Raw genomic sequence first — 230,686 nt, 5'->3', positions numbered from 1 at the left:
TTGGGAAGCGGGATCGGTCGCGTAGCGGACGGCGGCCGCGCGTTCGGTCTGCAGTGCGGCGACGGCATCGTCGACCGGGGCACGGACCGTGGAGTCCACGCTTTGCAGCTGTCGCAGTCGCGCGACGTCCTGGGCGGTGCTCACCGTGGCGTACGCCCACAGGGCGAGCAGGGAGACAACCGGCACCATCAGCAGACAGACGATCTTGGCCCGCACCGTGCGGGGGCGTATGCGCCATCCTTCCACGCGCGCGGGTGCCTCCGACGGCGCCTCTGTGACCTCGTCTTCGGGGTCTCCGTACTCGTCGGCGGGCGGGCCCGCGTGCGCGCGGCGGCCGCGCACCGGGGGCCGGGTCGGCGACTCGGCGCCGACTGTGGGGGTTCTACGGGGTGTACGCATGGCCTCCTCGCTCGGAATGGTTCGGGCGGGCTTCCGGGCCGTCGTGGCTCCGGGCCCGCCGCTAGCGGGCGACGCTCTCGACCGGCCGCTGGGCCGACGCGGAAGCCTCGCGCTCGTCGGCCGTCGGGGACAGCGCGACGAACGCCGAGGTCAGGAAGAGGTAGGACCCGAGGCCGACGGCGAGGGGGAAGATGAACTGCATCGCCGTGGCCCCGGGCAGGGCCTCCCCGGAGGGGCTGACGCGCACACTCACCGCCAACATTCCGGTGTAGTGCATGCTGCTCACGGCCCCTCCCATGACGAGGGAGGCGATGGCGACCGCGACCGGCGACCTGATGTTGAGTGCCGCCCACAGGGCCGCGGTCGCCGCGACCACGGCGATCACGACGGAGAGCCCGACGAGCACCGGGTCGTAGCCCACCGCGCCATGCAGCCGCAGCGCGGCCATGCCCAGGTAATGCATGCTCGCGACGCCGAGCCCCGTGGTCAGTCCACCGAGGACGAGCGCGCGGCCCCGGTCGCGGCCGTAGCCGACGGCGAAGACGCCCGCGCCGACGACGACCATGGCGACGAGCAGGCTGAGGATGGTCAGCGGCACGTCGTAGCGTATTTCCGTGCCGCTGACACTGAAGCCGAGCATCGCCACGAAGTGCATCGTCCAGATGCCGGTGCCGATCGCGGAGGCCGCCGTGAGAAGCCAGTTGCGGCGCGAACGTCCGGTGGCGCCGAGCGCGCGGACCGTGCAACGCAGCCCCAGGGCCGCGCCTATGCAGGCCATCGCGTACGACAGCACGGGTGTCAGCCAGCCGAAGGCGGCGTGGTCCAGGTGTCCCATGGCTCAGGGACGCTAGTCCGGGCAGGGGCGCACAAAGGGGGCGCATTTCGAAAGGTGCTGCAATATGACACAGAGAGGTACGTAAGCGATCGCGTCACGCTCGAACGTGTGCGCAGCTTCATACTTCGTGTCGGTGAGAGATCATGCGGAACATGAGCGACGACCACACACACGTCCAGGAATTCTTCACGGCGCGCGCGGCCGACTGGGACACCCGGTTCCCCGACGACGGGCCCGCCTACGCCGCCGCGGTCGCCGAACTCGGCCTGCGTGAGGGGGACCGTGTGCTCGACGCGGGTTGCGGCACCGGGCGCGCCCTGCCGCCGCTGCGCACGGCAGTGGGGCCCTCCGGAGTGGTCATCGGGGCCGATCTGACCCTCGCGATGCTGGCGGCCGCCGTACGGGCCGGCCGGGACCGCGAGGGGCAGTTGCTGCTCGCCGACGTCGCCGGACTGCCACTGCGCTCGGAATCACTGGACGCCGTGTTCGGGGCAGGGCTGATCGCACACCTGCCCCACCCCGCCGAGAACCTGAGAGAGCTGGCACGGGTGGTGCGGCCGGGTGGCACCCTGGCGCTGTTCCACCCGATCGGCCGGGCGGCGCTCGCGGCACGCCAGGGTCGCCGGATCACACCCGACGACCTGCGGGCGGAGGCCAACCTCCGCCCCCTGCTGGCCGCTTCCGGCTGGGACATGACGTCGTACGCCGACGAGGACGCCCGCTTCCTCGCGCTGGCCGTACGCGGGGGCTGAGGTCTCAGAGCGTCCCGGCGACCTCGGCCGCGAAGGCGTCGGGATTGTCGAACATGACGTTGTGCCCCGCGCCGGGCACGGTCACCACTCGTACACCGGCGGCCTCCAGCGCCTCATGGCCCGCCAGTTCGCCGCTCAGCTCCCCCTGCAGGTACACACGGGACGCCGTCAACTCTTCGAGCAGGTGGCGCATCGTGGGGGTCGTGCCGCGCGCAAGACCGGCCGCGGTGCGGTGCAGGGCGCGCGGGTCGGCGAGTCGCATGGTGGCCGCCCAAGAGGGACCGACTTTGTCGAGCACGCGCGCGTAGCCGCCGTTGTCGACGAACTCCTCCTCCGTGTACGAGGCGATGCCGCTGCCGCCCGCCTCGACCGGAGGGTACGGGTCGAGGTTCGCCTCCGTGAGGACCAGCCTGGACACCAGGTCGGGGCGCCGGTGGGCGAGCACGATGGCCACGGCCCCGCCCATGCTGTGCGCGACGATCTCCGCGGCCGCGACGTCGGCCTCGTCCAGCGCGGCAGCCAGTGCGTCCGCGTGGTCCTCCAGGGTGTATCCGAAGTCCGCGGGCCGGTCGCTGATGCCGTGTCCGGGGAGGTCGACGAAGAGCGTACGGCGGCCTGCCAGTTCGGGGCGGGCCGCGATGTGGGCGTGGTAGACCGTCGAGGCGGAGCCGAGGCCGTGCACGTACACCCGCGCAGGTTCACTGCCCGTCACCTCGGTCCAGCGGATGTGGCTTCCCATGCCGTCGAACTCGGCCTGCTTCATCGCTCTCCCCTTGGTGTCGCTTCGTCGTTTCCCACGCCCCAGGATGATACATCGGTACCGATGTATGCAAGAGTCAATGTATGAATGATGTGATGTATCAAGGACTCGATGTACAGCTGCATGCGGCAGAATGCGGAGAATGCTGGAGCTGGCCATCCTCGGTTTTCTGTACGACTCCCCGCTGCACGGCTACGAGCTGCGCAAGCGCATCGCCGCGCTGACGGGACACGTGAAGCCCGTCGCCGAGAGCACGCTGTATCCCGCGATCAAGCGGCTTGAGAAGGCGGAGCTGCTGGAGCGGGCGACGCAACCAGGCTCCGTGGCCGCCCCTCGTCATGTTCTGACACTCACCGAGGAAGGTGGACGCGAACTGCGCCGCCGACTCGCGGAACCCGCCCAGCGCGACATCACCGACGAGAACCGGTGGTTCACGGTGCTCGCCTTCCTCCGGCACCTGGACGACCCCGCGGCACAGGCCTCGGTGCTGCGCCGCCGCCTCGCCTTCCTGGAGGAGCCCGCGAGCTTCTTCTACGAAGGTGACCGGCCGCTGCGCGTCGAGGAGCTGGACGACCCCTTCCGTCGCGGCATCCTCACCATCGCGCGGGCCACAAGCCGGGCGGAACTGTCATGGCTGCGCACCACGATCGACTCACTCGACGAGAACGGCCGGTGAGTCGGGACAGCCACACGTACGCGCGGCACGGACGAGGGGATTCCACGGGACGCCCCTAACGCTTCACCGGGCCGTCCCTCTTCTGCCGCCAGGACTTCAACTCTACGTTGAGTAGGAACAGAGAGCGATCAGCGACGGCAACCGCGCAGGGGGAAGGTGGCCCGATGACCGACAAATTCGGCAGACTCCGCAAGCTGTGGCAGGGGAAAACGGCCGAAGGGGCCGAGGCTCGGCGACCCGCGAAGCGGCGGCCGGAGAAACGTACACACAATCTTTTCGAGGCGGCCGCCGCGTATGTGTCGGCGTGCGCGGAGGACGACCAGGAGCAGATCGACGAGGCCGCGACCTGGGTGTCGCCCGAGGCGCTGTCGTTCGGGGTGAACGAGCTGGCCTGCCGCGCTGTCATCGCCCTGGCGCGGGAGCGCGACGAATCGCCGCGGACGGTGGCGCGGACACTGCTGGGTCTGCCCACCGTCTGACCGTCCGCGGGGTCGTGGGCGGGCCGTTTCGCCCCTGTCCAGCCGGATAACGGCAGCTCCACGTGTGTTTCTGGCTCGTGACAAGGGGCTTCCGGTCGCATTATGGTGCGCCGACGAACGTAGCGATGGGGAGGCTGGGATGGCCGGGACGGACGATGGCGCCGTGGCCACCGGGGACGACGACGCTCTGGACGACGACGCTCTGTATGTGCTGACGGCGGTGCTGCTGACGCCCGCGAAGTTCCCCAGCGTGCTGGGAGACGACTACCCGGAGGCCTGTGCGGCGCTCGGCCTGGCGCCCCTGAGCGACGGGTACGGTCTGGTGCTCGGCCAGGACGGCGACGGTGCGCGGTGGACGGTCGTCATCGACGACGTCTCGCTGGTCGCCGTCGCCATCGCGTCCTGGGACTGCGGCATGGAGCACGAGCTGTCGCCCGACGAGCGCACGGTCGTCTCCGCGCTGCCGGGCTGGCCCCTTGAGGTCGCCGTCGCCGCTCCTGGGGTGCCGGCCCCGCACGACCCCGCAACCGAGGTCACGGAGCGACCGGCGCTCAGCCCGCCGGACACCGCCACCTGGGGACCGGCCCAACGGCGCCTCGGTGCCGACGAGATCGCCCTGCAGTGGGCGACCTGGCGGGAGCAGATCGACGACGGCGACTTCGTCACGTCGGACGACGGGGAGCGGGCCGAGGACGCTCCTCAGGACGAGACCGAAAGCGGCGGCGCGGTGCGCAGCGGTGTCCGCCGGGTGCTCTCGGAGGCGCGCTCCTACGTGGAGACGCCGCCGCCGCTCGGCCGGGTCCGCTCGTCCTTCGCCACCGGCGACGCCCGGACCCTGCGCGCCGACGGCCCCGGCTGGTCCATGGTCGCCCGGACCGACGACATCGCGTTCGTCCTCCTCGACGAGGAGCCCGGAGAGGTCCTGCCCGTGGGTCGTGGACCCGAACTGCCCGGTCTCCTGGAGGCCCTCGACAAGATGGCCGTACGCCCCAGCTGAGCGGCCACGCCCCACCGGATTCCACTGACACGGTCGCAGTCGGTCCACGCCTCGCGTCCGGATCGGCAAGGGGTACGCGCAGCGCCCTGTCGTGGTCCCCGTGAGCGGCGCGACGCGCCGCCGCGCCCACACTCCGCCGGGCCGCCCCGGAGGCGCTCCACGGAGTCGTCGGCTCCCTTCTCGATTCCCTGCCCCTGCGTCATGCCGGTGATCGTCGTGCGAAGAATCCGGGCGTCCCGACGGTGGCCCCGACGCCCGGGGCGGTCACCGTCCGGAGGGAGCGGGCCGTGCGGCCGTTCGCGGGCATGCCTTCGGCAGGCCCGCGAACGGCGACGTGGGCGGCCTCTGCGCGCTGGGCGAGGACGCACCGGGCGGCGGCTCCTCAGCGGCCGAGTTCCTTGCGGGTGATGCGGCGCAGCCTGCGCCGCTGCGAGGAGTCCAGCGTCAGGTACGCGGCCGCCGGAACTCCCAGCACGATCAGGAAGGCGGCCCACCAGGGCAGCCAGATCAGCAGGATGAGGCCGACCGCCACACCTCCTGCGGCGATCTTCGCGTTCTTCGACATGTGTCGCCTCCTTCGCGGCTGCTGCCGCTCTCTGTCCTGAAAACGGGTCCGTGCCTCTCACGGTTCCAGTGCGCGACCCTGAGACATCCCTGAGGCGTATCCCTTACCCATCCCTGAGCTCCTGCGTGGCTAGGCGGTCCTGAGGGGTTCGCCGACCTCGTACATGTGGCGCAGAGCCTGGCGGTAGGAGTCGACGAGCCCGGTTTCTGCGTAGGAGATACCCAATTCCCGGCAGTGTGCGCGCACCAACGGCTGGACGAGCCTCAGATGCGGCCTGGGCATGTTCGGGAACAGGTGGTGCTCGATCTGATAATTGAGGCCGCCGAGGAACCAGTCGGTCAGGGCGGCGCCGCGTACGTTGCGCGAGGTGAGCACCTGGCGGTGCAGATGACCCCAGCGCCGACCGTCCGGATCGGGCATCTCCATGCCCTTGTGGTTGGGCGCGAAGGCCATGCCCAGGTGCAGGCCGAACAGTGCCTGGTGCAGCGCGGCGAAGGCGAGAGCCTTGCCGAGCGGCAGGGAGGCGAGCAGCACGGTCGTGTACACCACGACGTGCGTCACCAGCAGCAGGGCCTCCACAGCCCGCTCGCGCGGCGGCTGACGGCGCAGGTCCCGGAAGCCGTGGATCTTCAGGGCGACGCCCTCCAGGAGAGTGAGCGGGAAGAAGAGCCAAGCCTGGTTGCGAGTGAGCCAGCGCCGGAAGCCGACCCGCGTCCTGGCCTGCTCGCCGGTGAAGACCAGGACGTCGGCGACGACGTCGGGATCCTTGTCGATGTGGTTGGGGTTGGCATGGTGGCGGTTGTGCTTGTCGTTCCACCAGGCATAGCTCATCCCCAGGAGCAGGTTGCCGTGGATCAGGCCGATCAGACGGTCGGCCGACTTGTTGCCGGTGATCTGCGAGTGGCCCGCGTCATGCCCTATGAAGGCCGTCCGGGCCGAGAACACGGCGAGCAGTGGGGCGAGGAGCAGCACCCACCAGGAGTTGCCGATCACGACGACGCCCGTCACCACACCGGCGAGTGCCAGCGCGTTCATGGCGATCACGCGTGCGTACCAGCTGTGACGCCGGTCCAGGAGGCCCTGGTGCTTGACGGTGCGCAGGAGGGGGGCGAACTCACTTCCGGAACTCTGCCCGGCGCTCGCCCCCGGAGGGTCTTCCGCTACGGTCGCGGCGGTCTGGGGCATGGCAGGTCTCCGGTTTCTCAGGGAACGGGCCGACCTGATGAACGTACGAATCGGTGGCCCTCGGCGGCCATGGCGCCACCACCCGTGTACGTACGGAGGCTTTCCCCGCGCCCCAAGGGGGGTTACGTACACCCCGGGCCCCGGTGAGGCACCTCACGGCCCGGACATCCCTGCCCGGGATACGAAGTGCTGTACTCTCGACGGCTCCGACCCGGTAGTCAAATTTGAGGAATGCGCCATCGCTGTGCAGAGAATTCCTGCGGCAACGCCCGCCGAGATCTCCGAACTGGCCCATTGCTGTGCCGTGTTCGTGCCCGCCGATCCGTCCCGCACCGGGAGTGTCGCCTTCTGGCGGCCCGACGGCGACGTCCCTCCGGTGGTGGCGTCCGGCACGACCGAAGACCTGACCGTCGCGCTGCCCCGAAACGGCAGCGTCGAACTCGTGACGGTGCCCGCCGTCCTGCTCCCGGTGCGCTCCGCTCTGCCGGTTCTCACGCGCGCGCGTGCCACCGCGCAGGCGCACCGGGCGACCTCCTTCTGGGGCGCGGCGGCCGTGCTCGCCCTCCAACTCGCCGCGCGGGGCCTGCTGCTGCCGGGCCTGACCGCCGGCGACCACGACGCGTGGCGCGCGGGTCCGCTGCGCGCCGACGACCTGGAGCGGGTCCGCGAGCTCGCCGCCGCGATGCCGCCCGAAGCGCACACCGTGCCGCTGGACGGCTTCGTAGCGCCACGGCTACCGGAACCGGAACGGCTGCTGCGCGCCTTCCTCGACGCGGTCGCCGACGCGCTGCCCCGCTCCCCCGCCGCGTCGCTCGCCGCTGGAGGTCCGGCCTTCGCGGCGCGGGAGCCGCAGCATGTGCCGGAGCAGCGCGCCTGGGCCGCCGACGTCGCCGCGGGGCACGACGCCGGTGTACGTGTCTCGCTGCGCGTCGAGGTCCCGGGCTTGGCGTCGGTCGTGACGGACGAGGCTCGGCTGCCGTTCCGCGGGGTGCTGCAGGTGCACAGCGTGCGCGATCCCGGCGTCGTCGCGGACGCCTCCGCGGTCTGGGCCGGGGCCGGATCAGCGGTCTTCGGCCCGCGCGCGCGGATGGACGTTCTGCTTGCCCTGCGCCGTGCGGCACGTGCCTGGCCCCCGCTCACTCCGCTGCTGTCGGCGACGGTGCCGGACGCCGTCGAACTCGCCGACGAGGAGGTCACCGAACTCCTCGGTGAGGGCGCCCGCCTGCTGGCGTTCGCCGGCGTCGACGTGCACTGGCCCAAGGAACTGGCGCGCAAGCTGACCGCCCGGGCGGTCATCGGCCCGCCGGACGACGAGCGGGGGCCGGACAAGGTCACGTCGGACACGCCCTCCTTCCTGTCCGCGGACGCGCTGCTGTCCTTCGACTGGTGGTTCGCGCTGGGCGATCAACAGCTCACCCGGCAGGAGCTGGACCGGCTCGCGGAGGCGAACCGCCCCATGGTGCGGCTGCGTGACCAGTGGGTCCTCGTCGACCCGCAGGAGGTGCGCCGCGCCCGGGCGCAACAGGACCGCAAGGTCACGCCCATCGACGCGCTGAGCGCCGCTCTGACGGGCTCCACGGAGGTCGACGGCCGCATGGTCGACGTACGGCCCACGGGGTGGCTGGCGACGCTGCGGGAGCGGCTCTCGGACCCGGAGGGGCAGGAGCCGGTCCGGCAGCCCGCCGCGCTCGCCGCGACGCTGCGGGACTACCAGGTGCGGGGCCTCAACTGGCTCGCCAGAATGACCTCGTTGGGACTGGGCGGCTGTCTGGCCGACGACATGGGCCTGGGCAAGACGATCACCCTGATCGCCCTGCATCTGCACCGGCAGACCGACGCCTCGGCTGCGGGTCCCACGCTCGTGGTCTGCCCGGCCTCGCTGATGGGCAACTGGCAACGGGAGATCGAGAAGTTCGCTCCCGGCACGCCCCTGCGTCGTTTCCACGGCTCTCGACGCAGTCTGGAAGGCCTTTCGGCCGGGGAGTTCGTGCTCACCACGTACGGCACGATGCGGCTCGACGCGCCGCGACTGGCCGAGGTGCCATGGGGCATGGTCGTCGCGGACGAGGCACAGCACGTGAAGAACCCCTATTCGGCGACGGCGCGGGCGTTGCGCACCATCGGTGCACGCGCGCGCGTGGCGCTCACCGGCACCCCGGTGGAGAACAGTCTCTCGGAGCTGTGGGCGATCCTCGACTGGACGACACCGGGCCTGCTCGGGAGCCTCGGCGCCTTCCGGACGCGGTACGCGCAGGCCGTCGAGGGCGCTCGGGATCCCGCCGCGGCCGAGCGACTCGCCCGGCTGGTACGGCCGTTCCTGCTGCGGCGCCGCAAGTCGGATCCCGGTATCGCGCCCGAACTACCACCCAAGACCGAGACGGATCGTGCTGTGTCGCTCACCAGGGAGCAGGCGGGTCTGTACGAAGCCGTGGTGCGCGAGACCCTGGCGGAGATCTCGGGCGCGGACAGCATGGCGCGCCGCGGCCTGATCATGAAGCTGCTCACCGGGCTGAAGCAGATCTGCAACCATCCGGCGCAGTTCCTCAAGGAGGACCGGCCGAAGATCCCGGGCAGGTCGGGGAAGCTGGAGCTGCTGGACGAACTGCTCGACACCATCCTCTCCGAGGGAGCGAGCGTTCTGGTCTTCACGCAGTACGTGCGGATGGCACGCCTCATGGAGCGTCATCTGGCGGCGCGCGGTGTACGGACGCTGTTCTTGCACGGCGGGACACCCGTCCACGAGCGCGAGGCCATGGTGGACCGCTTCCAGGAGGGCGAAATCCCTGTCTTCTTGTTGTCGTTGAAGGCCGCGGGCACAGGGCTGAACCTGACACGGGCCGAGCACGTCGTGCACTACGACCGCTGGTGGAACCCCGCCGTCGAGGCACAGGCCACGGACCGCGCGTACCGCATCGGCCAGAGCCGGCCCGTGCAGGTGCACCGGCTGATCGCCGAGGGAACCATCGAGGACCGCATCGCCGAGATGTTGCAGCGCAAGCGGCAGTTGGCCGACGCGGTCCTCGGGGCGGGGGAGGCGGCCCTCACGGAGCTGACCGACGCCGAGCTGGCCGACCTGGTGGAGCTTCGAGGGGGAACACGATGACGGACCGGAACGAGGAGCGCACATTCGCGGCGCTGCCGCCCGCGCAGGGGCGGGGCTTCGCACAGACGTGGTGGGGCCGGGCCTGGTTGCAGGCCTTGGAGGACGCGGCCCTGGACTCGGAGCAGGTGAGGACGGGCCGCAGGCTCGCGCGCGCCGGGGCGGTGGGAGCCGTGTCGGTGCGTCCGGGGCGTATCACCGCCGTCGTTCACGATCGGGACGGCACCGCGCACCGCGCGGACGTGCTGCTTCAGGAGCTGACCGCGGAGCAATGGGACCGGTTCCTAAACATGGCGGTCGAACGGGCCGGACACGTGGCGGCCTTGCTCGACCGCGAGATGCCGCCGCATCTGGTCGAGGACGCGGCTGCCGCGGGAGTCGAACTGCTGCCGGGCCTCGGCGATCTGGAGGCCGAGTGCGGCTGCGGGGCCTGGGACCACTGCGGTCACACAGCGGCGCTGTGCTATCAGACGGCGCGGCTGCTGGACCAGGATCCCTTCACCCTGTTGCTGATGCGCGGCCGCGCCGAGCGCACGTTGCTGGACAGGCTTCAACTGCGCGGCAGCGCGACCGCACAGGACTCGCCGGCAGCACCGGAACTCCCCGAGGAGGGCGTGGACGCCGCCGAGGCGTACGCGACCGGGGGCATCCTGCCGCCTCTGCCCGCCCTTCCGTCGCTGCCCCAGGAGCCCGGCCGGCCGCCTTCCCTGGACACCGAGGCCGCGCCCGCACCCGGAGTGGACCCGGCGGCCGTCGAGTTCCTGGCCGCCGCGGCGGCCGGCGAGGCGTTCCGGCTGCTCGCCGAGGCCCTCCGGCCCGCTCACGGACAGGAAGCGCCAGAGGCGGAGTTGACCCCTGAGCAGGACGCGGTCCGGCTCGCGGCGGCCACCACGCAGAGCGCGATCGCCGAGCGGCTCGCCGACGGGACAGGGCGCGACCGGCAGGAACTGGCGCTCGCCGTACGGGCCTGGCACCACGGGGGTGCGGTCGCGCTCGCCGTCCTCGAAGACGAGTGGACTCTGGAGGGGGACGTACTCGTACGCGCGCGTGCCGCCCTGGAGTCGGCCTGGGAAGAGGACGAACGGCCTCGACTGCGCGTCGCCCGCAACCGCTGGACCGCGGCCGGCGCGCCGGCTCAGCTGCGCCTGGGGCAGGACGGCCGATGGTGGCCGTACCGCAAGGAGCGGGGCCGTTGGACGCCCGCGGGGCCGGCGGCCGGGGATCCGGCCACGGCCCTGGCCATGGCGGAGGGAGACCCGGGTGGCGACCCGATGAGTGGTTGACGACCCACATTCACCTCGAAGTCGCGTTCTGTTCGGTGCGGCGGCCAACTGTGGCCGCTGTCAACGAACTTGTGCCCCAGGAGGCCCGATGTCCCCGCACACCCTCGGCCGACGCCACGTCCACCGATCCGTCGCCGCGGGTGTACCGCTCGCGATGCTGGCCGCCCTCGTGGCGGTCGGCACCGCGAGTGCGCAGGACCGCCCGTCGCAGCCGCGGGTGACACACACCGCGACGCTCGGCGACATCCCTCTGGGCACGTTCAGCAACGCGCTGCTGCACGGCACGGTGGGCGACGACCGCGGGGTGGACCTCGGCGGAATCGGCAGCGACATCTACCCGGCCGGGCGCCGGGGCGAGTTCTGGACGATCACCGACCGCGGGCCCAACGGGCAGATCAAGGTGGACGGCAACAAGCGCCGTACGTTCCCGGTGCCCGGTTTCGACCCGGCGATCGTGAAGATCAGGGTGTCCGGTGACACCGTGAAGGTCCTGGACGCGATTCCGATCACCACGTCCGCCGGAAAGCCGGTCACCGGGCTGTCCAACCAGGCGGGGCGTGACGAGGCGCCGTACTCCTACGACGCGCAGACCCCACTCACGTACAACCCGAACGGGCTGGACACCGAGGGCATCGTCCGCTCCGCGGACGGCAGTTTCTGGCTCGTCGACGAGTACGGGCCCTCGCTGATCCGCGTCTCCGCGCGCGGGAAGGTCCTTACGCGCTACGTGCCCAAGGGACTGAACCTGACGGGCGCGGACTACCCGGTGGTCGAGGCGCTGCCCGCCGTCCTGCTGCACCGGAAGATCAATCGCGGCTTCGAGGGGCTCGCCCAGCTCCCGGGCGGCGACCTGGTGATGGCCGTACAGAGCCCGCTCACCCTGCCGGACGCCGACGCGGGCGACGCCTCACGCACGACGCGACTGCTGCGCTTCTCCCCGAAGAAACGAGCCGTCACCGCTGAGTACGCCTACCGCTTCGACCCGGTGAACGTGGTCGACCCGAGCGAGGACGACACGTCCGAGCTGAAGATCTCCTCCGTGGTCGCCGTCGGTCACGATCGCCTGCTGGTGGAGGAACGCACGGACAAGGCGGCGCGGTTGCAGGTGGTGAAGCTCACGCGTGGGGCGGACATCCTGGGCGGTCGCTGGGACAGCGACACGACGTCCCCCTCCCTGGAAGAGCTCGACGACCCGGCGGCCTCCGGTGTCCCGGTGCTCGCCAAGCGGCTGGTCGTGGACCTGGGGACGGTCGCGGGGGTGCCGGGCAAGATCGAGGGCGTCGCGCGCGTGGACCACGACACGCTCGCCCTCATCAACGACAACGACTTCGGGATGACCGACGGGGCGGGCGCGTTCGACGCGCAGGGCCGTCTGGTGGACAGCGGCATCGAGACCACGGTCACGTACGTGCGGCTGCCGCACGGGATCTGACCTCGGTCCCCATTTCGTACGGCACGCGCGCGTGCATCGCGATCAGCGGACACGCGCGCGTGCCGGTCACGTCCGTGGCCCCCTACGGCATCGTGCCGTTCGCCGACGCCGGGAGAAGTGACCCCAGGTCGCTCGGCAGGATGCTGCGCAGATCGCTCGGCAGCTCCGAGGGCAGGGACGAGGGCAGGGACGAAGGCAGTTCGCTGGGCAACTCGGTCGGAATGCTCAGCGACGGGGAGGGTGAGCCCTGGGTGCTGCTCTCGGTGGGTCCCTTCTTGTCGGGCGTGTTGCCGCTGTTGGTCATCAGCACCACGGCGACAACGGCCGCCACGACCACGAGCGCGGCGAGGAGGAAGAACAGCGGGTTGCGGCGCCGCCCACCACGATGGCCTCCAGGATCACCGGGAGGTCCAGGGGGCGGCGGGGGACCGTAACCCCCGGGAGGGGGACCATGGCCTCCGGACGGAGGCCCGTATCCTCCGGTCGGCGGGCCGAAGCCACCGTCTCCTGGAGGGGGTGTGTTTCCTGGCGGCCGGGGAGGCTGGGGAGGGAAGGGCGGGGTGGCCATACCGTCAAGAGTCGTCTCGAACGGGGTCATGAGGCGACCCTCGCGCGGAAGTTGATACGGACTCATGCCATGGATCGCATGATTCCGGATCATTCCACGCAGAGAACCACGGAGGGAGATGTCGGGTGCGGGCCCGACAGACGGGCCCGCACCTCACAGCGCACGATCAGCCGCGCGCACCCAGCAGGTGGTCCATGGCGAGCTGGTCCAGACGCTCGAAGGCCATCCCACGCGCGGCAGCCGCCTCCACGTCGAAGCCCTCGAAGGCGGCACGGTCCGCGAGCAGCCCCTTCAGGCCGTCCGCCGCCGTCGGCTGAGCCAGTTCGTCGAGGCGCGAGGCGCGCAGTGCCTCCTGCACCTCGGGGTCGGCCCGGAAGGCGGCCGCACGTTCCCGCAGGATCAGGTAGTTGCGCATGCAGCCTGCGGCCGACGCCCACACTCCGTCGAAGTCCTCGGTCCGCGGCGGCTTGAAGTCGAAGTGCTTCGGGCCCGCGTACCCGGCAGTCTCCAGAAGGTCGACGAGCCAGAACGCGGAGCGCAGGTCGCCGGCGCCGAAGCGCAGGTCCTGGTCGTACTTGATGCCGGACTGGCCGTTGAGGTCGATGTGGAAGAGCTTGCCCGCCCACAGCGCCTGCGCGATGCCGTGCGGGAAGTTCAGCCCGGCCATCTGCTCATGGCCCACCTCAGGGTTGACGCCGTACATCTCGGGGCGCTCCAGGCGCTCGATGAAGGCGAGCGCGTGGCCGACGGTGGGCAGCAGAATGTCGCCACGAGGCTCGTTCGGCTTGGGCTCGATCGCGAACTTCAGGTCGTAGCCCTGGGAGATCACGTACTCGCCGAGGAGGTCGAAGGCCTCCTTCATGCGGTCGAGGGCGACACGTACGTCCTTGGCGGCACCGGACTCGGCACCCTCACGGCCACCCCAGGCGACGTACGTCTGGGCCCCGAGCTCGACCGCGAGGTCGATGTTGCGGATCGTCTTGCGCAGCGCGTAGCGGCGTACGTCCCGGTCGTTCGCGGTGAACGCGCCGTCCTTGAACACGGGGTGCGTGAACAGGTTGGTGGTGGCCATCGGCACCCGCATGCCGGTCGCGTCCAGGGCTTGGCGGAAGCGCTTGATGTGCGACTCGCGCTCGCTGTCCGAGGACCCGAAGGGGATCAGGTCGTCGTCGTGGAAGGTCACGCCGTAGGCGCCCAGCTCGGCCAGGCGCTGTACCGACTCGACCGGGTCCAGGGCGCGCCGGGTGGCATCGCCGAACGGGTCCCTTCCCTGCCAGCCGACGGTCCACAGGCCGAAGGTGAACCTGTCCTCGGGGGTGGGCTGGTAGTTCATGCCGCGGCTCCTTGCTAGCTCCGACTATTTCGTCATGGCGGTTAACAAATTAGTATGCGGAAGCATCTCTGGGAAGAGACGAAGTGCGAAACCTGGGCCGCGCCGGTCCGGGAGCCCCACCACCAGGACAGATCCCGCGGAGTCGCGGAAAAGGGAGAGCCTGATGTCAGCAGCCGAGGGTCCGCTCGTCGTCGGGGTGGACACATCCACCCAGTCCACCAAGGCCCTGGTCGTCGACGCATCCACCGGACGGGTGGTGGCGAGCGGGCAGGCACCGCACTCCGTCACCACGGGAGCGGGCCGCGAGAGCGACCCTCGCCAGTGGTGGGACGCGCTCCGCGCGGCGCTGCACCAGTGCGGCGAGGCGGCCCACGAGGCCGCGGCGGTGTCGATCGGCGGCCAGCAGCACGGGCTCGTCACACTCGACGCCCAGGGCGATCCCGTACGCCCGGCCCTGCTGTGGAACGACGTGCGCTCCGCTCCGCAGGCCCGTCGGCTGGTCGAGGAGCTGGGCGGCCCGAAGGCCTGGGCCGAGCGCACCGGCAGCGTGCCGGGCCCCTCCTTCACGGTCACGAAGTGGGCCTGGCTGGCCGAGAACGAGCCCGACGCCGTACGCGCGACCGCGGCCGTCCGGCTGCCCCACGACTACCTGACCGAACGTCTCACCGGGGAGGGCACCACCGACCGCGGCGATGCCTCCGGCACGGGATGGTGGGCGTCCGGGACCGAGGAGTACGACGAGGAGGTCCTCGCGCACGTCGGCCTCGACCCCGCGCTGCTCCCCCGCATCGTCCGCCCCGGCGAGGTGGCCGGCACCGTGCACGCACGTGAAGAGCTGCCCTTCTCCAAGGGCACGCTGGTCGCCGCCGGCACCGGAGACAACGCCGCCGCCGCACTCGGCCTCGGACTGCGCCCGGGCACCGCGGTACTGAGCCTCGGCACCTCCGGCACGGTGTACGCCGTATCGACACGGCGCCCCGCCGACCCGACCGGCACCGTCGCGGGCTTCGCCGACGCGCACGGCCACTGGCTTCCGCTGGCCTGCACGCTGAACTGCACACTCGCCGTCGACCGTGTCGCCGCGCTGCTGGGCCTTGACCGTGAGGCTGTCGAGCCCGGCACGGGCGTGACGCTGCTCCCCTACCTGGACGGTGAGCGCACGCCGAACCTGCCGCACGCCTCGGGCCTGCTGCACGGGCTCCGGCACGACACGACGGGCGGGCAACTGCTCCAGGCGGCGTACGACGGCGCGGTCCACTCCCTCCTCGGAGCCCTCGACCTGGTGCTCGACCCGGACGCGGACCGCTCCGCGCCGCTGCTGCTCATCGGCGGGGGTGCCCGCGGAACGGCCTGGCAGGAGACGGTACGCCGACTGTCGGGGCGTCCGGTTCAGGTGCCCGAGGCCAAGGAGCTGGTCGCGCTGGGCGCCGCCGCGCAGGCCGCGGGCCTGTTGACCGGCGAGGACCCGGCCGCGGTCGCCCGGCGCTGGGACACGGCCCGCGGGCCGGTGCTCGACGCCGTGGAGCGGGACGAGCAGACGCTCGCGAGGATCGCCGGGGTACTCTCCGACGCGGCCCCGCTGCTGGAGCGGGAGCCGGACAGGAACTGACCAGGCACGGACGAGGACAGTCCCGAGGGGACCGGTCGGACGAGGACTGACGGAGGCATGACCGCACCGCTGCACGAGGCCCATCCGACCGGTTCCGGCCGTCGGCTGCCCGACACCCAACAGGGCATGCGCCGCCGCAACCTCTCCCGTGTCATGCACACCGTGAGCGCGAAGGGGCCGCTGTCACGCGCCGCGGTCGCCTCGCACATCGGTCTGACCCGGGCGGCCGTCTCCACACTGGTCGACGAGCTGATCCACTCGGGGCTCCTCGAAGAGCTGGGCCCCGAGCGGCCCGGCCGGGTGGGGCGACCGGGCTCGGCACTCGCGGTCAGCGGGCACGGCCCCGCGGGGATAGGCGCGGAGGTGGGCGTCGACCATCTGGCGGTGTGCGCGGTCGATCTGCGGGGTCACGTGCGAGCGCGGGCGGTGCGGCACGGCACGAACCGCGGTCGACCGCCCGAGCCGGTGATCGAGGAGCTGACCACGCTGGTGCGTCAGGTCATCGCCGAGGCCGAGCGGGAGGGGCTGTGGCCCGCGGGCCTCGCGGTCGCCGTACCCGGTCTGGTGGCACGCGACGCCCGGACCGTGACCCGTGCCCCCAACCTCGACTGGCACGACACGGACCTCGGTGCGCTGCTGCCCGCTGAGCTTCCGCTGACCGTGGACAACGAGGCCAACTTCGGCGGCCTCGCGGAACTCTGGCTCGGGGAGGCCACTCCGCGCGACTTCCTGCATGTTTCGGCGGAGATCGGCATCGGTGCGGCGGTGCTCGTGGACGGGCGGCTACTGCGCGGAACGCGAGGATTCGCGGGCGAACTGGGGCATGTGCCGGTACGTCCGGAAGGGCCCGCGTGCCCGTGCGGCGGACGGGGATGCCTGGAGCAGTACGCGGGTGAGGAGGCCGTGCTGCGCGCGGCCGGTCTGGAGCCGGGCGAGGACCGCGTCGGGCTGCTGGCCGAGCGCGCGGCCCGGGGCGACACGGCGGTACGGCGTGCCCTGCGCGACGCGGGAACCGCGTTCGGTATCGCGCTGACGGGGGCGGTCAATCTGCTCGATCCGGAGACCGTCGTGCTGGGGGGAGCGCTGTCCGGCCTCGCGCCGTGGCTGCTGCCCTCGCTGGAGAGCGAGTTGGCGCGGCGCACTGCGGGCCCCGCCTGTGCCGTGACCGTGTCACGGCTGGGACCGGAGGGGCCGCTGCTGGGCGCCGCCCACTCGGTGGTGCGGGCGGTGCTCGACGATCCGGCGGGGGCCGCGGGGCGGTCGTAATCCACCGGCGGGCACAGCGTCTCCGGTGGTTCTGTCCTCCTCACGGGTGACCGAGTTGTCCACAGTCCCGGAGTTGTCCACCACCGCACTCGGTGCTACTCCCGTCCAACCGGCAAGCGCCGTACCGTAATTCACGCGAGGCGCAGCCGTCGGGCCGACGACTGGGTGGCCGGACACATCGGGGATCGGGAGTTCATATGTCGGGGGAGACGGTTCAAGGACTGCGGCACGGGGCCGTCGGACTGCGCGAGATCCCCCGGATCTTCGCGCGCATGCACCTCCGACACCGCTCCCCCGTCGCCGGAGTCGCCGTGCAATGCGTCGTGGCGGTCGCGGCGATGCTGGGACTCGGCTTCGCCCATGGCCCGGTGACGGCGGTCCTCCTGCTCGCGACGGTCATCGTCACGGTCGTCATCGGTGTGTACGTCGTGGTGGACCTCGCCTGCGCGGGCTACTTCCTGCGCCGCAGGCGCGAGTTGCTCAAACCCGTACGCCATTTGCCGTTCCCACTGCTGGGCATCGTCGCCTTCGTCCCGGCGCTGCCGACCGCCGCGGGCCTGCCGGTCTTCGACCTCGTTTCCGAGCCGACCACCCCCGTGTCGTACGCGGGACCGGTCGTCGGAGTCTGGATGATGGCTGGAGTCGTGGTACTGATCGTCCTGTTGCGCCGCCACCCCGGGCGCATAGCCGAGACCGCCCGTGTCCACCTCGACGAGACCTCGTCCCCCGACCTTCGGCAGAGCGGAGCCGTGCAGCCATGAGTGACCCCCGGATCCTGACCGTGCGTCCCGAACCGGGCGAGTACGCCTGGACGTTCGGCGGCGCGCCGCCCGTCGCACGCATCGCGCCCGGGACCGTCCTCGATCTGTACACGGAGGACTGCTTCGCGGGGCGGGTCCGCTCCGAGCAGGACCTGGTGTCCGAGGTGTGCGAGTTCCCGTTCCTCAATCCGCAGACCGGCCCCTTCCATGTGGAGGGCGCGGAGCCGGGCGACACGGTGGCGGTGCACTTCGTGTCGATCGAACCGGCCCGCGACTGGGCGGCCTCGACCACGGTCCCTCTCTTCGGCGCGCTCACCTCCACGCACACCACGGCCACGCTGCAGCCGCCGCTGCCGGAGACCGTGTGGATCTGGCAGCTCGACCGGGAGCGGCGTACCGCCCTGTTCAGCGCGCGGGACAGTGACATCCAGATCGAGCTGCCCATGGATCCGATGCATGGCACCGTCGGTGTGGCGCCCGCGAATCTGGAGGTACGCTCCGCGCTGGTGCCGGACGCGCACGGCGGGAACATGGACACTCCGGAGATGCGGGCCGGCGTCACCTGCTTCCTCGGGGTGAATGTCGAAGGCGCCCTGTTGAGCCTCGGTGACGGCCATGCGCGGCAGGGCGAGGGCGAGACGTGTGGAGTGGCCGTCGAGTGCGCGATGAACACGATGGTGATCGTCGAGCTGCTCAAGGGAGTCGCCACCCCCTGGCCGCGCATCGAGTCCGACACGCACATCATCTCGACCGGTTCGGCGCGTCCGTTGGAGGACGCGTTCCGAATATCGCAGCTCGATCTGGTGCAGTGGCTGGTGCGCGACTACGGGTTCAGCGCACTGGACGCGTACCAGTTCGCGACCCAGGCGGTCGAGTCGCCGCTCGCCAATGTCTGCGACACCAACTACACGTGCGTCGCCAAGCTCCGCAAGGAATGGCTGCCCCGGCGCGAGTCACATCGCGGTCTGCACGCGCAACTGCGCGAGACGGCGGCAGCGCTGCGCCGCTGAGCGGAAGGGTTCGCGGCCCTGATCGCACGGTCCGCGCCGGCTGATCGGACAGTCTGCGCAGCCCTGAGTGGGAAACGGTCGCCGGCCCCGCGATCATCACCGAGGCCGACGCGACGACCTGCGGCTCCCGGTCCGGCACCCCGTGCCCTGCCGGGCGCGGACCATCACCTCACCCTCACCACACAGCAGAGCGCAACACAGCACAGCACAGCACAGCACAGAGAGTTGTCCCCCACCACCGAAAGGCAACCACCCCATGGAACGGGCAAGATCGTTTCCGAGTCGGCGACGGCTGCTCAAGGGCGCCGCCCTCGCCGCCCTCCCCTACGCGTTACTTCCCGGCGCGCATGCCACCGCGGAGGCCTCGGCCGTCGACTACCCGCTCGCCGAATGGGCACCGGGGAGCACGTCCAACTACACGGCGTCCAGCCGGCCGACGGCCTATCCGCTCGACTACGTGGTCATTCACGTCACGCAGGAGAGCTACTCCAAGACCGTGTCCATCTTCCAGAACCCGCAGAAGATGGTGTCCGCCCACTACCTCGTGCGATCGGCCGACGGGCATGTCGCACAGTGTGTGAGGGAGCGCGACGTCGCGTGGCACGCGGGGAACTGGGACTACAACACCCGCAGTATCGGCATCGAACACGAGGGCTGGGTGGACCAGCCGGCCTATTTCACCGACGCGCTGTACGAGGAGTCGGCCAGGCTGACCGCCGCGATCTGCACGAAGTACGGCATCCCCAAGGACCGGACGCACATCATCGGCCACTACCAGGTGCCGGGCACCGACCACACGGATCCGGGGGCGAACTGGGACTGGACGCGGTACATAAGGCTCGTCAGCTCCGCCTGACCGAGGAGCCACCGCGGTGTCGGGGCTACGCGCCGATGCGGGCGCCGTGCGAGGAAGGCTGTCACATCGCTTGTCCGCGCCCGCACCGGGAGTGACGATGGTCCCAGCCGCATCGCCTTCCGGGAGGCCGAGTTGACCGATCCGTGGGTGGCCCTGGAACCGGGAACCGATCCCGTCGAGCGGGTGCGGACCTTGCGCCGCGCCCACGAGGCGTTCACCGAGGCGGGCACGGTGCCACGGCCGGTGCGCTCCGTGGTGGCCGACTCCTGGCGGCGTTCGGCACGCGCGGGGGTCGTACCGGACGGGACGGCAAGGGTGGAGCTCACGGACGGCGATCTGGGTTCCTACCGGGCGGAGCACCCCCTGGCACAGGTGATGCCGCTGTTCCGCGAACTCATGGGGACGTTCGCGTCGGACGGCGAGCACCTCCTGGCGGTGTGCGACGCACAGGGCAGGCTGCTGTGGGTCGAGGGACATCCGGCGACCCGGCGGCAGGCGGGGCGGATGAACTTCGTGCCGGGCGCACGGTGGTCGGAGACCTCGGTCGGAACGAACGCACCGGGGACGGCGGTCGCCGTCGACCGGCCGGTGCAGGTGTTCGCGGCCGAGCACTTCATCCGCCGGGTCCAGCCGTGGACGTGCGCGGCTGCCCCGGTGCACGATCCGCGCACCGGGCGACTGCTCGGCGCGGTGGACATCACCGGCGGGGACGGGCTCGCGCATCCGCACAGTCTCGGTTTCGTCCAGGCGGTGGCGCGGGCCGCCGAGTCCCAGTTGGCTCTGCTCACACCGGCGAAGGCGACGGACGACGCGGTCGAGCTGACCGCGCTCGGCCGCGACGAGGCGCGACTGGTCGCGGGCGGCCGCAAGGTCAGGCTCAGCCGCAGGCACAGCGAGATCCTGGTACTGCTGGCCGGGCACCCGGAAGGCCTGACGGGCGACGAGTTGCTGTGCGCGCTGTACGAGGACGAGTCGGTGACGCCGGTGACGCTGCGCGCGGAGCTGACCCGCCTGCGCCGCCTCCTCGGTCCCGGACTGCTGGCCTCACGCCCCTACCGGCTCACGGCGCCGGTCGAGTCCGACGTGGCGATCGTCGAGCGGCGGCTCGGGACGGGCGCGGTGACGGCGGCCGCGGCGGCGTACGCCGGTCCGCTGCTACCGGGTTCAGGAGCCCCGGCAGTGGTGCGGTTGCGGCGTCGGCTCGCCGACGGGCTGCGTACGGCGCTGATCGCCCGCCGCGACCCCGACCTGCTGGCGGACTGGGTGCGCGCTCCGTGGGGCGAGGACGACCTCGGCGTATGGCGGGCGCTGGCCGTCGTACGCCCGACGGCGGCGGTGCGGGCACGCCTGGACGAGCTGGAGTCCGAGCAGGCGGCACCACCGGGCTGGGCGCACCCGATGGCGCCCGGGCGGCGCGACGGATCACACGACGGGCAGGGCCGACCGCCCTCGTCCGCAACGTCGTTGCAACGTTCCCGCGCCTAGCCTCGCGGCGAGAGCTGCCCAACGGCGGGCAGCGCTTCTCCGGGAGGCAGACCAGCATGACCCGTTACGCGGCGCCCGGCACCGAGGGCGCGATCGTCTCCTACCAGGCCCGTTACGACCACTTCATCGGCGGCGAGTACGTTCCGCCGGCTCGCGGGCAGTACTTCGAGAACCCGAGTCCGGTGAACGGGCAGCCGTTCACGGAGGTGGCGCGGGGTACCGCCGAGGACGTGGAACGTGCGCTGGACGCGGCGCACGCGGCCGCGCCCGGCTGGGGCCGCACCTCCGTCACCGCGCGCGGCGACATCCTGCTCAAGATCGCCGACCGGATGGAGGCGAACCTGGAGAAGCTGGCGGTCGCCGAGAGCTGGGAGAACGGCAAGCCGGTCCGCGAGACGCTGGCCGCCGACATCCCGCTCGCCATCGATCACTTCCGTTACTTCGCGGGGGCGATCCGTGCCCAGGAGGGCTCGCTCGGCGAGGTCGACGACGACACCGTCGCGTACCACTTCCACGAGCCGCTCGGCGTGGTCGCGCAGATCATCCCGTGGAACTTCCCGATCCTGATGGCGGTCTGGAAGCTCGCCCCGGCGCTGGCGGCGGGGAACGCGGTCGTCATCAAGCCCGCCGAGCAGACTCCGGCGTCCATCCACTACTGGATGAGCCTGATCGCGGACCTGTTGCCGCCGGGCGTCGTCAACATCGTCAACGGCTTCGGCGTGGAGGCGGGCAAGCCGCTGGCATCCAGCCCGCGGGTGGCGAAGGTGGCCTTCACGGGTGAGACGACGACGGGGCGGCTGATCATGCAGTACGCCTCGGAGAACATCAAGCCGGTCACGCTGGAGCTCGGCGGCAAGTCCCCCAACATCTTCTTCGACGACGTCTGGGCGAAGAACGACGACTTCAGGGACAAGGCGCTGGAGGGCTTCACGATGTTCGCGCTCAACCAGGGCGAGGTGTGCACCTGCCCCTCGCGGGCACTGGTGCAGCGCGGCCACTACGGCGAGTTCCTGGAGGCGGCGGTCGCCCGCACCGAGCTGATCAAGCCGGGCCACCCGCTCGACACCGACACGATGATCGGCGCGCAAGCCTCCAACGACCAGTTGGAGAAGATCCTCTCCTACCTGGACATCGGTCGGCAGGAGGGCGCCACGATCCGCACCGGTGGTGAACGCATCGAGTACGACGGCGAGTTGAAGGGCGGCTACTACGTCCAGCCGACGATCTTCGAGGGCGACAACCGGATGCGGATCTTCCAGGAGGAGATCTTCGGCCCGGTCGTCTCCGTCACGTCGTTCGACGACTTCGACGACGCCATCAAGATCGCCAACGACACGCTGTACGGCCTCGGGGCCGGCGTATGGACGCGTGACATCAACACCGCCTACCGGGCGGGCCGCGCCATCCAGGCGGGCCGGGTATGGACGAACTGCTACCACGCCTACCCCGCGCACGCGGCGTTCGGCGGCTACAAGCAGTCCGGTATCGGCCGCGAAACGCACAAGATGATGCTGGAGCACTACCAGCAGACCAAGAACCTCCTGGTGTCGTACTCACCGAAGAAGCTGGGCTTCTTCTAGGCGCACGAAAAAAGGCGCCTGACCTGGTCTTTTATCCGTCAGGCGCCTTTCACTCCGCCTACTCACGGCGAAGTCCGGCTTGCACGCCAACTCCCAATTCGTCCCACAGCTATGCCGTTCCTGACCAGTGCTTCCGGACCAGTCACGGACCAAAACCCGCGGATCAGTCCCCGGTCGCTTCGCCTCGACTGACACGCCCCCACTCCTGCATGGACTGCTCGATGAGGCGGTTCGCCTGTTCTCGAACGCCATCAAGGAACTTGGCGTGGTGACGGAAGAGAACCTCGATGCTCTGGCCGGCGCGGCGAGCGCATTCGGCCGGGTCCACACCGGAGTAGAGCCAGAACGAAATCCCGGCGTGCCGGAGGTCGTACGGCCTTGTTGTACGTGTCCGAGCCCGTCCAGTCCAACTCGGCTGCACCATCGTGTGATTGTCTCGCACCGACGACATGACAGGGTTCGTGGTGCTCCCCAGACGCTCGGTGGCAGAGCGCACGTTCGCATGGCTGATGAACTCTCGCCGCCTGGCCCGGGACTACGAGACGTTGCCGACCAGCAGCGAGGCGGTGATCCGGTGGTCGATGGTCACCCGGATGAACCGGCGTCTGGCACGGCCACGGACCGCCGGCCGGCACTGAACATCCCCGACGCCTCCAGGAAGAGCCATCCGCCAGGCGCCTGGCCTTCGAACGCACCCCCTCGACCTTCGCCGGCGTCGTCCCAAGGCCCAGCTCCACCGCGATCTCCCTGGCCTTCACCGATCCCTTGCCCGCGGACCGCCGCGCTCCTCCAGCATTCCCAGCACCGACGCCACCGCGCACCCCTCGGTCATGAAGCGGACACAAGACGCCGCATGCCTCCCTCACCCCGAGCGAAACCATGTCTGAGCAGGCGAAATCACGGGATCACGTTCGGTTGAGATACGGCTTCTACGGGCTACGGGCTACGGGCTACGGGCTACGGGCTACGGCACAGTACTCGCCGCCGAGGGCAGCCGAAGGGCTTCCGGTCGAGCCGGCAAGGAAAGACTGTGCGTGATCTCCGGCCGCCGGCTTGACACCACCCGGGGAGCGGCTCGCTCGGTTCGTCCATGAGCCGCCAACCTGGCCACTTTTACCCTCTTTATGAAGTATAGGGGTTGGCGTAAAGGTGACTTGACGCCTGGTGGACAGGGCAAACTGCTGACCTCGGCACTTGACGGCACCACGCTGTCCTCCCATGAGAGACATGAACAACAGGTGGCGCCCCGGGATCCGCCCTCCCCGGCCTCGGTATACGGCGGCGGCCGCCGCCCTCGTGGCGCTCGTGGCCGGTCTGACCGCCGCCCCCGGCGCCGCTCAGGACCTCGGCCCGCACACCGGGCGAACGGAAGCCGCCGCGCAGACCGGAGCGGCCCGGTCGCCGATCACCTCCCGGCATCAGCTCACCCTGATCACCGGCGACCGCGTCACGCTGGAGACGGACACCTCGGGCAAGCAGAGTGTGTCGGTCGAGCCCGCCGAGGGCCGTGAACGAGTCGCGTTCATCAAGCGCCAGGCCGGTCGCGACTGGACGGTCATACCCGCCGACACGCTCCCGCTGCTCGCGACGGGCCGCCTCGACAAGGCGCTGTTCAACGTCTCCGCCCTGGTCCGGGGCAAGTACGCGCAGCGGTCGAGCCTGCCGCTGATCGTCGAGTACGCCGGGGACGCGGGCACCGCCCGGCGACAGCTGACCGCCGCCGGTGCCGACACCGTCCGCCCCATCGGCGGGACCCCTTTCGCGACCCTCGGCGAACACCGCGCGGACGCCGCCGGGTTCTGGAAGGGCATCGCCCCCGGCCGGGCGGACGCCACGTCCTTCGGAGCGGGTGTGCGCCGGGTCTGGCTGGACGGCCACTCCAGGATCCAGCTCGACAGCACGGTGCCGCGCATCGGGGCCCCGCACGCCTGGGAGAAGGGCTACACCGGCACCGGCGTCAAGGTCGCCGTGCTCGACACCGGTTACGACCCCGACCACCCGGACCTCAAGGGCCTCGTCACCGAGTCCGCGAACTTCACCACCGAGCCCAACACCGACGACCTGAACGGTCACGGCACCCATGTGACCTCCACGGTCGCCGGTTCCGGCGCGGCCTCCGACGGCAAGTACAAGGGTGTGGCACCCGGTGTGCAGATCCTGTCCGGCAAGGTGTGCACCGCGGACGGCAACTGCGACAACTCCGACATCGTCGAGGGCCTGGCCTGGGCCGCCCAGCACGGCGCCAAGGTGATCAACCTCAGCCTGGGCGACACGGACACACCGGAGACCGACGCCCTTGAGGCCATGGTCGACACCGTGACCCGTGACTACGGCACGCTGGTCGTGGCCGCGGCCGGCAACAGCGGTCCCGACAAGGTCTCCTCGCCCGCCTCCGACGACCGGGCGCTGGCCGTCGGCGCGGCCGAGGAGGACGACGACCTGGCCGTCTTCAGCTCGGTCGGCCCGCGGGTGGGCGACTCAGGCCTCAAGCCGGACATCATCGCCCCCGGCGTCAACGTCGTCGCCGCCCAGGCGGGCGGCACCACCGCCGACGACGGCTATGTCGCGATGAGCGGCACGTCCATGGCCACGCCCCATGTGACCGGAGCCGCCGCCATCCTGTTCCAGCAGCACCCGGACTGGACGGCGGAGCAGGTCAAGCGCCAGCTGATGCAGTCGGCGACCGGCGCCAAGGAGCACGGCGCCTACTTCCAGGGCGCCGGACGCGTCGACGTCGCCCGGGCGGTCGACCAGGACGTCACCGCCGACACCACCGCACTGGACTTCGGGCTGATCCGCTGGACGGACGGCAAGAGGCCTCCGGTGACCGAGACCATCACCTACCGCAACCCGGGCGCCGCGCCGGTCACCCTTCGGCTGAAGGACAACCCGAGCAGCGGGAAGAAGGACGTGCCCGCCCCCGCCGGGCTGTTCCGGCTCAGCGCCGACACGGTCACCGTGCCCGCGCACGGAACGGCGGACGTCACCCTGACCGCGACCCCGGAAGCCGCCACGACGTACGCCGCGTACAGCGGTGTGGTGACCGCGAGCACCGCGGACGGCCAGGTGTCGGTGCGTGTCCCGTTCGGCATGGACGTCGAGCAGCCGTCCTACGACCTGCGCATCGGCATGAAGAGCCGCACGGGCGCCGCCCCCGACAACGCCTACCTGCTGGTCAACTCGGCCGACGGCAAGGCGTACGAGGTCGAGGCGCTCGGCAAGAGCAGCACGGTGGTGCGACTGCCGAAGGACACCTACTCGGTGAGCGGCTTCTACTTCGACGCCTCCTTCACCGAGGGCACCATCGTCGGCGTGCCGAAGGTCGTGATGAGCGCCGACCGGCAGGTGACCATCGACGCCCGGAAGGCGAAGCCCGTCACGGTATCGGCACCGAGCCGCTCCGCGCGCATCATGTCGGCCGAGATCGGCACGATCAGCCTGGCCGACCAGTTGCTCTCGGTCACCATGAACAACGCGATCGGCACCGACCACATCGACGGCGTGTACGCGGTGCCGACGGCCCAGTACAAGGACTCGAAGTTCACCTACCTCGTCACCAGCGTCTGGGGCGACCCGGCCGGCGCGGACGGGAACCCCGCCTCGGTCTACTACCTCACGCGACCGGTGCACGGCGCCATCCCGGCGGATCCGGCCTACAACCCCCGCAAGTCGGAGCTGGCCAGGGTGAACACCACGTTCGCCGCCACCACGCCCGGCACCACGGCCACGCGCATCGTGTGGACGTACGTCGACAACGTCCGCTTCAGCGGCCGGGCGATGGAGGGAATTCCGGTCCCGGCCCGGCGCGTCGACTACTTCTCGGCGGCCGACGGCCTGCGCTGGCAGACGGCCTTCGACCAGAACAGCTTCCTCGACCCGGACGCGCACGGGCAGAGCTACCTGAGCGACCTGCACGGCTACAAGGCCGGCTCCCAGGTCGAGGAGCGCTGGAACGGCGGGATCCAGGCCGTGGGCCTCTCGTCCCAGATGGCCGCCTTCCGTGAGGGCGACACGATGTTCCGGCCCTTCCAGTCGGCCGCCAACGGCAACCTCGACCTGGTGGCCGACACCACGTCCGGCCTGCCCGAGGTGAAGCTGTGGCGCAACGGCGAGCTGGTCTCCCAGGACTGGAGCATGAGCGACGTCCCGGCCGACGCCACCCCGGCCGACTACCGTCTGACGGTCGAGCACAACCGTGACATGGCCCCCAGCTCCGTCTCCACGAGTGTGCGGGCGGAATGGCGGTTCCGGTCGCAGACCACGGCGACCAGGCAGGCGCTGCCGCTGTACGCGGTCCGTATGTCGCCGGAGCTGGACGAGTGGAACCGGGCCGAAGCCGGCCGCAAGCTCGACATCCCGGTCCTGATCCAGCGGACGGCCGGCGCCCCGGCGTCGCCCATCCGCGTCTTCACCACCGAGGTCTCCTTCGACGAGGGGAAGACCTGGCAGTCGGTGCGGGTCAAGGGCTCCGGCATGGAGCGCACCGTGACCGTGGAGCACCCGCGCCGCGCCGCGGGCGGCTCGGTCAGCCTGCGCGTCCACGTCGAGGACGCGGCGGGCAACTCCTTCAAGGAGACCGTCATCAAGGGCTACCTGCTCAAGTAGCCGCCTTCGCGGAGCAGCCACGTCCTCGGGTGGCTGCTCCGCGGAGTAGTCACATCCTCGGGCAACTGCGTCCGCGAGCGGCGCAGTCCGGCCGCGGCGGCCGGACGAACAGGGACAGGGTCCGCCGGACAGGTCCGGTGGGCCCTGTTCGTCTGCGTTGCGGTGTCCGCCGTGCTCAGAGCCAGTCGCGGCGGGCCGCGTGCCAGCCCAGCTGCATACGGGTCGCGACGCCCGCCAGGCTCATCAGGCCCTGGATGCGCCGCTGGACGGTGCGCTTGCTGACCCGCAGCTGTCCGGCTATCGCCTCGTCCGTCATGCCGGCGACCATCAGGGAGAGCAGGTGCCGGTCCTCCCCGACCGGCGAGGCGGCATCCGTGGTGCCGGCGCCGCCGATCTGGCCCTCCTCGGTCACCCGGAGCGGGGCACCGATCTCCCAGTGGTGTTCGAACAGGGCGATGAGCGCGTCCAGCAGGCTGCTCTCCCGCACCACCGCGGCCCGCAGTTCCCGGGGGTTGCGGGACGTGCCCGAGGCGGCCAGCGGCAGGATGGCCACCGAGCGGTCGGCGATCGCCATCCGCAGCGGCAGCAGAGGTACCGCCCGGGCGACCTCTCCGGCGTACACGCCCTTGACGACGTAGTCCACCGCGTCGGGATCGTCGAAGTACGCCTGCTCGTACAGGGCCCGGTAGAGCACGCCCCGGTCCAGCGCGTCGAACTCCTCCTTGTTGCTCTCCGGGGACATGGCCACGTACTGGGCCTTCACGAACCACATCATCTCGCGGCCGGCGCCGTGCTGGAGCTGGCGCAGATGCTGGCGCAGTGCCGCCGCGCCGGTGATGATCTCGACGGCCTCGCCCGTGCTCCGGGCCCATGCGCTGCGGCGGTGTGTCTCCGCCAGTTCGTAGACGGCGGCCCGGGTCTGTTCCAGGGCGTCGAAGTGGCGTTGGAGCCGGGGCATGAGGGCCACCTGCGGCGGCACGGCCGTGAACCATTCGGGACTGTCCTCGACCGCCGACGCCAGGCCCTTGTGCTCCAGCGCGCGCAGCAGCAGTCGCGCGGTCACGACGTCGAGGTCCGAGCGGCCGGAGATGTCCTGAGCGGACGCCGTCCCGGTGGCGACCAGAAGGCGGTACACCTCGCTCTCGTCGGCCGTCAGGCCCACCGTCTCCAGCATGTCGCCACCTTTCTCACCATCCGGGCCGCCTCCGCCCGGGTTCCCGTGGGGGAACGCGGTCGGCCCGGTGGATGATTCCACCAGCCCCTGCGACCAGGCACCACGACGGTTGTCGCCGGCGATCTGGTTCACCGTGACGGGGCGGTGCCGTCAGCATCCGGTGGACCCCGGGCGGGGCCGCTCGAGTGTCACAGACTGTGGGCCACGGGGTGGCGAGGTTCGTACAGCGGCAGTTCGGCGCCACTGGGCAGACGCACCGCCGTCAGCCTGCCCCAGCGCTGTTCGCTGACCGGGCGGGTGATCTCGACGCCCCGCGCACGCAGTTCCCCGAGCTGGGCGTCGAGGTCGTCGCACATCAGGTAGAACTCGTGCTGGGGGGCGCCCTCGGTGGGGTGTACGGCGATCTCTGCCGGGGGCAGCTTGAAGATCAGCCACCCGCCGCCCGCGTCGACACCGGGGAAGGCGAGGACGTCGCGGATGAAGGCGCGGTCGGCCTCCGCGTCCTGGCTGTAGAGGATGACGTGGGCGCCGTTGATCATGCCGGACCTTCGTTTCGCTGAGGTGGGGCCATTCGGTCTACGGGGTCGTCACCGGGCCCGACTGGTCCCAGCCGGGTACGAGGTCGTCCCGGTGGACATCTTCCCCGTGGACCCGCTCGCCGCAGGTCTCGCACACCGTGTGGGTGACGAGTTCGTGATCCCGGTGCCGGATCCGGGCGGGCGGTGCGGTGACGACCCAGCGGTCGCCCCAGCCGATCAGCTCGCGGGTGATGGCCCCCAGATCGCGCCCGGCCTCCGTCAGGTAGTAGCCGCTGTAGCGGGCGTCGTCCGGCAGCGGGCGCCGTTCGAGGACGCCGCTCTCCACCAGCGCCTTCAGGCGCGCGGCGAGCCGGTCCGTGGGAGCGCCGGTGTTCCTGGCGATCTGCCGGAAGCGGTGGTTGCCGAGCATGACCTCGCGGATCGCCGGCAGGGCCCAGCGGTCACCGATGATCTGGAGGGCCGCGGCGAGGGAGCACGGGCGCCCCGCCATGTCCCGGGGGTCGATAGGCGTGGTCATCTTCCCAGTATCACCCGGCAGGGTTTGATTTCCAAACCACCCTGTGTTTGGGTTGCGCCATGTCCACGCTGCTTCGGTTTTCAAAGCACCCTCGGGCGGCCGCCGCAGTCGTCCTGGTGGCCGTCTTCATGACCAACCTGGATCTGCTGATCGTCAACGTCGCGCTGCCCGCCGTGGGAGAGGACTTCTCCGGAGGCGGCGGCGCAGCGGGCCTCGGATCGCTGTCCTGGGTCCTCAACGCCTACGCGATCACCTTCGCCGCGCTGCTGGTGGTGGCAGGGCGTGCCGGTGACCGCATAGGGCAGCGGCCGGTCTTCCTCGCCGGGATCGCCGTCTTCACGCTCGCGTCGCTGGGCTGTGCCCTGGCCCCGAACCTGGGAACCCTCATCGTGGCCCGGGTGGTGCAGGCCGTAGGGGCGTCGGCCCAGATCCCGACCTCCCTGGCCCTGCTGCTGGCGGCGGTGCCGGCCGAGCGCCGCACCCAGGCCACCCGCGGCTGGGCCGGGGTCGGCGGACTCGCCGCGGCCGCCGGCCCCGTCGCCGGTGGCCTGCTGACCGAGGTGGACTGGCGGTGGGTCTTCGCCGTCAACCTGCCCATCGGCATCGCGGGGTTCGTCGTCGGCCGGTCCGCGCTGCCGAAGCCGGCCGCGCGGGAGACCGGGCCGCTGCCCGACCTCCTCGGCACCCTGCTGGTCATCGTCTCGATCGCGTCGCTGTCCGGGGCGCTGGTGCAGGCACCCGACCAGGGCTGGACGAGCGGCGAGACCCTACTGCTGCTGGCCGTCGCCGTGATCGGCGGCGCCGCGTTCGCGCTCCGGTCCCTGCGGCACCCCCGTCCGCTGTTCGAGCTGGACCTGCTGCGGCTGCCGCGCTTCGGTGCGGCGAACGCGGGCAGCCTCCTGTTCGGCGTGGCCTTCTCGATCATGCTGCTGTCGAACGTGCTGTGGTGTCAGGAGGTCTGGCACTGGAGCGCGCTGCGCACCGGTCTCGCCCTGGCCCCCGGCCCCGCGCTCGTGCCCGTCGTCACCGTGCTGACCACCCGCGCCGCGCAGCGCTTCGGGCAGGGACCGCTGATCGCGGCGGGCGGCGTGCTGTTCGCCGGTGGCATGGTCTGGTTCGCGATCTTCGCGTCGGTCACACCGGACTACGTGAGTGAGCTGCTGCCCAGCCAGCTGCTGACCGGTGCGGGAGTGGGCCTGGCCCTGGGCACACTGGTGGCCGCCGGCGTGCACGCGGTACCGGGACACCGTGCGGCGACCGGGTCGGCGCTGGTCAACTCGGTGCGCCAGATCTCGGCCACGATCGGCGTCGCCGTCCTGGTCGCGGTCGTCGGCTCCCATGTCGACGCCACCTCGCACCACGACTTCCGGGTCGTCTGGTACACGGCCGCGGCGCTGAGCCTGGTGACCTCGGCGGTCGGGGCGCAGCTCAGCCGAGGGCGGGGCCGGGGCCCCGAGCGGACGGGACCCGCCGCGCCGAAGGAAGCCGAGGCGACGGGGCGGGCTCTGCCGCAGACACCCTGACCGGCCGCTGCCCGGCGCGCGAGAGCTGTTCGCCGCCCGGGACGCCGGACGGGCGAGCAGCAGATGGTGCCTCGCACGTGCACTGGGGCACGCCAACTTGCGGGACGGAGGTAGACGGCCCACGGCCTTGGGATCGCCTTCACCGACGTGGAGTTCGCCGACTTCTCCATCGATCGAACAGGGCGCGAGCACGCCGGCACAGCCTGCCAGGCCGGTCGCGTACAAAAGGGTCCTGTCGGCCGCAGCAAGCAACGGAGCACTGTCAGTGGTGAGTGGCAGCATCGGGTGCATGACGGACACCACGGCATTCGACTGGCGGTCCTTCCTGCTCAGGTGGAGCGGGGAGTGGGCAGATTCCCTGCCGGACGGCGAGACGCGGGGCGAGGACGACGCGACCGCCCGGCAAGCGCGGTGGCTGGGGTTCCCGCCCGCGTCGGAGGAGCGGATCGCAGCCATGGAGGAGCGCCTCGGCCGACGGATGCCCCCGTCGTACCGGGAGTTCCTCAAGGTCAGCGACGGGTGGCGGCACGCGGGCGGGTTCGTGTGGCTGCTGGCGGGGACCGAGGACGCGCACTGGCACAACAACGAGTCAGGACTCGCGGACATGTTCGAGGAGTACCTGGACGAGGACGCCGGGCCCGAGGAGCGGCGGGAGGCGGACATCTGGCGGCGCGGGCTGCAGCTCGACGTCGAGTCCGACATCACCCACGTCCTCATGGATCCCGAGGACGCGGACGAGGACGGTGAGTGGGCCGTGTACACGTGGGCGAGCTGGCGGGCCGCGCCACCCGAGCGGCACGCGAACTTCCTTGAGTTCATGCGGGACATGTACCGGGAGTTCCACAGCCTGCGGGCGCACCGGAGCGACGGGGAGCCGGTGTTCGCCAACGACACGACACGAGAGCTGGACGCCCTGGTGGAGGAGGCCCGGCTGGAGGCGCTGCGCGGCGGCTGGGAACGGGCCGGGAAGGCGCTGGACGAGGCCAAGGAGTACAGCAGGCCGAGGGCCGCCGGGCTGGGCGACCAGATACGCCGCCTGCTCGGACAGACCTACATGGTGTACTACGACGGCCTGGTGACGGACCCGCAGTACGCGCCCGAGTTGCTGCCACCGCTGGTGGCCGAGCACGCGGCGCACTCGTACCGGGATGACTCCACGCTGACGTTCCATTTGCGGGGCGCCGACGACGACGTGGTGTCGCTGGCTTACGCGACGCTGGATCAGGTGAGGAATGGCACGTACCGGTACACGGCGGCCGGACCGTTCGGGGAGGCGGTCGAGCGGGCGCGGGAACTGGCGCGGTGGGGAGACACCGACGGGGCATGGCGGACGCTGATAAATGCTCTGCCCCTGTGGGAGCCGCTGGGACCGGACCACCTGGCGCCGCTGGGGTGGGTGGCCGACCCGGTGCTCGGGCCGCTGCTGACCCCGGAGCGGGGCCGGGAGCTGCTGTCCACGCCGAGGGGCGGGCAGGCGGGTGAGGCACCGAGGCCGGCGGCCGGGCTCTGCCCGAGCGACCTGGCGTGGCTCGCGGAGCCGGACCCGGGCAACAACCGCACGTCCTACCGGTTCGTCCTGGTGGAGGGGGTCGAGCCGGAGGAGTTGCCCGGACGTCTCGCGGACGGGGACGGCACCGTGCTGAACGAACCCACGACCCTCTGGGAGGCGCGCCACAGGTCGCCGCACAACCAGAGGGAGTTCTCGTCCTACGACGACAGGGCTCTCATGGCGGTCGGCCGGACCGGCACCGGTTGGAGCTTCGCCTTCGACGGCGATCCCGCCCCGTTCGACCAGCGTCGGTTCGTCTCCCCGGCCGCGGCCGCCAGCGCGGGCACCCGTGCGGTGGTGGTGTGGAGCGGCCTGAGGACATGGCACGGGGAACCGTTCTTCCACCTTTCGGTGGCGCAGGACGGTGCCGAGCAGTACGCATTCACGTACGTGGACAGGGAGATCCGGCAGAGCGGGGAGATACCGCGGGCGCTGGACCCGAGCCGGTTCTTCGGCGCCCTGGAGGACGGGGCCGAGGTGGAACGGTCGCTGCTGGAAGCGGTGGCCGGGGAGTTCGGTGCGTCTCTGCCTCGTCATGCCATCACGAACGGGCGGCTGCACACATTCACCACCCGTTCATGGACGCGGCCGCCGAGAGACGGCGAGACGTACGCGGTGATCCGCATGCACCGGGCAGCCGCGCGCCCGGCGGACGGCGAGCGGACGGGAGAGGACGGGCCGGGGAGCAGGTAGAGACCGGTCAGGCTGCGCACATTCTCAATACGGTGAGAGTCGAGAGCACGTAGACCTGGGATGTCGGAGGACGATCACCGGCTACCGGATCGACCGCCCGACCGGGATGCTCTCCGTCATCGGCCACACCAGCCAGGGCGTGAGCGGTCCGACCAACTTCGTCATCGACCCCAGTGGACGATGGCTCTACGTCAACAACAGCACAGCCGACAGCGTCGCCCTGTTCGCCGTCGGGCCCGAGACGGGCGAGCTGACGCCCGCCGGCCGGACGACTCCCGTCCCCGTCCCCCTGATGACGGCGCTGCGCCACCAGGACTTAAACGGCAGTACCCGACGTCAACTGCTCGGACCCTCGCAAACGAAAGCCACTTGAGCCCTTGCCTTAACCAGCATGCCGGTGGTTCCCGGCCTCCCTCCGGTGTCCAGCCATGGTCTGGGCTACTGCGTCGGCCTGGGGCGTCAGGGTCAGCTGTCCGATGTGGGTTTCGATGGCGCTCGCTTCGTTCAGGAACGGCCGGTCGAACTGCCAGAAGATCTCCGTCACATCGCGTGCCTGGGTCTCGAACAGGCACGCGGTCCGCAGGGCGAGCTTGGGTACTGCGCTCACGCGCGTGCGGCCGTCGAGGGCCGCTGCGGCGGCGTACTGTCGGCCGGTCAGAGACTTGGGAGAGGGCAGGTTCCACGCCTGTCCCCATGGCGCCTCGCTGTCGGCCAGCATCACGAGTGCCCGCGCGAGATCCGGCAGGTAGTGCAGGGCGTGCGGTTGGTCGAGCTTGCCCGGCCAGAACATGCGCCTCCCGGCGACCGCCCGCGCGAACAGGGTGTTCCCGGGGACCGAGATCAGCCCCCCGGGGCCGGGGCCGTAGTAGTTGGCACCCCGGCCGCCGCAGCGGAGTCTTGCCGCCCGGCAAAGACCCCTTCGCTGCATGGGGCTGCCCACCATGAACACCCCGTCCGACCGGCCCGAAGACGGCCGGATACAGTGCGCGCGACGGCAGCCCGGTTGCTCAAGGAGGGGAAGCGTGACCGACACCAGCGAAACCCGATCCGCCGACAGTGCAGCGCACGAGACCCAGCGGAGCCGACTGCACCGCCTGATGCGCTACCTCCCCCTGATCGCCCCCGTCCTGCTGTGGACCGTGCCCTGCTGGCTGCTGCTGCACGCCGGCCAGCACTGGCCGCTCCCTGTCACTCTGGCCGGCACCGCCCTGTTCGCCCTCGGCCTGATCGGTATGCCGCTCGCGATGGTGCGCGGCCACGGCCGACGGCAGCAGGACTGGGCGGCGATCGTCGGGGACACCCTGCTGGGCACCATCTGGGTCCTGTTCACCTGGTCCGTTCTGCTCGGCGTCCTGCTGCGGCTCGCCCTGACCGTGAGTGGCGTCGGCGACGGCCAGGACCGGGCCCGGATCGTCACCTGGGCGGTCCTCGGCGCAGCCACCGTGCTGCTCGCCTGGGGGTACGCCGAGGCCCGCCGGGTACCACGGGTACGCCGTCTCGACGTGCAACTTCCGCGCCTGGGGGCCGGGTTGGACGGCACTCGCGTCGTCCTCATCACCGACACCCACTACGGCCCGCTCGACCGCGCCCGCTGGTCGGCGCGGGTCTGCGAGACGGTGAACACTCTGCAGGCCGACCTGGTCTGCCACACCGGAGACATCGCGGACGGCACGGCCGAACGCCGCCGCGCCCAGGCCGCCCCACTCGGCACCGTGCAGGCCACCCGGGCCCGGGTCTACGTCACCGGCAACCACGAGTACTACAGCGAGGCCCAGGGCTGGGTCGACCTCATGGACGAGCTGGGCTGGGAGCCGCTGCGCAACCGCCATCTGCTGCTCGAACGCGGTGGCGACACCCTCGTGGTCGCCGGCGTGGACGACGTCACCGCCGAGTCCTCCGGCCTCGCCGGCCACCGCGCCCACCTCGCCGGAGCCCTGCACGGCGCCGACCCCGACCACCCCGTCCTGCTCCTGGCCCACCAGCCCAAGTTCGTCGACCGGGCGGCAGCCGCCGGCGTCGACCTCCAGCTCTCCGGCCACACCCACGGCGGCCAGATCTGGCCCTTCCACCACCTGGTCCGCATCGACCAGCCCGCCGTCGCCGGCCTCAGCCGCCACGGCACCCGCACCCTCCTCTACACCAGCCGCGGCACCGGCTTCTGGGGCCCGCCGTTCCGCGTCTTCGCCCCCAGCGAGATCACCCTGCTCGTACTCCGCTCCCCACAGCGGCCCCCCACGCCGTAGCGCTGGGCGGGCCAGCAGTTCCGCCTGGGCCATCAGCAATCGCCGCTGCCGCTCGTTCAGATGCGGGAACAACACCGCGAACTTCACAGCAAGTTGATCACGCGTCTCGTCCGGAATGCGCATACGACTTCAACGAGCCCCGATCTGAAAGCAACACCTTGATGATCGGCAGGCCCTTAGGGACCGTAAAGAATCAACACGTTGCTTCACGGTCTGCCTGTCGTTGGTGTGGTATGTCCATACCGAACGAGGTTCGTGACCAACTTGCCCTGAGACTCGGGGTGTTGTTACCTCATCTGAATGAGCGCCAGCAGCGGCTGGCGCTGGCCGCCGAGGCCCGGCTGCTGGGGCACGGCGGGGTCCGGGCCGTCGCGCGTACCGCAGGGGTGAGCGAGACGACGGTGCGGAAGGGTGTCTTCGAGCTGGAGGGCGGTGAGGACCCGCTGCCCGATGGCCGGGTCCGACGGGACGGCGGCGGTCGCAAGAGCGCCGAGGAGCTTGACCCGCTGCTCGTTCCGGCGCTGCTGGCGCTGGTCGAGCCGGATGAGCGGGGCGATCCGATGTCGCCGCTGCGGTGGACGACCAGGTCGCTGCGGTCTCTGGCCGGGGAGCTGACCCGGCAGGGCCATGCCGCCTCGGCGCCGACCGTGGGCAGGCTGCTGCGGGAGAACGGTTTCAGTCTGCAGGCCAATGCCAAGACCCTTGAGGGCGCTCAACACCCCGACCGGGACACACAGTTTCGGTACATCAATGACCAGGTCAAGGACCATCAGGCGGACGGCGAGCCGGTGGTCAGTGTGGACACGAAAAAGAAGGAAGTCGTCGGGGAGTTCAAGAACGCCGGACGTCAATGGCGGCCGGCCGGTGAACCCGTGCGGGTCGACGTCCATGACTTCCCCGGTGACGCGCTGGGCAAGGCCCTGCCCTACGGCATCTACGACCTGGCGGCGGACACCGGCTGGGTGAACGTCGGTACGGATCACGACACCGCAGCCTTCGCGGTCGAATCGATCAGCCGTTGGTGGAACGGGCAAGGTCGCCTCGACTATCCGCAGGCCAGACGTCTGCTGATCACCGCCGATGCCGGCGGCTCCAACGGCTACCGCACCCGGGCCTTCAAGACCGAGTTGGCTGCGTTCGCCGCCCGGACCGGCCTGGCCGTCACGGTCTGCCACATGCCGCCGGGAACATCAAAGTGGAACAAGGTGGAACATCGGCTGTTCTCCGCGATCACCATGAACTGGCGCGGCAGACCGCTGAACAGCCACGAGGTCGTCGTGCAGTCCATCGCCGCGACCACCACCCGCACCGGTCTCACCGTCCACGCCGAACTCGACACCGGCGCCTATCCCACCGGTGTGAAGGTCAGCGATGCTGAGCTGAACGCAGTGCCGGTCACCGGACATGCCTTCCACGGCGAATGGAACTACACCGTGCACCCCCACCCCGCCAGCCCGGCAGGCCCCACCGGACCAACGCCCGGGCCGACGGCGGTCTTCGACCGCGGTGCTCTGTCACATCCCGCGCTGACCGGCATGACCTGCACCGCACTGACCGAGCTGACCGAGACCCTGACCGCCGACTGGCAGACGCTGCAGAAACAGGACCCCGCCGCCCGACGCGACGGCGGCGAGCGACGCCGGGCCCCGGGCGGCGGCCGCAAAGCCAAACTCGACCTGGCCGACCGGGTCCTGGTCACCGTGCTGCAACAAAACCTCGCCCTGCCGCCTACCGTGCTGGCCCACCTCTTCGCCGTCAGCAAGGACACCATCCGCCACACCACCAGCGAGATCCGGCGACTGATGGACCAGCACGCACACACACCCCGGCCCCCAGCAGCACACCTCAACACCCTGGCAGGACTCCTCGTCCACGCCGCCGCACACGGCGCGACCCTCACAGCAGAGACCAAACCAACGTGTTGATTCTTTACGGTCCCTAAGCGCTTGGCCGCAGGTTCGAGTCCTGCCGGGGGCGCCACTGAGAGCCCTCCCCCCGGGAGGGCCTTTTTGCCGGCCAAGGCATGTTTGACCCCCGACACGGAGAACCGGACCGCCTTCACGTGATCGTGGAGAGGGTCCGGCGCTGTCCGGCTGTCACCGGGTTTCTGCGGGTCGCCGTGTGGAATACGTGTCGAAGTTCCCGTAGGCGCGTCAGACGTCTTTCGTGTGATCTGGGAGGTCGCCAGCGGCCTCGATGCGTGTCTTGAGATCATCCAGCTGACCGACGATGCAACGGGCATAGGTGGACAGAAGGACCGGGACGCCGTTGGCCGCCCAGTCCGTGACCTGCGCCGGCGGCACGCCATCATTGAGCCAGTCGGATGACGGAGCAACGGATCTAGCGGCTCGCTGTGCCGGCGGCGCCGAGCCACTGGGCGAGCACGGCGGCCTCACTGTGGCCGAGGTCCTTGGTGGCGGTGAGCAAGGTGACCTTGTCGTGGGCGGCGAGATCACGCAGGTGCTGCACGGCTGGCCGGTGATCGGCGTCCTCCAGTTCGCCGATGTAGCGATCCCGGAACTCCGCGAAGCGCTCCTGGTCGTGGTGGTGCCAGTGGCGCAGGTCCGCCGACGGCGCCACGTCGCGGAGCCATTCGTCCAGGTGGGCCCGTTCTTTGCTCATTCCGCGGGGCCACAGGCGGTCCACGAGCACTCGCTTGCCGTTCCGCGACGAGGTGTCCTCATAGATCCTCTGACAACTGGGAACGCCGCGTGGGCAGGGCCGCCGGCTGCGGTCCCACCCACGCGGTGCTGTCCCAGGTGACCTCCCGGGGTGTGACGTCAGCGCAGGCCGAAGGCCCGGGTGATCGTCTGCGAGACGGTGTTGCCCGCGCTGTCCCGGGCGCCGACCCGGAGGGTGACGAAGTCGGCGGACCGCGGCGCGCGCAGGTTCGTCCGCCATCCGTCGTCGCTCCGGCTCAGGTCGGTCCGCTGCCAGGTCGCACCGTCGTCGTACGACACCTCGACGGTCGGCTTCCCGATGGTGGCGGTGGTGCCCGGCAGGTGCGAGGCGGTCACCGTCAGGCCGGCGTGCCGGTCGGCACGGCCGGACTTGTCGGTGTCCACGCCGTAGTCGAGCTGGATGAGCGGCAGGGACACCGCCGACTCGCTGCCGGTGACCGCGGAGGTGAAGTTCCACTCGGTCAGCGTGTGCCGCGAGTACGGGTTCGCCCAGGCGTCACGGTCGTTGTCGAGGACCAGCCGGTAGGGCAGGCGCTCCGCACCGAGCCCGGGTACCTGCAGGTACTCGGCGTTGCCCCAGTCGAGCTGCTGGTCGCCCTGGTACAGCGACATCCAGTCCTTGACGTCGAAGTTCGCTCCGGCGTCGCCGACGTGGCCGGACCCCGAGTCGCCCCAGCCGGGCGCGGTGATGTACATCGCGTCGAGGTAGCGCACGGGCTGGTAGTTCACCGGGCCCATGCGGGGCCGCTGGATCGGGCCGAACCAGCTGACCTTGGCGGTCTTGCGCGCCGGGTAGTTCAGCGGGTCGATCGAGTGCTGCCCGGTCTCGCCCATGATGAAGGCGTCGTCCAGCCACGTGGTGCCGGCGGTGACCCAGTCGGTGCGCTCGCCCTGGGCGGGCGCCGTGAGCTGGTTGCCGACGGCCCAGCCCCGCCAGACGTCCGGACGGAACTCCATCGCCTTGCCCTGCCGGTAGTTCCGGAAGGAGACGTTCACCCGGCCGAGGTCCTTGGACTCCTCACGCCAGGTCGGGTCCGCCGGAACGGCGCCCGTCCAGTGGTGCACGACGTCGTAGACGTAGTCGGTCGTGGGGTGCGAGGTGACCTTCAGCGAGACCGCGCCGTGCCGAAGTTGGCCGAGCAGGTCGGCGCCCTGGTCGGCGTTGAGCGTCGCCACCGTCACCGGGGCCGGGCTCTCCGGGCTCCAGGGGTTCTCGTCCCAGGGCTGCAGGCGGCCGACGCCGTCGTTGACGACCAGCAGCAGCCGGGCGCCGGCGGCCGCGGCGGCCTCCGCCTGGGCCTTGATCCCTTCCGTGCCGGCGCCGCGCACCACGACGGCCTTGCCGCGCACGTTCTGCCGCGCGAGCTCCTCGGCCGTGCCGTCACCGGCGAAGACCGCCGTCAGGTTCCGGGTACCGGCGGGCAGCGGCGTGGCCGCGCGCTTGACCAGCGGGTCGTTGAAGGTCGTCGCCTTCGTGCTCACGGTCAGCGCGGGCTGCTCGAGGCGGAAGCGGGCGCCGGTCTCGAACTCGCCGTCGGTGACCTTCTTGCCGGTCGGGAGCGCCCAGATGCTGTCGTACGACGGGTCCGGCAGCATCGACGTCTCCACCAGGCTGTCGGTGAAGGACCGGTGGGCGTCCAGGCGCGGTGCGACGGCAGTGGTCTGCTGCGGCACGCGCGCCAGGATCCGGCGTGCCTTGCGGCCGTCCAGGGTGACGGTGCGGTCCTGGTCCAGCTTCACGTCGTTGAAGGCGAGCAGCACCATGCCGCGCGAGTGCGGGCCTTCGGCACCCTGCACGTCACCGGTGAGCCAGCCGCTGTAGCTGCCGACGGGCAGCCGCGCCGTGCCGGTGCCGGACGCGTCGAGGTCCATCACCGTGAAGAGGTGCTCGGCGGTCAGGACGACCCGGCCCTCCAGCGGCTTGCCCGAACGGTCCTTGGCGACCACGGTCAGATTCTGCCGCTGGCCCTCGCGGGCCGCGCCGATCAGGGTCCGGGCGCGGACCGCTCCGCTGCCGTCCGTACCGATGATCATGGCGCTGACCGACTGGTCGCCGCCCAGCTTGTCCAGATCCGCCGTCAGGGTGACCGTGGCGGTGCCGTGGGCGGGCACGGTGACGTGGTCGGCGGAGAGGCTGAACAACCCTGCCGGGACTGTGCCGTTGACCGCCAGGTTGAGGTTGGCCGGTGCGTCGCCGACGTTGGTGTACGTCACCGTCTGGACGTCGGTCTGCCCCGGCTTCGGCGGCCACGTGTAGAAGCCGGAGTAGGCGCTCGTGGTGGCGAAGACCGTGGTGTGCACGGCCGCCAGCGCGTCGAGCCGGCCGGCGCCCGCCTGGTACGGGGTGTACGCCGGGGTTGCCTTGGCGCTGCTGACCAGCGCCTCCTTGAGCTGGGTGCCCGTCCAGTCGGGGTGCTCTGAGGCGAGGAGCGCGGCGGCACCGGCGACGTGCGGCGTCGCCATCGACGTGCCGCTCATCGTGGTGTAGTAGCCGGAGCCGCGCTTGTAGTGCGAGCGCGCCGCGACGATGTCGACGCCGGGCGCGGTGATCTCCGGCTTCAGCCCGCCGTCGCCGTCACGCGGGCCCTGGCTGGAGAAGTCGGCGAGCGTGTCGGTGGAGTCGACGGCGCCGACGGTCAGCGCGGAGTCCGCGGCACCGGGACTGCTGATGGAGTGCGGGCCGCCGTTGCCCGCCGCGATCACGAACAACGCGCCTGTGTCGTGGCTGAGTTCGTCGACGGCCTGGCTCATCGGGTCGGTCCTGTCACCGCCGCCGCCCAGGCTCATGCTGATGATCCTGGCCTTCTGGTCGCGGGCGGCCCACTCCATGCCCGCGATGATCCAGGATTCCTGGCCGCTGCCCTCGGAGTTGAGCACCTTGCCGACGGCCAGCCGGGCGCCGGAGGCGACACCCCGCTCCTTGCCGTCGGAGGCGCTGCCCGTGCCGACGATGGTCGAGGCGACGTGCGTGCCATGGCCGTTGTAGTCGGCGATGTCGTCCTCGCCGGGGACGAAGCTGGCGCTGTCGGACACCTGCCCGACCAGGTCCGGGTGTTCGATGTCCGCGCCGCTGTCGAGCATCGCGACCTTCACGCCCTGGCCGGTGTCGCCCTCCGCCCAGACCTTGTTCGCGCCGATCTGTGCGGTGGAGTCGGCCAGGTCGGCCTTCACCTTGCCGTCGAGCCACACGTGGGCGACGCCGCCCGCGAAGGACGGCTTCGCGGACCGGGCCGCCGCGCCCGAACCCCCGGTGAGCGAGGACCAGAACTCCGGTGCCTGCTTGTGGTTCTGCGCGAGGGCCGCGCCCTGGATGCTGTCCAGGCGGCGGACGTCGGTCGAGCCGGCCATCTTCGCCCGGGTACGGGACTTGGCGGCGGCGTCGGTGTACCGCACGATCAGCGGCAGCCGGGAGCTGTGCGCGTCGTCGTACCCCTCGGCGATCAGCCGCGTCACGTTGAAGAGCTGCTTGTCGAGCTTCCCGGCGCTCACGTACGGCAGCGCGGAGTCGGGGTAGACGTAGGTGGCGCCGTCCAGGACAGCACGGTGGAAGCCGGTGGTGGCTCCGCTCGCGGCCTGGAAGGAGTGCACGACGGTGCCGTCGGCGGCGGTCCCGATGGTGACCTTGTCACCCGTGATCAGGGTGACGGTGTGCGTGTCGGCATCGCCGGGGGTTTGGTGTCCGGCGTCGTCGTGCGACACCTCACCGGCGGAGTACGCGGACACAGCGGCAGTCGCCGGTATGACGCCGAATGTTAGGGCGGCCGCCACGGCGAGGGCGATCGGCCCGGGCCGGGGGATGGGAACCTTGGGCAAGGAAGACTCCTGAGACGCGGCGAAGAGCGAAAGATCACTGGATCCTCCGGCCTCCCCCGCCGTCGTTCAAGGGGTCGCACATGTCGCTCTTGTGCCATGTCACAGTTACGCCGCGAGCAGACGGGGTCGTCGGCCACCGCGCGTCCGGGGGGACGGCGGCGGACCGCCCCATGAATTCGGCGTGTCGAGGGACGGAGCAACGGGCCTGTGGGGCATCCCGGTCGGCGGCTTGGCGCATGCCCTCCGCCGGGGCGGACGCCAGGTGCGGCGGGCCCGCGCTCTCACGTCATCGATGGGTGATGGGCCTTCCCGCGGGGGGCCGACAGCCCCACAGCCGGTACCCACTCGCCGTCACTCAGCGCGTGCCCTCGCCCACCCGCACTGGTTGCGTCAACTGCGGATCCGCGGATCCCCTGGATATCCGCGACGACGTCCACGACGCCTTCCTGACCCTCGGCTGCGCGCTCATACGCTGACCGTGCCCTTTCGTCGGCGAGTAGTGAGAGATCCTCGCCTGGTCAGAGGGCATCTTCCCGCATTTTGTTGACGGTCCCAGAGCTCGTAACACGATCTTGGCGATGAGGTCGTGGCATCGCGCTCTGCCGTCAGGCTTCGAGGTCTCGGGCGGCCTCCTCACGTTCGCACACGGTTGCCGCCGTCCGGTTGCCGGGCCCGGCACCGTCGGGGGGGTTCGCGCAATTGAGGTTGATCCCCGGGAGTGGACACCGGGTTTCATGCGACGAGTGACAGCGTACGTGATGTGGTCAGTTGCTGTTCGAACTCGGCTGGTGTGAGGTAGCCGAGCGCGGAATGCCGACGGCGCCGGTTGTAGTACGACAGCCAGCGGAACAGCTCCAGCCGAGTCTGTGCCTTCGAGGTCCAGCGCCTTCCGTGGAGCAACTCGCGCTTGAGACCCTGGAAGAACGACTCGGCGAGGGCATTGTCATAGCTTGAGCCGACCCGGCCCACGCTGCGGCGGATGCCGTGCCGGCGGCAGACCTCGGCGAAGGCGGCCGCGCTGTACTGGGCGCCCCTGTCGGTGTGGAAAACGACGCCGCGAACCCGGCTGCCGCGGGCGGCCACGGCCATCTCGATCGCGTCGGTGACCAGCGAGGTGCGCATGTGGTCGGCGATCGACCAGCCCACCGCCTTCCTGGAGCAGATGTCGGTCACCGTGGCGAGATAGAGCCATGTCGCGCCGACGGCAATGTAAGTGATGCCGCCGCACCACCTGGTGTTGAGCGTGTCCGCGGTGAAGTCGCGCATGACCAGGTCCGGCGCGGGCGGCGCGGTCCTGTCCGCGATCGTCGTCCGCTTCTTCTTGCGTAGGTGCAGGCCGACGATGTGGTTGATCCGCATCAGCCGGGTGACGCGCTCGCGGTTGATCCGCCGTCCTCTCGCGCGCAGTTCAGCATGGACGCGCGGAGCCCCATACGCCCCCCTGGTGTTCGGCATGGATGGCGCGGATCTCGCTCACGGTCCGCTTCTCCTCGGCCCGGCGCTCGGCGCGGGCCTGCTCGGTGGCCAGATGCCGGTAGTAGCCGGCGCGGGACGCCCCGAGCACCCGGCAGATCCGCTGCACGCCGAAGTCGGCGCGGTTCTCGGAGATGAAGTCCCAGCGGCGGGGGCTCACTTCACCTCTCGGGCGAAATAGGCCGCTGCCCGGCGCAGGATCTCACGTTCCAGCTGCCACTCCTGCTCGGCCTTGAGCAGCCGGGCGTTCTCCGCCCGCAGCCGGGCCGGCTCCTCCGCCGCGTTCCCTCTGCCATCCCGACCCTCGGGCGCGGCCTGGGCCTCGTCCTTGCACACCCAGGTCCGAAGCGACTCCGCGGTGATGCCGAGATCCGCAGCCACAGCCGCGTACGTCCGCTTCCCGCCCGCCGCGCGGTAAAGCGCGACGGCGTCCTTCCTGAACTCCTCCGGATACGGAGACTTGCGTCCCACCTGGACATCCCTCCCTGGACCATCAAGATCCATTGTCAGGGTGTCCACTCCAAAGGATCATCCTCAGCCGGCGGGTGACCCGGCCGCGTGACCTGTCGGTCGGTGGCCGCCGACCGCGGCTGGTGTGGGCCAAGCGCCGCTGGCGCTGCGACGAGCTGGCGTGCCGGCGTCGCTCGTTCACCGAGTCGGTCCCGCCAGTACCGCCACGTAAGCGGCTAACCACACGATTACGGACTACGGCCGGGGCGGCGGTGGCCGATCAGGGCCGCACGGTCGTCCAGGCGGCCCGCGACTATGCGCTCTCCTGGCCGGTCGTTGCGGCGGCGTTCACCAGCCACGCCCGGGCGGTGCTGCCGGCCCAGCCCGAGCCGGTGAAGGCGCTCGGTATCGACGAGATCCGCCGAGGCCGGCCGAGATGGATCCCCGACGAGGCCACCGGGATCTGGCAGACCGCCGTGGACCGTTGGCACGTCGGCTTCGTCGACCTGTCCGGCAAGCAGGGCCTGCTCGGGCAGGTCGAAGGCCGCACCGCCCAGGCGGTCATCGACTGGCTGGCCGACCGCGACCAGGCCTGGCGCGACGCAGTCCAGTACGTCGCGATCGACATGTGCACGATCTTCAAGTCGGCGATCCGCCGGGTCCTGCCGCAGGCCACCCTGGTCGTGGACCACTTCCACCTGGTGCAGCTGGCGAACCAGACCCTCACCGAGGTCCGCCGCCGGGTCACCGTGACCCACCGCGGCCGGCGCGGCCGCAAGCGCAACCGCGAGTGGGAACTGCGCAACCGGCTCACCCGCTCCGCCGCCCGGATGCGCGGCGAGCACGTCGACGCTCTCCTCGACGAGCTGTCCAACCTGCCCAGGGTGATCGGCGCGCCGATCACCGTTGCGTGGAACGCCAAGGAAGACCTCCTGGACCTGCTTGCCACCGCCCGGACCCGCCCGGACCGGGAACAGGTCCGCGATCTGCTGTACCGGTTCTACCGCCGATGCGCGACGCCGACCTTCCCGAACTGCAGCGCCTAGCCACAACCGTCGAGACACGGTGGCCAGAGATCCTTGCGTTCCTGCACACTGGGATCACCAACGCCGGCTCCGAAGGCACCAACCGGGTCATCAAGACCATCGCCCGCGACGCCTACGGCTTCCGCAACCCCGGCAACCAGCGCTTACGCACCCGCTGCGCGACCACCCGTCGAGCCCGTGGACACCTCGATGCCCGCTAATTTCGTTGAGCCCGCACCCTGCAATCGTGTTGGCTAGCGGCACCGAACTGTCAGTACCGCAGGTGTCCGCTTGGCTGTAGCAGGGAGTTAAACGTGCAGGACATTGTCGTCGACCCCGTTGCCCACAATCGGGCAGCCTGGGACAAGTATGTCCAAGAGGGCAACGAGTGGTCGAGGCCGGTGAGTGCTGAGGATGTCGAGCGCGCCCGCATGGGCGACTGGTCGATTGTTCTCATCGGGCGTGAGCCAGTCAACCGCTCCTGGCTGCCGACGGACCTGACCGGCAAGGACGTGTTGTGCCTGGCCTCCGGCGGTGGCCAGCAGGGTCCGATCCTCGCCGCCGCAGGGGCGCGGGTCACCGTATTCGACAACTCACCCCGCCAGCTCGGCCAGGACCAGATGGTGGCGGCGCGCGACGGACTCGAGCTGCGCACCGTCCTAGGCGACATGCGCGACCTCAGCGCCTTCGGCGACGCAACATTCGACGTCGTATTCCATCCGGTCTCTAACCTGTTCGTACCAGACTTGGCACCGGTGTGGCGTGAGTGCTTCCGCGTCCTGCGACCGGGCGGAACTCTGCTCGTGGGCTTCCTCAACCCTGATGTGTACTTGTTCGACCACGAGGCGCTCGACGAGCGCGGCGAGCTGATCGTCGTGCACAAGCTGCCCTACAGCGATGTCACGCAGTACTCCGCCGAGGAACGCGCCACGAAGTTCGGCGCGGATGCCCCTCTTGAATACAGCCACACCCTCACCGACCAGATCGGCGGGCAACTCGCCGCGGGGTTCGTCCTCACCGGCTTCGCGGAAGCGCCGCACCAATCCAACGCATCCGCTCAATACATGTCGCACTATTTTGCGACGCTGGCGGTCAAGCCGGGCTGACCCAGCCGTGGGGCCGGCCGAGACGACCGTGTCTCCGAATGGCCAAGTGGAGCGCTGTGGCAGCCCGACCCCCACTAACTTCGCTGAGCCGCCATCCGGGCGTTCGCCCTGGCGTTCAAAGCCACCAAGTTTCGGACATCCTGGCCGGTACCCTTGCCCCAATAACCTATCAGGTGGCCGGCTTGCGGCCTTCCTCCTCCTGACCTGATCTCTTCCATTCCGTCCGGATCGACGGACGGCTTCGCATTCGGAGCACTTCGGCAGACCACCCGCTCCGGTGCGCGACCTGCGATCGCTCTTGGTGAGGAATGCGATGGCGCCGGTCGCCCTGCATCCCTTGTTCCCCTGGTGGTCCGTGTATTCCTCAAGACCGCCGTAGATCCGCCCGCCGTCGATCAGGGGCGTCGCATCGCACGAGCTCCTGCGCCCCTCGTCATCGTCGTCTCCGGTGCAGCCGCCGGTGGCCACGCAGACGGCGGCCGTGGTCAGGCCCGCCGCGACGGCCGAGGCCGCGTTGCGGACGGAGTTGCCGATGTTGATCCTGACCGTCGGGGGTTCGGCGGCCGTCGAGATGGAGTGGACGGTGAGGGTGCCCTTGCCGATCGAGGCGGTGATCTTGATGGCGTTGGCGCGGATCGCGGCACACCGGGCTGCCGCCGCGGCAGCGGCCTTGGCGGCCGCGGCGGCAGCGGCAGCGGCGCTGATGCCGCCTCCCCCACCGCAGGAGTAGCAGTAGCCGCTTCCTCCTCCACCACCTCCTCCACCTCCACCGCCACCGCCGCCGGAGGACCGGCCGCCGCTGCTGGAGTTGGTCCTGCCTGCGTGGGGTGCGACCACTTCTCCACCGACGTCTCCTACCTCCCCGAGCTCCGCTCCTACCTCGACGACCCGCTCCGTACCCGGGAGAAGCTGCGCGCGATGACCGAGGCCGACGAGTGGGCCCGCGCCGAGGCCGCCCCCTCCGAGGAGGAGATCCGCCGCGTTCGGCAGCTGATCCAGCGCGTCACCGAGGACGTCGACCAGCTAACCGACGATGAACGCGACCAGATCCAGCAGGCCGCTGCCATCGTCCGAAAGACCCGTCAGGGATTCCTCGGCATGCCCCGCATCCGCCAGCCCCTGCCTGACCTGAGACCGGAGCGACCCGCATGACCGCACCTGACCCGAGTATCCAGGCCATGGTCGAAGGCCGCCGCGCCGACACCGGCCGGCGCCGCCAGCGCGTCCAGGCGGCCCTGGCCGCCGCCACCAAGGACGGCACCGACATCAGCGTCACCGCGATCGCCCGCCGGGCCGGCGTCGACCGCACCTTCCTCTACCGCCACCGCGACCTCCTCGGCCAAGTCCACGCCCAGGCCGCCGAACCGCCCGCTGTCCCGGGCGGCCGGGGACCTGCGGTCAGTCGGGCCTCCCTACAGGCCGACCTCCTGGCGGCCGATGCCCGCACCGCCCGGTTCGCCGCCCAGATCCGCAGCCTCGAAGACCGCTTCGGCGAGGTGCTGGGCGAACAGGTCTGGCGCGAGGTCGGCATCGGCGGGCCGGTCGACACAGAGCGGCTCAAAGCCCGCATCACCACCCTCGAACAGCAGATTGTCGATCTGGAGCTCAAGCTCCAGGACCAGGGCGACGAGCTGCACGCCGCCCGCACGACCATCCGGGATCTCATGGGCCAGCTCAACCGAGAACCGGCCCGACGGCACTGAAAGCACAGCCGGTGCCGGTGCCGATCTCCAACACGCGGTCTCCAGGGCCGATGCCGGCGAGCTCCAGCATGCGCACCACCAGTGACGGCAGGGTGGCCGAGGATGTGGGCCGGCCCGTCTGCGGCGTGGTGGCAGCGGCGGCGCGCAGTCCGTCGATCTGGGGTCACCGGGGTCTTGTCGGCGTACGCCAGGTGCAGCCAGTCCTCCTCGCCGAGGTCGCTGCGGGGGACCGGCTCCCGCAGCAGGTCGCGGTTCTGCCGGTAGAGGTGGCTGCCGAGGAACACCTCGCGGGGCGCGGCTGTCGGCGGGCGCCGCTGCCGGCTTGTATCGGTGGCCCGCCGCCTTCGTCGCCTCCTTTCCCTCCCGCGCCAAGCCGCAGGTTCCCGGCTGGCGGTCGCCGGAGCCGCTCCTTGCCATCCGCCCCGTCCCGAAATAGAATTACGATCGTAAGCTAAACGACCGTAATTCAATGATGCAGGGAGTCTGTCATGGCGACTCATCGGCCGGTAGCACTCGTGACGGGGGCGTCATCGGGGATCGGTAACACAACCGCTCGCGCCTTCGTCGCAGCCGGGTTCGAGGTGATCGGAACCGGACGGAGCACCTCGGGACTCACCCCGCCCGCCGGTGTGACCTTCCTCGACCTCGACGTAACCAGTGACGAATCCGTCACCGCCGCCGTCCAGGAAGTGATCGAACGGTTCGGACGGATCGACGTCCTCGTCAACAACGCCGGTCTGGGCTCGGCCGGCGCCGTCGAGGAGAACTCCGTCGCCCAGGCCCAGAGCCTCTTCAACCTCAACTTCTTCGGTCTCGTCCGCATGACGAAGGCCGTCCTGCCGCACATGCGCGCCCAGGGCCGTGGACGCATCGTCAACCTCTCGTCCGTCCTCGGCGTCATCCCGCAGCCCTACATGGCCCTCTACGTCGCCGCGAAGCACGCCATCGAGGGCTACTCCGAGTCCCTGGACCACGAGGTCCGCGAGCACGGCGTCCGCGTCCTGCTCGTCGAGCCCGGCTACACCCGGACCGCCTTCGATGCCAATGCCGCGCAGCCCGACACCCCGCTGCCGCTGTATGCGGAGCGGCGGCGTGTCTTCGACGAAGTGGTCGCTGCGGCGATGAAGACCGGCGACGACCCCTCCGTCGTCGCCAAGGAGATCGTCACGGCAGCCACCGCCCCGAAGCCGAAGCTGCGCTACACCGCCGGACCTCTCGCCTCACGCATCACCACCGCGCGACGCCTCGTCCCCGCCGGGATCTTCGACAAGCAGATCCGCAGATTCAACCGGATGCCCGGCTGACGTCGCACCCGGCCCATCGACCTGCGCGCGTGAGGCGCGCTCAGCTCTGACCTGACCTGACCTGACCTGACCTGACCTGACAAGGAGCATCACCATGGGAATCAGCACGGAAGCACAGCAGTTCGCGCAGTTCCTCGAAAGCGTGCGCGCGAAGGCATCGACACCGGGCCTCGATCTGGCCGTCGTCCGCGACATCGTCGACACACATGCTTCGGCATCGACCGAGCCGGAAGGCGTCACCTACGCCGACGTGGATGCGGACGGCGTCCCCGCCCTGTGGGTCATCCCTGAGGGCGCCGACCCTGACAAGGCGCTGCTCCACTTCCATTTCGGCGGATCGGTCGCCGCCTCGATCTCATCGGACCGCAAGGCCGCCGGCCACATCGCCAAGGCGGCCGGAGCCCGCTCGCTCGTCGTGGGCTTCCGCCTGGCCCCCGAGCACCCCCACCCGGCGCAGATCGACGACGCCGAGACCGCCTACCGCTGGCTGCTCGCGCAGGGCTACGAGCCGCGGAACATCGGCAGCACCGGCCACTCCATCGGAGGCACCCTCGCGGTCGCGCTGCCGCTGCGCCTGCTCGCCAAGGGCGAGGCAGCCCCCGGGGCGATCGTCAGCATCTCGCCGTGGACCGACCTCACCATCAGCAACCCGAAGGTGGACGAGAACGAGGAACTCGACAAGATGCTCAGCCGGAACATCCTCGAACAGTTCCGAGCGGCTTGGCTGCAGGACCCCGGCGTGGACTTCACCGACCCCAACATCAGCATCGTGAACGCCGACCTGACCGGCCTGCCGCCCACGGCCCTCCACTACGGCGAGTACGAGGCGCTTGCCGGCGAGGGCGCCGGCTTCGGCCGCCGACTCGCCGACTTCAAGATCCTCTCCGAGGTCCGCCCGCTGCCCGAGGGCCAGCACTCGTTCATCCTGGGCGCGGGGCGCGTGCCCGAGGTGGACCGGGCGATCGAGCAGATGGGTCAGTGGCTTCGCCGGCACCTCGGCAGCTGACGTGGAAGCTACCCGGACATGCGCATCGTCCGCCGAGAAGGCAACCGAGAAGATCACGCAAAGGGATGGCTGACATGAAGGCATTCGTCGTCGAGAAGTACGGCAAGGACGGCCTACGCGCCGCAGACGTTCCCGAGCCCACCGTCGGGGCCGGCGACGTCCTGGTCCAAGTGAGCGCCACCAGCATCAACCCGCTGGACAAAATGGTCCGCAACGGGGAGTTCAAACGACTCCTGAAGTACAGGCTTCCGTTCGTGCTCGGCCACGACGTCGCCGGCATCGTGACGCAGGTCGGGTCGGCCGTGCGCGACTTGACAGTCGGCGACGAGGTCTACGCACGTCCCCGCGACCTGCGGATCGGAGGCTTCGCCGAGTTCATTGCGATCGACCAGGACGACGTCTCGCCCAAGCCGGAGTCACTCACCCTCCGCGAGGCGGCCGCGGTGCCGCTGGTGGCCTTGGCCGCCTGGCAGATCCTCGTCGACCGCGCCCACGTGATGCCGGGTCAGAAGGTGCTCATCCACGCCGGTGCCGGTGGCCTCGGATCGACGGCCATCCAGCTCGCCAAGCACCTCGGTGCCACGGTGGCGACGACCACGAACTCCCGCACCGAGAAGTTGGTCAGGAGCCTCGGCGCCGACATCGTCGTCGACTACACCAAGGAGGACTTCTCGCAGGTGCTGTCCGGCTACGACCTGGTGCTGGACTCCCTTGGCGGGGCGAACCTCGAGAAGTCGCTGACTGTGCTGAAGCCGGGCGGCCTGGCCATCGGTGTCGTCGGCCCGCCGGACGTCGGGTTCGCCAGGCAACTCGACGCCCCGTCGTTCATGGGCGTGGCCATGAACACGCTCAGCCGCAAGGTGCGCAAGCAGGCCAAGGCCCTGGGTGTGCGCTATCAGTTCTTCTTTATGCAGGCCAGTGGCGCCCAGCTCCGTGAACTCGGCGCCCTGTACGACAACGGACGGCTCCGCCCGGTCATCGACCGAACTTTCCCCTTCGACCGGACGCTCGAGGCGATGGCGTACGTCGAGCAGGGGCGTACCACGGCCGGAAAGGTCGTGATCTCGATGGCGCCCGGCAACGACTGAATCGGGCTGGCCGCAGAGAAGGCGTGGCGGTGCTCCAAAACGCCGTTCGCCTACCATTGGAGTGCGTTCGTAATCCAATACGATGGCGAAGTCGGCGGAGGGCGGGTGACCCTTCCGGCGCACAAAGGAGCGAGCTCGTGGCGCGTTACGGGAAAGAGCACAAGCAGGCGACGAGGCAGCGGATCATCGAGACCGCCGGCCGCCGGTTCAAGCAGGACGGTATCGACGGCTCGGGCATCTCGACGCTGATGGCGGACGCCGGACTGACCAACGGCGCCTTCTACGCCCACTTCGAATCCAAGGACGATCTCGTGGCCGCCGCGGTCGCGGACCAGTTGCGCGTGCAGTACGCGAACGTCATCGAGCAGGCGGCGCCCGGGATCGCCGGACTCGAGCAGATCGTACGGTGGTATCTGTCGCCCCAGCACCGCGACAGTCCCGACGACGGCTGCCCCTCCGCCGCACTCCTCGATGAGATCGGGCGCTGCGCGGACGAGACCAAGCAGGCGTACACCGACGGCGTGCTCGCCGTCATCGACGGTATCGCCGCTCGCCTGGCACCTGCCGATCCGCGCTCGGTGCACAAGAAGACCCTCAGCGTCTACGCCATGATGGTCGGGACGCTGCAGCTCTCCCGCGCCCTGGCCGACCGGCGACTCTCCGACGAACTCCTCGAAGAGGGCATCCGCAACGCCCTCACTCTGCTCAGCGCACAGGAGTCCCGCTGACACGCCGCAGCACCACGCGGCAGCCCCGCCGAGCCGCTCCACACCACGCCCCCGACCAAGCGTCCCATCCGGTTCCGGAGGCGATCAGTTCAGGGCCTTGCCCAGATCAGCGGCCCCCGAGGCCCTGCGGGCGCTGCCGCCGGCCCATAGCTGCTCGGGCTGACTCACACGGCGTCAACAGATTTGACAGTAAGCCGGACTTCTCGTTCCGTTCCTACCGGGACACCTCATGCTCCCTCGGTCGTGTGAAGTCCCTGAGTGCCTCGTGCGCCACACCTGTTGCGTCCGTTACGGTCGCCCTGACCGCTTCTGAGCTGCGTTGATTCGAACCGCACGCTCGCGGCGCCCCGGAGAAACGTTGGCGACTGTGATGTCACTGGTGGGTGTATTCCAGTGCCATGCGGTATCCCGATGGGGATGTCCTGACCGCGAAGCAGCCTCTCACAAACGGTCCATCAGCCTTGAACAGGCAGCGATGCTCACCATCAATCCCGTCAGCGCAGGGCTCCTGGTCAGCCTGCGTGACCTTCCGGCCGGTTCCTGGGTGGTGCAGAACGCGGCCAACAGAGGGGTAGGCCGGTCTGTCACGAGTTCGCCAAGGAACGAGGGCTGCGCACGATCAACATCGTGCGCTGCGCGGAACTCGTGAGCGAACTCCATGACCTCGGCGCCGACATCGTGGTTGTCGACTCCGCGGACGCCGGCGCGCGCGTGCGGGAAGCCATCGGATCCCGATCCGGTGCTACTCGGCCTTGCTGGCCGGGGTCAGCACCGAGTGGGTATACGCGGCTGGAGAAGGGCCACATCAACGGTGTGTCCGAGGACGTCCTCGCCGCGGTCGCCCAGGCCCTGCAGCTGGACGATGACGAGCGCACCCACCTGTTCGACCTGGCCCGCTCTGCCCGCGCCGCAGGCCGCAGCGCCGCAAGGACGTGCAGGTCCCGCCCCGGGTCCAGTGGCTGCTCGACTCCGCAGGCCGCAGCGCCGCAAGGACGTGCAGGTCCCGCCCCGGGTCCAGTGGCTGCTCGACTCCGCCACGGTGTCCGCCGGATTCGTCCGCAACGGCCGGCTGGACGTCATTGCGCACAACGCGCTCACCCGGGCCGTGCACGCGCCGCTGTTCGCCGGCGACACCACCGCCCGGCGCGGCCGCGCCAACTTCGCACGCTTCCACTTCCTTGACCCCGCCGCCGCCGACTTCTTCGTCGACTGGGAGGCCGGTGCCCGAGCCACCGTCGCGCTGCTGCGCGCCGAGGCCGGACGCCATCCGGACGATCCGGGCCTGCGCGAGCTCGTCGGTGAACTGTCCACGCTCAGCCCCGAGTTCCGCACCATGTGGGCCACGCACGACGTCCTGATCCGCCATGACGGGACAAGCGGCTCGAGCACCCCGAGGTCGGCGCGCTGGAGCTGGCCCACCAGTCCCTGGAGCTGCCCCTGGCGGGCCGGGCCGCTCACGAGCTGACCTTCTACACGGCCGAGCCGGGCACCACCTCGGAGGACCGCCTCATACTCCTCGCCGGCTGGGCAGCCAACCACTCCACCACCGCGGGTTCCGCCGACCGGCCCCGCTGAGAGGACCGGGCGCGGTCAGTTGGCGCTGTTCCGCTCGCGGGAGGCGATACTCGCGGCTCCGGCGCGGAACATGGCCTCGTACAGGGCGTCGTCCGAGGGCGCCTCGGGCAGCAGGCCCCGCGCGGGGGCCTGGAACGACTGGAGCAGCAGGGCGACCAGGCGGCGCCACGCGCCTGGGACGGTGTCGCCGGCGAAGGTGACGACACCGGCGTTGGCGACGAGCAGGAGGACGAGGTCCTGGGTGGTGAAGTCCTCCCGCAGCTGCCCACTGTCCTTGGCGCGGGCAACCAGTTCCAGGAAGCCCTGGTACGCCGCCGCACGTCGCTTCTCCAGGGCCTCGGCAGCGGGGAACGTCGTGGTCAGCACGTCGGCGAAACCCCGGTCGGCGGCCTGCATGGCACAGATGGCCTCGATGAAACCGGTGAAACCCGCCCACGGATCGGGGGCGCCGAGAGCATCGTTGACGGCGGTGACATAGGCGTCCATGCGGTCGGCGAAGACCGCGGCGATCAAATCTTCCTTGGCGCGGAAGTGACGAAAGAGGGTGGCGATCCCCACCCCCGCCTCGCGCGCCACGGAGGCCATGGACGCACCCAGACCGTCACGCTCGAAGACCGTGCGCGCCGCGGCGACGATCCGGCCGCGGTTGCGCTCGGCATCGCTGCGCAGGGGCTGGGCATCGGGCGGTTTCGGGCCAGGGGTCATGCCCACCACCCTACCAATCGGAATGCCCTATCCACTTTTGGTGTTACGGTGGTGAGGGGTAACCGGATAGGGCTTTCCGATTTGAAAACGGATAGCCCTGTCCAGATGTGGGTGCGAGGCATCCGGTGACCGCGTCAGCGCACCGGAGGCACGACGACGCCCGGCCTCCCTGACACCGCCTAACGAAAGGATCACCACCGTGACCAGCATCGCCATCGTCGGAGCCGGCCCCCAGCTGGGCCTGGCCATCGCCCGTACCTTCGGCTCTCACGGCTTCGACGTCGCGCTCGTCGCCCGCAACCGCGACAAGCTCGACCAGCTCGTCGGCACGCTCGCTGCCGAGGGCATCTCGGCCGCCGCGTTCCCCGCGGACGTCCTCGACCGCGACGCTCTCACCCAGGCGCTCAAGGACTCTGCCGCCCACTTCGGCGGCATTGACGTCCTGGAGTACTCCCCGGTCGGCACGATCGGTTCCACTGCCCTGACCACCCCGACCCAGACCGATCCGGCCCACGTGCAGCACGAGATGGAGTTCCAGCTGTACGGAGCGATCGCCGCCACCCAGGCGGTACTGGCCGCCATGCGCGAGGCCGGGGCGGGCACCCTCCTGTTCACCACAGGCGCCGGTTCCATCGATCCCGTCCCCCAGGTCGGCAACGTCAACGCCGCAGCGGCGGCCCTGCGCAACTGGGTCATCAACCTGCACAAGGAACTGGAGGGCACCGGCATCCAGGCCGCCCACGTCGGCATCGACGTGTCCATCGGCATGTCGGTCATCCCCGACTTCCCGACCGCACAGCCCGAGGAGATCTCCCCGGTCTACTGGGACCTGCACACCACCAAGCGAGACGAGGCCGAACTCGTCTTCAGCCGCTGACACCCCGCCGGGCCTCGCACCCTGGTCCTCACGGCAGTCCTCGATCGCGTTGCGGCCGGTCGGCCGCAACGCGATCGGACATTTGTTGCTGGCGCGCCAGCGGTCGCGCTTGAGACCCTCGCCGCGGGCACGAGGATCAGAGCCGGACGCGGCACCCTGGCCATTGCTGGTAGGACCATCGCGCGGAGCGTCCATCCAGCGCAGGTCGATCACGTCGAGCGACGCTTGGCGATGACGGCACGTTGCACCTTGGAGGTGGGCCACTGCTGGATCCTCCAGCAGTGGCGCCCTCCGCCCCGCCTCGTGATCACACTGCCGAATTCCTCGCTTCCGCCCGGTGAGCGGGAAAGGCGTGCTGGTGTCCGGCGATCTTGATGACGAGCGCGACGACGAGGAGCGCGAGGGTTCCCCAGGCCAGCGACGAGGTGCCGAACCCGCCGAGCAGCAGTCCGCCCGCAACGCCTCCGCCGGCGATACCCAGGTTCCAGCCGGTCACCATGACGGACTGGACGGCCTCCGCGGCCGGTCCGGCGGCGTTGGCACCGGCCGTCTGCAGCAGGCTCGCCGCCCCACCGAATCCGAGCCCCCACAGGGCTGCGCCGGCGAATACGGCCGTGGGCTGCCTGGTCAGGAGACCGAGCGCGAGAACCGCCAGCGCGAAGAGCGCGGTGCTGCTGATCACGAGACGCCGCAAGTGGCGGTCGATGAGGATGCCAGTGATCCAGATGCTGACCAGGGAGGCAACACCGAAGACGAGCAGCACGGCGCTGACGGTGCCTTCCATGCCCACGGGTGCGAGGAAGGACGCGACGTAGGTGTACAGCACGTTGTGGGCCATCACGTAGAGAAGGGTGACGACGACGATCGGGAGCACGCCGGGAATGCGGAAAACCCGTCCGACGGGCGTGCGCTCGCCCCTGGCCTGTCCGGGGAAGTCCGGCACGGACGCGAGCACCCAGACGATCACGAGCACGGAGAGCAGCGCCATCACTCCGAACGTCCAGCGCCAGCCGATCAGGCGGGCGATGAACGTCGCGGCGGGCGTAACATCAGGGCAGCCCGCTCCCACGGCCTGCTCGACGCCCTCAACACCGGCGGCATCCGGTGCTGGGCCGGCAAGGCGTACCAGGGCTCCGGCCTCGCCGTCCGCGTCCCCTTCCGCGGCCGCTGGAACAAGCTCTCCGCCGGGAAGAAGGCCGTCAACCGCGCCCACGCGAAGATCCGCGCACTCGGCGAACAGGCCATGGCCACCCTCAAGTCCTGGCGCCTGCTGCGGAAGCTCCGCTGCAGCACCACCCGCATCACCGACCTCGTCAAGGCCGTCCTCACCCTGGAGCTGACCGCCTCAACCTGAGGAGGAAGCCTCACTGCCTCCTATACTCCTGGCGTGTTTGATACGTCGAACCTCTTCCACGTCTCGTCCATGCTCAATCGCCAGTCGATCGCACAGCATGGCCTGGATTGGACCCGGATGAGCGCCGCACCGGGAATCGCCGGCAGCCGCCGCCCTGAGGTGGAGGGGATCTTCGTCTGTCGGGACGAGGAGGAAGCCGAGTTCTTCCTTCAGATCAACAACACCGGTGGGCCGGTTGAGGCACCGCAGTTCACGGTCTCCGGCGAGCTGATCCCAGCCGAGACGGTCGCCGGCGATACCTTCGACCACTCCCTCGACCGCCACACGCTGCATGTGTCCATCACCGACGCCATGGGCCACGACGTCCGGGCCGCCCTTCTGGCCACCCTGTTTGTCGGCGCTCTGCGCATGGCCCGTCGCAGTGGCGCCGACCTGACCGAACAGGCCCGACAAGCCCATCAGGCCCTGCTCGACCACGGCACACATGGCTCCTTGGTCACCGGCCAGCTCCTGCGCATCGATCTGCGGACGGGAGGTGTCGGTCTCGTCAACGCCGGCCACCCGTGGCCCTGGCTCCTGCGCGAGGGACATCTCCACCGCATCACTCCCGAGATCGATCCGCCCTTCGGCGCCCCCCTGCCGCACCCACACCGCGTCCAGTCCCGCCAACTACGACCGGGAGACCGCCTCATCCTGGTCACCGATGGCATGCTCGAGCGCAACGCCGTCGCCGAGGATCTTCCCGCCCTGATCGAGGGCACCCGCGACCTGCACCCTCGCGACACCGTTCACGTGCTGACGCAAGCCGTCCTGCGAGCCCAACAAGGTGTCCTGCATGACGACGCCACCGTGGTCTGCCTGGACTGGCGAGGCACCCGGGACCAGCTCCGCTCTCCCTGCGGATCTGGGCAGCTCACCCCGCACGTTCGGCAGGGGGTCGACGTGGGGCGCCGAGGGGTGTATCGGTGCAAACTACTGGCGGCAAACGAAATGAAGCCTCGCCTGCCCCCTGGGGGTGGAACCATACGAAGGGCTTGACCACCCATGTGGAGGTTAGGGACAAAACACGCCGGGACCGTCACACAGGGGGTCAAGCGGATGACGTCGTGCAGAGCAGATCGCTGGCCAGAATGCCCCCGACATGACGGGGCCTGGTGGTGTCGTCACAGGTGGAGCCAGGCCCCCGCCCGCCGCTCGAGGTTCCGTTACGGACAGGCGGAGTGCGGTGACCTTCGTCTGGGGTGTATCGGCCAGGCGCAGCCGGGCGGTGATGCGCTTGCCGACCGCTTCCCGCTCCACGTTGAGGTGCAGGCGACAGCCTTGACGATTCCCAGACCGTGCTGGCCGACCCTGCCGGGGTAGGCGGTTCGGGCGGTGGGGACAGTGGGGTCGCTGTCCCAAACGACGACGTCCACGATGCCGTCGGCGATACGAAGGTCCATCAGCGCCTGGCCCTGGGCGTACTTGCGGGCGTTGGTGACCAGCCCGCTGACCACCAGCTGCGTCAGATCCGTGGCAGGGGCGGACACTGCCAGACCGTGCGCGGTACGCGCCTGCTCGAGGAAGGCCGCAGCGAGATGGCGGGCGTCGGCGATACAGCCGTCGTTGCCGCACAGTCCCGGTCCAGGCCGTGGTCTTCGCCTACGACACCGGCCTGGTCAGACCTGCCTGAACATGACCGGAAGACTCTGCGGCGGGCTCAGGCGCCGGTCCCTGGACTTCAGGAACGTGGCGGCGCCTCCGTCGCCACAGCAGCGCGCCCCCGATCACCGTCAGAGCGACGACGGCAAAGGCGGGGCCGCCCAGCGTGAGGACGCGCTGGAGAGAGGTCGCGGCGGCGTATCCGACCCCTGCTTCCACTGTGGCCCACATACAGGCGGCGACGACGCTGTATGGGGCGATGCAGCGGTAGGGCAGGCGGGTGCCGCCCGCGGAGTGCGGGGCGAGGGTGCGCACCACTGGCAGGAATCGGGCCAGGAAGACCGCTCGACCGCCGTGGCGCGTCATCAGCGTCTCGGCCCGGTACCACGCGGCACCCGGAACGCGACGGCCCATGCGGCCTGCGCGCAGCCGGGCACCTAGGAACCTGCCGGTGCGATGGGCGAGAAAGTCACCCACCACCACGGCTCCGGCCGCGGCGGCGATGACGAGGGGCAAGCTGATGTGGCCGGTGCGGGCCAGCGCGCCGGCGGTCAGGAGCAGGGTCAGCGTCGGGACGAAAGCGCCGATCAGAAGGATCGACTCGGTCAGAATCGCAGCGGCCACCACCGTGTACGCCGCGGCCGGCGAGAGGTGGCCGAGGATGTCGGAGAGCGCGTTCACCGACTCGCCCCGTCCGACCGCAGCTTGAGCTGGTCCGCGGAGACGAGGGGGCGTTGCAGATGCCAGACGTAGGCGGGGGGAACGTTGGCCCATACCGTCCAGCGGCCCGTGGCGTAGGTGCGCTGGTAGGTGGCCATGATCTCGTCCACGGCGGCGTGGCGGCGGGCTTCGGCTCGCGATGCCGTCAGGGCGCGGGCCTTGCGGGTGCCCAGGTAGGCGAAGTAGGTCAGCGTGCCGCCGGGGTGGAGGAGCTCCATGTAGCGGGCCATGATGCGCTCGACCTGCGCGGGCGTGAAGTTGGTCAGGGGCAGCCCCGAGACGATGACGTCGTACCGCTGGTCGGTGTCGAGCTCCTCGACGTAGGTCTGGTGCACGGTCACCTGCGCGGGCCTGGCTGCCAGGTGGGGATGCGTGGTGAGGAGGTGGCGCAGTCGCGCGGCGAAACGCGGGTTGGCCTCGACGATGTCCAGGCGGCTGGCTCGGGGCAGTTCGGGTATCAGGGTGCGGGTGACCGCTCCGGTCCCGGCGCCGGCTTCCAGCACTGCCAGCGCGCGGGGCGCCTGCGCCCGTACGGGGTCGGTGAGCGCGCGAGCCAGGGCCTTGCCGCTGGGAGCTATGGCACCCGTGGTGCGCAGATCACGGGCTGCCTCGATCAGGAACATCCAGCCTTCGGCGTTGCGCTGCGCCGGGACGCGGTCGTGGGAGGTGGTCCAGTCGTTCATGGAATTGACGCTAGAAAACCGCGTCCGGCATCGGATCCGCCGTTCTGCGACGGCGTCCCCCTACGAAAGTAGGGGATAGGCATCGCCGATCGTCAGACGGAATCGCGCACCGGTCTGCCTAGCATGGGCCAGGTGAGCAGCAGAGAAGGCCGCAGATGGGCAACCTACGGGCGTGGGGCAGTCGTGGCGTTGTGCGTGCTGGCCGCCGCGCTGAACGACATGGCGTTCGAAGGGCGCTACCTGGCCCCCGTCATCATCACAGCGCTGGTGTGCGGAACGGCCCTGCTCGTACCCCGGCTGCGATGGCCGATCGCGCCGCTGCTGGTCACCGTGGCCACGGCATGGTGGGGATGGCCGCTGCTGCCCATGCTGGCCGTCGCCCTGTTCGACCTGGCTGTGGACCGCCGGGCGCGGGTGGCCGTGGGCTGTGCTGTCGCCGCGCTGGGCGCCAACCTGCTCAGCTACCGGGCCACCTCCCTGTGGACGGCGCAGTCCTACGCGTCCACGCTGCTCCTGCCGGTGCTGGCTGTGCTCGTCGGGCTGTGGCTGGGCAGCCGGCGCCGCCTGCTCCTGGCGCTGGCAGCCGACGTCGAGCACCTGAGCGTCGAGGCGCAGCTGCGCGAGGACGCGGCCCGCATCGCGGAACGGTCCCGTATCGCCGCCGAGATGCACGACGTCCTGGCCCACCGTCTGAGCCTGATCGCCCTGCACACCGGTGTCCTGGCCACCAAGAGCGACACGCTGCCCGCACCGGTCGTCGAACGACTCGGTCTGCTGCGCACGACGTCCGTCGAAGCCCTCACCGATCTGCGCGATGTTCTCGGTGTGCTGCACGATTCCGACGCCGCGCCGACCAGCGCCGCCCTCACGCCGGTGATGAGGGAAGTAGGGGAACTGGCCGACGAGGCCCGCGCCGCCGGCCAACACATCGAGCTGACCACCGACGGCCTTCCCGAACAGGCTCCCACCACCCATCGTCTGGCCGTGTACCGCATCGTCCAGGAGGCACTGACCAATGCCCGCAAGCACGCCGACGGCGCTCCGGTGACCGTACGCATCGACTACGGGCCGCCCGCCACACTCGTCGAGGTCACCAACCCCCCTGGCAATCCCCGCGCGGGCACTGTCGGCAGCGGCTATGGACTCGTCGGCCTGCGGGAACGCGTCACCACGCTCGGCGGCCAGCTCAACGCCGGACCGGCCGGCGCGGGCTCCTGGCGGCTGGCCGCCCGTATCCCTCACCCCGCCGCCCTCGAACAGAACGGCACCCGCACATGATCCGCGCCATGATCGTCGACGACGACGCCCTGGTCCGCCTCGGCCTGGCCGACCTCCTCGACGACGACCCCGGCATCGAGGTCGTCGCCCAGGCCGCCGACGGCCTGAAGGCCATCGAACAGGCCACCGCCCACCGCATCGACGTCGCCCTCGTCGACGTACGCATGCCCCGCATGGACGGCATCACCGCCACCACCGGGCTTCGCGCCCTGCCCCACCCCCCGAAGGTAATCATCCTCACCACCTTCGACCTCGACGAATACGTCTACAACGCCCTCGGCGCCGGAGCCGACGGGTTCCTCCTCAAGGACACCGACCCCGCCGAAATACTGCGCGCGGTCCACCTGGTGGCCGCCGGCTCGGCCATGCTCCACCCCGCTGCGGCCCGTCGCCTCATCGACCGCTACCACGCCACCAACCAGCCCGAAGCAACCGCGGCCAGGGCCCGGCTGGACCGGCTCACCCCCCGCGAACGCGACGTGCTCACCCTGCTCGCCCAAGGCGACACCAACGCTGACATCGCCACCCGCCTCGCCATGCGCGAGAGCACCGTCAAGGCCCACGTCAGCCGCATCCTGACCTCCCTGGAAGTCACCAACCGAGTCCAGGCCGCCCTCCTGGCCCGCGACGCGGGCCTCACAGCCTGACGAGCGCAGACGGGAAAGGGAGTGTCTGGATCTTTGTGTGCGGCCTGGTGTGGATGATTCCTGTCAGTGGTTGGTGACGCGGTCGCCGTAGTAGCTGGCGAGGCTGTTGATGGCCTGCTTCCAGGCGGGTGTCTTGCCGGTGACGTTGGCCCGGTTCTTGATCGGGTTGCGGATGACCAGGTAGAGCACCTTCAATGCCGCGTCGTCGTCGGGGAAGTGGCCGCGTCGCCGCATTGCTTGCCGAAAGCGGGAGTTGAGGGACTCGATCACGTTGGTGGTGTAGACGACGCGGCGGATCGGGGCCGGGAAGCGCATGAAGACGATCACGTGTTCCCAGTTGCGGCGCCAGGTGTCGATCACCGTCGGGTAGCGCTGGCCCCACTCCTCTTCGAAGCGGACGAAGCGCTGCTCGGCCTCGTCGGCGGTCTTGGCCGTGTAGACCTCGCGAAGCTGGCGGGCGATGGCGGCCCAGTGCTGCTTGGCCGAGTAGCGCAGGCTGGTGCGCACGAGGTGGACCACGCAGAGCTGGACGGTGACGGGGCTGCTGAATCCCCGGCTGCCCCGGGTGGTCGGCTGAGACACGGGTGCTCGGCCGAGAGCTGAGCGGGACCGGCCGCGCCCGGTAGGGCAGCAGGGCCCGGACCGCGCCTCGCGGTCCGGGCCCTGCCCCATGCGGTGCCGCCCTGCGGCGGCGGTGCGTCAGCTCTGGGCGGTGTCGTCGCTCGTCTGCCCGGCGCCCTCAGCTGCGCCTACCTTCTCGCGCATCTTGCGCACCAGCTCCGCCTTCTGGTCGGCGGCACCCTGGCGGTCGAGGTTGCGGTGCGGGCCGTTGTTCTGCCGTTCGGCGCGGGACAGCTTCTTGCGCTGGCCGCCGCCCATGCCCACAGGGTTATTGATGTTCTTGCTCACGGGTTCTCCCGAAATGATGTGAAGTGACCTACGGATTCATCGGTGGGGGACGGGCGCGGCGACGTCGAAGGACGTCAGCAAGGGCCCATCACGCTCTCACTCGTAAATCGGCGTCTGGAAGAACATGACCAAGACGTTACCCGGTTCCGTCGACCCCGCACACCAAGTTATTCGCCGTCCCGGCGTCGGCCGGGCCTTCGGCGAGCACCCGGGGTCAGCCGTTTCCTTCCAGTCAGCTACTAATTGGGGAGGCGCAATGCTCAAGCGCGCACGCTGCGAATCGTCGAGGAAGCATTGAAAAGCGGGGACGGCACGCTGCGGCTGATCGTCTTCATGGGAGCGGCCACCTGCGCCGCACTCACCCTCGGTGGTGGCGCCTGGCTCGCGGGTCTGCTGCAGCGGTGCTGAGGCGCGATCCAGATTTTTCGGCGTTCGGCGGTCTGAGGATGTCGAGAACGCGCCACCGGCTCCGTCCCAGGGACATCAGCGGCCACCACCAGCCGCACGAGGAGGAAGGAGAAACCAGCATGGCGATTCAGCGGATGGACAACGTCGGCATCGTCGTCGAGGACATGGATGCCGCCATCGCGTTCTTCGTGGAACTCGGTATGGAGCTGGAGGGCAGGGCGGAGGTCGAGGGCCTCTTCGCCGACCAGTGCACCGGACTCGACGGCGTCCGCTGTGACATCGCGATGGTCCGGACCCCGGACGGTCACAGCCGACTCGAGCTGGCGAAGTACCGCAGCCCCGCGGTGATCAGCGCCGGGCCGCGCAACCGGCCGCACAACATTCTGGGCACGCACCGCGTCATGTTCGCCGTCGACGACATCGAGGACACCGTTGCCCGCCTGCGCCCTCACGGCGCCGAACTCGTCGGCGAGATCGCCCGATTCGAGGACAGCTATCTGCTCTGCTACCTCCGCGGCCCGGAGGGCATCATCGTCGGACTGGCCGAGCAACTGCGCTGAGATGTGGCCACCCTCGCGCACAGGCTCCTGAAACGACGGCACCAGTAGGTGAGACACATCTGAGTGTCTGGAGAACCGTCCACATCGGGCCAGGGCGTCGAACAGTGCCAAGCTCTGGGCCCGCGGCAGCCGCTCATCGTCGCGGCGGCGGCGTAGAAGCCTGCGCCAGGCCCCTACAAGTACCAGAGGTCACCAGGACCCACCGCCACCGCCGCCGTCACCCCCACCGACGTCTCCGCCGCTACCGGACCCTCCGCCGCCACCTCCGCCACCGCTGCCGCTGGAGGGCGGGGCGGCGCTGGACGTCGAGGCGGCGGTGATCAGGCCGAGGGCGAAGCCTGGGGCGAACCCGGCCACGAGGGTCGAGCGGTGCACGGGAGCGGCCGTCGAGTCGGCGATCGCTCCTTCCCATGCGTAGGCCACGTCCAGGGCCACCGCCCACGCGGTGTACAGCTTCAGTCGTATCTCGTCGGGGGGCTCGTCGTGCTGGGGGGAGGAGGGGTCCATGAGATAGCGCCGGAACGCCTCCGTCCGGAGCCAGAGGGCGGTGCCGCGCGGGGTGCGGGTGTGCAGCTCCCAGGAGCGCAGCCGCAGCGCGAAGCCGGCACCGACGGCGATCAGGCCCACCACGAGGACCGGCCAGCCGGCCGCGTCCCGGTGGCCGCTGAGCCAGGCCCCGACGGCCGTCGTGACGAAGCCGAGCAGGGTGGCGGCGGTGCCGATGGTGCGTCCGATGCGGGCGCGACGCGCGGCGGCCGCGTCCCACAGATCGCTGTCGGCCTGCCACTGTGTCAGCCCGCGGTTGAGGCTCTCCCATGCCGACCGGAATTGCGGGTCGCGCAGGCCCAGGGTGACCGAGTCGCGTCCCGAGAAAATGCTGCCGAAGACGACCCTGGCGAGCGGGTCCGCGGGTGCGTCGGCCGGATCGCGGCGCGTGAGGGTGGGACGCCGGTCGGTCCCCTCGATGCCGACGTGTCCGTCGATCGCCGCGCCGAGGAGCCAGGCCACCTGGTGGTGGTTCTCGACCCGTTCATCGAGCAGGATCCCGCCCTGTGCCGGGGTCAATTCCGCTGGGGGCACGGGCGACGGCGTGAGCGAGGCGGCGAGCCGGTCGAGGGCGACGCGCCGCGTCCGGCCGGGCGTGCCGTCGGGTCCTTCCTCGACGATCCGGTCACGGCCGAGGAAACGCAGCAGCAAGAGCGTCACGGCGGCGCAGACCAGCGTGAAACCGAACGCGAGCAGACCCACCCGCAGCGGGCTTTCCACGGTCGTGCCGACGGCCTTTCCGGAGGGCGGCGCGGGCAGGGCCGCCTTCGCTCCGGTCAGCTTCTGCCCGCGGGAGGCGTAGAGGGTGACGCCCTCGTGCCCCTTCAGCTTGTCGAGGGTGACGTCCAGCCGCCCAGGACCGCTCCCGCGGGCGGTGCAGGCGTCCTCGGAACCGTTGGTGCCGTGCACACAGCGTGCGGCGGTGAGTTCGTACGGGGCCACGACGTGGATCTCCACGTCCGAGCGGTCGACCCGCCAACCGGTGCCGACAGCGTCCCAGGCGATCTTGCCCTTCTTCACCACGTCCGTGAGCGTGTACCGGATGCGGTACCGGTGCACGCCGGTGACCGAGCCGCCGGGGTCGCCCACCTTGATCCGAGTGGCTATTTCCCGCTGGCCGTTCGGCTTCTCGTAGTAGTCCCCGACGGTGAGTTCCCACGGGACCCGGGCGCCGTCCAAGCTGGCGCTGACCTTGGCGTCGTCCTCGTCGTACGGCAGGTCCGGCAGGTCGCGGTAGATGCCGTGCCGGGTGCTGTCGGGCTCTCCGAAGTCGTAGTCGATGACCTCGGTGACGCGGATGCTGCCGTCGGCGGCGACCTCGGCGCCCACCCACATCGTGTTGACGCGCTCCACGTTCCCGCCCATCCGGAAGAGCACGACGAGACCGCTGAGCAGCAGAACGAGGAAGAAGATCTTGATCGAGGCGGCGCCCCTGCGTCTCCGGTTCAGGGTCCCCGACGCTCTCGGTCTCTTGTCCTTCGCGGTGTTCAAGGAGATACCCCCTGTTGTCACGGGGGCCTCCCCTGCCCCCATGAAGTTCGCAACGGTATCCCGGCGGCGGGCCAACAACAAGGGTCTTCGAATTTAGGGGTGCGCCTCCCGTCGGCTTCGCCGAGTGGTTGCACAGCGTGAGCGCAGGCGTTGGTTCTCTCGGTTCCTGAACCCGAAGGCGTTACGCGCTTCGAGCTTGATGAGGCGGTTGTTGCCTTCGGAGGCGGCGTTGGTGATCCCGGTGGTCAGGTAAATCTCGATGCCGTCCCACCACTGCTCGACGGTCTCGGCGAGGGGGACGAGTTCGGGCAGGTGGGCGTGGTCGGCGACGTAGGCGAAGAAGCGGTGGCGGGCGGCGGAGGTCGTGGTGCGGTCGGGGGTGACGTGGGTACGGCTGACGGCCAGGCCGAGGAAGTCTCGCAGCAGTTCCTTGGCCTTCCACGCCGCGAAGATCTGTCGGCCGTAGGTGCCCATGTGATCCAACTCGACCTTGACAAGGGTGCGTTGATCCTCGGTGAGGTCTTCCTTGTTCCGGCGCAGGAGTTTGCGGGCGGTGTAGATGCTGTCGCCCTTGCGGGCCCGGCGGCCGTGCTGCTTCCAGGTGAGACGGCGGCGCAGGTCGGCGAGGTGGCGCTGGGCGAGCTGCACGATATGAAAGCAGTCCACGACCACGGCCGCGTGGGGCAGCGCGCGGTGGACGGCGGCGCGGAAGGTGGCGCACAGGTCGATGGCAACGTAGCGGACCTGCTCACGCCAGGAGGCGGGCTGGGAGGTGAGCCAGTCAGCGACCGACGCCGCGTTGCGGCCCTCGACCTGGTTGAACAGGCCGCGTCCGCCGATCGCGTCGACGAAGCCGATGTGCCAGGCGTCCGCGACGAGTTCCCACTTGCCGGTGGAGGGGTTCTGCTTCCACACCGGCTTGCCCCGCCGGGTCTCGTCGATCCCGATCGCCGAGGTCGCGGGCGGATCCTCGGACAGGACCTTCGCTGCGTAGTCCTCGAGGCAGCGCTGCACGATCGGCCAGGACAGGCCCAGATCCCGGCCGGCCTGCACCACCGTGCGGCCGCCGTCACAGACCGCGGACCCCGCCGCCTGGCGCAGGGCCTTGGTGGTACGCATCCGTGGCGGCACCTGGCCTATCGCCTCGGTGAACGAGTCGCGAGGGCAAGCGGGTTCGGTGCAGTACCAGCGTGCCTTGCGCCACTGGATGCTCACGGGGCGTCCGCCGCACGACAGGTGCCGCGGCCGGGTGGTGCGGTAGTCCTTCAGCCGAGTAGAGAAGACCCCGCAGCCGGGGCAGGCCCGGGCGGAGTCCTCGCTTGTCACCACGTACACCGACGGGCCGCCCATCCCGTCGTCCTTGACCTGCGTCACACTCACCCCCTCCAGCCCCACAAGTCGCGTTGCCGCCTCGCTGATCCCGGTATCGTCGATTCGTCGATGTTCAAGCCCGTGGGGTTTCATGATCAGTTGCCTAGAGAACAACCATGATCACGAAGGTCCGCGGGCTACTTGCGCCCGGGCACCCGCACCCCAACCACCTCACACGGCGTGACCTGCGAGCCCGCCCCCACCGCCGCACCCCCATCAAGCGACGCGGACGGCTAAACCTCGGCCTCGGAAGCACCCCTCCAGCATCGACCCTCGCCGTTGGGGAAACGGCCGACTCTCCGCACCATCGATGGTCCCTGCACGCCGAGCAGAAGAACCAGCCCATCCACGAGCGCCTTCGCACCCTGCTCAGGGAGCAGGTCATCGCGGTGCTACGGCCACACCCGGGGCCACGGTCGCAAGGAATGGGTAGCAGGCCGCAGTACGCGACCGGACCCTCGGCCGGGCTAGCTCGCGGGGGTCCCGCAGCGCGTTTTCTGCCACTTCCCTGTCACGAGCCCCATGGACGCTCACGCGTCGCAGGGTTCTGACCTGGACTTACGCCCCCGCTATGGATCAACTGGACGCCCTTGGACGGTTTCTACGACATGTGCCATGTGCGACCGTCATGGCTCACGACGGATGGCCACCACCGCACGCGGCCACGGCGAGCGGATTATCGCTCTACGCCGGCAGCGTGCGGATTTCGGCGTACAGGGCGGTATCGGCCGATGGCCATGTCACACCAGAGCGCGAGCGGAGACAGTAGGTGGCACCCCCCATTTTTTTTCCGGCTCCGACCGCTGCGTGGCGCCGCGGGCGGCCACCCAGTCCGAGGGACCGCATCGGTCAAGATCCGGTCCATTTCCGGGCCAGCGATCCTGCCAAAGTCTCGACGGGCGTTTTTTGCGCTGGTCAGCGATGCGCTACCTCTGTACCACCAGCAGACCAAGAAGTCCGTGTACTGGGCGCGGATCCGGTATTCGGGTTCTGACATGGAGACCAGGAGGGGCGCCGCCGCGCTCGTCCGAGGTACAGATGTGACGACATCTCCGGCAGCCGTCCGGCTGAACCGCGGCCGCCCGCCGGACCGAGCGACAACCTACGGTGGCGCACCCGGCGCCAAGGGAGGCAGTACATGATCGACGTCGTCTTCGGAGTTGACGTTGGCACCTCCAGCACCAAGGGCGTGGTGGTCGACACTGCCGGCCGCATCCTGGGTGAGGCCGTACGCAGTCACGTGGTCGACCGTCCCCGGCCGGGGCACGTCGAGATGGACGCACATGTGTGGTGGGACGAGTTCGTCTCGCTCGCGGCCGAGTTGCTCGATCGCGACGACGTCACCGTCCGCGCCGTCGGAGTCAGCGGCATGGGCCCGTGCACCCTTCTGGTCGATGACGCGGGAGAGCCGGTGCGTCCGGCGGTGCTGTACGGGGTGGACACCCGCGCCGGGGAACAGATCGCCCGGCTGAACCGGGAGTTGGGGTCGGACACCGTCTTCCGCAGGTGCGGTTCGGCGCTGTCGTCCCAGGCCGTCGGGCCGAAACTCGCCTGGATCAGCGAGCGGGAGCCCGGGGTGTGGGCACGCGCCCGCCGCCTCCTCATGCCTGCCTCGTGGCTCGCCCACCGGCTGACCGGCGCCTACGTGCTGGACCTGCATTCCGCCAGCCAGTGCACCCCGCTGTTCGACATCCACGAGCAGCGCTGGATCCCCGAGTGGGCCGAGCACATCGCACCCGGCATCGAACTCCCCCCGCTGCGCTGGCCGGGCGAGGAGGCCGGCCGGGTGAGCACGCCCGTCGCGGGCGTCCCGGCCGGGACGCCGGTCATCGTGGGGACGATCGACGCCTGGAGCGAGGCCATCAGCGTCGGCGGCCACGGCGTCGGCGACCTGATGCTGATGTACGGCACCACGATGTTCCTGGTGAACACCGTCGACCGGCTCGTGACCAGCCCGTCGATGTGGTCCACGGTCGGCGCCCTGCCCGGCACGCGTTGCCTGGCCGGCGGTATGGCCACCTCCGGAGCCGTCACCGACTGGCTCGGGCACCTCTTCGGCGACGTCGACCTCGGCGTGCTGTTCGACGAGGCGGCCGCCTCGCCCCCGGGTGCGAACGGCCTGGTGATGCTGCCGTACTTCGCCGGGGAACGGACACCCGTCATGGACCCCGACGCCCGGGGCGTGATCGCGGGCCTGACGCTGGGTCACACCCGGGCCGACCTGATGCGGGCGGCGCTGGAGGCCACCGCCTACGGTGTCCGGCACAACGTCGAGACGATGCTCGCGGCCGGCGCCGACATCCGGCGGATCGTGGCGGTCGGCGGCGGCACCCGGGGCGGACTGTGGCCTCAGATCGTCAGCGATGTCACCGGTCTCGAACAGATCGTCGCCCGCACGACCATCGGTGCCAGTTACGGTGCCGCCTTCCTCGCCGCCGGGCTGATCGGCCGACCGGACATCGCGGTCTGGAATCCGGCGGAATCGGTGGTCCGGCCCGATCCCGCCACCGCGGGTGTCTACGACCGCCGGTTCACCCAGTACCGGGTCCTGTACGAGAGCACCACCGCGGTCACCCACGCCCTGGCCCACGACCAGAGCACCGGCCGTGAAGTAGATACCCCGTGACGTCGCCCTGCGCCCTGCCCGCCCCGTTCCGTGTCCGGTCCTGAAGCCGGACGACGAGTACCACACGCCGAACCACCGCTGAGCGCCGTACTCCTCGAACCGCTCCACCTCTGTGAACCCCGGCTTCACCGCGAGGCGCACCGAGGGGTCGTTGACGGTCTAGGTGCACAGCACCACCGGCTCGTCGGGAGGCGCGGCGAACCAGTCCAGTGCAGCCGCGGCAGGTGATGAAGCGACCTGTCGCCAAGTCCCTTCGCCTCAGCTCACCTCGTCGGGACCGGCCTCCGCAATCGCTGACACAGGCTGCGATCAAGATCCGGGCCATGCTCGGGCCAGGGCCGACACACCGCTCCCTCAACCGCATTCGTGCTGCTCAGAGGCGCGCAGACCATGTATCACCAGCAGACGAAGCACCTCCTGGTGTCCTACTCGGCGAAGCGGCTGGGCTTCTTCCAGTCGCAGAAAAGGGGTGCCTGACCAGGTCAGATGTCCGGCAGGTGCCCCTCTTGGTCAGTGCCGGGCACGGCTGCGCCGTGGTGTCGGAGGCGTGCGGCCTCCGGCACGACGGCCGTGTCCTCGGCCCGGACCGGCGCGTTCACCGAGGTGCGGCGGCCGGTCCGCGCTTGCGTGCGAGGTCTAGAACTCCTCGACAAAGTAGGGCTCGACGGTCATCCAGCCGTTGCCCGAGGCGCCGTTCAGCCGGCCCGAGGAATTCTGGGCGAGGGTGTACCAGGACTCCACGTAGTCGGGATCGTCGGTGAACCAGCTGTCGGGGATCGCGCTCAGGACCGCGTTCACCAACGGAATGTAGGTGCCCTGGTCCGTCACGGTGAGCAGCGCCGTGGTGATCGCCTGTGCCAGCGCACGGTAGTTGGTGCCGTCGTCGTCCTCCATCATGACGACGTCGGCCAGGTTGTACTTGTAGTTCGACCAGTTGACCAGGACCTGGTTCGGGTAGTAGACGGTGCCGTCGTAGTCCAGGTAGGGCATGTCCACCGAGTCGACGCGCGCCGTGCCGTCCTGGCCGAAGCCGGTCACCAGCGAGAACATCTCGGCGGAGCCCTTGAACCAGGGCTCCTGGTCGTCGTTCACCTCGACAGCCGTGACCTTGGTCGCCCACCAGCCCGCCGCGCTCGCGGCGTCGGCGCTGTTCGCTGCCTTCGACGGGAGGGAGGCCAGCCCCTTGTCGGCGAAGGCCTTCTGCAGCACCTTCAGGCCGGCCCGGTGAGCCTTGGTGACGTCGATGTCCAGGACGTACAGCGGGGCGGTCGGGGACGCGCGCGGTGTCGACGGCGTGGGTGTGGCCCTGGCTGTCGTACGCCGTGATGTTCTTGGCGGCGTCGTCGGCCGCGGCGACGGCGATCCAGGGAGTGACGTCGGCGTTCAGGTGCGACCGCATGGACGGCGCGCCCAGCCGAACGCGCAGCAGCGACCCGGTCGACGCGGGCAGGCCCTTCAGGCCCGCGATGCGACGGTCCGCGGCAGAGACGGAAGCGAACAGGTTCTTGCCCTCCGGAGCGGCGGTCCTGCCCGCCAGCGCCTGGAGGTCCACGTCCTCGGTGCCGAGCGCGGCCGCACGGACCTGCTCGCGCCACTGCGGGTCGCGCAGCGAGGCGGACAGCGCCCGCGCGATCTCCTGCTCGGTCGACCGCATCGGAGACTCCCGGAACGGCGTGGCCTGGTCTCCCGCGTCCCGCACCGGCGCGGCGATCGCCGGCTGGACGGTGCCGCCGATGACCGCGGACAGCATCACGCCGATGAGGACGCCGCGTCTCTTGCTTGATCTGCTCACCATGCTCCTTGTGTTGTTGGTCGCCGCCGCGCCCACGGTGAACGGGCGGCCGTCCTAGGGGTGATGGGCCCGGATTGCCTCGGGCACCTGAGGGGTCGCAGCCGCGCACCTGGTCCCACCCCGCCGGGCGTTCACCAGGACGTCAGCGTTGACCTATGCATGACAATGAAGGAAACGTGGGATGAACGGGCATCCGTGCATGATCGGGGCCACTCCGAGGCCGGGCCGCTTCGCCGCACACACCTCGCCTCGACGGGAGCCGGCGGGCCCGGAGTCGCCGCCGGGAAGCGCGGCTACCGGGGACCGTCGGCGGTCGGCCGCCCGCGAGAACTGCTCAGCGAACCGAGCATGATCTTCTCGGTGCCGGCCAGATACGTCTCCGCCGCGCGCCGTGCCTCCTCGCCGTCCCGGTCGACCACGGCCCGTACCACCGGCGCGAGCCGGTCCGTCGCCCGCGCCGCGTCCTCGAACGGCGCCCGCAGCGCGGCCCGCACCGGAAGGTAGGCGTTGAACAGCGTGTTCGTGAGGAGCAGATAGACCCGGTTCCCCGTGGCCCGCGCCAGTTCGCGATGCACTTCCACGTCGGCGAGCTGGACGGCGTCGACGTCCGGGCCGTCCGCGACCTGACGCAGCAGGTGTTCCAGCCGCCGGGCCTGTCGTTCCGTGCGCCGGTCGGCCGCGCGGCCGGCGATCAGGGTGCCGATCTGCCGCCGCACCTCGAAGACCTCCCGCAGCCACGTGGGGTCCTGTGCGGCCAGCATCGGAAGCAGGTCGGCGCCGCCGACCCGCAGGTAATCCAGGATGCGGGTGCCGATGCCGTGCCGGGTGCTCAGCAGTCCCGCCTGCTCCAACCGGGTCAGCGCGTGCTTCAAGGTCGTACGGGTGACCCCGTACCCGGCGGCCAGCTCCCTCTCGGGGGGCAGCAGGGATCCGGGTTCGTGCGTGCCGCTCAGAATGTCGTCACGCAGCCGCGCTTCAAGCAGGTCGACCACGGTTCGGCGCAGAATGCTTTCGACGGCCACGGAGAATCTCCCAGGCTTCGGTCAATGGTTCAGCGGCTCACTGGTCTAGTGGCCCACTGGTTCAGCGACTTATTGGTCTAGTGGCTCAGCCACTGCCCCAGTGAAGCAGCCCCCCGACCGCCACGTCAATTACCTGATAGCGCAGGGCAGTTGCGCACGGTCCGCGTGGAGAGAACCAGCGCGCGGACGCGCAGTGTGGGCCTGGGACTCCTCTGGAGCCGGTCTGTCGGCGTCACGTCGGCGGGGCGCCCGTGCGTCGCCCCGTGGGGCGCAGGGCCCTCCGACAGGTCGCACCCCGCGGTTCGGGGAGATGCATCAAGGACACCGGCTGGACTTGCTGTTGAGAGATCGCCTCTCACGGTGAGCATGGGATGTGCAGGTCCTGCAAGCAGCTTCGACCGTATCGGCAGCCGCCCGTACCGCGGCACTTCCGGCTGGCGCTCGCAGGTCGCGCCCAACGACAAGCAGGTCGGCGTCGGCGCCTGCCACAGCCTGGACCTGCCCTTCGCCTGGACCACCCTGGACCTGGCCGACAGTCAGAAGTTCACCGACCCCAACCCCCCGCAGGACCTGGCCGAGACACTCCACCAGACGTGGGCCGACTTCGCCAAGGGCAAAGAAGTGCTCTCGCCCGCCCACGACACCGATACTCGCCAGATCATGTCCTACGCCCACAACAACGACGACAGAGCTCACCAAGTCGTCCAGGATCCCCGCGGCAGCGAACGGAAATGGTGGGACGGGCACCCCGCGACCACCTGACCGGCAAAGCCGAACCAGCGGCCCCATCTCACCAGCTCAGCCGCCGAGGATGCCGTTGGGCAGGATTGAGTTCAGGGAACCGATCGGAGCACTGCCGACTGCCTGCACATGCGAGACGAGCCGACGCCGAACAACCGCTCACGGTCAAGATCCGGACCATTCCCGGGCCAACGAACCGCTCCGAGTGCGGGAAGTCGCTATGTGCACTGGTCAGCAACGTGTAGCCCGTGTACCACCAGCAGACGAAGAACCTCCTGGTGTCGTACTCGCCGAAGAAGCTGGGCTTCTTCTAGACGCACGAAGAAAGGCGCCTGACCTGGGCTTTCACCCGGTCGGGCGCCTTTCGCCCAGCCTGCCCTCGACCGAGCCCGGCTTGCACACCAACCATCGTTGCGGGCAGTGGAGAGCGGGGTCGGTGCGGGGATTTTCGGGGCCGGCGTTGTTCGGTGAGACACCAGCCCTGTCCGGCCGATGTCCCGCGCGGACAAGGGTCGCCCGGTGCAGGTCCTCGGCGACGTCGAAACCGTTCTCGCGCGGTCGCGAACCAACCACAACCGGCGGGAGGCTTTCTCGGGCCAGGTGGCGACCGTGGCTTCGATGTCGAGGAGTTGGACGAGGCGCTGTTCGGTGTCGCACGTCCGGGCGGAGCGGAAACGGGCCGGAGTGGCGAAAGTGAGGTCGTACGGGTCCGCCGGGCCGCCACCGGCCGTGTACACCCGGGCCAGGTTCAGCCGGGACATGCGGAACCGGCAGTCGGACTGGCCGAGTTCGAACAGGAACTCCGTAGAGGCGTCCGGGAACGCAGCGCGATAGGCCTGGGCCTCTCGGCCACCGCCACCGCCACCGCCACCGCCACCGCCATCGCCATCGCCATCGCCATCGCCAAAACGTTCAGCAGCATCGCCGTAGGAGAGAACGGGACCCGAAGCGACCACAACGCCATCTCCCCCCGGCACCACCCGAACCGAGATGATCACCGAGTGGCAGCGGCGCGGCACCACCCCGAGGTCGTCGAGGAACTCAACGCCAGGCCCCCCGCTCCGCGCCGCCGAACCCCACGAACCGGCGCAAGCCGCAGCCTGGCAACTCAGCGACCGCGCCTCCCACCTCACCGACGTCACCGACGTCACCCTGCCGGTGGACGGCGCCCCAGCCGCTACGCGATCGCGCGTACTGCGGCCTCAGTCAGGGTGGCCGCGGTCCGTACGGCGCTCGCGACGGCCTCGTCGGGATCGAGCCCGCACAGATCGGTGAGGGTGAAGAGCGCCTCGGCGCTCACGACCACCGCGAGGTTCCGCTTGAGCTGGGTGAAGGCGTCCGGGTCCGTCGCGCCGAGTGTGTCCTCCAGAGGGAGCAGCGCATGGTCGATGAGTCCGAAGCGAATGCCCGGTCGCATGGTTACCGACTCGGGCCGGGTGATGGTGGCCGCGATCATCGCGCGTACCGAGCCCTGGCGGGCGAGGATGCCGCGGAGGAGGAACTCACAGGCGAAGGCGATGCGTTCGACGGGGTCGATGGAGCCTGCGACCGGCGCGAGCGCCTCGGCGGGGGACGGCCAGACGCCGGCCAGGGCCTCGCTGATCAGCGACGGCAGGTCGGGGAAGTACCGGTAGGCGGTGGCCTCGGAGACCAGGGCCGCGCGGGCGATCGCGGGCATGGTCACCTCGGCGCCCGTGCCGGTGAGATCCCGGGCGGCCGCCACGATCGCCGTGCGCGTGCGCTGCTTCTGGTTGGTTCGGCCGGTGCCCGCCTGCGCCGTCATTGTAAGACTCCTCCTGTTGACTCATCCACATCTTAGCAGTCATCCCTCGTTATGAGAGTCGACTTGCATTACGCCACCCACCTTCTCTAATCTCATGAGAGTCAGCCCTCACGAAGGAGAAGCAATGAGTACGGTTTCCGTGGTCGGCCCGGACGACGGCGAGACGATCCAGCTGGGCCCCACGCAGATGCGCATCCTCGAGGACGGCAGCACCACCGGGCACCGCCTGGGAATCGGAGAGATCACCATCGCCCCGCACACCCAGGGCCCGCCGCAGCACCGCCACGCCCAGCACGACGAGGGCTTCTACGTCGTCTCCGGCACCGTGCACTTCACCGTCGGGGAGACGACCCACGTGGCCCCGGCCGGCACGCTCGCCATGATCCCGCCCGGCGCCCCGCACACCTTCGCCAACCTCAGCGACACGCCCGCGGTGATGCTCAACACCTTCACGCCCGACCTGTATGTGCAGTACTTCCGCGACCTGCGGACCATGATCGCGGGCGGCCAGGAACTCACCCCGGAGTCGACCGTCGCGGTGATGAGCCGCTACGCCACGGTCCCCGCGACCGACTTCGCGTGACGGCAGCCCGAATTACCCCTTGATACAACCCACTTGAGGAGCACCGAATGACCCGCAGCACCCACACCCTCACGCTCGACCAGGGCACCCTCGACGTCACCGTCGACCTCTACGGGCAGGAGGGCCGTCCCTTCCTGCTCCTGCACGGAGGCGGCGGCCCGCAGACCGTCACCCCCTTCGCCGGTCTCCTGGCCGAGCAGCGTCCGGCCAGGGTGTTCACCCCCGTCCACCCCGGCTTCGACGGCACCGCCCGCCCCGAGTGGCTGACCGACGTCACGACCCTGGCCCAGGTCTACGCGCAGCTGCTCGACGCACTCGACCTGCGGAACGTCGCCGTCGTCGGCAACTCGATCGGCGGCTGGATCGCCGCCGAACTGGCGGCCCTGGGCAGCGACCGGATCAGCAGCGTCACTCTCGTCAACGCAGTCGGCATCCCCGTCCCCGGCCACCCGATAGCCGACACCTTCTCCCTGACGCCCGTCGAGCTGTCCCGCCTCTCCTTCCATGACCCCTCGAAGTTCCGCTTCGACCCCAGCAAGCTGACCGAGGCGCAGCGCGCGGTCATGGCCGCCAACCGTGCCACCCTGCAGCTCTATTCGGGCCCGCACGCCATGGCCGACCCCACCCTGACCGACCGCCTCGCCAAGGTCTCCCACCCGACCCTGGTCGCGTGGGGCGCCGGCGACCAGGTCGTGGACGCCGACTACGGACGCGCGTACGCCCAGGCCGTCCCCGACGCGGAGTTCCGTCTGCTGGAGGGCACCGGCCACATGCCCCAGACCGAGACGCCCGAGCAATTCCTGCCGGTGCTCTGGGACTTCGCCGAGGCCCACGCCACCGACCGGCCGCGGCACTGAACCCGGGAAGGGGAGCCGACGTGTCTCAACCCGGCCGCAGCAGACCCTCGTTGGTCCTGGCCGTCTGCTGCCTGAGCGTGCTGCTGGTCAGCCTCGACACCACCATCCTCAATGTCGCCCTGCCCTCGATACAGGACGACCTGCACAGCTCCGTGTCCGGCCTGCAGTGGACCCTCGACGCGTACACCATCGTGCTGGCCTCCCTGCTCATACTGGCCGGCTCCACGGCCGACCGCGTCGGGCGACGGCGCGTCTTCCTCCTCGGGCTCGTGTTGTTCACCGGCGGATCGGCACTGTGCAGCCTGGCACCATCGCTGGACTGGCTGATCGTCTTCCGTATGGCACAGGCGGTGGGCGGCTGCATGCTCACCCCGGTCGCCATGGCGATCCTCGCCAACGCCTTCCCACAGCCGCGGCAGCGGGCAAGGGCCATCGGCGTGTGGGGCGGGGTGGTGGGCGTCAGCATGGCGGCGGGGCCGATCCTCGGCGGCGTACTGGTGCAGACGGCCGGATGGCGGTCGGTGTTCTGGCTGAACGTACCGATCGGGCTGGCCGCGATGCTGCTCGCCGCCCTGTTCGTCCCGGAGTCACGCGCGCCAAGCCCCCGCAGGGTGGACCCGGTGGGCCAACTGCTGGTGATCACCGCGCTCGGCACACTGACGTACGCCATCATCGAGGCACCGGGCCGGGGCTGGACCTCACCCGTCATCGTGACCTGCCTGATCGCCGCGGCCGGCACGCTGGCCGCCTTCATCCCCTACGAGAAGCGGCGCGACGAACCGCTGATCGATCCGCGCCTCTTCCGCAGCGTGCCCTTCAGCGGGGCGACGGTGATGGCGGTGTGCGCCTTCACCGCGCTCGGCGGCTTCCTGTTCGCCAACACCCTCTACCTGCAGCAGGTGTTGGGGCTCGGTGCCCTGAGCACCGGAGTGCACCTGCTGCCGATGGCGGTACTGTCCCTGGTCTGCCCGCCACTGGCCGGGCGGATCGTGGGCAGCCGCGGCCCGCGCATCCCACTGCTGCTCGCCGGGGCCGGCATCACCGCCGGCGGCCTGCTGGCCATCCCCGCCACCCGCACCGCCGACCGCTCGGACATCCTGCTCTACGCGGCGTACGCACTGTTCGGGCTGGGCTTCGGTTTCGTCAACGCGCCCATCACCAACACAGCGGTCTCGGGCCTGCCACGCGCCCAAGCCGGGGTCGCTGCCGCGATCGCCGCGACCGGCCGTCAGGTCGGCGCCGCGCTCGGCATCGCGGTGACCGGCGCCACGATCGCCGCCGGAGCACGCCCGGCCGCCTGGTGGATCATCGCCGGCTGCGGACTGGCCATCCTCGTCCTGGGCATCCTGACCACGGGCCCCTGGTCAGCCCGGACGGCAGAAGGAGACGATCCGTCCGAAAGCGTCCGAGCACCGCGCAGTCTCCTGGACGCCCGTTGATGCCCACTGCACGGCCCACTGCACAGATCAGCACGGTCGCCCAGAGGGATCACGCGCCGAGCGGGCGTCTTCCCTGTCCTGCTGTCGCACGGGAACGAGCCGTGTCAGCGACCTTCCCGCCGTGGCCCCGACCGAGAGTCAGCCGGATTCCCGGAAGAGCGTGTGCCGCCAAAGACCCGTCGCCACAGCTCAGTTGACGGCATGTGACCACGATGCGCTCCGCTATGCTCAACCCCGAACGAACGACGATCGAACAAGCGTCGATCGACCGAACAACGATCGACCGAACAACGGCCGGCAGGCGTCCAGGCCACCGGGAAGGAAACGTGAGAGAGCGCGTGCTATCCGGAGATGGCGATCACCAGGCGGCGACGCGTTCGGAACGCGGCTCAGGGCGGCTGATCGCCGGTCGGTATCTGCTTCACGACATCCTCGGCAGAGGCGGGATGGGCACGGTCTGGCGCGCCCACGACCAGGTGCTGGACCGCCCGGTCGCGGCCAAGGAACTGCACGTCCTCACCCAGGGCGACGAGGAGCAGCGCATACGGGTGCGTCGCGCGGTCCGTGAGGCGCGCGCGGTCGCTCGGGTGCCGCATCCCCATGTGGTGGGTGTCCACGACCTGGTCGAGTTCGAGGACCGGCTGTGGATCGTCATGGAACTCGTCGACGGGCTCTCGCTGGCCCACTGGATCACCGAGAGCGGACCATTCACGCCGCAGCACACCGCCGCCCTGGGTGTGCAACTGCTCGACGCGCTGGAGGCCGTGCACGCGGCCGGCACCCTGCACCGTGACGTCAAGCCCGCCAACGTACTGCTGCGCCGCGACGGCAACGCCGTCCTCACCGACTTCGGCATCGCGGTCCTGGACGACGGCGAGTTCCTGACGACCACCGGCGAACTGATCGGCTCCTTCGAGTACATGGCACCCGAGCGGGTGATGGGATCGCCGGTCGGCCCGGCCTCCGACCTGTGGTCCCTGGGCGCGACCCTCGCCACGGTCTGCGGCGGGCAGTCCCCGTTCCGCAGACCGGCACGGCCCGCGACGCTGCACGCGGTGGCGTACGAGGAACCCGTCCTGTCGGAGCGGCTCGGCCCGCTGCGCCCGGTCGTCGAGGCACTGCTGCGCAAGTCCCCCGACGAGCGCCCTTCGGCGGCCGCCACGGGTTCCGCACTGCGGCGCGTCGCGGCGGGGGAGGCGGACGCCGGGCCACTGCCGTCACCGACCGTGCGCGTGTTCGGGCCTTCGGTCGCACTGACCGACGCGGACACCGTGACCAGCGGCCAGGGGCGACCCGTCCCGGCCTGGGAGTCCGTGCCGACGGCCCAGCACACCACGTCGCTCAAGCCCCCGTCCCGGCGGTCGTCCCGCCCGAGGGGCCGCAGGCGGCTGTGGTGGGCACTGGCCGGTACGGCGGTGGTGGTGGCGGGCGTCGGCGTCGGTCTCTTCCTCACCGGGACACTGCCGCTCAAGAAGGGCCCCACGACGACGACCACCAGTCAGGTCGTCCAGTCGGCGGCCGGCTGGCAGTCGGTGACCGGAGTGTCCGTCCAGCAGGGAGACCGGGTCACCATACGGTTCGTTTCCGGAGAATGGACGGTCGACTACCAGAACCATCCCATGACCGGTCCGGCCGGTTACGACGCGGCCACGGACCGGTCGCTGGACGGGGCGAAGAGCTGCAAGATCAAGCCCGCGGCGCCGTTCGGAACCCTGCTGGCACGCCTCTCCGACAAGCAGAACACCCCCGTCCAGAGCGTCGGGCGGAAACTGACTTTCCGGACGACCGGAAACAGCACCCTCCAACTGGCAATCAACGACGCCGCCGGGTCCTGCTCCCAGGACAACAGGGGTGCGCTGACCGTAAAGGTGAGCGTCACACACCAGCCTTGACGGGCGGCTGCTGAGCATGAGCACCGGTCGGGCCGATCTCGCCGTTGAGCCGGCGCTCACCGTCGGCCGGAACGCGGCATGGTCCTGCTCGACAACGACTGCACCCTGCCGCTCACGCCGAGCGAATACCACGTGGTCGTTGTCGGTCCCGCCGCCGACGAACCACGCATCCATTTCGGCGCCTACACCTCGGTGTCCGCCCACGGGATGCCCATGGGCATGCGAGCCGCACGGGAAGACAGGGGCCCCGGTGTGAACCCCGAGACCTTCGTGTTCACCAAGACCTTCGTGTTCACCGACGTCTTCGTGTTCACCGACATCTTCCAGACACGCATCCCCGACCTTGAACCGCGCGCCGGGACGGGAACTCTACCGATCGGTACCGACGGCACCGTACGACACCCGTTGCCGCGCCGGCCGCCGCGGCTCGCCTCGCCGAGGGCGACCAACTCCTCTCCGAACGGGTGCCCCTGTCCGAGGACACCCGCGCCGGGCTGCGGGTCGGCATGCGGTTCGAACTCGTCGACGGCTTCGACCAGGCGAGCCGGGTCGGGCTCGGGCCGTGGGAGAACTACCCCGAACGACGGTCGGCGGCCCTGCTCGGCACCTGGGAAAGCACGATCGACGACCTCGCGGTGCCCTGCCTCCCTCCCCAGGAGAACGGCACCCGCGGCGAGGTCCGCACCACGCGCCCGACACCGCTGCACATGAACGTCAGCCGGTACTCACCCGGCGAACTCGAAGAAGCCACCCACAGGTGGGAGCTGCCCGCGAGCGGCAGGACGGTCGTCCACCTGGACTCGCGCACCGCGGGGTCGGTACCGGTCTTCCGACATGTCGGCGTCCGGTTTCGGCTCCGGCCCTGGCCTGGTTACTGGCCCTGGCCCTGGCCCCAAGGGGCCGCTGGTGCTTACCCGGCGCGTGCGGCTCGACGTGCGTCCCGCGGTTCGGGCCCGAGGTGAGGGACACCCTCGCAGCCTCCCCGTAGAGGCCTTCCGGCGCTCTTCGCGTCGCCGCGCCGCCCCGGCCGCCGCGAGAGATCCCGCGGCCGTCCTCGGCACGTTCCGTTGGCGAATCATGGCAAAATTCCCGGACATGCAAGTACATTTCCGACAGCCGCTCCGAAACGCCACCGACAGACGGGGGCGAAGGAAGAGCACGGACGACCGCGTCGCGGTGGCGCCCGGGATCGCACGACTGCACGCGTCGCCCGGACTTGCCGGGCCCGGCCGGCTCGGGCTGGTGACCAACCACACCGGCGTCCTCCCCGACCTGCGCCCGGCCGCGTCCGCGCTCGTCGAGGCCGGCGCGCGGCTGGTCGCCCTGTTCGGTCCCGAACACGGGCTGCACGGGGCCGGCCAGGCCGGCGAGAGCGAGGCCGCTCGGGCGGACCCCACCACCGGCCTGCCGGTACACGACACATACCGGTGCAACGGCGAGCGTCTCGACAAACTGCTGCTCGACAGCGGCGTCGACGCCCTGGTGTACGACCTGCAGGACATCGGGGCCAGGTTCTACACCTACGTGTGGACCATGTTCGACCTGATGGTCTCGGCGGCCCGTACAGGCGTACGGTTCGTGGTCGCCGACCGGCCGAACCCCCTCGGTGGACTCGTCAGCGAGGGCCCACTCCTCGACCCGGCGTGGGCCAGCTTCGTCGGGCGCGCCCCGATCCCCGTCCGGCACGGCCTCACCTGCGGCGAACTCGCCCAGCAGCTCAACGCCTCGACCGTGCCCCAAGTGGCGGGCCGTGCCGCCGACTTGACGGTGATCGAGGTTGTCGGCTGGCAGCGCGCCATGGACGCGGAAGCCACCGGCCTGCCGTGGGTCGCGCCCTCGCCGAACATCCCGACGCCCGCCACTGCCACCGTCTACCCCGGCACCTGCCTGTTCGAGGGAACGAATCTCTCGGAGGGCCGGGGTACCACGCAGCCCTTCGAGATCGTCGGGGCCCCGTACCTCGACGCGCGGTTCGCGCCCTCGCTCGCCGAGCTCGCCCTGCCCGGAGTGCACTTCCGTGATCTGCGGTACGTACCGACCTTCCACAAGCACGCCGGACGGCCGCTGCGCGGGGTCCAGCTCCACATCACCGACCGCGAGGTGTTCGCTCCCGTACGTACCGCCGTCGCGATGCTCGCCACGCTCCGGCGGCTGTACCCGGACAACTTCGCCTGGCGCACCGCGGACAGCGGCGCGGAGGGGACCGGCCACCGTCACTTCATCGACCTGCTGTGGGGGTCCGACCGGTTGCGGCGCGCCGTCGATGCGGGCGTCGACCCGCTGCCGCTGTGCGATCCGCCGGCGTCGCCCGTCCGGTGGGCCGGCGAGGACGTGCTGCTCTACCCCTGAGACCTCCTGCCCCACCGCTGCGACCTGCTGCGCTGCCCCTGAAAGGAGCGGACGCCCATGCAGACTCAACAGCCGCCCACGGACACCCTGTTGCACCCTGTTGCGCATCCGCGCCGACCGGGCCGCCCCGGCCCCCGCCGAGCAGCGGATCACGGACGACATCCTGGCCGACCCGGCCGGGGCCGTCGGGCGGTGGTACGCGAAGCGGGACCGCGCTCGGGCGCGGTGGCCGGCCGCGTCGCCCAACTCTCCATCGTGGACCGCGTCCTGATCTCCGTGGCGCACCGCAGCACCCCGCACCAGACCGAGGGCAGCGCCGCAGGCGACGTTCGACGCCGCCCGCGACCTGCGTATGGAAGGACACCCCCGTCGATGACGACAACCCCGTCGATGCCCGATCGCACGACGAAATCCCGGGCCGCGGTGCGTGGCTTCCGCGCGGGCGACGGCCCGCGGTTGGTGGAGGCGTGGCGCCGGAGTGCGCCGGCCGACGCGATCACCTCGGACCGCTTCCGCTCCCTGGTGCTGCTCGACGCCAACTTCGATCCGGAGGGGCTCCGGGTCGCCCTCGACGGCGACCGTGTCGTCGGCGCGGCCTACGCGGTGCGCCGTCTGACACCGATGACCGGCACCGACCTGGAGCCGGAGCAGGGCTGGATCCCGTTCTTCTTCGTCGACCCGGCCGTCCGCGGGCACGGCCTCGGCCGCCGGCTGCTGACCGACGCCCTCGACTGGCTGCACAGCCACGGCCGCACCCGGGTGGACTTCTCCTCGTACACCCCGAACTACGTCCTCCCCGGTCTGGACGCCGAGGCGTACCCGGAGGCGGCCGGGCTCCTTGAGTCCCTGGGCTTTCGCACTCTGTACGAGGCGGCCGCGATGGACCGCGGCCTGGTCGGCTATCGCATTCCGGAGGAGGTCGCGCGCCGCCTGGACGAGCTGACGGCGCAGGGCTATCGGTTCGCCACGCCGTGCGACGACGACCTGGTGGACCTGTTCGCGCTCGCCGGGAACCACTTCGGCCCGGACTGGGCGTGCACGATCCGGGAGTGTCTGGCCGCGGGCACGCCGCTCGACCGGATCGTCGTCGCCCGGGACCCAACGGGTCGCCTGGTCGGCTGGGCGATGCACGGCACGTTCGATTCGGTGGACGAGCGGTTCGGGCCGTTCGGCGTGCTGGAGGAGATGCGCGGCACCGGACTCGGCAAGGTCCTGCTCCACCTGGTCCTGGAGCGGATGCGGGCGCGCCGTGCGCACTCCGCGTGGTTCCTGTGGACCGGTGAGCAGTCCCCGGCGGGCCATCTGTACCGCAAGAGCGGTTTCACCACGACCCGGGTGTTCCGCGTGATGCGCCGGGAGGCCGCCGGATGACGCCGTCACGCCGTACCGCCGGCCTGAGCCGCCGTCACTTCGCGCTCGCGCTCCCCTCGGCGCTGCTCGCCCCCGGAGCCTCCGGATGCGCCGCGCCGCACCGGGGCACCGGGCGGCCCGGGGATCCGATCGTCCTCACCCTGCTCTCCCACTACGCGAGCGGGGCGCTCAAGGAGGCCCTGCAGGGCCCGGTCGACGAGTGGAACGGCACGCACGACCGGGTCAAGGTGCTGACGAAGGCCGTCGAGTTCACGGACCTGCTGACCACGTTCATGGTCCGGCAGGCCGCGGGCCAGGGCGCCGACATCATCCACCCGTACTGCTTGTGGAACGGCCAGCTCGTCCAGGCCGGCGTCCTGCGGCCCGCTCCGTCCGAGCACGCGGAGGAGATCAGGCGCGGCTACGGCGAGGCCGCGGTCGCCTCCTCGTCGGTGCGGGGCAAGGCCTACGGCTACCCCACCGAGGTGCAGACGTACGCCCTCTACTACAACAAGCGGCTGCTGCGCGAGGCCGGCGTCGACGGCCCCCCGCGCACCTGGCGGGAGCTGGAGGAGACGGCCTACCGCACCACCAAGCGGGACCGGTACGGCAACACGCTGGTCCAGGGGTTCGGTCTTTCGACCTACGACGACTCCACCACCGTCGGCCAGACACTCGCCCTGCTCAACGCCGCCGGCGGAGCGTTCGTCTCCGCGGACGGCAGGAGCACCGCCATCGACTCGCCGGCCGGCCGGGCCGTGTTCGATCTGGAGCACCGCCTCGTCGACAAAGGTGCGAGTGCCCCCGGCGTCAACGTCTACAAGGCGTTCCAGTCCGGGCAGGTGGCCATGGTGGTCAGCGCCGGCTGGTGGACCGGGAGCCTGAAGGCCCAGATGGGCAAGGACTACCGCGATGTCGGCGTTGCGCCCGTGCCCGTCCCCGAGGCGGACGACGAGCGGGCCACGCTCTCCACCGGCTTCATGCTGGGGGTCGACACGGCCAGTGAGCACCCGCGCGAGGCCTGGGAGTTCCTGCGCTGGCTCAACACCGAGAAGGTGAGCGTGAAGAGCGCCGAGAAGGGTGCGACAGCGACCCGGATGAGCTCCCTGCAGGTGTCGGTCGGCTCCCTGACCGGCCGCGCCGACGACATGCGGACGCTCCTGAGCGAGGGCGGCGATCCGAACCTGCGCCCGTTCCTGGACGCGCTGGCGTACGCGGTGCCGGAGCCGAACGTGCCGGGCGCGCAGCAGGCCAAGTCGCTGCTGCGCAAGAACATCGAGGCGTTGTGGACCGGTCAGCAGTCGGTCGACGAGGCGCTGCGCACCACGCGTCGTCAGGTCGATCAGGAGGTGTCGCGCTCATGGTGAACATCTTGACCCCGGAGACGACTGAGCGGGCGCACAGCCCGCGGCCCGCCGAGGCCGCCGTCGACGGCCGCAGCCGGACTCGGCGCGGGCGCCACCAGGCCGTCGTCGCCTATCTCTTCCTGGCGCCGACGTTGCTGTTCTTCGCGGTCTTCCTGATCCTGCCGCTCGGCTTCGCGCTGCTGCTGTCGATGTCCCGCTGGGCCGGGTTCGACCTCGGCGACATCGATCCGGTCGGCCTGGACAACTTCACCGGCCTCTTCGCGGACGGATCGACGTTCCTGGCGCCGATCCTCACCAATACGCTGCTGTTCGCCCTGGGCACCGTGGCCCTGGCGCTCGCCGGCTCCGTGCTCGTCGCCACCTGCATCGACAAGCTGCGGTTCCAGGGGATGTGGCGCACCCTGTACTTCCTGCCGATCGTCACGACCGTCGTCGCCGTCGGCAACGTATGGAAGTACATGTACGAGCCGGGCGGCCTGGTGAACGGCGTCCTCAACGCCCTCGGGCTCGGTTCGGTGGCGTTCCTGCAGGACCCGGACACCGCGCTGCCCTCGGTCGTGGTCGTGCAGGCCTGGGCATCGGTCGGCTCGGCGATCCTCATCCTGACCGCCGGGCTGAAGTCCATTCCCGAGTCGTACTACGAGGCCGCCGCGCTCGACGGCGCCGGGCCCGTCACCGTCTTCTGGAAGATCACGCTGCCGCTGCTGCGGCCGTCGCTGCTGTTCGTGTGCATCACGCAGTTCCTCACCGGCCTTCAGTCGTTCGCGCTGATCATCGTGATGACCAAGGGCGGGCCGGGTGACGCGACCAATGTGGCCGCGCTGGAGATGTACCGGCAGGCTTTCAGTTACGGCGACTGGGGCACTGCGAGCGCCGCCGCCTTCGTGCTGTTCGTGGTGGTCCTCGTGGTCACCCTGGTGCAGTTGTGGATCTTCCGGCGCAAGGGGGAGGACGCATGACCCGCCGCCGTTTCCCGTGGTTGTCGTATCTGGTGGTCGTGACCGGCGCCGTGCTCACGGTGGTGCCGTTCCTCGACATGGTGATGACGTCCTTCAAGGGTCCTGGTGAGTCCGGCAGGCTGCCGTACCGGTTCCTGCCCGAGGCGTTCGACCTGTCCAACTACCGGGCGGCGTTCAGCCAGCTCGATCTGCCGGTGCTCTTCCGCAACAGCGTCATCGCCACCGCCGTGATCACCGGCTCGGTGCTGCTCACGTCGTCGCTCGCCGGTTACGCACTCGCCAAACTCCGCTTTCCCGGCCGGAACTTCATCTTCCGTCTTGTGCTGTCGACGATGATGTTCCCCCCGTTCCTCTTCTTCATCCCGCACTTCCTGATCCTGGCGCACTGGCCGCTGGCGGGCGGCAACGACCTGTTCGGGCGCGGCGGCGCGGGCCTGACCGTCAGCATCGTGGCGCTCGCCATGCCGTTCCTCGTCAACGGCTTCGGGATCTTTCTGATGCGCCAGTTCATGGTCTCGATCCCGGACGAGGTCCTCGAAGCCGCGCGCATCGACGGGGCCGGCGAGTTCGCCGTGTGGTGGCGGATCGTGGTGCCGCAGACCAAGCCGGTCATGGTGACGCTCGGGCTGCTGACCTTCGTCGACGCCTGGAACGAGTACATCTGGGCGCTGCTCGTCTCGACCGCCAACCCGGACGTGATGACTCTGCCCGTCGGCATCCAGCTCCTGCAGGACCACGTCGACCCGACCCGCACGATGCCCATCGTCATGGCCGGCCTGGTCCTGAGCATCCTGCCGGTCCTGATCCTGTTCCTGCTGCTGCAGAAGTACTACATCCGTGGTGTCATGCTCAGCGGCCTCAAGTGAAGAGCGAATCCGTGACCGGTCCGAGAACGAAGACGGTCCTCGCCATCGGCAGCCACATCGGCGAACTGGACCTCACCGCGGGCCCCCGCCCGGCCGAGCACATCCCCAACGGGCACCCCAACGCGCATCGCGGCGTGCTCCTCCCTCGCACGCCCTGGGAACGCGGCCACCCCCGCTCGCCTGGCACCCGGCCTGGGCGCCGCCGCCCTCGCCGCCCTCGCCTCCTTTCCCGGCGTCGGGCAGTCACCAAGAGCGTCAAGGCCGGCCGGGCCGCATGAAGACGATCGGCACCGGCACCAAGGCCGCCACCGGAGGTCGACGCGCATCGCGCGGGCCTGTCCCGGCGCCAGGGCCGACAGCCCTCCGGCGGCGAAGCGGCCGCTCCAGGTCCGTACGGTGTCCATGTGCAGGCCGGTCTCGCGGGCGATGCGCGCGTTGGAGAGAACAGGCCGGTCACGGGAAGTGGATCACGACGGGCCGTAGTCCGCGGCCCTTGGTCCTGCGGGTGTCGGGCAGGACGGCGGCCATTCCCACGGCCTCGACCTCGACTTCAGCGGGACTCGACAAAGTGGGTTCTCGGCTTTGGTGAGTCCCAGGCTCGCCTGCCACAAGCGCTGTCGGGCCTCGCTGTCGTATGCCTGGGAATGAGCGCGTGTGTCGCGGGTGCGGTCGTAGAAGCGTCCGGTGATACCGGCGAGTGCCGGATCGGTGACGAGCCGGTGGGTGGCGGTCACTCCTTGGTCCAGCGTGTCGATGCTGTGTCCGATCTCGGCGAGGACGATTTTGGTCGGCATGTAGGTGGCGGGGTGCAGGCTATTGACCGTGACCTCGTCGGCGGGCAAGCGTGCGGCGAGTTCGAAGCCGGATGTGATCTGGGCGAGTTTGCTCTGGCCGTAGGCTCGGGTGCCGTCGTAGTCGCGCTCCAGCATCAGATTTTCGAAGTCGAGCGGGTGCTGGCCGATGGAGGCGACGTTGACAATGCGGGCCGGCGCTGACGCGCGGAGCAACGGCAGGAGCTCAAGGGTGAGCAGGAAGCCTGCGAGATAGTTGACGGCGAAGCGCAGCTCATGGCCGTCCGCGCTGGTGCGGCGGGTGCGGCCGTCCGGTTGCCCGCCGCCGATGCCGGCGTTGTTCACCAGGACGTCGAGTCGGTCCACCGATGCGCGAACCTCAGCGGCCATGCGGCGGACCTGGTCGAGGTCGGAGAGGTCCGCGGTCACCATCCGGGGCTCGGATTCGCCGCGGGCCGTGAACTGGTCTGCGATGCGGTCGAGTTTGGCCTGGTTGCGGCCGTGCAGGATCAGGTCGGCGCCGTCGGCTGCCAGGCGTTCGGCCAGGGCCAGGCCGAGGCCGTCGGTGGCGCCGGTGATGAGGATGGTGCGGGAAAGGGTCATTGTGGGTCTCCCAGGTCGATCGCTGGGTTGATCGGGGGTTGTGCAGCCTGTGTGAGGGTGGCCGTGAGGTCCTCGACGAGGTCGTCGCCCACGGGCCGGCGCGTGGCCAGGAGGCGGTACCACAAGGTGCCGAACACGATGTCCAGGACGGTGGACGCAGCAGGACGGGGCGGCAGGTCGCCCCGTGTCCGGGCCCGATCCAGGACGACCTGGAGCGCGTCGCGCCGCCGCTGCAGAAAAGCGCTGCGGAAGAGCCGGCCGAACTCCTCGTTGATCTGGGCCTCCGCCATCAGGACGCACAGGATGTCGACGACGCGCTGCTGGCGGCCGAGCCGGAACGTGTCCTCCAGGAAGGCCCGTACGTCGTCGGCATAGGAGCCGTGGTCGGCGTTCGAGACGTACAGATCGGCTTTCACTGCGAGCGCTTCGAGGAGAACGTGGGCCTTGGAGGGCCACCAGCGGTAGATCGTCTGTTTGCCGCATCCGGCGCGGTTGGCGATTCCCTCGATCGTCAGGCCCGCGTAGCCGACCTCGCCGACCAGTTCGTACGCCGCGACCAGGATCGCCATCCGGCTCTCCTCGCTGCGCTTGCGTCCTGGGCGTGACTCCGACGGGGGTTGCTCGTCCATGACCATGGAGGCTAGCTTAATTCGAGACGCGGCGGTTCGAAACAAGGAGATGCCATGCTTCAGCGCACTGCCCTCGTGGTCGGGGGAACGTCCGGTATCGGGCTCGCAACGGCCCGCCTGCTGCAGGCACGTGGTGCCACCGTGCACATCGCCGGCCGCAGCAAGGAGCGCCTTGACGCCCTAGCCGTCACCGACGCCGGACTGGTCGGGCATTGGGCCGACGCCGGAAACCCTGACGAGATGAGCGCCCTCGCCGAGACGGCCGGCAGCATCGACTGGCTGGTCCTGGCGGCCGGAGGAAGCGAAGGGCCGGGGCCGTTAGCCGATCTCGACCTGACGATGCTGCGACGCGCGTTCGAGGCCAAGTTCTGGCCGCACGTCACCACGATCCAGGCGGTCCTGCCGCACCTCACACCGGACGGGTCGATCACCCTGCTCAGCGCCATCACCGCGCGGACCGGCATGCCAGGGACCGCCGGCATCGCCGCCCTCAACGGCGCCGTCGAGGCCCTGGTCAGGCCGCTGGCCGCGGAAATCGCTCCGATACGAGTGAACGCTGTCTCTCCCGGGCTCGTCGACACACCCTGGTGGAACGGCCTGCCAGAAGACGCCAAGCGCGAGTACTTCGCACAAACGGCCGCCACTCTGCCGGTCCGCCACATCGCCTCGGCGCAGGAGATCGCCGAGGTGGTGGCCCTGGCCGCCACCAATGGCAACCTCACCGGCACCATCATCGAGTCCGACGGGGGCGCGCGTCTGATTTCGCTCGCCTGACCAGCTCTTTCTCGGCGACGCCAGGATCGTGGGTGCGGCCGCAGCGCCGCAGTCAGCCGAGGTTGGTGGTCGGTGGTCGGGAGCAGTCCGCGCTCGGCGAAGACGATCTCGGCGACGAGGGTGGTGTTGATGTGTACTTCGAGCGCGATGTCACAGCCGGCGAGCGGGGGGTGATCGGCTGCTGCCGCGCGGCAGCAGCCGATACCACCGGCAAGACCGAGTGACCAACCCCCGAAGGACTTCCGGGCGAGACCACCAAGCGCCCCCAAGAACGCAGCCGCCGGCACCGCGCTGACCGCCGACTACGGACAGGGCATCGGCAACTGGGACGTCGTTTTCGCCCCAGCCCGCCTCACTCACCGTGCCTGTGGGGGCCACGCCGGCCACCCGCTCGTTCACCGGTCGCCCGGCCGGGAACGCCGAACTGGCCGAACGAAACACTCGCCACGCGAGGTGCGTTCGAACTCCTTCGGGCGATCACCAGGACTCCGGCGGAGCAACGGCGTGCCGACAGGGGACAGAGGGCAACCGGGAAATGTGTGGCCGCCACGGTGGCGGAGCCCGCACCGGTCGTTGGGCGGGACTCACTCCTGCGAGTGAAGATCCCATGCGCGCTGCCGGATCTATAGCAGGCTCGGCATCGCGGCCGGGCCCGACCGGCCTGCGGACCACCGGTGTTGACGACACCTCGGCAACGACTACACGGAGGCTCTCATGGCTAACATCCCGGACGACCTCAAGTACTCCAAGGACCACGAATGGGTACAGCCCACGGGGAACGGCCGCGTACGCGTGGGTATCACCGACCATGCGCAGAAGCAGCTCGGAGACATCGTTTACATCGAACTGCCCAAGGCGGGAGACACGTTCGGCGCCTTTGAACCGTTCGGCAGCGTGGAATCCGTCAAGGCGGTGACCGAGGTCTACACGCCGCTGACCGGCTCGATCGCCAACGTGAACGCGAACCTGAACGACAGCCCCGAAACGGTCAACGGCGACCCCTACGGCGAGGGCTGGATGGTGGAGATCACCATGGCCCAGGCCGGCGAGCTCAAGGAACTGCTCACGGCCGCCCAGTACAACGACTACATCAGCGAGGAGGCCTCCGGGTAGGCAGCCGCACCCAGAGGACCCGGCGCCCCTGGCGAAGCCGCGCGCACACTGTGAACGGTGAGTGTGCGCGCACCGGAACACGGCCGGGCCCGCGCCTGGCGGTGGCTGGTTGGGGCGGCGGAGGCAGTGTTCGGAGGTTGCGGGTCGGCCCAGGATCCGGGCCGCGGCTTCGTCGAGGCGTCGAGGGTGGTACCGCCGTCCAGAAGAGTCGCCTTCGGCGCTCCGGGTGGTCTGGTCGGTGGCCTGACCCACGGTCAGGACCCTGCCCAGGTACTCGCCGAAGACGCGGTTGCGGGAGAGCGGGCCGACGCAGGTGGCAGCCAGGTCACCGAGTCCGGCGCACCCGAAGCACACAAGGGGTCTGCGCCGAGGGCGACATCGAGGGGGCCCGTCGCGGCAAGCCTGCGGGTGATATGAGTCGCGCGTCAGACACATCCAACGTCAATCGCGCTTGATCGACGGATGCCTCACCGCCACCGCCCTGACCCACATGCCACCATCCACCATTCTCCATTCTCCATTCTCACCTTGAAGACTTCAGGATCGGCGGCGGTTGAGTACGCCGATCAGAGTGGCCAGGTCGGCGGCGCCCGCCGGGTCGTCCGCATAGCGGGTGGTCTGGAGGGGGCCGACCTCTGGAAGGACGATGTCCTCGCGGGCCAGGACGTGAACCAAGGTCAGCAGGGCCGCACGGGCATTGCCGTCAGTGAAGGGGTGGAAGAACGCCACGTCGAGGTACGCACGGGCCGCGCGGGCCGCGAGCGGGACCCTCAGGTCGGTCGCCTCGCGCAAGCAGGCGCCGAAGTCGTCCTGGGTGCGCCGGGTCAGGCCGTAGCGTTCGCTGCCGGCCTTCGCATAGGCATCCCCCGTACGGAACGGCGCCTTTGCCGCGCCAAGGACCACACGTTGCCAGTCGGCCAGCCGGGCGAAGTCCAGCGGGGCGCGGCGTGCGGCATCGGCGCGGGCGAGGGTGTGGGCGGAGAGCAGGCGCTCGGCACGGACGGGGTCGCGTCGGCGGACCGGCCCTGCGCACCAGGCCCGGAACCCGTCGCGCGCGGGCAGCCCTCGCCGCAGGTCGGGTGCTTGGTACCAGTCGGTCTCGCGGCGCACGCGCAGCCAGGTCGTGAGGCTGTCAGTAGCGGTCATGGAGCTCCTCCAGGGCGGCCCGCTCGCGGTGGTCCTGGTAGGGGGCATGGCCGGTGAGGGCGACGGCGAGGTCCTCGCCGACCGATTCGATCAGTGTCCGCCCGGGGGTGACCCAACTCTGGAACCGGCCGCCGATCGCGGTCTCCACCGCTTGGTCGGCGTCGGCCTGACTCATACCGGTAGTGGTGAGGAACCAGCGCAGGACCAGTGCGGCCTGGCCGTGCCAGCCGCCCTCCGCGCCCGAGTCCAGCGCGAGTGTCACGAGCCGTACGGAGGCGCGTTCCAGATGCCAGCTGCGATCCTCGGCGGAGGCTTCCGGCGGCGGGGCCAGCTCCGCGAATCGCCGAGCCATCTTCTCCAACCACTCCCGCCACTCCAGCAGGGCGGCCACAACACGGGCTGCGGTCTCATCGGGGGTCGTCACCGAGGTTTCTCCGGTGACCCAGCTACCGATGACCCCGCCGTGCCGGTAGCACCAGTTCCATCCCAGAACCCAGTTTCCGTAGCGCTCCCGGATGATCGCGTCCACCTGGCGTTCGCACCAGCGTTCGCCCTCCCACCAACCCGCCATGCCGGAGAGCACGGGTGGCACCCATTCGCGGACCAGCGCGCAGAGGCGGCTTTCTTCGTCCTCGTCCCATGTGAAGGGCTGGCGGGCTGGGTCGAGATCGTCCCAGTTCAGCAGGGACCTGTAGGACGCGGAAGGCACGCGGTTCTCGGGAAAGGGCAAGGTGTCTCGGTTGTACGTCAGTGACGGGCCCCTCTTCTGTCTCCCGCAATGGGGCCACCAGTTTCGGCCCGCAGAGCCCGGTTGGCGAATGATTTTCCGGACCGGAACCCGGCACGGCCACGCGCACACATCGAGCCCCGGCCGCGAACCGCGACCTGGCCTGAGCTCTCGGCTGTCGGCGCGGATGGCTCCGACCGACACGAGACCCCGGGAAGAATATGGGCACGCAATGAATCACCGGCCGTCCCTACCCGGCCACACGCCGAGAACCTCAGTAACTGCGCAGCACGGCCACCGCCACCACCGCGTGCCGGGTGGTTCCCGTCGGCGACCTCCACGACGACACCCACCGGTGACGGGCGCGTACGTGTCACCCGTTAGTCCGTACGCGTGCCCGGCCGGGGGATCAGATGCGGGGCGAAGCCCTGGCTGTATCCGGGCGTTCGGTCCTGCGGTTTCCACGCTCCGTATGGGTGAGGGGGTGCTTCGGGTCAGACGCGAACTGCGGTCCTAGGATGCAGGTGAGAGAGACTGGCGACTTGTGGGGGCGTGTTGAGCGATTTGACCTTTGTCGAACCCGAGGTCCGCGATCGGCTCGTCCTTCGCTTCGGACCCGAGGTGCTTGGCTGGTGCGATGAGTTGCCGGCCATGGTGGGCCGATTCGTGGCTCGTTGGGATCTGGAGCTTGTTGCGGCAGGTGGAGGAGGCACCTCGCGAGTGTTCCGCTGCCTGCGACGTGAGGACGGCAGCACAGCATGGCTGAAGCTCACGCCGGACCCCGTGATCGCCTGCGAGGAAGCCGAAGCTCTGCAGGCCTGGGCGGGGACATCGTCGGTTGTCACCCTGCTGGCGCAAGATGTTGCTCATGGAGCCTTGCTGCTGGAGAGCGTGGAGCCGGGAGTTCCGGTGAAGGAGCTCGCGTGGCGGTTGCCTGAGGTTGCCGCACTGCTTCGAGATCTGCGGGCCTCTTCTCTCGCGCCAGGGGAACACTCGGTGTTGCGTCCGCTGTCGCATCGGGTCGACTTCCTCTTCGACTTGACCAGCCGCAGGTTGGCCACGGCCGGGCCGAACGAACTGTTTGACTCGTCGGCGCTCGACCGAGCCCGAACCGCGGCCCTGGAACTGGCCACCAGTGGTCCCGTGGGACTTGTGCATGGTGATCTTCATCCGGCCAACGTGCTGTCTGGTCCCGGAGTGCGCATGGTGGCGATCGACCCACGGCCCGCATGGGGCGATCCCGACTTCGACGCGGTGGACTGGGTGTTTGAGGGAGTCGTGGATCTCACGGAGCTGGAACAGAGGATCGAAAGGCTGTCGGCACTGCTTCCCGAGCTGTCTCCCGAACGTGTGCTGGGCTGGTGCCGGGCCCTCGCCGGCCTCATCGCGGTCCCCAGAATCTGTAAGCGGCGGGACGACTCGGAGACTGAGTTTCTGATGACCCTGGCTCGTGGCTGACCGGCTCGGCCCCGCTCGCCGTGTGTGATCGCCCGGTTCGTAACCAGCCCCTCGCCACTGCCAGAGCGACCCATGCTCAGTCGGCATCCATCAGCGCGCCGAGCACATTGGCAGTACTGGCCCAGATGGTGCCCATCAGTGGGACGCCGAGCTCCGCGCACGGCGATGCCGTCGATTCCGCCTGCCCAGCCCAGCCTTCTTGTTCGGCACAGGACCGGCGCATGATGGCTGTCACGGAGTTGCCGTACCCCCGCAGATGAAGCCAACGGCGACAACACTCGACCGCGCCGATTCTCCAACGGGTCGATGACCATCGGGCTCCCCCGAGGCGCGCGAGCCGGGACAGAGCCCATCAGCGCCGGGGACAGCATCATGTCTGCGGGCGTCGCCAGGAAGCCGGTGAGCGCGAGGGCACACAGCCGTTATCCGAAAGCATCGGCCGCCTCACCCCCGCCCTCCGTCGTGGTCTCGCAGACCTGGCCCGCCTCTCGGCGACTCCACCGCCCTCGACACCGCACGCGACACCGCCCTCGACGAGGCCCGCGACAAGGCCCGCGACAAGGCCCGCGACAAGGCTGAACAGCACAGCATCGCCGGCCAACGGGCCACCGCCCAGGCCCAGCGCGCCTTCCCCCTCGCCTTCACCAGCCCCGGCGTCCCCGAAGACGAACTCGACCTCCCCCAGCAGTTGCTGTCCGGGCAATACCGGCACGACTTTCCCGGGCGGTTCGGCTGCATCGAGGACGCCCGCGCCTGGTGCACCGGTTTCTTCGACTGGTACAACCTCGCCCACCGGCACTCCGGAATAGCCATGCATACCCCCTTCGACGTGCACTTCGGCCTCGCCGACCAGCTCCGCGAGATGCGCGCCGACGTCCTCACGAGCGTCTACCGCCAGCACCCCGAACGATTCGTCCGCGGGGCACCCGAACCACCGAAACTCCCCGAGGCCGCCTGGATCAACAAGCCCGCCGACCTCCGACACGACGATCAAACGATCCCGGCACAGGGATAGAACGATCTACCTGCCTTGATCGCGTTGACAGGCTCCGAGTACGTGTACGCGAGATCGATGACGACGAGGGCCGGCGGCTGTTGCGGATCATCCGCCGGGGCACCGGGTCGGTGGTGACCTGGCGGCGTGCCCAGATGATCTTGCTGTCCGCCCAGGGCATGCCGGTGGCGAAGATCGCCGAAGTGACGTTCACCAGCGGTGACCGGGTCCGCGATGTGATCCACAACTTCAACACCGACGGCTTCGACTCCCTGTATCCGAAGTACAAGGGCGGTCGGCCGAAGACCTTCACCCTGCCTGAGCGGCGCGAGATCAAGAAGATCGCGAAGTCCAAGCCGGCCGAGCACGACCTGCCGTTCTCGACCTGGAGTCTGACCAAGCTGGCCGACTTCCTGGTCGCCGAGGGGGTGGTCGACGACATCAGCCACGAGGGCCTGCGCATCCTGCTCCGCGAGGAAGGCGTCTCCTTTCAACGCCTGAAGACCTGGAAGACCTCCCGCGACCCGGACTACGCGGCCAAGAAGGCCCGCGTCGAGCACCTGTACGCGATCGCAGACCGCGAGGTCATACCCGAGGCGGACGAGCCCGAAGTCATCTTCTGCATGGACGAGTTCGGGCCGCTCAACTTGATGCCCCACCCGGGCCGGCAGTGGGCCGAGGCTGGCGGCAAGCACAAAAATCCCGACCGCGAACCGCGCCGACGACGCCGGGCGACCTACAACCGCTACGGCGGAGTGCGGCACCTGTTCGCCGCCCTTGACCTGGCCAAGGACAAACTCTACGGCCATATCAAACCGGTCAAGCGGCGCACGCAGTTCCTGGAGTTCTGCCGCTACCTCCGCACCCTCTACCCCCGAGGAGTGCGGATCGCGATCGTCTGCGACAACTTTTCCCCGCACCTGACCACGAAGAAGTGCCAGCGGGTCGGCACCTGGGCAGCGGCGAACAACGTCGAGATCGCCTACACGCCGACGAACTCCTCCTGGCTCAACCGGATCGAAGCCCAGTTCACAGCCCTGCGCTACTTCACCCTCGACGGCACCGACCACGCCACCCACAAAGAGCAGGGCAGCATGATCCGCCGCTACATCATCTGGCGAAACCGCCACGCTGACGACCAGCGCCTTCGCACCGTCGTCACCAAGGCCAACGTCGCCTGACACCGCACGAAGGCAGAGAAGATGACCATACAGACCGACCGCGTCGACCATGAACTGATCCAGGCCGCGACGCATATCGCGGCCACTCGCTGCCAGGGCGACAACCACACCATGGCGGCTGCGGCCCGCGCCCAGGACGGCCGGATCGTCACCGCGGTAAACGCCTTACCACTTCACCGGAGGCCCCTGCGCTGAGCTGGTCGTCATCGGTGCCGCGGCCGCCCAGGCCGCCTACGACCTGGACACCATCGTCGCCGTGGGTGACCGCGACCGCGGGGTGGTGCCCCCATGTGGCCGCTGCCGTCAGGTCCTTCTTGACTACTTCCCAACCCTCAAGGTCATCATCGGCGCAAGCGACAGCCTCCGAACCGTCTCCATCACCGACCTGCTGCCCGAAAGCTACATCTGGGCGGACCACCAGCTCGACGCCGAGCAAAGCGCACCAATCAGCACGAGCTGACACCCCAGGCGACTACAGGGCAAACGTTGCCTGATGCGGCACTAGTAGCGCGTCGCTGCTTAGTTATGGCATGTCTGGTTGGGATGCTGGCGTCTGGTGGGTACCTTCCTTTTTCCCAGACAGGACTGTCGTTGTGGGTTCGCAGAAGAAGCGGCCGGTCAAGTTGACCGCGCAGGATCGTGAGGAGTTGGTCCGGGTGACCACGACGGGTGTTCGTGGGGCCTCGATGATCATGCGTGCGCGGGTGCTGCTTGCGCTGGACACCTCAGTGGGTGACGTGGATTCCAAGGAGGTGATCGCGGCCCGGCTCGGCGTCTCCGGTGAGACGTTACGGCTGGTTGCCAAGCGTTTCGCCGAGACCGGTGGCGATGTGCACGCCACGATCGCGCGGAAGAGACGTGACCTCCCACCGGTGCCCTCGCCGGTGACCGGCGAGGTCGAAGCCCGACTGATCGCGATGGCGTGCTCACAGCCACCCCAGGGCTATACCCGGTGGTCGCTGCGGCTGTTGGAGAAGCACGTCGCGCTGGCCGAGGACATCCCCGATCTGGACCACTCCACCATCGGGCGGGTCTTAAAAAAACGGAACTGCGTCCTCATCTGAGAAAGTGCTGGACCATCTCACCACGGGTGAACGCGGAGTTCTCGGCCCGGATGGAAGATGTGCTGGCCGTCTATGCCCGGCCCTACGACCCGGCACGTCCGGTGGTGTGCATGGACGAGAAGCCCTACCAGCTTCTCGCCGATGTCCGCGACCCGCTCCCGGCCCGCCCTGGTCACGACGCTTGCCGGGACAGCGAGTACATCCGCTGCGGCACGTGCTCGATCTTCGTGTGGGTCGAACCCCTGCGTGGGTGGCGTCGCGTTCAGGCGCTGTCCCAGCGGACCCGGATCGACTGGGCCGGCCAGGTCAAGCAGCTGCTGAGCGTGGACTACCCCGACGCCGAGGCCGTGGTGCTGGTGATGGACAACCTCAACACCCACGGCATCGCCTCACTGTACGAGGCATTCGAACCAGAAGAGGCATTCGCCCTGGCCCAACGCCTCGAGATCCACCACACGCCCAAGCACGGGTCATGGCTCAACATCGCCGAGATCGAACTCTCCGCGCTGACCCGGCAATGCCTCGACCGCCGGATCAGCGACCTCGACACCCTCAACACTGAACTCTCGGCCTGGCAGAACGCCACCAACACTGACCAGCGTCAGGTGGACTGGCAGTTCACCACCCACGACGCACGCATCAAACTGCGCCACCTCTATCCCAAAAATTAGCCGCGACAATCTACTAGGTGCCGCGACCGGGAAGGTTCGCCGAGTGGACTGTGCTCCCGGTGGCTGGTCGTGGAAGATCTGCCGTATGAGTGACGTGGGTTTTTCGTTGCGGGCAGCCACCAGTGACGATGCGGAGTTCCTCGTGGACATGCTGATGGCTGCGGTGAACTGGGACCCCGCTCGGGAAGCGGCCAGCCGTGATCAGGTTCTCGGGGACCGTAGGACAGCGCATTATGTCGAGGGGTGGCCTCAGCCGGGTGATCTCGGAGTGGTCGCGGCCGACCCAGGTGGACACCCGATCGGCGCGGTGTGGCTGCGCCTTCTCAACGCTGACGATCCTGGCTACGGCTTCGTGGCCGCGGACGTCCCGGAACTGTCGCTGGGAGTCGTCCCGTCGTGGCGGGGCAAGGGAGTGGGGCGCGCCTTGCTGACCGAGATGGTCCGCCGAGCAGCCGGAAGCGGCTTCACCCGGATCTGTCTCAGCGTCGAGCGTGCGAATCGGGCACGCCGCCTGTATGTCGACGAAGGTTTCACGACCGTCGAATCGGGGCCGGACTCCGACACCATGGTCAAGGTTGTTTCCCAGTAGTGATGCACGGTGTTGCGCAGTGACTTGGGACGTGGCAGGTGCATGGAGGGCTCGCATCTGAACAGCGGGGAGGCGCGTCCCGGGACTTGGGCTGCGCCAGAGGTGGTTGCTTCGGTGGTCGCCTCATCACCCGGGCACCAGTTCCCGATCCGGCGGAGAGCGGGAGACCGGATGTCGTCTTCCAACGGGCCACCGACGACACAACAGATGAGACGCACGTCACACACGGCTTCCTGTCACACTTCGCCGGGTCGTCCCGGTCAGTACTGTGTATCCGCAACATGGCTAGGAGATCACCCATGGAATCGCGTCTCAACTACTTCGGCAATCCGCTCGCCGCGAAGGTGCTGAAGCACATCAACTCGGCCAGCAAGGTGGTTTCGGACTCAACGCTACCGGCCGCTGTACAGGAACTGGTGAAGATTCGCGCAAGCCAGATCAACGGCTGCGGCTTCTGCACCGACATGCACACCAAGGACGCCGCCCACGCGGGAGAGACCCTTCAGCGCCTCAACCTGGTCGCGGCCTGGCGTGAAGCCACGGTGTTCACCGAGGCCGAGCGCGCTGCGCTGGAACTGGCCGAGCAGGGCACCCGCATCGCCGACGCAGCCGGTGGTGTCACTGATGCGGTCTGGGCCAACGCTGCCAAGCACTTCGACGAGGAGCAGCTGGTCGCCCTGATCTCCCTCATCGCCGTCATCAACGCCTACAACCGCATCAACGTCATCAATCAGCAGCCTGCCGGGGACTACCAGCCCGGCCAGTTCGGCTGACCGGCACCTGTCCCTGACACGTACGGTCCGTCTCCGCGCCGCCCCGACCTACGGCGGGGAGACGGACTAATGGGGTCAACCGGTCCCACCGGATCATGGCTCCGCCGCCTCGCAGCCCAGGAACACCGCCGGTCGGCCCTGGCAGGCCACAGACACGCGATGTCTGATCGCCCCCCTTCCCCGGCGCAATCGTCGCATCAGTTCCGCAAGGCACAGCCGAGAACGCCGACCGTTCGGTGAGAGCAGCCACTCGGGCTTCCCCCGGCCGGTCGGCGGCTGCTCCGGTGCAGCGCAACGATCACGGCTGAGACAGGGGGTGCCACACCGTGGAACTTCCCCCTGCAGCGGCTCGTGACCGAGGTGGTATCTGCGTGGCCGACAGGCAACACAGTGGTCCTCAATCCGTCCGAGGTGGCGCCGCTGACGGCGCGGAACTTTGCGGAGATCACGGCTGAGGCCGGTCTGCCACCCGGCATGCTGAGCGTGATCGGCGGGCCGGGCAGGCCGGACGGTCTGAAGACCGGTGCCTACGTCAGGCCCATCACCACCTTCGCCGACGTCGATCCTGACTCGGTCGGCGTGCCGGTTTGGAGGAGTTCCTGGAGACGAAGACCGTCACCTCCTGACGCGCCGTCACAGCCGCTCGTCCCCGGTTGGGCCGTTCCGGTGGGGACAAAGGCCCTCGCGCCCAGCTCGACGGTCAGGCCACAACGAGCAACATGTTCGACAGCGGTACAACCGCGGGAGCACCCATGCCGCAGGAAGGTTCCAGACCTCGCAGGCGACGGCGTGCGGGGGAGCGGAGACGGGGCCTCCGAGTCGCGGCCTGTCGGGTCACCTTGGTGTGGAGGACTTCTCCGTCCGCTCTGGAGATCCCCGTGCGTGTACGGGGGGGTGTCATTGATGCAGAAGGAGCATCACGACCGTACCCAGGTGCATTGTGCCTTCGCAGAAGTGGCCGTAGAGCTCTGTGACCGCAGGCGTGTGCGGGCTGTCCGTGCTCCGTACTCGCAGTCCCGGCATGTCGCGCGTGAGCGAGTGGAGGGCGCAGAGAAGGAGATAGAACGCCAGTATCCCCATGCCTGCGTCGTGGGTTCCTGGGGTCCCCATCGAGTGAGCGGCTTGGACCGTCGGCGCCTCGTGTCCCCCATCTGCCATCGGACGTGTCATCCAGGCCATCGCGGCCATGCCCGCCGCGGACGACAGACTCCGTGCCGCCGCGGGCAGTCTCGCCCCGCGACCCCGGCTGAGCGCGGACAGGGGGAACCACAGTGCTGCGGCCGTGAAGAAGGCTGCTTGCGCCCTCGCAGGCACCTCGGTGCCCCAGTTCCACGGCATGGCAGACATGGTCACCGCCATGACGGTGTGCAGGACACCGTCGATCCGCACACGCCACCCGGAGCTCCGTGACAGGACACGGTGTCGCAGCTCATGGATGGCTGCGGCCATGAACAGCACGGTCAGCATGGAGCACACGACGTCAGTGGCTCTCATACTTCTCATGCCCTCCCACGGAGCGGGTCCGCCTCGGTCGGAACCGACCTGCTTGACCGGAAAGCCGCCGGTCAGCCCACGGGGCGCGGAGCACGCAGGTGGGCCCGCTGCGCCAGTTCGTCCTCGTCGACCAGCGTGAGCATCGGCTGACCCGGCGCGCACAGCATGGTCACGACGAACAGGCACCGCGCATCCGTCAGGGCGTTGCCGTCCTGGTAATGGATCACGTCACCACCCGGTTCCCAGAACGTCTCACCGGCCTTGACCACACGTTCCGGCTCTCCCTCCAGTTCGAAGCGCACCTCGCCTTCGAGCACGTACCCGAACGACGGCCCCGGATGGCGGTGCGGAGGAGTGCCGGGGTCACCGGGCGGCCACTCGACCTGGATGGTCATGCCCGAGGCGCCCTCGGGGATGTGGAGCGGCTTGGCGTCCTGCAGCATCGTCACCGCGGTCTTCCACGCCTCGGATCGCGGCTTGCTGGTCTCGCCCTCTGAGTTCTTGCTCGACACTGTGTTGCACCTCCGTAGTCGTTGCCCTGCATGGGCCGATGCTTGTGTGCCGCCTGGTGGCGAGGATGGTGTACCGACTCTCGCTCGGCGGTGACAGCGTCCGTGCGTTCCAGGCTGCTCACCCGGCTGCCTCGAAGTGAAGACCGGGCACACCGTGCTCCTGTGACAGATCTCGGTGCTTTCGGAGCTTCGCTCGAAGCGTAGGACGAGGTCCTGCCTGCGCGAGTGAACGGCACGCAGCCACGGAAGCCGGGGTGTTCAGTGGGCGCGCCGTGACACTGATCGGCTCACTGCCACAACAGCGGTTCGGGTTCTGTCGTACGCAGTGCGCATGGCTGACTTCGCCGTCGCCAGGACACACAACGGGGTCGCCGACCCCTCGGTGGGAAGGGACCCGGATGAGACCGGATGAGAGTCGTCGTCGCAGGGGCCACGGGGCTGATCAGCTCCAGAACGGTTGGCAGGCTCCGTGACCATGGTGTGGAGGCCGTGCCCGTCTCACGCCGCCATGACGTTGACGTGATCACGGGGAACGGTCTCGACGCGGCTTTGCGCGGTGCTGAGGTGGTGGTGGACGTCACCGCTGCGCCTGCGCGCACCGAGGAGGCCGGCCTGCGGTTCTTCGGTATCGCTACCGCTACGGCCAACCTCCTGGCTTCGGCAGCCTCGGCATGCGTCGAGCATCATGTGGTCCTGTCGATGGTGGGAGCCGATCGACTGCGGTCGGGTTACTTCCGCGCGAAGCTGCTGCAGGAGGACCGGGTGCGGCACTCTCCGATCCCTCACTCGATCGTGCGTGCTGCCGCGCCGTCCTTCGAATCCGTCGAGGCCGTGGCTCTCGCCGACACACACCGGGACGGCGTCCACGTCGCGCCCGCTCTGGTGCCTCCCGTGGCGACAGACGATGTCGCCGCCGCGGTCGCACATGTCGCGGTGGGACTGCCGCTGTTCGGCACGCCTGAGGTGGCCGGTCCCGAGGAGTACCGCCTTGACGACCTCGCGGCGAAGCTCCTGGCCGCCCGGGGCGACCCGCGGGGCGTCGTCACCGATGCGCGCGCCGGGCTCTTCGCCTCCGAACCTGAAGAACGCACGCTTCTGCCCGGCCCGCACGCCCACATCGGTCACACGACCTTCAGCGAGTGGCTCGCGCAGCGCTGACGCACGCGCAGGGGTCGACGACCTCCCCCTGGGACCGTCGTCAGTCTCTGCTGCAGGCCCGGCAGGCCCTGGGGAGCAGGTCTCCTGCGAGGAACGAGGAAGGAACGGGGCAACCCACACATGGCGGCGCGCATCCAACTGTGACGGCTTGTAGCATGGTGATCCAGAGTTGGAGGACAGCCATGAGCGCCGAAGATGACGCAGACTCCCTTGACCAGGCAACGAGGGACTTCGTCGCAGCGCGTCCCCAACTCTTCGGCATCGCGTACCGCGTGCTCGGTAGCGCTGTGGAAGCCGAGGACATCGTCCAGGAGGCGTGGCTACGGTGGCAGAACACCAACCACGCCGACATCCACGAGCCGGCGGCGTTCCTGGCCACGGTCACCGCCCGTCTGGCGATCAACTTGGCCCAGTCCGCCAGGATGCGGCGTGAGTCGTACGTCGGGCCCTGGCTTCCGGAGCCAATCGACACGAGCGTGGATCCGCAGGTGGGTGCGGAACGGGCAGAAGCACTCGACATGGCGGTTCTCTTCCTCCTGGAGAAGCTGAACCCTGTGGAACGGGCTGCTTATGTTCTGAGGGAAGCCTTCGACTACCCGTACAAGCAGATCGCGGACATCCTGGAGACGAGCGAAGCCAATACGCGCCAGTTGGTGAGCCGCGCCCGGAAACATCTGTCAGCGGAACGCAGGGAGCCGGTCGACTCCGCCGCTCACCGTCGGCTGCTGGAGGTGTTCCTCGCCGCGGCGCAGACCGGCAGTCTGTCGGTGCTCGAGGATGTTCTCACCGAGGACGTGGTCAGCTACTCCGACGGCGGAGGGACGCGCGGGGCCTCCAAGATCCCGGTCGTCGGGCGTCCACACGTCTCCAAGTACCTTGCCGCCTTCGCCCCACGTTTCTGGCCTCAGTCCGACATTCGCTGGGTCGAGGCCAACGGCAGGCCGGCCGTCCTTGTCTCGGCCGATGGAAGCGCGGTGGCCTTGCTGTCCATCGAGGCGTCGACGCGAGGTATCGAACGCCTCATGTGGGTGATGAATCCAGCCAAACTGGCTCCTTACGTGGCTTCGCTGGACAGCTGAGGCAGCCTTCCCACCGGTTCTGCGCCTGTTGCACCGCGAGATGTGCCGAGCCCGGGCGAGCCAGGAGCGTACGCAGGGAGGAACGAGGATCACCCATCGCCCTGCCATATCGCTCCACAGCGTGTGCACGGAGCATCTGCGATCATCTGCGGTGCATCGCAGATGCACGGCCGCGGCGCGTTCGACGCCGTCCGGCCCGATGCTGATGACTCAGGATTCGTCGCACATGGCTCTCCGCTTCCGCGGCCGTGCGCGCGGCACATCTGCGCGCGGCACATCTGCGCGCGGCACATCTGCGTCTGGCACATCTGCGTCTGGCACATCTGCGCGTTCGGTCTGACTTGTTCAGCAGTGGTGTTCAGGCTCCGTCCGTCTGTAGGACCAGGCAGCATCGCACTGTGTGACAGTCTCTGACCATCGACGGCGTGGACGGCATCGTTCCCGCCGAAGGCGCAGGCGGCCCTCGCCCGAATTTATCCGGGAAATGTGTCACATGAGCGAGGGCAGTCCTGTCTAAGCGGTAAGGGGCGAGTCACTGCGTCCCGACGCAACTCGCCCCCCGTTCGGTGATCACCGGCCACACAGCGGTGCACCTCCCCGGAGAGGAAGACAGATGAACACACGCATCGTGTCAGTGGATGAAGGCCCGCGTCTCGCCCGCTCCATCACGGTCGGTCCGCACACGCTGACCGCGGACGAACCCCAGCCCATCAGTACCGACACCGGACCCACCCCCGGTGAATTGCTCCTGGCCGCGCTCGGATCATGTACCTCCATGGCCGTCCGGGCCTTTGCGGACAAGCAGGGTTGGCCGCTCGACCACATCGCAGTTGCTGTGCGGTTCGATGAGCGCGGACAGATCGTCAAGAACGTCCAGTTGACCGGCGATCTGGAACCTGCCCGCATAAGACAACTGCTGGCGGTTGCCGGGCGCTGTCCTGTGCAACGTTTCCTGACCAAGGAGGCCTCGGTCGTCACAGTGCCCACCGTTCTGGCGAGGCCCCGTGAGTCCCACAAGCCGGACACCGCCGACATGCCCCTCTGAGACGTCCACGAGATGGCCCGGGACAGGTGTCTTGTCAGAAGGGAAACCACAGGTCGGCGTCAGCGGCCTCTTCCTTGCGAATGCTGAAGACAGCGATGCCCTTCCTGTACGAACTTCGCGGCGGCAACCGAGCGATCGAGCGGTGATCGCCCTCAAGGACGTACGGCTCGCCCTGCTGCCCCGAGGGCGTGCCGAAGTACTCGGCGTTGATGGTGTTGATGGTGTTGATGGTTGCGTACTGCGCCCGGTGCTGCGGGACGTCCTCTTCGTAGAAGCCGGCCTCGACCGGGCAGACCGGCTCAAGATGTTGTGACAGTCGGCGTGTATCCCGTCTGGGCGGTCGTGGAGTTGTCACAGTATGAAGGGTTAAGCGGTCGGGTGGATGACCCTCCCCACATGACTCGCAGCATGTGACATCTGAGACGAGGAACCCTGTGAACACTTTCGTGATCGTCGGCGGCGGTCTGGCCGCGGGCAAGGCAGCCGAGGCACTGCGGGAGCACGGCCACGACGGCCCGCTGATCATCATCGGCGACGAGCGTGAGAAGCCCTACCTTCGACCGCCGCTTTCCAAGGGTTACCTGCTGGGCAAGGAAGAGCGCGATTCGATCTTCGTGCATCCTGATGACTGGTACCGGGAACACGACGTCGACCTGCTGCTGGACACGCGTGCGCGCGCTGTCGACCAGGGGGCACGGCAGGTGGAACTGGACGACGGGCGTCAGGTTCCCTACACCAAGCTGCTCCTGGCCACCGGCTCGTCTCCTCGTCGTCTGTCCGTGCCAGGAGCGGACCTCGACAACGTTCTGTATCTGCGTCGTGTGGGAGACAGCGAACGACTCAAGTCCGCCTTCAGCCCGGGGGCGAAGATCGTCGTGATCGGTGCCGGATGGATCGGTCTTGAGACCGCCGCGGCCGCCCGGATGGCCGACGCCGAGGTAACCGTGCTCGAACACTCGGAGCTTCCTCTGCTGAAGGTGCTCGGGCGCGAAGCTGCCGAAGTGTTCGCCGCCCTCCATGCCGATCACGGCGTCAGTCTCCTGCCCAACGTGCAGGTGGAGTCCCTCACCGGAACACAGGGCCGGGTGGACGGAGTGCGGCTCGCTGATGGCAGCCGCCTTGCCGCGGACGCGGTGGTCGTGGGCGTCGGCATCACCCCCGATGTCCAACTCGCCCAGGACGCGGGCCTGGACGTACAGAACGGCATCGTCACCGACGAGCATCTGCGGACTTCAGCGGCCGACATCTACGCTGCGGGCGACGTCGCCAACGCCTACCACCCGCTGCTCGGCCGCCGCCTCCGGGTCGAACACTGGGCCAATGCACTGCATCAGCCGAACGTGGCGGCACTCGGCATGCTCGGCAAGGACGCCGTCTACGACAGGCTGCCGTACTTCTACACAGACCAGTACGACCTCGGCATGGAGTACACGGGTTACACGGAACCAGGGGGCTACGACCGCGTCGTCTTCCGCGGTGAGCCCTCCGAACGACAGTTCATCGCGTTCTGGATGGCGGGGAACCGCGTACTGGCCGGCATGAGTGTCAACGTGTGGGATGTGATGGACCCCATCCGGTCCCTCATCACCTCCGGGTCGGACATCGACGACGCGCTTCTCTCCGATCCGGACGTACCCCTGGACCGCATCCTGCCGTGACGCCCCGGCGCGGGCGGGGAGTGGGCCGGACGGCACATCGTCTCTCGTCCGCGTCGGTGTCACAGATCCCGGGACCACCTGGTCGTAGTGAGTGACAACCCAGGCGATCGGAGTAGAGCGTGGCTTTCACCGAACAACGTATTTCCACCATGGTGCTGGTGATCGGCACCGGAGGTGCTGGGCTGCGAGCGGCAATCGAACTGGCTGAAGCAGGCGTCGATGTCCTCGCGGTCGGCAAGCGCCCCAAGGAGGACGCGCATACGGCACTCGCTGCCGGAGGAATCAACGCGGCCCTGGCCACCATGGATCCCGAGGACAGCTGGCAGCAGCACGCGGCCGACACTCTCAAGGAGAGTTATCTGCTCGCCGACCCTCGCACCGCCCAGATCGTCACTCAGGGCGCCGCCCGAGGCATCGACGACCTGGAACGCTACGGCATGGCCTTCGCCAGGGAAGAGGACGGCCGCATCTCGCAGCGCTTCTTCGGCGCGCACAAGTTCCGGCGGACCGCCTTCGCCGGCGACTACACCGGTCTGGAGATCCAGCGCACACTCATCAGGCGGGCGGACCAGCTCAAGATCCCCGTGCTCGACGGCGTCTACATCACCCGGCTCCTGGTGCATGACGGCGCCGTTTTCGGTGCCTACGGCTTCGACCTCACGAACGGAAAGCGCTACCTGATCCACGCCGACGCCGTCATTCTTGCCGCCGGTGGCCATACCCGTATCTGGCGGCGTACGTCCTCACGGCGCGACGAGAACACAGGTGACTCCTTCCGTCTGGCCGTGGAGGCCGGAGCCCGCCTGCGCGACCCTGAGCTGGTCCAGTTCCACCCCTCCGGGATCATCGAGCCGGAGAACGCGGCCGGCACCCTGGTCAGCGAGGCCGCTCGGGGTGAGGGCGGGATCCTGCGCAACGCGCTCGGGGAACGGTTCATGGCCCGCTACGACCCCGACCGTATGGAACTGTCCACCCGCGACCGTGTGGCCCTGGCCGCCTACACCGAGATCAAGGAAGGACGGGGGACCGCCAAGGGAGCAGTGTGGCTCGACGTCTCCCATCTGCCACGGCAGACGATCATGACGCGGCTCCCCCGCGTCTACCAGACTCTTCTGGACCTCCAGATGCTGGACATCACCCGCGATCCGATCGAGATCGCGCCCACCGCGCACTACTCGATGGGCGGGGTGTGGGTGCGTCCCGAGGACCACAGCACGGACGTGCGCGGCCTGTACGCCATCGGTGAGGCATCGAGCGGCCTGCACGGCGCCAATCGCCTCGGAGGGAACAGTCTCATCGAGCTGCTGGTCTTCGGCCGCATCACCGGCCAGGCAGCCGCCGCCTACTCGCAGTCACTGACCGCGCAGCCGCGGTCCGCGTCGGCGACAGCGCATGCTCGCGCCGAGATCGACGACCTTCTCGCCGCCGACGGTCCGGAGAACGTACGCGCCCTGCAGCGCGCCATCCGCAACACCATGACCGAGCATGCGGGAGTCGTACGCGACGAAGAGGGTCTGCGCGCCGGGCTCGCGGAGCTCGCGCTGATGGAGAAGAGGATGGAGAGCGTCGGCATACACCCGGACATCGCCGGATTCCAGGACCTCGCGCATGCCTTTGATCTCAAGTCCGCCGCTCTGGCAGCCCGGGCCACCCTCGAAGCCGCGCTGGAGCGTCGCGAGACTCGTGGCTGCCACAACCGCAGCGACTACCCCGGCCTGGATCCCGCTCTGCAGGTCAATCTCGTGTGGTCCCCGACGACTGGTATCACCCGCGAGAGTATTCCGGCCATCCCGGACGAGATTTCCTCTCTGATGGAGGAGGTCTCGACCGATGGAAAGCTCGCCGAATGACCTCGCACAATCGCATGAAGCGAACAAGCCAACAGGCCAACAGGCCAACAAGCAGGCGAGCAGGCGAGCAGGCGAGAATTTTCTCGGTTTCCGAGAACCCCTGTCACAAGTAGCTCCGCTGTCCTGTCTCTCCTGGTGAAGACAGAACTTGCTCTGTGCCGGTGAGCAGCTCATCGCGGGATGCGCGCCGCACCAGGAAACCCTCCGAGAGGAATCGGTTATGAAGGTCGTAGTAATCGGTGGAACCGGGCTCATCGGCTCGAAGCTGGTCGGGAAGCTCAACGAGCACGGGCACGAGGCGGTCGCGGCCGCGCCCAACACCGGCGTCAACACGCTGACGGGCGAGGGTCTGGCCGAGGTCCTGGAGGGTGCGTCGGTCGTGGTCGACGTGTCCAACTCCCCCTCGTTCGAGGACGAGGCCGTCATGGACTTCTTCCGCACCTCGACGACCAACCTTCTGAAGGCGGAGGCCGACGCCGGCGTCACCCACCACGTGGCACTGTCCGTGGTCGGCACCGAGCGGCTCCAGGAGAGCGGGTACTTCCGCGCCAAGCAGGCCCAGGAAGAGCTGATCAAGGCGTCCGGCATTCCCTACTCCATCGTGCACGCCACTCAGTTCTTCGAGTTCATGAAGGCGATCGCCGCCGCGGCCACCGAGGGCGACACCGTGCGTCTCGCCCCCGTCAAGATCCAGCCCGTCGGCTCCGACGACGTGGCCGCGGCTGTCGGCCGCACGGCGGTCGGCACCCCTGTCAACGGTGTGGTGGAGGTCGCGGGCCCCGACGAGTTCCAGCTCGACCAGCTCATCCGCAAGGGACTCGCCGCCAAGAACGACCCCCGCACGGTGGTCACGGATGCGCACGCCCCTTACTTCGGTACCGAGTTGAAGGAGGCCACGCTCCTGCCGGGTGCGGACGCGCACATCGGCGAGATCCGGTTCGTCGACTGGGTCGCGCAGCAGCAGTAGGTCCTGCGGGCCCCTGCCGACGGGCAGGGGCCCCTGCATTCCGTCCGCAGACTCACTCCATCGCATGCACAAAAAACCGTGATGGCCCTCCTTGCCGGGACCAGCCGTTTCAGTTCCTCTCCCGTGGGTCCAGGATTCGACGTTCATGACCGGCACCGCTTCGCTCGAACAGCGGCCCTGAATTCGACGGTACGGCCGCAGCGTGCCGGAATTCGCCCCTCCCTGAGATCACCGCACGAAGGAACCGGCTCGCCATGTTCAACCGCAAGGAAAACACTATTTCTCGTACAGCTCCCCATGAAGGGCTGACCGGTGTCTACTCCATTGACCCGGTGCACAGCACGATCGGTTTCTCCGTCCGACACGCCATGATCACCAACGTACGCGGACGATTCACCGCCTTCGAAGGACTCCTCAAGCTCGATGGGGCCCGTACCGCCCGGTCCGAGGCCTATCTCAGTGTCCAGACCGGCAGTGTGGACACAGGCTTCCGGGAGCGGGATGCGTATGTCACCGGCCCGGACTTCCTCGACTCGGTGACGTTCCCTCTGCTGAGCTTCCGTTCCACCGGAATCGTCGATGCCGGAGCCGATCGGTTCCGCATGGCGGGGTCCCTCCGGATCAAGGACCTCGAACTGCCCGTTCACATCGACCTTGAGTTCGGCGGAGCGAGCCAGGACGCCTATGGACAGAACCGCGTCGGCTTCGAGGGCACAGCCACCCTGCTGCGCTCCGACTGGGGACTCGGCTGGAACACAACATTGGCAACAGGTGGGGTCCTGATCAGCGACAAGGTACAGCTGCTTCTCGACATCTCCGCCATACAGCTGGACCAGGCGGAGACTGCCTAGACCGGGGGATGTGTGTCGGCGCGCCAACTGCCCGGGGCATGGAACGTCGGATGCGTCGGCATGCATACGAGGACTTCTCACCCGGCAGACGACTCCGTGGGGTCGTGGCGGTCACATTCATCCGGTCTCTGCCGCGGAAGGACACATGATGAGCCGAGCCACTGAGAACCGAGTCGACATCGCGGCCACCGTCGTGTCGCTGGCCGCTGAAGCCACCGAGTTGGAGACCCGTGTCAGCGAACTTCGCCGGAAACTCGCTGATCTCACCGAGCGGATGAGCGCCATCTCCGACGCTCTGCACCAGCTTCGTCCAGCTCAACGACCGTAAACAACAGCGCCGTCAGTGACGGAATCTGCGGAATCCTGCCACTGGAGGACCGGGTTCCGGAGCGCTTGGCTCCAAGTAGCCGCTGCATGATCAGGCCGCGCGCCCGGCTGGAAGACGCCGTGTCGCGTGGCGGTTGCCGCCGGCCGAGCGGGTGCTGTGGGTGGCGGTCCACTACGGCACGAACCTCACCGAAGCCGCGGTTCTCGACCGGTCGGCCTGCCTGTGGGGGTCACAGAACGGCGTGCCATCCAGTCAAGTACGCAGAAGGGCGCATCGCCCCACCGATCCCTCTGTCTGGACGGTACGCCGCGCCACCGATGTGAGCACCCGAGTCGGAATGGAGATGAACGGCATGTTGGTCCAGGCGGACGGGTACCTCACGCAGGGCACGCCCGCGGTCGGCGCTGCTGCCGCGCGGCCGTCATCCCTGACGGCCCAAAGCCTGCGCCTTTCACCGGGGAATCAGACCACGAACGGGAGGGGCGGCACCTTCGCCGCCCCTCCCTGTTGACTGCGCCGGTCAGCGGACCGTCCGCGCCGCCTTCTCGACAATGTTGGCGACGTCGTTGGGGTGGGACACGCTCACGGCGTGGGACGCCCGGCGACGAACACGAGGGCCGCGTTCACCCCGACGGCCGGCTCGCGCACCAGACGGTCATGAGTGCCGGCGTTGCCGATGACCCAACCTCCGCCGTACACGTAGAGGACGACCGGAAGTGGGCCTTCACCGCCGACGGGTTTGACGATGCGTACCCGCACATCACCCACTTCGGCGGGCACCGTGATCCACTTCTCCTGCGTGGCACGGCAGGCTCAAGAACGGGCTTTGCCATTACCGCATTCCCGGGTCGGCAGGCAATCCCTTGCTTTCGCCCATTCAGCGTCGGTGCCCACTGGTGATCTCCTTGTACTCCTGCGCGGTCGGCTTGGCGATCTGCGTTCCTTCACCGTAGAAACTCCGGCTGAGCCGGGCACGCAGGCGCGTGGTGAGGCTGGAGTTGGAATCAGCCCCTTCCTCACTTCCCTTGGAACCGGTACCGATCGGCTTGTATTGCTCATGCTGTGTAAGAACGTGCAGTTGCTCTTGACCGAGTGGCTCGTGCACCTCGATGAACTCGCCATTCGGCATACGCTTGATGATGCCCGTCTCGCGGCCGTGCAGCACTTTGTCGCGGTCGAGGCGCTGAAGGCCGAGTGCGGATCGTTTCGCTACGAAGTAGGTCAGAAGAGGCACAGTGAGTCTTTCCCAGTAAGCGCTCGTCGCTCGCTGTGATCGCGATGCTGGAGTTGCGGCCCGTGTGGTCCCCAAGTCCGGGCAGGCGTAAGGCCCCTGGTAGGAACGATCTTGCGAAGGAAAGATCCGACCGAGGGGCCTCACGTGTCGATCAGTGTCACATACACCGCCGTGCTCGATGTGAAGCGGTCCACCGCCGAGCACCTGGCCCGGCTGCTGCGCGATCACCGCATCGTGGCCGGGACCCGCAAGGGGCGGCGTGCGCTGGGCTGTTTCAAGCAGGCCGTGCTCGTGCTGCGCTGGTTCCTCGACGGCACCCGTCTTTCCCAACTCGCTTGCGACAACCGGGTGTCGGCCTCGACCGCATACCGCTACCTCCACGAGGGGCTGACCGTTCTGGCGGCCGGGGCACCGGACCTCGCGACCGCGTTGGAGCGTGCGAAGGCGGCCGGGCTGACGCATCTGAACCTCGACGGAACGGTCATCCGCACGGACCGCGTCGCCGCTCCCGGCCCCAACGGCGCGGACCTGTGGTGGTCCGGAAAACACAAGCACCATGGTGGGAACGTGCAGGTCATCTCCACCCCGGACGGCTGGCCGATCTGGGTCTCACCGGTTCGCCCGGGCAGGGAGCACGACACCACCTGCGCCCGCCACCACGGCCTGACCGACGCCCTCAACCGGATCGCCGCCGAGCTGGACATGCCGACCCTGGTCGACCTCGGCTACGAGAACGCCGGCGACGGGTTCCGCCACCCCGTCAAAAAGCCCGCCGGAGGCGAGCTGACCGAGGCCCAGCAGACCTACAACAAGGTCATCCGCGGCATCCACGGCGTCTGCGAGCGCGCCAACTCCCTGCTGAAGACGACCTTCAAGGCCCTGCGCAGAGTCAGCCTCGACCCCAGCCGCATCACGAAGATCGCCGCCGCAGCCCTCGTCCTGCTCCAGCTCGAGTACGACCGCACCATCTGAACGATCACACAACGTCATGATCCATTACTGGGAAAGGCTCAGTGAGGAGACCGACGCGAACTGCCCACGTTACTGATTCAACCGAGACGTGAAGGCGAATGGCGATAATATCGTTCGCGGCACCGATCAGAGCCACGAGGTAGAAACTGATCCATGCGACGCCAAGTCCCGTTCGCACCGGGCGATTACGCGGTCTGTCGAGGAGATGCTGATCACGATCGTCATCGGTCACCCAGGACTCGATGAACGGGTACACACCCATGGCGAGGAAGAGGCCGACGCCCACCGACAGCGGAATCAGGTTGTCCAGAGCCAGGGTGTGACCCCAGAGGTTCGTTTCCCAGCCGGGCATGACCCGCAGCAGTCCATCCGCTATGCCCATGTACCAGTCGGGCTGTGAGCCTGCCGAAACCTGGTCGGCACGGTAGGGGCCGTACAGCCAGACGGGGTTGATCTGCGCGACCGAAGCGATGGCGAAGATGCCGCCGGTGACCAGGAAGAAGTATCCCGCGGACTTTACGGCGCGCACCCGAAGCGGCAGGCCCACAACATTCTTGTTGCTTCGTCCCGGACCTGGATACTGTGTGTGTTTGTGGTAGAGGACCAGGAGCAGATGGGCGGCGAGCAGTCCCACCATGAGGGCAGGGATGAGCAGAACGTGGATCGTGTTGAAACGCGCCACCAGATCGCCCCCTGGGAACTCTCCTCCAAAAAGGAACATCGAGAGGTAGGTTCCGACGATCGGTATGGAAAGGATCGTTCCGTTCACGACTGCGAGTCCGGTCCCGGAGAGAAGGTCATCCGGAAGGTCGTATCCCGTCAGCCCCCCGACCATTCCCAGGATCAGCAGCAGGAATCCGAACACCCAGTTGAGCTCGCGAGGCTTGCGGAACGCGCCAGTAAAGAATACGCGCATCATATGGACGAGGATGGCTGCGACAAAGACCAGGGCCGCCCAGTGGTGGACCTGCCGGATCAGCAGGCCACCGCGCACATCGAAGGAGATGTGCATGGTTGAATTGAATGCCTCCGAAACCATCTGACCCTGCAGCGGTGCATAGCTTCCCTGATATTGCACTTCTTTCATCGACGGATGGAAGTACAGCGTCAGATACACACCCGTGACAACGATGATGAGGAAGCTGTAGAGGCAGATCTCGCCCAGCATGAACGACCAGTGGTCCGGGAAAACCCTTCGCGCACGGGCCCTGACTCGGCTGTGCACACCCAGGCGTCCACCGGCCCATTCGGCAACCCTTTCCCCCTTGTATCCTCGTCGCACTTCGGTTTCCTGACCCCCGTCACCCATATCCCTACCACCATCCGTAAATCGTTCAAAAAGTGTTGCGTTTGATTTTGTAGATTTCACGCCTCTCAGGCTCGCCATGTATTCCTCCGGCAATGAACGGAGGATTCACCGCGGCAGGGTCGGCGCCTTGAGCTCATACAGGAACGGCGAGGCCGGCCGTCGCCACCGCAAGCTCCTGGACTGCTTCCACCCATATGACCGGGCATAGGGCGTGGATGTGACACGCACTGCTCCGGATCGATTCGTTCCCCGGCGACCCCGCCCATGCATGCACCTTGCTGCGGTCGACAGGGGCCGGGCCAGCCAAGAGTGTTTCGGCACCGCGTCCCGACGCATGAGCGCTTTTTTCGAAACCGGCCGCTCCGCATTCGAGCGTGAGGCGATGAGGGTCCCTGGCAAAACACGGTGCCCGACTCCGCATGACCATGCGTGACAGCTCATGTCACAAGATCCATGCGTGCCCGGTCTAACAGGTTGAGCCAAGAGATGAACGAGATGTCCCATGCACGAGGACTCAGCCATCGGCTACTGCAGCTGCATCCCCGGGCACCAGGGCGGTCAGGGAGGTTGTCGTATGGATCGCGGTGAGGTGGTGTCGATCGCGGAGTCGGTTGACGAGCGTCGGTTTCTGCTGGGGGTGACTTATTGGATGCTGGGTGGCGGCGGTGGGGCGGGGAGTGTGGTCGATGAGGCCTACCGCCGGTGGTTCGGGCTGTCCGAGGCGGCACGCGGGCGGATCACGGTGCCCCGGTACTGGCTGGCGAAGACCGCGGGCGGTATCTGTCTGGGCCGGCTCGCCCAGCCCGGCCGGAGTGCCCGCGCGGAGACGGCAGACGTCGAGAGGACACGGGCAGGACTGGAGGCGGAGCTGGATAAGGAGGAGGGTGTGGGGGTGGGTGGGGTTGTGCTGGATGCTCCGGGCTCTTGGTCCCCGGCCGAGCGTGCGGCGTTCGTGCTCGACGACGTCTTCGGGACGACACCCGCTACGGGTGCCGGCACCGTGGGACGCACCGAGCCGCACTACGCCGAACTCACCGAACTCGCCGTACTCACCGAACTCGCAGGCCGGGCACACCACTGCCTGCAGGCGTGGCCCGCACACCCCACCACGCCGGAGCAGCACGATGCCGCCGCCCGCGCCGTCCACCGGGCCTGCCTGGCCCAGGACACCGGCCTGCTGACATCACTGCTGTGCCCGGACACCACGGCATACTTCGACAGCGGCGGCAAGGTAAGAGCACCGACCAGACCCGTACACGGCAGCCGACAGGCCGCCCACAGCCTGCTCACACTCCTGGCCCCCCTCCCCCGCACCACCCTCACCGCCCAGTCCGTCAACGGCCGCACCGGCCTCGTCGCCCGCTACGACCACCACATTGCCGCCGTCATCAGCCTCGACATCGCCAACCACCACATCACCCACGTCACCCACATCTGGACCGTACTCAACCCCGACAAACTGCACTCCTGGACCCGACCCCGCCACCCGGCGACACGCAGAGGCACGTTATGGGCAGCAATCGGTCGGTCAGTGGCATCCGAACTTCAGGCCGGGGCACCTCCCTGTCACACGACTACTTCGGCAACACGACAGCCACCATGTTCGTCAGCCGGCCACGGTGTCCGTGGGAAGGTGCCATGGCGGACGGCAATCCTCGATAGCCGTGCCCGGAGCCGCTGCGAAGCGGGAGCGCGAATCAAGGAACGCGGCGACCTTGATCGGGTTCCATACCCACATCACCTTGTGGATGCCTTCCTTCGAGGCGGCTATCGCCAGGAGCGTCGTGGGCTCGCCGTCCCGGTAGATCATCACGCCTGTACGGCCGTTGGCGTCGACGGACCTGAGGTCCACGCCCCGCCAGAACCGCGGATAGGCCGTCGCCAGGTTGGCCACGCGCGCACGGCCCAGCACGGGCTTACGAGCGGCGCCCCGGATACCGTTGCCGTCGGACAGACTGACGGCATCAGGGGTGAGGAGGGCTTCCAGCGAGGCCACGTCCCCCGTCTGGGCCGCTGAGACGAAGACGTTCAGAAGGCGCCGGTGCTCTGCGGTGTCCACGCTCTCCCGCTGCTCGGCCAACAGATGCTTGCGAGCGCGGCTTACGATCTTCCGCACGTTGACGAGGCTGAGTTGAAGGATTTCAGCGATCTCGGAATAGGCGTAGTCGAACGCCTCGCGCAGTACGTACGCGGCACGCTCAGTGGGACTCAACTTCTCCAACACGAGCAGCAGAGCCAGCTCCAGAGCCTCCGCGCGCTGCGCGCCCACCTCCGGGTCCGAGCTCGTGTCGATGGGCTCGGGCAGCCATGGTCCTATGTAGGTTTCCCGACGCACCCGCGCGGACTGCGCGACGTTGATGGCCAGGCGGGTCGTCGCACTCGAGAGGAAGGCCACCGGGCTGATCACCACGGACCGGTCGGTCTTCTGCCAGCGCAACCACACTTCCTGGACCACGTCCTCAGCCTCGACCGCGCTGCCGAGCACACGGTAGGCGATTCCGAAGAGACGTGTCCGGTGCTGGACAAAGACAGCAACAGCCTCCTCAAGGCCACTTGTCGTGGGGGACGACTCAAGATGCATGATCCAGCGGTCTCCGTTCCTCCGCTCGCGGTTGCCCAGGAGCGTTAGCACACGGCGACCGTGAGCATCCTCTGCATAGACCGGGATCGGCCCCGCTCCTGTGGCGGGGCTGAGCTGGGCAGCAGGCAGACACACAGTGTTTCTGTGGGGCCATGGCCCCACCACTGGATCAAATCACACCTCTGAACAGAAGGTTCATACGGGTGGCAAGTTACGCATAGTTCCCCGCCTGCTACCGTGGAATCGTTACCAACGGTGCCATTAAAGCATTGACATGTTGTTGATCAGCGGTTGGGTCATTGTGCATCCCGACGGGGGCCGGACAGGCCCTGCCGGCAGCGTCAGGTGGGACGAACCTGGTCGTCCCACCTGACGGCGACGCGCCCCGTCACTCATTGGCCTTTGTCGGCCGGATGCCCACGGTCGGACGGACGGTCAGTGCGCTGTCACGTCGGACTCGTACACCAGCCCGACTCGGTGGTTGTATTGAATGGTGTACATCTTCTTGCCGCCGATCACGACACGGCCGCTGGAGGGGAAGTAGTCGTCCGTGGCCTCGGCCTCACTGGTCGCGACGTATGCCTGACCAGCGGGGACGGTGTAGAAGCTCAGAGGAGCCTGGGTGGAGGGCGAGAGCCCGGCGGGATATTCGTTCGTGTCCGGGTAACTGCTGCCGTACACCGCTGCGGGCGTGTCCCCGGCAGGCTTGACCACGGTCACGCCGCGAGCGGGGGTCGTGTTGCGTCCGTACGGGTTGTGGAACCACACCTTGGTGCCGCTGAACCAAATGGCTGTCCAGTCACCCTGGCGCCCCGCGACGACGAACTGTTGTCCTGCCTGCGCAGTGCTGCCCCAGTCATTGACCCGGTTGGTGCCGACACCGTCCGTGTGAAGGGCCTGGTCGCCGAAGAGCGGGGCGGTGCGGCTGGGGGCTGTGTACAGGTAGACGAAGTTCGACGGTTGGCGCCGTTCCGTGCATTCGGGCGTGGCACCCGTCGGGTCGTCGGAAGGACAGACCTGCACAGTCTGCTGGTTCTGGGTGAACCTGGGGGTGATGGTGACGGCCGAACCGATCGGCCCCACGCCGTGAACGCCGTTCATGGGAGCATGAAGGAGACGCATGTAGCGCTCCCAGTCCCAGGACGGGCCCGGGTCCCAGTGCATGCCGGAGACGAGAGAAGACTGCGGTCCAGAGACGTTGTCGTGCCCGATGATGTGCTGCCGGTCCAGCGGAATGTCGAAGCGGTCGGCCAGGTAAGCGACGAGTTCCGCGCTGGTCTCGTACTGGGTCTGGGTGTACCAAGTGCCCCCAGAGGCGGCGTAGCCCTCATGCTCGATACCGATCGAGTGCATGTTGGTCGAGTAGTTGCCCGCCTGGAAGGAGAGGTCCTTGGTGGGCACCATTTGGGTCACGGCGCCGTCGGACGACCGGATCACGTAGTGCGCTGAACCGCCGCCGGGCTTCTGGAAGCTGCTGATGGCCGACTCGTAGGACGACTCGGTGTCATGGATGACGATGGAATCAATCCGGATGTTGTTGGCGGGCCGGTTGGACACCTGACCGTTGGCAGACGCGGCTGGGATGAAGGTGCAGTCGAGCGTCGGCGGACACTCGGTCTCCGCGGCGGCCGTCGCCTTCAGGCGAAGCCCTGCCAGTTGGCCGGTGGCCGGCCGGACATCCGTGACGGCGTTCAGCCGGACTTGCTGCCCATCCTGGGTTGTCGCGCCGGCACCCTCCTTGATCGTCGCGAAGACGCGGTCGGCGAAGGCCTTTGCCCCGCGCTCCTGCTGGGAGCCGCTGTAGCGGGCCACTGCGGCATACCACTGGCCCGCGTCCACCGGCGTGTGCCCGGTCGTGGCCTTTGCGTAGGAGGCCAACAGAGCAGCGCCGCCACGGATGTTGGCGACCTCGTTGTCACGCACCTTCTCGGCGGGCAATCCGGTCAGCTTCGCCGCCGCCGGGAGGGTGTGCAGGGAGGGGTCGGCGACCATCTCCTTCACATCTCCGCGGCCGGCCGCTCCCGCGTCGCCACCGGCCATCATCGCGGGCGTCACGTCCGTCAGATGCATCGGACCGTAACCGCCGCCAGTGCTGTGTTCACCGGGATGCACTTCCCAGGCCGACTCGTGGTACGCCACACCGAGAAGGACCGGCAGGGGAACGTCGTACTCGGCCGCGGCCTCCTCGAACGCCAGCTGGCGTCCGGCGGTTTGCCGGTCCGGTCCAGACGCGTGGGCGAGCAGCGGAACGGCGGTGACGCTCGCTGCGGCCAGCGCACCTGCCGTGATCATGAATGGCAGCCGCCATCGCGGCTTGCGCTTGTGCACTGCGATACCTTGCTTTCACATGATGGTGATCAGTTCCGGGCAGTCCATTGGATGCGCCATGGCACCTCGGTGGGGGCGAACTAGGCGCCATAGCCCTGCCTGTTGGATGCCAGTATTGGACTGTACATGACGCGAACTGTCACATATCCAACCCGCACAACATTCACACTGAAACGAATTTATGTCACGGTAAGCGCCATGCGAATCAGCCCTGTTCAGAAGGTGTTCCACATTCCGACCGGCGCCCGTTCAGACGAATGTGCTCAGCCTGCCAGGAGCGGAACGGCATCGGCCGACCGTACGGTGACAAGGGGTGCCTGGCCGATCCCGCCGATCACGGCCTCGGGCGATCGCGGCCAGTGCGGGGCGGGCCGAGCGCTACTCGGCCGGGCATCCGCGGACCTGGCGGGGCGCAACCTGGCGATGCACACGGACGAACTCGCCCTGGCACAACAGGCTGCGGCGATGTGGTGCCGGCTGCCGTGTACGGGTCTGGTCGGTGCTCTTACCTTGCCGCCGCTGTCGAAGTATGCCGTGGTGTCCGGGCACAGCAGTGATGTCAGCAGGCCGGTGTCCTGGGCCAGGCAGGCCCGGCGGACGGCGCGGGCGGCGGCATCGTGCTGCTCCGGCGTGGTGGGGTGTGCGGGCCACGCCTGCAGCCGGAGCCCGCGGCGGGCGGGCGTTCACCTCGCGTCCGTCACCTCGACCGCGCGGGCGGGGACCAGTCACGGAAGACCGCGGCCTGCCCCAGTCTGTCTCCCGCGAGATCGACGAGGTCCCACATCGTCACGTCTTTGATCCAGAATTCCTCGCCGCTCCTGCTCCTGCGCAGCCCGTTGTAGCCGTCGGCGAAGCCGTGTTCACGCACGGACCGTACGAAGGTGTCTCGGTCTTCCTGGCGGTGAGGGGATGCGGACAAGCGGGACGGCATGCCGACGAACTCCTCCCACGGGTAGCCGAAGCACCGCTGAGCCGTCCGGTTGGCGTAAAGGAACTTCGGGTCGGGGCCCGGGTCGTGGGCCAGCAGCCCAAAGGGCGCCTCGGTGTAGAGCCAGTGCGCGGCTTCTTGCGGCGATGCCCAGCGTGGTGGGCACAAGGGGCGACCGGTGAGGGCCAGATGACTGCTCAGCAGCAGTTGCGCGAAGGGAGCGCCGCCCGCAGCGGGAACTATGTCAAAAGGGCTGTTGGTCATGAGGGCTATGCCTCCTCGTCGACCCACGACATGAGCTTGCGCAGCTGCTTGCCGGTGGTCTCCAACAGGTTCTCCGAGTCGGCGGTCTTGTACTCGTTGTACTTCTTCAGACCGGAGTGGTACTCCTCCATCCAGTTCCTGGCGAACGTGCCGTCCTGGATCTCGGCGAGGATCTTCTTCATCTCGGCCTTGGTGGCGTCGGTGATGATCCGCGGGCCGGTGACGTAGTCGCCCCACTCGGCGGTCTCGGAGACCGACCAGCGCATCTTCTCCAGACCGCCCTCGTACATGAGGTCGACGATGAGCTTCAGCTCGTGGAGGCACTCGAAGTACGCGATCTCCCCGGCTGGTAGCCGGCCTCGGTCAGCGTCTCGAAGCCCGCCTTCACCAGCGCCGCGGTACCACCGCACAGCACCGCCTGCTCACCGAACAGGTCGGTCTCGGTCTCCTCCGTGAAGGTCGTCTTGATGACGCCCGCACGGGTGCCGCCGATGCCCTTGGCATAGGAAAGGGCCAGCGGGAACGCGCTGCCCGTGGCGTCCTGCTCCACAGCCGCGATACACGGAACGCCGCGCCCCTCCTCGTACTGGCGGCGCACCAGGTGCCCCGGACCCTTCGGCGCCACCATCGCGACATCGACACCCCCCGGCGGCTTGATGAAACCGAAGCGGTTGTTCAGACCATGGCCGAAGAACAGCGCGTCGCCGTCCTTCAGGTTGTCCTTGACGGACTCCTCGTAGACCTGCGCCTGGATCGGGTCCGGCACCAGGATCATGATGACGTCGGCCTCCGCGGTGGCCTCCGCCGGCGTCACCACACGCAGGCCCTGCTCCTCGGCCTTCGCCCTGGACCTGGAGCCCTCGTGCAGACCGACGCGGACATCGACACCCGAGTCGCGCAGCGACAGCGCGTGGGCGTGGCCCTGGCTGCCGTAGCCGATGACCGCGACCTTGCGGCCCTGGATGATGGACAGGTCGGCGTCAGCGTCGTAGAACAGCTCGGCCATGCGAAACACCTTTCCCTCGCGGTGGAAGAGGCTCCCGGGCGGCGTCTGTGCCAGGACAGAGATGGGTGAGTCGCTGCGCCTTCGGGGAGGAAGAAAAAAGGAAACGCCGGACAAGAGAGCGTCCGTCCACGCTTGATACTGCTCGCGCGGGCGTGTCGGGCGGGGAAACACTGTCTCACACTTTGCTGTGACGACCTGGTGAATTAATGAATCACGTGCGTGAACAGTGGAAGTTCTCTACGTCCTACCGCACGGTGCACCCTTCTCCCGCGACGCCCTCAACCGGGCTGTGACTTCGAGTAGTCCTGCTCCGAGGCCGTGTCGGTGCGCGGCAGCCGCTACGCGGCTGTCACACCTCCCGCAGTTGTTCGGTCAATGCGGGTGGTGAGTGGTGGGTGGTGGCTTGTGTGCCGCTCGCCCAGGCGCTCGCAGCGAGGAAGGGAGCACGTATGACCGCGGGATCCAGAGAACACCGATGCATCCGCACAACAACCGCTCACGCTTTCCCCGGCGGGGAGCGGCCCCGCCGCACGGTGTTCTTGTGCCCGTCCGCACTCGCTCCGGTTTCGTACGACTCCCGGCTTGAGCCGCAGAAAGACGCATGATGCCACGCCCAGATCCTGACAAGCGTTCCGACCCTGCCGCCGCGAGTGTGTCTCTGGCAACCGAGGCCGTCCTGCTGGAGGCCCGGCTCCGCATGCTCCAAGAGGCGATTGACACGGTCGACTCACGCATCGAGGCAGTATCCGAGGCGCTGTACCTGCTGCAACGCACACCCTCCGCCTCCGCCGAAGCCGAAGCCGAGGACTAGGACGACGACGATCACAGCGAGGATCACTGCGGATCACCCGGCCGAAAGGATGCCGGCAGTCTCACCGACGACGCGTTCCCGGAGTGGGCAAAACGTTCCATGCCCTGCTGGCCGTGAGCGGGCGGACCGGCGGGCAGACAACGGTCGGATTGCTGACAGCAAGTGTTTTCATATCCATTGCGTTTGCCGCGAACAGTGGCAATAATTGGTGAGAAACCGTTCAGTATGTGTCGGACCAGCCTCTGCTTCCCCGGTGGCTCGGCCCTTCCTGCCACCTCTGGGGCAGCCTTCCGGCCCCATGTGATCTGCTCTGTTTCGTGCCCCGTCAGCAGTGAGGTCGGTCTCCTGCCGAATCCGTGGGGCCCGTCCGGTGCGTCCACATCACGGGTGGGTCACTGCATATGATGTCGGAGGGGTACCCATTCCCGCGTCCAGACCGAGCGGTACCGCAGGTGAGCCGAGGCGCGGCACAAAGGGTTGAGGATGAGAGGAACACATGGTCTCTGTAACCCGCACGGCGCATAACATTGAGATCACCACTGAGAGCCTTCAAGAGGACCTCGCTCGCCTGCAGGTCCAGAAGCAGGCGCTGGAAAGAGAACTGGCAGCGGTCGTGGCACACCTCGGCTCGGTGCAGCGGGCCCTCAGTGCCCTTGAGACCCTGATGCTCACCCCAACCGCCGCTGCCTCGACGGGCGCGGCCGATGCTGCGGCCCCGGAACGGGACCGGGCTGCGACGTCCGTCGAATCCCGAACGGACCATGCCTCCTCCGAGCCTGCGGACGTCACCTCGAAGTCCGCGCCGCGGGCTCGGAAGCCGGAGCGCGGCAAGAGCTCCGAACGTCCTGCTGCCGCCGGCACCGACTCGGACAGGCAGAAGCAGTACGGCCAGCTCACCGAGCAGATCATGGAGTACTTCGCCGAGGTCGGCGACGCCGACGTACGGGCCCGTGATGTCGCAGCGGCTCTCGGTCGTGACTCCGACAGCGGGAGCATCAACGGGGTCCGCAGCACACTCGACCGTCTCGTCGGTACGTCACGTGTCCAGCGAACCGGCCGAGGTCTCTACCGCGCCAAGCGTTCCTAGGCGTACCCCTGGCCGGCACAAGGGTACGGACGGCAAGCGGTCTCGCGCCCGGGTGTGACGTGTGCGGGACGTACATGATGTGCGGCGCCCGAGAAGGAGCCGTATCTGTCCATGGCATGCGCCGCAACCCGGCAGACATGATCGAGCTGGAGTCTCATGAACATCATGGCCCGGTGTACCGGGGTGTCTCGCCAGGTGGCTGCCCTGTGAGGACGGTGGCTCCCTTCGGCTCGTGGCACTCACCCATCAGCGGCCGTACAGCCACGGCTGGTCTGGCCGCCGGGCAGATCGCGGCACCGTCGTACGTCGGGCTGGTCGGCGACGAGGTGTGGTGGGTGGAGCCGCGTCCCGAGGAAGACGGCCGCACGACGCTCGTTCGCCGACGCGCGGACGGTGTGACGGAGTCGCTGCTGCCTGCGCCCTGGGACGTACGCAGCCGGGTCATCGAGTACGGCGGCCGCCCCTGGGCCGCCGCGGAGAGCGGGACGGGAACGCTTGTTGTCTTTGTCCACTGCGGGGACCAGCGGCTGTACGCCTTCCGCGTCGAGCAGGGTCTGCCCAGCGCCCCCTGTCCGCTGACCCCGGTGTCGCCGGTAGGCGGAGGCCTTCGCTGGGCCGAGCCGGTACTGGATCTCCAACGGGGTGAAGTCCGTTGCGTGCTGGAGGAGTTCACCGGGGAGGGCACCGGTGACGTCCGGCGAGTCCACGCCGCGGTGCCCCTGAACGGATCGGCGGCCGTGGACCGCTCGGCCGTCCGGGAGCTGTCGCCCGCAGCGCATCGCTTCGTCTCCCAGGCGCGGTTCTCTCCCGACGGACGGCGCGCGGCATGGCTTGCCTGGGATCACCCCCACATGCCCTGGGACGCGGCTGAACTGCGTATCGCCGAGGTGACCGACGACGGCTTCCTGCGGCAGGCTCGGACGCTGACGGGCGGGCCCGGCGATCCGGTGGCCCAGGCGGAATGGTCCCCGAACGGCACGCTGGTCGCGGCCTGTGAGGGCACCGGATGGTGGAACCTGTACGCGGTGGACCCGGACACCGGTGACAGACGGTCGCTCTACCGGGCGAGTGAGGAGTTCGCCGGCCTTCAGCGCTTGGGACTCCGGTGGTTCTGGCCGCTGTCCGGCGGCCGCCTCGCCGTCCTGCACGGAGTGGGAGGCCAGCGGCTCGCCGTCCTGGACCCCGATCGCGGGGAACTCCTCGATGTACCGGGGCCGGCCGACGAATGGCTGCCCCACCTCGATGCCGCCGGGGACCGGATCGTCGGCGTGGCCGCCGGACGCCACTCCCCCTATGAGGTTGTGGAGGTGAACGCGGCTTCGCGGACAGTCCGGGCCATGGGTCCTGAGCCCAGGTCCACGGTGGGCACCGCATACCTGCCGGTCTCCGTGCCTCGTGTCTTCGCAGGCCCCGGAGGCCGTGCGGTCCATGCTCAGGTGCATCCCCCGCACAACCCCGGTTTCACGGGCCCGCCGAACGAGGTGCCTCCGCTGGTGATCTGGGCGCACGGCGGTCCAGGTCTCAGAGCTCCCCTTGCTCTCAATCCGGAGATCGCGTACTTCACCTCCCGGGGCATCGCGGTGGTGGAAGTCAACTACGGGGGGACACCCGGATACGGCCGCGCCTATCGTGAACAGCTGCGTGGGCAGTGGGGCGTGGTGGACGTCGAGGACTGCGCAGTCGTCGCGCAGACCCTGATCGACGAGGGCACTGCGGCCGCCGGACGAGTGGCGATCCGCGGCGGGAGCGCCGGCGGGTTCACCGCGGCGCTCTCGGTCGCGGCGTGCGATCTCTACGCGTGTGCCACCCTCTTCTATCCCGTGCTGGATCTTCTGTCGCTCGCCGCAGGAGAGACGCACGACTTCGAGTCGCACTATCTGAACACGCTCATCGGCCCGAAGCACCGCGCGGACCTCTACCGTGCCCGGTCTCCGATCCATCACGCTGACCGCATCGGTGTGCCGCTGCTCCTCTTTCAGGGAACGCAGGACATGGTCTGCCCGCCTACTCAGGCAGAAGCCTTCGTCCGTACGCTGTCCTCGCACTCGGGACGGTATGAGTACCGCACCTTCAAGGACGAGGGACACGGCTTCCGCCGGCAGTCGACGTTGATGTCATGCCTGGAGGAGGAACTGCGGTTCTACGCCGAGGTGTTCGGCTTCGCTGTGTCCTAGGGTCCCGCTCTGCGACCGGTCGTCCTGTGCGCGGCGCCGTCACCGGCCCTGCGGTCTGCCCGAGTGGTCCTGTGGGGCACAGTGTCCCGGGCGCCACTCATCGGGGGATCTGTGGCGCCCGGAACACTGTGATCAGCCTATCAAAGGTTTGCTGCCCCGCTGGGGAAGACAGTGTTGATGACGGTATTGATGACGGTTGTTGATGACGGTAGCCGCCCCAGCCGCACAGCATTTCTGCACTGTATGGGGCGAATTACTTCAGGTGGGAGCGGAAGAAGTGGTCTGCGCAGGTCCGAGTGATTGCCTCGCCCGCGTCTCCCGGAACAGTGTGATGGCGAGTTTCACAACAGACAGGCAGTGGGCGGCGCTGGTGGTTCAGCCCGACGTTCCCAGGATCACAGCGACGCACACCCCGATCATCGCCACGGTGATCAGGACCATCGCGGTCAGCGTTCCTCGGAGCCATCGCCCGAAGCGGTTGTGGTGTTGCTCTTCCACCACGCTGATCCTGTCGGCGATGTGCTCGGTCACCATGTGGGCGACGTATCTCTGCTCTTCGAGATACCACCGCTCGACGTCCGCTTTCTGCTCCTGGGTCAGCCCCGGCGCTCTTTCGGTGAAATCTGCCACGCGCCGATGCGCTGCTTCCAGATGCGCCTCCCAGAAGAGGAACTCTTCGATGTCGGTCAAGCCGCGCGCGGCCTCCTCACTCGCGTCCAAGGTGTACTCCAGAAGGGTTCAGCGTGGACCGGCACAGCGTCTCCATGACGGCCTCGTGCCCGTGGTCCCTGGCCCTGTCGGCGGTGTCGCGGCCCAGGGGACCGCCGGCGCCGACCGCGCCGACCGCGACGACCGCGACGACCTTCATAGACAAACCCTTCGCCTGATGCGGAGGCAACCCCGGTCAGGGAAGCTGCGAGGACACCGTCCACCGCACCGTTTCGGTCGTGCGGCCCTCACATCGACAGACCGGAAAGCTCGCCCGTCTGTGACACGCGCTCTCGCGGCCGGCGCCGTCGTCGGCAGCTTCCGGTGTCAGGGAGTACGTTCCGGAAGGGGCTGCCCTCCAGTTACTGGGCCACTGGCGTCGGCTCCCCGGAGGTAGTGGAGGAGGAGGCTGCGGTCTGTGTCTTCCGCGCTGACAGTTCGCAGTGCTTCGTGAACTGCCCGGTCGAGGAGGGGTGTCCCAAGACGCAGTACCTCGTGTGCCTCCGGAGTGAGCCGTACCTCGACGCTTCGGCGATCGTGCGTCGAGGTACGCGTCGCGACAAGGCCGCGCTCACGCAAGCGGGCCACAAGACGGCTGGTGGCGGATTGGCTCAGTCCGATCTCGTCGGCCAGGTCGCCGAGGTAAAGCAGCCGCGTGGGAGCGGAGGCCTCTTCCTGGAGGGCGCTGAGGGCATAGAACTCGCGGACCTGCAGGCCCAGGTGCTGGTGAAGCTGCCGCTCGACACGGGTCTCGATCTGGCGATGGAGCCGATCGAGTGTGCTCCATCGTTTGATCAACGACATGGCCCGGCTCACCGGGAGTCTCCGACGGTCCCACGGGGGTCCACTCCCGTTGCCACGGACGGTCGGACGTCCTCACCGGCGAGAACGTCCGACCGTCCGTGGCGGCCGTGTCGTCGTCGGGCGGTCTCTTCGCCGTGGACCACATGGTCTTCGTTCATCCCACTGTTCCCCTGCCCTGCCGCCCGCTCGCCATCGGGTCGGGTGGCTGCGAGCGCATGCGCCGACACATGTCTGCGTGCTGCCCGTCAGCCGCTGAGCCTCTCCGTCGTGCTCAAGCGGCCGTGTGGTCGCTCGCCCGGCTCTCGCCGGACCGCCGCGGACCGCCGCTCGTGACGAACGCGTCCCGTGGGTGCTGGACGGAGGCCAGGGAGACGAGATCCCGGCCGAACAGGGCGGCGGTGAGCCAGACGGTGAGAACGCGGACCTTGCGCTCCCAGGTGGGCACGGCCAGAACGTGATAGCCCCGGTGCATCAGCCAGGCGGGAAGTCCCTTGATGACAAGGCTCTTGTACTGGAAGATGCCCCGCCCCAGCCCCAGCGTCGCCACGACTCCCAGACTGCTGTGGCGGTAGTTTCGGACCCGGCCCCCGTGCAGGCCGGCCGCGATGTTCTTCGCAAGGCGCTTGCCCTGCCGTACGGCGTGCTGGGCGTTGGGCACCGTATGCGCCCCCGGTATGGGGGACGCCAGGTCGGGGATGGCCGCATCGTCTCCGGCCGCCCACACATCCGGTACGGGCTCGTTGTCGGTGCCCACGCGAAGATCGGCGCGGACCACGAGCAGGCCCCGCTCGTCGACCGGCAGATCCGTGTGGTTGTGCACCACCGGGTTCGAGGCGTTGCCCGCGGTCCAGACGATCAGCGCCGAATCGAACTCCTCTCCGCTGGAGAGCACGACGTGCCCGTCCTCGGCGGAGACGAGCTGCGTGTTCAGGTGGACGCGCGCGCCACGGCGTTCCAAGGAGCGCACCACCCAGGCGCCGGGCTTGTCCCCCACCTCGGGCAGGATGCGGCCCCGCGCCTCCACCAGGTGGAAGGACAGGTCGTCGAAGCTCAGTTCCGGGTAGGACTTGAGCATCGCGGTCGCCAGCGACAGCAGCTCACCGAAGCCCTCGACGCCGGAGAACCCGCCGCCCACGAACGTGACGGTGAGCAGTTTTCGCCGCTCGGCACCGGGAGGCAGTGACGCCGCCTGGTCGAACGCCGTCATCAGCCGGTCCCGAATGGCCACCGCCTCCTCCACGTGCTTGAGGCCGATCGCCTGCCGGTCCAGGCCGGGTATGGGGAAGGTGCGGGTCACGGCACCGGCGGTGACCACGAGGATGTCGTAACTCAGGTCGTATTCGGCTCCGTTCGCAGGCCGGACGGTGACCCTCCGGTCTGCGTTGCTGATCTCGGTCACACTCCCCGCGATCAGCCGGGTGCTGCGCAGGTGCCGCCGCATCGACACGGCGGCGTGACGTGCCTCGACCGATCCGGCCGTCACCTCCGGCAGGAAGGGCTGGTAGGTCATGTAAGGACGCGAGTCGACAACCGTGACCCGTGCTTCGCCCTTGGTCAGCGTCTTCTCAAGGCCCCATGCCGTGTAGAAACCCGCGTAGCCGCCGCCGACAATCACAATCTCACGCATGATTCCCTCTGTTTGTTGTTCGACACCAGATAGACAAGGTGGGGCGGGGCGATGTGACATCGCCGAGGCCGCGGAGCCCCGCATCTGGTCGCCCCGCACGTGCGGCACCCCGCTCCCGCCAAGGCGCCCTGCGCATCGCGCCGGTACCGGGTTCGCCTCGAATCGCTTGTCCAGCAACGTCCACAGGCCCCGCTGACGGACGGATCCGCAGCGCGTTCACAAGGCTGCTGTCCGGTTCCCACAGCCCCGACGTGGCGGAAATCTGCGTCTCCATGGGCGGCGTATTCCTGCGCACTTCGTGGGAATTCAAAGCGAAAGCTGCACCGCAACACGGGCAAACACTCCCCCGCCCACACTCTTCCCAGCCAGTTCCACGGAGAGGAGTGACTGCGATCCCATGACGAATCCCGCCGCACCTGGAACCACCCGCGCCGCGCTGCGTGTGGAGAACGCGCCCCTGATCGACGGTACAGCGGCGGCTCCCGTCGCGGATGCCGTCGTCACCGCCGACGCCGAGGGAGCGAACACCTGTGAGGGCCCCGCTGCGGCGGACGGCGGCTCCTCGGTCCGGACGGTCGACGCGGTGGGCGCCCGCACCGTGCTTCCCGGAATCCGCCGGCCCACAGAGGAGTTCGGGATGACGGCGGAGCGAACGGTCCTGTCCGGAGTGACGTTGCTGGACGGCACGGGGGGTGCCGCACGGACGAATACGACGGTGGTGATCGACGGCGCTGTGATCGCTGAGGTCGGCCCCGCGGACACGGTGGTGACGACCCCTCGCGACCAGGTCTACGACCTGCAAGGGATGACGCTGCTGCCCGGCCTCATCGACTGCCATGTGCATCTGCGTTCCAACGCGGGCTCCCAGCCGCGCGATGTTCATCTGTGGAACATGCTGACCTCGACGGAGGAGCAGACCCTGCACGCCGCCGCCAACGCCCGTGAGGCGCTGCGGTCCGGGTTCACCACGGTCCGTGACACCGCCGGTTCACTGCCCGAGGTGGCCGTCAAGCATGTGATCGACGAGCATGTCCTCGACGGAGCGCGGGTCGTCGCCTCGGGCTTCGTGGGCATGACCGCGGGGCACGGCGACATGTTCTGCCCCGCGGCTCTCGACGAGAAACGGATGTGGCCTCCGGCCGACGGTGTCGACGAGTGCCGCAAGCGGGTCAGACAGTACGCCCGGATGGGTGTGGACCTGATCAAGATCTGTACGAGCGGCGGCACACTCTCGGTCGGCGACAAGACCGAGTGGCGCAACTACACGGACGCCGAGATCGACGCGATCGTCGACGAGGCACACGCCCTGGACCTGCGGGTGGCGGCACACGCACACACCCGGGCCGGAATCATGGCCGCGCTCATCGCCGGGGTGGACACACTGGAGCACGGCTCCGACCTCGACGACCGGCTCATCGAGCTGATGCTCGAACAGGGCACCTTCCTGTGTCCGACCCTGTCGATCAGCGAGTTCATGGTGGAGCACGGTCGCCGACGTGGCCTGTCCGCCGAGCAGTTGGACAAGGCGGAGCGGCTTCGCGAACGCCGCCTCACCTCCGTACGCCGGGCTCATCGGGCCGGAGTGCGGATGATCTCCGGCAGCGACTCCTCCAACACCCTGCGCTTCGGAGCCCACGCACGGGAACTGGAGTTGCTGCACGAGCAGATCGGCATGACCCCGGCGCAGGTCCTGGTCGCCGCGACCTCGGCGGCCGCCGAGGCCCTCGGGCTCGGCGCCAGGACCGGGACGGTCGCTCCGGGGATGTGGGCGGACCTGCTGCTCGTGGACGGAGATCCGCTTGCCGATCTGAGCCTGCTCAGTGACCGGCGGCGGCTGCGCGCGGTGTTCCGAGAGGGGCGGGCGGTGGACCCGGGCGCGGCCACATCCGTCCCCGGGGACCTGGCCGCGCGGCGCCGTCCCTCCGGACCGGCGCACCTGACGACCCGAGCGTCGGCACCGGCCGCCGCGGAATAGGGAGAGATCCAGTGTTGCGTTATCTGTCGATCCGGCTGGCTCGCTCGCTCACCGTGGTCCTCTGCCTCAGCGCCATCGTGTTCGCCCTGTCACATCTGATCCCCGGCGATCCGGCGGCCCTGATCGCCGGCGAGAACTCGACGCCTGAGCTGCGCGCCCAGATCACCCGGCAACTGGGGCTCGACGAACCCGTGTGGTCGCAGTACCTCAGCTGGATCGGGCACGCCGTCCGAGGTGACTTCGGCTCATCGCTGCTGGACGGGCAGAGCGTGGCCGCGCAGGTCGCCGACCGCCTCCCGGTGAGCCTGGAACTCGCCGTCTACGCCGCGGTGATCGCGGTCGTATGGGGCATTCCGGCGGGCATCTGGTCGGCCATGCACCAAGGGCGTCTCAACGACCGGGTGGTCAACAGCGCGGCGTTCCTGGGGCTCGCCGTCCCGCCCTTCGTGGTCGGCACGGTCATGGTCCTCCTGGTGAGCACGCTGGCACCGGCCTGGCCGCTGTTCTCCTTCGTTCCCTTCACCGAGAATCCGCTCCTCAACCTCCAGGTGCTGCTGCTCCCCGCGGTGGCGCTGGGCATCCCCTTCGGCGCGACGATCTGCCGCTACATGCGCGCCGCCATCCTCGATGTCGAGGGCCAGGACTTCATGCGGACCGCGGCGGCGAAGGGCGCGGGACGACGGCGGCTGATGCTCCGGCACGCGCTGCGCAACTCACTGGTGCCGGTGGTCACCGCCGGCGGACTCCAACTCGGTGTGCTGGTCGGGGGCACCGTCATCGTCGAGCAGGTCTTCGCCCTGCCCGGGCTCGGCTCACTGATCGTCAACTCCATCACCCAGCACGACTTCACGGTGATCCAGGGCGCGATCCTCGCCCTGGGCGCCTCCTACGTGGTGATCAATCTGCTGACCGACCTGGTCTACCCCCTCATCGACCCCCGTATCCGGACCACAGGAGCACGCCGTGACGGCTGAATCCATAGGGCCCGGCGCCCCCCGCCCCCGCCCCTACCCCCACCACCACCGCAGCCACGGACACGAACACGGACACGGACACGGACACGGCTCGGCGACGGAAGCTGCGCCCCGGCTGGAACCCGACGCTGACCACGGGTGTCTGCGTTCTCGGCGCACTCGTGCTGATGGCCCTGATCGTCGGCGCCTTCGGCCGCTACTCGGCCGAGGATGTCAGTGAGTCGCTGCTCACGGGTCCGTCGACGAGCCACTGGCTGGGCACCGACAACCTCGGCCGCGACCTGTTCACCAGGACCTTCGTCGCGGCCCGGCAGTCACTTCTGGTGGCCTTCGGGGCGACCACGCTCGCCGCGCTGATCGGGGTGCCGATCGGTCTGATCGCGGGCTACAACGCCCGGCGCCTGGACGCGGTCCTGATGGCGGCGATGGACACCGCGATGTCCATCCCCTCGGTGCTGCTCGCACTCGTGCTGGTGTCGGTCTTCAGCCCGGGCATGTGGGTCCTCATCGCGGGCATGGGGCTGATCTTCGTGCCCTACTTCGCCCGGATCGTGCGCGCTCCGGCGCTCACCGTGCGCGAGCGCGACTTCGTCTCGGCGGCCCGGATCGCCGGCGTACGCACTCCTGTGATCATCGGCCGCCATGTGCTGCCGAACGTGCTGTCCTCCGCGCTCGTCCAGTACGCGAACACGGCGGCCACCTGCGTCCTGGTCGAGGCGTCCTTGAGTTATCTGGGCCTCGGTATCCAGCCGCCGACACCGAGCTGGGGCCGAATGATCTACGAAGGGCAGCGCTATATGAAGGAAGACCCGCTGCTCGTGATCGTCCCCGGTATCACGCTGGCTGTCGCCACAGCGGCCTTCGGCCTGATCTCCGACGGTCTGCAGGAGAGGCTCAACCCGCGCGGCAAGCGCCGTACAACCTGATCAAGCGCCGCACAACCTGATCAGACGCCATTGCCACTTCTCTTCACTCACATGTTCTTGAGGGACAGGCGGTCATGATGATGAACCATGCGTACACACGCAGAACCACGCTGGCGCTCGGCGCGAGCGCGCTGGTCGGCGCCCTGCTGGCGGGATGCGGCGGCGCGGCCACAGTCGGCAAGGACTCAGGCTCCGGCGGCAAGCCGGTCAGCGGTGGGTCCCTCACCGTGGGCCTCGACGGGGAACCGACCGTCGGCTTCGACCCGCAGGTGGCCCAGGCGTACTTCGACCAGCAGATCATCTCGCAGTTCTACGAGGGTCTGTTGAGCCTGGACAACAAGGGCGCCGTACAGCCCGGCCTGGCCAAGAGCTATCAGCGGGTGAACCCCACCACCTACCGTTTCACGCTCCGCGACGGGGTGACCTTCCACGACGGCAGCAAGCTCACCACCGACGATGTCGTCTTCAGTCTGAAGCGGCTGATGGATCCCGCCATCAAATCGCCGTACACCCAGCAGTACAAGATCAAGACGGTGACCGCCGTGGACGGCAGCACCGTGGAGGTGAAGCTCAGCGCCCCGCAGCCGTCGCTGTACAACTTCCTGGCCCGCCCGTGGAGCGGCGCCATCATGAGCAAGAAGTGGGTGACGTCCCACACCGAGAACCAGATCAAGCAGTCGGAGAACGGCACCGGGCCCTTCGCCCTGAAGAAGTGGACGAAGGGCGTCTCCATCCAGCTCTCCGGTTACCACGCGTACTGGGAGAAGCCGAAGCCGTACCTCTCCTCGGTGACCTACCGGCTCATACCCGACGAGACCTCCCGTGTGGCCGCCCTGCGCTCGAACTCGGTGCAGCTGCTGTCCTTCCGCGACCTGCGGATGGTCGACGACGTCAAGAGCACGAGCGGCATCTCCGAGGCGAACGGGCCCCTCGTCTCCAGCATCTGGCTCAACATGAACACCCTCGACGGACCGCTCGCCGACAAGCGGGTGCGGCAGGCGTTCAACCTCGCCGTCGATCGCAACTCGCTGATCAAGACGCTGGGCAGCGGTTCCGCCACATTCGGCTACGCCATCCCGCCGCAGGACCCGTACGGCACCACTCCCCCGTCCACCGAGCCGATGTACCAGCAGAACCAGGCCAAGGCCAAGGATCTGCTCAAGGCCGCGGGCCAGACCAAGGTCAGCATCGAACTGCTCGCCCCCAGCGACCCGGCCTACGGTCCCGACATCTCCGCCATGGAGCTGATGAAGGCACAGTTGGCCAAGGTCGGCATCGACCTCAAGCTCAAGCTCGTGCCGTTCACGAGCGTCGTACAGCATGTGCTGTCCGGCGACTACAACGGCATGGCGATGATGACGAGCGTGCTCAATGCCGACCCGAGTCAGTACCTCGACCTGTGGTTCGCCAAGGGCAGTCCCGCGACCAAGGTCAAGGACCAGCACCTGTGGGACCTGATGGCCGCCGCGAAGAGCGAGGAGGACGAGGCCAAGCGGGTCGCCATGTACCACCAGCTCGCCCAGTACATCGCCGACCAGGGCTATCTGTTCGTCCCCTACTCCAAGGCGGTACGAGGCGAGGCGTGGAGCGACAAGCTGCACGGCTACCAGCCGGATGCCACGGCGACCCGCCTCAGTCTCAAGAACGCCTGGCTGGCGCCGTGAGGGCCGACTCGCCGGCCCCCGCCAGGACCGGTGCCGCAACCGGCGGCACCGGTCCGGTCCTCGATGTCTCGGGACTGCACATCGGATTCGGCGGCTCGGACGTCGTCTCCGGCGTGGACCTGCGCGTCGAACGTGGCGAAGTGGTCGGCCTGATCGGCGAGAGCGGCTGCGGAAAGTCCAGCGTCGCCCTCGCGGCCATGGGACTGCTGGGCTCCGCGGCTTCCGTGCGGGCCGACCGGCTGGTGGCCTGCGGCACGGATCTGCTGGGCAGCGGCTCCGCCGAACTGGAGAGCCTGCGCGGCGACCGGGTGGCGATGGTCTTCCAGGAGCCGATGACCTCTCTCAACCCGTGCATGCGGGTCGGTGCGCAGGTCGCCGAGGTACTGCGGATCCACGGCAGGGCCGGCCGCCAGGAGGCCCGGGAGCGGGCTGTGGAACTGCTGCGCCTCGTCGAGATCCCCTCGCCGGAACACCGGGCACGGCAGTTCCCGCACGAACTGTCCGGCGGCATGCGCCAGCGCGTCGTCATCGCCATCGCGATGGCGGGGAACCCGCAGCTGCTGCTGGCCGACGAGCCGACGACCGCGCTGGACGTCACCGTGCAGGCCGAGATCCTGCAACTGCTGCGCTCGCTCCAGAAGGAGCTCGGCATGGGGATGCTGCTCATCTCGCACGACCTCGGTGTCATCACCGCCATGTGCAGTCAGGTGCAGGTGATGTACGCCGGACAGGTGGTGGAGTCGGGCACCGTCGACCAGGTCCTGAACGCGCCCCGGCATCCCTATACGCGTGCGCTGCTCGCGGCGGTGCCGCGCATGAGGGACGACGGCGGTACCCCGCTGACCTCGATCCGGGGCCAGCTCACGGACGACGCCCGTCGGCTGCCCGGTTGCCGCTTCGCGCCACGCTGCCCGAGCGTCACCGACGCCTGTGCCGCTCCCCAGCCCCTGCGGCCCGTCGGCAACGGGTGGGTGTCGCGCTGCTGGCGCGACCTTGATGACGATCCGGGTACGGCCGGAGGGAACGGTGCCACGGCGGTGGCAAAGACGATGGGCGGGAACGATGAGTGAAACGCGGTACGACCCGGTGGCAGGTGAAGTGACGGAGCCGTCAGATGCGGCGGACATGGGCTCGGCGGGCACAGGTACGACGGACACGGGAGCGGCGGGCAACGGTGCGCCGCTGCTCGAACTCTCCGGCATCGGGCACGAGTTCGGCCGCCGGACAGGCCGTTCGGGTGTCCGGGCCGTGGACGGGGTCTCGCTCGCCCTGAACCGCGGCGAGACGGTCGGTCTGGTCGGCGAGTCCGGGTGCGGCAAGAGCACGCTGGGCCGGATCGCGACCCGGTTGTACCGGCCCACCCTGGGCGCCGTGCGCTTCGAGGGCAAGGACATGACGCACAAGCCGAGCGGTGAGGATCTGAGGGCCTTCCGCCGTGCGGTGCAGATGGTGTTCCAGGATCCCAACGGCTCACTGAACCCGCGGCTGCCGGTCGGTGCCAGCATCGAGGAACCGCTGCGCGCGCGAGGGGTACCGCGCGCCGACCGGCGTGCCCGGTTGTCACGGGTACTGGAGGAGGTCGGCATCGACGCCGCGGCCGCCACCCGCTACCCGCACGAGTTCTCCGGCGGTCAGCGCCAGCGGCTGGCACTCGCCCGCGCCCTGGCGCCGCAGCCGTCCGTGATCGTCCTCGACGAGCCGACGTCGGCGCTCAACGTCTCCATCCAGGCGCAGATCCTCAACCTCCTCCAGGAGATCCAGCAGCGCGACCGCATCGCCTACTTGTTCATCTCGCACAACCTCGGTGTGGTCCGCCACCTCAGCGAACGGGTCGCCGTGATGTACCTCGGGTCGATCGTCGAGATCGCCCCGTCGCGGCAACTGTTCGCGGCACCGCAGCACCCCTACTCCATGGCGCTGCTCTCCTCCGTACTGGAACCGGGCTCCGTGCCCTGGAACGGAGAGGCAGAGGCCGGCTCGCCGTCCGGCGGTGGGCAGGACACCGGTCCGGGCAGGCGGATCGTACTCAAGGGCGAACTGCCCTCCCCGCCGGACATCCCGGCCGGATGTCCCTTCTCCTCCCGCTGCTGGATGGCCGACGACCACTGCCGCGCCGAACGGCCCGTACTCACCGAACAGACCCCGGGCCACCTGATCGCATGCCACAAGCCGGGCGAAGGCCTCGCCACCGCATACGCGGCCTGAGACCGCCTGGCACCACATCTCTTCGCACCATGCCGAGGCGGTACGGGCGAGCCCGCGCTGACGCTCCATCAGACGCCCCGGTCCTGACCGAGTACCTTGAGGTGCTGCCGCGGGTCGGGGCCGTCCAGTCCACCGGGCCATCGCCATGGACATCTGCCCGCCGTGGTCCGCAGGCCGCTCACAGCCCTGACTGCGGCCTCGCGCGCCATCACCGCCTCCCGGCTCGCCGGGTACGAATCCGACCGCGCCCGGCCGTGACCGCACATCGGTGTGCGGGCGGGTATCACACCGCCTTCACCAGGGCCGACACAAAGCCCGCGGGGTTGTCGCGCATCATGTGGTGGCCCGCGTCGGGGACCTCGATGACCGGGATGCCGGCCTGCCGGACATCACACTCGTCCTGGTACGGGCGGCTGTTGGCGCCGAGAATCAGGACTCGCGACTGCGAAAGGCCGAAGAACAGCTCCGCCGTCCCGGGAGTGGTTCCGCGTACCAGGCTCACGGCGCTCCGGTGCAGGACCGCGGGATCGGCCGCTCTCACCCGTGCCGCGTAGTGGGGTTCCAGTCCTGCCAGCACGGTACGGAATCCATGGCCGACGAAGTCCTCCTCGCCGTAGGCGGCGATGGCGCTGCTGTACAGCCCGCCGCCCGCACGCAGGTTGGGCTCGGCCACGACGACCCGGGAACTCAACTCCGGGCGCGCCGCGGCCAGGACGATCGCGATGCTCCCTCCCATCGAGTGCCCGACGAGCATCGCGTCCTGGACCCCACAGTGGTCAAGGAGAGCGGCGACGGTCTCGGCATGGGCCTCCAGCGTGGCCGAGAAGGTCTGCGGGCGGTCGCTGAATCCATGACCGAAGAGGTCGAGAATGATCGCTCGTCTGCCGCGGAGGTCGGGATGAGTGGCGATCTCGGCGAAATCGGCGGAGCCGGCGCACCCCAGACCATGGATGTACACCTGCGCCGGTCCTTCGCCCGGGATGTCGATCCAGCGCATATGGCCGCCGGCCGAGCGGATGTAGGTGGATTGCATCAGTGCTCCTCATCACCGCCGACGTCCGCCTATGCGATGCGTCTGTGCGTGCGCGATGCGTATCTGCATATGCGATGCGCCTGCGCCTGCGGTACCGCTTGAAGTGCCGCGTCGTTGGAGTATGGGCTCGCACTTGGCACCCATCCAAAGGCGGCGGATCGCCCAGCGGACCCGGGCTGAGGGGTGTGTTCCCCGCGGATGCCGGAGCGCACGGCGCCCGGCGATGGATCTGCCGCGCGTGCACGACACCACGGTCGAGCTCGTCGAGATCTGCCGCGGCGAAATCCTGCGTCTCCTTGGGTGGCGTATTTCTGCGCGCCTCAGCGGAATCATGGCGGGAAGCTGCACCGTGACGTGGGGTTTCCTTGCGCGTTCGATACTCCATTCGTCTGTTCCCGATACCGAGGAGTGACTCGGCCGCCCATGACGAATGCCATGACGCAAGAGACCTTCAGGACCGCGCTGCGAGTCGAGAACGCCCGCCTCGTGGACGGTACCGGTGCGCTCCCGGTGGACGACGCCGTCGTCATCTCGGACACGGAGGGAAGACTCACCTACGTCGGCCCGGCCGGTACGGCCCCGCCGGTGCCCGCCGACGCCTCCAGGGTCCGGATCATCGACGCCGGTGGCCGGACCGTGCTCCCCGGTTTCTTCGACTGCCACACCCACCTCGCCTACGCGCAGGGCTCACCGCCCGGCCGCCGCGGTGAACTCGACCCGGTCCTGGTCACCTACGACACCGCGACACGGCTGCGGCAGACCCTGGATGCGGGCATCACCACCGCCCGTGACCTGGGCGGTCTGTCCACCGGCTACCGCATCGCCGTCGAGAGCGGCCGGATCGTGGGTCCACGGCTGCACACGGCCGTACGGATCATCAGCCACACCGGCGGCCATGCCGACTTCCGTCTGCCCGACGGCACCGACCTCAGCGGCGGCGAGATGGCCGAGCTCGCCGACACCGTGGACGAGTCCCGCCTCGCCGTCCGCAACATGCTGCGCGCGGGCGCCGACGTGATCAAGATCTGCGCCACCGGCGGCATGGCCAGCCCCTATGACCAGCCAGACGACGAGGGCCTGTTGGAGGAGGAGATCCGCGCCGTCGTGGACGAGTGCCGACGCCACGGCGGCAAGCCGGTCGCCGCCCATGCCCAGGGCAACGCCGGCATCCTCAACGCGATCCGTGGCGGTGTCACCAGCATCGAGCACGGCTACGGCCTGGACGACCGGGCGCTGGAGATGGCGGGCGAGCGCGGCGTCTTCGTCGTACCGACCCTGTCGACGGTGTACGCGGGCATCAACAAGGACACGATGCCGGAGCACCACTACCAGAAGAAGGCCCGCTGGTCCGGCATCACCAAGGAGAACATCGCCCGTGCCATCGAGCAGGGCGCCCGGATCGCGCTCGGCACCGACGCCGCCGTCTGCCCTCATGGCCAGAACCTGACGGAGCTGAGCCACCTGGTGGACCTGGGCATGGACCCCATGGCCGCCATCGTCGCAGGCACCCGCACCTCCGCCGAACTCCTGGGCCTGGCCGACCGGCTGGGCACGCTGACCGTCGGCAGGATCGCCGACCTCGTCATGTGCGACGGTGACCCGCTCACGGACATCGACGTTCTCGGCGATCCCGCCAATATCGTCTGCGTCGTCCAGGAGGGTGTCGTACGCAAGGACCTCCTGCCCCCGGCGCAGTCCGGATGAAGCAATGAGGCCATGAGAGGCCATGAACGAGGCCACAAGGGGACGGCTGAGGTCGAGGACCGAGCAGGGTCCTTGTGGCGGCAGTAGATCCATCGCGTCCGCCGCAGCCTGGGCTCTCGGTTCACCACTTCGGGACGCGTCGTAGTCCCGGGCCTCGCCGTCGTGGTCAATCACCTGTCCATCCCGTGCGGGCGTCGCGCGACGCCGCTTCGACGCGCCCCGTTCGTTCGCCGCCCGCCGAACTCGCAGGCTTGACGCCACCATCAAGTTAGGCTTGCCTAACTTGATGGACGATTCCTCTCCCGCCCACGGGCTGACCGGCGTCGCACAAACCCTGCTGACCCCCCTGTACGCGAGAGCCCACTCAGCCGAACTGCTGCCCTCCTCGGGTTTCCGCGACCCTCTGGCCGCCCAACTCCTCGAAAGCACCGGGTACGCACCGCCCGAGGTACTGCGCGGCCCGGGCAGCACCCTCAGCTCGCTGCACCGGGCCATGGTCTTCGACACTCTCACCCGGCAGTTCGCCGACGCCCACCCCGACGGCACGGTCGTCTCGGTCGGCATCGGGCTGTGCACCCGCGCCCAGCGCCTCGTCGGCCAGACGCCGGGCTCGGTCGTCAACGCCACCGGCGCCCGCTTCCGCTCGGGCGCACGCGACGGAGACCGGCTCGCCCGGCTCGCCCGGCTCGTACCAGGATGGGAACTGACGGCCGAGCACCAGATCATGGAGCGCATCAGCCGACCGCACCACGCCGCCGCACTCCTCTTCCGTGCCGTGACCCTGGGCGGACGCCCGTACGCGATCGCCCATCTGCACGCCAAACACACCTGATCCGCAGCGCGGTCTGCGCCGAGGTGGCACGTACTTGCCGGACAGTTGCCCCGACCCCGGCGGCACCCGCGCGACGATCCCCACCCCCGCCTCGGCGGCTGCCAGAAGGTCGGTGTGGTCCAGCCTTTCGGCCGGTTGGAGCGGGAGCAGCGGTTCGGCCTCTCGGCCCGTCGCGACAACCTTGTCCTCGCTGCCGTGGAGACCAGGAAGGTGCCGACGTCGATGAAGTACTGGGACCTGATTCTCACGGACGCCAGCAGCCGGGCCGATTGCCTGTGAGCCGAACGGTCGGCACCGAGCGGTGGTCGGCCCGTTGCAGGCCCTCCGACCTGGGACGGTCACGAAGAGAACCGACCCCTTAGGATCACGGCGTCGACACTGTCCGTGTCCGTGTCCGTGCCCTCGGCCATGGCCCCGACCATAGCCATGATCGGCTTCGGCTGTTGGGCGCGGGCGTCGCCGCCCGCTCTTCCGCACCCGCCCTTGCCCTCCAACTGGAGTTTTCATGAGTGCCAAGATCACCCTGTCGACGTGGCCCACACCTCTGGAGCCCATGCCGCGTCTGGCGGCGGCACTGGGGCTGGGCGAGGGCGATCTCTGGGTCAAGCGGGACGATCTCATCGGCCTCGGGGGCGGCGGAAACAAGGTCCGCAAACTGGAATGGACCGTCGGCGCCGCCCTCGCGGCAGGCGCGAACACACTGGTCACCACCGGCGCCACGCAGAGCAACCACGCCCGCCTCACCGCGGCCGCCGGCGTCCGTCTGGGACTCGATGTCGTACTCGTCTTCCCCGGCAACCCCGACAGCGCCACGCAGGGCTCCGGCAACCTCGTTCTCGACAGCCTCTTCGGAGCCAGGATCTTCTGGGCCGGGGACAGTGCCCCGAGCGCGATGGCCGACATCGCCGACGAGGTCTGCGGACAGCTGCGCCGCGAGGGAGCGCGCCCCTATCTGATCCCCTTCGGAGGATCAAGCCCCCTCGGGGCACGAGGCTACGTGGAGGGCGGCGAGGAACTGCGCTCCCAACTGCCCGACGTGGACCATGTCGTGGTCGCTCTCGGGTCCGGCGGCACCATGGCGGGACTGATCGGCGCACTCGGCGAGCAGCGCGTCCTCGGCGTTCACTGCGGGGCCGTGGCAGAGCCGGCGACCACCGTCGCCGACCTCGCGAGCGCAGTCACCCGCCGCGACATCGCCCCTGAATCCCTGCGGATTCGTACCGATCAGGTGGGCGCGGGATACGGAGTGCTTCACGAACCGGTCCTGGAGGCGATGCGAACGGCCGCAACCACCGAGGGCATCGTTCTGGATCCGGTCTACACCGGGCGTGCCATGGCGGGCCTCATCGCCTCGGTCAGGGACGGCGACATCCGCCCGGCCCAGCGCACCGTTTTTCTTCACACGGGCGGGCTCCCGGGCCTGTTCGGGCATACGGAGGCCGTGCATCGCTCCGTCAGCACCCTGCACTCCTACAAGACCGCGTGAACGACGCAAACAGGCACAAGATAGGATAATTCGAGAGAACCGGAAGCGTCCGAGCGTCGAAGAAGCGAACGGCGGTTGGCGACACGCACTCCTGGTGTCCCGCGCTACGACCGCGCACGACCGGCCGCCCACCCCAACGGCCGCACCCTCGCCGACGACGATCTCCTCGCCGAGTTTCCGTACCTGGGCCCGCCCAGTTCCTGGTGACCACCGCCGCCGCCCGACCCGGCAACCGGCCCCTGCCGACTACCTCCCGACCGCCTCCCTGCCTGAGTGACCCGAGTGAACTCGCTGCCAGGAAGGAAGATCATGAGCACTACTGTTCAGAAGGTCGCCGTCATCACCGGTGCGTCGCAGGGCATCGGCGCCGGCCTGGTCGACGCCTACCGCAAGCTCGGCTACGCCGTCGTCGCGACCTCGCGCGGCATCGCTCCCTCGCAGGACCCGCGCCTCCTCACCCTTCAGGGCGACATAGCCGACCCTGCCACCGCCGAACGTGTCGTCGCGGCCGGCCTCGAACACTTCGGCCGTATCGACACGCTGGTCAACAACGCCGGCATCTTCGTCGGCAAGCCGTTCACCGAGTACACGAGGGAGGACTACGACACGGTCACCGGCGTCAACCTGAGCGGCTTCTTCCGCATCACCCAGCTCTCGGTCGAGCACATGGTCCGCCAAGGCGGCGGCCACGTCGTCCAGATCACAACCAGCCTGGTGGATCACGCCAACTCCGCCGTCCCCTCGGTGCTGGCCTCTCTGACCAAGGGCGGCCTGCAGTCCGCGACCAAGGCCCTGGCAATCGAGTACGCCACCCGAGGCGTCCGCAGCAACGCCGTGGCGCTCGGCGTCATCAAGACGCCGCTCAACCCCGAGGAGCACCACGAGACGCTCGCCGCCCTGCACCCGGTCGGCCGGATGGGCGAGGTCAGCGACGTCGTCGACGCGGTCATCTACCTTGAGAACGCCCCGTTCGTCACCGGCGAGATCCTCCACGTCGACGGGGGCCAGAACGCCGGCCACTGAGGGGCGGACCGCACCCGGCACGGAGTTCGGCTGCCGGGCGGAGTCACGGTCTACGGGTCGTTCCGACCACCCCGGCCGTCCTGGCCGTCCCGGCCACCCCGGCCATCCCGGCCGCTCTGACCATCCTGGCCGCCTTGGCCGCCTTGGCCACCCTGGCCGTGAAGCTGCGCGTCGAGGTCGGCGCATTGACGTTTAAGACGACCGGTCATATTGTCATCCTCGCGCCCCCCGCGGACCGTCCGCGACTCCGGCCTTCACTCGACACCCTCGACCGCGACCCCAACCGCAACCGCAACCGCGAGAACAGGCAGACCGGCCGGAAGGAGTCCCCGCACAGGACTCGGACAGGGCGCCACAGATCCCCGGGAGAAACATGTCTACGTACCAGGTTTTCGAAGTCACCGGATCAAGGCAGTTCGCATGGACCACCCGTGAGACCGTCGCGCCCCAGCCGGGCCATGTGCGGATCAAGGTGGAGAGCTGCGGGGTGTGCCATTCCGACGTGCTCGCCGTCGAGGGGCTGCGGTCCGATCCGACGCAGCCCGTGGTCCCGGGCCATGAGGTCGTCGGAACCATCGACGCCGTCGGTGCGGGTGTCCGGGCGTGGCGGGTCGGCGAGCGGGTGGGCGTCGGCTTCCTGGCCGGCCACTGCGGTGAGTGCGACCCGTGCCGGCGCGGAGACTTCGTCAACTGCACCGACCAACAGCAGACAGGGACGACCGTCGACGGCGGATACGCCGAGATGATGTACGCCAAGTCCAACGCGCTGGTACGGATCCCGGAAGGTATCCCCTCGGCGGAAGCAGCACCCCTGCTGTGCGCCGGCCTGACGAGCCTGAGCGCCCTGCGGCAGTTGGACAGCCGACCTGGGTCGCTGGTCGCCGTGCAGGGCATCGGAGGCCTCGGGCATCTCGCGGTGCAGTACGCGGCCAAGCTCGGCCACCGGGTCGTGGCGATCGCCCGCGGAACGGAAAAGGCGTCGCTGGCGGCCGAGCTCGGCGCGGACGACTACATCGACAGCGCCGCCGAGCACCCGGGAGAGGCGCTGTCGCGGCTGGGCGGCGCCGACGGCATCATCGCGACCGCGGCCAGCGGCAACGCGATGACGCCGCTGGTCACGGGGCTCGCCCCACGCGGCCGCATGCTCGTGGTGGGGGTCGGCACCGACCCGATGTCAGTCTCCACGGCGGACCTGGTGATGCGCACCCGGACCATCACGGGGAGCCTGACAGGAACCCCGATCGAGAACGAGGACAACCTGGCCTTCAGTGTGCGGAACGGCATCACCCCGCTGATCGAGCGGGTACCGCTGACCGAGGCGCCGAAGGCCTACGAGCGCATGATGTCCGGCGAGGCACGGTTCCGTGTCGTGCTCGACGCGGTACGCGCCTGACCTCGACCACGGTGGGCCACATGGGCGCCACAACCGTACAACTCATCACCCATCCAACAGGTGACGATCCTTGCAGGGGCCGGGATCACCTGTCAAGATGGTGACGTGAATCTGGATCATGTCTTTGTGTGCGGGAACCCGGCTCTCGACTTCGCCGCGACGCTCCGCGCCCGCCGCTCGTTGCGGTTCGAGATGTTCGCGTCGCCGGACCGGCTGGATGCCTGGTATCTGGAGTCCGGGGTCGTCGACGTCGTCTCCCCCAGCCAGGAGGGCGACGTCGAGCAGGCGGTGGCGGTACGGGAGGCCATCTACGAACTGGTCACCGCCCGGCGCCTCGGGGAGGCCTACGGTCACTTGGCGCTCGCTTTGGTGAACAGCGCGGCCCGGAAACCCTCCGCGACGCCACAGCTCACCGCCACGGGGCGGTGGACGGACGCCACGCCGGAAGAAGCCCTGTCCACCGTGGCGCGGCATGCCGTCGAGGTGCTGAGCGGACCGGATGTGCCGCTGCTCAAGGAGTGCGGCAATCCCGAATGCACCCGCGTCTACATCGACCGGTCGCGAGGCATGCGCCGGCAGTGGTGCGGCATGGAGTCATGCGGGAACAAGCTCAAGGCCGCGGCCTATCGCGCCCGCAAGAAGGAGGCACAAGCGCCTGCCTCCCGTTGACGCACGCTCCGCTTGACACCTACTCCCCCTGCCACATGCTCCGCCCGACGCATGCTCCGCCCGACGCATGCTCCGCCCGACGCATGCTCCGCCGGACACATGCTCCGTCGCGGCACTTCGGCTTGCCGTATGAGGGGGCGACGGCATTCCGAGTCGGCGCAGTCGCCCCCTTCGACGATCCGTCATCCGCCGCCGCCCACCCGTAAAAGCGACCACTACGCACAGCGAAGTCCCGCGAGGACGCCACCTCAAGAGCCGCGGGCACCCCAGGCGAACGCCGCCCATTCTCCTGACAGTTGAGGACCGCCGGACCAGCAGGTCCGGCCGAACCGCGCCGCCCCAGCGCCGTCGGTGTCGGAGTTCAGGCCCCGAGAGCGCCTGCTTCGACAGCCCCTGCCCGACACACCAGGCCTTGCGCCCGACGCCGGTTGAGGGCGTGTCAGGAGCTGACGTTCCCCCTCCCTCGCCACGCCGTGACCTCCCGCGGCGAGCCGCGCGTCACCGGTTTGACAGGTGACGCGGCCCATGCGAGGGTCAGTGCCACGCAAGGCCATGGCATGCGCCGCCCACCCTCCACCAGGGCGCGGGGCAGGCCGGCCCGAGCGCATGGCCATGCCAGATCAGCAGTAGTCGGCAGTGGTCCGCAGTAGCCAGTCGTGGTCAGCAGTAATCGGCGCCAAAGGAAGGTTCCCGATGTTCAACAGGCGGAGCTTCGGCAAGATCATGGGTGCGAGTGCGGCCGGTGCGTCACTGGCCGGTGTGCCCACCGTCTCGGTGGCGGCCGCGTCGACGGCGTCGGACCACAAGACGTCCGCGACTCCTCCGGCAGCCAAGCGGGGGCACACATCCTTCGGCCCGCTGAAGCAGATCCATGCCGGTGAGCTGAGCGTCGGCTACGCGGAGGCCGGCCCCGCCCACGGCCCTGCCGTCATCCTTCTGCACGGCTGGCCCCACGACATTCACAGCTTTGTCGATGTTGCGCCCTTGTTGGCGGCGCGGGGCTACCGGGTGATCGTGCCGTATCTGCGCGGCCACGGCACGACACGCTTCCTCTCGGACAAGACCTTTCGCAATGCCCAGCAGTCGGTGGTCGCGCTCGACATCATCGCGCTGATGGATGCCCTGAAGATCGAGAAGGCGGTCCTGGCCGGTTTCGACTGGGGATCACGTACGGCCGACATCATCGCCGCGATCCGGCCGGAGCGCTGCAAGGCCCTGGTCTCCGTGACCGGTTATCTGATCACCAACCGTGAGCGCAACAAGTCGCCACTGCCGCCGCAGGCCGAGTGGGCGTGGTGGTACCAGTACTACTTCACCACGGAGAGGGGCCTGCTCGGGCTCCAGGCCAACGCCCATGAACTGGCCAGACTCATCTGGAAGTTCAACTCCCCCACCTGGGACTTCGACGACGCCACGTTCGACCGCACGGCGGCGGCCTTCGACAATCCCGACTACGTCGGCATCGTGATCCACAACTACCGCTGGCGGCTGGGCCTGGCCGAGGGCGACCCCCGCTACGACCGCCTGGAGAGCCGACTTGCCGCAGGCCCCGTCATCGGCGTACCCACGGTCACCCTTGACGGGGAACGGGATCCTTTCACTCCCGCCGGGGACGGCTCGTCCTATCGCGCCATGTTCTCGGGTCCATACAGCCACCGGACCCTGAAGAACATCGGCCACAACGTGCCGCAGGAAGCACCAGAGGCCTTCGCCGAAGCCGTCATCGAAGCGGACGGGCTCGATCGCCGTTAGCCCGCACGACAACCCGCCCTACGTATTCGACCTGCATGCACGCCCACTCCGAACCAGACGACCGGTCTCTTTACCCTCGGGGTGCCGGACCGCCCTCACCGCCGGGCAGCACCGCCCCGCACGGGTTGCGACCGGCCGCCCCCGGCACAAGCGTGGATACAGACAGAAGCGTCCAGTGGCCTGGACAGCCCCCCTGACATCCCCTGACACCAGTCAAAAGCAAGTAGCACGAACTGACACCGATGACAGGAGCAAACAGTCGTGGACATGAAACCTGAGGTTGTGGTGGTACCGGTCGCCGATGTCGACCGGGCCAAGGACTTCTACGAGGAGCTGGGGTGGCGGCTCGACGCCGACTTCACCGACGGTGAAGGCTTCCGAGTGGTGCAGTTCACCCCGCCCGCCTCACCGTGCTCCATCATCTTCGGCACCGGGGTCACCTTGGCCGCTCCGGGCTCCGCCCAGGGCCTGCACCTCATCGTCTCCGACATCGAGGCGGCCCATGCCGAACTCGCCGACCACGGCGTAGAGGTGAGCGAGGTGTTCCACGACGCGGGCGGGGTGTTCCACCGCGCCGGGACCGAGGGACGCGTGGCAGGGCCGGACCCGGAACGTCGCAGCTATGCCTCGTTCCTCTCGTTCAGCGATCCGGACGGCAACGGCTGGCTGCTGCAGGAGATCACGACGCGGCTTCCGGGCCGGTAACCGGAAACACTGTCCCGGCGAGCCAACTCTGCGAAGTCCATGTCTCGTTCCATGATTTCGGGCCTGTCGAAAGTCGGGACACGCAACGCTCCACACGCCCGAGTGAACGACATCGAGAAAGGAACAGAACCGTGCGCGCCGACATCGCACCCGGTGGAACCTTCCCCGACTACGAGCTGACCGACCACGCCAAGACCCGGCGGCGACTGAGCGAGCTGCAAGGGATCGACCCGATGATCCTCCTGCTCTCACGCGGCCACTACTGCCCGAAGGATCACCAGCAACACCTTCGACTGGCAGCTCATTACCCCGAGATCGCCGTCGCCTACACCCAGGTCGTCACCATCGCGACCGACAACCTCCTTGAACTCAATGAGTTCCGTGCGGCGGTCGGCGCCCAGTGGACCTTCCTGTCCGACGTCGGCCGCAAGGTGCAGAAGGACCTTGAGATCCAGGAATACACCGACCCCCACCACGACCCGATGATCCCGCACACGCTCGTCCTCAAGCCGGGGCTGGTCATCCACAGCGTCTACAACGGCTACTGGTACTGGGGCAGGCCGTCCGTCGAGGACCTTCGTCGCGATCTCCGCGATGTGACCCGGGAAATCCGCCCGGACTGGGACCCGACCACGCCGGGCCTCAGCGCGGCCTGGGAGACCGGCGACCACTCGAAGCACTACCCGTACCGGGAGGCCCCAGGAGGCCGCACGCCCACATGAGCCGAGGGGAAGGCTCAACCCCTCGCCGACGCCACCTCGGGCATACGGGCGCCGAGGATGGCGAGGCAGTTCATCCAGAGGGGGTTGAGGCGTTGGGTGTCGTTGTAGAGCTTGGCGAAGAGCACCTGGCCCTCCAGCTGGGCGACGACGGAGCGGGCGGCCTCGTAGGGGTCGCGCACGGCGACTTCGCCGCGTCCCTGGGCTTCGACGACGACCTCTTCCACCATGGCGACCTGCGCGTCGAAGATCTGTTGCAGGCGTTCACGAATGGCTTCGGTCTGATTGCTCATCTCCAGGGTCAGGTTCCCGAACATGCATCCTGAGACGGTGCCGCAGCTCTGCTGCCCGGCCCGTTGGCCGGCCTCGGTCTCCTCGAAGAGCTGTCGCAGCCGCTGGAGCGGGTCGGCGTCGCCCCTCAGGATGCGGGTCCAATCGCTGCGCTGGGTGGCCCAGTGCTCGTCGAGGACGGCGAGAGCGAGGGCTTCCTTGGAGTCGAAGAAGTAGTAGAAGCTACCCTTCGGAACGCCTGCGACCTTGCAGATCTCGGCGGTGCCCAGTGCGGAGTAGCCTCGCAGCTCGATGAGTGACTGTGCGGCGGCGAGGATCTTCTCCCTGGCATTGCTGGTACGTCCCATGATGCGAGTATACGACCGATCGACTACTCACTAGTTGATTGATCTACTACGGCCGGGCTCGCCGCGACGCCGCCCGCCCCGGCCGGAGCGGTGCGCGGTCCAGGGACGGTGTGCCGCACGCCGGCCGTGTGGTGGGGGAATCCGATCCGTAGCACGAGGGCGGCCAGAGCGGCGGCCAGGACCACGATCGCGGCCAGGATCAGGGCCTGGTGGTAGCCGTGGTGGAGCAGCGGGGTGACGACCAGGGGCCCGAGGACCTGACCGACCGAATATCCGGCGGTCAGCAGCGCCACCGAGCGGGGAACCCGCAGGTGGGCCCCTGCGGCCAAGGCGATGGTACTGACGCCGAGGAACGTCGCGCCGAACAGGAACGCGGAGATCAGGGCGGTCGCCACTCCCCCGACCAGAGCCGGCAGCGCGATGCCGGCCGCCTGGATGACGAGCGCGGCGAACAGCAGGTCGGGGCGCGACCAGCGGCGCCCCAGCCAGGCCCACAACGCCGAGGACGGCACGGCCGCCAGACCGACCAGCACCCAGGCGCCGCTGCCGATCCAGCCCGGAGAGGCCTGCTCGATCGCGGCGACCAGGAAGGTGCCGGCCACGATGTAGCCGACACCCTCCAGGGTGTAGCTGACGAACAGCGCGGTGAACCAGCGGTGCGTACGCGGAGACCGCGCCGGAGTCGCGACCATGGAGTCCGTGGCCGGTGTCGGCGGCGGTTCGACGCGCAGGTTCCACGACACAGCGGTGAAGACAGCGGCGAGTCCGGCGGCACCCCACCAGGCTGCCTGCCAGCCGGCGACCGAGCGCAGGACGAGGACCAGCAGGCCGGACAGGGCGATACCCGCGCCGACTCCGCCGAAGGCCCAGCCGGGCAGATGAGCGGGGTGGTCGTGCAGGTGGCTGAGCAGGGAGCTGACGGCGATGACGAAGATCAGGGCGCTGGTCACACCGGCCGTCAGCCTCAGCCCGATCCATACGGCGGTGCTGTGCGTGCAGGGCATCGCCAGGAGTGTGCCGGTCAGCACGATCAGGGAGCCGCGCAGGACCTTGGGTGAGCGGACCAGCGCGGGAAACAGGATGCCGACGAGCGCTCCGGCCAGATAGCCGACGTAGTTGGCGGTGGCCAGGTTCGCGCCGGCCCCGGCGGACAGGCCCGCCTGAGCGTGCATCAGAGGAAGGATCGGTGTGTAGACGAAGCGGCCGACACCCATGCCGACCGCCAGGGCCGCCGCGGCCTGGGCGACGTGGATCCACGGGGAATGGAGCGGGCCGTCCGATCGGGCCGGCGAACGTCGCAGGATGGCTGCGGGCATGACGAAGTCCTTGAGAGGTGGTGTGGCTGTCCATGCCGGTGGCAGTACCGCCGGCGGTGGCAGCGGCGAGGACCGCCGGCGGATCCGACGGATGCGACGGATCCGCCGGATCCGCCGGTCACGCGGGGGCGTCGGCTGTGCCCGGGTCGGAGATGGCGGTGAACTCCCGCTGGGCGGCGGGGCCTGTCACGGCGTACTCCCCGCCCTCGGGGTGCACGGGGATCACGGTGCGCGCGCCGAGGATCTCGGCGATTCGGGCTGCCCGGACAGCGGTGGGGATCGGGTGCCCGTCCGGCAGCGAACCGCGGGCTGCACCCAGCACGGCCACCTCGATGGGCCCGAAGCGGTCGGCGACTTGCCTCGCGATGTCCAGTGAGGGGGCGCCGTCACCGCTGACGTAGTTCGTGGGGACGTCCGGGCCGGTCAGTACGAAGCCCATGACGGGGCCGGTGACAAGCTCGCCGGTGACGCGCTCGCCACCGCCGGAACCGTGCTGGTCCGGAATTCCGGTGACCTTGACGCATCCGCCGTCCGGCCGGTCCAGGGTCAGGTGGTACCAGGGCGGGAGGCCGGTCGCGGTGCCGCCGAGGCGATCCGCGGCCTCGGTCGTGGTGAACGTCACCGGGACCGTGGCGAGCAGTCGGCGCCCGGCGATGCCGAGGTTGTCGACGTACCGTCCGTGTGACAGCAGTACGGCGTGGAGCGTCCCCGTCCGAGCGAGGGGGTCAACGGCGTCGTCAACGGTGACATCGAAGGAGGGGGCGAAGGTGGGGTCCGTCAGCAGCCGCAGACCGCCGATCTCGATGAGCGCGGTCGGGCCGCCGAACAGCTCCACCGTGACCGGCCGCCGCGTGACGGCGAGGGCCTCATCGGTGGTGCGCTGCCGGGTTTCCATGTCCTCAGCCTGCGCCTGCCGTCAGGACAGACGCCACGACCGGCTTCCTCCCTGGTGGTAGCCGCAACCTTCCATCGACACACATGACAGGCATGGAGCTGTGTCGACTGCGGTACTGCCCAGGGGTCACCGCGCCTCAGCGCAGGACTACGTCGAAGGCCATGCGGAAGAACGTGTCGAAAGCCGCAGCGGATTTACCGGCGCGCGCCTCGATCAGTGTTCCTTCCCAGGCGTTGAGAAGGAAGCGAGCCGTGACTTCCGGGTCGAGGTCCGCCCGCACGGCACCGTCACGGCGGGCCTCCGACAGGGCCGCCGCGATCGCGCTGTTCCACATACGCAGGCTGTCCTGGACAACCGAGCGGATCACCTCGCTGTGGTCCACCACATCCGTGGCGAAATTGCCGAACATACAACCGCGTGTGAAATCGCGATCCACGGTCTCGTCCCGCAGAAACTCGAAATGCCGACGCACCCTCTCCAGCGGAGGCGACGTGACGTCAGCGAGCATGTCGAGGCGACGCTCGGCCCCGTAGAGCCGCAAGGCCTCGACGGCACACTCCTCTTTGCTGGAGAAGTGGTTGTAGAACGACCCTTTCGGCGCTCCGGCCGCGTCAGCGATCTCCTTGATGCCGGTTCCGTGGAAGCCGTGTGCGTGGAACGTCTCAAGTGCGGACGCCAACAGGTCGTCACGCTTGGACGGCTTGGGCACGGCCGACACCTTCCTGTCCTCCGGACTGTCCACGGACACCGGACACCCGGGTATCCAGACATCCAGACATCCAGATACCTAGGTTTCCAGGTATCCAATATGACCGGACACCTTACCAGTGACAGTGCACCCGCACCCCAGGAGGAGCCGTGACGCTGCACGCGCCCCCGCACCGGGCAGCGGGGCAGCCTCGCCCGGTCAGAAGACCTGCACGAAGCAACCGATGGAAATGGCCACGACGGCTACGATCGCCGACAGGGCTTTGAGAATCCTTGACATCTTCGGCACCTTCATGGGAATCCTTCTTGGGCGGGTCATTCAAGAGATCGGCCGAGTCACCCGAAACGGACTGCTTCAAACAGACCGCTTGAAACAGACCGCTTATCGAAGACGGTAAAAGGCGATCAGTGAGCCTTTCCCAGTAATGGATCATGACGTTGTGTGATCGTTCAGATGGTGCGGTCGTACTCGAGCTGGAGCAGGACGAGGGCTGCGGCGGCGATCTTCGTGATGCGGCTGGGGTCGAGGCTGACTCTGCGCAGGGCCTTGAAGGTCGTCTTGAGCAGGGAGTTGGCGCGCTCGCAGACGCCGTGGATGCCGCGGATGACCTTGTTGTAGGTCTGCTGGGCCTCGGCCAGTTCGCCTCCGGCGGGCTTTTTGACGGGGTGGCGGAACCCGTCGCCGGCGTTCTCGTAGCCGAGGTCGACCAGGGTCGGCATGTCCAGCTCGGCGGCGATCCGGTTGAGGGCGTCGGTCAGGCCGTGGTGGCGGGCGCAGGTGGTGTCGTGCTCCCTGCCCGGGCGAACCGGTGAGACCCAGATCGGCCAGCCGTCCGGGGTGGAGATGACCTGCACGTTCCCACCATGGTGCTTGTGTTTTCCGGACCACCACAGGTCCGCGCCGTTGGGGCCGGGGGCGGCGACGCGGTCCGTGCGGATGACCGTTCCGTCGAGGTTCAGATGCGTCAGCCCGGCTGCCTTCGCACGCTCCAGCGCGGTGGCGAGGTCCGGTGCCCCGGCCGCCAGAACGGTCAGCCCCTCGTGGAGGTAGCGGTATGCGGTGGAGGCCGACAGGCCGTTGTCACAGGCGAGTTGGGCCAGTCGGGTGCCGTCGAGGAACCAGCGCAGCACGAGCACGGCCTGCTTGAAACAGCCCAGCGCACGCCGCCCCTTGCGGGTCCCGGCCACGATGCGGTGATCGCGCAGCAGCCGGGCCAGGTGCTCGGCGGTGGACCGCTTCACATCGAGCACGGCGGTGTATGTGACACTGATCGACACGTGAGGCCCCTCGGTCGGATCTTTTCTTCGCAAGATCGTTCCTACCAGGGGCCTTACGCCTGCCCGGACTTGGGGACCACGCGGGCCGCAGCGCCAGCATCGCGATCACAGCGAGCGACGAGCGCTTACTGGGAAAGACTCAGTGAGCGCCTGGGCGGCTCATCGGGCTCACAGACACGTCCGGACGAGCCACTCGTCCTGGTTGTAGGCGTCTCTCGCCGGGTCCGGGACCGTGGCCGGCTTTTCTTCAACCGTGTCCTCCAGGCGGATTCGCTCCGGCAGCTTGCCGAATCGTTCACGGCGCGCGACCTCTACGGCATCCGGGGCCTTCTTTTCGTTCGGCATGTCGCCCTCCTCCATTCGACCGTGCCACCACTTCGACGGTGACCAGGACAGCACCACAAGACCATCACCTGTTCAACTGGTGATGATGCTTACAGACCCTCCGTCACCTGTCAAGGCGGTGATGCAGTGGAGTGGCGGAACCCACCTGGGCCGCGCGGCGCGACGGCAACCCGAGGCGAGCTCAGCGAAGAGTGGCGACCGCGGTGCGGCGGAGGAAATCCTCGGTCCGATCCCACGACCAGCCGTTCTCCACCACCAGCGTGCGCCAGCCCGTCGGGCCGAACCAGAACCACAGGAGGTCCGCCGTCGCGTCCACCGGACAGGAGGGCGGCGGCGCGAGGGTGTGCAGATGGCGGGCGGCGGTGCGGAGCGCGTCCCGGTAGGCCGCGGTGGCGCGCTCCCACAGCAGCTCGCCGTGCTCGTGAACGGGCAGCGCCTTGCGGATCGCCTCGTGCACGGCGAACTGTCCCTCGTTGCCCGCCCGCGTGCCGCGCGCCAGCGCTTCCAGGACCGCCTCCGGTGTCCGCAGCGCGAGCACCTGCCGCATGGCCTGCTCATAGCCGGACGCGACCACACCCTGGTCGACGATCCGGTCCAGGATGTCGCCCTTGCTGCCGACGCTCGCGAAGACGGTCTTCGACGAGACACCGGCCGCCGCCGCGATGTCCGCCACGGTCACCCGTCCGTATCCGCGGTCGGCGAACAGTTCGGTGGCCCGCTGGAGGATCAGTGCGCGCGTCCTGGCAGCGGCCTGCTCACGCAGCGGGGACACGTAGGCGCGCTTGGACGACATGACGCCATCGTAATCGGCCTGATCACAGGGCCCAGGTATTCATTAGGTTGCGAGTAACCCTAATATGGCCCGGCGGATCACGCATGACACAGCGAGCGAAAGCGACGGACTTCATGGCCATGGACACCACGGAACTGGCCCACGGCCTCTTCCAGATACTCGAGACGGGGGATCCGGTACTGGCCACCGACGTGGTGGGCGCGGACTTCCACAACCGCGAAGCGGCCGTCTCGCCCCCGGCCTGCTCGATCCCCGGCCCCGCGGGCGTCCTGGCCTCGGGCGCGTGGATGCGGTCGGCCTTCGACGACCTGCGGTTTCCCGTCCTCGGCGTCGCCCGCGACGACGATCGGATCTGGGTACGGCTGCGTATGCAGGGGCGGCACACCGGCCCGTTCGTACGCTTCAAGGACGGCGCCCTCGACCAGGCCATCCCTCCCACCGGACGGGAGATCGACTTCGAGCAGATACACGTACTCGACCTGCGGGACGGCAAGGTGATCCGGCACGAAGCGGTGCGCGACGACATCACCATGCTGGGCCAACTCGGCGTCTTTCCCCCGGCCCCGGCCACCGCCCTGCGCATGGTCGCCTGGCGGGTGAGCGGTCGAGCCACTCGGGCAGCCGCCCAGGTCACGACGCAGGCGGCCGAAGCGGCCGCCCAACTCCGCGACACGGCGCACCCGAACCGCTGAGTCGGGCGCCCGAGGGCACCGGGCTCGACGGCCGGGAGCGGCCCCTCCGCTCACGGCGGTGGCCGATCCCGAACCCGGACCCAAAACCGATCCCGATCCCGACCGCGACCGCGACTTCGACGCGGTCGGGATCGGCCCCCGCCGAACAGGCCTCCCTCGGCGACCGACAGGCCGACCGGGCAAGCGGGCGAGCGGCTCGCGACGACCGTGACCGTGACCGCGGCGGCGCTGTCACCAAGGGCACCCCGGTGCTGGATTCCTCCGTCATCCGGGGCGGTGGAGCCTCACTCGTAAACTGACCATGCGGGACACGGTCCTACCGCATGACGAATACCCCCGGCCGTGACGAAGGACGACATCTCGCCGCGTGAGCGCGCATCTCGCCGCTCACCGGCACCGCGCCGGCAGGCACTGACCCGGGAGGGACCACCGGAATGATCGTCTTTGGCACCAAGGGATACCTGTACCAGCTGGCGATACTGACGCTGCTGTGCGGCAACTGCGGCAACCCTTCCGCACACACGCTCAAGAAGCGCGTCACGAAGTTCACGCTGTTCTTCGTCCCGCTGTTCCCGTTCTCGACGAAGTACACGACCCAGTGCACCTTCTGCGGTGCGGAGCAGAAAGTGACGAAGGAGCAGGCGGAGCAGCTGCTCTCGCAGGTCTCAAGCGGTCACGACGGTCACAGCGGGCAGGCATACGGGCAGCCGCAGGCACAGCCGCCGTACCAGGCCTGAGCGGGAGCCGGCCGGAGACTGACGCGGCAGCACCCGTGCGCAGATCGGCCCCGGACAGGGACGGCGTCCTGTCCGGGGCCGGCCCGTACTCCCGTACGGGCATGCTCAGCGGCCGTCGGAGGGGCTACCAGGTGATCGGCAGCGCGGCGACGCCGTAGGCCAGCGCGTCCTCCTTGAAGTCGATCCGGTCCACCGTGGTGGCCAGCCGCAGCGTGGGCACGCGCCGGTAGAGGGTGCCGTAGACGACCTGGAGTTCCACGCGGGCGAGTTGCTGGCCCAGGCACTGGTGGATGCCGAAGGCGAACGCGCTGTGCTGGCGGGCGTCCCGGAGCAGGTCGAGACGGTCGGGCTCGGGGAAGGCCTCCGGGTCCCAGTTGGCGGCCGGGAGGGAGACGACGATCCCGTCCCCGGCGCGGATGACCTCGCCGCCGATCTCGATGTCCTCCAGCGCGATCCGGCGCTGGCCGGTGTGGGCGATGGTCAGATAGCGCAGCAGTTCCTCCACCGCTCCGGCCACGACCTTGGAATCGTCCGTCTCACGCAGCACGGCGAGCTGCTCCGGGTGTTCCAGCAGTGCGAGGGTGCCCAGAGCAATCATGTTCGCGCTGGTCTCGTGCCCGGCGATGAGCAGGATGACCGCCATGAGGGACGCCTCGGCCATGGTCAGTTCGCCGGCCTTGACCAGGGCCGCCAGGTCGGACAGCGTGTCCTCGGCGGGGTGGTCCGTCTTGGCGTGGATCTGCCGGGCCAGGTACTCGCCGAGCGCGACACTCGACTCCCGGTCCTCCTCGGCCGACGACGTCTGGCTGACCGCGACGGTGGCGTGGTGCTGGAAGAACTCGTGGTCCTCGTACGGGACTCCGAGCATTTCGCAGATCATCAGCGTCGGCACGGGCAGCGCCAGAGCCGTGACGAGGTCGGCCGGCTTCGGTCCGGCGAGCATCGCGTCGATGTGCTCATCGGTGATCTTCTGGATGGCGGGGCGCAGCGCCCCGACCCGCTTCGCGGTGAACGAGGACGTCAGCATCCGGCGGAGGCGGGTGTGTGCGGGAGCGTCCGCGTTGAAGAGCGTCAGCGGGTGGTGCTGCGCGTTCTCGGCCATGGCCTTCTTCGGAAACGGAAAGCCGGGCCGCTTGTCGTCGACGCTGACGCGGGGATCGCCGAGGATGGTCCGCAGGTCCTCGTGGCGGGTGATCAGCCAGGGCGTGCTGCCGTCCCAGATCCGCACCTTGCTGATCGGCCGCTCCGCGCGGATCTCGGCCAGCACCGGCGGCGGGGCGAACGGACAGGCGGCCGCCCGGGGCGGCACGAATTCGGGGATCTCCTCGGCCGCTTCGCGCGCGGTACCGGTCACTGTCTCTGCCATGTCACTCCTCGGTGGGGGGCTCCGTCGGAACGGGGGAGCGGGGTCTCAGAGGCCTCTGATCCATATGAGATCGGAGCGGACTGACAGCTACGGGTCACTTCACTGACAGAAACCTGACGTGTCCCAGATCACATGAGCGCGTGCCGGCTCCGGGTCGACGTCAGTCCTGCGCGGTGGGCCGGACGACGATGTCCCCCACGTCGACACCGTCCGGCTGCTCGATGGCGAAGGCGATGGCGCGGGCCACCGCGTCCGGCGGGATCGCGATGGCGTTCATCCTGTCGACGGTCCGGGCCTTCACCTGCGGATCCATGCGCTCCGCGAAGTCCGTACGGACGAAGCCCGGTGAGACGACGGTTACGCGCAGGCTGTCGCCGGCCTCCTGCCGCAGGCCCTCGGAGATGGTAGCCCGAGTAGCCCGAGTAGCCCGAGTAGCCCGAGTAGCCCGAAAGCTGACGCCCGTCGTGGGGCCCGGCCGGCGACCAGCCGTACGGCACCGGCCACCGGGAGCACGACGCGGTCCGCCGCTTTCCGGGCCGTATCGCGCGTCCGCCTGAGCAGGGTGTACGGCGGCGGGGCCCCGCGGCCCGGCCTCTTGCCGAAGCCCAACCTCCGCTGTATGGCTGGACGATGAGCCGAGTCTGGTCGGAGTGCGGCACCGCGGGGTGCACCGCCGTCACGGTGCCGGGCCGCGGCCGGTGTCTGCTCCACCTGGCGGAGCCGGAACAGCGGGACGCCCTGGCCGCGCTCGCTCCCGGCGCGGACGTGGATCTGCGCGGGGTGCGGTTCACCCCGGAGTTGTGGCAGTCGGTGGCGGCGGCGGTGGACGCACGGTTCGGCACGGCGAGGTTCGACGCGGCCCGGTTTCCGGCCGGAGTGCGCTGTTCGGGCCTGCGGTTCGGCGGACCCGCCTACTTCGAAGGGGCGCACTTCGAAGGGGAGGCCCACTTCACCGGGGCGGAATTCGCGGACTACGCGGGCTTCGACTCGGCCGTGTTCACCGGGGTGGCCCACTTCCAGGAGGTGCGCTTCCACGGTGAAGCCCGTTTCGTGGCCGCGTGGTTCGCGGCGGACGCGCTCTTCGACGGAGTGTCCTGCGCGGCCACCGCCCGGTTCTCGGGCGCGTGGTTCGACGGAACCGGCGCCTTCACCTCCGCCCGTTTCTCGGGCCGGGCGCACTTCACCGAAGCCTGGTTCCGGCGTCGGGGCGACACGAGCGCCGACTTCTCCGACGCGAGCTTCGCCCAGCGGGCCGGCTTCCGCGGGACGCGGTTCCGCGGCCGGGCGGTGTTCGCGGCGGCGGTGTTCCGGAGCGAGTGGCACGGGCCGCTCGTCTGCGTGGACGAACTGTGGATGCGCGGCGCCGTGTTCGCCGTGCCGTTCCGCATCGGCATCGCGGCGAGGAGGGTGGACATGAACCGGATGCGCTGCGAGTCCACCGCCGCATTCCAGCTCCGCTACGCCGCCGTGTCGCTGCGGGACGCGGTGCTGGCCGAGCCGATCACCCTCTCGTACGAGGCGATGCCGTTCATGGCCGGAACCAGGCAGTTGGAGGACGAGATGCCGCGCGAGGAGGGCAGTGTGGGCGTCCATCTGTTGCGGCTGTCGGGTGTCAACGCCGGCCATCTCGTGCTGACCGACGTCGACCTGTCGCGCTGCGAGTTCTCGGGGGCGTACAACCTGGACCGGATCGGTCTGGCCGGCCGGTGCGAGTACGGCGCCCCGCCGCCCGGGCTGCGCCACGGCGGCAGCCGGTTCCCGGCCTGCTGGTGGAGCCGTCGACGGGTGGTCGTCGAGGAGCAGTACTGGCGGGCGCTGCCCACGGACAGCCGTACCGCCGCGGACACCGACGGGTGGGTCACGGGGCTCGGCCATCCCGACCCGGCCCAGAGCCCGACGGCCGACGACGTCGCCATCGTCTACCGCCAGCTGCGCAAGGCGCTGGAGGACACCAAGAACGAGCCGGGGGCGGCGGACTTCTACTACGGCGAGATGGAGATGCGGCGCCACAACAAGGACACCCCGCCCGGGGAGCGGGCCCTGCTGCACGCCTACTGGCTGCTCTCCGGTTACGGGCTGCGGGCGTCGCGGGCGCTGGCGGCCCTGGTGTGCGCCATGGGGCTGACCGTTCTGCTGCTCATGCAATGGGGACTGCCCGCGGCTCCGCCCTCCGCGCGCATGGTGGGCCAGATGTCGGCCTATGGAGGGGAGGTGGTGCTGGTGCCCGACACATCGGGCCGGGCACTCCCGCACGACCGGTGGACCCGCTGGACCGCCGCCCGGCTGGAGCGGGCGGGACGCGTGGTCGTCAACTCGGTGGTGTTCCGCAGCAGCGGCCAGGACCTGACGCAACAGGGGGTGTGGATCGAGATGGGCAGCCGGCTGTGCGAACCCGTGCTGTTCGGCCTGGCCGTGCTGGCGGCGCGCGGCCGGGTCCAGCGATGAACTCCCCCGCCCGCCCTCCCAGAAGCCGAGAACCCCGGCGTTTCCGTCCCTGGTCTTGCCCCGACCCCGACCTTCCGAGGAGCATCGCACGATGACCGAAGTCGTTTCCCGCGTGGAGCTGACCCCCGAAGCCGCCGAACTGGTGCGACGGCTGCGGGCGGTCCACGGTCCGCTGATGTTCCACCAGTCCGGCGGCTGCTGCGACGGCAGCGCGCCCATGTGCTTCCCGGAGGGCGAGTTCCGCACCGGCGGCTCGGACGTCCTGCTCGCGGAGCTGGAGGTCGAGGGGCTCGACGAGCCGGTGACGTTCTGGATGTCGAGGAGTCAGTACGAACTGTGGAGCCACACGCGGCTGATCGTCGATGTCGTGGCGGGCCGCGGCAGCGGTTTCTCACTGGAAGCACCCGAAGGGGTGCGTTTTCTCATCCGTTCGCGCGTCGTAGACGTCTAGGCATCCCGGCGGCTGCCACCGTCTGATGCAATTCCCCTGAGTTTCAGGACAGTTGACGAGACATCAGGGGGCACGATGACACGTCGTTCCGGACGGTTCAGAACGGTACCGAAGATGCTCGCGGCATGCGGTGCGCTGGCCGGTGCGGCCCTTGTCGGGGCGGCACCGGCCAGCGGCGTGGAAGGCACCCGCACCAGCACGGCCATCACCGTCGTCCGGACCGTCGCGCCCGGCGTCGCGTACAGGGAATTCGACATCGCGGCCGCCCAAGGGGTCACACACGCCCATCTGCTGAGCGTCGACCTGAGCAACCCCCGGGTGCGGGTCGACCTCCTGCGCTCCGCGGCCGTGGCGTCCCGCGCCCCCGTCTCCCGGCTGGCCGCCTCCCAGGGAGCCGTCGCGGGCATCAACGGCGACTTCTTCAACATCACCGAGACCCAGCATCCGGGGGTCGAGGCCACCGGCGCGACCGTGGGCCCGACGATCGCGAACGGGCGCGCGCTGAAGGCGGCGGTCCCGAACGGCCAGCGCTTCGGGCCCGCCCTGCCCCCCGGCACGACCACGAAGGACGTGATCGGCGTGGGCCGCGACGGCCGGGCCCGGCTGGACAGCCTCGCCCTCGACGGTTCCGTGCGCAGCCCCGAGGGACGCTGGCCGCTCGGGGGGCTCAACCAGTACGCGCTGCCCGAGGGTTCCATCGGCGCGTACACCTCCGACTGGGGCAGTGTCTCCCGAGTACGGGCCACCTGCGGCACCGACACCGACCGGGCCGCGCCCTGCAGTACGGACACCTATGAGGTGGCGGTCCGCCGCGGGCGGGTCGTGTCGGCCGCCGACAAACCCGGCGGCGGTCCGATCGCCACCGGCACCACCGTCCTGGTGGGACGCGAGGCGGGCGCGCAGCGGCTGCGCAAGCTGGCGACGGGTCAGTCGGTCCGGATTCAGCACTGGCTGGCCGCGGCAGCCACCCGGGTCCGCTACCGCTTCGCGCTCGGCGGCTACCCGGTCCTCACCCACGGTCGGCCGCTGCCCGGCCTCAACAACACCACCTCGGCCGTGCGGACCGCCGTGGGCATCTCGGGCGGCGGGCGGCGGCTGCTGCTGCTCGCCCTCGACGGCGCGCCCGCGTACCGCAGCGGGCTGACCATCGCCGAAGTGGCCGACACGCTACGGAAGTTGGGCTCCACCGACGGGTTCAGTCTCGACGGCGGCGGCTCCACGACCATGGTCGCCCGGAAGCCGGGAGCGGGCGCCGTGAGCGTCCTCAACCACCCCTCCGGCGGCGCCGAACGCCCGGTCCCCAACGGCATCGGCGTCTTCTCGCACACCTGAGGTCAGGGACGCAGACTGCCCACGATCTCCGCGGTCGCCGTGAGCCCGTCGTGAATGGTCGGCGCCATCTTCGTGCTCGACAGATAGAAGCCGAGCAGTACGCAGACCAGCGCGTGCGAGGGCTTCAGCGCACCGTTGCGCAGAAAGACCACCCCGAGGATCAGGAGCAGCACCACCACAGAGATGGAAATGGCCATCGTCAACCTCCTCCGCCACGTCGACACCGCGGCTTTCGGCCGCAAGTGTCGCGTAGCGGAGGGTTCGTCCGGGCGGCTGACGTGTCCTCCGAACGTGTGGTGTCTACGCCCGTTCGCACATCCGCTCGTGTGTCTGTTCTGGTCCGCTCGTGTCTACTCGTGTGCGTCGAGGAAGGCTTCCAGCCCGGCGAGGTCATCGGTGTTGAAGTAGTCGACGTCGGCGGCCAGCAGTTCGCCCCACAGCGCGTCGCGGGCCGGGCCCGCCAGCTCGGGCGTGGCCCAGAACCGTACCTTCTGCCGCCGTGCGTGCGCCGCGGCGATGATGCCGCGCAGCTTGGCGCGCTCGGCGTCGGGGAACGGACCGTCGCCCAGCCAGGTGAAGTTGAGCGTCCAGTTGTCCGAGATCAGCGGGACGAAGGAGGCGGGCGCCGCGGTGCCGAGGTCGGTGAGCCGGCCGTCGTAGAAGGCGTGCCGTACGCTCTGTGCCTCCATGGGCGCACGGGCGGCGCGGTCCCCGGAGATGACGGCCGTGACCGGTCCGGAGCGCACCCGGCCGTGCGCGTACGTCGTGAACAGGTGCGGGTAGCGGCGCAGGTGGCGGTCGAGTTCCAGATACGTCGACGAGCCCTCGGTCTTGATGTCGATGAGGAGTTGCAGGGGTGTGCGGTAGCCCCGGTACACCGAGCCGTGGTTGGCCTTCACACGGGCGGCGAGGGGGGCGAGGTAGAGGGATTCGAGGGTGCGGGTCGGGTCGAGATCGACCGGGTCGTGGGCGACGAGGAGTTGGTCGCCGACGAGATAGATGTCGGCCTCGACACTGCCGAAACGGTGGTCGAGGGCGTCGAACAGGGGCCGCGGGTGCTCGAAGTCGTTGTGCGCGTGGGCACGCCACAGCGGGCGCGGGCCGTGCTTCCGCTGGCCGGCTCGGGCGCTCGCCGCGGGCAGCGCGACGGAGGCCGCGAGGGCGGCGCCGAGGGTGGTGAGGGCTCTGCGACGGGTGGTAAGGGCCATGCTCTGCCTCCCTGGAAGTGCCGAACGGGACCTCAGCGAGTATGGGTCCTTCCGAGGCCAAGGAGCAGGCACGTTGGGGGAGTTGGCCGGACTGCCGCTGTCCGTTCACTTCGGCGGGGGAACGCACACCGAGAAGCCCACCCCTGGTGGGGCAGGCTTCTCACAGGTGTACGTCAGGGGGCTCGCAGGTCGACCAGTTCGGCCAGCGCCGCGCGGTGGGCACCCGCCGTGCCGTAGGCGATCGAGTCCGCCTTCGCCCGCTTCAGGTACAGGTGGACCGGGTGCTCCCAGGTCATCCCGATACCGCCGTGCAGTTGCAGGGCCTCCTCGGCGGCGCGGACGGCGACGGACGCCGCGTAGGCCTGGGCGACGGCGACCGCCACCTCGGCGTCCGCGCTGTCGGTCGCGAGCGCGTCGGCGGCACCGCGGGCGGCGGCGCGCGTGTTGACGACCTCCAGCCACAGCTGCGCGAGCCGGTGCTTGAGCGCCTGGAAGCCGCCGACGGGCCGGTTGAACTGCTTGCGCTCCTTCAGATACCGGACCGTCTCCGTCAAGCACCAGTCGGCCAGGCCGAGTTGCTCGGCGGAGAGCAGCCCGGCGCCGGCCCGCAGGGCCCGTCGTACGGCGGGTTCGGCGGCTCCCAGCCGACGTGCCCGTACCCCGTCGAAGCCGACCGTCGCGAGCGGTCGGGTGAGGTCGAGGGACACCTGCCGGGTGACCGTGACGGCGTCCCCGTCGACCGCGTACAGCCCGCCGTCGGCCGCCGGAACGAGCAGCACATCGGCCACCGCCGCGTCCGCGATCCCCGTCAACTCCCCGTACAGGAAACCGTCTTCGATCCGTACGGTCTTGTAGGCACCGCCCGGCGCCACGGACAGGGCGACGGCGAGCGCGCCGACCGTCCGGCCCGACGCCAGGCCTGCCAGCAGTTCGGCGGTCTCCTCGCCCTCGCAGGCCAGCAGTGCCTCGGTCGCGACGACGGCGCTCGTCAGATACGGCACCGGCGCGACGGCCCGCCCCAATTCCTCAAGGACCACGGCGACTTCACGGTGCGTGGCGCCCTGGCCGCCCTGCGACTCGGGCACCAGGAGGCCCGCCAGGCCCATCCCGTCCGAGAGCGCCTTCCACAGCTCGGGGTCGTACGGCGTGTCCGACTCGATACGGGCGATCACGCCCGCCGCGTCGCAGTGGTCGGCGAGGAGGCCGCGGACGGCGGCGCGCAGTGCCTCTTCCTCCTCGGAGTACAGCAGATCGGGCTGGGTGCTCCGCGTTGTCGTCATCATCATCGGGTCAGGTCCTTCCACGCGACGTCCTTGTCGGTGCGCGGCTCGGAGGGCAGGCCCAGCACGCGTTCGGCGACGATGTTCAGCAGGACCTCGCTGGTCCCGCCCTCGATGCTGTTGCCCTTGGAGCGGAGGTAGCGGTAGCCGGCGTCGCGGCCGGTGAAGTCGACCAGTTCCGGTCGGCGCATCGTCCAGTCCTCGTACAACAGGCCTTCCTCACCGAGGAGTTCGACCTCAAGGCCGCTGATCTCCTGGTTGAGCCGGGCGAACGCGAGCTTCATGCCGGAGCCCTCGGGGCCGGGCTGGCCCAGGGCGAGCTGCTGGCGCAGCCGCTCGCCGGTGAGCCGGGCGACCTCGGCCTCGACCCACAGCTTCAGCAGCCGCTGGTGCAGATCGTGGGTGCGCAGCTCGGGGCGCTCGCGCCAGGTCTTCGCGACCGGGCCGATCATGCCGCCCTCGCGGGGCAGCCGCATACCGCCGATGGCGACGCGTTCGTTGTTCAGCGTGGTCTGCGCGACCCGCCAGCCGTCGCCGACATCGCCGAGGCGGCGGGAGTCGGGGATGCGTACGTCGGTGAGGAAGACCTCGTTGAACTCGGCCTCGCCGGTGATCTGGCGCAGCGGCCGCACCTCGACGCCCGGGTCGGTCATGTCGCAGATGAAGTACGTGATGCCGCGGTGCTTGGGCACGTCCGGGTCGGTGCGGGCGATGAGGATGGCCCAGCGGGCGAGGTGGGCGCTGGAGGTCCACACCTTCTGCCCGTTGACCACCCACCCTCCCCCACTCTCCCGGACGGCGCGCGTGCCGAGCGCGGCGAGGTCCGAGCCCGCGCCGGGCTCACTGAAGAGCTGGCACCAGACCTCCTCGCCGACCCACAACGGCCGCAGGAAGTTCCGCTTCTGCTCCTCCGTGCCGAAGCCGAGGATGGTCGGCGCGGCCATGCCGAGGCCGATGCCGATGCGCCGGGGGTCGTTGTCGGGGGCGCCCGCGGCCTCCAGCTCGGCGTCCACGACGGCCTGGAGGGTGCGCGGGGCGCCGAGACCGCCGAGGCCCTCGGGGTAGTGCACCCAGGCGAGTCCGGCGTCGAAGCGGGCTTTGAGGAAGTCCACCCGGTCCGTGCTCGCGGGTGGCTGCGCCGCCAGCAACTCCCTTGTGCGGTCGCGCAGTTCGGCTGCATCGGTCATGCGGCGGCTCCATTCTCCAGAGAGGGCACCACGACGACCCGGCCCGTGGTGACACCGTCGGCGACCCGCTGCACGGCGGCTCCGCCGCCGCTCAGCGGCACGCGCTCGCTGACCAGCGGCTTGATGACCCCGCGCGCGATCAGCTCGGTGAGCTGCTCGTGGCAGTGCTGGATCAGCTTGGGGTTCTTGGTGCCGTACAGGCCCCAGTGCAGGCCGAGGATCGCGTAGTTCTTGACGAGGGCGTGGTTGAGCGCCGGGCTGGGGATCGAGCCGCCGGCGAAGCCCACGACGACGATCCGGCCCTCGAAGGCGACGACCTTGGTGGACTGGGTGTAGGCCTCGCCGCCGACGGGGTCGTAGATCACGTCGGCGCCGCGGCCTGCGGTGGCCTCCTTCACGGCGGCGACGACGTCCTGCGTCCGCCGGTCGATGACGACGTCACAGCCCAGCTCCCGTGCCACGGCGGCCTTGTCGGCGCCGCCGACCACGCCGATGACGGTCGCGCCCGCCGCCTTCCCCAGCTGCACGGCCGCGCTGCCGACCCCTCCGGCGGCGGCGTGGACCAGCAGCGTCTCCCCTGCTTCGAGACGGGCCCGGCGGTGCAGACCGAACCATCCCGTCTGGTAGCCGATGTGCAGGGCGGCCGCCTCGGCGTCGTCGAGCGGTTCGGGTACGGGCAGCAGGGCCGCGGCGTCCGCGACGGTGTACTCGGCGAAACCGCCGTGCGGCAGCGCGGGGTTGGCGAGCACGCGGCGCCCGTCCTCGGTCTCGCCGCAGATCTCCACACCGGGCGTGAACGGCAGCGGCGGCCTGACCTGGTAGTGCCCGCGGCACATCAGCACGTCCGGGAAATTGATGTTCGCCGCGCGCACCTTGAGCAGGACCTGCCCTTCTCCGGGCACCGGTCGCTCCACGTTCTGGAGCTGCATCACCTGGCTCGGTTCGCCGAGCTGGTGCACTTGCCATGCCTGCATGCGGGGCCTCCACGGGACTGCTCTGTCTGACCGGGCTCCACCACATACTAAGCGGTCGCTTGCCCTTCAGGGAACAGTCGCGTCCGTCACCCGCTTCCGGAGCGGGTCGGACGCGCCCTGACGTGCATCCGCTCCCCCTGCGGCCCGAACAGGCTCAGGAACTCCACGGGCCCCTCCCCCGTCGACCCGAACCAGTGCGGCACCCGCGTGTCGAACTCCGCCGCTTCCCCCGGCCCCAGCACCACGTCGTGGTCGGCCAGCACCAGCCGCAGCCGGCCCGACATCACGTACAACCACTCATAGCCCTCGTGGGTGCGGGGATCCGGGTCCAGCTGGCGCTGCGGTTCGAGCACCTTGTACGCCTGCAGTCCGCCGGGCTGCCGGGTGAGCGGCCAGTGTGTGCGGCCGCCGCGCACGATCGGCTGGGCGCGTACGCGCGGGTCGCGCACCGGCTGCGCGCCGACCAGCTCGTCCAGGGCCACCTCATGGGCCCGGGCGATCGGCAGCAGCAGCTCCAGGCTGGGTTTGCGCAGCCCCGACTCCAGGCGCGACAGCGTGCTCACGGAGATGCCGGTCGCCTCGGACAGCCCCGCGAGGGTCGCGCCCCGCTCCTTGCGGATCCGCCGCAGCCGCGGCCCGACTCCGGCCAGGACCTCGTCCACCTCGTCCGCCGGTGCGTCCTCGCTCATACCCATACCCAGTCCCACTCCCACTCCCATGCCCATATTGCAGATTCGGCAAAGCCATTTGTCAATGTCGCACCGCACGGGCGACCGTCGCCGTGGAGGTGGTCACCGTGACCGACACAACCGACCCGCCCGGCACAACCGACCCGACCGAGGAGACCGACATGACCGAGACGTACGAGGCAGTCGTCGTCGGAGGCGGCGCGGCCGGACTGTCCGCCGCACTGGTCCTCGGCCGGGCCCGGCGCCGCACGCTGGTCGTCGACGCGGGCGAGCCGCGCAACGCGCCCGCCGCACATCTGCAGGGCTATCTGACCCGGGACGGCACGCCGCCCGCGGAGTTCCTCGCCGCGGGGCGCACGGAGATCGCGCGGTACGGCGTCGAGCTGGTCCGGGACCGGGCGGTGGACGTGTCACGGCACCGCGACGGGGAGTTCCGCCTGTCGCTCGCGGGCGGCCGGACCGTGCACGCGCGACGGCTGGTCCTCGCCACCGGGCTGGCCGACGAACTGCCGGAGGTGCCCGGCGTCGCCGAGCGATTCGGGCGGGATGTACTGCACTGCCCGTACTGCCACGGCTGGGAGGTCCGCGACGAGGCCTTCGGAGTGCTGGCCAGTACGCCGATGAGTGCCCACCAGGCGCTGATGGTCAGCCAGTGGTCGAAGGACGTGACGCTCTTCCTGCACACGGTCGCCGCGGACGAGCTCACGGCGGACGACCTGCGCCGGCTCCCCGCGGCCGGGGTCGCCGTGGTGTCCGGCGAGGTCGCCGGGCTCGTCGTCGACGGCGACCGGCTCACCGGGGTCCGGCTCGCCGACGGCACGGTCCACGACCGCTCGGTGGTCTTCGTCGGGCCGCGCGCCGTGCCCCGCACCACCCTGTTCGAGCGGCTGGGCGCCGAACTGCGGGAGACGCCGTTCGGCACGTATCCCGTGGTCGACGCGACCGGCCTGACCACCGTGCCGGGTGTGTGGGCGGCCGGCAACGCGGTCGGCTTCGCCGAGCAGGTCGTGAACGCGGCGAGCGCGGGTTACCGGGCAGCGGCCACCCTCAACGGCGAACTGCTCTTCGCCGACCTGGACGCCGCCGCGGCGCGGCGCTGAACCACCCGGGTGCGGACCGCTCAGGTGCGGACCGCTCAGGTGTGGACCGCCCGGCTCCGTAGCACCATGGCTCCATGCTGTTCGCCCGGCTCGCCCGTGTGTCCCAGGAGGTCGCCGCCACCTCGGCGCGGTCCCGGAAGACGGCCCTGCTCGCCGAGCTGTTCCGGGACGCCGAGGCCGACGACGTGCCGATCGTGATCCCGTATCTGGCGGGCCGCCTCCCGCAGGGGCGGCTCGGCATCGGCTGGAAGCTGCTGAGCGGGCCGGTCCCGCCCGCGCCCGAGCCCTCGCTCACGGTGCGGGAGGTGGACGCCCGGCTGACCGAGGTCGGCGCGGTCACGGGCGCCGGCTCGCAGGCGGAGCGCAGGCGGCTGATGGACGAGCTGCGGGCGGCGGCCACCGAGGACGAGCAGCGGTTCCTGTTCGGGCTGCTCACCGGCGAGGTGCGGCAGGGCGCGCTGGAGGCGGTCGCGGTCGAGGGGCTCGCCGGGGCCACCGGGGCGCCCGCCGCGGACGTACGCCGGGCGGTGATGCTCGCCGGTTCGCTGCAGACGGTGGCGCGGGCGCTGCTGTCGGACGGGCCCGAGGCGCTGGACGGCTTCCGGCTCACCGTGGGCCGTCCGGTGCTGCCCATGCTCGCCCACAGCGCCGCCTCCGTCTCCGAGGCCGTCGACAAGCTGGGCGCGTGCGCCGTCGAGGAGAAGCTCGACGGCATCCGCGTACAGCTCCACCGCGACGGCGACGAGGTACGGATCTACACCCGCACCCTCGACGACATCACCGACCGGCTGCCGGAGGTCACCGCTGCCGCGCTGGGGTTGAAGGAGACCCGGTTCGTCCTGGACGGCGAGGTGATCGCGCTGGACGAGGACGGGCGTCCGCGTTCCTTCCAGGAGACCGCCGGGCGGGTGGGCTCCCGCGTGGACGTGGCCTCGGCCGCGCGGGAGGTGCCGGTCTCCCCCGTCTTCTTCGACGCGCTGTCCGTCGACGGGCGGGATCTGCTGGACCTGCCGTTCGCCGAGCGGCACGCGGAGCTGGCGCGGCTGGTGCCCGAGCCGATGCGGGTGCGGCGCACCCTCACCGCCGGCCCCGGGGACATCCCCGAAGCGGAGCGGTTCCTCGCCGAGACCCTGCGGCGCGGCCACGAAGGCGTCGTGGTCAAGGCCCTGGACGCCCCCTACAGCGCGGGCCGGCGCGGTGCGTCCTGGCTGAAGGTCAAGCCCGTGCACACCCTCGACCTGGTGGTCCTGGCGGCCGAGTGGGGGCACGGGCGGCGTACCGGGAAGCTGTCCAACCTGCATCTCGGGGCGCGCACCGCGGACGGGTCCTTCGCGATGCTCGGCAAGACCTTCAAGGGCATGACGGACGCGATGCTGACCTGGCAGACCGAGCGCCTCCAGGAGCTGGCCGTCGAGGACAGCGGCCACATGGTGACCGTACGGCCCGAGCTGGTCGTCGAGATCGCCTACGACGGTCTGCAGAGGTCCACCCGCTACCCGGCGGGCGTCACCCTCCGCTTCGCCCGTGTGGTGCGTTACCGCGAGGACAAGACCGCCGCCGAGGCCGATACGGTCGACACCCTGCTCGCCGCACACCCGGAGGTGGCCCCGTGAAGGGGAAGCGCAGCGCCGGACTGCTGCTGTACCGGCACGCCGACGACGGCCTGGAGGTGCTGCTCGGCCATATGGGCGGCCCGTTCTTCGCGCGTCGGGACGCCGGGGCGTGGAGCGTGCCCAAGGGCGAGTACGAGCCCGACGAGACCGCCTGGGACGCCGCGCGCCGCGAGTTCCAGGAGGAGCTGGGCCTGCCGCCGCCCGACGGGGAGGCGATCCCGCTCGGCGAGGTCACACAGACGGGCGGCAAGATCGTCACGGTCTGGGCGATCGAGGCGGACCTCGACCCCGCGAGCGTGGTCCCGGGCACCTTCGAGATGGAGTGGCCGCCGAAGTCGGGGCGGCGCCAGGAGTTCCCCGAACTGGACCGGGTGGAGTGGTGGGGCCTGGACCGGGCGCGGGCGGTCGTCGTACCGGCGCAGGCGGCGTTTCTGGACCGGCTGGCGGAGCACTCGGAGTGAGAGTGCCCGCCACGTTGCGCCGCACCGCGCCACGCGGGAGGGTCGGGAAGCAGCCCGCTTCGGATGAACAACCCGCTCCAGGAGGTCGGCCATGCCCATCGCGACGGTGAACCCGGCGAACGGCGAGACACTCAAGACGTACGACGCGCTCGGCGCCGAGGAGATCGAGCGCCGGCTCGCGACAGCCGAAGCCACGTTCCGCGTCTATCGCACCACGCCCTTCGCCGAACGGGCGCGGCTGCTGCACCGGGCCGCCGACCTCCTGGACGAGGATGTCGACGACATCGGCCGGGTGATGAGCACGGAGATGGGCAAGCCCGTCACACAGGCCCGTGCGGAGGCCGCCAAGTGCGCGAAGTCGATGCGCTGGTACGCCGACCACGCCGAGGAACTGCTCGCCGACGAGCGGCCCGCCGATGCGGACGTCAAGGACTCCGGCGCCGCCCGGGTCCTGGTGCGCTACCGGCCGCTGGGCCCGGTCCTCGCCGTGATGCCGTGGAACTTCCCGCTCTGGCAGGTGGTCAGGTTCGCGGCGCCCGCGCTGATGGCGGGCAACGTGGGCCTGCTCAAGCACGCCTCGAACGTGCCGCAGACCGCCCTCTACCTGGAGGACCTGTTCCGCCGGGCCGGCTTCCCCGAGGGCTGCTTCCAGACGCTGCTGATCGGCTCGGGCGCGGTCGAGGGCGTCCTGCGCGACCCCCGGGTCAAGGCCGCGACGCTGACCGGGAGTGAGCCGGCCGGGCGCGCCGTCGCCTCGGTCGCCGGGGACGAGGTCAAGAAGACCGTCCTGGAGCTGGGCGGCAGCGACCCGTTCGTCGTGATGCCCTCCGCCGACCTCGACCGGGCGGCGCGGACCGCGGTGACGGCCCGGGTGCAGAACAACGGGCAGTCGTGCATCGCCGCCAAGCGGTTCATCGTGCACACGGACGTGTTCGACGCCTTCGCCGAGCGCTTCGCGGCGGGCATGAAGGCGCTGAAGGTCGGCGACCCGCTGGACGAGGACACCGACATCGGCCCGCTCTCCACCGAGCAGGGCCGCGGCGACCTGGAGGAACTCGTCGACGACGCGGTGGAGAACGGCGCCACCGTGCTGTGCGGCGGCGAGCGCCCCGAGGGCTTCACGGAGCGCGGCTGGTACTACGCGCCGACCGTCCTGACCGACATCACCCCCGAGATGCGCATCCATCTGGAGGAGACCTTCGGGCCGGTCGCCACGCTCTACCGCGCCGCCGATCTGGACGAGGCGGTGGCCCTCGCGAACGACACGCCGTTCGGGCTGAGTTCGAATGTCTGGACGCGCGACGAGGCCGAGGTGGACCGGTTCGTACGCGATCTGGAGGCGGGGGGCGTGTTCTTCAACGGGATGACCGCCTCCCACCCGGCGTTCCCGTTCGGCGGGGCCAAGCGGTCCGGCTACGGGCGTGAGCTGTCGGGGCACGGAATCCGCGAGTTCTGCAACATCACCACCGTATGGCACGGAGCGTAAGCGTTCCGCAGCTACGATCCCCCTGTGAACCGCGAAGTGACCCTGCCTCTGATCGTCGACGACCGCGGCACGTTGCAGGTGGCGGCCGCCGACGTCAGCAAGCTGCTGCGCACGGTGGGCGGCCGGTGGCTGCATCTGGTGGAGGCCGGCCAGGAGGGACTCGACGAGGACACGGTGGCGACGCTCACCATCGAACTCGCCAAGCTCGCCGACCGCATCGACGTGGCCTGCATCGCGCACAGCAGCGGGGCCGCCTCCGACTAGGGGTGCCGTGAAGGGCGCGGCTCGACGCCGTGCGCGGGCCGCCCGGGGCCGGGCGCGCCCGCCCGGCGGCCCGGCCCCGGGTTCCTAGAGGACCCGCTGGTCGAGTTCCCACAGGGCGTGCCAGAACTTCGCCTCGTAGCCCTGCAGCAGCCGCCCGTACCGCAGGGCCTCGTCCTCCGCCACCCGCCCGGCGTCGATCCCCGCCTGCACGGCCGCCAGCGCCCGCCGCTCCAGCTCCGGCGCGGGCGCGGCGAAGAAGTCGAAGAAGCCGCAGGCCTCGTCTGCGAAGCCGTAGTGGCGGCGCAGGGCATCGGCGATCGTCGCGCAATAGTCGCCCCAGGAAGCGAAGTTGGCGCTCAGCGCGAGCACCACGTCGACCGGTGAACCGTTCAGGGCGAGCCAGGCGACGTACGCGGGATAGGTCCGGCAGTCCGCCAGCGGCTCGTACGCGGGCGCCCGCTCCTCGTCGGCCCCGCAGGTCACGGCGTACACCCCCAGCCGGTCCTGAGCCAGAGCCTCACCCTCCGCGAGCATGGCGAAGAAGGCGGCGTCCTCCGGCCCGGCGTCCGGCCGCTCGGCCAGATGCAGGAAGGCGCGCCGGTCCGCGGCGACGACATGGCGCTGTTCGAGGGCGAGGGCGGCGAGCGTGGAGCGCCGTGCCGCCCCTCGGGCGATCAGCGGCAGAAGCCGGTTGGCATGGGGGTCCGGGGCGAGCTTCCTGATGGTGCGTTCCCGCAGTTCGTCGGCCGTCCGCGCCATTTCTCACTCCTTCGGTTCGGGTGTCCCGGAGCCCCTTCCCGCAGCCTCCCACGCTTTCCCCGAATTCCCCGGAATGGAGTAACCCGACGAGATATCCCCACGCTTCCGGGTGATCGTGGGTGGACCACCCCCGTGGGTGAACCACCGTGGGTGGACCATCCTTCCGCCGGGGAACGAGAGTTCCCCGGAAGGCGAAAGAAGGCGCGCTCCATGGCGACTTTGTGCAGACCTTCGGTTTCCGTGCCGGAATACGTGATCACGATGGAGGAGACGCTGGAGCTGGCGCGCTCCCGTCATGAGGACCACCCCCAGCTGCCGCTGGCACTCCGCCTGATCGAGAACACCGGTGTCAGCACCCGGCACATCGTGCAGCCCATCGAAGAGACGCTGAAACACCCGGGCTTCGAGGAACGCAACAATATCTACGAGAGCGAGGCGAAGGCCCGCGTCCCCGCCGTCGTACAGCGGGCGCTGGACGACGCCGAGCTGCTCACCACCGACATCGACATGATCATCTATGTGTCGTGCACCGGATTCATGATGCCCTCGCTCACGGCCTGGCTGATCAACTCGATGGACTTCAGCAGCGACACCCGGCAGATACCCATAGCCCAGCTGGGCTGCGCGGCCGGCGGCGCCGCGATCAACCGGGCCCACGACTTCTGCACGGCGTACCCCGACGCCAACACGCTCATCGTGGCCTGCGAGTTCTGCTCGCTCTGCTACCAGCCGACCGACCTCAGCGTCGGATCGCTCCTGTGCAACGGCCTGTTCGGGGACGGCATCGCCGCGGCCGTCGTACGCGGCAAGGGCGGCACCGGCGTCCACCTGGAACGCAACGGCTCGTACCTGGTCCCCAAGACCGAGGACTGGATCATGTACGACGTCCGGGCCACGGGCTTCCACTTCCTGCTGGACAAGCGGGTGCCCGGAACGATGGAACCGCTCGCCCCCGCGCTCCACACCCTCGCGCGACAGCACGGCTGGGACGCCTCCGACCTGGACTTCTACATCATCCACGCGGGCGGCCCCAGGATCCTCGACGACCTCAGCAAGTTCCTCGAAGTCCCGCCGGAGGCCTTCCGGTTCAGCCGGGCCACCCTCACCGAGTACGGGAACATCGCCAGCGCCGTCGTCCTGGACGCGCTGCGCCGGCTGTTCGACGAGGGCGGCGCCGAGCCCACCGCGCGCGGACTGCTCGCGGGCTTCGGCCCCGGCATCACCGCGGAAATGGCCCTGGGCCGCTGGCGCAACGCGAGCAACGGGAAGGCGGGACCGAAATGACCCAGAAGACGATCACCGGAACCCTGCCGCCCGTCCGGCACTGGCCCGCCCTCAACCTGAAGGGCGTGGAGTTCGACCCGGTCCTCACCGAGCTGATGCGGGAGGGCCCGATCACCCGGATCCAGCTCCCCAACGGTGAGGGCTGGGCGTGGCTGGTGACCCGTCACGACGATGTGCGCATGGTCACCAACGACCCCCGGTTCAGCCGCGAGGCCGTCATCGACCAGCAGGTCAGCCGGCTCGCCCCGCACTTCGTCCCGGCCCGGGACGCGGTCGGCTTCCTGGACCCGCCCGACCACACCAGGCTGCGCCGCTCGGTGGCCGCCGCCTTCACGGCACGCGGTGTGGAGCGGGTCCGCGAGAAGTCCCGTCACATGCTGGACGAACTGATCGACGAGCTGATCCAGGACGGTCCGCCCGCCGACCTCACCGAGACCATCCTCAGTCCCTTCCCCATCGCGGTCATCTGCGAGCTGATGGGCGTCCCGGCCGTGGACCGGCAGGGCATGCACACCTGGACGCAGCTGATCCTGTCCTCCTCGTACGGCGCCGAGGTCAGCGAGAAGGCCAAGGACGAGATGGGCGCGTACTTCAGGAAGGTCATCGGCACCCGGGGCGGCAGCACCGACGAGGACGTCACCTCGCTGCTGGGCGCCGCCGTGGGCCGGGACGAGATCACGCTGGAGGAGGCGGTCGGGCTCGCCGTGCTCCTCCAGATCGGCGGCGAGGCGGTCACGAACAACAGCGGGCAGATCTTCTACCTGCTCATGACCCGCCCGGACCTCGCCGAACGGCTGCGCACCGACCCGGAGATCCGCTCCCAGGCCATCGACGAGCTGCTGCGCTACATCCCGCACCGCAACGCGGTCGGGCTGTCGCGGATCGCGATGAGGGACGTGGAGATCAGGGGTGTACGGATCCGCGCGGGCGACCCGATCTATGTGTCGTACCTCGCGGCCAACCGTGACCCGCACATCTTCCCGGACCCGGAGCGGATCGACTTCGACCGCGTCCCCAATCCGCATGTGGCGTTCGGCTTCGGCCCCCACTACTGCCCGGGCGGGATGCTGGCCCGGCTGGAGTCGGAGCTCCTGGTCGACGCGCTCCTGGACCGGTTGCCCGGGCTGCGGCTGGCCGTGGAACCGGATCAGGTCCCCTTCAGGAGGGGCGCGCTGATCCGCGGCCCCGAGGCCCTGCCCGTGACGTGGTGAGCGGCCGATGAGCACGACCGAAGGACTCCTCGTCCCACCGGGTCACGGCCGGATCGTGGAGACACCCGCCCAGCATGTGACGTTCAAGGTGACCGGCTCGCACTCGCGCACGGCGTCCACCTTCGAGGTGTTGGTACCGCCCGGCTTCGACGTGGGCGCCCATGTGCACACGCGCAGCGAGGAACTGTTCTACGTGCTCGAAGGCGAGCTCGACGTGCTCGCCTTCGAGCCCCGGGTCCGTACCCCCGACAACTGGCAGAAATGGGAGTCCCGCGCGGGCAGCCGGGTGGTCCGGGCGACACCGGGCACCGTCATCGTCGTCCCCCCGGGCTGCCCCCACGCCTTCTCCAACCCCACCGAGACCCGGGCCAAGATGTTCTTCCAGGCCTCCCCGCCCCCGGACCACGAGCGCTACTTCGAGGAGCTGCTGGAGATCCTGGGGTCGGGCGGCCCACCGGACATCAAGGCGATCGAGGAACTCAGGGCGAGATACGACATCGAACAACTCACACCTCTGAAACACCGATGACGGCTTGCCTACCGAATCGGCATCCCGGAAAGCGTCCGCGCAATCACCAGCCGCTGGATCTCGCTGGTCCCCTCGAAAATCGTGTATATCGCAGCGTCGCGATGCATACGCTCCACCGGGTACTCACGGGTATATCCATTGCCACCGAGAATCTGGATCGCCTGCCCGGTGACCTTCTTCGCCGTCTCACTGGCGAACAGCTTGGACATCGATCCCTCGGCCGCGACGAACGGCCTCCCGTTGATCGCCATCCAGGAGGCACGCCACACCAGCAGACGCGCCGCGTCGATCGACGTACGCATGTCGGCCAGCTGGAAGGCGACCCCCTGATTGTCGATGATGGGCCGTCCGAACTGCTCACGCGTCATCGCATAGTCGAGGGCGACCTCGTACGCGGCGCGGGCCGTGCCCACGGCCATGGCCCCGACGGCCGGCCGCGACGCCTCGAACGTGGCCATCGCCGCGTTCTTCACCCGCTCGCCGCCGCCCGCCTTGGCACGCTCCCGGGCGCGGGCCAGCCGCTCGTCCAGCTTCTCCTTGCCGCCGAGCAGGCAGGAGCCGGGGATCCGCACGTCCTCCAGGACGACCTCGGCGGTGTGCGAGGCGCGGATGCCGTGCTTCTTGAACTTCTGCCCCTGGGACAGCCCCGGCGTGTTCGGCGGGACGATGAAGGAGGCGTGCCCCTTGGAGCCCAGCTCGGCGTCGACGACCGCCACGACGACGTGGACGTTGGCGATACCGCCGTTGGTCGCCCAGGTCTTGGTGCCGTTGAGGACCCACTCGTCCTTGGCCTCGTCGTAGACGGCACGTGTGCGCATGGAGGCGACGTCGGAGCCGGCGTCGGGCTCGGAGGAGCAGAAGGCCGCGACCTTGACATCGTTGGCATCGCCGTACATCTGGGGGATCCAGGTGCCGATCTGCTCCTCGTTGCCGTTGGCGAGGACGCCCACGGCGGCGAGGCCGGTGCCGACGATCGACAGGGCGATGCCCGCGTCACCCCAGAACAGTTCCTCCATCGCCATCGGTATGCCGAGCCCGGTGGGGTCGAAGTACTGCTGGGCGTAGAAGTCCAGGGAGTAGATGCCGACCTTCGCCGCCTCCTGGATGACCGGCCAGGGAGTCTCTTCGCGCTCGTCCCACTCGGCGGCCGCGGGGCGGATCACATCGGCGGCGAACCCGTGGAGCCAGTCACGGACCTCCCTCTGTTCGTCGTTGAGCTCCATGGTGAACTCGGCCATGTCCCCTCCAGCGATGCACTAAAGTGTTACTTGCGGTAACTGGAGTCTGTTACTGACCAGTAGGAAAAGTCAACTCCCGAGCCGCGCTCGGTAGCCCGTTCGATAATGATGCGCCGATCAGTGTTACTTTGCGCAGGCGTCACCGAATCACCACGGGTGGGGAGAGATCATGGACACCACGCAGCGGACCGATCAGCAGAGGTCGGCCGACCGCCGCCGGCGCGAGCTGCTGGAGGCCGCGGACAGAGTGGTGCTTCGCGACGGCCCCGGGGCCTCGATGAACGCCATCGCCGCCGAGGCGGGCATCACCAAGCCGATCCTCTACCGCCACTTCGGCGACAAGGGTGGACTCTACGCCGCGCTCGCCAAGCGGCACACCGACGCCCTCCTCGGAGCGCTGCGGGCCGCGCTGGACGCGCCCGCCGAGCGCCGGGAGCGGGTCGAGGCGACGCTCGACACCTACCTGGCCGCCATCGAGGCGCGGCCCCAGGTCTACCGGTTCCTGATGCATCCCTCGGACGGCTCGCCGGGCGACCAGGGGTTCGACGTGGGCAAGCACTCCGCTCCGCTGCTGCGCCGCATGGGCGAGGAACTGGCCGAGGTCATCGAGGAACGGGTCGATCTCGGACCGGACAGTCAGCAACTGGCACGCGTGTGGGGGCACGGGATCGTCGGCATGATGCATGCCGCCGGGGACTGGTGGCTCGGTGAGCGGCCCTGCACCCGGGCCGAGTTGGTACAGAGCCTGGCCGATCTGCTGTGGGGTCGGCTGGCCGCGGCGGGGAATCGGGTCGGGGGGCCCGGGTTCTGAGGTCGGTTGTCGACTGCGGGTTGTTCGTGGCTGGTCGCGCAGTTCCCCGCGCCCCTAGAAGCGGGGCGCTCAGGTCGGCGCCCCTTCAGGGGCGCGGGGAACTGCGCGCTCGGCCGAGAACAACCCGCAGCCGACCGACAGGGCTCAGCGCCCCCAAGAAGCCCGCGCAGCCTGCCGTCGCACCCGGCGGCGGCGCCACCCGCTCAGCCGGTCCACGTACACCCCGCCGTCGAGGTGGTCGCACTCGTGCTGCAAGCACCTCGCGAACCAACCGGTGCCATGCACCGACACCGGCTCCCCGTCCACGGTGAAACCCTCGACAACGGCGTGGTCGTACCGCTCCGTCCCCGCTTCCAGGCCCGGCAGCGACAGACAGCCCTCCGGGCCGCGCAGGACCACACCGTCCGTCACGACGAGACGGGGGTTCACCACGTGTCCCAGATGGCGGACGTCCTCGTCGTCCGGGCAGTCGTATACGAAGACCCGCAACGGCACGCCGACCTGGTTCGCGGCGAGACCGACGCCCTGGGCGGCGTACATCGTCGCGAACATGTCCTCGACGAGCTGGGCGAGTTCGGGACCGAAGTCCGTGACGTCCTCGCACGGGGTGCGCAGAACGGGATCGCCGTACAGAGTCACCGGCCGGACGCGCCCTCGGGTGCCGGGGATGGAGCCGTGTCGCATGGCGGCAAGGGTACGGTCCTCATGGGCGCGCGAATGTCGCGCGGGCACCGTGGAGGTGCCGCGATTCGGGCACGTGAGTGGATCTCGATAGGCTGAGGCCCACACGGTGCCGGGGGCAGAGGCGCGGCGCGTACGCAAGGAGGATCGAGAAACGATGTCAGGCAACTCGGACCCGCTGACGCCGCGGGCCAAGCTGGCCGTGACGGCGGGCAAGGCGGCGGCCGCCGTCTCGCGGGCCGCCGGACGCGGCAGCGGATCGGTGATCGGCGGCCGGGTGGCACTCAAGCTCGACCCCGACCTGCTGGCCAGGCTCGCCACCCACCTGGACGTGATCCTGGTGTCGGCGACCAACGGCAAGACCACGACCACCCGGCTGATCGCGGAGGCGCTGCGCGCCGCGGGCCCGGTCGTGTCCAACGCGCTGGGCGCCAACATGCCGGCCGGCATCACCTCGGCGCTCGCCGGAGGTTCGGACGCGAAGTACGCGGTCATCGAGGTCGACGAGAAGTACCTCTCCGGTGTCGCCCGCGACACCGACCCGAAGTGCATCGCACTGCTCAACCTCTCCCGCGACCAGCTCGACCGGGCCGCCGAGACCCGGATGATGGCCGAGCACTGGCGCGAGGGCCTGGCCGGGTCCAAGGCCGTCGTGGTCGCCAACGCCGACGACCCGCTCGTGGTGTGGGCCGCTTCCTCCTCGCCGAACGTCCTGTGGGTGGCGGCCGGTCAGATGTGGAAGGACGACGCCTGGTCCTGCCCGTCCTGCGGCGGTGTGATGCAGCGCCCCGGCGACGACTGGTTCTGCAACGACTGCGGCTTCCGCCGTCCGACGCCGACCTGGGCGCTGTCCGGGGACCACGTCCTCGACCCGCACGGCTCCGCGTGGCCGATCCATCTGCAGCTGCCGGGCCGGGCCAACAAGGCGAACGCCGCCTCGTCGGCCGCCGTCGCCGCGGTCTTCGGGGTGCCCCCGCAGGTCGCCCTGGAGCGCATGTACCAGGTGCAGGCGGTCGCCGGACGCTACGACGTGGTGCAGTTCATGCAGCGCGACCTGCGTCTGCTGCTCGCCAAGAACCCCGCGGGCTGGCTGGAGACGTTCTCCCTGATCGATCCCCCGCCGACCCCGGTCATCCTGTCCGTGAACGCGCGCGGCGCCGACGGTACCGACACCTCCTGGCTGTGGGACGTCGACTACACCCGTCTGACCGGGCACCCGATCTTCGTGCTCGGCGACCGCAAGCTCGACCTCGCCGTACGTCTAGAGGTCGCCAACCAGTCCTTCCAGGTCTGCGAGAACCTCGACCAGGCGGTGCAGCTCGCCCCGCCCGGTCGTATCGAGGTCATCGCGAACTACACCGCTTTCCAGGATTTGAGGCGTCGTGTCGGCAACTGAGCAGCCACGGAGGACGAAGAGAATGAGTGACAACAGCCTGCGTCTGGTGTGGATCTACCCGGACCTGCTGAGCACCTACGGCGACCAGGGCAACGCCCTCGTCGTGGAGCGCCGGGCCCGCCAGCGCGGTCTCGACGTCGCCCGTCTCGACGTCCGCAGCGACCAGCCGATCCCGACCTCCGGCGACATCTATCTGATCGGCGGCGGCGAGGACCGGCCGCAGCGGCTGGCCGCGGAGCGGCTGCGCCGCGACGGCGGTCTGCACCGCGCGGTCGGCAACGGCGCGATCGTCTTCTCGGTGTGCGCCGGCTACCAGATCCTCGGCCACGAGTTCATCAACGACCTCGGGCAGCGCGAGCCCGGCCTCGGCCTGCTCGACGTGGTCTCGGTGCGCGGCGAGGGCGAGCGCTGCGTCGGCGACGTCCTCGGAGACATCGACCCGCGGCTGGGCCTGCCGCAGCTGACCGGCTTCGAGAACCACCAGGGCGTCACCCACCTGGGCCCCACCGCGCGCCCGTTCGCGCAGGTACGGCTCGGCAAGGGCAACGGCACGGGGGACGGCACCGAGGGCGCGTACAACGACACGGTCTTCGGCACCTACATGCACGGTCCCGTGCTCGCCCGCAACCCGCAGATCGCGGACCTGCTGCTGAAGCTGGCGCTCGACGTGAACGCGCTGCCGCCGATCGACGACCGCTGGTACGAGGCCCTGCGGGGCGAGCGCATCGCCGCGGCGCAGCAGCCCGCCTGAAGCACCCCGGCAAGCGGCCGCTCAGCCCGCGCAGGACAGCCACAGGGCGCGCTTGAGGGATACCTCAGGCGCGCCCAAGGCATGTTCGGCACGGTGTGCGCAGGGGCCCGCCTGACCGCCTCTCCGCTCACTTGTGCGGGCGAGTCCACCAGGCGGACGCCCGCTACGGCACCACCCCATCCCGCCGGTAGGGTGACCGGGACTCCAGCCGGACAGCGTGGTCCGGTCCCCGGCCCACGTTGAGAAGGTATTTCGGGCTATGCGCATTGGTGTCCTCACGTCCGGCGGCGACTGCCCCGGCCTGAACGCCGTCATCCGGTCCGTCGTGCACCGCGCCGTCGTCGACCACGGCGACGAGGTCATCGGCTTTCGGGACGGCTGGAAGGGGCTTCTGGAGTGCGACTACCTGAAGCTCGATCTCGACGCGGTGAGCGGCATCCTCGCTCGCGGCGGCACCATCCTGGGTTCCTCCCGGGTCCAGCCCGCGCAGCTGCGTGACGGCGTGGAGCGGGCCAGGGGCCATGTCGAGGAGCTCGGCCTCGACGCGATCATCCCGATCGGCGGCGAGGGCACGCTGAAGGCGGCCCGGCTGCTCTCGGACAGCGGTCTGCCGATCGTCGGCGTGCCGAAGACCATCGACAACGACATCGCCGTCACGGACGTGACCTTCGGCTTCGACACGGCCGTCGGCGTCGCGACCGAGGCCCTGGACCGGCTGAAGACCACCGCCGAGTCCCACCAGCGGGTGCTGATCGTGGAGGTCATGGGCCGCCACACCGGCTGGATCGCGCTGCACTCCGGCATGGCGGCCGGCGCGCACGCCATCGTCGTACCGGAACGCCCCTTCGACATCGAGGAGTTGGCCGCGAAGGTCGGCGAGCGCTTCGAGGCGGGCAAGCGGTTCGCGATCGTCGTCGCGGCGGAGGGCGCGAAGCCCCGCGAGGGCACGATGGACTTCGACGAGGGCGGCAAGGACGTCTACGGGCACGAGCGCTTCGCGGGCATCGCCCGGCAGCTCTCCCTCGAACTGGAGGAGCGCCTCGGCAAGGAGGCCCGTCCGGTGATCCTCGGACACGTCCAGCGCGGCGGGACGCCGACGGCGTACGACCGGGTGCTCGCCACACGGTTCGGCTGGCACGCGGTGGAGGCGGCGCACCGGGGGGAGTTCGGCAAGATGACGGCGCTGCGGGGTACCGACATCGTGATGGTGTCGCTCGCGGAGGCCGTGGAGACGCTGAAGACGGTTCCTGAGGAGCGGTACGCGGAAGCGGAGTGCGTGCTGTAGGTCGTCGGGTGCCGGTTGTGTGTGGCTGATCACGCCCACGCGGCGGAGCCGCGGGATGTCAGAGCCCCACACCCCTGGAAGGGCACACCGCACCGCCCCCGGTGACATCCGTCGCCGGGGGCGGTTCTAGTCTGGTGCGGACAGACAGCGCACAACCTGTACGAAATGGGAGCCGGCGGATGGACCACAGCGGGCACGGCACGACCATGGATCTGCCGCCGTTCACGCTGGGACGGGGGCTGGAGTGGTCGCCGGACCCGTTCTTCCTCGTCGCCTGCCTGGTGGGCCTCGGTCTGTACGGCTGGGGAGTCGTACGGCTCGCGCGCCGCGGTGACAAGTGGTCGGTCGGCCGGAGCATCGCCTTCGTCCTCGGTGTACTGACCGTGATGCTGGTGATGTGCACCAGGCTGAACGACTACGGCATGGTCATGTTCAGCGTGCACATGGTCCAGCACATGGTGATCAGCATGCTGTCGCCGATCCTGATCCTGCTCGGGGCGCCGATCACGCTGGCCCTGCGCGCCCTGCCGGTGGCCGCGACGCGCGGCAACAAGGGGCCGCGCGAACTGCTGCTGATGTTCCTGCACAGCCGTTACATGCGGATCATCACGCACCCGGCGTTCACGATCCCGCTGTTCATCGCGAGCCTGTACGCGCTGTATTTCTCCCCCATCTTCGACTTCCTGATGGGTTCGAAGACCGGACACATCGTGATGATGTGCCACTTCCTCGCCGTCGGCCTGGTCTTCTTCTGGCCGATCATGGGCGTGGACCCCGGACCGCACCGGCCGGGCTATCTCCTGCGGATGCTGGAGCTGTTCGCGGGCATGCCGTTCCACGCGTTCTTCGGCATCGCGCTGATGATGGCGTCCGCGCCGATGGTCGACACGTACAAGAACCCGCCCGCCTCACTCGGCATCGACGCGCTCGCCGACCAGACCTCCGCGGGCGGCATCGCCTGGGCGTTCAGCGAGATCCCCTCCGTCCTCGTGCTGCTCGCCCTGCTCTTCCAGTGGTACGGCTCCGAGCAGCGGCAGGCCAAGCGCACCGACCGGGCCGCGGACCGCGACGGCGACAAGGAACTCGACGCGTACAACGCCTATCTGGCCTCACTCAACGCACGCGGCCGCTGAATCACCTTTCGTCCACCGGTCACCTTTCACACACCGGTCACCTTTCGCATGTCCGTCACCTTTCGCATGTCCGTCACCTTTCGCACGCCCGTCACCTTTCGCACGCCCGTCACCTTTCGCACGCCCGTCACCTTTCGCACGCCCGTCACCTTGCAGGTGCTGGCTCACCTTTGCACGCTGAATTAACTTTGCAATTCGCCTTGCGTGAAATGCTTTTCGGTTCAGTAGCATGGGAGGACAACGGGGGAAACCGCAGGGGGAGCGGTCATGTCAATTGGCGTATCCATGCAATGGGCGGGGATTTCTGCCGCCCGAAGGCTCGCTCTACTGCTGGTTTCCGTACTGATAGTCAGCGGGTGCAGCAAATCCGATCAGTTGTTCGTAGTGCGGGCCGTGGCGGCGAGGGTTTCCTCGGTCGCCCCCTTCTTCAAGGAGGACGGCGCGCTCGGCACGGACATCAAGCTGCGCGAAGCCCGGCCGAGCGGTGGCGTGCAGGCCAGCAACAGTCCCGGGCTGTACGGCGGCGCCCCGGACGGCGACAACGGCAGCGGTTCACCGACGCCCGAGCCCGGCACCGGCATCTTCGGTGGCTCGACGCAACCCGGAACCTGCGCCGTGGCGAAGTTGAAGAAATTCCTCACCGACCCCAAGAACTCGGCGAAGGCCCAGGAATGGGCGCGTGTGCTGAAAATCGGCACCGACGACATCCCAAGGTATATCGATCAGCTCACACCGGTCGTACTGCGTCACGACACTCTCGTGACGAACCATGACTACGAGAACGGCAAGGCTGTTCCGTACGCCGCTCTGCTACAGGCCGGAATCGCCATTCTGGTCGACCAGCAGGGGCTGCCCGCCGTGAAGTGCTCGTGCGGCAATCCGCTGCGCCCCTTCGAGGGAAAGGCCGCGAAGACCGACGTGCGGTTCAAGAACGGCAACAAGAGGTGGGCGGACTACCGACAGGACCGCGTCGTGGTGGTCGAGCCGCCGCCCGGGGACCACGAGATCCGCAAGCTCCAGCTCGTCGACGTCCACAACCCCGACCGCGGGATGGCCCGTCCACTGGGTACGAAGGGCAATCACGACACACCGTTCAGCACCCGGCAGCAGCACGCCGTACCGGCCGTCACGGGCCTGACGTTCGCCGAGGCGAACCGGCACCTCACCGACGCGGGGCTGGGCATGACGTACGACGGCGACGCCCTGCCTGCCGACGACGCCCGGGTGACCGCGGCCCGGCCGGCCGAGGGCAGCGAGGTCGCATGGGGCACATCGGTGGTCCTGTCCGTGCAGTCCGACACCCAGTCCGACGGCGATGGTGACGGGACGACACCCTCGGATTCCGGCGGCACGACCACGGACGGTCCGACCATCGGTGGGACGGACGGGTCCACGGACGGTTCCACGGACGGGTCGGGCTCGGGTTCGACCGGGTCGGGTTCGACCGGGTCGGGTTCGAGCCCCGGTACGCCGCCGACCTCGTCCGGCGGATCGTCCGACGGCTCGTCCGGACCCTCGTCCAGCGAGTCGTCATCGGGGGGCACCCCGCCCTCGGGCGGCGACACCGGCTCCCCCACGACACCCGGTTCGATCGGTGGGACCGACGGCGGGGTGGTGGGCGGGACCGACGGTGGGACTGATGGTGGGGCCGACGGTGGGACTGACGGCGGGACTGACGGCGGTGCGGTCGGGGGAAGCAACGGCGGGACGGTCTCGACGTCCCCGACGGACAGCACTCCGTCGAACACGCCGACCAGCGTCGACCCGATCACCCCCTCGGCCTCCGCCCCGACCGAAACGACGAGCAAGCCGACGAGTAAGCCGACGGCCGGGCCTGGCTCGACCGAGCCCACCGTGAGCAGCGCACCGCCGCCGAGTGAGCCCGCCGCAGGCGACCCCGCCCCGGCCGATCCCGGCACCGGCGACTCCCCGCCGGGCGATCCCCCCGTGAACGGCTCCGGCGGACCCACCGAGAGCACGGCCTGACCCGTGTACGACAACACGCGGAACCCGGGGAGCGACCGGATGGCAGCAGGATCGGCGCAGTCGGAACCGGGCCGGATCATCGGCGGCCGGTATGTGCTCCTGGAGCAGGTCGGCTCCGGCGGGATGGGCCATGTCTGGCTCGCCCGCGACCCGCGGCTCGACTGCGATGTCGCGCTCAAGGAGATCAGGCTCCGTGACGTTCCGGAGAGCGGTGAGGAACTGGAGTCACGCATCGCGCGCGCCCGCGCCGAGGCACGGCACGCGGCGGTGCTGCGCGGCCACCCGCACGTGGTGACCGTGCACGACGTCCTGGAGCACGAGGGCCTGCCGTGGATCGTGATGGAGTACGTGGCGGGCGCGGAGGACCTGCGGGCCTGGCTCGCCCGGCGCGGCCCGCTCGCCCCCGACCAGTGCGCCCGCCTCGGCCTCGCCGTGCTCGACGCGCTGACCGCCGGACACGAGCGCGGCATCATCCACCGGGACGTCAAACCCGCCAACATCCTGCTCGCCCCGGACCGCACGGGAACCCCCGGCGCCCGCATCCTGCTCACCGACTACGGCGTCTCGGTGCAGCCGGACTCCCCCGAGACCCGCTGGACCAGGACGTCGGTCCTGGTCGGCACGGCCGGCTATCTGGCACCGGAGCGGGCCCAGGGCGGGCAGCCGACCGCGGCGGCCGACCTGTTCTCGCTGGGGTGCACCCTGTACTTCGGTGTGGAGGGCCGCGGCCCGTTCGACCGCGACAGCAATATCGGGGCGCTCGCCGCGGTGGTCACGGAGGAGGCGCCGCCCTCCCTGCGGGCCGGCGCGCTGGGGCCGGTGATCGAGGCGCTGCTCGTCAAGGATCCCGGTCGGCGGATCTCCGCGGAGCGGACAGCGGCGGCCCTGGCCCGGATCGTCCTGCCCGAGCCCCATCCGCCGACCCAGGTCGACACCGGCTCACAGCCGCCGTGGGCGGGGCTGGTCACCTCCGACGCGCTCGGTGGTCCGGCGCCGCCCGGCCGGGGTTCCGGCGGCCCGCCCTCGGACCACGGCTACGCGACGCCGCCGGTGCGGAACCAGAACCCGTCCACCGCACGGGATCAGGGCCTCACCGGCCCGGCACACGACCAGGGCCCGGCCGCTCCGAGCCGGGAACAGCGCCTCGCCGCCCCGCCGTGGGGCCAGGGCCCGGCCACACCCGGCCAGGAGCGGCGCCTCGTCGACCCGGCATGGAACCAAGGCCCAGCAACCCCCGGCCGGGAACAAGGCATGGCCGCCGCCGGCCGGGATCAAGGCCTGGCCGCTCCGAACCGGGAGCAGAGCTCGGCCGGCCCCGGCGCCCCCGCCCAGGACCGGGGCTTCGCCGCGCCGGGCGTGTACGTCCCCACGGCCGACGCCTCGTACGCGTCGGCGGCCCACCCGGCATACCCGCCCACGGCGCAGTCCTCCGGTGCCCGCGCCGCCGTCGCCGCGACCGCTCCTGCTCCTGCTCCTGCTCCTGCTCCTGCTCCTGCTCCTGCTCCTGCTCCTGCTCCTGCTCCTGCTCCTGCTCCTGCTCCTGTCGGCGGGTACACCCCCGCGCCCGGCGTCCCGGCCGGGTACGCCCCGCAGCCCGGCGGCGGCTTCGGTCCGCCCTGGTACGGCGGACCGGCCACCCCCGTCCCCGGTCCCGGCAGGGGACCGCGCAGGCGCACACTCCTCCTGCACGGGGTGGCCGCGCTGCTCCTCGCGCTGTCGCTGACCGCGGGTGTGGTCTGGGCCGTGATCTGGTACGGCAGGACACACACGACCGTGGCACCGTACGGCACCACGGTCGGGCTCTCCGTACCGCTCAAGAAGGGCGACTGCGTGCTGAGCGACCCGTCCCCCGCACCCTCGACGGGTACGCCGCGGCTGCAGCTGGATCCGAGCTGCGGAGCCCTGCGGCCGGACGGGCAGGTGATGGAGCTGTACAAGGCCCGTTCCTTCGAGGACGCCGACAGCAACGGCGCCGTGCAGTGCGCGGAGCGGACGAAGGACACCGCGGACCGGCTCGCCTGGCATGTGCAGAGTCTGGCCGTGGTGCCCACCCGCGAGGGCTTCGACGCCGCCGGCGGCAATGTGGCATGTCTGCTGGTCGGAAAGCACGGACCGGTGTACGGCAGGCTCGGAGACCTCCGTCCGTACGGGATGACGTTCGAGGACGCGACCCAGATGCAGCGGGACGACTGCCTCGGGCACGTCCGCGGGGACGGGCGCGAATACACCCACTACGAGTTCGTGGCCTGCGACAAGGTCCACCTGGAGAAGGTCGTCGGGATCACGCACCTGACCACCCTCAAGACCGACGCGGAAGCCGACGACGCGGCGAACGCGCAGTGCCGGACCGACGCCCCGCCGGAGAAGAACGGCTATCCCGCCGACAGGTACATGAGTCATGGTCTGCGCAGCACAGGACTGTGGAGGAAGGGGTACTACCTGGTGGTCTGCAGCGTCGAGCGGCTGGACAAGACCCCCATGCAGGGAGGCGAGTAGTCCGCCCGGCCCTGGCGAACCGCGTCCTGTCGGGTGAAAATGGGCGCAGTCCACGGCCCGTGTCGCGGACCCCGCCGGGAGAAGGGTGTGCTGCGATGCCCGGTTCGACGAAGACGATGGGGGTGCTCACCGTCGGCGGACTCGTCGTGGTGACGGCCTACACGGTGGCGCTCGGCAGCAACGGCTGGCTGTGGTTCGGCTGGGTGGTGCTCGGCCTGATCACGATCGCGATGGTGGCCTCGCGCAACGCCTGATGCGCGCGGGTCACTCCCTGGGCAGCCGTCCCGCCGAGTGCACCCCCGGCTGGTACTTCGGCAGCCGGGCGGTGATCTTCATGCCCGCTCCCACGGCGGTCTCGATGACGAGGCCGTACTCGTCCCCGTACACCTGACGAAGCCGGTCGTCGACGTTGGACAACCCGATGCCGCCCGAGGGGCTGACCTCCCCGGCGAGGATGCGGCGCAGCCGGTCGGGGTCCATTCCGGTGCCGTTGTCCTCGATCACGACCAGCGCCTCGGCGCCCGCGTCCTGCGCGGTGATGCTGATGTGGCTCTTGTCGGTCTTGCCCTCCAGACCGTGTTTGACGGCGTTCTCCACGAGGGGCTGGAGACAGAGGAAGGGCAGCGCGACCGGCAGTACCTCGGGGGCGATCTGCAGGGTGACCGAGAGGCGGTCGCCGAAGCGGGCCCTGACCAGCGCCAAGTAGTGGTCGATGGCGTGCAGTTCGTCGGCGAGGGTGGTGAAGTCGCCGTGCCTGCGGAACGAGTAGCGGGTGAAGTCGGCGAATTCCAGGAGCAGTTCGCGGGCGCGTTCGGGGTCGGTGCGGACGAACGAGGCGATCACCGCGAGCGAGTTGAAGATGAAGTGCGGGGAGATCTGGGCGCGCAGGGCCTTGATCTCGGCCTCGATCAGCCGGGTGCGGGACTGGTCGAGATCGGCGAGTTCCAGCTGCACGGAGACCCAGCGGGCGACCTCTCCCGCGGCCCGCACGAGCACGGCGGACTCGCGGGGCGCGCAGGCGACCAGCGCTCCGTGGACGCGGTCGTCGACGGTGAGCGGTGCGACGACGGCCCAGCGCAGGGAGCAGTCCGGCGTGTCGCACCCGAGCCGGAAGGCCTCGCCGCGGCCGGTCTCCAGGGGGCCGCCGAGCCGTTCCATGATCTCGGCGCGGTGGTGCTCCCCCGCGCCGTCCCAGGCGAGGACGGTGTCCTGGTCGGTGAGGCAGAGGGCGTCCGTGCCGAGCAGGGTGCGCAGTCGGCGGGCGGACTTGCGGGCGGTCTCCCCGGTGAGGCCGGCGCGCAGCGGGGGCGCGGCGAGCGAGGCGGTGTGCAGGGTTTCGAAGGTGGCGTGCTCGACGGGGGTGCCGAGCCCGCCGAGGCTCTCGGGCCGGGCGGTGCGTCTGCCGAGCCAGAACCCGGCGGCGAGCAGCGGGAGTACGGCGACACAGAGGCCCGCCAGGAACCCGCTCATGCCGTGACCTCCCCTCTCGTCTCTCCTGTTGTCTCCCCTCGTGTTTCTCCTCTCGTCTCCCCTCTTGTTTCTCCGCGTATCTCTTCCCCGGCCAGTTTCTCCGGAAGGTGGAACCGGGCCAGGATCGCCGCGGTCCCGGGCGGTACCCGGCCCGCCGTCGCCAGTGACACCAGCACCATCGTGAGGAACCCGAGCGGCACCGACCAGAGCGCGGGCCAGGCGAGGAGTGCGTGCAGCGAACCCGAGCCGGGGTAGCCCGCCATGGTCGCGGCGACCGCGACGAAGGCCGCACCGCCCCCGACCAGCATTCCGGCGGCGGCGCCGGGCGGGGTCAGCCGTCGCCACCAGATGCCGAGCACGAGCAGCGGACAGAAGGAGGACGCGGACACGGCGAAGGCGAGCCCGACCGCGTCGGCCACCGGCAGCCCGCCGACGATCACGCTCGCCGCGAGGGGCACCGCCATGGCCAGGACGGTGCCGAGCCGGAAGTGCCGTACGCCGCGCGAGGGCAGTACGTCCTGGGTGAGCACCCCGGCCACCGCCATGGTCAGTCCGGACGCGGTCGACAGGAAGGCCGCGAAGGCCCCGCCCGCCACCAGCGCGCCCAGCAGGTCCGCGCCGAGCCCGCCGATCACCCGGTCCGGCAGCAGCAGCACGGCGGCGTCCGCGTTCCCGGTGAGGCTCAGCTCGGGAGCGTACAGCCGGCCCAGCGCGCCGTAGACGGGCGGGAGGAGGTAGAAGGCGCCGATCAGGCCGAGGACGGCGACCGTGGTGCGGCGGGCCGCGACCCCGTGCGGGCTGGTGTAGAAGCGGACGACCACGTGCGGCAGTCCCATCGTGCCGAGGAAGGTGGCGAGGATCAGTCCGTACGTGGCGTACAGCGGGCGTTCCTCGCGGCCGGCCGCCAGTGAGGTGGACATGCCGCCGTTGCTGCCGCGGTCGGCGAGCGGAACCGGGTCGCCCTGGGCGAAGGTGAGCCGGGTGCCGCGCCCGATGTGGTGGACGCCCGCGGAGAGCCGGACCCGCTCGCCGTCGTAGCGGTGACCGTCGACCGTGCCCGTCGTCGTGACGCCGAGCGGGGCGGCGAGCTTCAGGTCGAGGCTGTCGTCGACGCGGACGGCCCGCTGCTCGCGGAAGGTCGCGGGTTCGTCGAAGGCGTCGCGCGAAGCGCCGTCGGCCTGCCAGGCGAGCACCAGGAAGAGGGCGGGAACGAGCAGGGCGGTGAGCTTGAGCCAGTACTGGAAGGCCTGCACGAAGGTGATGCTGCGCATGCCTCCGGCGGCGACGGTGGCGACCACGACGACCGCGACGAGCACTCCGCCGAACCAGTCGGGCGCGTCGGTCAGCACGGCCAACGTCAGCCCGGCGCCCTGCAGTTGGGGCAGCAGATAGAGCCAGCCGACCCCGACGACGAAGGCACCGGCCAGCCGCCGCACCGGCTGCGAGCCGAGCCGCGCCTCGGCGAAGTCGGGCAGGGTGTAGGCGCCGGAGCGGCGCAGCGGGGCCGCGACGAAGAGGAGCAGTACGAGATAGCCCGCCGTGTAGCCGACGGGGTACCAGAGCATGTCGGGGCCCTGGACGAGGACCAGGCCCGCGATGCCGAGGAAGGAGGCGGCGGAGAGGTATTCGCCGCTGATCGCGGCCGCGTTGAGGCGGGGCCCCACGGTGCGTGAGGCGACGTAGAAGTCGGAGGTGGTCCGGGAGATGCGCAGGCCGAACGCGCCGACCAGGACGGTCGCCACGACGACGAGGGCGACCGCGGGGACGGCGTAGTTCTGGTTCACGGTTCAGCGGCTCTCGTTCATGACCCGGCGGCTGGTTTCCATGGCTCAGCGGTCCTCGACCAGGCGCACGAAGTCCCGTTCGTTGCGCTCCGCGCGCCGCACGTACCAGCGGGCGAGCAGCACCAGCGGCGGGTAGACGCAGAAGCCGAGCACGGCCCACTCCAGGCTCGCGCCGTCCGGCATCGCGGCGAAGACCAGGGGAAGCGGCCCGACGAGCAGCACCAGGACGGCGAACACCGTGAGCGCGGCCCGGAGTTGACTGCGCATCAGGGAGCGGACGTAGGTGTGGCCGAGGGTGGTCTGTTCGTCGATCTCGGTCCTGGGCCGGTAGTAGCCCGAGGTCCTGCGGGTGCGCCGGGGCGCTCCGGTGACGACCACGCGGCGTTCGGTCGGATCCTGCGGCACGGCGGTTCCCCCCTCAGCTCGTGGTCCGGCGCATCAGCAGATCGCGCAGTTCGCGGGCGTGCCGACGGCTCACCTGGAGTTCGACGGCGTCGACGAGGACGCTCACCGTGCCCGCGTCCAGGCGGAGTTCGCCGATGTGGCGCAGGGCGACGAGATGGCGCCGGTGGATACGGACGAAGCCGCGGGAGCGCCAGCGTTCCTCCAGGGTGGAGAGCGGGATGCGGACGAGGTGGCTGCCCTGGGCGGTGTGCAGACGCGCGTAGTCGCCGTGCGCCTCGGCATGGGTGATGTCCTCGACGGCCACGAAGCGGGTCACACCGCCGAGTTCGACGGATATGTGGTCCGGGTCGGGCTCGTGGACGGGTATCCGGGGTGCGGTGTCCCTGAGTTGGGCGGCGCGCCGGACGGCCTCGGCGAGCCGTTCCCGCCGTACCGGCTTCAGTACGTAGTCGACGGCCTTGAGGTCGAAGGCCTGGACGGCGAAGCCCTCGTGGGCGGTGACGAACACGACGAGCGGCGGCTTGGCGAATCCGGTGAGCAGCCGGGCCAGGTCGAGGCCGTCGAGGCCGGGCATGTGGATGTCGAGGAAGACGACGTCGATCGCCTCGGGCCCGTCGGGTCCGGACTCCAGGGCCCGGTTGATCCGGCGCAGTGCCTCGGTCGCGTCGCTCGCGCCCTCGGCACTGGAGATCCGGGGATCGATGTTCAGGAGGTAGAGGAGTTCCTCAAGGGACGGTTGTTCGTCGTCGACGGCGAGCGCGCGCAGCATGAGAGTGGAGTGTAAGAGCGATTCGTACGCCTGGACATGCGCCGAACGCGCACGGAACATGCGCGTTGTCGCTGGACGCGCGGGCATTGTCGCTGGTTGCGTGGACGTTGTCGCTGGATACAGTGCCGCCATGAACAGCAAGTCCGCGATGTTCGACGAGCTCGACCGCAAGATCATCACAGCGCTGATGGCCAATGCCCGGACGAGCTTCGCCGAGATCGGCACGGCGATCGGGCTGTCGGCCACCGCGGTCAAGCGCCGCGTCGACCGGCTCCGCGAGACCGGGGTGATCACCGGGTTCACGGCCACGGTGAAACCGACGGCGCTCGGCTGGCGTACGGAGGCGTATGTCGAGGTGTACTGCGAGGGTGCGGCGCCGCCCCGGCGGCTCGCCGAGGTGGTCCGCAACCATCCGGAGATCACCGCGGCCATGACGGTGACGGGCGGCGCGGACGCGCTGCTGCATGTGCGTGCCACGGATGTGGAGCACTTCGAGGAGGTCCTGGAGCGGATCCGCGCCGAGCCCTTCATCCGGAAGACGATCAGCTACATGGTGCTGTCCCATCTGCTGCCGGAGGCCCCGGAGGCCGGCGCGACCCATCCCGCCCCGGCGGACGCATCAACCGTGCGCTGACCACGGTGATTGCGCAGCGATGCTGCGCACATGCGCAGCTCTCGTCGCTTGTCGCCCGTATCCCCCGTTTCCTACCTTTGAGACACCCCCAGTCGACACCGCAGGAAGCGGAGGAACCTCTCTGTGCCCGACAGCCGTGTGCCGCGAGCTCGGCGCTTTCTCGTCTGTGAACCCAGACACTTCGCCGTGCAGTACGCGATCAACCCCTGGATGCACCCCGACGCCCAAGTGGACGTCGATCTCGCCCATGGCCAGTGGAAGGCGCTGATCAGCGCCTATCGTGCCCACGGTCACACCGTGAACACCGTGGAGCCGGTGGCGGGTCTCCCCGACATGGTGTTCGCGGCGAACTCCGCGCTCGTCCTGGCGGGCCGGGTCTTCGGCTCGTACTTCCACGCGCCCGAGCGCCGCCCCGAGTCCACCGCGTACGAGACCTGGTTCAAGGCGGCCGGTTTCGATGTGTACCGGCCCGAATCCATCTGCGAGGGCGAGGGCGACCTCGTCCCGGCGGGCCGGTACGTACTGGCCGGCACCGGATTCCGTACGACACCCGAGGCGCACCGCGAGGTGCAGGAGTTCTTCGGCGTTCCGGTGATCACCCTCCAGCTGGTGGACCCGCGCTTCTACCACCTGGACACGGCGCTCTTCGTCCTCGACGACGGGCCCGAGGCGAACATCGCGTACTACCCGGCGGCGTTCTCGCCCGGCAGCCGCGAGGTCCTCGAACGTCTGTTCCCGGACGCGGTGCTCGCAACCAGTGCGGACGCGCTCGCGTTCGGCCTCAACTCCGTCTCCGACGGCCGCCACGTCTTCATCGCGCCGCGCGCCGAGGCGCTCGCCGACCGGCTCGCCGGCCACGGTTACGTCCCCGTCCCCGTCGACCTCTCGGAGTTCCAGAAGGCCGGCGGCGGCATCAAGTGCTGCACCCAGGAGATCCGCTCATGACCGCTCCCGCCCGTCCGCGTCCCTCCTCCGACTCCGACGCCGGCACGCCCTCCGCCTCGGGCGCCGGTACGCGCACGTCCGCCGAGCTGATCCGCGCCGAGGGGCCGGTGCTCGCCCACAACTACCACCCCCTGCCCGTGGTCGTCGCCCGTGCCGAGGGCACCTGGGTCGAGGACGTCGAGGGGCGTCGCTACCTCGACATGCTGGCGGGCTACTCGGCTCTCAACTTCGGCCACCGCAACCCGGTGCTGATCGAGGCGGCACACCGCCAGCTGGACCGGCTGACCCTCACCTCGCGCGCCTTCCACAACGACCGCCTGGCCGAATTCGCCGAGTCGCTGGCCGAGCTGACCGGCCTGGACATGGTCCTGCCGATGAACACCGGCGCGGAGGCGGTGGAGAGCGCCGTCAAGGTGGCCCGCAAGTGGGCGTACGACGTGAAGGGCGTCGCCCCCGACCAGGCGACGATCGTCGTGGCCGCCGACAACTTCCACGGCCGTACGACCACGATCGTCAGCTTCTCCACGGACGAGACGGCCCGGGCCGGTTTCGGCCCCTTCACGCCGGGTTTCCGTGTCGTCCCGTACAACGACCTGGCCGCACTCGAAGCGGCCGTCGACGAGACGACCGCGGCCGTGCTGATCGAGCCCATCCAGGGCGAGGCGGGCGTGGTCATCCCGGACGACGGCTATCTGACCGGCGTACGCGAACTGACCCGTCGCCACGGCTGTCTGTTCATCGCGGACGAGATCCAGTCGGGGCTGGGGCGCACGGGTACCACTCTCGCGGTCGACCACGAGGACGTCGTCCCGGACATGCTGCTGCTGGGCAAAGCCCTCGGCGGTGGCATCGTCCCCGTCTCCGCGGTGGTCGCACGCCGTGACGTGCTCGAAGTGCTGCGGCCCGGCGAGCACGGCTCCACGTTCGGCGGCAACCCGCTCGCCGCGGCGGTCGGCTCGGCGGTCGTCGGACTGCTGGAGACCGGTGAATACCAGCGCAGGGCGGCCGAGCTGGGCGTGGTCCTGCGGGACGGTCTGACGGCGCTCGTGGGCCGGGGCGTCGAGGGCTTCCGCTCGCGCGGGCTGTGGGCGGGCGTCGACATCGACCCGGCCATCGGCACCGGCCGCGAGATCAGCGAGAGTCTGATGCGCGAGGGGGTCCTGGTCAAGGACACCCATGGGTCGACCATCCGGCTGGCCCCGCCGCTGACCATCACCGGCGAGGAGCTCCACTCCGCGCTGGGCGCCCTGGAGAAGGTGCTGGCCCAGGGGGTCTGACACCGGACGGGCCGGCGGGGACACGCCGGACGACGAGACCGGCGGGGACACGCCGGTCGAGAGAATCGGGGCCGCCGCCCACCGGGACGGCGGCCCCTTCGGCTCCATCGGCGCCGGCCTCCGCGGAATTCCGCCGGGACGGCATCCGCATCGACCGATTCGGGCGGTCGCTTCGTACTGTCACCGGATTTCCCCGCAACGTGGCGAGCGCATTTCGACGGTGTTTCCGGCGGTGTGCCGAACTTGGGATTTGGTCAAGAATGGGATTCAACCCTTGTCGCCCCTCGGAACACCGATACACCATGTGCCGAACATATCGCCGCTTATCAGCAGGAGGCCCGGGTGTCCGCTGGTCTGTCCAAAATCGAGGTGGACACCACCACTCTCGCAGCGGAGTCCGAGCGGAACAAACTCCGCAAACACTTCGGCCGCTTCGACATCCTGTTCTTCCTGGTCTGCACCCTCGTCGGCCTCGACACCATCGGCACGGTGGCCGCCTCCGGAGCGGAGGCGTTCACCTGGCTGCTCGTGCTGGCGGTCATCTTCTTCGTGCCGTCGGCGCTGCTCACCGCGGAGCTGGGCACGGCCTTCGCCGAGGAGGGCGGCCCGTACATCTGGACCAGCCGGGCCTTCGGACGGCTGGCCGGCGCGGTCAACAACTTCCTCTACTGGGTGACCAATCCGGTCTGGCTCGGCGGCACTCTCTCCGTCTCGGCGGTCGCCGCGTTCACCACCTTCTTCAATGACGGGAAGGATCTGAGCACCCCCGCCTTCTATGTCTTCACCCTGATATTCATCTGGGTGGGCGTGCTCGCGGCGATCCTCTCCTTCGATGTCGGCAAGTGGATCCCCACCGCCGGGGCATGGTCCCGTTTCGTGCTGCTCGGCCTGTTCACGCTCACCGTGGTCATCTACGCCTTCAAGCACGGCCTGCACGGTTTCGGCCTCGGCGACTTCTCCCCGACGTATGCCGGCTTCGTCGGTCTGGTCCCGGTCCTGATGTTCAACTACGTCGGCTTCGAATTGCCCAACACCGCGGGCGACGAGATGACCGACGCGCAGAAGGACGTCCCGTACGGAATCTTCCGCGCCGCCGGACTCGGCGTGCTGCTGTACGGCCTGCCGATTCTCGGCATCCTGCTGGTCCTCCCGGTCAAGGCCATCACCGGTCTCGGCGGCTTCCTCGACGCCATCCGGCAGGTGTTCACCGTCTACGGCGGCCACGTCGCCTCCGACGGCACGGTCACCCTCAGCGGGGCCGGGACCGTGCTGGGCGATCTGGCCGCGGTGATGTTCATCCTGACCGTGCTCTCCTCGGGCGTCACCTGGATCATGGGCTCGGACCGTGCGCTGGCGGTCTCCGGGTACGACGGCGCCGCGCCCCGCGGCCTGGGCGTGATCTCCGAGCGGTTCGGCACGCCGGTCCGGGTCAACCTGCTCAGCGGGGTGCTCTCCACCGGCGTGCTGGTCCTCGCCCATCAGCTCACCGGTGGTGACGCGGGCAAGCTCTTCGGCGCCGTGCTCGGGCTCGCCGTCTCCACGACGCTCATCAGCTACCTCGGCATCTTCCCGGCGCTGCCGGTGCTCCGCCGCAAGTACCCGCAGGTGGAGCGCGCCTACCGGGCGCCCGCCGCCTGGCCGATCACGATCGTGCTGACGCTGCTCATCCTGTTCGCGTCGGTGCAACTACTGGTCCCGGGCGCGCCCTTCGACTGGTTCAGCTCGGACTTCCGGCCGGACGGCTGGAGCTATGGCGAGCGCTGGACCTATCTGCTGACGGAGGCGGTGCCGCTGGCCGTCTTCATCGTCACGGGCGTGATCTTCTGGGCGCTCGGCGCACCGACCCGGGCCGAGGCCGAGAAAACGGCCGCCGCGGGAGCGGCCCAGGGCTGAGCGTCCGCTCACCGACGCCGGACGGACCGGCGGGCCTCCTCCGGGGCCTGTCGGCCGGTCCGGCGTTTCGCATGCGGCCCGCCCGATCCCGGTGAGGCCCACGAGGCCCACGAGGCCCACGATCAAGGGTTTCGCCCCGCTGATCGGGCTACGATCGACCACCACGGCGCGCAGGAGCGCCACACCACAGAATCAGCATCCGGAAGGCTGTCACGTACGTCGGCGAGGAGTCAGTATGAGTCCGATCAGACGCGACGAGAATCGAACAGACACGCAGATCGGCAGACTTGCCAGATGCGCGCCGTGACCTGGCGGAACGCGGCCTCCGAGCCGATCCGGTAGAGGTTGGAGAGAAACCGTGTTCTACTACGTGCTCAAATACGTGGTTCTGGGTCCGCTGTTGAGGCTGGTGTTCCGGCCTCGGATCGAGGGCCTTGACTACGTACCGTCGTCGGGCCCCGCCATCGTGGCCGGCAACCATCTGTCGTTCGCGGACCACTTCCTGATGCCCGCGATCCTCAAACGGCGGATCACCTTCCTCGCCAAGGCCGAGTACTTCACGGGCCCCGGTATCAAGGGCCGGCTGACGGCGGCGTTCTTCCGCAGTGCCGGGCAGATCCCGGTGGACCGCTCCGGCAAGGACGCGGGCCAGGCCGCCATCCGCGAGGGTCTGGGCGTCCTGCGCAGGAACGAACTGCTCGGCATCTACCCGGAGGGCACCCGCTCGCACGACGGCCGCCTCTACAAGGGCAAGGTCGGCGTCGCGGTCATGGCCCTGAAGGCCCGGGTCCCGGTCATCCCCTGCGCGATGATCGGCACCTTCGAGGCGCAGCCGCCTGGCCAGAAGATCCCGAACGTCCACCCCGTGACGATCCGCTTCGGCAAGCCCCTCGACTTCTCCCGCTACGCCGGGATGGAGGACGAGAAGGCCATCCTGCGCGCCATCACCGACGAGATCATGTACGCCATCCTCAGCCTCTCCGAGCAGGAGTACGTCGACCGGTACGCGGCCGCGGTCAAGGCCGAGGAGGCCGCCGAGCGCACCGCGAACGCCCGTAAGTTCCCGCGCATGCCGCTGAGTTGACCGAGCCGGGCCGGAAACGGAGCGAGGGGCGGCCGGAAACCCGGCCGCCCCTCCTCGTGGATCGGATCTACGGTGCGGGCGTGGCGTGCGGGGTGCACGTCACGTCGGCGGCGTCCGTCCTGCCGGTGAGCAGGTAGGTGTCCACCCGGGTGTTGATGCACGGGTTGACCAGGCCGGTCACACCGTGCGAGCCCGCGTCCTTCTCGACGATGAGACGGGAGCCCTTGAAGCGCTTGTGCAGTTCGACGGCGCCGGGGTACGGGGTGGCGGCGTCACGCGTGGACTGCACGATGAGGACGGCCGGCAGACCCTTGCCGGTCTTGACGTTCACCGGTGTCTGCTGCTTGACCGGCCAGGTGGCGCAGGGCAGGTTCAGCCACGCGTTGGCCCACGTCATGAACGGGTAGCTCTTGTGCAGCTTCGTGTTGTCCTTGTCCCACTTCGACCAGCTGGTGGGCCACTTGGCGTCCGTGCACTCGACCGCCGTGTAGACGGCGTTGCCGTTCTCCGAGGCGATGTTGCCCGCGGTGTCGGACAGATCGGGGGAGGCGGCGTCGACGAGCGCCTGGGTGTCACCGGCGACGTACTTGCTGAACACCGTGGCGACCGGCACCCACGACGAGTCGTAGTACGGGGCGCTCTGGAAGAAGGAGATCAGTTCGGCGGGGCCGACGACCCCACCGAGCGGGCTCTTCTTGGCGGTGGCGCGCAGCTTCAGCCACTGGTCCTGGACCTTGGCGCGGGTGTCGCCGAGGTGGAAGGCGGCGTCGTTCTTGGCGACCCAGTCCTCCCAGTCCTTCCAGCGGCCCTCGAAGGCGATGTCCTGTTCCAGGTTGGCCTGGTACCAGATGTTGTCCTTGGCCGGGTTGACGACACTGTCGACGACCATGCGGCGGACGTGGCCCGGGAACAGCGTGCCGTAGACGGCACCGAGGTAGGTGCCGTACGAGACGCCCAGGTAGTTGAGCTTCTTCTCGCCGAGCGCGGCCCGGATGACATCGAGGTCGCGGGCGGTGTTGGGCGTGGTCATCTGCGCCAGCACGGCCTTGCCGCTGCGCTCGGCGCAGCCGTCCGCGTACTCGGCGGCCAGCTTGCGCTGGGCGCGCTTGTCGGCCTCGGAGCCCGGGACCGGGTCCAGCTTGGGCGCCTTCACGAACTCCTGCGGGTCGATGCAGGAGATGGGCGCCGAGTGGCCGACACCGCGCGGGTCGAAGCCCACGAAGTCGTACGCCTTCGAAGTGTTCACCCACAGGGGGCTCTTGGTGGTCACGCGGCGCGGGAAGCGCATGCCCGACCCACCGGGGCCGCCCGGGTTGTAGACGAGCGCGCCCTGACGCTCCTGCGGGGTACCCGTGTTCCCGATACGGTCGACGGCGAGCTTGATCTGCTTGCCGTTCGGGTGGGCGTAGTCGAGCGGAACGGACACCCAGCCGCACTGGATCGGCTTCTCGAATCCCCAGTCCGCGGGGCAGTCCTGCCAGTCGATCCCGCTCTTCGCGGACCGGGCCGCGGCGATCGCCGCACCGTGGGCCTCGCGGTCCTGACCGTGGCGCGAGTCGGCGGTGGCCGACGGCGCCGCGACGGCTCCGGCTATCAGGGTCGCCGTGACGAGCGCTCCGGCCGAACCGAACGCGGTGACGCGTCTCATCGGTCTCTTAGCCCTCAAGTGGGACCTCCCCGTACATCGTTGCGATTGGTACGGGGATCCTTTCGGCTGTGAGGTCCCTGAGAACAGAGGGAGTTGGGCTTCTTTACTATTCCGATAAGCGGAGTGTGACGTCCCGGTGAGCGGAGAGTAGCTCTCAGCCGAGCAGGCGCAGGGCCTCGTCCAACACCCGCCGCAGCCGCAGCGCGTCCGGCGCCAGCGCGCTCACCAGAACCGCGGGGCCGGCGAGCGGGGCGAGGGCGGCGTGCTCTCCCAGCATCCGCGCCTCGGGCAGCTCGCGTGCGAACTCCGGTCGTACGACGAGGAGTTGTCCCAGTGCGCGATGTCCCCCGAGGACGGCGGGCCCGTCCCAGCCGCCCGGCGCACCGGGACCGCAGGACAACTCCTGGTCCAGCAGCGGCCGTCCGTCGAGCCGCAGGGCAAGACGGCTGGTGAGCCGCCCGGGTTGCTCACCGACGCGCCCGAGTACCTGTTCCTCCCGGAAGACGAGCCGAGCGCCGCCCCGGAGCTCGACGCGCGAGGACACATACAGGTCACTGCCCTGGGCCGAGATCAACTGCTCGGGCAGCCAGCGCAGTTCACCTCCGTCGGCGACGTCCAGGCGTACGTCGTAGCGCGCCTCGCCCTTGGCCTGCCCCGGCAGGGCGATGGTGGCGGCGGCCGACCCGACGTGCAGCCGGGCCCCTTCGGCGACCTCCGCCTCCACGGCGAAGCGGTCACCGCCGAGCGGGCCGCTCATCGCGCCGACGACCATGACCCGCGCCTCGTCGCCACGGGCGCGGGTGCGGCGCAGGGCGAGCGGTCCCGCGCCCTCCAGCACGGGCAGCGCGGTACCGCCCCGCCCGTCGGCCCGTGCGCCGATCCGTGCGGTGGCCCGCACTCCCGCTGTGCTCATACCGTCCACGCGACGAGCCGTTCCCGCACCCAGCCGGCGACGGCCGCGACGCCGGCCTCGGTCCGCAGCGACTGGAACACGACGGGCAGCTCGGCGCGCTGTGCCTTGGCGTCGGTGGCCATCCGGCCCAGATCGGAGCCCACGTACGGCGCGAGGTCGGTCTTGTTGACGACGAGCAGATCGGCGGTGGTGACACCGGGGCCGCCCTTGCGGGGAATGTCGTCGCCACCCGCCACGTCGATCACGAAGATCTGCGCGTCCACGAGCCCCTTGGAGAAGGTCGCGGTCAGATTGTCGCCCCCCGACTCGACGAGAATCAGATCCAACGGCCCGACCTCGTCCTCCAGGTCCTCCACCGCTTCGAGGTTCGCGGAGATGTCGTCCCGGATCGCGGTGTGCGGGCAGGCCCCCGTCTCGACGGCGGTGATCCGCTCCGGCGGCAGCACGGCCTCGCGCAGCAGGAACTCGGCGTCCTCACGGGTGTAGATGTCGTTCGTGACGACAGCGAGGGACAACTCGTCCCGCAGCGCCCGGCACAGCGCCGCGACGGTCGCGGTCTTCCCGGACCCGACGGGGCCGCCGAGCCCGACCCGCAGGGCCCGCCGGGAGCCGTCCGGGCGACGGGCATCGGCACCGACGGCGGAAGGGCCGTCGTGGGTGTGGGTGTGGTCGAGATGCATGCTGCCGGCTCCTGTTGTCGATCGGGCCCGAGGTACTTCGGCCCCGGCCGGGGCCGGGCCCTTCGGGCGGGTTGGGGTTGCGGGGTTGCTGCCCCGCGCGGGGGTCCGGGGGCCGGTAGCCCCTCGGGATGCGGGGATCCACAGCGCGGCTCCCGCGGGGGACGGGGCTGGGTGGGGGCGGCGGGGGTGCCATCCCCGTCAGGACGCGAACAGACGGACAGGCCAAGCGGCATGCGCCTCCGCACTGATCTCCAGCAGCGGAGCGGAAGCCGCAGGCAGCGCATCGACCCCACCCTCGGCAACGCTCCGAGCCGCATCGGCCGCCGCCCGCGCCACGACGTCCAGCTCCGGCGCCAGCCGGGCGAGCGCCGCCGTGGCATCGAACGGGTCCAGGCTCAGCAACCGCACCGTCGCGGTCGCCGGCCCACTGACACTCTCGTACGCGGAGCAGTACGCGGCGTCCTCGGGCCCGAGCCCGGCCCCCCGCGCCGCCAGCCCCAGCACGACCGGCTGGTGCGCCCCCTTGGGAAACGCCCGCGCCAGCGCGTCGAGTTCCCCGGAGGGCCAGGCCGCCCGAACCGCCCGCATCAACTGCCTCCCCAGCCGCCGCGAGGCGACCCGCAGGGCGGGCGACGGCGTACGCGCGTCCGCGGCCGAGTCCAGCAGCACCGGATCGACCCCGAGCGCGGCCGCCGCCGCGACGGCGGCCGACACCAGCCCCGTCGTGTGCAACCGCCCCCGGCAGAAGTCCTCCAGGCTCGCCGCCCCGCTGATCCGCCCGGCCTTGACGGCCGCCTCGGCCCCGCCGGAGTGGGCGTGCCCTCCGGCGGGGAAGCGGCCGTCGGCCAGGACGAGTAGTGCCGCGCGCGACATCAGAAGAGGAAGTAACGCTGGGCCATGGGCAGTTCGGCGGCCGGAGTCGCCTCGACCAGTTCCCCGTCGATGTGCACGGCGAAGCTGTCGGGATCGATCCGTACGCGCGGCCGGGCGTCGTTCTCCCGCATGTCGGCCTTGGTCACTCCGCGCGTCGACTCGATCGCCACGAACCGCTTGCCCAGCGAGAGCCGCTCCGGCAGCCCGTCCTCGATCGCGAGCGGCGCCACGAAGTTGAACGAGTTCGAGGCGGGTGCCCGTCCGATCGCCCCGAACATCGGCCGGGGCAGAATCGGCTGCGGCGTCGGGATGGAGGCGTTGGCGTCGCCCATCTGCGCGTACGCGATCTGCCCGCCCTTGATGACGAGCTGCGGCTTGACCCCGAAGAACGCGGGCTCCCACAGCACCAGGTCGGCGAGCTTGCCGGTCTCGACGGAGCCGATCTCGCGGGCGAGGCCCTGCGCGAGCGCCGGGTTGATCGTGTACTTGGCGACATAGCGACGTACACGGTGGTTGTCCGCGTGCCCGTCGCCGGCGAGGGCTCCCCGCCGCCGCTTCATCACATGGGCCGTCTGCCAGGTCCGCATGATGACCTCGCCGACCCGGCCCATCGCCTGCGAGTCCGACGAGATGATCGAGATCGCGCCGAGGTCGTGCAGGATGTCCTCGGCTCCTATGGTCGAGGGCCGAATACGCGACTCGGCGAAGGCCAGGTCCTCCGGGACGGCCGCGTTGAGGTGGTGGCAGACCATCAGCATGTCGAGGTGTTCCTCGGCGGTGTTGACGGTGTAGGGCCGGGTCGGGTTGGTGGAACTGGGCAGCACGTGCGGCTCGGACACCACGGTCATGATGTCCGGCGCGTGCCCGCCGCCCGCACCCTCGGTGTGGTACGCGTGGATGCCGCGTCCGCCGATCGCGGCGAGCGTGTCGCCGACGAACCCCGCCTCGTTCAGGGTGTCCGTGTGGATGGCGATCTGGATGCCGGTGCGGTCGGCGACGGTCAGCGCCGCGTCGATGACGGCGGGCGTGGAGCCCCAGTCCTCGTGCAGCTTCAGGCCGAGCGCCCCGCCGCGGATCTGGGAGAGCATCGCGTCGTGCGAGACGGTATTGCCCTTGCCCAGCAGACCGAAGTTGAGCGGGTACCCCTCCATCGCCTCCAGCATCCGGGCCAGATGCCAGGGGCCGGGGGTGACCGTCGTCGCCTTGGAGCCCTCGGCGGGGCCGGTGCCGCCGCCGACCAGCGTCGTGATGCCGGAGGCGAGCGCCTCGTCGGCGATCTGCGGACAGATCAGATGGACGTGCGCGTCGATGGCGCCCGCGGTGACGATCCGTCCGTTGCCCGCGATGATCTCGGTCTCCGGACCGATCACGAGGTCGGGGTGGACCCCGTCCATGGTGTCCGGGTTGCCCGCCTTGCCGATGCCGGTGATCCGGCCGTCGCGGATCCCGACGTCGGCCTTGACGATGCCCCAGTGGTCGACGATCACGACACCCGTGATGACCGTGTCCGGAGTGCCGTCTGCGCGCGTAGCGCGCGCCTGGCCCATGGATTCACGGATGACCTTGCCACCGCCGAAGACGGCCTCGTCACCGGCGAGCCCGGGGCCGCCGGAACGGTCCTCCTCGATCTCGATCAGCAGGTCGGTGTCGGCGAGCCGGATACGGTCGCCGGTGGTGGGGCCGAACAGGTCGGCGTACGCGGCGCGCGAGAGCTCAGGCATCGAGGGGACCTCCGGTCTCACCGCGCAGGCCGGGCACGACACGGGCGCCGGCGAGCGGAACGAGTTCGACGTCGACGGGGATTCCGGGCTCGAAGCGCACGGCGGTGCCGGCGGCGACATTGAGCCGCTTGCCGCGCGCGGCGCCACGATCGAAGTCCAGACCGGGGTTGGCCTCGGCGAAGTGGTAGTGGGAGCCGACCTGGACGGGCCGGTCGGCGGCGTTGAGGACGGTCAGCCGGGTGACCTCACGACCTTCGTTGAAGGCGACGGTCCCCTCGGCGAACAGGATCTCTCCGGGAATCATGGCTCTCGCTCCCCCGTCAGACGATCGGGTCGTGGACGGTGACCAGCTTGGTGCCGTCCGGGAAGGTCGCCTCGACCTGGACGTCGTGGATCATCTCGGGGATGCCCTCCATGACGTCGTCCCGGGTGAGGATCTTGCGCCCTGAGGACATCAGCTCGGCGACCGTACGGCCGTCGCGCGCGCCTTCGAGGATGTGCGACGTGATGAGGGCGACAGCCTCGGGGTGGTTCAGTTTCAGCCCGCGGGCCCGTCGCTTCTCGGCCACGTCGGCGGCCACATGGATCAGCAGCCTCTCTTGCTCGTGCGGGGTCAGTTGCACGGCGTCCCACCTCACAGTCCTCGCTCCGGACCGTGCGGGGTCCGGTGGCCGCAGCCACCAAAACCCCTGGTGGCATGGATGGGCACGCTAGTTGGCCGTCGTTTCGAGGACGTTAACCGGCCCGTGATCCATTCGTGAGCGGCGCGGACACGCAGGGCCGCCACCGGGGCCGCCGTCCGGCACGGAGCGGGAAGCCGGACCGTATACGGCGAAGGTCGTCACCCCCGGTCGGGCGCGCCCGTCGCCCTCGCACAGACCCTGCGGGACGCAGGGGCCCGGGCCCGCGGCTACGAGACGCCCGGCCCCCGGTGCTCCGCCGCGATACCGAACGGCCGACGCTCACGCGGGGCCGACGCGACCTCGCGGACGCTGGAGAGGGAACTGACCACCTGCTCCTCGACGGGCTCCGGGAGTTCTTCGAGCCGCTCCAGGTCGGCGGCGGAGACCAGGGCGACGAGGGGCTTGCCGTGCCGCGTCACGACGACGCGCTCGCCGCCGTACACCACCCGGTTGATCAGATCGGCGAGCTCAGCCCTGGCTTGCGTCACCGGAATCTCGTAGGCCATGCCCACCAGCTTAGACCGGGCCCCCGGCACCCCCACAGAGCGGACGATCTCGTTCAACTCCACCGAAAACGACCCGTTCGCACGATCGAGCGACCGTCTCCACCGGCGGCGCACAGGTTTTTCGCTGTCAGCCGAGCAGCATCCGCCGGATCTGTACGTCCTGTACATTTTTTACAGATGCCTGCCAGAGGAGGCGCACGCCATGAACGACCCGACCGCCCGCCATGTCCTGCCGGAGTTCACCGAACACACCGGCATGGGCACGGGGCACCGGACCCTGGACCCGTACTCGAAGCTCCTCGACGAGCGGATCGTGTTTCTCGGGACACCGATCGACGACACGTCGGCGAACGACGTGCTGGCACAGTTCATGCACCTCGAACACCTGGCGCCGGACCAGGACATCTCGCTGTACATCAACTCGCCCGGCGGCTCGTTCAGCGCGATGACGGCGGTCTACGACACGATGCGGTACGTCAGTTGCGACGTGGAGACCGTCTGCCTGGGGCAGGCCGCGTCGGCCGCCGCCGTGCTGCTGGCCGGCGGCACCCCGGGCAAGCGGTTCGCACTGCCGGGCGCCCGGGTGCTCATCCATCAGCCGTCGCTCCCCGGGCCGGTGGAAGGCCAGGCAAGCGATCTCGCTCTCCAGGCCGCGGAGTTGACCCGCACTCGCAGGCTGCTGGAGGACATGCTCGTACTCCACACGGGGCAGAGTCCTGAGAGAGTCGCCGCCGACATCGAGCGGGACAAGATCCTGGACGCACAGGCGGCGTTGGCGTACGGACTCGTGGACGGGATCATCCCGAGCCGCAAGACCTCGCGCACCACGCCCGGTGCGAGGAACGCCACACCCGACGCGAGGTGATCCGCCGATGGTGCCCGAACTGCCCCCGCTGCCCGCGCTGACGCGTGCCGAGGCCGAGTTGATCGACCGTTATCTGGACGTGGTCGACCTGATCGGCCGTATCAACCCGGCCCGCCCCGGAGACACCTACCGCGGACTGCGGGCCGCCCAGGCCCTGGTCGGCAAGGCGGCGGCGCTGCGCGACGCCCTCGCACTGATGCACCAGCGGGGCGAGAGCGAGGTGCACGCCCCGACGCTGGCCCAGGCCCTGCGCGTCCTGGACGGGGAGCGCCGGGCGGCCCGCGTCACGCTGCCGCCGGAATCCGACAATTGACTCGTCCGGACCCGGGCCCGCACTCCGACCGTCCCGGGTCCGCCCTGGGTCCACCCCAGGTCCACTCCGAGTCCACCCCGGATCCACCCCGGGCCGCCGCACGCGCCAAGTCGGCGAGGTGTCCGGCCCGGGTTTCAAACGGACCGGATGGCGTACCCCCTGATGGAGTAGTCGACGGTCCTTTCCGGGAGCCGAAAAGTTGCGCAACACGCGTAGCCCAGAGGCGGAATGAGATGCTCCGCCGCTGGTAAGAGCGTCGTCGGCGTCCCCAACATCCCTCGAACGGACGGGTGTCCACCCGAACGGGTGAGTGGTGAGTAAGCCCACAAATCGCCGGTTCCGCTCGGATTTTCTTACCGTGATGCGTGAAGATCCCTTCCGACGACAAGCCCCCGCCACAACGGCGGGGCGGTCCGGGCGGACGCCGAGTCCTGCCGCTGCCCGGATGACCGGTCGACAGAAGTGCATCGGCAGGAGTGGAGGACCCAGCACGACGGGTCGCCGGAGAGATCCGGGCGGTCCTTGGGGTGAAGCCGCAGTACGCGGCCGGGCTACTTCGCCAGCCCGAATCCGACAGGTCATCCTTCACAGGCGGCTGACGAAGGGTTGCGCATGACTGCGCTCAATCGTGTCCCGTCGCTGTGGACCCGGGCCGGTACGGCCTCGGCGCTCACCATCGCCGCCGTGGGCGGCAGCCTTGTGGTGCCGGGCGTCGCATCCGACGCCGAGGCGGCCACCCTGGCGACGAAGGCACTTCAGGTCGCGGCTTCCAAGAAGGGCTCCCCGTACAAGTACGGCGCCGCCGGGCCACGCCGCTTCGACTGCTCCGGGCTGACGCTGTACTCGTTCAAGAAGGCGGGCAAGACCCTGCCTCGTACGGCAGCGGCGCAGTACAACAAGACGCACCACATCTCCGCCTCCAGCCGCAAGGCGGGGGACCTGGTGTTCTTCCACTCGGGCCGGAGCGTGTACCACGTCGGCATCTACGCCGGGAAGGGAAAGATCTGGCACTCCCCGAAGACCGGGGAGGTCGTGAAGCTGCAGAAGATCTGGACGAAGAGCGTGTGGTACGGCCGGGTCAGCTGACCTGCCCGAGGGGGTGCCGGCCCGGGCACCGGCACCCCCTCGGGGCTCGCCGTCCCGCCCTGGGGAGCCGCGGTCACGCGCCCCGGACGTCCTGCGGGGGCGCGCGTCGCCCCACCGTGGGACGTGAGCCGTCCTCCGGCAGGGCGCGAGGTGTCCCCCGATGCCCGTGCGCCTCTCCGGGCCCCATCGCCCCGCCAGAGGCGCGAACCACCCCACTTGGGCCCCAAGCCCCCCGGGCTCCAGCTGCCCCCGTACGGCGCCGACCACCGCCCTCAGTGACGCAAACCCCGCACGGCGTCATTCGGTGCCCTCCGGCCCCGTGGCGCCCCTCAAGGGCGTCAGCCGGCCCTCTCAGGCCCCTTTCCTCCCTCAAGGCGTGAAACCGGACGAACCGGATACCCGTTCAGCATGGCCGAGCAACCCCGCTCCGAGGAACGTCACGAGACGCCGCTCCAACGCGCCGACCGGAACTTCGGCGAGTTGCTGCAGGAGCTGCGCGTCACGCAGACCGGCGTGCAGATCCTCTTCGCCTTCCTGCTGACCCTGGCGTTCACCCCGCGCTTCCCGTCCCTCGACACGGTGCAGCGCGCCACGTACGTCACCACGCTCCTGCTGGCCGTACTGGCCGCCGCCCTGTTCACCGCGCCGGCCGCGCTGCACCGCTCACTCTTCCGGCAGCACGCCAAACCGATCATCGTGCGGGTCTCGTCCGTCCTCGCCGAGATCGGGCTGGGTGTGCTGATGCTGGCGCTGACCGGATCGGTACTGCTCGCCGTGGACGTGGCGCTGGGCCGGGCCGCCGGGATCGCCGCGGGCTCGGGCACCCTGGTCATCTGTCTGGCACTGTGGGGCGTCCTGCCCCGGCTGGTGCAGCGTGCCGGCGTCAGGGCGGGAAAGGCTCCGGAACAAGCACCGGGCCGAGAACCGTGAGCGCGGTCCCCGTGACCGTGAGGACTGCCGCCACCTCGGCTGCATGCGCGCTGGTCGGCGCGGGGCTCGGGGGCGCGGTCGTACCGGAGATGGTGGCCAGGACGGCGGCGACCGCGGTGGGCACGCGGCTGCTGGAACCGGGAGTTCCGCGCCGTACGATCTCCGTCGTCCGCCGGATCGACCGGCCGGCGCCGACCGCCGAGGCCTTTCAGGCCCTGCTGCGTGGCGTCTTCGGACGCGCCGCACACCAGGGGCAGGACAACTGAGCCGTTCCTCAGGCCTCTTGTGGCCCCCCGGCCGTCACTGGCTGGGCCTGCGCGGTCCAGGGGAGCTCGATGGCGACCGTCTTGCCGCCCTCGCGGGTGGGCCGGACGACGAGTCTGCCGCCGCACTCGGCGGTCAGCCAGCGGATGATCACCATGCCGCGTCCGTTGTCCTGCTGGACAGCGGCGGGCAAACGTTTGGGAAAGCGCGGGTGGCTGTCGGTGACGCCGATGCGCAGGTGTTCGTCCCGGTCGAGCCGGACATCCACCGTGAAGGTGGGCGACTGCCCGAGGGTGTGCTGGACGGCGTTGGTGGCCAGTTCTGACACGATAAGGCGTACGGTGTCGGCGACTTCGGCATCGCCCGGCAGGCCCCATTCGGTCAGCACGTCGGCGACGAATTTCCGGGCCGCGGAGACCGAGGCGGGATCGCTCGGCAGAGTGACGGATGCTTCCTGGTGATCTGCCATGGCGACGTCGTCCCTTTCCCACAGGACCGGAGTCCGACACGAAGCGGATGGTTCGAGTACGGTCCCGGACTGGTGCTTCGCGCCAGACTGCCATTACCGGGCCGGTCACGGGTGCGATCCACCGAGATATGCATATATCTGTCGCTCGATGCGGTGAACTCTGCGACGGCGGAGCGTATTTGGGCGGCTCGGAAGGAGTAAGGAGTACGGCCATGCAGCACGGTCCCGCGGTGCGCCGCCGCAAGCTCGGTGCCGAACTGCGCGCGCTGCGCGCCGGTGCGGGTCTCACCAGTGGTGAGGCGGCCCGTCTCGTCGGCTGGCATCAGTCGAAGGTGAGCCGGATCGAGACCGGCATCAGTGGGGTGAAACCGGCGGACGTGGCGCGCCTCCTCGACGCGTACGCCGTCACGGAGCCCGAATTACGGGAGCTCCTGGTCGGGTTGGCGGGCTCCGAGGGCAATGGGCGTCACCACTGGTGGCACGCCTATCGCGGGGTGCTGCCGCCGACCTACCGCGATTTCATCAGTCTGGAGTCCCAGGCCAGCGGCATGCGCACGCTGGAGACCTCGGTGGTGCCCGGGCTGTTGCAGACGCCCGAGTACGCCCGGGAGGTGACCCGGGCCGCGGTGGGCGGACTGGAGGAGGGCAAGCTGGACACACTCGTCGAGGTCCGCGTCGCCCGGCAGGACGTACTGCGGTCGAATCCGCCGTTGGAACTGACCGCGGTCCTGGACGAGGCCGTGTTAAGACGTGAGGTCGGCGGACCGGAGGTCATGGCACGGCAACTGGAGCGGCTGCGGGAGGCCGCCACGCTGCCTCAAGTGCGGCTTCAGGTCCTGCCGTTCGCCGCGGGGGCGCACATCGGAGTCACCGGACCTTTCGTTATCTTCTCATTTCCGAACACGACTGATCTGGATGTGGTTGTTCTCGACCACTTGACGAGTAGCCTCTACCTCGAACGGAAAGAAGACCTTCAGGCCTACACCGAGGCCTTCAACGCCCTTCAATTCCACGCCCTTTCGCCCGAGGACTCGTTGGACTACATCGCCGGGATAGGTGACGGCGCGTAAGGAGGCACCCCCATGACCGAACTGCCTCGGTACGTACCTTCCAGTACTTCACTCCGCGACGCGCGATGGCTGCGCAGCAGTCGTAGTACGGGAATGAACAACTGCGTCGAGACGGCACGACCGGGCCCAGGGCCCTGGGCCGGACTCGTCGCCGTACGCGATTCGAAGAACAAGGCGGGCCCTGCCCTGCTCTTCGCTCCTGCCAGCTGGGAGGGCTTCATCGCCGGACTGGGCTGACCATCGTCGCGTTCACCGATTCCGGCTGATCACCGCCACGGCGTGCGCGATCTGCGCGTCGGTGAGGTCCGCGCGGGCGGTCAGCCGCAGCCGGGAGATGCCGTCCGGCACGGACGGGGGGCGGAAGCAGCCGACGGCCAGTCCCGCCGCACGGCAGTCCGCCGCCCACCGTAGGGCCCGCTCGGGGGACGGGGCGCGCACGGAGACCACGGCGGCGTCCGGCCGTACGGCCTCCAGGCCCTCGGCCGTCAGCCGGGTGTGCAGCGCCGTGGCCACCTCACGGGCCCGGGCGGCGCGCTCCGGCTCGCGGCGCAGCAGCCTGAGCGCCGCGAGGGCCGCGCCCGCCGCCGCGGGCGCGAGACCGGTGTCGAAGATGAAGGTGCGCGCCGCGTTGACCAGATGGTCGATGACCGGGGCGGGGCCGAGGACGGCGCCGCCCTGGCTGCCGAACGACTTGGACAGCGTGGCGGTCACGACGACGTCCGGGGCGCCCGCGAGCCCCACGGCGTGCGGGGCGCCCCGGCCGCCCTCGCCCAGCACGCCCAGTCCGTGCGCGTCGTCGACGAGCAGCGCGGCTCCGTGCTCCCGGCAGACCGTCGCGAGTTCGCTCAGCGGGGCCGCGTCGCCGTCCACCGAGAAGACCGTGTCCGACACCGCGACGGCGGGACCTTCGTGGGTGCCGAGCGCCTTGCGCACGGCGTCGGGGTCGGCGTGCCCCACGACCTGGGTCGTACCGCGGGCCAGCCGGCAGCCGTCGATGAGCGAGGCGTGGTTGCCCGCGTCCGAGACGAGCAGCGAGCCGTGCGGCGCCAGCGTGGTGACCGCGGCGAGATTGGCCGCGTATCCGGAGGAGAAGACGAGCGCCGCCTCGAAGCCGCAGAAGTCGGCGAGTTCCCGTTCGAGTTCGCCGTGCAGTTCGGTCGTGCCGGAGACGAGCCGCGAACCGGTGGCACCGGCGCCCCAGCGGCGGGCGGCGTCCGCCGCGGCCGCGGTGATCTCGGGGTGGCGGGCCAGCCCGAGGTAGTCGTTGCTCGCCAGATCGAGCAGGGGTGAGTCGGCGGTACGAGGGCGCAGGGTGCGTACGAGTCCGGCCTGCCGGCGCAGCCGCGCCTGCTCGTCGATCCACGCGAACGGCGATCCCGCCATGCTGGTGCCTCCGGGCCCTGGGAGTGGTCGTGGAGAGGTGATGAGGGTGGTCGTTTTGTAGGCAGTGCACAGACCCTAGCGGGACGGTTCGGCGCCCATGATGTGGCAATACCCACAGCCAGAATTATCAAGCACAGAATCAACGCAGGTCAGAGGCCATATCACACCCTGGACTGAAGATCGTTTCTCACTGCACGGACCGGCCGCGCGCCCGGGCGGCGCCGACGCGACTCAGTGGCTGCTGCTGCGCGACCGCACAGCCAAGCGCCTGTAACCGGCGCACCAGCAGCAGCCGCACTTCACAACGCGCCAGCCGCCCAGGACGCCGTCAAGGCAGTCCCTGCACCGGCCCGTACAGGCCGCGAGGAACGAGCCTGCGGACAGTCGCCCTGCGAGGCCCGGACGACCCTTGTGACTTCCCTGACGCCCACCGGGGCGTTTCCGTGTGCGCGCCCAGGTCAGCGCAGGTCGTCTGTGCCGTCGTGCTCTTCGCCGACTGGGAGTCGCCGACGGTCGTCCCCGGGATCCTCGCTGTAGGTATCCGCGGAGGATGCTTCTCGGAAGTTGGGCCTGAGCCGCTCTTCTGACAGAGCATCAATCGGGTAGGAGGGCCGGTCACCCGGCCCTCCTACCCGTGATACGTCGGCGTCTCGCCATGGACATCTTCGAGTTCCGGTGGTGTCCCTGAGGAGACGTTTTGCTGCCACCGGCCGGACGCGACAACGCCGCTGATCGCCGAAACCCCCAGCAGGACACCGACGAGATCCGTCAATGCACCAGCCGGGACACGCATCGGCCTCCACCAAGACCCTTGACGGCCTCACACGAGTACGCCCAGTCCCCGACGCGGAACAGCGGCGAAGGAGCGGTAAACTGGTTCGCCACCAGTACCTCGATCACCTGGCCGTGCGTCAGGTCCGCCCGCGAATCCGGTGGCCGCAGCCCGTCGACGATCTCAGCGACGTCCAGCCGACGCAGAAACTCAGCAGCAACAGGCAGAGCGGCCAGGCGCTTGGTCACCACGGACTCAATTACGACCTCCACGCGAGGGCGTTCCGTCCGTGGCCTTGGGGACCAGGAAGTCATCGACGCACCCGGACCAATACGGCCACACCGGCAAGACCGTCAAACCATCTGATTCAGCGACCCGGGAAGTACGGACCTAGCGCCCCGCCCGCCCCAGCGTGCGCACAGGCGTTTCCACAGGTCAGCTCCCATTTCCGCACCCAAGACAGCACCATAGGCTGTGGAACTCAAGTCGTAGAGAGCACTGATTCGGCGGCTACTTCTTGCCACTCCAGAGGTTCCTCCGTGCCGGAACTCCATCACGGCAGTCGATCAAGGATCCCAGCCCGGCAGCATCACCGCACTGCCCAACACCACCAACAAGCCCGCCGGCTGATCGCTTACACCACGAAGCAACTGGCCAGGTTCCGTGCGCTGCTGATAAGCACGAAACACATCCCCGAGATCGACGAGGTCTCCGCGCAGCGCATCGAGCCGCAGGGTGTGGGGGACGATCCGCTGCGCGATCTTTCCCCCTTGCCTGGTCCCTGGGGGCGCCGCGTTAGGGGAGACGGCACGAGCCCAGGGCACCGCAGTGGGCTCGGCGGCCGGAGCGGAGGCCTCTGCGGCGGGGAAACGGTCGGAGAACACCGTGGCTGCAGCGTCGTGTGCCGGCGCTCGTCGTACTGCCACCGGGGGCACGATAGGGCTCTCAGAGGGCGGTATGAGAGTGCATAGGCGTTTTGTCGTCACCTGAACGTGTGGCGGTGCGGCATCCCGGCCGGTCGGCGGCCGTGGGCATGTTGGGCTGGGCACCGTGAGCGAGCGCAAGCCCTACAAGACCGACGTGAGCGACGAGCAGTGGGCGTTGGTCGAGCCGGTGATCGCCGCATGGAAGGCCGCGCATCCCTCGGTCAGCGGCCATCAGGGCCGGTACGCGATGCGACCGTGCCCGGTGACGGCTTTGCGCGGCCGGCATACACCGCTCGTGCAGGCCGCACGGGAGTGGACCCTCAAGCCCCGCTTCAAGTGGTCGGTGCTTCGTGGCGTGGAGCAGAGGCCACGGGCCGCGCCGGGGGTATGGACGGACAAGCTCGGCGAGGGTGCATAGGCGGACATCAAGGCAGCTAGTTTATACTTCAACGACATATCGTGGCGCTGCCACCGAGGTCGGCGGCAATGGGGCGCGTGAGGCCTCTGATCGAGAAGACACCGGGATGCCGAAATCCTGCTGCGCCTCATCTGACTGTGATCCACCTCACTGGAACTGGCCCCGTGTATCCGACAGGTACCTGCGTGAAGCAATCCTTGCGAGCTCGTCTGCGAGCCGACGATCCAGAAGCCTTCCGCCAGCTGTACCAGGAACTGGGCCAGGCGATCTACGCGCACGCCTACCGCGCCACGGGCGACTGGTCGGCCGCCGAGGACGCGGTGTCACTGACGTTCCTGGAAGTGTGGCGTCTGCGGGAGCGGCTGGAGCAGGGCGACGAGAGCCTCCGCCCCTGGGTCTACGGCATCGCCACCAACGTCCTGCGCAACCGCGGACGCGCAGCGCGCAAACACCAGCAGACCCTGACCCGCTTCCCCACACCCGAGACCGTCCCGGATATTGCCGACGAAGTCGCCGCTCGCATCGACGACAGCGAAAGGCTCGCGGCCGCCAGAGCGGCGGTGGCCAGGCTGCGGCGCGGGGACCGCGATGTGTTCATGCTGTGCGTCTGGTCCGACCTCAGCTACGCCGCGGCGGCCCAGGCCCTGGGCATCCCGGTCGGCACCGTCCGCTCCCGCCTGTCACGCGCACGGGGGCGTCTGCTCAAACTGACCGAGCAGGAACTGAAGCGCGTGAAAAAAAGAGTGGAACCCCCTGCGCCCGTCCGACAGATACAGGGCGACCGCACACCCGCGGTCCGGTCGATACAGGAGAAAGCCCGATGAACGCTCCGAAGCATGGTGACGAGGCCGAGCGCCAGGAGCTGTCACACGTGCTGCCGCGCCCCGGCACACCAGGTCTCTCTCCCGCCCGGTCTCAACGTCTTGAGGAATATCTGATGCAGGAAGTCACCCAGCCCGGCGCGCAGACGCAGCCGTCTCCCGCCGCGAAGCGCGGTATGCCGCGCTGGAGCCTGATAGCCGCGCTGGCCGCGGCCCTGGCTGTCGCCGCAGCCGTCGCCGTCAGCGTCACCAGCTCCGGCGCGACCCCCGCCGACGACAGTGTGGCCATGGCCTCGGTCATCACCGTGCAGCCCGCCTCCGCCCACGGCGCCACCGCCTTCCTCAGCCAGGTCGCGGACGCGGCCAGCAAGCAGAAGACCCCGACCGTCGGCGCCCACCAGTTCATCTACGTCAAGAGCAAGGTCGGCTTCACCCACCAGGTCAAGCAGCGCACCATCGGCGGCGCGGCCAAGCTCGACGCCGTCCACCAGCGCGAAGTGTGGCTGGCCGCCGACCCCTCCAAGGACGGCCTCATCCACGAGGGCGGCCAGAACATCACCATCCACAACAGCGGCGCAGGTGTGGTCAACCCCGGCGAAGCGTCGCAGCCCGCCAGGCCGGGCACCGTCCCGCAGATCGCGTCGCTGTCCACCAACCCCGACGCGCTGCTGAAGCAGATCTACTCCGCCACCCGCGGCGAGGCCCCCGGCAAGGACGCCGCCGCGTTCAACTGGATCGGCGAGACCGTATCCGAGTCGATCGTGCCCGGTGACGTGGCCTCCTCCATCTGGCGGGCCGCCGCGAAGATCCCCGGCGTCGTCCTCGTCAAGGACGCCACCGACGCGGCCGGCCGCCATGGCGAAGCCATCGCCCACGTCTCCAACGGCGAACGCACCGAGTACATCTTCGACCGCAACACCCACCTGTTCCTCGGCGAGCGCAGCTACCTCATCAAGGACACCCCGATGGGCAAGGCAGGCATGCTCACCGGCACCAGCGCGGTCCTCTCCCGCGCCGTCGTGAACAAGATGGGTGACCTGCCTGCAGGCGCCGGCGCCTGACCCGCACACCACCCAACGCCCGGCTGCTGACCATCACTCAGCGGTCGGGCGGACCCATCTCCCCACCAGCCTGGCACCCACACGGCCTGGCCTGAGCGGAGGCAACATCGTCTGACAGGGCGGCAAGGGCTCGTCCGTCGACAGATGCTCGACCTCACCTTCAGCCGGATCAACATGCCTTGCACCACGGGTGGTTCACCGTCGTGGTCGAGCATGAGGAGCGGTGGGTGGGCCGGGCCCGGTGGTCATGCCCAAATTAGCGGTCTGATGGTTGGGCTTAGCATTTTAGGTGGAAAGGGGTCCGGAGCGTTCTGGTCCATTTTCCGACCATGAAATCCATCAGAGTCTCCGGTGCTGCCGGTTGTCGACGGCACCGAACGCCGCGAAACCCGCTTTGCCAACTCGGTGCGTCCTCGGAGGGCCAGCATGCTCCCTACCTACCACCGCACGTCAACCATCCAGGGGCAACGAGTCTTCTACCGCGAGGCAGGTCCGGCGGAGGCGCCGGTCGTCCTGCTCCTCCACGGGTTTCCGACCAGCTCCCACATGTTCCGGCACCTCATCCCGGCACTCGCCGACCGCTACCACGTGATCGCGCCCGACCACATAGGGTTCGGTCAGTCCGCGATGCCGGAAGCCGACGAGTTCGAATACACCTTTGACAATCTCGCGGAAATCACCGGCGACCTGCTCGACAGCCCAGGCATCGGCCGTTTCTCAATTTACGTACATGATCACGGCGCCCCTATCGGATGGCGGCTTACGCTCGACCCTTCGTACGAGGTGACCGCGATCATCTCGCAGAGCGGCAACGCCTACATGGAGGGACTCGTCCAGCCCTTCTGGGAGGACCTGTTCGCGTACGCCACGGCCCCGGGAGCAGATACCGAACCGGGGGCGCGGGCCAAGTTCAACGCCGAGACAACCCGTTGGCAGTACGAGAACGGCGCCTCCGACAGGAGCCTCGTCAGCCCGGACACCTGGCTGCACGATCAGACTCTGCTGGACCGGCCCGGCAACGATGAGGTGCAACTGGCGCTCTTCCGCGACTACCCGACCAACATCGACGGCTACCCTCAACTCCAGGAATACTTCCGCACCAGCCAGGTCCCGCTCCTGGCGGTCTGGGGTGCGGGAGACGAGATCTTCGGACCGGACGGGGCCCGGGCTTTCACCCGTGATCTGCCAGACTCGGAAGTTCACGCTGCCGGCTGGGCACTTCGCCCCGGAGACGCACCTCGACGCCATCAGCGGCTACATCCGCGGGTTCCTCGGCCGCGTCCTGGACTGAGATGCAGCCGGTCTTGACCGCACCCCATGCGTGAAGCCGTCGGAGTGCCCCGCGGCGCGCGAAGGTCGTCTGCGCGGCGGTCCAGAAGCTGAGCTGATCCGGTTACGAATGGAACCGATCAACGTCGCCAGGGCGCTGCCGGGACGAGTTGCGTACAGGGGGCGGTCCGTCGGAGGAATCAGTCTGCCGCCTCACTCTGCGACAGTCCGGGGGCTGGAACGACCTCTAGTTCGCTGGGGGCGAGCATGTGGCCGTCGGAGCAGGAGAGTTCCACGTGCACGGGAGCATCGCAGTCTCGGTGCCGCAGGCGGACTGGACCGCCTTCCGTTCCCGGGGTGGCGTGGCGGTCGCCCCACTCCATCAGCGCGAAGTAGGCGATCAGAAGCTCCTGGCCGGGTTCGGTCAGTTCGTAGCGGTCGCGTGTTCGCTGCCCGGGCGCCTGGTAAGGGGTCCGCCGCAGGAGTCCGACCTCGACGAGTTCTCGTAGGCGTTTGGCCGTTGCGGGTGCGCTCAGCGGGGTGTGGCGGACGAAGTCGTTGAAGTAGGTCGTGCCGTAGAAGGCCTCGCGCAGCACGAACAGGTTCGAGGGCGTCCCGAGTACTTCCAGGGCCCGTGCCGCTGAGCAGCGGTGTTCGCTCCAGCTGTCCCGGTCGGTCAGCGAGCCAGTGAGTGCCGACATCACACCATCCCGTCTAGCGAAGCAGCAGACTTATGTTAGCTTAAGCCAGATCTGACTTAGCTATCGTTAAGTCAGCCCGTATCTGAGCTGGAGGGACTGGGCATGCCGTCACGCACTCTGGAGACCACGCTCGATCATGAGGGGTTCCTGGTTCGGCAGGGGCGCCGCTCCGGCCTGCCAGTGATCATCGCCATTCACTCCACCCGCCTCGGCCCTGCCGTCGGTGGCATGCGGATCGCTCGATACGACTCCCCGGCCGACGCGCTGGTCGACTGTCTCCGACTGAGCCGCGGGATGACCTACAAGGCCGCCGCGGTCCGCAATGGCACGGGCGGAGGAAAGACTGTCGTCCCGCTCCTGCCCGGGGGCCCTCAGCGCCTGGACGGCCAACTGCGGGAAGCCCTGCTGCTCGATGTCGCCGAACTGGTCCACGATCTGAACGGCGCCTACTACGTGGCCCCCGATGTCGGCACCAGCTCCGCCGACATCCAGCTCATGCGCCGTCGCACCCCCTACGTGGGCGGCTATTCCGCCACAGCCGATGGCCTCGGGGCCACTACCTTCGGGACTGCCGCCGGCGTCGAGCATGCGATGAACGCAACCGCCGCGCATCTGTGGGGAACACCGCATCTGCGGGGGCGTGACGTGGTGGTGATCGGATTCGGTGGCGTCGGGCATGAGCTCACCAAGCGCCTGCTCGCACAAGGCGCTCACGTACGGGCGACCGACGTCGACCCCGAGCGACGCTCGGCCGTCGAAACGTCCGGAGCGCAGTGGGTAGAACTGGACGGCACCTACACCCTTCAGACCGACATTCTGGCGCCCTGTGCCCTGGGCGGCGCTTTCACCTCCGAGCTCGTCGGCTCACTGCGTTGCCGGGCGATCGTCGGCTCGGCCAACAACCAGCTGGCCCACGACGCAGTGGCACAGGACCTGACCCAGGCGCGGATCACCTGGGTGCCGGACTTCGTGGCAAACGCCGGCGGGGTCATGTATGCGTCCGGCCTGGAGCTTCACCAACTGACCCCGAAGCAGTCCCTGCGGCGGCTCGCATCCATCGAGGAAGCCACCGCACGGGTACTGGAGGACAGTGCGAATGAGGCAACAACCCCCCTGGCCGTCGCCCACCGTCTCGCCGAACACGTCCTGACCGCCGCAGGAACCCACCGACCGAACGGAAACACCCCTAGCCCAGGGCTAGGCTAGTACCACTTGATGCGATACCGAGGAACCCCGGCACGAAAGCTCCACTCTCACCCGATATCTCTGGTTGCGCTGCTCATATCTCTAGCGATATCGGCATGTGGGATCCCCTCCACCAGTGTGGTTCAGGTGGGCGAGCCTGCGACCGGGATAGACATGCGGAAGATTCGTGTCTACTTCTGGTCCAGCGGGAACCTGACATCACTGGCACGACTTGTCGATACCACAGGAAACGTACAGACCGCGTCGAGTTGTTGTTCGCTGGGCCGACCGAGGACAAAGCGGCCCGGGTCACCACAGAGCTTCCTCGACTGGCGGTCGATCCTCTGGTCTTGTCGAGCCACGGCTCCGTGACGATCGCCCTGCCTGAACTGTCCGTTCCTTTGAGTCACGCAGCCATGGACCAACTGGTATGCACCGCTGCGAGCGCCGAGGAAGATACTCGTACACCTCGGACTCGCGAGCCCAACGATGAACCACGGCCCAGGAGAAGTAAAGAAGCGGATGAGAGTCCATGTCAGAGGCTCAGGTTGGAGTTTGACGCAGACAGCATGTCCGATGCGCTAGCGCAAAAGATCCTTCTCCGTGCCCGATCGCTGGCTTGGCCACCTGATTTTCTATCCACGAATGGAATGTAGTACTCACATGTCAGAGCTGGGAGCACACGACGCAGGGCCGTGCCAGAAGGTCGACGACGGTATGGCCCGGGTCTTCCAGCTGTTCGGAAAGCGCTGGACGGGCCTGATCGTGGCCGTGCTGCTGCCGCATCCCGTCCACTTCGCCGACCTGCGCCGGGCGATCCCCGGCATCAGCGAACGGATGCTCTCCGACCGCCTCACGGAACTCGGCGCCGCGGGACTCGTCGCGCGCGACGTCGACGAAGGTCCCCCGCTGCGGGTCTCGTACAGTCTGACGGAGGCCGGCGCCGCGCTGGAGCCCGCGCTGAAGGAACTGGGCAGCTGGGCGGAGAAGCATCTCCGAGCTCAGAAAGTGAGCCGGGCTGGGCAATACGCTTCGGGGAGCCAAAGAGCCTTTCGCTCGAAATTCCGAAATGGTGAGCCAGACAAGGATCACCTCCTCGCTCGGCTCGCGGACACCTCCGACGCTTCCAGCTTCGTCAACGGCGCCGACTGTTTCGCCGACGGCGGCCAGGCTCAGGTCTGACACCCACGTAGCGGACATCTGCATACCCAGGCTCCCCGAACAACTGTCACCTGCGGGGCTCGCCGCCGAGGGGGGTGACAGCCTGCGCCCAGTTCGCCGCGAGTCGCAGGCGGGGGTTCCATGGCCATTCCGCTCAGTCATCGGGAAGTATGTGGAGGGATTGTCAAGAGTTTCGGATGGCGTCACTCACTCCGACCCTCAAACTGAAAGGGCAAAACGGATTTAGTGCATTTACCGCCGTCCAGATTCGCCGGCGTTAGCAACCGCTGCCGCGGAGGACCTCGTCCGGAGAGCAGCTAACACGCACCCCCGCACCGGGAGGTGGGTCGCTGCGCGGAGCATTGGTCGGTTACATCTATTCGGGCTGCGGTTCACCAGGTGTGAGTGTCACGAACGTCAGGTTGCGTACAGGTTGCATGCATGAGCACCTCTCTCTGTCGACCCGTTTGCATCGAATGGCGCCAAGTGATCGAATAATGTCTCAAACAGCGGCCCGTTCGACGACCAGTCGAACCGTAAGGGCCGCGAAGCTTCATTGCACAGGGGTACATACACCATGATCCGTCGTTTTCTTGGTCGCCCGATGGCCGCGAACGCGCAAAACTCTATATCTGGACTTTCCGTGCCGTCCGGTGCAGGTCTTCTCGCGTGCCGCGTTCTCGATTCTGCGACCCAGCCGGTCAGGCACGCCGAATTCACTGTGAGCGACAGAAACGGTCATAAGATTGTGGGCGGGGAGACTGACCCCTTCGGCATGATCTTGGCGATGGTTCCCGTTGGGGAATACCGGCTCGCTGTCTCGTCAGAAAGTTTCAGCCCGTACCGGGGAAACGAGTCTGTCGTAGAAGAGGGAAAGTGCACCGGGGTGAAAGATATTCTGCTCCAGGCAGCACCGTTGATCCCTTTGCCAACCCCCGGCGAATGGGAAATCGAACGAGCTCATACCCGAATTTCCTTCGCAGCCCGGCACATCGGACTGGGCCGCGTCTTTGGCCATTTCAACAACTTCTCCGGGGCGATTCGGGTCGGGGAGTCGATGGAAGAGACGGCAATGCATGTCGTTATCGACGCCGCCTCGATCGACACCAATGTAAAGATGCGTGACGAGCATCTGCGGTCCGCGGATTTCCTGGACGTGGACCAGTATCCGACCATGGAGTTCTACAGCGACCGTTTCGTTCATCGCGGCGGAAACAACTGGGCGATCACCGGCGGACTCACGCTGCACGGAGTCACGCGCACGGTAACCCTCGACGCTACATACGGCGGTCTGCGCGTCGGTATGGAAGGTGAGACCCGTGCGGCAATCCGGGCCACCACCGAGCTGCACCGCGAGGACTACACCATCAACTGGCAGTCGATGCTGGCCCGCGGCATCGCAGTCGTTGGCTCCAACATCAATATTGAACTCAACGTCCAGATCGTCCCCAGGGGCACCGAGCTGGAATTCAAGTGACACCTCTTGCATGTAGTCGGCCCGCTGTTCGCCGATCGACCCGGCCGGAATGTATGCGGACGTTCTGCGCGGCGTATAAACGGTGCGCGGGACCGCATTGGCCGGTTCGAGCTGATGCTACTGAACTTGATTGGGTGATGTCGGAGCCGTTCGCCTGACGGCAGCCGGTCCGATCCGGTAGTCGTGGACCGTGAGATACGCGCAGGGCGGAGGGTTGACCGACGCCGGGAGGGCCACGAGGGAGCGGATCAGGCTGCAGGCCGTGGAACGCTTCGAGGGCGGACAGAAGAACCGGGAGATCGCTGCCGCGTTACGGGTCAGTGAGCGGTCGGTGGAGCGGTGGCGCCGGGCCTGGAGGCAGCGCGGCGAGGCCGGGGTTCTGTCGAAGGGATCGCCGGGGCGACCGAGGCTTAGCGACGCGCAGATTGCCAGGCTGGAGCGGGAGTTGGAGCGCGGGCCGCTGGTCCATGGCTGGGCGGATCAGCGGTGGACGCTGGCGCGGATCAAGACGCTGATCGGCCGCTTGTTCCACGTGAGCTACACGGTGGAGGGCACCTGGCGGCTGCTGAGGCGGCACGGCTGGTCCTGGCAGCAGCCGGCCAGGCGGGCGATCGAGCGCGACGACCAGGCGGTCGAGGTCTGGAGGAAGGAGACCTGGCCGCTGGTAAGAGCACCGCGGCGGCGTGCGACGGCTGGATCGTCTTCGAGGACGAAGCCGGCCAGTCGATGACGCCGCCGCGAGCGAGGAGCTGGGGACGCAGGGGCCGCACTCCGGTGGTCCGCGTGCGCGGCCGGGGCTCGGGCCGGGTGTCGATGGCCGGGCTGAGCTGCTATAAGCCGGGGAAGCGGTCCCGGATGTTCTACTCGGTGCGTGAGTACCGGGGCCGCAAGGGCGAGCCGAAGGGCATCGGCTGGCGCGACCTGCGCGACCTGCTGGTCAGGGCCCACATCCAGCTCGGCGGTCCGATCGTGCTCGTGTGGGACAACCTGCGTATGCACCTGGTCGAACCGCTGCGCGAGTTCATCGCCGACCATGCGGACTGGCTCACCGTTTTCCAACTTCCGAGCTACTCTCCGGACTTGAACCCGCAAGAGGGCATCTGGTCGCTGGTCAAGCGCGATATCGGCAACCTCGCCGCAGCCGACCTCGGCCAGATCGCCCGTGCCGTCAAGCGCAGGCTCAAGCAGATCCAGTACCGCCCCGAGCTGGTCGATGGCTGTCTGGTCGGCGTCGACTTGATCATGGACGGCTGACCAAGGGCGGAGTTCGCTGCTGACTCATGCATCCCAGTCCTCGTAGTCCCCCATCGCCACGTCGTCACAGAACGTCTCCCAGAATCCGTTGTGCGCGAGAGCTGCCTCGTCGATGCCGGAGATGAGATCCCGAAGCTCTTCCGCCACCGCCTCGAACCTGTCCTCGTCGCCGTCCGCATAGAACGGGAAGCGCGCGATCACCGCGGCCACGCATTGGTTGAAGGAGCCGAGATCGCTGTTCACGAGACGGGGAGCCCTCGCTGAATCGATCTTGGGGCGTTGTCACGTTGTTGGGTGTGTGACTGTCTGATGGCGCGTCGGGGTGTGGTGGGTCTGCGGTCCGGGCCTGTGTTCAGGCCGTGGCGGGCCGGTTGGCAGTGCCGGTGATCTGGTCTCAGAGGGCGAAGCGGATGGTCATCTCGGCTCGGTGGTCGAAGGCTGTCATCAGGTGGCGGTGGGGCCGGAAGTGGGGTGAGATGCCGCTGAACGCGGACAGGAACCGCTGGGCCGCGCCCACACTGCGGAAGCTCTTCATCGCGCGTTCACGCTGTCTGGTGGGCTGGTGGCTGTTCTCGGCCCGGTTGTTCAGTCCCTTGTGCGAGCGGTGCTCGACGGAGGACATGACCTCACGGTGGGCCGCGCCGTAGGAACGCAGCTTGTCCGTGACGACCACCCGCGGCACCGCAGGCGTCCTCTTCATCAGACGGCGGAAGAAGCGCGCCGGGCCGCGGCCTTGTCCCGCCGATTCTGCACGAGGATGTCTAGTGTCCTGCGCCAGTAATCCGTCGGTAGATCCACCTCGTCCTGGCGGCCCAACTTCGGTCACCGCCAGGCGTGTTGACCGTCCGCAACTCAGCCGGAACTACCTAGGAATTTCAGGCGCAGGACACTAGCACCATTCCGTCCTGGTCGACTGCCCGCCACAGGTACTTCAGCTCCCCGTTGATCCTGACGAACACCTCGTCCAGATGCCATTTCTCCCCGGGCCGGGGACGGCGGCGGCGCAGTCCGTTCGCGTAAGCCTGGCCGAACTTGGCGCACCAGCGGCGGATCGTTTCGTAGGAGACGATGACGCCTCGCTGGAGCATCAGCTCCTCGACCTCGCGGAAGCTGAGCGGGAAGCGGAAGTACAGCCACACACAGTGCGAGATCACCTCGACCGGGTACCGGTGCCCCCTGTACGACGGCGACGCACTCCCCACCGACAACCCCCTCCAACATGACCAACCAGAAGATCATCCCACCCAGTCAGCCAACGTGACAGCGCCGATCAGCGTGCAGGCGTGTGGCCACCGCTTCCCCTTTACGGGTGGTTGCCGGTCTCCAGCGGTGACTGGAGGAGCGTACCGGGGAAACACGGATGCGACCGGAAAATGATCACAGGAGGCCACCGTGAATCCGCAACCCCAACAGCAGTACAAACAGGGCGACAAGGTCAGGTACCAGAACGACCAGCAGCAGCAATGCGACGGCACGGTGCAGTCCGTCCAGGGATCGGGCCAAAGTGCCAAGTACACGATCAAAAACCAGAGCACCAACCAGAACGAAGAGGCGCAGCACAGCCGCGTGCAAGGACGCCTTCAGTAACGGCGCGTTGCCCTCTGGCGCCGTGTGAGGCACGGCCGGATTCGAAGTGCTGCCCCGGCTCGGCATGGGATGCCGGGCTGGGGCAGTGGTTTGCGCGCTTCCGGGTTGGTGCCTTGCCGTGCTCAAGCCTGGTGACGCCTGTCAGTACGTCAATTGGCGCACAGCGGGGGAACCGACGAAACACGGCTCGTGGGGTGACGGAAGGCGTGGGGCAGGACTCCAGGCGGTGCCCGACTGGGTGGCGAACTGCAGAACGCCGTTCGTGCTGTGGTAGAAGATCCACATCGCCGCACTCGCTGGCGTCGGGCTGGAGTGGACTAGAACCCGGGGCTCACCCAGTGCGCCATGACTCCCGTACGCCCGTCGCCGTTGCTGATGACGGCGGCGGGGTTCTGCCCGAAGCGGTAGGCGTAGAGCGTGATGACGTCATTGACGTTGAACTTCTCCAGGATCGTCTGCCCGGCGGTGGTCTGCATGACCGTGTGCCCCCCGGTCAGTGCTTCAGTGCCGGGGATGAGATTGCCGTTCTTGAACAGTGCAGTGCGGACGAGCTGATCCGAAGTTGCGGTCCCGCCGGTGTACGAGCGGGCGTGGTAGGAGATCTCCCACACCCCAGGGAAGGGGATCTTGAGTTCCGGGACCTCGGAGATCAGCTCATCGATGCGGTCGGCGGAGGTGAGGTCGTGGCTGAATTCGACCGGGCTGGTCTGGAGCCACGTCGAGCCCTTCCGGTAATTCGCTGGAGTCGTCATGCCATTGAGTTCCTTTGTCGCGCCGGGACACACACTGACCGTGCCGGGCATTCATGCCGTCAGCACCGGCCCTATGGGAGCGGCGACACGGGTGCGGGCGATAGGCGGCAGGAGGGCACATAGGACAACTCGGCGTTATGGGTTTATCTGCCCCTTTCGTCCTATGGCAAGGGGTGTGCCGCACACAGAAACCCTTCTCCACGCGATCGTTCACGACTTCGCGGCACTGCACAACGACGGGAAATTGATGCTGGTCGCCTACACGCCGCCACCCTCGCGAGTGGGTGCTGCGACGTCACGTTGACGCCCCTGTGTCACCGGCACCGACCGGCCGGGTGCTGGAGGAGCCGCAACCGGCCGCGGCGTGACGCTGAAGTCCCGCTGCCGTTGGACAGCGCGACTTCATATAGCCGGGCCCCGGAGACGTCATGGCTGATCCCCCGGGGCCCGTAGGTGTGTCTGATTCGGAGTCAGAGCGTCCCGGCGCCCATCGCGGTCTTTCTCATCATGTTCGAAGTCTTCGCCACCAGCCGGTTCCCTGGGCACCGACCGTGACCACCCGTACCGGCGACCTCGGCGTACGGCGGTTCGCCGGGAATCTCCACACCACTACGCGGGACCCTCACTCGTCGGCGGATGGCTTTCGGCAGGTCAGCGCGTTCCGTCGGTTGGCCGGCCGTTAGTTAGACTCCTGGTGTAGCCGCTGGTTCTGGGCCGGGCGTCAACTCTCCACGTCGGGAGTGATCGCCGTGTCGGACCCAGCAACCCCAGCCCAGTGGCGTGCCGTACTGAAGGCGGAAGGCGTCGCGTTCACCGAGTTCGCCGGGTGGGCAACGCGCGGCCGTGACGCCGCGACGGGCAAGATCTTCGGTCCGGTCCACGGTGTGCTCAACCACCACACCGCGGGCGCCAACTCGCTGGCGACGATCGCCACGGTAGGGCGGCCGGGCCTGCCGCCGCCCCTCGCCCACGCCTACCTGCCCAAGAACGGCGTCGTCGTCCTGGTCGCCGACGGCCGCGCCAACCACGCAGGCCTGGTCGCGAAGAACGTCTTCGACGCGATCGTGGCCGAGAAGCCGCTCCCGAAGCAGGACAAGTCCAAGACGGTCGACGGCAACGACTCGCTGTACGGCTTGGAAGTCGAAAACCTCGGCGACGGGGAAGACGTCTACACGCGGGGCCAGTACGACAGCTGGGTCCGCTTCAACGCCGCGCTGTGCCGCCTCCACGGTTGGAGCGCGGGCAGCGTCGCCGGGCACCTGGAGACCTCTGTCGAGGGCAAGCCCGACCCGGCCGGTCCGGTCGCCGGGTACGGCCGCCGCGGCCCCTTCCAGTTCACCATGGCGCAGCTCCGTGCCGACGTCGCCGAACGACTCGCGCACCCTGCGAGCTGGACCCCCACCCCCCCAGGAGACCGACACCGTGAACCCCGACTACGTCAACCTCGGCCTCGTCCACAGTTACCAGCTCGCGCCGGGCCTGTGGGACGACATCGAGTTCACCACCGAGTGGACCGACGAGCCCGACGGCCACGCCACGAACAGCTCGACCTTCGCCAAGGGCGCCGCGACGTTCACCGGCTCGGTCAGCCTGCGGTTCGAGGGCCTGCCCGTCGGCGAAGTCGTCCAGGTCCGCATGAGCGAGTACGACACAGTGGGTGCGCTCAAGCAGGACCACCCGATCCACGAGGTGACCGGCACGCCCGGCGGCACGTTCGCCGTGGTGCCGCTGACCAAGCGTCTGGCGGCCGGCCGGTCCATGCGGGTGCGGCTGCTGAACCAGTCGGACGAGCAGATCGAAGTCGCGAGCGCTGTCCTGACCGTGCTCGTGTGGGAGGGCTAGCGCATGGAGGTGACGACGGGAGTTTCCGCCCTCGACACGGCACTGGTCTGGGGCGGGGCCATAACGATCCTCGTCGGCGGCGGCACTGCCTTGTGGCGGCTGATCCGGGCGGCGATGCACCTGTTCCGTCGTACCAGTCAGTTCCTCGACGACTGGTACGGCGAAGAGGGACGCCCCGGGGTCCCGGCGCGCCCGGGCGTGATGGAGCGGGTATCGGGGATGGAGGAACGCCTCGGCCACGTCTGGCACGAGGTGTATCCCAACAACGGCAGCAGCCTTCGAGACGCCGTCGACCAGGCGAACGAGCGCCTGGCCCTGCTCTGTCCCGACGCCGAGCCGTGCCCCCGCAGCCGACTGCCCCGCCCGCCCCGCCGGACGATCTGGCCAGCCCCTGACCGGACGCCCGCCCTGTGTGTCGGGGCGGGCCACGACGCTGCTGTCTCGCCGCCGAGAACGCCAGCACAAGCGCGATCAAGATCAGGCGGTGCACGCCCTGCTGGCTGGCCCTGTAGGCCTGTTGGGCCGGCACGGGACTTCGGAAGACTCGGAACTCGGCGGCCTCGTGATCGCGCCCGCCGAGTTCCGCCGTCCGGATCCGGGACGGCTGCCGCCCTACTTGCCGGCGACGGGGGTCGTCGACGCGTAGAGCGCCTCGCGCAGGGTCGCCGTCGTCTGGGCGACCGCCGCCTTGTTGGCCTGCGTGTCACGCAGCGCGTTCAGCATCATGAAGTCGTGGGTAACTCCGCTGTAGTGCGACGAGGTCACCTGCACCCCCGCCGACCTGAGCTTTGCGGCATAGGAGTTGGCGGCGTCCACCAGCGCGTCGGAGTCGGTGATGACCAAGGCCGGTGGCAGGCCGCGCAGTTGCCCGACGGTTGCCTTCAGCGGCGAGGCCAGCGGGTTGGCGCGGTCGGCGACCTTCGGAGCGTAGGCGTTCCAGAACCACTTCATGGCGGGCCGGGTGAGCCAGCAGTTCTCCGCGTAGCGGGAGTACGACGCCGTGTCGAAGTCGGCATCCGTGACCGGGTACAGCATCACCTGCTGCCGGAAGTGAACCGTTCCGGGTTTGATCGAGGCTCGATCTTTTGGAAGGATCGAGTCCGTTATGGCGAAGCAATACCCGAAGGAGCTCAAGGAGCGGGCCGTGCGTCTGGTCCTGGAGACGCGTGATCAGTACAAGACGGAGTCCGCGGCGATCCGGTCGATCGGAGCGAAGCTCGACATCGGGCCGGAGTCCCTGCGGAACTGGGTGCGTCAGGCCGAGGTCGACGCCGGTGCCCGGACCGGGACCACGACCGAGGAATCCGCCCAGCTCAAAGCGCTCAAGAAAGAGGTCGCCGAGCTGAAGCGGGCGAACGAGATCCTGAAGGCCGCAGCGAGTTTCTTCGCGGCCGAGCTCGACCGGCCACACACACGCTCGTAGCGTTCATCGACGAGCACCGGGACCGCTTCGGCGGAGTCGAGCCGATCTGCAGGACGCTCACCGAGCACGACTGCAGCATCCACCCGTCCACCTATTACGCGTACAAGAAACGTCCCACGTCGGCCCGTGCCCTGCGAGACGCGGAACTGGCGCCGCTGATCGTCAGCATCTACCAGGACAACTACAGCGTCTACGGAGCCCGCAAGATCTGGGCCGAGCTCAAGCGCCAGGGCCATCAGGTGGCCCGGTGCACCGTCGAGCGGCTGATGAAGGCCGAGGGCCTGGTCGGGGCGGTGCGCGGCAAGAAGGTCGTCACCACCCAAGTGGCGGACAGGGACGCCGAGCGGGCTCCGGACCGGCTCAGCAGGCAGTTCGTGGCCAGTGCTCCGAACCGGGTATGGGTCGCGGACTTCACCTACGTGGCCACCTGGTCCGGCACTGTCTACGTCGCCTTCGTCGTCGACACCTTCTCCCGCCGGATCGTCGGCTGGTCCGCAGCGACGAACAAGCAGACCCCGCTGGTGCTGTCCGCACTGGAAATGGGGCTGTGGCAGCGTGACCGGGCCGGAAACCCCGTCACCGCAAGGGAGTTGATCCACCACTCCGATGCCGGATCGCAGTACACCAGCTTCCGGCTCGCCACCCACCTGGCCGCCGAACAGATCGCCGCGTCCATCGGCACCGTCGGGGACGCCCTCGACAACGCCCTGATGGAATCGACCATCGGGCTCTACAAAACCGAGCTCATCAAGCCGCAGCGGCCCTGGAAAGCCCTGAGCAACGTCGAGTTGGCCACCGCTGAGTACGTCGATTGGTACAACCACCGTCGACTCCACGGTGAGATCGGCCACGTCCCACCCGCCGAATACGAAACCACCCACTACCAGAACACGCAAAAACAGCAGGTCACAGCCACAATCTAGAGTCTCTACCGAACCCGGAACGGTTCAACCCCGCCAACCCCGTCTATCCCGCGTCCCGGCTGGCCTTCATGAACACCGACCTTGACCCGCTGGCCGCCAAGGACGCCGCTCATCCGCAGAACTGGCCGTACGAGGAAAAGGTGATGGGCTGGGCTTCCTGGTCCATCGACACCGGCCACTCCTACGCCACCTCCGGCCGCCAGGACTGGCCGGGCGAGTCCGGCTTCTCCTCCGCAGGCTTCCGCCCCGCCTACTGGAACGGCACCACCGGCCCGGGTTCGACATAATTCGGCGGCCTAGAGAGCCGAAAGTGCGGCCTGGCCTGCGGGAACATGACTGTGACCGCCTGGAGGGCGTGTCTCTAGGCGGTGGTGTTATGGCTGGTCAGCGCGGTGCGGGCTGAAGGCTGGCGATCTGCCTGGGCGCGGGGATGCCGAGCTTGGTGAGCAGGTCCTGTTGAGGCTTGGTGGGGGTGGTGACCTGCTGGAACGTGCCGGCGGGGCCGGTGAAGGTGCCCAGGTGGAGACGGTCGAGTTCGCGGCGGATCCGGGGCCAGGTGTCGCCGGTGGTGGTCTCGGCGATGCGGATGAGCAGGAGGGCGAGCCAGCACAGCAGGACGTGGGCGCGGATGCGTTCCTCGAGCCGGTGGTAGACCGGCCGCAGGTCGATGATCTGCTTCATGTCGCGCCAGCCGCGTTCGACTTCCAGGAGAGCCTTGTAGCCGCGCGCGATGTCCTCGGCCGAGAGTTTGGGGTCGGAGGATCGCAGGAGGTACTTGCCGTCGAGGTTCTCCTCGGTCTTGATCCTGGCCTGGTCGACGCGGAGCTTGCCGGCGGGGGTGGTGCGCAGGTAGCGGTTCAGGCCGGGCTTGTCGGCGATCTTGCCGCGCAGTTCGCCGCGCTTGAAGTCGCTGAGCTTGTCGGAGTCGGCGATCAGCTCGGTGAGCTGGGCGACGAGTTGCTCGCGTATGTGTTGGTCACGGACCGCGGCTTCGGGGTTGTGACAGATGACGAACCGTTCGGTGTCGCTGATCCGCACTTCCTTGACACGCATGTTCCCGGTGATGTCCTGGTAGCGGCCCTGCCGGGACAAGGCCTGCTTGACCTCGGGGGATGTGGTGCGGAGCTTCTCGCCGATGATGTAGGCGTCGGTGCCGCTGCGCAGGTACCGGCGGTTGCGGTCGGAGGAGAAGCCGCGGTCGGCGACCCACACGATCTTGGAGAGGGTCCAGTCCCGCATGTCGTCCTTGACCTGCCGGATCAGGGTCTGGTCGGAGGCATTGCCGGGCCACGACCAGACGCGGACCGGGATGCCGTCGCGGGTGACGGCCATGCCGATCACGATCTGTGGCAGGTCGTCGCGGGAGTCCTTCGACCTGCCGTGCGTGCGGAACCCCGCCGGCTTGGCCACGTCCCCGTCGCCCGGGCTCTCATCGTCGGCGTCGTTCAAGCGGTGGCCCTTCCCGTCGCGGGCGATGGGCTCGTCCGGCTCCTCCAGCTCGAAGTAGGTGCTGGTGGTGTCGAAGAACAGCAGGTCCACCTCGAGGTTCAGCAGGTGCGCGACCTCGTCGAAGACTTGCTTCTCCAGGTCGTCCTTTACCTCGTGGAGCCAGTCCATCGCTCGGTAGCAGGACTGCTCGCCTGCCTCGGGCAACGAGTCGATGTGCACGTCGTGGGTGATCCATTCGGCAGCCGCGAGCTTCGAGGAGGGGGCCAGCGCGCGGTTGGCGACCAGCGCGAACAGCACCCGCTCGGTCACGGACATGTCCCGGGGCCGGCCCCGCTTGGGCTGCCCGACCCCGGACACGATCTGGTCGATCTTCAGTCGGTGCCACAGGTGGTCCAGGACGTAGGCGCCGCCGAACGGGACCGAGCCGGTGAACTCCAGCCCCGGCACGGCGTTCACGGCCAGGGCCTCGCCGGGCTCCAGCAGGCGCGACAAGGACGCGACCAGGCGCCGGATCGCGTCGCGGTCCAACTCGTCCTCCCGGCCGAAGGTGAACAGCACCTTCGGCACGGCCCGGCCCTTGATCGGGTCCCACTCGTTGTGGGCCAGGTGCAGGTAGCGCACCGTCCCGGACTTGTTCTCCCGCTTGGTCGTCCTCACATACACGACTCCAGACCATACGGGACAAGGCCAGGCCAGTGCAGAAAAATCAGGGAAATCGTGTCTCTAGGCACTTTCGCGTGCGACTCCAGCCCACGCGCACTTGACCAGCAGTTTCACCCTGCCACTGCCTCCAGAACCCCCGAATTACGTCGAACCCGGGACCGGGACCGTCATAGACCCGGCCAGCGCGAAATACCACCGGGCCCACGCCACGCCGCCGCTCGACGCGTTCTGCAACACCAAGAACAACTGCGACACAGCCAATCCACCCGACTGCCCCGACGCCGACTGCTACAAGCAGTACTGGTGGCACGAGTCCAGCACTACCTGGAAGTCCGACTGCGCCACCAGTTGCGGCTTCGAGAACATTAAGTACGTGACCGCGGTCAGTGAGCCCGGCCGCGGCACCCGCCTGCAGTACGGCACCCCCGTCTGCTCCGGCGCGCCCTCGGGCGCGAAGGTCGTCGATTCCGTACCCGCGGGCACCAACACCTGGAGCAGCTGCGGCACCACCACAACAGACGGCTCGTTCCAGTTCACCTTCTACCCCGACCCGAACGCGACCGGACCAGGGCTCGGGCAGTACGACGCCAAAGCCGACCTGCACCAAATCGGCGGTGGCTACCAGGGCCACTACTGGTATACCCACGCACGCGACGCCGACCACCTGGGCGGCGACGAGGGTCGCATGACCATCCTCGGTGACTGGCAGCTGAATTCGGCCATTTCCGGTGGTCAGGCCAAGGTCTACGTGCATATCCCGGACACCGGGGCACAGGTCCCGAACGCCTCCTACAAGATCATCACTCCGTTCGACACGGTGACCAAGACCATCGACCAGGGCGCCAACGCATCCAACACATGGGTCTCCCTTGGCGCCTACAACTTCAAGGACCAGCCCCCGCACGTGCAACTGTCCAACTCCACGGCGGACGGCGCGGCCGACAAGGATGTGGCCTACGGCGCTGTTGCGTTCGTGCCCGGTGACTACAGTGACATGCCGAACATCATCTTCCCCAACCCCGATGACAGCGCACCGATGCCCAGTTGGGAAGGCGACGTCGAGGAAGCCCACCGCAACACCGGGCTGACGTCAGCGGCGACCGCCCTGAGTGGCGCGCCGACCATCACAGCCAAGACGACGTGCTCCCCTTCACGGACGCGCGGCGGCAAGATCTGCGTGAACATAGGCAAGGCGCAACCGAGAACATCCCGTCTCGGCAAGCAAATGACCAGTTCTTTGTCCGCAGCCGGCGTCAACTCGATCGTCCCCTGGTGCGACGCCCGTACCGCCGGGCACGACTGGTACACACGCACGGACGCCTGTCTGAAATCCCTGTCTCCGCTCAATGTAATCTTCCTGGTGGATGAGAAGGTGGTCGGCACTGCGCACTTTGCGATGCAACAGGAAATCAAGCTCTACAACAACATCGGAGAGTTCGACCAGACCCTTTCCCTCGTACCTACCGAGATCGATCCCACCATGGGCGCGGTGACACTGGGCTGGGACGCGGGATCGACCTGTTCCGACTGCACACAATCCCAGCAGCAGACGGACGGGTCCCTGACATGGGCCGGCCCGGAGGACGGCCACGTCGGAAACGTGTCCTTCCAGACTTTGTGGAACGGCAC

206 protein-coding genes, 21 pseudogenes and 1 riboswitch (2 of these 228 only partly in view) are annotated in these 230,686 nt (G+C 69.2%); of the genes and pseudogenes, 137 read left to right on the top strand and 90 right to left on the bottom strand.

The genetic code is table 11. The features are described 5' to 3' along the window. Both RV986_RS45395 and RV986_RS45390 read right to left on the bottom strand, forming a co-directional pair. A protein-coding gene (locus RV986_RS45395) for a sensor histidine kinase (protein WP_475922933.1) crosses the window boundary here: on the bottom strand, positions 1-399 show its 5' portion. The gene continues 2,184 nt to the left of window position 1, outside the view; 399 of the gene's 2,583 nt are visible here — the first part of the coding sequence; the start codon lies at positions 397-399; its stop codon lies beyond the left edge, outside the window. 61 nt (positions 400-460) lie between these two features. Beyond that, the gene (locus RV986_RS45390; RefSeq protein ID WP_475922932.1) at positions 461-1,234 is read right to left on the bottom strand and encodes an MHYT domain-containing protein; all 774 of its coding nucleotides are present in this window, start codon (positions 1,232-1,234) and stop codon (positions 461-463) included. A 152-nt stretch (positions 1,235-1,386) separates the two neighbouring features. Between RV986_RS45390 and RV986_RS45385 the strand changes: the two genes are divergently transcribed. Next, positions 1,387-1,986: a class I SAM-dependent methyltransferase gene (locus tag RV986_RS45385; protein ID WP_475922931.1), complete on the top strand. Its 600-nt coding sequence runs from the start codon at positions 1,387-1,389 to the stop codon at positions 1,984-1,986. A gap of 4 nt (positions 1,987-1,990) precedes the next feature. Here RV986_RS45385 and RV986_RS45380 read toward each other — a convergent pair whose 3' ends face one another. Beyond that, complete coding sequence (locus RV986_RS45380; RefSeq protein ID WP_475922930.1) at positions 1,991-2,749, bottom strand: alpha/beta fold hydrolase; 759 nt, start codon at positions 2,747-2,749, stop codon at positions 1,991-1,993. A gap of 139 nt (positions 2,750-2,888) precedes the next feature. On the opposite strand from RV986_RS45380, the gene RV986_RS45375 reads away from it, so the two are divergent. The 3 genes from RV986_RS45375 to RV986_RS45365 all read left to right on the top strand — a co-directional run bounded on the left by RV986_RS45375 (position 2,889) and on the right by RV986_RS45365 (position 4,898). Further along, positions 2,889-3,422, top strand: coding sequence for a PadR family transcriptional regulator (locus tag RV986_RS45375; protein WP_475922929.1), 534 nt, complete (start codon positions 2,889-2,891; stop codon positions 3,420-3,422). Positions 3,423-3,586: 164 nt separating this feature from the next. Then, positions 3,587-3,901, top strand: coding sequence for a hypothetical protein (locus tag RV986_RS45370; RefSeq protein ID WP_475922928.1), 315 nt, complete (start codon positions 3,587-3,589; stop codon positions 3,899-3,901). A gap of 139 nt (positions 3,902-4,040) precedes the next feature. Then, complete coding sequence (locus RV986_RS45365) at positions 4,041-4,898, top strand: hypothetical protein (protein WP_475922927.1); 858 nt, start codon at positions 4,041-4,043, stop codon at positions 4,896-4,898. 382 nt (positions 4,899-5,280) lie between these two features. Here RV986_RS45365 and RV986_RS45360 read toward each other — a convergent pair whose 3' ends face one another. Both RV986_RS45360 and RV986_RS45355 read right to left on the bottom strand, forming a co-directional pair. Beyond that, positions 5,281-5,463, bottom strand: coding sequence for a hypothetical protein (locus RV986_RS45360; RefSeq protein ID WP_475922926.1), 183 nt, complete (start codon positions 5,461-5,463; stop codon positions 5,281-5,283). A 129-nt stretch (positions 5,464-5,592) separates the two neighbouring features. After that, positions 5,593-6,648 carry an acyl-CoA desaturase gene (locus RV986_RS45355; protein ID WP_475922925.1) on the bottom strand — a complete coding sequence of 352 codons (1,056 nt, stop codon included), beginning with the start codon at positions 6,646-6,648 and terminating at the stop codon, positions 5,593-5,595. Between the two features lie 244 nt (positions 6,649-6,892). Between RV986_RS45355 and RV986_RS45350 the strand changes: the two genes are divergently transcribed. From RV986_RS45350 to RV986_RS45340, 3 genes are all read left to right on the top strand, one after another. After that, positions 6,893-9,751 (top strand): SNF2-related protein, encoded by a 2,859-nt coding sequence (locus RV986_RS45350; protein ID WP_475922924.1) that lies wholly within the window; start codon positions 6,893-6,895, stop codon positions 9,749-9,751. Continuing rightward, positions 9,748-11,031 carry an SWF or SNF family helicase gene (locus RV986_RS45345; RefSeq protein ID WP_475922923.1) on the top strand — a complete coding sequence of 428 codons (1,284 nt, stop codon included), beginning with the start codon at positions 9,748-9,750 and terminating at the stop codon, positions 11,029-11,031. Before RV986_RS45350 ends, RV986_RS45345 begins: the two co-directional genes overlap by 4 nt. Before the next feature lie 88 nt (positions 11,032-11,119). Then, entirely contained in the window at positions 11,120-12,463 is a 1,344-nt protein-coding gene (locus RV986_RS45340) for an esterase-like activity of phytase family protein (RefSeq protein ID WP_475922922.1), read from the top strand. A gap of 82 nt (positions 12,464-12,545) precedes the next feature. Here the strand turns inward: RV986_RS45340 and RV986_RS45335 are convergent, their stop codons facing one another. Next, a complete protein-coding gene (locus tag RV986_RS45335; RefSeq protein ID WP_475922921.1) occupies positions 12,546-12,794 on the bottom strand; it encodes a hypothetical protein in 249 nt (82 codons plus the stop codon). A 403-nt stretch (positions 12,795-13,197) separates the two neighbouring features. Then, complete coding sequence (gene xylA / locus RV986_RS45330; RefSeq protein ID WP_475922920.1) at positions 13,198-14,364, bottom strand: xylose isomerase; 1,167 nt, start codon at positions 14,362-14,364, stop codon at positions 13,198-13,200. Between the two features lie 163 nt (positions 14,365-14,527). On the opposite strand from xylA, the gene xylB reads away from it, so the two are divergent. The 9 genes from xylB to RV986_RS45285 all read left to right on the top strand — a co-directional run bounded on the left by xylB (position 14,528) and on the right by RV986_RS45285 (position 27,536). Then, on the top strand, positions 14,528-15,973 hold the full coding sequence (gene xylB / locus RV986_RS45325) for a xylulokinase (protein ID WP_475922919.1): 1,446 nt from the start codon (positions 14,528-14,530) through the stop codon (positions 15,971-15,973). Between the two features lie 57 nt (positions 15,974-16,030). Then, positions 16,031-17,239, top strand: a complete 1,209-nt coding sequence (locus tag RV986_RS45320) for an ROK family protein (protein ID WP_475922918.1) — start codon at positions 16,031-16,033, stop codon at positions 17,237-17,239. 197 nt (positions 17,240-17,436) lie between these two features. After that, positions 17,437-18,000, top strand: a complete 564-nt coding sequence (locus RV986_RS45315; RefSeq protein WP_475922917.1) for a hypothetical protein — start codon at positions 17,437-17,439, stop codon at positions 17,998-18,000. Further along, positions 17,997-19,010: an acetamidase/formamidase family protein gene (locus RV986_RS45310; RefSeq protein ID WP_475922916.1), complete on the top strand. Its 1,014-nt coding sequence runs from the start codon at positions 17,997-17,999 to the stop codon at positions 19,008-19,010. The genes RV986_RS45315 and RV986_RS45310 overlap by 4 nt, the downstream gene beginning before the upstream one ends. Before the next feature lie 256 nt (positions 19,011-19,266). Further along, on the top strand, positions 19,267-19,866 hold the full coding sequence (locus tag RV986_RS45305; protein WP_475922915.1) for an N-acetylmuramoyl-L-alanine amidase: 600 nt from the start codon (positions 19,267-19,269) through the stop codon (positions 19,864-19,866). 132 nt (positions 19,867-19,998) lie between these two features. After that, positions 19,999-21,351: a GAF domain-containing protein gene (locus RV986_RS45300; RefSeq protein ID WP_475922914.1), complete on the top strand. Its 1,353-nt coding sequence runs from the start codon at positions 19,999-20,001 to the stop codon at positions 21,349-21,351. A gap of 56 nt (positions 21,352-21,407) precedes the next feature. Further along, positions 21,408-22,931, top strand: coding sequence for an acetaldehyde dehydrogenase ExaC (exaC, locus tag RV986_RS45295; RefSeq protein WP_475922913.1), 1,524 nt, complete (start codon positions 21,408-21,410; stop codon positions 22,929-22,931). Between the two features lie 431 nt (positions 22,932-23,362). Next, positions 23,363-23,569, top strand: a complete 207-nt coding sequence (locus RV986_RS45290; RefSeq protein WP_475922912.1) for a hypothetical protein — start codon at positions 23,363-23,365, stop codon at positions 23,567-23,569. Between the two features lie 589 nt (positions 23,570-24,158). Continuing rightward, positions 24,159-27,536 (top strand): S8 family peptidase, encoded by a 3,378-nt coding sequence (locus tag RV986_RS45285; protein WP_475922911.1) that lies wholly within the window; start codon positions 24,159-24,161, stop codon positions 27,534-27,536. Between the two features lie 175 nt (positions 27,537-27,711). On the opposite strand, the gene RV986_RS45280 is transcribed toward RV986_RS45285, so the two are convergent. From RV986_RS45280 to RV986_RS45270, 3 genes are all read right to left on the bottom strand, one after another. Then, positions 27,712-28,710, bottom strand: coding sequence for a helix-turn-helix domain-containing protein (locus tag RV986_RS45280; RefSeq protein WP_475922910.1), 999 nt, complete (start codon positions 28,708-28,710; stop codon positions 27,712-27,714). Between the two features lie 188 nt (positions 28,711-28,898). Next, positions 28,899-29,249 carry a VOC family protein gene (locus tag RV986_RS45275; RefSeq protein ID WP_360482812.1) on the bottom strand — a complete coding sequence of 117 codons (351 nt, stop codon included), beginning with the start codon at positions 29,247-29,249 and terminating at the stop codon, positions 28,899-28,901. 37 nt (positions 29,250-29,286) lie between these two features. Continuing rightward, positions 29,287-29,766 carry a winged helix-turn-helix transcriptional regulator gene (locus RV986_RS45270; RefSeq protein ID WP_453385202.1) on the bottom strand — a complete coding sequence of 160 codons (480 nt, stop codon included), beginning with the start codon at positions 29,764-29,766 and terminating at the stop codon, positions 29,287-29,289. A 59-nt stretch (positions 29,767-29,825) separates the two neighbouring features. Between RV986_RS45270 and RV986_RS45265 the strand changes: the two genes are divergently transcribed. The 3 genes from RV986_RS45265 to RV986_RS45255 all read left to right on the top strand — a co-directional run bounded on the left by RV986_RS45265 (position 29,826) and on the right by RV986_RS45255 (position 33,904). Beyond that, on the top strand, positions 29,826-31,289 hold the full coding sequence (locus tag RV986_RS45265) for an MFS transporter (RefSeq protein ID WP_475922909.1): 1,464 nt from the start codon (positions 29,826-29,828) through the stop codon (positions 31,287-31,289). Between the two features lie 289 nt (positions 31,290-31,578). Further along, complete coding sequence (locus RV986_RS45260) at positions 31,579-33,531, top strand: SMI1/KNR4 family protein (RefSeq protein WP_475922908.1); 1,953 nt, start codon at positions 31,579-31,581, stop codon at positions 33,529-33,531. Between the two features lie 55 nt (positions 33,532-33,586). After that, positions 33,587-33,904, top strand: coding sequence for a lactonase family protein (locus tag RV986_RS45255; RefSeq protein ID WP_475924666.1), 318 nt, complete (start codon positions 33,587-33,589; stop codon positions 33,902-33,904). 9 nt (positions 33,905-33,913) lie between these two features. Here the strand turns inward: RV986_RS45255 and RV986_RS45250 are convergent, their stop codons facing one another. Beyond that, the gene (locus RV986_RS45250) at positions 33,914-34,321 is read right to left on the bottom strand and encodes a Rossmann-fold NAD(P)-binding domain-containing protein (RefSeq protein WP_475922907.1); all 408 of its coding nucleotides are present in this window, start codon (positions 34,319-34,321) and stop codon (positions 33,914-33,916) included. 232 nt (positions 34,322-34,553) lie between these two features. Between RV986_RS45250 and RV986_RS45245 the strand changes: the two genes are divergently transcribed. Together RV986_RS45245 and RV986_RS45240 are read left to right on the top strand one after the other, a co-directional pair. Continuing rightward, positions 34,554-35,774 (top strand): metallophosphoesterase, encoded by a 1,221-nt coding sequence (locus RV986_RS45245; RefSeq protein ID WP_475922906.1) that lies wholly within the window; start codon positions 34,554-34,556, stop codon positions 35,772-35,774. A 233-nt stretch (positions 35,775-36,007) separates the two neighbouring features. After that, positions 36,008-37,699 carry an ISAzo13 family transposase gene (locus RV986_RS45240; RefSeq protein ID WP_475922905.1) on the top strand — a complete coding sequence of 564 codons (1,692 nt, stop codon included), beginning with the start codon at positions 36,008-36,010 and terminating at the stop codon, positions 37,697-37,699. 415 nt (positions 37,700-38,114) lie between these two features. On the opposite strand, the gene RV986_RS45235 is transcribed toward RV986_RS45240, so the two are convergent. The 3 genes and pseudogenes from RV986_RS45235 to RV986_RS45225 form a co-directional block, all read right to left on the bottom strand. Beyond that, a complete protein-coding gene (locus RV986_RS45235) occupies positions 38,115-38,462 on the bottom strand; it encodes a DUF488 domain-containing protein (protein WP_475924665.1) in 348 nt (115 codons plus the stop codon). 92 nt (positions 38,463-38,554) lie between these two features. Next, positions 38,555-42,268: a S8 family peptidase gene (locus RV986_RS45230; protein WP_475922904.1), complete on the bottom strand. Its 3,714-nt coding sequence runs from the start codon at positions 42,266-42,268 to the stop codon at positions 38,555-38,557. A 732-nt stretch (positions 42,269-43,000) separates the two neighbouring features. Beyond that, positions 43,001-44,212 (bottom strand): annotated as a pseudogene (locus RV986_RS45225) (IS3 family transposase). A 74-nt stretch (positions 44,213-44,286) separates the two neighbouring features. On the opposite strand from RV986_RS45225, the pseudogene RV986_RS45220 reads away from it, so the two are divergent. The 5 genes and pseudogenes from RV986_RS45220 (at position 44,287) to RV986_RS45200 (ending at position 48,025) form a co-directional block, all read left to right on the top strand. After that, a pseudogene (locus RV986_RS45220) lies at positions 44,287-45,437 on the top strand (ISL3 family transposase). A 93-nt stretch (positions 45,438-45,530) separates the two neighbouring features. Further along, positions 45,531-46,322, top strand: coding sequence for a class I SAM-dependent methyltransferase (locus tag RV986_RS45215; protein WP_384473801.1), 792 nt, complete (start codon positions 45,531-45,533; stop codon positions 46,320-46,322). 460 nt (positions 46,323-46,782) lie between these two features. Further along, a complete protein-coding gene (locus RV986_RS45210) occupies positions 46,783-47,052 on the top strand; it encodes a hypothetical protein (RefSeq protein WP_475922903.1) in 270 nt (89 codons plus the stop codon). A gap of 92 nt (positions 47,053-47,144) precedes the next feature. After that, a complete protein-coding gene (locus RV986_RS45205; RefSeq protein ID WP_475922902.1) occupies positions 47,145-47,474 on the top strand; it encodes a transposase in 330 nt (109 codons plus the stop codon). Continuing rightward, positions 47,471-48,025 (top strand): hypothetical protein, encoded by a 555-nt coding sequence (locus tag RV986_RS45200; RefSeq protein ID WP_475922901.1) that lies wholly within the window; start codon positions 47,471-47,473, stop codon positions 48,023-48,025. The genes RV986_RS45205 and RV986_RS45200 overlap by 4 nt, the downstream gene beginning before the upstream one ends. On the opposite strand, the gene RV986_RS45195 is transcribed toward RV986_RS45200, so the two are convergent. Further along, positions 47,997-48,095: a hypothetical protein gene (locus RV986_RS45195; RefSeq protein WP_382247443.1), complete on the bottom strand. Its 99-nt coding sequence runs from the start codon at positions 48,093-48,095 to the stop codon at positions 47,997-47,999. The two genes, RV986_RS45200 and RV986_RS45195, sit on opposite strands and share 29 nt — an antisense overlap. Positions 48,096-48,513: 418 nt before the next feature. On the opposite strand from RV986_RS45195, the gene RV986_RS45190 reads away from it, so the two are divergent. The 5 genes and pseudogenes from RV986_RS45190 (at position 48,514) to RV986_RS45170 (ending at position 53,726) form a co-directional block, all read left to right on the top strand. Then, entirely contained in the window at positions 48,514-49,329 is an 816-nt protein-coding gene (locus tag RV986_RS45190; RefSeq protein ID WP_095851747.1) for an oxidoreductase, read from the top strand. 94 nt (positions 49,330-49,423) lie between these two features. Beyond that, positions 49,424-50,335, top strand: coding sequence for an alpha/beta hydrolase fold domain-containing protein (locus RV986_RS45185; protein WP_067385791.1), 912 nt, complete (start codon positions 49,424-49,426; stop codon positions 50,333-50,335). A 74-nt stretch (positions 50,336-50,409) separates the two neighbouring features. Then, positions 50,410-51,423 (top strand): NADP-dependent oxidoreductase, encoded by a 1,014-nt coding sequence (locus tag RV986_RS45180; RefSeq protein WP_475922900.1) that lies wholly within the window; start codon positions 50,410-50,412, stop codon positions 51,421-51,423. Between the two features lie 137 nt (positions 51,424-51,560). Then, positions 51,561-52,151 carry a TetR/AcrR family transcriptional regulator gene (locus RV986_RS45175; protein WP_097282466.1) on the top strand — a complete coding sequence of 197 codons (591 nt, stop codon included), beginning with the start codon at positions 51,561-51,563 and terminating at the stop codon, positions 52,149-52,151. Between the two features lie 658 nt (positions 52,152-52,809). Beyond that, a pseudogene (locus RV986_RS45170) lies at positions 52,810-53,726 on the top strand (MmyB family transcriptional regulator). Between the two features lie 15 nt (positions 53,727-53,741). Here the strand turns inward: RV986_RS45170 and RV986_RS45165 are convergent. Further along, positions 53,742-54,431 carry a TetR/AcrR family transcriptional regulator gene (locus RV986_RS45165; protein ID WP_475922899.1) on the bottom strand — a complete coding sequence of 230 codons (690 nt, stop codon included), beginning with the start codon at positions 54,429-54,431 and terminating at the stop codon, positions 53,742-53,744. Positions 54,432-54,630: 199 nt separating this feature from the next. Between RV986_RS45165 and RV986_RS45160 the strand changes: the two genes are divergently transcribed. After that, the gene (locus tag RV986_RS45160; RefSeq protein ID WP_475922898.1) at positions 54,631-55,308 is read left to right on the top strand and encodes an SDR family NAD(P)-dependent oxidoreductase; all 678 of its coding nucleotides are present in this window, start codon (positions 54,631-54,633) and stop codon (positions 55,306-55,308) included. A gap of 307 nt (positions 55,309-55,615) precedes the next feature. Here the strand turns inward: RV986_RS45160 and RV986_RS45155 are convergent, their stop codons facing one another. Then, positions 55,616-56,377, bottom strand: a complete 762-nt coding sequence (locus RV986_RS45155; RefSeq protein WP_475924664.1) for an MFS transporter — start codon at positions 56,375-56,377, stop codon at positions 55,616-55,618. Between RV986_RS45155 and RV986_RS45150 the strand changes: the two are divergent. Further along, positions 56,354-56,662 (top strand): annotated as a pseudogene (locus RV986_RS45150) (transposase family protein); the annotation flags it as partial. The gene RV986_RS45155 and the pseudogene RV986_RS45150 overlap by 24 nt on opposite strands. A 33-nt stretch (positions 56,663-56,695) precedes the next feature. Continuing rightward, positions 56,696-57,700, top strand: coding sequence for a PP2C family protein-serine/threonine phosphatase (locus RV986_RS45145; protein WP_475922897.1), 1,005 nt, complete (start codon positions 56,696-56,698; stop codon positions 57,698-57,700). A gap of 167 nt (positions 57,701-57,867) precedes the next feature. Here RV986_RS45145 and RV986_RS45140 read toward each other — a convergent pair whose 3' ends face one another. The 3 genes from RV986_RS45140 to RV986_RS45130 form a co-directional block, all read right to left on the bottom strand. Then, the gene (locus tag RV986_RS45140) at positions 57,868-58,191 is read right to left on the bottom strand and encodes an ATP-binding protein (protein ID WP_475922896.1); all 324 of its coding nucleotides are present in this window, start codon (positions 58,189-58,191) and stop codon (positions 57,868-57,870) included. Between the two features lie 112 nt (positions 58,192-58,303). Next, complete coding sequence (locus RV986_RS45135; protein WP_475922895.1) at positions 58,304-58,984, bottom strand: DedA family protein; 681 nt, start codon at positions 58,982-58,984, stop codon at positions 58,304-58,306. Then, on the bottom strand, positions 58,981-59,706 hold the full coding sequence (locus tag RV986_RS45130) for a class I SAM-dependent methyltransferase (protein ID WP_475922894.1): 726 nt from the start codon (positions 59,704-59,706) through the stop codon (positions 58,981-58,983). The genes RV986_RS45135 and RV986_RS45130 overlap by 4 nt, the downstream gene beginning before the upstream one ends. A 132-nt stretch (positions 59,707-59,838) precedes the next feature. Between RV986_RS45130 and RV986_RS45125 the strand changes: the two genes are divergently transcribed. Then, positions 59,839-60,984, top strand: a complete 1,146-nt coding sequence (locus RV986_RS45125) for a sensor histidine kinase (RefSeq protein ID WP_475922893.1) — start codon at positions 59,839-59,841, stop codon at positions 60,982-60,984. Further along, positions 60,981-61,631, top strand: coding sequence for a response regulator (locus RV986_RS45120; protein WP_475922892.1), 651 nt, complete (start codon positions 60,981-60,983; stop codon positions 61,629-61,631). The genes RV986_RS45125 and RV986_RS45120 overlap by 4 nt, the downstream gene beginning before the upstream one ends. A gap of 63 nt (positions 61,632-61,694) precedes the next feature. Here the strand turns inward: RV986_RS45120 and RV986_RS45115 are convergent. Both RV986_RS45115 and RV986_RS45110 read right to left on the bottom strand, forming a co-directional pair. After that, positions 61,695-62,162 (bottom strand): annotated as a pseudogene (locus RV986_RS45115) (transposase); the annotation flags it as partial. Positions 62,163-62,330: 168 nt separating this feature from the next. Then, positions 62,331-62,540 carry a DUF6243 family protein gene (locus RV986_RS45110; protein ID WP_075032920.1) on the bottom strand — a complete coding sequence of 70 codons (210 nt, stop codon included), beginning with the start codon at positions 62,538-62,540 and terminating at the stop codon, positions 62,331-62,333. Positions 62,541-63,067: 527 nt separating this feature from the next. On the opposite strand from RV986_RS45110, the gene RV986_RS45105 reads away from it, so the two are divergent. After that, positions 63,068-63,508 (top strand): VOC family protein, encoded by a 441-nt coding sequence (locus tag RV986_RS45105; RefSeq protein WP_037694117.1) that lies wholly within the window; start codon positions 63,068-63,070, stop codon positions 63,506-63,508. 189 nt (positions 63,509-63,697) lie between these two features. Here the strand turns inward: RV986_RS45105 and RV986_RS45100 are convergent, their stop codons facing one another. Together RV986_RS45100 and RV986_RS45095 are read right to left on the bottom strand one after the other, a co-directional pair. Further along, positions 63,698-65,566: a DUF2207 domain-containing protein gene (locus RV986_RS45100; RefSeq protein WP_475922891.1), complete on the bottom strand. Its 1,869-nt coding sequence runs from the start codon at positions 65,564-65,566 to the stop codon at positions 63,698-63,700. Between the two features lie 72 nt (positions 65,567-65,638). Then, positions 65,639-66,919 carry an ISL3 family transposase gene (locus RV986_RS45095; RefSeq protein WP_475922890.1) on the bottom strand — a complete coding sequence of 427 codons (1,281 nt, stop codon included), beginning with the start codon at positions 66,917-66,919 and terminating at the stop codon, positions 65,639-65,641. A 1,135-nt stretch (positions 66,920-68,054) separates the two neighbouring features. On the opposite strand from RV986_RS45095, the gene RV986_RS45090 reads away from it, so the two are divergent. Further along, positions 68,055-69,542, top strand: coding sequence for an FGGY-family carbohydrate kinase (locus tag RV986_RS45090; RefSeq protein ID WP_475922889.1), 1,488 nt, complete (start codon positions 68,055-68,057; stop codon positions 69,540-69,542). A 60-nt stretch (positions 69,543-69,602) separates the two neighbouring features. Here RV986_RS45090 and RV986_RS45085 read toward each other — a convergent pair. The 4 genes and pseudogenes from RV986_RS45085 to RV986_RS45070 form a co-directional block, all read right to left on the bottom strand. Then, positions 69,603-69,767, bottom strand: a pseudogene (locus RV986_RS45085) (GNAT family N-acetyltransferase); the annotation flags it as partial. A 411-nt stretch (positions 69,768-70,178) separates the two neighbouring features. After that, positions 70,179-70,757, bottom strand: coding sequence for a DUF3103 family protein (locus RV986_RS45080; protein ID WP_475924663.1), 579 nt, complete (start codon positions 70,755-70,757; stop codon positions 70,179-70,181). 118 nt (positions 70,758-70,875) lie between these two features. Next, a pseudogene (locus RV986_RS45075) lies at positions 70,876-71,196 on the bottom strand (DUF3103 family protein); the annotation flags it as partial. 431 nt (positions 71,197-71,627) lie between these two features. Continuing rightward, complete coding sequence (locus RV986_RS45070; protein ID WP_475922888.1) at positions 71,628-72,356, bottom strand: FadR/GntR family transcriptional regulator; 729 nt, start codon at positions 72,354-72,356, stop codon at positions 71,628-71,630. A gap of 366 nt (positions 72,357-72,722) precedes the next feature. Here RV986_RS45070 and RV986_RS45065 point away from each other — a divergent pair, with 366 nt between their 5' ends. Continuing rightward, complete coding sequence (locus tag RV986_RS45065; RefSeq protein WP_475922887.1) at positions 72,723-73,118, top strand: hypothetical protein; 396 nt, start codon at positions 72,723-72,725, stop codon at positions 73,116-73,118. A gap of 1,156 nt (positions 73,119-74,274) precedes the next feature. On the opposite strand, the gene RV986_RS45060 is transcribed toward RV986_RS45065, so the two are convergent. Then, positions 74,275-74,880: a TetR/AcrR family transcriptional regulator gene (locus RV986_RS45060; RefSeq protein WP_475922886.1), complete on the bottom strand. Its 606-nt coding sequence runs from the start codon at positions 74,878-74,880 to the stop codon at positions 74,275-74,277. Positions 74,881-75,004: 124 nt separating this feature from the next. Between RV986_RS45060 and RV986_RS45055 the strand changes: the two genes are divergently transcribed. The 10 genes from RV986_RS45055 (at position 75,005) to RV986_RS45010 (ending at position 86,542) form a co-directional block, all read left to right on the top strand. Continuing rightward, positions 75,005-75,463, top strand: coding sequence for a cupin domain-containing protein (locus RV986_RS45055; protein ID WP_475922885.1), 459 nt, complete (start codon positions 75,005-75,007; stop codon positions 75,461-75,463). A 47-nt stretch (positions 75,464-75,510) separates the two neighbouring features. Further along, positions 75,511-76,320 (top strand): alpha/beta fold hydrolase, encoded by an 810-nt coding sequence (locus tag RV986_RS45050; protein ID WP_475922884.1) that lies wholly within the window; start codon positions 75,511-75,513, stop codon positions 76,318-76,320. 20 nt (positions 76,321-76,340) lie between these two features. Next, on the top strand, positions 76,341-77,759 hold the full coding sequence (locus tag RV986_RS45045) for a DHA2 family efflux MFS transporter permease subunit (RefSeq protein WP_475922883.1): 1,419 nt from the start codon (positions 76,341-76,343) through the stop codon (positions 77,757-77,759). A 338-nt stretch (positions 77,760-78,097) separates the two neighbouring features. Then, entirely contained in the window at positions 78,098-79,651 is a 1,554-nt protein-coding gene (locus RV986_RS45040; RefSeq protein ID WP_475922882.1) for a serine/threonine-protein kinase, read from the top strand. Positions 79,652-80,115: 464 nt separating this feature from the next. Continuing rightward, positions 80,116-80,613, top strand: coding sequence for a beta-galactosidase small subunit-related protein (locus RV986_RS45035; RefSeq protein WP_475922881.1), 498 nt, complete (start codon positions 80,116-80,118; stop codon positions 80,611-80,613). Between the two features lie 214 nt (positions 80,614-80,827). After that, a complete protein-coding gene (locus RV986_RS45030; protein WP_475922880.1) occupies positions 80,828-82,000 on the top strand; it encodes an exo-beta-N-acetylmuramidase NamZ family protein in 1,173 nt (390 codons plus the stop codon). 372 nt (positions 82,001-82,372) lie between these two features. After that, positions 82,373-83,371: a GNAT family N-acetyltransferase gene (locus RV986_RS45025; RefSeq protein ID WP_475922879.1), complete on the top strand. Its 999-nt coding sequence runs from the start codon at positions 82,373-82,375 to the stop codon at positions 83,369-83,371. Continuing rightward, entirely contained in the window at positions 83,368-84,717 is a 1,350-nt protein-coding gene (locus tag RV986_RS45020; protein ID WP_475922878.1) for an ABC transporter substrate-binding protein, read from the top strand. The genes RV986_RS45025 and RV986_RS45020 overlap by 4 nt, the downstream gene beginning before the upstream one ends. Continuing rightward, on the top strand, positions 84,711-85,676 hold the full coding sequence (locus RV986_RS45015) for a carbohydrate ABC transporter permease (RefSeq protein WP_475922877.1): 966 nt from the start codon (positions 84,711-84,713) through the stop codon (positions 85,674-85,676). The genes RV986_RS45020 and RV986_RS45015 overlap by 7 nt, the downstream gene beginning before the upstream one ends. Further along, positions 85,673-86,542 (top strand): carbohydrate ABC transporter permease, encoded by an 870-nt coding sequence (locus tag RV986_RS45010; RefSeq protein WP_475922876.1) that lies wholly within the window; start codon positions 85,673-85,675, stop codon positions 86,540-86,542. Before RV986_RS45015 ends, RV986_RS45010 begins: the two co-directional genes overlap by 4 nt. Positions 86,543-87,009: 467 nt before the next feature. Here RV986_RS45010 and RV986_RS45005 read toward each other — a convergent pair whose 3' ends face one another. After that, a complete protein-coding gene (locus tag RV986_RS45005; RefSeq protein ID WP_475922875.1) occupies positions 87,010-87,936 on the bottom strand; it encodes an SDR family NAD(P)-dependent oxidoreductase in 927 nt (308 codons plus the stop codon). After that, positions 87,933-88,565 (bottom strand): TetR/AcrR family transcriptional regulator, encoded by a 633-nt coding sequence (locus RV986_RS45000; protein ID WP_475922874.1) that lies wholly within the window; start codon positions 88,563-88,565, stop codon positions 87,933-87,935. Before RV986_RS45000 ends, RV986_RS45005 begins: the two co-directional genes overlap by 4 nt. Positions 88,566-88,619: 54 nt before the next feature. On the opposite strand from RV986_RS45000, the gene RV986_RS44995 reads away from it, so the two are divergent. The 3 genes from RV986_RS44995 to gcvH all read left to right on the top strand — a co-directional run bounded on the left by RV986_RS44995 (position 88,620) and on the right by gcvH (position 90,452). Beyond that, on the top strand, positions 88,620-89,339 hold the full coding sequence (locus tag RV986_RS44995) for an SDR family oxidoreductase (protein WP_475922873.1): 720 nt from the start codon (positions 88,620-88,622) through the stop codon (positions 89,337-89,339). A gap of 32 nt (positions 89,340-89,371) precedes the next feature. Then, positions 89,372-89,563 (top strand): hypothetical protein, encoded by a 192-nt coding sequence (locus RV986_RS44990; RefSeq protein WP_475922872.1) that lies wholly within the window; start codon positions 89,372-89,374, stop codon positions 89,561-89,563. Positions 89,564-90,053: 490 nt separating this feature from the next. Further along, positions 90,054-90,452, top strand: a complete 399-nt coding sequence (gene gcvH / locus RV986_RS44985; protein WP_475922871.1) for a glycine cleavage system protein GcvH — start codon at positions 90,054-90,056, stop codon at positions 90,450-90,452. A 219-nt stretch (positions 90,453-90,671) separates the two neighbouring features. On the opposite strand, the pseudogene RV986_RS44980 reads toward gcvH, so the two are convergent. The 3 genes and pseudogenes from RV986_RS44980 to RV986_RS44970 all read right to left on the bottom strand — a co-directional run. Next, positions 90,672-90,887, bottom strand: a pseudogene (locus RV986_RS44980) (NAD(P)H-dependent glycerol-3-phosphate dehydrogenase); the annotation flags it as partial. A 102-nt stretch (positions 90,888-90,989) separates the two neighbouring features. Next, on the bottom strand, positions 90,990-91,598 hold the full coding sequence (locus RV986_RS44975; protein WP_475922870.1) for a Fic family protein: 609 nt from the start codon (positions 91,596-91,598) through the stop codon (positions 90,990-90,992). Next, entirely contained in the window at positions 91,585-92,307 is a 723-nt protein-coding gene (locus RV986_RS44970; protein WP_475922869.1) for a hypothetical protein, read from the bottom strand. Before RV986_RS44970 ends, RV986_RS44975 begins: the two co-directional genes overlap by 14 nt. A gap of 573 nt (positions 92,308-92,880) precedes the next feature. On the opposite strand from RV986_RS44970, the gene RV986_RS44965 reads away from it, so the two are divergent. Next, complete coding sequence (locus RV986_RS44965) at positions 92,881-93,783, top strand: aminoglycoside phosphotransferase family protein (RefSeq protein WP_475922868.1); 903 nt, start codon at positions 92,881-92,883, stop codon at positions 93,781-93,783. 76 nt (positions 93,784-93,859) lie between these two features. Here RV986_RS44965 and RV986_RS44960 read toward each other — a convergent pair whose 3' ends face one another. After that, on the bottom strand, positions 93,860-94,018 hold the full coding sequence (locus RV986_RS44960; RefSeq protein WP_475922867.1) for a hypothetical protein: 159 nt from the start codon (positions 94,016-94,018) through the stop codon (positions 93,860-93,862). 453 nt (positions 94,019-94,471) lie between these two features. Here RV986_RS44960 and RV986_RS44955 point away from each other — a divergent pair, with 453 nt between their 5' ends. The 8 genes and pseudogenes from RV986_RS44955 to RV986_RS44920 all read left to right on the top strand — a co-directional run. Next, positions 94,472-94,798 (top strand): hypothetical protein, encoded by a 327-nt coding sequence (locus tag RV986_RS44955; RefSeq protein WP_475924753.1) that lies wholly within the window; start codon positions 94,472-94,474, stop codon positions 94,796-94,798. After that, positions 94,795-95,958 carry an IS630 family transposase gene (locus RV986_RS44950; protein ID WP_475924662.1) on the top strand — a complete coding sequence of 388 codons (1,164 nt, stop codon included), beginning with the start codon at positions 94,795-94,797 and terminating at the stop codon, positions 95,956-95,958. The genes RV986_RS44955 and RV986_RS44950 overlap by 4 nt, the downstream gene beginning before the upstream one ends. A gap of 21 nt (positions 95,959-95,979) precedes the next feature. Beyond that, a pseudogene (locus RV986_RS44945) lies at positions 95,980-96,418 on the top strand (cytidine deaminase family protein). A 133-nt stretch (positions 96,419-96,551) separates the two neighbouring features. Beyond that, positions 96,552-97,022, top strand: a complete 471-nt coding sequence (locus tag RV986_RS44940; RefSeq protein WP_475922747.1) for a helix-turn-helix domain-containing protein — start codon at positions 96,552-96,554, stop codon at positions 97,020-97,022. A 26-nt stretch (positions 97,023-97,048) separates the two neighbouring features. Then, complete coding sequence (locus tag RV986_RS44935) at positions 97,049-97,693, top strand: IS630 family transposase (protein WP_475918978.1); 645 nt, start codon at positions 97,049-97,051, stop codon at positions 97,691-97,693. A gap of 85 nt (positions 97,694-97,778) precedes the next feature. Continuing rightward, entirely contained in the window at positions 97,779-98,282 is a 504-nt protein-coding gene (locus RV986_RS44930) for an N-acetyltransferase family protein (RefSeq protein ID WP_475922866.1), read from the top strand. A 299-nt stretch (positions 98,283-98,581) separates the two neighbouring features. Next, positions 98,582-99,055 carry a carboxymuconolactone decarboxylase family protein gene (locus RV986_RS44925; RefSeq protein WP_475922865.1) on the top strand — a complete coding sequence of 158 codons (474 nt, stop codon included), beginning with the start codon at positions 98,582-98,584 and terminating at the stop codon, positions 99,053-99,055. A gap of 276 nt (positions 99,056-99,331) precedes the next feature. Further along, positions 99,332-99,547 (top strand): annotated as a pseudogene (locus tag RV986_RS44920) (aldehyde dehydrogenase family protein); the annotation flags it as partial. A 405-nt stretch (positions 99,548-99,952) separates the two neighbouring features. On the opposite strand, the gene RV986_RS44915 reads toward RV986_RS44920, so the two are convergent. Continuing rightward, positions 99,953-100,504, bottom strand: a complete 552-nt coding sequence (locus RV986_RS44915; RefSeq protein WP_475924661.1) for a DUF5134 domain-containing protein — start codon at positions 100,502-100,504, stop codon at positions 99,953-99,955. A 116-nt stretch (positions 100,505-100,620) separates the two neighbouring features. Further along, positions 100,621-100,992, bottom strand: coding sequence for a cupin domain-containing protein (locus RV986_RS44910; protein WP_475924660.1), 372 nt, complete (start codon positions 100,990-100,992; stop codon positions 100,621-100,623). Between the two features lie 588 nt (positions 100,993-101,580). Between RV986_RS44910 and RV986_RS44905 the strand changes: the two genes are divergently transcribed. From RV986_RS44905 to RV986_RS44895, 3 genes are all read left to right on the top strand, one after another. Next, positions 101,581-102,219 (top strand): SDR family oxidoreductase, encoded by a 639-nt coding sequence (locus RV986_RS44905; protein ID WP_475922864.1) that lies wholly within the window; start codon positions 101,581-101,583, stop codon positions 102,217-102,219. A gap of 182 nt (positions 102,220-102,401) precedes the next feature. Then, positions 102,402-103,298, top strand: a complete 897-nt coding sequence (locus RV986_RS44900; RefSeq protein WP_475922863.1) for an RNA polymerase sigma-70 factor — start codon at positions 102,402-102,404, stop codon at positions 103,296-103,298. Between the two features lie 613 nt (positions 103,299-103,911). Beyond that, on the top strand, positions 103,912-104,343 hold the full coding sequence (locus RV986_RS44895; RefSeq protein ID WP_475922862.1) for an OsmC family protein: 432 nt from the start codon (positions 103,912-103,914) through the stop codon (positions 104,341-104,343). Positions 104,344-104,377: 34 nt separating this feature from the next. Here RV986_RS44895 and RV986_RS44890 read toward each other — a convergent pair whose 3' ends face one another. Beyond that, the gene (locus RV986_RS44890) at positions 104,378-104,698 is read right to left on the bottom strand and encodes a hypothetical protein (protein ID WP_475922861.1); all 321 of its coding nucleotides are present in this window, start codon (positions 104,696-104,698) and stop codon (positions 104,378-104,380) included. A 79-nt stretch (positions 104,699-104,777) separates the two neighbouring features. Between RV986_RS44890 and RV986_RS44885 the strand changes: the two genes are divergently transcribed. The 5 genes from RV986_RS44885 to RV986_RS44865 all read left to right on the top strand — a co-directional run bounded on the left by RV986_RS44885 (position 104,778) and on the right by RV986_RS44865 (position 109,997). After that, entirely contained in the window at positions 104,778-106,001 is a 1,224-nt protein-coding gene (locus RV986_RS44885; RefSeq protein ID WP_475922860.1) for an NAD(P)/FAD-dependent oxidoreductase, read from the top strand. Positions 106,002-106,150: 149 nt separating this feature from the next. Then, a complete protein-coding gene (locus RV986_RS44880) occupies positions 106,151-107,851 on the top strand; it encodes an L-aspartate oxidase (RefSeq protein WP_475924659.1) in 1,701 nt (566 codons plus the stop codon). A 220-nt stretch (positions 107,852-108,071) separates the two neighbouring features. Then, a complete protein-coding gene (locus tag RV986_RS44875; protein WP_475922859.1) occupies positions 108,072-108,818 on the top strand; it encodes an SDR family oxidoreductase in 747 nt (248 codons plus the stop codon). A gap of 254 nt (positions 108,819-109,072) precedes the next feature. Further along, positions 109,073-109,669, top strand: coding sequence for a YceI family protein (locus tag RV986_RS44870; protein WP_475922858.1), 597 nt, complete (start codon positions 109,073-109,075; stop codon positions 109,667-109,669). Between the two features lie 148 nt (positions 109,670-109,817). Next, positions 109,818-109,997, top strand: a complete 180-nt coding sequence (locus tag RV986_RS44865; protein WP_475922857.1) for a hypothetical protein — start codon at positions 109,818-109,820, stop codon at positions 109,995-109,997. A gap of 603 nt (positions 109,998-110,600) precedes the next feature. Here RV986_RS44865 and RV986_RS44860 read toward each other — a convergent pair. Both RV986_RS44860 and RV986_RS44855 read right to left on the bottom strand, forming a co-directional pair. Further along, a pseudogene (locus RV986_RS44860) lies at positions 110,601-110,792 on the bottom strand (alpha/beta hydrolase); the annotation flags it as partial. A gap of 82 nt (positions 110,793-110,874) precedes the next feature. Beyond that, positions 110,875-111,228 (bottom strand): annotated as a pseudogene (locus RV986_RS44855) (cytochrome bc1 complex cytochrome b subunit); the annotation flags it as partial. Between the two features lie 153 nt (positions 111,229-111,381). On the opposite strand from RV986_RS44855, the gene RV986_RS44850 reads away from it, so the two are divergent. Then, complete coding sequence (locus tag RV986_RS44850; protein ID WP_475924183.1) at positions 111,382-112,203, top strand: HARBI1 family protein; 822 nt, start codon at positions 111,382-111,384, stop codon at positions 112,201-112,203. Between the two features lie 34 nt (positions 112,204-112,237). On the opposite strand, the pseudogene qcrB reads toward RV986_RS44850, so the two are convergent. From qcrB to ilvC, 5 genes and pseudogenes are all read right to left on the bottom strand, one after another. After that, positions 112,238-113,512, bottom strand: a pseudogene (qcrB, locus tag RV986_RS44845) (cytochrome bc1 complex cytochrome b subunit); the annotation flags it as partial. 1,606 nt (positions 113,513-115,118) lie between these two features. After that, a complete protein-coding gene (locus RV986_RS44840) occupies positions 115,119-116,093 on the bottom strand; it encodes an RNA polymerase sigma-70 factor (RefSeq protein ID WP_475922856.1) in 975 nt (324 codons plus the stop codon). Between the two features lie 435 nt (positions 116,094-116,528). Then, positions 116,529-118,385: an N-acetylmuramoyl-L-alanine amidase gene (locus RV986_RS44835; RefSeq protein ID WP_475922855.1), complete on the bottom strand. Its 1,857-nt coding sequence runs from the start codon at positions 118,383-118,385 to the stop codon at positions 116,529-116,531. Positions 118,386-119,118: 733 nt separating this feature from the next. Beyond that, entirely contained in the window at positions 119,119-119,613 is a 495-nt protein-coding gene (locus RV986_RS44830) for an MEKHLA domain-containing protein (protein WP_475922854.1), read from the bottom strand. A 5-nt stretch (positions 119,614-119,618) separates the two neighbouring features. Continuing rightward, positions 119,619-120,619, bottom strand: a pseudogene (gene ilvC, locus RV986_RS44825) (ketol-acid reductoisomerase). Positions 120,620-121,271: 652 nt separating this feature from the next. Here ilvC and RV986_RS44820 point away from each other — a divergent pair. From RV986_RS44820 to RV986_RS44810, 3 genes are all read left to right on the top strand, one after another. Next, positions 121,272-121,430, top strand: coding sequence for a hypothetical protein (locus RV986_RS44820; RefSeq protein ID WP_475922853.1), 159 nt, complete (start codon positions 121,272-121,274; stop codon positions 121,428-121,430). A 496-nt stretch (positions 121,431-121,926) separates the two neighbouring features. Then, entirely contained in the window at positions 121,927-122,517 is a 591-nt protein-coding gene (locus tag RV986_RS44815; protein WP_475922852.1) for a hypothetical protein, read from the top strand. 206 nt (positions 122,518-122,723) lie between these two features. Next, the gene (locus tag RV986_RS44810; protein WP_475922851.1) at positions 122,724-124,691 is read left to right on the top strand and encodes a dipeptidyl-peptidase 5; all 1,968 of its coding nucleotides are present in this window, start codon (positions 122,724-122,726) and stop codon (positions 124,689-124,691) included. A 375-nt stretch (positions 124,692-125,066) separates the two neighbouring features. On the opposite strand, the gene RV986_RS44805 is transcribed toward RV986_RS44810, so the two are convergent. The 4 genes from RV986_RS44805 to RV986_RS44790 form a co-directional block, all read right to left on the bottom strand. After that, positions 125,067-125,381: a hypothetical protein gene (locus RV986_RS44805; RefSeq protein WP_475922850.1), complete on the bottom strand. Its 315-nt coding sequence runs from the start codon at positions 125,379-125,381 to the stop codon at positions 125,067-125,069. Positions 125,382-125,397: 16 nt separating this feature from the next. After that, entirely contained in the window at positions 125,398-125,559 is a 162-nt protein-coding gene (locus RV986_RS44800; RefSeq protein WP_475922849.1) for a hypothetical protein, read from the bottom strand. 167 nt (positions 125,560-125,726) lie between these two features. After that, positions 125,727-126,203 carry a MarR family winged helix-turn-helix transcriptional regulator gene (locus RV986_RS44795; RefSeq protein WP_475922848.1) on the bottom strand — a complete coding sequence of 159 codons (477 nt, stop codon included), beginning with the start codon at positions 126,201-126,203 and terminating at the stop codon, positions 125,727-125,729. 271 nt (positions 126,204-126,474) lie between these two features. After that, positions 126,475-127,830: an NAD(P)/FAD-dependent oxidoreductase gene (locus RV986_RS44790; RefSeq protein WP_475922847.1), complete on the bottom strand. Its 1,356-nt coding sequence runs from the start codon at positions 127,828-127,830 to the stop codon at positions 126,475-126,477. A gap of 397 nt (positions 127,831-128,227) precedes the next feature. On the opposite strand from RV986_RS44790, the gene RV986_RS44785 reads away from it, so the two are divergent. The 6 genes from RV986_RS44785 to RV986_RS44760 all read left to right on the top strand — a co-directional run bounded on the left by RV986_RS44785 (position 128,228) and on the right by RV986_RS44760 (position 135,574). Then, complete coding sequence (locus RV986_RS44785) at positions 128,228-129,805, top strand: metal-dependent hydrolase family protein (protein WP_475922846.1); 1,578 nt, start codon at positions 128,228-128,230, stop codon at positions 129,803-129,805. A gap of 11 nt (positions 129,806-129,816) precedes the next feature. After that, entirely contained in the window at positions 129,817-130,779 is a 963-nt protein-coding gene (locus RV986_RS44780; protein WP_475922845.1) for an ABC transporter permease, read from the top strand. A 167-nt stretch (positions 130,780-130,946) separates the two neighbouring features. Then, entirely contained in the window at positions 130,947-131,705 is a 759-nt protein-coding gene (locus tag RV986_RS44775) for an ABC transporter permease (RefSeq protein WP_475922844.1), read from the top strand. Between the two features lie 74 nt (positions 131,706-131,779). Further along, positions 131,780-133,369 (top strand): ABC transporter substrate-binding protein, encoded by a 1,590-nt coding sequence (locus tag RV986_RS44770; RefSeq protein WP_475922843.1) that lies wholly within the window; start codon positions 131,780-131,782, stop codon positions 133,367-133,369. Then, positions 133,366-134,439, top strand: coding sequence for an ABC transporter ATP-binding protein (locus tag RV986_RS44765; RefSeq protein ID WP_475922842.1), 1,074 nt, complete (start codon positions 133,366-133,368; stop codon positions 134,437-134,439). Before RV986_RS44770 ends, RV986_RS44765 begins: the two co-directional genes overlap by 4 nt. Next, a complete protein-coding gene (locus RV986_RS44760) occupies positions 134,432-135,574 on the top strand; it encodes an ABC transporter ATP-binding protein (protein WP_475922841.1) in 1,143 nt (380 codons plus the stop codon). The genes RV986_RS44765 and RV986_RS44760 overlap by 8 nt, the downstream gene beginning before the upstream one ends. A gap of 283 nt (positions 135,575-135,857) precedes the next feature. Here RV986_RS44760 and RV986_RS44755 read toward each other — a convergent pair whose 3' ends face one another. Then, a complete protein-coding gene (locus RV986_RS44755; RefSeq protein ID WP_475922840.1) occupies positions 135,858-136,607 on the bottom strand; it encodes an alpha/beta fold hydrolase in 750 nt (249 codons plus the stop codon). A 423-nt stretch (positions 136,608-137,030) separates the two neighbouring features. On the opposite strand from RV986_RS44755, the gene RV986_RS44750 reads away from it, so the two are divergent. The 11 genes from RV986_RS44750 (at position 137,031) to RV986_RS44700 (ending at position 146,893) form a co-directional block, all read left to right on the top strand. After that, entirely contained in the window at positions 137,031-138,311 is a 1,281-nt protein-coding gene (locus RV986_RS44750; protein WP_475922839.1) for a metal-dependent hydrolase family protein, read from the top strand. A gap of 286 nt (positions 138,312-138,597) precedes the next feature. After that, on the top strand, positions 138,598-139,143 hold the full coding sequence (locus RV986_RS44745; protein ID WP_475922838.1) for a hypothetical protein: 546 nt from the start codon (positions 138,598-138,600) through the stop codon (positions 139,141-139,143). A 114-nt stretch (positions 139,144-139,257) separates the two neighbouring features. Beyond that, positions 139,258-139,422, top strand: a complete 165-nt coding sequence (locus tag RV986_RS44740; RefSeq protein ID WP_475922837.1) for a hypothetical protein — start codon at positions 139,258-139,260, stop codon at positions 139,420-139,422. 226 nt (positions 139,423-139,648) lie between these two features. Continuing rightward, on the top strand, positions 139,649-140,629 hold the full coding sequence (locus tag RV986_RS44735; protein ID WP_475922836.1) for a D-cysteine desulfhydrase family protein: 981 nt from the start codon (positions 139,649-139,651) through the stop codon (positions 140,627-140,629). Between the two features lie 75 nt (positions 140,630-140,704). After that, the gene (locus RV986_RS44730) at positions 140,705-140,836 is read left to right on the top strand and encodes a hypothetical protein (RefSeq protein WP_475922835.1); all 132 of its coding nucleotides are present in this window, start codon (positions 140,705-140,707) and stop codon (positions 140,834-140,836) included. 102 nt (positions 140,837-140,938) lie between these two features. Beyond that, positions 140,939-141,652 carry an SDR family NAD(P)-dependent oxidoreductase gene (locus RV986_RS44725; protein ID WP_475922834.1) on the top strand — a complete coding sequence of 238 codons (714 nt, stop codon included), beginning with the start codon at positions 140,939-140,941 and terminating at the stop codon, positions 141,650-141,652. A gap of 373 nt (positions 141,653-142,025) precedes the next feature. Next, on the top strand, positions 142,026-143,045 hold the full coding sequence (locus RV986_RS44720) for an alcohol dehydrogenase (protein WP_475922833.1): 1,020 nt from the start codon (positions 142,026-142,028) through the stop codon (positions 143,043-143,045). 105 nt (positions 143,046-143,150) lie between these two features. Continuing rightward, a complete protein-coding gene (locus RV986_RS44715; protein WP_475922832.1) occupies positions 143,151-143,714 on the top strand; it encodes a CGNR zinc finger domain-containing protein in 564 nt (187 codons plus the stop codon). A 693-nt stretch (positions 143,715-144,407) separates the two neighbouring features. Then, entirely contained in the window at positions 144,408-145,466 is a 1,059-nt protein-coding gene (locus RV986_RS44710; protein WP_475922831.1) for an alpha/beta fold hydrolase, read from the top strand. 261 nt (positions 145,467-145,727) lie between these two features. Then, on the top strand, positions 145,728-146,171 hold the full coding sequence (locus RV986_RS44705) for a VOC family protein (protein WP_475922830.1): 444 nt from the start codon (positions 145,728-145,730) through the stop codon (positions 146,169-146,171). A gap of 131 nt (positions 146,172-146,302) precedes the next feature. Then, complete coding sequence (locus tag RV986_RS44700; protein WP_475922829.1) at positions 146,303-146,893, top strand: redoxin domain-containing protein; 591 nt, start codon at positions 146,303-146,305, stop codon at positions 146,891-146,893. A gap of 14 nt (positions 146,894-146,907) precedes the next feature. Here the strand turns inward: RV986_RS44700 and RV986_RS44695 are convergent, their stop codons facing one another. From RV986_RS44695 to RV986_RS44665, 7 genes are all read right to left on the bottom strand, one after another. Then, positions 146,908-147,528, bottom strand: coding sequence for a TetR/AcrR family transcriptional regulator (locus tag RV986_RS44695; protein WP_475922828.1), 621 nt, complete (start codon positions 147,526-147,528; stop codon positions 146,908-146,910). A gap of 23 nt (positions 147,529-147,551) precedes the next feature. Continuing rightward, the gene (locus RV986_RS44690) at positions 147,552-148,844 is read right to left on the bottom strand and encodes a YbfB/YjiJ family MFS transporter (protein ID WP_475922827.1); all 1,293 of its coding nucleotides are present in this window, start codon (positions 148,842-148,844) and stop codon (positions 147,552-147,554) included. A 118-nt stretch (positions 148,845-148,962) separates the two neighbouring features. Continuing rightward, positions 148,963-149,739 (bottom strand): MBL fold metallo-hydrolase, encoded by a 777-nt coding sequence (locus RV986_RS44685; RefSeq protein ID WP_475922826.1) that lies wholly within the window; start codon positions 149,737-149,739, stop codon positions 148,963-148,965. Between the two features lie 136 nt (positions 149,740-149,875). Continuing rightward, entirely contained in the window at positions 149,876-150,448 is a 573-nt protein-coding gene (locus tag RV986_RS44680; RefSeq protein ID WP_475922825.1) for a TetR/AcrR family transcriptional regulator, read from the bottom strand. A gap of 449 nt (positions 150,449-150,897) precedes the next feature. After that, entirely contained in the window at positions 150,898-151,719 is an 822-nt protein-coding gene (locus RV986_RS44675) for an HARBI1 family protein (protein WP_475924658.1), read from the bottom strand. Between the two features lie 174 nt (positions 151,720-151,893). Continuing rightward, a complete protein-coding gene (locus RV986_RS44670; protein ID WP_475922824.1) occupies positions 151,894-152,070 on the bottom strand; it encodes a hypothetical protein in 177 nt (58 codons plus the stop codon). Between the two features lie 181 nt (positions 152,071-152,251). Beyond that, positions 152,252-152,863 carry a TetR/AcrR family transcriptional regulator gene (locus RV986_RS44665; RefSeq protein WP_475922823.1) on the bottom strand — a complete coding sequence of 204 codons (612 nt, stop codon included), beginning with the start codon at positions 152,861-152,863 and terminating at the stop codon, positions 152,252-152,254. 83 nt (positions 152,864-152,946) lie between these two features. On the opposite strand from RV986_RS44665, the gene RV986_RS44660 reads away from it, so the two are divergent. Continuing rightward, entirely contained in the window at positions 152,947-153,555 is a 609-nt protein-coding gene (locus RV986_RS44660; RefSeq protein WP_475922822.1) for an ester cyclase, read from the top strand. A 434-nt stretch (positions 153,556-153,989) separates the two neighbouring features. Beyond that, a complete protein-coding gene (locus RV986_RS44655) occupies positions 153,990-154,292 on the top strand; it encodes a zinc-ribbon domain-containing protein (protein ID WP_475922821.1) in 303 nt (100 codons plus the stop codon). Between the two features lie 124 nt (positions 154,293-154,416). On the opposite strand, the gene RV986_RS44650 is transcribed toward RV986_RS44655, so the two are convergent. Further along, complete coding sequence (locus RV986_RS44650) at positions 154,417-155,658, bottom strand: cytochrome P450 (protein WP_475922820.1); 1,242 nt, start codon at positions 155,656-155,658, stop codon at positions 154,417-154,419. Positions 155,659-155,818: 160 nt separating this feature from the next. Further along, positions 155,819-156,148, bottom strand: a pseudogene (locus RV986_RS44645) (SDR family oxidoreductase); the annotation flags it as partial. 140 nt (positions 156,149-156,288) lie between these two features. On the opposite strand from RV986_RS44645, the gene RV986_RS44640 reads away from it, so the two are divergent. The 3 genes from RV986_RS44640 (at position 156,289) to RV986_RS44630 (ending at position 159,886) form a co-directional block, all read left to right on the top strand. After that, positions 156,289-158,103 (top strand): pentapeptide repeat-containing protein, encoded by a 1,815-nt coding sequence (locus RV986_RS44640; RefSeq protein WP_475922819.1) that lies wholly within the window; start codon positions 156,289-156,291, stop codon positions 158,101-158,103. Positions 158,104-158,194: 91 nt separating this feature from the next. Then, a complete protein-coding gene (locus RV986_RS44635) occupies positions 158,195-158,554 on the top strand; it encodes a DUF779 domain-containing protein (protein WP_475922818.1) in 360 nt (119 codons plus the stop codon). 114 nt (positions 158,555-158,668) lie between these two features. Beyond that, complete coding sequence (locus RV986_RS44630; RefSeq protein WP_475922817.1) at positions 158,669-159,886, top strand: phosphodiester glycosidase family protein; 1,218 nt, start codon at positions 158,669-158,671, stop codon at positions 159,884-159,886. A 2-nt stretch (positions 159,887-159,888) separates the two neighbouring features. Here RV986_RS44630 and RV986_RS44625 read toward each other — a convergent pair whose 3' ends face one another. From RV986_RS44625 to RV986_RS44600, 6 genes are all read right to left on the bottom strand, one after another. Beyond that, entirely contained in the window at positions 159,889-160,083 is a 195-nt protein-coding gene (locus RV986_RS44625) for a hypothetical protein (protein WP_475922816.1), read from the bottom strand. Between the two features lie 153 nt (positions 160,084-160,236). Continuing rightward, positions 160,237-161,094 (bottom strand): phosphatidylinositol-specific phospholipase C/glycerophosphodiester phosphodiesterase family protein, encoded by an 858-nt coding sequence (locus RV986_RS44620; protein ID WP_475922815.1) that lies wholly within the window; start codon positions 161,092-161,094, stop codon positions 160,237-160,239. Between the two features lie 173 nt (positions 161,095-161,267). After that, complete coding sequence (locus RV986_RS44615) at positions 161,268-162,374, bottom strand: acyl-CoA dehydrogenase family protein (protein WP_475924657.1); 1,107 nt, start codon at positions 162,372-162,374, stop codon at positions 161,268-161,270. Positions 162,375-162,376: 2 nt separating this feature from the next. After that, on the bottom strand, positions 162,377-163,561 hold the full coding sequence (locus RV986_RS44610) for an acyl-CoA dehydrogenase family protein (RefSeq protein WP_475922814.1): 1,185 nt from the start codon (positions 163,559-163,561) through the stop codon (positions 162,377-162,379). Further along, positions 163,558-164,535 (bottom strand): NADPH:quinone oxidoreductase family protein, encoded by a 978-nt coding sequence (locus RV986_RS44605; RefSeq protein WP_475922813.1) that lies wholly within the window; start codon positions 164,533-164,535, stop codon positions 163,558-163,560. Before RV986_RS44605 ends, RV986_RS44610 begins: the two co-directional genes overlap by 4 nt. 86 nt (positions 164,536-164,621) lie before the next feature. Continuing rightward, positions 164,622-165,224 (bottom strand): helix-turn-helix domain-containing protein, encoded by a 603-nt coding sequence (locus RV986_RS44600; RefSeq protein WP_475922812.1) that lies wholly within the window; start codon positions 165,222-165,224, stop codon positions 164,622-164,624. Positions 165,225-165,316: 92 nt separating this feature from the next. On the opposite strand from RV986_RS44600, the gene RV986_RS44595 reads away from it, so the two are divergent. The 5 genes from RV986_RS44595 (at position 165,317) to RV986_RS44575 (ending at position 170,148) form a co-directional block, all read left to right on the top strand. Further along, on the top strand, positions 165,317-166,324 hold the full coding sequence (locus tag RV986_RS44595) for an NAD(P)/FAD-dependent oxidoreductase (protein ID WP_475922811.1): 1,008 nt from the start codon (positions 165,317-165,319) through the stop codon (positions 166,322-166,324). Between the two features lie 74 nt (positions 166,325-166,398). Beyond that, positions 166,399-167,937, top strand: a complete 1,539-nt coding sequence (locus RV986_RS44590; RefSeq protein ID WP_475922810.1) for an ATP-dependent DNA ligase — start codon at positions 166,399-166,401, stop codon at positions 167,935-167,937. After that, positions 167,934-168,398 carry an NUDIX hydrolase gene (locus RV986_RS44585; RefSeq protein WP_475922809.1) on the top strand — a complete coding sequence of 155 codons (465 nt, stop codon included), beginning with the start codon at positions 167,934-167,936 and terminating at the stop codon, positions 168,396-168,398. Before RV986_RS44590 ends, RV986_RS44585 begins: the two co-directional genes overlap by 4 nt. Positions 168,399-168,489: 91 nt before the next feature. After that, positions 168,490-169,884, top strand: coding sequence for an NADP-dependent succinic semialdehyde dehydrogenase (locus RV986_RS44580; protein ID WP_475922808.1), 1,395 nt, complete (start codon positions 168,490-168,492; stop codon positions 169,882-169,884). 24 nt (positions 169,885-169,908) lie between these two features. After that, complete coding sequence (locus RV986_RS44575) at positions 169,909-170,148, top strand: DUF6213 family protein (RefSeq protein ID WP_475922807.1); 240 nt, start codon at positions 169,909-169,911, stop codon at positions 170,146-170,148. Between the two features lie 84 nt (positions 170,149-170,232). Here the strand turns inward: RV986_RS44575 and RV986_RS44570 are convergent, their stop codons facing one another. Continuing rightward, a complete protein-coding gene (locus RV986_RS44570) occupies positions 170,233-170,907 on the bottom strand; it encodes a transcriptional regulator (protein ID WP_475922806.1) in 675 nt (224 codons plus the stop codon). Here RV986_RS44570 and RV986_RS44565 point away from each other — a divergent pair. From RV986_RS44565 to RV986_RS44555, 3 genes are read left to right on the top strand one after another with little or no spacing between them, the layout of a single operon-like run. After that, positions 170,845-172,191, top strand: a complete 1,347-nt coding sequence (locus RV986_RS44565; protein ID WP_475922805.1) for a type III polyketide synthase — start codon at positions 170,845-170,847, stop codon at positions 172,189-172,191. The genes RV986_RS44570 and RV986_RS44565 overlap by 63 nt on opposite strands. Further along, positions 172,188-173,402: a cytochrome P450 gene (locus RV986_RS44560; protein ID WP_475922804.1), complete on the top strand. Its 1,215-nt coding sequence runs from the start codon at positions 172,188-172,190 to the stop codon at positions 173,400-173,402. Before RV986_RS44565 ends, RV986_RS44560 begins: the two co-directional genes overlap by 4 nt. A 7-nt stretch (positions 173,403-173,409) precedes the next feature. Beyond that, entirely contained in the window at positions 173,410-173,931 is a 522-nt protein-coding gene (locus tag RV986_RS44555; RefSeq protein ID WP_475922803.1) for a cupin domain-containing protein, read from the top strand. A gap of 8 nt (positions 173,932-173,939) precedes the next feature. Here the strand turns inward: RV986_RS44555 and RV986_RS44550 are convergent, their stop codons facing one another. Further along, positions 173,940-175,169 carry an acyl-CoA dehydrogenase family protein gene (locus RV986_RS44550; RefSeq protein WP_475922802.1) on the bottom strand — a complete coding sequence of 410 codons (1,230 nt, stop codon included), beginning with the start codon at positions 175,167-175,169 and terminating at the stop codon, positions 173,940-173,942. A 169-nt stretch (positions 175,170-175,338) separates the two neighbouring features. Here RV986_RS44550 and RV986_RS44545 point away from each other — a divergent pair, with 169 nt between their 5' ends. After that, positions 175,339-175,980 (top strand): TetR/AcrR family transcriptional regulator, encoded by a 642-nt coding sequence (locus tag RV986_RS44545; protein WP_475922801.1) that lies wholly within the window; start codon positions 175,339-175,341, stop codon positions 175,978-175,980. Between the two features lie 144 nt (positions 175,981-176,124). Here RV986_RS44545 and def read toward each other — a convergent pair whose 3' ends face one another. Continuing rightward, positions 176,125-176,664, bottom strand: coding sequence for a peptide deformylase (def, locus tag RV986_RS44540; protein ID WP_475922800.1), 540 nt, complete (start codon positions 176,662-176,664; stop codon positions 176,125-176,127). 154 nt (positions 176,665-176,818) lie between these two features. Here def and RV986_RS44535 point away from each other — a divergent pair, with 154 nt between their 5' ends. The 7 genes from RV986_RS44535 (at position 176,819) to RV986_RS44505 (ending at position 185,962) form a co-directional block, all read left to right on the top strand. Next, entirely contained in the window at positions 176,819-178,057 is a 1,239-nt protein-coding gene (locus RV986_RS44535) for a DUF1727 domain-containing protein (protein WP_475922799.1), read from the top strand. 22 nt (positions 178,058-178,079) lie between these two features. Beyond that, positions 178,080-178,808, top strand: a complete 729-nt coding sequence (locus RV986_RS44530; protein WP_101407826.1) for a type 1 glutamine amidotransferase — start codon at positions 178,080-178,082, stop codon at positions 178,806-178,808. A gap of 259 nt (positions 178,809-179,067) precedes the next feature. Continuing rightward, positions 179,068-180,093, top strand: coding sequence for a 6-phosphofructokinase (locus RV986_RS44525; RefSeq protein WP_475922798.1), 1,026 nt, complete (start codon positions 179,068-179,070; stop codon positions 180,091-180,093). A gap of 179 nt (positions 180,094-180,272) precedes the next feature. Continuing rightward, positions 180,273-181,226, top strand: coding sequence for a cytochrome c oxidase assembly protein (locus RV986_RS44520; RefSeq protein WP_475922797.1), 954 nt, complete (start codon positions 180,273-180,275; stop codon positions 181,224-181,226). Between the two features lie 393 nt (positions 181,227-181,619). Further along, a complete protein-coding gene (locus RV986_RS44515) occupies positions 181,620-183,212 on the top strand; it encodes a DUF6777 domain-containing protein (protein WP_475922796.1) in 1,593 nt (530 codons plus the stop codon). A 39-nt stretch (positions 183,213-183,251) separates the two neighbouring features. Beyond that, the gene (locus RV986_RS44510; RefSeq protein WP_475922795.1) at positions 183,252-185,708 is read left to right on the top strand and encodes a serine/threonine-protein kinase; all 2,457 of its coding nucleotides are present in this window, start codon (positions 183,252-183,254) and stop codon (positions 185,706-185,708) included. Between the two features lie 95 nt (positions 185,709-185,803). Beyond that, positions 185,804-185,962, top strand: a complete 159-nt coding sequence (locus RV986_RS44505; RefSeq protein WP_475922794.1) for a hypothetical protein — start codon at positions 185,804-185,806, stop codon at positions 185,960-185,962. A 10-nt stretch (positions 185,963-185,972) separates the two neighbouring features. Here the strand turns inward: RV986_RS44505 and RV986_RS44500 are convergent, their stop codons facing one another. The 4 genes from RV986_RS44500 to RV986_RS44485 are packed head-to-tail and all read right to left on the bottom strand — an operon-like array spanning position 185,973 to position 190,136. Continuing rightward, on the bottom strand, positions 185,973-187,178 hold the full coding sequence (locus tag RV986_RS44500) for a sensor histidine kinase (RefSeq protein ID WP_475922793.1): 1,206 nt from the start codon (positions 187,176-187,178) through the stop codon (positions 185,973-185,975). Next, on the bottom strand, positions 187,175-188,962 hold the full coding sequence (locus RV986_RS44495; protein WP_475922792.1) for a sodium/solute symporter: 1,788 nt from the start codon (positions 188,960-188,962) through the stop codon (positions 187,175-187,177). Before RV986_RS44495 ends, RV986_RS44500 begins: the two co-directional genes overlap by 4 nt. A 45-nt stretch (positions 188,963-189,007) precedes the next feature. Beyond that, complete coding sequence (locus RV986_RS44490; RefSeq protein ID WP_475922791.1) at positions 189,008-189,367, bottom strand: hypothetical protein; 360 nt, start codon at positions 189,365-189,367, stop codon at positions 189,008-189,010. A gap of 13 nt (positions 189,368-189,380) precedes the next feature. Continuing rightward, positions 189,381-190,136: a LytR/AlgR family response regulator transcription factor gene (locus tag RV986_RS44485; RefSeq protein WP_475922790.1), complete on the bottom strand. Its 756-nt coding sequence runs from the start codon at positions 190,134-190,136 to the stop codon at positions 189,381-189,383. Between the two features lie 130 nt (positions 190,137-190,266). Here RV986_RS44485 and RV986_RS44480 point away from each other — a divergent pair, with 130 nt between their 5' ends. From RV986_RS44480 to RV986_RS44460, 5 genes are all read left to right on the top strand, one after another. Beyond that, positions 190,267-190,770 (top strand): Lrp/AsnC family transcriptional regulator, encoded by a 504-nt coding sequence (locus tag RV986_RS44480; RefSeq protein ID WP_475922789.1) that lies wholly within the window; start codon positions 190,267-190,269, stop codon positions 190,768-190,770. A gap of 123 nt (positions 190,771-190,893) precedes the next feature. Beyond that, positions 190,894-191,715, top strand: coding sequence for a dimethylargininase (ddaH, locus tag RV986_RS44475; RefSeq protein WP_475922788.1), 822 nt, complete (start codon positions 190,894-190,896; stop codon positions 191,713-191,715). Beyond that, positions 191,712-192,992 (top strand): ornithine--oxo-acid transaminase, encoded by a 1,281-nt coding sequence (rocD, locus tag RV986_RS44470; RefSeq protein WP_475922787.1) that lies wholly within the window; start codon positions 191,712-191,714, stop codon positions 192,990-192,992. The genes ddaH and rocD overlap by 4 nt, the downstream gene beginning before the upstream one ends. 342 nt (positions 192,993-193,334) lie before the next feature. Then, the gene (locus RV986_RS44465) at positions 193,335-194,885 is read left to right on the top strand and encodes an APC family permease (RefSeq protein ID WP_475922786.1); all 1,551 of its coding nucleotides are present in this window, start codon (positions 193,335-193,337) and stop codon (positions 194,883-194,885) included. 358 nt (positions 194,886-195,243) lie between these two features. Next, a complete protein-coding gene (locus RV986_RS44460; RefSeq protein ID WP_475922785.1) occupies positions 195,244-195,969 on the top strand; it encodes a lysophospholipid acyltransferase family protein in 726 nt (241 codons plus the stop codon). 67 nt (positions 195,970-196,036) lie between these two features. On the opposite strand, the gene RV986_RS44455 is transcribed toward RV986_RS44460, so the two are convergent. From RV986_RS44455 to RV986_RS44420, 8 genes are all read right to left on the bottom strand, one after another. Further along, entirely contained in the window at positions 196,037-197,617 is a 1,581-nt protein-coding gene (locus RV986_RS44455) for an alpha/beta hydrolase (RefSeq protein ID WP_475922784.1), read from the bottom strand. Between the two features lie 154 nt (positions 197,618-197,771). After that, on the bottom strand, positions 197,772-198,530 hold the full coding sequence (locus tag RV986_RS44450) for an urease accessory protein UreD (protein WP_475922783.1): 759 nt from the start codon (positions 198,528-198,530) through the stop codon (positions 197,772-197,774). Continuing rightward, positions 198,527-199,210 carry an urease accessory protein UreG gene (ureG, locus tag RV986_RS44445; protein WP_475922782.1) on the bottom strand — a complete coding sequence of 228 codons (684 nt, stop codon included), beginning with the start codon at positions 199,208-199,210 and terminating at the stop codon, positions 198,527-198,529. The genes RV986_RS44450 and ureG overlap by 4 nt, the downstream gene beginning before the upstream one ends. A gap of 198 nt (positions 199,211-199,408) precedes the next feature. Continuing rightward, complete coding sequence (locus RV986_RS44440; protein WP_475922781.1) at positions 199,409-200,083, bottom strand: urease accessory protein UreF; 675 nt, start codon at positions 200,081-200,083, stop codon at positions 199,409-199,411. Then, on the bottom strand, positions 200,083-201,804 hold the full coding sequence (locus RV986_RS44435; protein ID WP_475922780.1) for an urease subunit alpha: 1,722 nt from the start codon (positions 201,802-201,804) through the stop codon (positions 200,083-200,085). The genes RV986_RS44440 and RV986_RS44435 overlap by 1 nt, the downstream gene beginning before the upstream one ends. Continuing rightward, positions 201,797-202,108, bottom strand: coding sequence for an urease subunit beta (locus RV986_RS44430; protein ID WP_475922779.1), 312 nt, complete (start codon positions 202,106-202,108; stop codon positions 201,797-201,799). The genes RV986_RS44435 and RV986_RS44430 overlap by 8 nt, the downstream gene beginning before the upstream one ends. 16 nt (positions 202,109-202,124) lie before the next feature. Further along, on the bottom strand, positions 202,125-202,427 hold the full coding sequence (locus RV986_RS44425; RefSeq protein WP_054229180.1) for an urease subunit gamma: 303 nt from the start codon (positions 202,425-202,427) through the stop codon (positions 202,125-202,127). A 287-nt stretch (positions 202,428-202,714) separates the two neighbouring features. Beyond that, positions 202,715-202,993: a type II toxin-antitoxin system Phd/YefM family antitoxin gene (locus tag RV986_RS44420; protein WP_475922778.1), complete on the bottom strand. Its 279-nt coding sequence runs from the start codon at positions 202,991-202,993 to the stop codon at positions 202,715-202,717. Positions 202,994-203,195: 202 nt separating this feature from the next. Between RV986_RS44420 and RV986_RS44415 the strand changes: the two genes are divergently transcribed. The 5 genes from RV986_RS44415 to RV986_RS44395 all read left to right on the top strand — a co-directional run bounded on the left by RV986_RS44415 (position 203,196) and on the right by RV986_RS44395 (position 206,453). Then, a complete protein-coding gene (locus tag RV986_RS44415; RefSeq protein WP_475922777.1) occupies positions 203,196-203,858 on the top strand; it encodes an ATP-dependent Clp protease proteolytic subunit in 663 nt (220 codons plus the stop codon). A 7-nt stretch (positions 203,859-203,865) separates the two neighbouring features. Further along, positions 203,866-204,171 (top strand): hypothetical protein, encoded by a 306-nt coding sequence (locus RV986_RS44410; protein WP_475922776.1) that lies wholly within the window; start codon positions 203,866-203,868, stop codon positions 204,169-204,171. 453 nt (positions 204,172-204,624) lie between these two features. Then, positions 204,625-204,780, top strand: a riboswitch (cyclic di-AMP (ydaO/yuaA leader). Between the two features lie 3 nt (positions 204,781-204,783). Beyond that, entirely contained in the window at positions 204,784-205,257 is a 474-nt protein-coding gene (locus RV986_RS44405; RefSeq protein ID WP_475922775.1) for a C40 family peptidase, read from the top strand. A 408-nt stretch (positions 205,258-205,665) separates the two neighbouring features. Continuing rightward, a complete protein-coding gene (locus RV986_RS44400) occupies positions 205,666-206,187 on the top strand; it encodes a DUF6328 family protein (protein ID WP_475922774.1) in 522 nt (173 codons plus the stop codon). A gap of 11 nt (positions 206,188-206,198) precedes the next feature. Next, positions 206,199-206,453, top strand: a complete 255-nt coding sequence (locus tag RV986_RS44395; RefSeq protein ID WP_475922773.1) for a LysR substrate-binding domain-containing protein — start codon at positions 206,199-206,201, stop codon at positions 206,451-206,453. Between the two features lie 8 nt (positions 206,454-206,461). Here RV986_RS44395 and RV986_RS44390 read toward each other — a convergent pair whose 3' ends face one another. Continuing rightward, entirely contained in the window at positions 206,462-206,920 is a 459-nt protein-coding gene (locus RV986_RS44390; protein WP_475922772.1) for an ATP-binding protein, read from the bottom strand. A gap of 212 nt (positions 206,921-207,132) precedes the next feature. On the opposite strand from RV986_RS44390, the gene RV986_RS44385 reads away from it, so the two are divergent. Together RV986_RS44385 and RV986_RS44380 are read left to right on the top strand one after the other, a co-directional pair. Beyond that, positions 207,133-207,990: a helix-turn-helix domain-containing protein gene (locus RV986_RS44385; RefSeq protein WP_475922771.1), complete on the top strand. Its 858-nt coding sequence runs from the start codon at positions 207,133-207,135 to the stop codon at positions 207,988-207,990. Positions 207,991-208,002: 12 nt separating this feature from the next. Next, a complete protein-coding gene (locus RV986_RS44380) occupies positions 208,003-208,227 on the top strand; it encodes a DUF397 domain-containing protein (protein WP_475922770.1) in 225 nt (74 codons plus the stop codon). Positions 208,228-208,239: 12 nt separating this feature from the next. Here the strand turns inward: RV986_RS44380 and RV986_RS44375 are convergent, their stop codons facing one another. Next, the gene (locus RV986_RS44375) at positions 208,240-209,373 is read right to left on the bottom strand and encodes an 8-amino-7-oxononanoate synthase (RefSeq protein WP_475922769.1); all 1,134 of its coding nucleotides are present in this window, start codon (positions 209,371-209,373) and stop codon (positions 208,240-208,242) included. Between the two features lie 768 nt (positions 209,374-210,141). Then, positions 210,142-210,393 (bottom strand): DUF4277 domain-containing protein, encoded by a 252-nt coding sequence (locus RV986_RS44370; protein WP_475922768.1) that lies wholly within the window; start codon positions 210,391-210,393, stop codon positions 210,142-210,144. Between the two features lie 802 nt (positions 210,394-211,195). On the opposite strand from RV986_RS44370, the pseudogene RV986_RS44365 reads away from it, so the two are divergent. The 4 genes and pseudogenes from RV986_RS44365 to RV986_RS44350 form a co-directional block, all read left to right on the top strand. Next, positions 211,196-211,324: pseudogene (locus tag RV986_RS44365) on the top strand (IS5/IS1182 family transposase); the annotation flags it as partial. Between the two features lie 362 nt (positions 211,325-211,686). Then, positions 211,687-212,313, top strand: a complete 627-nt coding sequence (locus RV986_RS44360) for an RNA polymerase sigma factor (protein ID WP_467601818.1) — start codon at positions 211,687-211,689, stop codon at positions 212,311-212,313. Then, a complete protein-coding gene (locus tag RV986_RS44355) occupies positions 212,310-213,371 on the top strand; it encodes a CU044_5270 family protein (protein ID WP_475922767.1) in 1,062 nt (353 codons plus the stop codon). The genes RV986_RS44360 and RV986_RS44355 overlap by 4 nt, the downstream gene beginning before the upstream one ends. Positions 213,372-213,797: 426 nt before the next feature. Beyond that, positions 213,798-214,662: pseudogene (locus RV986_RS44350) on the top strand (alpha/beta fold hydrolase). A 178-nt stretch (positions 214,663-214,840) separates the two neighbouring features. Here RV986_RS44350 and RV986_RS44345 read toward each other — a convergent pair. Further along, on the bottom strand, positions 214,841-215,341 hold the full coding sequence (locus RV986_RS44345) for a winged helix-turn-helix transcriptional regulator (RefSeq protein ID WP_359238939.1): 501 nt from the start codon (positions 215,339-215,341) through the stop codon (positions 214,841-214,843). A 102-nt stretch (positions 215,342-215,443) separates the two neighbouring features. Between RV986_RS44345 and RV986_RS44340 the strand changes: the two genes are divergently transcribed. From RV986_RS44340 to RV986_RS44325, 4 genes and pseudogenes are all read left to right on the top strand, one after another. Further along, positions 215,444-216,547, top strand: a complete 1,104-nt coding sequence (locus RV986_RS44340) for a Glu/Leu/Phe/Val dehydrogenase dimerization domain-containing protein (RefSeq protein WP_475922766.1) — start codon at positions 215,444-215,446, stop codon at positions 216,545-216,547. 642 nt (positions 216,548-217,189) lie between these two features. Continuing rightward, a pseudogene (locus RV986_RS44335) lies at positions 217,190-217,522 on the top strand (winged helix-turn-helix transcriptional regulator); the annotation flags it as partial. Between the two features lie 742 nt (positions 217,523-218,264). Continuing rightward, positions 218,265-219,164: a YceI family protein gene (locus RV986_RS44330; protein WP_475922765.1), complete on the top strand. Its 900-nt coding sequence runs from the start codon at positions 218,265-218,267 to the stop codon at positions 219,162-219,164. A gap of 190 nt (positions 219,165-219,354) precedes the next feature. Beyond that, positions 219,355-220,418 (top strand): IS630 family transposase gene (locus RV986_RS44325; RefSeq protein ID WP_475922764.1). Its coding sequence is split into 2 segments (ribosomal slippage): positions 219,355-219,802 and positions 219,802-220,418, totalling 1,065 coding nucleotides; the frame shifts between segments, so codons are not numbered across the junction. 24 nt (positions 220,419-220,442) lie between these two features. On the opposite strand, the gene RV986_RS44320 is transcribed toward RV986_RS44325, so the two are convergent. The 3 genes and pseudogenes from RV986_RS44320 to RV986_RS44310 all read right to left on the bottom strand — a co-directional run. Then, positions 220,443-220,688 (bottom strand): SUKH-4 family immunity protein, encoded by a 246-nt coding sequence (locus tag RV986_RS44320; protein WP_475924656.1) that lies wholly within the window; start codon positions 220,686-220,688, stop codon positions 220,443-220,445. A 124-nt stretch (positions 220,689-220,812) separates the two neighbouring features. Continuing rightward, positions 220,813-221,183, bottom strand: a pseudogene (locus RV986_RS44315) (IS6 family transposase); the annotation flags it as partial. Positions 221,184-221,311: 128 nt separating this feature from the next. Next, positions 221,312-221,620, bottom strand: a pseudogene (locus RV986_RS44310) (IS6 family transposase); the annotation flags it as partial. A 190-nt stretch (positions 221,621-221,810) separates the two neighbouring features. Here RV986_RS44310 and RV986_RS44305 point away from each other — a divergent pair. After that, entirely contained in the window at positions 221,811-222,005 is a 195-nt protein-coding gene (locus RV986_RS44305) for a hypothetical protein (protein WP_475922763.1), read from the top strand. A 317-nt stretch (positions 222,006-222,322) separates the two neighbouring features. Here the strand turns inward: RV986_RS44305 and RV986_RS44300 are convergent, their stop codons facing one another. Beyond that, complete coding sequence (locus RV986_RS44300; protein WP_475922762.1) at positions 222,323-222,757, bottom strand: hypothetical protein; 435 nt, start codon at positions 222,755-222,757, stop codon at positions 222,323-222,325. A gap of 740 nt (positions 222,758-223,497) precedes the next feature. Here RV986_RS44300 and RV986_RS44295 point away from each other — a divergent pair. Both RV986_RS44295 and RV986_RS44290 read left to right on the top strand, forming a co-directional pair. Beyond that, positions 223,498-223,989, top strand: a pseudogene (locus tag RV986_RS44295) (peptidoglycan recognition protein family protein); the annotation flags it as partial. Between the two features lie 190 nt (positions 223,990-224,179). Then, positions 224,180-224,599: a hypothetical protein gene (locus RV986_RS44290; RefSeq protein WP_475922761.1), complete on the top strand. Its 420-nt coding sequence runs from the start codon at positions 224,180-224,182 to the stop codon at positions 224,597-224,599. Between the two features lie 612 nt (positions 224,600-225,211). On the opposite strand, the gene RV986_RS44285 is transcribed toward RV986_RS44290, so the two are convergent. Beyond that, a complete protein-coding gene (locus RV986_RS44285; RefSeq protein WP_475922760.1) occupies positions 225,212-225,733 on the bottom strand; it encodes an alpha/beta hydrolase fold domain-containing protein in 522 nt (173 codons plus the stop codon). Here RV986_RS44285 and RV986_RS44280 point away from each other — a divergent pair. Continuing rightward, a protein-coding gene (locus RV986_RS44280; protein ID WP_475915430.1) for an IS3 family transposase occupies positions 225,705-226,945 on the top strand; the annotation gives its coding sequence in 2 pieces (ribosomal slippage) (positions 225,705-225,978 and positions 225,978-226,945; 1,242 coding nt in all). The genes RV986_RS44285 and RV986_RS44280 overlap by 29 nt on opposite strands. Positions 226,946-227,013: 68 nt before the next feature. Next, positions 227,014-227,232 (top strand): hypothetical protein, encoded by a 219-nt coding sequence (locus RV986_RS44275; RefSeq protein WP_475922759.1) that lies wholly within the window; start codon positions 227,014-227,016, stop codon positions 227,230-227,232. A 97-nt stretch (positions 227,233-227,329) separates the two neighbouring features. On the opposite strand, the gene RV986_RS44270 is transcribed toward RV986_RS44275, so the two are convergent. Next, entirely contained in the window at positions 227,330-229,057 is a 1,728-nt protein-coding gene (locus tag RV986_RS44270) for an IS1634 family transposase (RefSeq protein ID WP_475922758.1), read from the bottom strand. A gap of 97 nt (positions 229,058-229,154) precedes the next feature. Here RV986_RS44270 and RV986_RS44265 point away from each other — a divergent pair, with 97 nt between their 5' ends. Continuing rightward, positions 229,155-230,686 carry the 5' portion of a golvesin C-terminal-like domain-containing protein gene (locus tag RV986_RS44265; protein ID WP_475922757.1) on the top strand. Its footprint extends 715 nt past the window's final position, so only the first 1,532 of its 2,247 coding nucleotides appear in the window; it begins with the start codon at positions 229,155-229,157; its stop codon lies off the right edge, out of view.

This window comes from Streptomyces sp. RLA012 (assembly GCF_056270325.1).
This window is presented reverse-complemented; position numbering and strand designations above follow the sequence as displayed.

Coding starts and splice junctions, on each gene's coding strand:
- RV986_RS45390 (WP_475922932.1), bottom strand. CDS start 1,234: ATGGGACACCTGGACCACGCCGCCTTCGGCTGGCTGACACCCGTGCTG.
- RV986_RS45385 (WP_475922931.1), top strand. CDS start 1,387: ATGAGCGACGACCACACACACGTCCAGGAATTCTTCACGGCGCGCGCG.
- RV986_RS45380 (WP_475922930.1), bottom strand. CDS start 2,749: ATGAAGCAGGCCGAGTTCGACGGCATGGGAAGCCACATCCGCTGGACC.
- RV986_RS45375 (WP_475922929.1), top strand. CDS start 2,889: ATGCTGGAGCTGGCCATCCTCGGTTTTCTGTACGACTCCCCGCTGCAC.
- RV986_RS45370 (WP_475922928.1), top strand. CDS start 3,587: ATGACCGACAAATTCGGCAGACTCCGCAAGCTGTGGCAGGGGAAAACG.
- RV986_RS45365 (WP_475922927.1), top strand. CDS start 4,041: ATGGCCGGGACGGACGATGGCGCCGTGGCCACCGGGGACGACGACGCT.
- RV986_RS45360 (WP_475922926.1), bottom strand. CDS start 5,463: ATGTCGAAGAACGCGAAGATCGCCGCAGGAGGTGTGGCGGTCGGCCTC.
- RV986_RS45355 (WP_475922925.1), bottom strand. CDS start 6,648: ATGCCCCAGACCGCCGCGACCGTAGCGGAAGACCCTCCGGGGGCGAGC.
- RV986_RS45345 (WP_475922923.1), top strand. CDS start 9,748: ATGACGGACCGGAACGAGGAGCGCACATTCGCGGCGCTGCCGCCCGCG.
- RV986_RS45340 (WP_475922922.1), top strand. CDS start 11,120: ATGTCCCCGCACACCCTCGGCCGACGCCACGTCCACCGATCCGTCGCC.
- xylA (WP_475922920.1), bottom strand. CDS start 14,364: ATGAACTACCAGCCCACCCCCGAGGACAGGTTCACCTTCGGCCTGTGG.
- xylB (WP_475922919.1), top strand. CDS start 14,528: ATGTCAGCAGCCGAGGGTCCGCTCGTCGTCGGGGTGGACACATCCACC.
- RV986_RS45320 (WP_475922918.1), top strand. CDS start 16,031: ATGACCGCACCGCTGCACGAGGCCCATCCGACCGGTTCCGGCCGTCGG.
- RV986_RS45315 (WP_475922917.1), top strand. CDS start 17,437: ATGTCGGGGGAGACGGTTCAAGGACTGCGGCACGGGGCCGTCGGACTG.
- RV986_RS45310 (WP_475922916.1), top strand. CDS start 17,997: ATGAGTGACCCCCGGATCCTGACCGTGCGTCCCGAACCGGGCGAGTAC.
- RV986_RS45305 (WP_475922915.1), top strand. CDS start 19,267: ATGGAACGGGCAAGATCGTTTCCGAGTCGGCGACGGCTGCTCAAGGGC.
- exaC (WP_475922913.1), top strand. CDS start 21,408: ATGACCCGTTACGCGGCGCCCGGCACCGAGGGCGCGATCGTCTCCTAC.
- RV986_RS45285 (WP_475922911.1), top strand. CDS start 24,159: ATGAACAACAGGTGGCGCCCCGGGATCCGCCCTCCCCGGCCTCGGTAT.
- RV986_RS45280 (WP_475922910.1), bottom strand. CDS start 28,710: ATGCTGGAGACGGTGGGCCTGACGGCCGACGAGAGCGAGGTGTACCGC.
- RV986_RS45275 (WP_360482812.1), bottom strand. CDS start 29,249: ATGATCAACGGCGCCCACGTCATCCTCTACAGCCAGGACGCGGAGGCC.
- RV986_RS45270 (WP_453385202.1), bottom strand. CDS start 29,766: ATGACCACGCCTATCGACCCCCGGGACATGGCGGGGCGCCCGTGCTCC.
- RV986_RS45265 (WP_475922909.1), top strand. CDS start 29,826: ATGTCCACGCTGCTTCGGTTTTCAAAGCACCCTCGGGCGGCCGCCGCA.
- RV986_RS45260 (WP_475922908.1), top strand. CDS start 31,579: ATGACGGACACCACGGCATTCGACTGGCGGTCCTTCCTGCTCAGGTGG.
- RV986_RS45250 (WP_475922907.1), bottom strand. CDS start 34,321: ATGTTCTGGCCGGGCAAGCTCGACCAACCGCACGCCCTGCACTACCTG.
- RV986_RS45240 (WP_475922905.1), top strand. CDS start 36,008: ATGTCCATACCGAACGAGGTTCGTGACCAACTTGCCCTGAGACTCGGG.
- RV986_RS45200 (WP_475922901.1), top strand. CDS start 47,471: ATGACCGCACCTGACCCGAGTATCCAGGCCATGGTCGAAGGCCGCCGC.
- RV986_RS45195 (WP_382247443.1), bottom strand. CDS start 48,095: ATGCTGGAGCTCGCCGGCATCGGCCCTGGAGACCGCGTGTTGGAGATC.
- RV986_RS45190 (WP_095851747.1), top strand. CDS start 48,514: ATGGCGACTCATCGGCCGGTAGCACTCGTGACGGGGGCGTCATCGGGG.
- RV986_RS45185 (WP_067385791.1), top strand. CDS start 49,424: ATGGGAATCAGCACGGAAGCACAGCAGTTCGCGCAGTTCCTCGAAAGC.
- RV986_RS45180 (WP_475922900.1), top strand. CDS start 50,410: ATGAAGGCATTCGTCGTCGAGAAGTACGGCAAGGACGGCCTACGCGCC.
- RV986_RS45165 (WP_475922899.1), bottom strand. CDS start 54,431: ATGACCCCTGGCCCGAAACCGCCCGATGCCCAGCCCCTGCGCAGCGAT.
- RV986_RS45130 (WP_475922894.1), bottom strand. CDS start 59,706: ATGAACGACTGGACCACCTCCCACGACCGCGTCCCGGCGCAGCGCAAC.
- RV986_RS45120 (WP_475922892.1), top strand. CDS start 60,981: ATGATCCGCGCCATGATCGTCGACGACGACGCCCTGGTCCGCCTCGGC.
- RV986_RS45105 (WP_037694117.1), top strand. CDS start 63,068: ATGGCGATTCAGCGGATGGACAACGTCGGCATCGTCGTCGAGGACATG.
- RV986_RS45090 (WP_475922889.1), top strand. CDS start 68,055: ATGATCGACGTCGTCTTCGGAGTTGACGTTGGCACCTCCAGCACCAAG.
- RV986_RS45065 (WP_475922887.1), top strand. CDS start 72,723: ATGGGATGTGCAGGTCCTGCAAGCAGCTTCGACCGTATCGGCAGCCGC.
- RV986_RS45060 (WP_475922886.1), bottom strand. CDS start 74,880: ATGACGGCGCAGGCGGGCACCGGCCGAACCAACCAGAAGCAGCGCACG.
- RV986_RS45055 (WP_475922885.1), top strand. CDS start 75,005: ATGAGTACGGTTTCCGTGGTCGGCCCGGACGACGGCGAGACGATCCAG.
- RV986_RS45050 (WP_475922884.1), top strand. CDS start 75,511: ATGACCCGCAGCACCCACACCCTCACGCTCGACCAGGGCACCCTCGAC.
- RV986_RS45025 (WP_475922879.1), top strand. CDS start 82,373: ATGACGACAACCCCGTCGATGCCCGATCGCACGACGAAATCCCGGGCC.
- RV986_RS45020 (WP_475922878.1), top strand. CDS start 83,368: ATGACGCCGTCACGCCGTACCGCCGGCCTGAGCCGCCGTCACTTCGCG.
- RV986_RS45015 (WP_475922877.1), top strand. CDS start 84,711: ATGGTGAACATCTTGACCCCGGAGACGACTGAGCGGGCGCACAGCCCG.
- RV986_RS45010 (WP_475922876.1), top strand. CDS start 85,673: ATGACCCGCCGCCGTTTCCCGTGGTTGTCGTATCTGGTGGTCGTGACC.
- RV986_RS45005 (WP_475922875.1), bottom strand. CDS start 87,936: ATGACCCTTTCCCGCACCATCCTCATCACCGGCGCCACCGACGGCCTC.
- RV986_RS45000 (WP_475922874.1), bottom strand. CDS start 88,565: ATGGACGAGCAACCCCCGTCGGAGTCACGCCCAGGACGCAAGCGCAGC.
- RV986_RS44995 (WP_475922873.1), top strand. CDS start 88,620: ATGCTTCAGCGCACTGCCCTCGTGGTCGGGGGAACGTCCGGTATCGGG.
- gcvH (WP_475922871.1), top strand. CDS start 90,054: ATGGCTAACATCCCGGACGACCTCAAGTACTCCAAGGACCACGAATGG.
- RV986_RS44975 (WP_475922870.1), bottom strand. CDS start 91,598: ATGACCGCTACTGACAGCCTCACGACCTGGCTGCGCGTGCGCCGCGAG.
- RV986_RS44930 (WP_475922866.1), top strand. CDS start 97,779: ATGAGTGACGTGGGTTTTTCGTTGCGGGCAGCCACCAGTGACGATGCG.
- RV986_RS44925 (WP_475922865.1), top strand. CDS start 98,582: ATGGAATCGCGTCTCAACTACTTCGGCAATCCGCTCGCCGCGAAGGTG.
- RV986_RS44915 (WP_475924661.1), bottom strand. CDS start 100,504: ATGGCCGCAGCCATCCATGAGCTGCGACACCGTGTCCTGTCACGGAGC.
- RV986_RS44910 (WP_475924660.1), bottom strand. CDS start 100,992: ATGCTGCAGGACGCCAAGCCGCTCCACATCCCCGAGGGCGCCTCGGGC.
- RV986_RS44900 (WP_475922863.1), top strand. CDS start 102,402: ATGAGCGCCGAAGATGACGCAGACTCCCTTGACCAGGCAACGAGGGAC.
- RV986_RS44895 (WP_475922862.1), top strand. CDS start 103,912: ATGAACACACGCATCGTGTCAGTGGATGAAGGCCCGCGTCTCGCCCGC.
- RV986_RS44880 (WP_475924659.1), top strand. CDS start 106,151: ATGGTGCTGGTGATCGGCACCGGAGGTGCTGGGCTGCGAGCGGCAATC.
- RV986_RS44875 (WP_475922859.1), top strand. CDS start 108,072: ATGAAGGTCGTAGTAATCGGTGGAACCGGGCTCATCGGCTCGAAGCTG.
- RV986_RS44870 (WP_475922858.1), top strand. CDS start 109,073: ATGTTCAACCGCAAGGAAAACACTATTTCTCGTACAGCTCCCCATGAA.
- RV986_RS44865 (WP_475922857.1), top strand. CDS start 109,818: ATGAGCCGAGCCACTGAGAACCGAGTCGACATCGCGGCCACCGTCGTG.
- RV986_RS44840 (WP_475922856.1), bottom strand. CDS start 116,093: ATGCATCTTGAGTCGTCCCCCACGACAAGTGGCCTTGAGGAGGCTGTT.
- RV986_RS44835 (WP_475922855.1), bottom strand. CDS start 118,385: ATGATCACGGCAGGTGCGCTGGCCGCAGCGAGCGTCACCGCCGTTCCG.
- RV986_RS44830 (WP_475922854.1), bottom strand. CDS start 119,613: ATGACCAACAGCCCTTTTGACATAGTTCCCGCTGCGGGCGGCGCTCCC.
- RV986_RS44815 (WP_475922852.1), top strand. CDS start 121,927: ATGGTCTCTGTAACCCGCACGGCGCATAACATTGAGATCACCACTGAG.
- RV986_RS44800 (WP_475922849.1), bottom strand. CDS start 125,559: ATGAAGGTCGTCGCGGTCGTCGCGGTCGGCGCGGTCGGCGCCGGCGGT.
- RV986_RS44795 (WP_475922848.1), bottom strand. CDS start 126,203: ATGTCGTTGATCAAACGATGGAGCACACTCGATCGGCTCCATCGCCAG.
- RV986_RS44790 (WP_475922847.1), bottom strand. CDS start 127,830: ATGCGTGAGATTGTGATTGTCGGCGGCGGCTACGCGGGTTTCTACACG.
- RV986_RS44785 (WP_475922846.1), top strand. CDS start 128,228: ATGACGAATCCCGCCGCACCTGGAACCACCCGCGCCGCGCTGCGTGTG.
- RV986_RS44775 (WP_475922844.1), top strand. CDS start 130,947: ATGGCCCTGATCGTCGGCGCCTTCGGCCGCTACTCGGCCGAGGATGTC.
- RV986_RS44770 (WP_475922843.1), top strand. CDS start 131,780: ATGATGATGAACCATGCGTACACACGCAGAACCACGCTGGCGCTCGGC.
- RV986_RS44760 (WP_475922841.1), top strand. CDS start 134,432: ATGAGTGAAACGCGGTACGACCCGGTGGCAGGTGAAGTGACGGAGCCG.
- RV986_RS44755 (WP_475922840.1), bottom strand. CDS start 136,607: ATGCAATCCACCTACATCCGCTCGGCCGGCGGCCATATGCGCTGGATC.
- RV986_RS44750 (WP_475922839.1), top strand. CDS start 137,031: ATGACGAATGCCATGACGCAAGAGACCTTCAGGACCGCGCTGCGAGTC.
- RV986_RS44745 (WP_475922838.1), top strand. CDS start 138,598: ATGGACGATTCCTCTCCCGCCCACGGGCTGACCGGCGTCGCACAAACC.
- RV986_RS44735 (WP_475922836.1), top strand. CDS start 139,649: ATGAGTGCCAAGATCACCCTGTCGACGTGGCCCACACCTCTGGAGCCC.
- RV986_RS44725 (WP_475922834.1), top strand. CDS start 140,939: ATGAGCACTACTGTTCAGAAGGTCGCCGTCATCACCGGTGCGTCGCAG.
- RV986_RS44720 (WP_475922833.1), top strand. CDS start 142,026: ATGTCTACGTACCAGGTTTTCGAAGTCACCGGATCAAGGCAGTTCGCA.
- RV986_RS44710 (WP_475922831.1), top strand. CDS start 144,408: ATGTTCAACAGGCGGAGCTTCGGCAAGATCATGGGTGCGAGTGCGGCC.
- RV986_RS44695 (WP_475922828.1), bottom strand. CDS start 147,528: ATGGGACGTACCAGCAATGCCAGGGAGAAGATCCTCGCCGCCGCACAG.
- RV986_RS44690 (WP_475922827.1), bottom strand. CDS start 148,844: ATGCCCGCAGCCATCCTGCGACGTTCGCCGGCCCGATCGGACGGCCCG.
- RV986_RS44685 (WP_475922826.1), bottom strand. CDS start 149,739: ATGGAAACCCGGCAGCGCACCACCGATGAGGCCCTCGCCGTCACGCGG.
- RV986_RS44670 (WP_475922824.1), bottom strand. CDS start 152,070: ATGCCGAACGAAAAGAAGGCCCCGGATGCCGTAGAGGTCGCGCGCCGT.
- RV986_RS44665 (WP_475922823.1), bottom strand. CDS start 152,863: ATGTCGTCCAAGCGCGCCTACGTGTCCCCGCTGCGTGAGCAGGCCGCT.
- RV986_RS44660 (WP_475922822.1), top strand. CDS start 152,947: ATGACACAGCGAGCGAAAGCGACGGACTTCATGGCCATGGACACCACG.
- RV986_RS44655 (WP_475922821.1), top strand. CDS start 153,990: ATGATCGTCTTTGGCACCAAGGGATACCTGTACCAGCTGGCGATACTG.
- RV986_RS44650 (WP_475922820.1), bottom strand. CDS start 155,658: ATGGCAGAGACAGTGACCGGTACCGCGCGCGAAGCGGCCGAGGAGATC.
- RV986_RS44640 (WP_475922819.1), top strand. CDS start 156,289: ATGAGCCGAGTCTGGTCGGAGTGCGGCACCGCGGGGTGCACCGCCGTC.
- RV986_RS44635 (WP_475922818.1), top strand. CDS start 158,195: ATGACCGAAGTCGTTTCCCGCGTGGAGCTGACCCCCGAAGCCGCCGAA.
- RV986_RS44630 (WP_475922817.1), top strand. CDS start 158,669: ATGCTCGCGGCATGCGGTGCGCTGGCCGGTGCGGCCCTTGTCGGGGCG.
- RV986_RS44625 (WP_475922816.1), bottom strand. CDS start 160,083: ATGGCCATTTCCATCTCTGTGGTGGTGCTGCTCCTGATCCTCGGGGTG.
- RV986_RS44620 (WP_475922815.1), bottom strand. CDS start 161,094: ATGGCCCTTACCACCCGTCGCAGAGCCCTCACCACCCTCGGCGCCGCC.
- RV986_RS44615 (WP_475924657.1), bottom strand. CDS start 162,374: ATGACGACAACGCGGAGCACCCAGCCCGATCTGCTGTACTCCGAGGAG.
- RV986_RS44610 (WP_475922814.1), bottom strand. CDS start 163,561: ATGACCGATGCAGCCGAACTGCGCGACCGCACAAGGGAGTTGCTGGCG.
- RV986_RS44605 (WP_475922813.1), bottom strand. CDS start 164,535: ATGCAGGCATGGCAAGTGCACCAGCTCGGCGAACCGAGCCAGGTGATG.
- RV986_RS44600 (WP_475922812.1), bottom strand. CDS start 165,224: ATGAGCGAGGACGCACCGGCGGACGAGGTGGACGAGGTCCTGGCCGGA.
- RV986_RS44590 (WP_475922810.1), top strand. CDS start 166,399: ATGCTGTTCGCCCGGCTCGCCCGTGTGTCCCAGGAGGTCGCCGCCACC.
- RV986_RS44580 (WP_475922808.1), top strand. CDS start 168,490: ATGCCCATCGCGACGGTGAACCCGGCGAACGGCGAGACACTCAAGACG.
- RV986_RS44565 (WP_475922805.1), top strand. CDS start 170,845: ATGGGGGTCCGGGGCGAGCTTCCTGATGGTGCGTTCCCGCAGTTCGTC.
- RV986_RS44570 (WP_475922806.1), bottom strand. CDS start 170,907: ATGGCGCGGACGGCCGACGAACTGCGGGAACGCACCATCAGGAAGCTC.
- RV986_RS44560 (WP_475922804.1), top strand. CDS start 172,188: ATGACCCAGAAGACGATCACCGGAACCCTGCCGCCCGTCCGGCACTGG.
- RV986_RS44555 (WP_475922803.1), top strand. CDS start 173,410: ATGAGCACGACCGAAGGACTCCTCGTCCCACCGGGTCACGGCCGGATC.
- RV986_RS44550 (WP_475922802.1), bottom strand. CDS start 175,169: ATGGCCGAGTTCACCATGGAGCTCAACGACGAACAGAGGGAGGTCCGT.
- RV986_RS44545 (WP_475922801.1), top strand. CDS start 175,339: ATGGACACCACGCAGCGGACCGATCAGCAGAGGTCGGCCGACCGCCGC.
- def (WP_475922800.1), bottom strand. CDS start 176,664: ATGCGACACGGCTCCATCCCCGGCACCCGAGGGCGCGTCCGGCCGGTG.
- RV986_RS44535 (WP_475922799.1), top strand. CDS start 176,819: ATGTCAGGCAACTCGGACCCGCTGACGCCGCGGGCCAAGCTGGCCGTG.
- RV986_RS44530 (WP_101407826.1), top strand. CDS start 178,080: ATGAGTGACAACAGCCTGCGTCTGGTGTGGATCTACCCGGACCTGCTG.
- RV986_RS44525 (WP_475922798.1), top strand. CDS start 179,068: ATGCGCATTGGTGTCCTCACGTCCGGCGGCGACTGCCCCGGCCTGAAC.
- RV986_RS44520 (WP_475922797.1), top strand. CDS start 180,273: ATGGACCACAGCGGGCACGGCACGACCATGGATCTGCCGCCGTTCACG.
- RV986_RS44510 (WP_475922795.1), top strand. CDS start 183,252: ATGGCAGCAGGATCGGCGCAGTCGGAACCGGGCCGGATCATCGGCGGC.
- RV986_RS44505 (WP_475922794.1), top strand. CDS start 185,804: ATGCCCGGTTCGACGAAGACGATGGGGGTGCTCACCGTCGGCGGACTC.
- RV986_RS44500 (WP_475922793.1), bottom strand. CDS start 187,178: ATGAGCGGGTTCCTGGCGGGCCTCTGTGTCGCCGTACTCCCGCTGCTC.
- RV986_RS44485 (WP_475922790.1), bottom strand. CDS start 190,136: ATGCTGCGCGCGCTCGCCGTCGACGACGAACAACCGTCCCTTGAGGAA.
- RV986_RS44480 (WP_475922789.1), top strand. CDS start 190,267: ATGAACAGCAAGTCCGCGATGTTCGACGAGCTCGACCGCAAGATCATC.
- rocD (WP_475922787.1), top strand. CDS start 191,712: ATGACCGCTCCCGCCCGTCCGCGTCCCTCCTCCGACTCCGACGCCGGC.
- RV986_RS44455 (WP_475922784.1), bottom strand. CDS start 197,617: ATGAGACGCGTCACCGCGTTCGGTTCGGCCGGAGCGCTCGTCACGGCG.
- RV986_RS44450 (WP_475922783.1), bottom strand. CDS start 198,530: ATGAGCACAGCGGGAGTGCGGGCCACCGCACGGATCGGCGCACGGGCC.
- ureG (WP_475922782.1), bottom strand. CDS start 199,210: ATGCATCTCGACCACACCCACACCCACGACGGCCCTTCCGCCGTCGGT.
- RV986_RS44440 (WP_475922781.1), bottom strand. CDS start 200,083: ATGTCGCGCGCGGCACTACTCGTCCTGGCCGACGGCCGCTTCCCCGCC.
- RV986_RS44435 (WP_475922780.1), bottom strand. CDS start 201,804: ATGCCTGAGCTCTCGCGCGCCGCGTACGCCGACCTGTTCGGCCCCACC.
- RV986_RS44430 (WP_475922779.1), bottom strand. CDS start 202,108: ATGATTCCCGGAGAGATCCTGTTCGCCGAGGGGACCGTCGCCTTCAAC.
- RV986_RS44420 (WP_475922778.1), bottom strand. CDS start 202,993: ATGGCCTACGAGATTCCGGTGACGCAAGCCAGGGCTGAGCTCGCCGAT.
- RV986_RS44415 (WP_475922777.1), top strand. CDS start 203,196: ATGAACGACCCGACCGCCCGCCATGTCCTGCCGGAGTTCACCGAACAC.
- RV986_RS44410 (WP_475922776.1), top strand. CDS start 203,866: ATGGTGCCCGAACTGCCCCCGCTGCCCGCGCTGACGCGTGCCGAGGCC.
- RV986_RS44405 (WP_475922775.1), top strand. CDS start 204,784: ATGACTGCGCTCAATCGTGTCCCGTCGCTGTGGACCCGGGCCGGTACG.
- RV986_RS44400 (WP_475922774.1), top strand. CDS start 205,666: ATGGCCGAGCAACCCCGCTCCGAGGAACGTCACGAGACGCCGCTCCAA.
- RV986_RS44390 (WP_475922772.1), bottom strand. CDS start 206,920: ATGGCAGATCACCAGGAAGCATCCGTCACTCTGCCGAGCGATCCCGCC.
- RV986_RS44385 (WP_475922771.1), top strand. CDS start 207,133: ATGCAGCACGGTCCCGCGGTGCGCCGCCGCAAGCTCGGTGCCGAACTG.
- RV986_RS44380 (WP_475922770.1), top strand. CDS start 208,003: ATGACCGAACTGCCTCGGTACGTACCTTCCAGTACTTCACTCCGCGAC.
- RV986_RS44375 (WP_475922769.1), bottom strand. CDS start 209,373: ATGGCGGGATCGCCGTTCGCGTGGATCGACGAGCAGGCGCGGCTGCGC.
- RV986_RS44355 (WP_475922767.1), top strand. CDS start 212,310: ATGAACGCTCCGAAGCATGGTGACGAGGCCGAGCGCCAGGAGCTGTCA.
- RV986_RS44345 (WP_359238939.1), bottom strand. CDS start 215,341: ATGTCGGCACTCACTGGCTCGCTGACCGACCGGGACAGCTGGAGCGAA.
- RV986_RS44340 (WP_475922766.1), top strand. CDS start 215,444: ATGCCGTCACGCACTCTGGAGACCACGCTCGATCATGAGGGGTTCCTG.
- RV986_RS44330 (WP_475922765.1), top strand. CDS start 218,265: ATGATCCGTCGTTTTCTTGGTCGCCCGATGGCCGCGAACGCGCAAAAC.
- RV986_RS44300 (WP_475922762.1), bottom strand. CDS start 222,757: ATGACGACTCCAGCGAATTACCGGAAGGGCTCGACGTGGCTCCAGACC.
- RV986_RS44275 (WP_475922759.1), top strand. CDS start 227,014: ATGAACACCGACCTTGACCCGCTGGCCGCCAAGGACGCCGCTCATCCG.